Here is a 227274-nt window from a genome sequence, read left to right on the forward strand (position 1 = left end):
AAGGAATGTGTTTCACGTTTATGAATCCGGATGATTATAACGATCACGGTATGTTGCGGTTACCTCTGTGGTTCTGGACAATCCTGATTTTGCAGGCCCGCACGTGGCTGCTGTTCGTCATGGCGGGTGCCTCGCGCCAGCAGGGCAGTGATATGCTGGCGCTGTTTTACCCTGATCCGCAGAGTTTCTGGTCCGGCATGTTGCTGGGTTTACCGCCCGCATTGGTTTTCCTGCTGAGCGGACGCCGGCATCTGTGGCCACGCACCTGGCAGGCGGGTTACTGGCTATTGCTGGCGGGGATGTTCGCGACCTTTGCCTTGCAGGGTTTAGGCGTGTGGCAAAGTACCGATACTCTGTCGGCGGTGGATATCATACTGGCGCTGCTCGATGCGGCCGCGCTGGCGTACTGGTTGCTCAGCCGCCGTTTGCGCGCCTGTTTCGATGCCGCGCGCCGTCTGGCCTGATGCCATTTCCCGGCCCGCGCTGAACTTTTTCGGAAAGAAAGTACTCGAACTGGCGCTTAACAACGATTTCCAAATAATAAATATGCTGCTGATTTATCCGTCAGGCCGCCCCGGTTTGCGGAAATTTGCAGGAAAGGAGTGTACCGAATGACTGTTCGCTTACGGGCCCGCCCGATGTTGCTGGCGTTACCGCTTTTTCTCGCCGGTTGCTCGTCAATGCCGTCCATGCCGCATATGTCATGGTCAGGTCTGAACCCGCTTAACTGGTTTGGCAGCAGCCTGACCGTGACCGATCAGGGCGTTGGCGGTATCACGGCCAGCACGCCACTGACGGAAACCGCCATCAAAGACGGGCTCAACGGTAACTATTCCCTGCGCAGCGGTATGTCGATGAGTGATGGCAAAATGCTGAGCTTCTTCCAGGCGATGGACGGCAAAGACGTGAAATTGTCCGTCAGCGGCGAGCCGAAAGGTAACGTGCAGCGGGTGGATGTGATGGATCCTGAAGTGGCGAGCGAGTGGGGCGTGAAAATTGGCACGTCGTTCAGCGATCTCTATACCAAAGCGTTTGATTCGTGCGTGAAAGGTGAAGGCGACGATGCGCAGAACGTGGAGTGTAAAGCGCCGCAAAGCGCGCATGTCACCTATGTGTTTAGCGGGATCTGGCACGGCCCTGAATCCCTGATGCCTTCTGACGACGCCCTGAAAGACTGGAAAGTCAGCAAAATCGTCTGGCGCGCGAATCCGCTGCAAACCGGTCAGGCGCAGTAACGCCGCTTTTCCCTTCCCGGCGCTTTAGCCTGCAAAAGAAGTCCTCAATGCCTTGCCTTCGCGCAAGGCATTTTTATTGACATCCGGTATGATGGCGCCGGTCAATTTAACGAGGATGAGAAAAATGACTCAGGTTCAGAGCGGCATTTTGCCCGAACATTGCCGTTTCGCCATTTACATTGAAGCGAAAGCTCAGGGCGACCTGGATGCGCTCAGGCAGGGCTGCCGTGCATTTGTGGCCGCATTAAACGATATGCAGCAAAAATTCCCCGCTGAACATGTGGGTGCGGTCGTGGCTTTTGGTCACGACGTCTGGCGCGACCTGTCCGGTAATCAGGGCGCAGACGAGCTGAAAAACTTTGAGCCGCTGGGCAAAGGGCTGGCTCCGGCCACGCAGCGCGACATGCTGCTGCACATTCAGTCATTGCGCCATGATGTTAACTTCGCACTCGCACAGGCCGCCCTGAAAGCGTTTGGCGGTGCGATTGCGGTGCAGGAAGAAACTCATGGTTTCCGGGCCCTCGAAGAACGTGACCTTAGCGGTTTTGTCGACGGCACTGAAAACCCGAAAGCCGACGCCCGCGCTCAGGTTGCCATCATTCCTGAAGGTTCTGTGGATGCAGGTGGCAGCTACGTGATGGTTCAGCGCTGGAAACATAATCTGGTGCAATGGGAACGTTTCTCCGTGCAGCAGCAGGAAGAAGTGATTGGCCGCACGAAGGACACCGACGAAGAATTGGATCCGGAAACGCGCCCTGAAACTTCCCACGTCAGCCGTGTGGATCTGAAAGAAGACGGCAAAGGCCTGAAAATACTCCGCCAGAGCCTGCCTTATGGCACCGCCAGCGGCGAGCACGGCCTGTATTTCATCAGCTATGCCGCGCGTTTATGGAACATTGAGAAACAGCTGCTCAGTATGTTTGGCGATCTGGATGGCAAACGTGACGCGATGCTGCGTTTCACCCGTCCGGTGACCGGCAGCTATTTCTTCGCGCCGTCCCTGACCCGTCTGGCTGCACTGTAAGTTCTCTTTGCCGTAAGCTCTCTGTGCTGTAAAAAATATGCGTTCAGCGCGTCCGTTCCCGGGCGCGCTTTATTCCTTCCCTTCGTGTTTCTCCCTGCGTTTGTTAATGCCTTATAGCTTTTCATGCTTGAAAATCACCAAATGGTATATAAAACCGTTACAGCCTGAACCTCAGTTATAAATACACTGTGTGATATTGAGCGGCTTTTTTGACGCCGCATATCGGTTCATTCACCTGAGGCTGAGCATGAAAACGACGGATTTTGCTGGAAATTTGCTGAAAGGTTCGCTGGCTGCATTGTTGCTGACCAGCGGGGCGGCGTCTGCCACCGAATTGCTGAACAGTTCTTACGACGTTTCCCGCGAACTTTTTGCCGCGCTGAATCCGCCTTTTCAGAAACAGTGGGCAGATCAGAACAACGGCGACAAGCTGGAAATCAAACAGTCGCATGCCGGTTCATCCAAACAGGCGCTGGCCATTTTGCAGGGTCTGAAAGCCGACGTTGTGACTTACAACCAGGTGACGGACGTCCAGATCCTGCATGACAAAGGCAATCTGATCCCCGCTGACTGGCAAAGCCGTCTGCCGAATAACAGTTCCCCGTTTTATTCCACCATGGCGTTTCTGGTGCGCAAGGGAAATCCCAAAAACATCCACAGCTGGGATGATTTAGCCCGTCCCGGCGTCGCTCTGGTGTTCCCGAATCCGAAAACGTCCGGCAATGGCCGTTATACCTATCTCGGTGCATGGGGCGCTTACAATATTGAAGACAACAAAAATACCGCACAAACCCGCGCGAAAATGGCGAATTTCCTCAAAAACGTGCAGGTGTTTGATACCGGCGGTCGCGGTGCAACAACGACGTTTGTGGAGCGCGGTCTGGGCGATGTGTTAATCAGCTTCGAATCCGAAGTGAACAACATCCGCAAGCAGTATGGCGATGACAAATACGAAGTCATTGTGCCGAAGGTCGACATTCTGGCGGAGTTCCCGGTGGCCTGGGTCGACAAAAATGTCGAGAAAAACGGCACGGAGAAGGCAGCAAAAGATTATCTGAATTACTTGTGGAGCCCTCAGGCGCAAAAAATCATCACCAGTTTTAATTACCGCGTGTATGACAAAACGGCGATGTCGGCGGCAAAAGGGCAGTTCCCGGACACCAAACTGTTCAAGGTTGAAGACCAGTTCGGCGGCTGGCCACAAGTGATGGAAACCCATTTCAGTACCGGCGGTGAGCTGGACAAACTGTTAGAGCAAGGTCACCAGTAATGTTGTTGACGAGCAAACGCGTATTACCCGGATTTACCCTGAGCCTCGGCAGCAGCCTGCTGTTCGTCTGTCTGGTGTTATTGCTGCCTCTGAGTGCGCTGGTGATGCAGCTTTCCCAAATGACGCTGGCGCAATACTGGGATGTCATTACCAATGGTCAGGTGGTGGCGGCGTATAAAGTCACGCTGCTGGCGGCGGGCGTAGCGAGTATTTTCAACGGCTTATTCGGCATGCTGATGGCCTGGATCCTGACGCGTTATGAGTTTCCGGGCAAAAGCCTGATTGATGGCCTGATGGATTTGCCGTTTGCGTTACCGACCGCCGTGGCCGGTCTGACGCTGGCCGGGCTGTTTTCCACCACCGGTTTTTACGGCCAGTGGCTGGCGCATTTTGATATCAAAGTGGCCTACACCTGGCTGGGTATCGCCGTGGCAATGTCATTTACCAGCATTCCGTTTGTGGTGCGCACCGTGCAGCCGGTTCTGGAAGAACTGGGGCCGGAATATGAAGAAGCGGCCGAGACACTGGGCGCATCACGCTGGCAGAGTTTTCGCCGCGTAGTGTTGCCGGAAGTCATGCCTTCACTGCTGGCGGGCACAGCGCTGTCGTTCACCCGCAGTCTGGGGGAATTTGGTGCAGTCATTTTCATCGCCGGGAACATTGCCTGGAAGACCGAAGTGACCTCGCTGATGATTTTCATCCGCTTGCAGGAATTTGATTATCCGGCGGCCAGCGCCATTGCGTCGGTGATCCTTGCGGCGTCGCTGCTGTTGCTGTTTGCGATTAACACCTTACAGAGCCGTTATGGCCGTCGTCTGGGAGGCCAGTAATGTCTGATATTCCGGCTTTTGCAGGCGAAACCCGCCAGCGTATCGACTGGGTGAAATGGCTGCTTATCGGCACCGGCGTGCTGATTTGTGTTCTGCTGCTGGTGATCCCGATGATCAGCATTTTTGTGCTGGCGTTTTCGGACGGCATCGCGGCGGTCTGGAAGAATTTGTCAGATTCCGACATGTTGCATTCCATCTGGCTGACCGTGCTGATGGCGCTGATCACCGTGCCGGTTAACCTGATTTTCGGCACGCTGCTGGCCTGGCTGGTGGCGCGGTTTAACTTCCCGGGGCGTCAGTTGCTTCTGACGCTGATCGACATCCCGTTTGCCGTCTCGCCTGTGGTGGCCGGTTTGCTATATCTGCTGTTCTACGGCACCAACGGCCCGCTCGGCGGCTGGCTCGATGCGCACAACATTCAGTTTATGTTCGCGTGGCCGGGCATGGTGATGGTGACGATTTTCGTGACCTGTCCGTTTGTTATCCGTGAGCTGGTGCCGGTGATGCTGAGCCAGGGCAGCCACGAAGATGAGGCTGCGGTGTTGCTCGGGGCGTCCGGCTGGCAGATGTTCCGCCGCGTGACGTTACCCAATATCCGCTGGGCTTTGCTGTACGGCGTGGTGCTGACCAATGCCCGTGCGATTGGCGAGTTCGGTGCCGTGTCGGTAGTGTCCGGTTCTATCCGTGGCGAAACCTACACGTTGCCTTTACAGGTTGAATTACTGCATCAGGACTATAACACCGCGGGCGCGTTTACTGCCGCCGCGCTGCTGACCCTGATGGCGATTGTCACACTGTTTCTGAAAAGCGGCCTGCAATGGCGTCTGAAGCGCCACAACGACCGTCTTGAGCGGGAGGAAAATCATGAGCATTGAAATTAACGGTATCAACAAATACTTTGGCCGCACGAAGGTGCTCAATGATATTTCGCTCGATATTGCTTCCGGTGAGATGGTTGCGCTGCTCGGGCCATCCGGTTCCGGCAAAACGACGCTGCTGCGCATTATCGCCGGTCTGGAGAACCAGAGCGCCGGTCGCCTGAGTTTCCATGACAAAGACGTGACCCGCGTGCATGCCCGCGATCGTCAGGTCGGTTTTGTGTTCCAGCATTACGCACTGTTCCGCCACATGACGGTGTTCGACAATATTGCCTTTGGCCTGACTGTTTTGCCGCGTCGCGAGCGTCCGAACGCCGAAGCGATTAAGCAGAAAGTGACAAAATTGCTGGAGATGGTGCAGTTAAGCCATCTGGCAAACCGCTATCCGGCGCAGCTTTCCGGTGGTCAGAAACAGCGTGTTGCGCTGGCGCGTGCGCTGGCCGTGGAACCGCAAATTCTGCTGCTCGATGAACCGTTTGGCGCGCTCGATGCGCAGGTGCGTAAAGAACTGCGCCGCTGGCTGCGTCAGTTACATGAAGAGCTGAAATTCACCAGCGTGTTCGTGACTCACGATCAGGAAGAAGCCATGGAAGTGGCGGATCGCGTCGTGGTGATGAGCCAGGGCAATATTGAGCAGGTAGGCGCGCCGCAGGAAATCTGGCGTGAACCGGCGACCCGCTTCGTGCTGGAATTCATGGGCGAAGTGAATAAAATCAGCGGCGACATTCGTGGCTCACAGCTGTATGTGGGCGCACATCACTGGCCGCTGGAGAACCCGCCGCTGCATCAGGGCGCGGTGGATTTGTTCCTGCGTCCGTGGGAGATGGAAATTACCGCCCAGAGTACGCCACGTTGCCCGCTGCCGGTAAAAGTGCTGGAAGTCAGCCCGCGTGGTCACTTCTGGCAACTGATTGTGCAGGCCGAAGGCTGGCATGACGAACCGCTTTCCGTGGTACTTTCTGATACTCACGGCAACGCGGCTCCGCAGCGCGGCGATCGTTTTTATGTCGGCGGGCTGAACGGACGCCTGTATGCGGGCGATCAGCCGCTACAACCCGTTGCGTTAGCGAAGAGCGCCTGATATTTTTTAATCAGCAGGTTTCTCCGGGCGGTCTCTGAGCCGTCCTTTTTATCGTCTGATATCTCTTTATGTAGTTTTTATCAGTTCATAGTTCGTTTTGATATAAGGCAAGCCCCGTGAGTACGCTCGAACATTACATCGGTAATACACCGCTGGTGAGATTACAGCGATTACCCAAAGATCTGGACAGTGAAATTTGGGTCAAGCTGGAAGGCAATAATCCTGCCGGTTCGGTCAAGGATCGCGCTGCACTGTTTATGATTGAACAGGCAGAAAAGCGTGGTGAAATCCGTCCGGGCGATACGCTGATTGAAGCGACCAGCGGAAATACCGGGATCGCGCTGGCCATGATTGCCGCGCTCAAAGGTTATAAGCTGAAATTGCTGATGCCGGAAAATATGAGCCTGGAACGGCAGGCGTCAATGCGCGCCTATGGCGCAGAGCTTTTGCTGGTCAGTCGTGCGCAGGGCATGGAAGGCGCACGCGATCTGGCGCTGGAAATGGAAAAGCAGGGTCTGGGTAAGGTGCTGGATCAGTTTAATAATCCGGATAACCCGCTGGCGCATTTCACCACCACCGGCCCGGAAATCTGGCAACAAACACACGGGCGCGTCACGCATTTTGTTTCCAGCATGGGCACTACGGGCACAATCACCGGCGTCAGCCGCTTTTTGCGCAGCCAGCATGCGGGCGTGCAGATTATTGGTCTGCAACCGGCGGAAGGCAGCAGCATTCCGGGCATCCGCCGCTGGCCGCAGGCGTATCTGCCCGGCATTTTCAATCCTGAGCTGGTGGATGAAGTGATGGACATGGGGCAGGGCGAAGCAGAAGACACGATGCGCGCACTGGCGCGTGAGGAAGGGCTCTTTTGCGGCGTGAGTTCCGGCGGCGCTGTAGCAGGCGCGCTGCGCGTTGCCAGAAGCCATCCGGGCAGCGTGGTGGTCGCGATAATCTGCGATCGCGGCGACCGTTATCTCTCGACGGGCGTTTTTTCTGACTAAGAACTCCTGACGTAAAGCGTGGTCACATTTAACAGGCAGGCCTTTGCGCCTGCCTTTTGCTTTCTGTTAAACGCTAACAGATTGATTTTAATCTTCTATAATAGTGATAGCGTAAAACACGTTACCTTTATTCCTTACACTCGGGTTTCTGCGGGATGAAATTCTGTCAGAGACTGTGTAAAAAAAGAGTAAAAGCGGCTGCGTAATGCAGGCTTAGTGGTAAAAATGACCAAAATTTTAGCCAGGCGGAAATAAAGAATGAAAATTTTGTTAGTCGATGACGATCTTGAATTAGGCACCATGCTCAGTGAATACCTGATCGCAGAAGGTTTTGACGCCTCTCTGGTGCTGACCGGTAAAGCGGGCGTGGAAGGCGCGATGTCTGGCGAATATACCGCAATGATCCTCGACATTATGCTGCCGGATATGAGTGGTATTGATGTACTGCGTCAGGTGCGCAAAAACAGCCGTCTGCCGATTATCATGCTGACGGCCAAAGGCGACAATATTGACCGCGTGATCGGCCTGGAAATGGGCGCTGACGATTATATGCCAAAACCGTGCTATCCGCGTGAACTGGTGGCGCGCCTGCGTGCGGTGCTGCGTCGTGTTGAAGAGCAGCAGGAGTCGCATTCTGATTCCTCATCGGTTAACTACGGCGACCTGACGCTGAATCCGGCGACCCGCAGCAGCGAATGGCGCGGTGTTCCGTTTGACCTGACGGCTTCAGAATTCAATCTGCTGGAACTGCTGTTGCGTTCGCCTGAACGCGTGGTGTCAAAAGATGAGCTGTCGGAAAAAGGTTTAGGGCGTCCGCGTGAAGCTTACGACCGCAGTATTGATGTGCATATCAGTAACATCCGTCAGAAACTGGGGTCACTGGAAGGTGGCGATATTCTGACTATTGAAACGGTGCGAAGCATTGGCTATCGAATCCGCTAAACGTCTGCGCGGAAGGTTGTTCTGGAAAATCCTCCTGGGATTCTGGTTTACCTTCGTGGCAATCACTCAGGGGCTCTGGGTGGTTTTTGCTTTCTATAATCCGCATGAACCGCCGGAAAGTGGCATTGCCCGGCGCTTTGTAAAGCTACAGATTACCTCGGCAGTTTCCACGCTCCATTCCGGGGGCCTGCCCGCGCTAAACGCCATGATGGCCGACTGGCCGGAAGATGATCGTCAATTCTTCTCGGTAACGCCTTCACTGCTTCCTGCGCAAGGCAGCACGATACAGGATCTGGAGCCGGGTAAGATACCACATGAAGTGGTGGAGTTCGTGCAAGGGCCGGACGGTCAAGGTTACAGGCTTCGTTACGACGTCGCCGGGCTGATGGACGAGTACCGGCCAAGAAGACACCGGGAATTGCTAAACATGCCGCCGCCGTTGCTGTGGCTGGGCGGGTTAGGCGGTCTGTTATTCAGTGCGGTTCTGGCCTGGAATCTGACAAGGCCGATGCTGCAAATGCGTAAAGCGTTCGGGCGGGTTGCACAGGGCGATTTATCGGTGCGTCTGTTTTCCAGTATGGGCAAACGGCACGATGAGTTGTCCGAGGTGGCGCGTGATTTCGACTCGATGGCAGAACGCCTGCAGGTGCTGGTTAAAGCGCGTGAAGAGCTGTTGCACGATGTTTCGCATGAACTGCGTTCTCCTCTGGCCCGTTTGCAGCTGGCGATTGGTCTGGCGCGGCAAAACCCGTCTAACGTTGAAACCTCTCTCAGCCGTATTGAGCACGAAGCGGGGCGTCTGGATAAGATGATTGGCGAACTGCTTGCGCTGTCGCGAACGGAAAACAGCGAAATCCCGGACGAAGAGTATTTTGATATGTACGGGCTGGTGGAAGCGGTCGTCAATGACGCCCGTTACGAAGCACAATTGCCGGGCGTGAATATCACGATGCACCCGGAAGTTCCGGATGAAATGGATTATACCGTGAAGGGCAATGCTGAGCTGATGCGGCGCGCGGTCGATAATGTGGTGCGTAATGCCCTGCGTTTTTCCGCGCGCGGGCAGACCATCGGCGTTTCTCTTGCACAGGTTGAAGAGTATTTACAGATTGAAGTGGCAGATCAGGGGCCGGGCGTTGAAGAGGATAAGCTGTCGAGTATCTTTGACCCGTTCGTACGCGTGAAATCACCGCTGTCTGGCAAAGGTTACGGCCTGGGGCTGGCGATTACCCGCAAAGTGATGCTGGCACATGATGGCAAAGTGGATGCCCGTAATGCGCAACCTCACGGGCTGGTGATCAGCCTGATGGTGCCGCACTGGAAATCCGCTTAATAATTCGAGCCGCAGAGATTCAGTTAGTAACAGGCAATAAAAAACGGCGCTGATTAGGCGCCGTTTTTAACTTCTCGCTGAACGAATTACTTCTTGATGCGGATGATTGGGGTTTCGCCCACAGTCACGCTACCCGTCAGTTTAATCAGCTCTTTGATCTCGTCCATGTTAGAGATAACAACCGGAGTCAGTGTAGACTTCGCTTTCTCTTCCAGCAGGGCCAGATCAAATTCGATTACCAAATCGCCTTTCTTGACGCGCTGACCTTCTTCGGCGATACGTTTGAAGCCTTCGCCTTTCAGTTCAACGGTGTCGATACCGAAGTGAACAAACAGTTCAATGCCACTGTCGGATTCGATTGAGAAAGCATGGTTAGTTTCGAAGATTTTACCGATAGTCCCGTCAACCGGAGCAACCATTTTGTTGCCCGCAGGTTTGATAGCAATACCGTCGCCTACGATTTTCTCAGCGAAAACAACGTCAGGCACGTCTTCTATGTTGACAATTTCACCAGACAGCGGCGCCACGATTTCAATGATGCCAACGTCTTTTTTATCATCCGAAACCAATGATTTCAGTTTATCGAACAAACCCATGATCTTCTCCTAAGCATTAATTTGGGCAGCTATACCAGCATCGCGCAATTAGCAGAGTGTTTTTTCTTCAATGAACTTGTTAACCAGGTTCATCAACTCTTGCGCCGTAGGTTGGGCCAGGGCCTGATCTGCCAGCGCTTTCACATCTTCGAAGTTTGTATTGCGAATAATTTTCTTGATGCGTGGGATAGAGATAGCACTCATGCTGAACTCATCTAACCCCATGCCCAATAGAAGAAGTGTAGCACGTTCGTCACCGGCTAGCTCGCCGCACATCCCTGTCCATTTACCAGCAGCATGAGATGCGTCAATAACTTGCTTAATTAAACCAAGTACTGACGGAGACATTGGGTTGTAAAGATGAGAAATCAGCTCATTACCGCGATCCACAGCCAAAGTATACTGAGTAAGATCGTTTGTACCAATACTGAAGAAATCGACTTCTTTCGCCAGATGATGAGCAATCACAGCCGCAGCCGGAGTCTCAACCATCACGCCCACTTCGATCGTTTCATCGAATGCCTGGCCTTTTTCGCGCAGTTCAGCTTTCAGCATTTCGAGTTCTGCTTTCAGTTCACGCACTTCTTCAACAGAAATGATCATCGGGAACATGATGCGCAGTTTGCCGAACGCAGAAGCACGCAGAATACCTTTCAGCTGGTCGTGAAGAATTTCTTTACGGTCCAGACAGATACGAATTGCACGCCAGCCCAGGAACGGGTTTTCTTCTTTTGGCAGGTTCATGTACGGCAGGTCTTTGTCACCGCCGATGTCCATGGTACGTACGATAACAGCCTGTGAGCCCATCGCTTCAGCAACGGCTTTATATGCCTGGAATTGCTCTTCTTCGGTAGGCAGGCTGTCACGGTCCATGAACAGGAATTCTGTACGATACAGGCCGACACCTTCAGCGCCATTGCGCTCTGCACCGGCGACGTCGCGCACGGTACCGATGTTGGCACAAACTTCAACCTGATGACCATCCAGCGTAATCGCTGGCAAATCTTTCAGTTTAGTCAGTTCGTCTTTTTCTGAAATGTACTGGTTCTGAACGGCTTTCAGCTCATCAATAACGTCTGCTGTCGGGTTGACATAGATTTTATTGTTTACAGCGTCGAGGATCAGATAGTCATCATTTTTGACTTGTTTGGTCACGTCGCTGGTTCCTACGATTGCAGGTAATTCCAGGGAACGCGCCATGATCGAGGTGTGAGAAGTACGGCCACCCAAATCGGTAATGAAACCCAGAACCTTGTTCAGGTTCAGCTGCGCGGTTTCTGACGGCGTCAGATCGGTCGCTACCAGGATAACTTCGTCCTGGATTGAGCTCAGATCAACGATGGTCATGTCGAGAATGTTGCGCAGAAGACGTTTACCAATGTCACGCACGTCAGCCGCACGTTCTTTCAGGTATTCATCATCAAGCTCTTCCAGGGCTTTCGCCTGACCTTCAATGACAGAGTAAGCCGCCGCATCCGCAGAAGCGTGCTCGTCTTTGATGAGGGCTATGATTTCCTGTTCAAGCTCTTCGTCTTCCAACAACATGATGTGGCCTTCGAAGATGGCTTCTTTCTCTTCACCGAAGGTCTCACCGGCTTTGGTCTTGATCACTTCCAGCTGGGCTGATGCTTTCGCACGGCCAGCAAGGAAACGTTCAACTTCCTGATCAACCTGATCAGGAGAGATTTTTTTCCGGTTGATGACAATTTCATCTTCTTTCAACAGAAGTGCTTTGCCGAAAGCGATACCGGGAGATACTAAAATGCCTGAAATCATAACCCTACCTTTCTCTTGACTGGTTTAAACTATATAAGAGCGGCTGTTGTTACTCGAGCTCTGCCATCAGTTTTACCAAGTGTTCAACGGCTTTTTGCTCGTCTTCACCTTCAGCTGAGAGGGTCACAACGGTACCTTGGGTCAGGCCCAGAGTTTGCAGTTTGAACAGGCTTTTAGCACTGGCGCTTTTACCGTTTGAAGTCACGGTGATGTCAGAAGCAAAACCTTTGGCTTCTTTCACGAACTGTGCAGCAGGGCGAGTGTGCAGACCATTAGGAGCGGTAATAGTAACTTCTTGCTGGAACATTGTTGTTTCCCCAACTTATTAAAGTAATGTTGTGGGACTAAAGTTTAGCTTATAGGCTTCACTTTAGCCTGTAGAGATTAGCGCCTGACTATGGTTCAGGGGCAGGTTCAGATGCAACAGAAAAGAGAAAATAGCGCACTCAGCGATAAAACACTTTGCCCTAGATCCAAGCTTTCCTGTTATTCCGCCATTATGCCGTTTTTTTCCCTCATGTAACAAATCGGTAAATCGATTCAGCGGGCGGCGTCATGGATGCGATTAATTTCACGCAGCGAAATAATTGTCCGGTTAAATACTAAACCTGGCGCGTAAAATCAATGATGGAGTGGTATAAACTTTGACGTAGCCCACAAAAAAGCACCCCGAAAGGTGCTTTTTTAATCGCTTTTAAGGATGTGGCATTATTGTTGCAATTCTTTTTCCGTAAACAAATCTGCAAACAATGCGGTACTCAGATAGCGTTCGCCGGAGGATGGCAGGATAACGACGATAGTCTTATCGGCAAATTCCGGTTCTTTTGACAATTTCACGGCGGCTTCAACGGCTGCACCGGAAGAAATCCCCGCCAGTATGCCTTCTTCTTCCATCAGGCGACGTGCCATGTGGATTGATTCGTCATTAGTGATCAGCGTGACGCGATCCAGCAATTCCAGATCCAGGTTGCCCGGAATAAAACCGGCACCGATACCCTGAATTTTGTGCGGGCCTGGTTTTACTTCTTCGCCATTCAGTGTTTGAGTAATTACCGGAGAATCGGTTGGCTCAACGGCTACCAGCGTGACGCTGCTTTTTTTACTTTTCAGATAACGGCCAGTACCTGTGATCGTGCCGCCGGTGCCGACACCTGCAATCAGCACGTCAACCGCGCCATCGGTATCTTCCCAGATTTCCGGGCCGGTGGTTTGTTCGTGGATCGCCGGGTTTGCCGGGTTGCTGAACTGCTGAAGGATGAGGTAACGATCCGGATCGCTGGCCTGAATTTCTTCGGCTTTCGCAATCGCGCCTTTCATGCCTTTCGCGCCTTCTGTCAGAACCAGGTTTGCACCCAGCGCTTTCAGCAGCTTACGGCGTTCAACGCTCATGGTTTCCGGCATGGTCAGCGTGAGTTTATACCCGCGCGCGGCTGCGACGTACGCCAGCGCAATCCCGGTGTTCCCGCTGGTCGGTTCAACCAGTTCGATATCTTTGGTCAGAATGCCGCGTTTTTCAGCATCCCAAATCATGTTCGCGCCGATGCGACATTTCACGCTGAAGCTCGGGTTACGTGACTCGACCTTAGCCAGAATACGACCATTACCGATACGGTTCAGGCGAACCAGTGGCGTATGGCCAATTGTTAATGAATTGTCTTCATAGATCTTGCTCATAACCCGTCCTTTAACTGTATGAAATATTCACGGTGTGAAGCTTTCAACACTATGAAATTAGTGGGAATCAGAAAAGCATACGCGAACGGCTTTCCGAGTGAAGTAAGGTTTTGGTATTTGCTATACCGATCCGTTATTAAGAAATAAGTTTGGGATAAAAAAGTCAAGCATAGTAAACAGCCGCACGGAGGCGGCTGTTGAGGAAAAAATACAGTTGAAGTGCGGATTGTGCCGCTATTTTCGCGTGGTATTGACGTCGATATTATTTTTTACATACACCACGCGGTAACGGTCGCACCACATGGCAGTGGCCCCGCAAACGGCGACGGGCAGGATCACCAGATTCAGCACAGGAATCATGGTGAACAGGCTGACCAGCGATCCAAACTGCATGTTGTCGATTTTGTTGCTGCCGAGCGAGCGGCGCATATCGGCAAAGCTGACTTTATGGTTATCGAACGGGTAGTCGCAATACTGAATCACCACCATCCACGCGCTGAAGAAGAACCACAGCACCGGCGCGATGGTCTGGCCAATCACCGGAATGAAATACAATGCAAACAACAGCACGGCGCGGGGCAGATAATACGCCAGTTTCTGCCATTCGCGTTTCATGATGCGCGGCAGATCTTTCATGATGTCCCAGATACCGCTGTCAGGCAGCGGTTTGCCGGTCAGGTGCGCTTCGAGCTGTTCCGCGAGTAATCCGCTGAACGGCGCGGCTATCCAGTTAGCAATCGTGCTGAAGAAGTAGCTGAACACCAGCAGCACCGAAAGCACGACGATCGGCCAGACCAGATAATCCAGCCAGCTGAGCCAGGCCGGGACTTTACTCATCATCGCCGGGATCCACTCTCCCAATTTGGTAAACAGCCACCAGAACGCGCCGCCCATCAGGACAACGTTCACGGCCAGCGGTAAAATCACAAAACGTCGTATCCCGGGTAAGGAAATGAGCGTCCAGCCCTGCCTGAAATAATGCACGCCGTTTTCCTGTCTGGCGGTTTGCGATGAAGTCATAAACGAAATTTTCTCTCTGAGTTGAATGACATGGGCTATCATATCGGTATGATTTTCCACTGGCTAGCGGTGGATTGGCTGAAAAAACAGCAAAAAAAGGTGCAACTACCCTATTTATTAGCAGAAAGTAGAGTCGAGACTTGCACTTATCTACGTGGGCAAATAGAGTTAATATTGTGAATGTTTGCCGTGGTGGCAATGAATTAGAACAACAGAGATAGCAATGATGCAGGATTTGCGTCTGATATTAATCGTTGTTGGCGCGATCGCCATAATAGCGTTGTTGTTACACGGTTTGTGGACCAGCCGTAAAGAACGCTCTTCGCTTTTTCGTGATCGCCCAGCTAAACGTGTGAAAAAAGAACGGGAGCAATCTCCGTCTGACGATTTTGTCGATGGAGTGGGTGAAGTGCGCGTGCGTCCTGCTTATCCTCAGGATGAACCGACTTTCGGTCAATATGACGACGAGCCGGAACAGACTGCACCGCCACGTCAGCCGCAGGTTCCACCTGCGCAGCCAGCGCCTGTTGCCCGTCCTCAACAACCGGTTCGCCCGCAGCAACATGCTGTGCAGGAGGACCCGTTGCTCAGTGGCTATTCCGCCGCTGAACCTGAGGCAACGCGTCGCGAACCTGTCGCTGATTTTACCCCCGAGGTAAAACCGCACGCGCCGGTTCCACCGCAGGAGATTCATGCCGAGGCCGCACCGGCGGCGAAAGCAGAACCTCAGCCAGCGCCTTTTGCGCCTGCTGAAGAAGCGCCGGCAGAGAAAGCTAAACTGAAAGAAACCGTTCTTGTTCTGCACGTTGCAGCGCATCAGGGCGGCGTGATTGGCGGAGAAGTGTTGCTTAACAGCGTGCTTCAGTCCGGCTTCCAGTTTGGCGCTATGAATATTTTCCATCGTCACGTCAGCCCTGCTGGCAGCGGTCCGGTATTGTTCAGTCTGGCCAATATGGTCAAACCGGGGTCGTTTGATCCTGACAATATGTCCGACTTCTCCACCCCTGGCGTTACGTTGTTCATGATGGTGCCTTGCTACGGCGATGCGCATCAGAACTTCAAATTGCTGCTGCAGTCAGCCCAGCGTATTGCCGATGATGTCGGTGCGATGGTGCTTGATGATGAGCGTCGTATGATTACGCCGCAGAAGCTTGAAACGTACAAAGCGCGGATCCGTGAGGTCCTCGAGGCGACCGCCTGATTCTGGCGTTCGTGAAACACCCATTCCCCAAACCCCCGCTTGCCGGGGGTTTTTTATCTCCACGGTGAGTCATGGCCACTATCGAAGAACAGATCAATCATTTACGCACTCAGCTGCGTCATCACGAATATCAGTATCACGTTCTGGATGCCCCGGAAGTGCCGGATGCCGAATATGACCGCTTAATGCGCGAACTGCGCGAGCTGGAAACCGCGCATCCTGAGCTGATTACTACTGACTCGCCGACTCAGCGCGTGGGCGCCGCGCCGCTATCTGCTTTCGAGCAGGTGAAACACCGTGTGCCGATGCTGTCGCTGGACAACGTTTTCGATGAAGAAAGCTATCTGGCGTTTTATAAACGCGTTCAGGACCGGCTGAAAACCGCTGAACCGCTGACATTCTGCTGTGAGCTGAAGCTCGACGGCCTGGCGGTCAGTTTGCTGTATGAGAATGGCGAACTGGTGCAGGCGGCAACGCGGGGTGACGGCACAACAGGCGAGAAAATCACGGCCAATGTGCGCACTATCCGCGCCATTCCGCTGCGTCTGCACGGTGACAATATTCCTGAGCGTCTGGAAGTGCGTGGCGAAGTCTTTATGCCGCAGCCGGGCTTTGAAGCGATGAATGAAGAAGCACGGCGCACCGGCGGGAAAGTGTTCGCGAACCCGCGTAATGCGGCGGCAGGTTCTTTGCGCCAGCTCGATCCGCGTATCACGGCTAAACGCCCGCTGACCTTCTTCTGCTACGGTGTTGGCCTGCTGGAAGGCGGTGAACTACCACGCAGCCACTATGAACGCCTGCAACAATTCAAAGCCTGGGGATTACCGGTCAGCGACCGTGTCCGTGTGTGCACCGGCAGCGATGATGTGCTGGCGTTTTACCGTCAGGTTGAAGCCGATCGCCCGTCGCTCGGTTTTGATATCGACGGCGTGGTGGTCAAAATTGATTCCCTGGATATTCAGGAAACGCTGGGCTTTGTGGCGCGTGCACCGCGCTGGGCAACGGCGTTTAAATTCCCGGCGCAGGAACAGATTACGCTGGTGAAAGACGTGGAGTTTCAGGTCGGGCGTACCGGCGCGATCACGCCGGTGGCACGTCTGGAGCCGGTGCTGGTCGCGGGCGTGATGGTCAGTAACGCCACACTGCATAATGCGGATGAAATCGAGCGGCTGGGTCTGCGTATCGGCGATACTGTGATTGTCCGCCGTGCCGGTGATGTTATCCCGCAGGTGGTGGGTGTCGTGCTGGATGAACGTCCTGAGGATGCCCGTGAAGTGGTTTTTCCGACGCATTGCCCGGTCTGTCATTCAGACGTTGAGCGTGTCGAAGGCGAAGCCGTAGCGCGTTGTACCGCTGGCCTGATTTGTGGCGCGCAGCGCAAAGAGGCGCTGAAGCATTTCGTTTCCCGCCGCGCGCTGGACGTTGACGGTATGGGCGACAAAATTATCGATCAGCTGGTGGAAAAAGAGTACGTCAAAAACCCGGCGGATCTGTTCCGTCTGACCGCAGGAAAGCTCACCGGGCTGGATCGCATGGGGCCTAAATCTGCCCAAAATGTAGTGAATGCGCTGGAAAAAGCCAAAGAAACTACGCTGGCGCGATTCCTCTACGCGCTCGGTATTCGTGAAGTCGGCGAAGCCACTGCGGCCAATCTGGCAGCGCATTACGGTTCGGTGGAAGCCTTGCGGGCTGCAGATATTGAATCGCTGAAAACCGTGCAGGATGTCGGTGAAGTGGTCGCGAAACACGTGGTGAATTTCCTGTCGGAAGAGCATAACCAGCAGGTGATTGATGAGCTGTTAAGCCCCGAAATCAACATTCACTGGCCGGAAGTGCAGGTGATTGTGCCGGAAGAAATCGACAGTCCGTTTGCCGGTAAAACCGTGGTGCTGACAGGATCGCTGTCCATTTTGTCGCGCGATGAAGCGAAAGATCGTCTGACTGCGCTGGGGGCAAAAGTGTCCGGCAGCGTGTCGAAGAAAACCGATCTGGTGATCGCCGGTGAAGCGGCGGGATCAAAACTGGCGAAAGCGCAGGAACTTGGCATCGAAGTCATCGACGAAGCGGAGATGATCCGCCTGCTGGGCGACTAAAATGGAAAAAGAAGATCTGATTAAAATCGCCAATACAGTGATGCCTTTTGGCAAATATGCCGGAAGGGTGCTGATTGATTTGCCCGAGGAATATCTGCTGTGGTTCGCCCGCAAAGATGAATTTCCGGAGGGGAAACTCGGCGAGCTGATGCAACTGACGTTGGCGATTAAAAGCGAAGGGCTGCAAAGCCTGATTAATCCGCTGCGCCGTAACGGGCCGGGCTTGGGCGGTACGGACGAATAACAACGTTTCATGCTGATGCTAAAGGCGCTGATTTCAGCGCCTTTTTTTTGCCATTACTCCGCCACCTGCGCCTGTCTGAGCGCCACTTCCTTTTGCTTTCTCTGATAGCGTTTCGCCAGCACCGCACAGGTCATCAGTTGCACCTGATGGAAAATCATCAGCGGCAGAACCATCATGCCAATCGCACTGACCGGGAAGAGGATATTGGCCATCGGAATACCGTTCGCCAGGCTCTTTTTGGAACCACAGAACACAATGGTAATTTCATCCGGTTTACTGAACCCCAGCCAGCGTGCGGCGTAGGTATTGATCACCAGAATAATGGCCAGCAGCACCAGACTGAATACCACGATAAACAGCAGCGAACCGAGGCCCACCTGATGCCAGATCCCCTGCGTGACGGCTTCACTGAACGCGGAGTACACCACCAGAAGGATCGACGTCTGGTCGGTTTTACCGATTATCTTACGGTGACGTTCCACAAAGCCACCGATCAGCGGACGCAGCAAATGCCCGGCAATAAACGGCACCAGCAGTTGCAGAACGATATGCCCGACCTGCGCCAGACCATTACCGGTTTCGCCCTGAACGTGCATCAGCAAACTGACCAGCAGCGGCGATACAAATATCCCCAGCAGGCTGGACGCCGACGCGCTGCACACCGCCGCCGCGACGTTTCCGCCCGCCAGAGAGGTAAATGCGATAGCTGACTGAACGGTCGCTGGCAAAATACACAGATACACAAATCCGCTGTAAATCTGCGGGCTGACATCGACCGGATGCCACCACTGGAACAGCAGGCCGAGGATCGGGAACAGAATGAACGTGCTGAACATCACCCACAAATGCAGCCGCCAGTTATTGCTGCCCTGAAAAATGGCTTCGCGCGACAGCTTGGCGCCGTGCATAAAGAACAACAAGCCGATGGCGAAAATAGTCAGATTGTTGAAAAAGGCGACAAACATCCCGCTGGCAGGAAAGAATGTGGCGAGTAAAACGGTGGCGATCAGCGTTAAGGTGAAACGATCGGGTAAGAAGCGCATGCAGATTCTCTGAAAAGTCGTAATGGAATTCCGCTATTTTGAGCGCTTGCGATACAATTAAAAAATTGATTTATTTAATCCATTGATGTGGAAAATTCATGAATTACTCTCTCAGGCAGCTTCGGGTTTTTGTTGCGGTAGCGCGCTATGGCAGTTTCAGCCGGGCAGGGGAAGCGATCGGTCTTTCACAGTCTGCCGTCAGCCACAGTATGAAAGAGCTGGAAGCCGAAATGAGCGTCCGGTTGCTGGACCGCACAACGCGGGAAGTTGTGCTGACCAGCGCGGGGCTGAGTTTGTCAAAGCGGGTGGAGCCGTTGCTCGACGAACTGCACGCAATGCTGCTCGATACCCGGAGCTTCGGAACACAGCACAATGGCCGCGTCAGAATCGCCTCCAGCCAGACCATTTCCGCGCAACTGATGCCGCAATGTATCGCCAGCGGGCAGGCACAATATCCCGATATTCGCATTTTGCTGCGCGACCAGGCGCAGCAGCTGGTGCTGAGCAGTGTGAGAAATGCGGAAGTGGATTTCGGCATTGTGATCGACCCCGGTGAGAGCACGGATCTCGACTGTGAGCCGATCTTGCATGAGCCTTTTTTGCTGTTGTGCCGCGAGGATCATCCTTTTGCCGAACAAACGGCTGTCGGCTGGCCGTCGCTTAACGGTTGCAAACTGGTGTTGCAGGACTACGCGTCAGGTAGCCGGATACTCATCGACGGCGCGCTGAAAGCGCAGAAAGTGAAGGCGGAAATCGTGCAGGAAATTGGTCATCCGGCCACGTTATTCCCGATGGTTGAAGCAGGCATTGGAATCAGCGTGTTGCCCGCACTGGCGCTGCCGATGCCGGAGGGCAGCCGTCTGGTCATAAAACCGCTGGTGCCGGAAATTAACCGCGTACTGATGCTGGTTAAACGCAAAAACCGTTCGCTCTCGCCGGCGGCGCAGGCCATCTGGCAGGTCGTGAAAGAACAGGCGGATTTACTGAGGGAAAAACGCAGCCAGCAGGGCGTTTACAGCTTCTGACGTCTTGCTGGCTGTTTGGATATTTACTGCGATCAGACGTAGATATCGATGGCGTTCGTGTCGGACGGTTTGTTCACGCCTTCTTTCTTCGTTTCAGCGGCGGCTTGTTGCTGTTGCTGTTGCTGAAGCGCTTTCTGAGCTTGCTGCTGTTCGATTTGCGCAATTTGCTGTTGCAGCAATTCGATCTGTTGTTGCAGAAGTTCCTGTTGTTGCTGAACATCTTCAGTGCTGCCGCCTGAGCTGCTCAGGTTTTTGACCTGTTCAGTCAGCTTCGCAATCTGTTTGGTTAACTGAGCAATCTGGCTTGAGCTGCCGGAGTCACTGGTGGACGCCGAGCTCACCGAACTGCTGGTGGCGCTGATAGTAGTCATAATACCTCACTGTATTGTCATAACGGTGCTGCCATAAAATTTTGCACGTAAAAGTGCTTAACAGGTATCGGCAGCCATCAGCCCGGCTTTACTGAGTTTTCATATTCCTTACAGTGTTAACGCATTTCTTGCACTCTCAGCTCCGGCCATAACGCCAGCCAGCCTTTGTCATTCACGCGTTGCGCGAAAACAGAAGGGATGGCGTGGCGCGGATTCGGCGTGATACTAAAGGCAAACAGCGCTTCCAGCCCTAAAGGCGCGATCAGTTCAATTTGCCCGTCGGCGTTAATTCTCGCGCCGATGGCGGTTTCCACTTCCACCCAATGACTCATCGCTTCTGCGCTGGAAGAATAGGGCGCGTGCCCGTGACGCTCATGCATCCGCGCCTGATTTTTCACCGACCAGGGTAATTCGGGCGAATCTTTCATCAGACGCTGTTCGTAGCGTTCGTCAGCCTGCGCGCTGCAATCCTCGCGATTGAAATACACCACGTCGATGTCATTGAGCGGCGTGGCTTGCGCGTGGCCATGCAGCCGGTCCCAGACCAGATTGCGGACGAATCCCGCCGCCAGCCACGCATCATTGAGTTCCAGCTCCCTGACCTGCAAAAGTGCTTTCAGGTGCAGCGGCTCCTCTGCCAGCCAGGTTGTAATTTGTTGTTCCATTTCCGTCACGCGAAACCTCCCGTTTTGTTGAGCTCAAATTGTAGCGTCTGTGGATGACATTTTCCCACGCACCGTTTCGGGCAATCCCTTTACTTCGGCGCGCCAAAATGAAGCAAGCCGCCCCGTGGCCAGGCTACAGGCCGCGCCGGCTCTGCCTTTCTTAAGTGGTACAGCCTTTGCAATATCCCCTGCGGGCAAAACAGCTGAAATACTCTTCGAACAATAATTGCATTATCACCGGGCAGGGGATCACATATGCAAACCACGAAAGTCACACCTGTTTTAAAGCGTACGCTGGGCAGTTTTAAACTTTGGGGCATTGCCGTCGGACTGGTTATTTCGGGCGAATATTTTGGCTGGAGTTACGGCTGGGCGCAGGCGGGCACGCTGGGATTTCTTATTACCGCGCTGGTGATTGCCGCCATGTATTGCGCCTTTATCTTTAGTTTCACTGAACTCACCACATCGATTCCGCATGCGGGCGGGCCTTTCGCTTACGCTTACCGCGCATTCGGCCCGACGGGCGGTTTTGTCGCCGGATTTGCCACGCTGGTGGAATTTGTTTTTGCGCCGCCCGCGATAGCCATGGCGATTGGGGCCTATCTCAACGTGCAGTTTCCGGCGATTGAACCGAAATGGGTGGCGGTCGGCGCGTACATTGTCTTTATGGTGCTCAACATACTGGGCGTCAGCATTGCGGCAACGTTCGAATTGCTGGTGACGTTACTGGCAATATTCGAATTGCTGGTCTTTATGGGCGTCGTTGCACCGGGTTTTGAGATATCGAACTTTGTACACGGCGGCTGGGCGGGCAGCGATACCTTCAGCCCGGCGGCATTCTCCGGCATTTTCGCCGCCATTCCTTTTGCCATCTGGTTCTTTCTGGCAATTGAAGGCGCGTCGATGGCCGCAGAAGAAGCCAAGGATCCGCAGCGTACCATTCCGAAAGCGTTTATCGGCGGGATCCTGACCCTGACCGTTCTCGCGCTGGGCGTCATGCTGTTTGCCGGTGGCGTGGGCGACTGGACCAAACTTTCGAACATCAACGACCCGTTACCGCAGGCGATGAAACTGATTGTCGGCAGCAACAGTGGCTGGTTACACATGCTGGTCTGGCTGGGGCTGTTCGGCCTGATCGCGTCATTCCACGGCATCATCATGGGGTATTCACGGCAGATTTTTGCGCTGGCGCGGGCGGGTTATCTGCCTAAACGGCTGTCGAGCGTGAATGCGCGTTTCCAGACGCCGCATCTGGGCATTATTGCCGGTGGTATTGTCGGGATTGCAGCGATTTTCTCTGATTCCCTGATTGTGATTGGCGGGCAACCGCTGACGGCGAATATCGTGACAATGTCGGTGTTTGGCGCGATTGTGATGTATATCATTTCGATGGCGGCGCTGTTCAAACTGCGTCGCAGCGAACCGAACCTGATCCGTCCGTTCCGTGCGCCACTCTATCCTTTTGCGCCAGCACTGGCGCTGGTGCTGGCGGTAGTCTGTCTTATCGCTATGATCTACTACAACACCTTATTGTTTATGATCTTCGCCGCCATGATGTTGCTGGCTTACGCCTGGTTCCGCCTGACCCATCAGGCTCGCGCTGATGCCTCTGAAGATCTGCAATTACGCGGGCTACAGCCGGTTCCGGCCAAAAATGGCAAATAATCCGGCCTGCTAAGGAGTGCTATGTTTCAGACGACATTGAGCCACCGCCGCTATCAGTTTGCGGATTTACGCGAACTGATGGCAAAAGCGTCCCCCGCGCGGTCGGGGGATTATCTGGCCGAAGTGGCGGCCGCCAGCGCGGAAGAGCGTATGGCGGCAAAAATGGCGCTGGCGGAGGTTCCGCTCAAGACGTTCCTGCAACAACTGCTGGTGCCTTATGAAGAGGATGAAGTCACCCGGCTGATTATTGATACGCACGACGTCACGGCGTTTGCCGCGATTTCCCATCTGACCGTGGGCGATTTCCGTGACTGGCTGCTCAGTGAAAAAACCGACAGCTTCACGCTGGCCGCCGTAGCAAAGGGCATTACGCCGGAAATGGCGGCGGCGGTCAGTAAGCTGATGCGCAATCAGGACCTGATCCTGGTGGCAAAAAAATGCCGGGTGATCACCAAATTCCGCAATACCATCGGGCTGCCGGGTCATATGAGCGTGCGGCTGCAACCCAATCATCCTACCGATAATTTGCAGGGCATTGCGGCCAGCATGCTCGACGGTTTGCTGTACGGCTCCGGCGACGCGGTGATTGGTATCAATCCCGCCAGTGATAGTTTGCCGTTGCTGGAAAATCTCAATTACATGCTGGATGACATCATCACTCGCTTTGAAATTCCCACGCAGTCTTGTGTGCTGACGCACGTCACCAATACCATCAAACTGGTGGAGCGCGGCGCACCGGTCGATCTGGTCTTTCAGTCGATAGCGGGAACGGAAGCGGCGAACAGCGGTTTTGGCATCAATCTGGCGCTGCTGGCAGAAGCCCAGCAGGCGGCGCTCAGCCTGAAACGTGGCACGCTGGGTGACAACGTGATGTATTTCGAAACCGGGCAGGGTAGCTGTTTATCCGCCAATGCGCATTTCGGGGTCGACCAGCAAACCTGCGAGGCGCGCGCCTACGCCATCGCCCGCCATTTTTCCCCGTTGCTGATTAACACCGTGGTCGGTTTTATCGGGCCGGAATATCTGTATGACGGCAAACAAATTATCCGCGCCGGTCTGGAAGACCATTTCTGCGGAAAATTGCTGGGCGTGCCGCTCGGCTGCGATGTGTGTTACACCAACCACGCCGAAGCCGATCAGGACGATATGGACACTTTGCTGACGCTGCTGGGCGCCGCCGGGCTGACGTTCCTGATTGGCGTGCCGGGCGCGGATGACATCATGCTTAACTATCAGAGCACCTCTTTCCATGACGCGCTGTACATCCGCGAATTACTCGGGCTGAAACATGCGCCGGAATTTGCCGTCTGGCTGGAGAAAATGAAAATAATCGATCCGCAGGGCGCGTTGCAGGATACCCGCGCATCGCATCCTTTACTGCGCCAGTTACCGCAACTCAACTGAGGTCTGCGCTGATGAAGAAAGAAAAAGAGCAGGGGTTATCGCCGCTGGTGCATAACAACCCGTGGGAGACATTGCGCCAGTTTACCGCCGCACGTATTGCGCTGGGACGAACCGGTTCGAGTCTGCCGACGGATGAACTGCTGCGTTTTGGTCTGGCTCACGCGCAGGCGCGAGACGCGGTGCATCAGCCGTTCGACAGCCAGTCGCTCGAGCCGGAATTATTTGCACTGGGACTGGAAACCCTGACTGTCGCCAGCGCCGCGCCTGACAGGGCAACGTATCTGTGCCGGCCAGATCTCGGGCGCAGATTGTCCGAAAATAGCCGTCAAGCTTTGCAGCGGCTGACGGCGGAGCCCGCCGACGTGGTACTGGTGATTGCCGACGGGTTGTCATCAAAAGCTGTTCACCGGCAGGCTGTGCCGCTGATTGCGGCGTTATTGCCGTATCTGCGTACCCTTGAGCTGAAATTAGGACCGGTGGTGCTGGCACATCAGTCGAGGGTCGCGCTGGGTGATGACATCGCGCAGGCAATGAAAGCCAGAGCGGTGGCGATTCTGATTGGAGAACGTCCGGGTTTATCTTCACCGGACAGTCTCGGGATTTACATGACCTGGGGGCCGCACACCAAAAGGCTGGAATCAGAACGCAATTGTATTTCGAATGTGCGCCCGGAAGGACTGAACTATCCGCAGGCGGCTTTTAAGCTGGCATGGCTGCTCGAACAATCGTTTCAGCGCAAATTATCGGGCGTGAACCTGAAGGATGAAAGCGATAACCCGGCGCTGCACAATAAAGTGGTGCCGATGTTTAAGCTGGAGTAGGGGGAGAGATTAAAAGGGAACCAGCAGCGGGTTCGCCTCCATCACGGTTAACTTCCGGATGACAGAAACGAAAAAAGCGCCTAAAGGCGCTTTTCTCTGAATTGGTGGGCCGTGCTGGATTCGAACCAGCGACCAATTGATTAAAAGTCAACTGCTCTACCAACTGAGCTAACGGCCCGCAGAAGTGGTGGGCGATGACGGGCTCGAACCGCCGACCCCCTCCGTGTAAAGGAGATGCTCTACCAACTGAGCTAATCGCCCACTTCTGGGTACTTCCCCATGTAAGAAGAAACGTGCTGAGAAATGGTGGGCGATGACGGGCTCGAACCGCCGACCCCCTCCGTGTAAAGGAGATGCTCTACCAACTGAGCTAATCGCCCATTTCTCAATTCTTCCTACTTATCACAACGCGGCACTCTTAAAGAGTGGTGGGCGATGACGGGCTCGAACCGCCGACCCCCTCCGTGTAAAGGAGATGCTCTACCAACTGAGCTAATCGCCCCCGTCGTGATGGAGTCGCATTATAGGGATACTTGAAATTACGTCAACGCTTTTTAAAAACAAAAATGATCGTTCGGCTTATTTTTAGTCAACCTGACGCGTTTCTCGCCCGCGTAGTCGATTCTTTACGCATTCATGGCCTTAAACAAGGTTACTGCCCTTGCATCAGCGTTGAGGAATCAGGGCAGAGTGGTAGAATGTCAGCCACTTTTTGTTAATTGATAGCGACGTTTTACGGCGTTGCGTTATTAAGGTTGCACCCAGATGAAAATCAAAACCCGTTTTGCCCCAAGCCCGACCGGCTATCTGCACGTCGGTGGCGCCCGTACCGCGCTTTATTCCTGGCTTTTTGCCCGCAACCTGGGCGGCGAGTTTGTGCTGCGTATCGAAGACACCGATCTCGAACGTTCCACTCAGGCTGCAATTGACGCGATTATGGATGGCATGAACTGGCTGAATCTGGACTGGGATGAAGGCCCGTATTTCCAGACCAAACGCTTTGACCGTTATAACGCGGTGATTGATGAAATGCTGGAAAACGGCACAGCGTATAAATGCTATTGCTCTAAAGAGCGTCTGGAAGCGCTGCGTGAACATCAGATGGCCAATAACGAAAAGCCTCGTTATGACGGTCGTTGCCGCGACAGCCACGAACATCACGCCGCTGATGAACCTTGCGTGGTGCGTTTTCGTAACCCGCAGGAAGGTTCGGTCATCTTTGATGACCAGATCCGCGGCCCGATCGAATTCAGCAATGACGAGCTTGATGATCTGATCATCCGCCGTACCGACGGTTCCCCGACCTATAACTTCTGCGTGGTGGTGGATGACTGGGATATGGAAATCACTCACGTTATCCGTGGCGAAGATCATATCAACAACACTCCGCGTCAGATCAACATCCTGAAAGCGCTGGGCGCACCGGTACCGGTTTACGCGCACGTTTCTATGATTTTGGGCGACGACGGTAAAAAACTGTCTAAACGTCACGGCGCGGTTGGCGTCATGCAGTACCGTGATGACGGTTATCTGCCGGAAGCGCTGCTGAACTATCTGGTGCGTCTGGGCTGGTCCCATGGCGATCAGGAAATTTTCAGCCGTGACGAAATGAAAGCGCTGTTCTCACTGGAAAACGTCAGCAAATCTGCCAGTGCGTTCAACACTGAAAAACTGCAATGGCTGAACCACCACTATATCAATACGATGGATCCGCAGTATGTGGCGACCCATCTGCTGTGGCACGTGGAGCAGGCCGGTATCGAAACCCGCAACGGCCCGCAGCTGTTCGAAATCGTTACTTTGCTGGGCGAACGTTGCAAAACTCTGAAAGAAATGGCGGAGTCCTGCCGTTACTTCTACGAAGATTTCGCAGAGTTCGATGCCGATGCGGCGAAGAAACACTTGCGTCCGGTTGCACGTCAGCCGCTGGAAGTGGTTCGCGCGAAACTGGCTGCCATTACTGACTGGACGGCTGAGAATATTCACCATGCGATTCAGGGCACGGCGGATGAGCTGGAAGTCGGGATGGGTAAAGTCGGGATGCCACTGCGCGTTGCTGTCACAGGCGCGGGTCAGTCTCCGGGCGTGGACGTGACCGTTCATGCAATCGGTCAGAGCCGTGTACTGGCGCGTATCGATATGGCGTTAGCCTTCATTGCTGAACGTGAAACACAAGCGCAGTAATCGCTGTTAAATAGTGATAAAAAAAGCCAGCGCGGGAAACCGGCTGGCTTTTTTGCTTTCTGTGAAACGCTTGCCTGAAAACGTCTTAATTAACGTTGTTCAGTCGCAGGTGCTGCAACGGTAGGACGGTAGGCCAGGAAATACATCAGGCCCACGAAGCCCGCGCCACCGACCGCGTTGCCGAGGAACACGGCTGCGAAGTTCGGGAAGTACTGTGACCAGCTCAATGCACCGGCAAAGATTGCCGCAGGCACGATGAACATGTTTGCAACGACGTGCTGGAAGCCGATAGCCACGAATGCCATCACCGGGAACCACATCCCGATCACTTTGCCGCCGACTTCTTTACTGGCGAACGCCAGCCAGATCGCCAGACACACCAGCCAGTTGCAGCCAATACCGGAAATGAAGGCATGCATAAAGTCTGCATTCACTTTTGCGGTGGCGGTGGCGACGGTTTTGCTCAGGAAAGCGCCTTCGGTCAGCCCCAGAACGTGGCCGAAGAAATAGGCCACGGCCAGACTGCCCAGCAGGTTAGCGAGGGTCACCCAGAACCAGTTGCGCAGAACAGCGTAAAGGCTGATCTGACGCGCGAACCAGGCGATAGGTAAGGTCATCATATTACCTGTCAGCAGTTCTCCCCCTGCTAAAACGGTCAGAATAATCCCTACCGGGAACACGGCGGCGCCCAGTAAGTTACTGAATGATCCCCAGGATGCAGGTAACGTCCCTATTACGTGCAGATCCAGCAGGAAACCGGTGGCGATGAATGCGCCGGCCAGAAAGCCCAAAATTAACAAATTCAACACGGAAGCATGGCTTTTATTAACGCCTGCCGTGACAGCGATGGATGCGATTTCTTTAGGTGAATACAAGGACATGAGATTGCTCGAAGTAGTAAGTTATGATTATTGCGCGAGCAGTCTATTCTTAGAATTATCTCAAAACAAGCCGATCTTCATAGTCTGCTAACATTTCATTAATCATTCAGACATAGATGTTAAGAAAATGCTTAGGCAGATCATAAAGCTAGTCACCACGCGGGCTGGCGGGCAAATTGTAAAACAATTCATCACACCAAAAATTTCGGTGAGGGCAGAGGTTTTTTCCCTGCAAAATGGGGTATTTGGCGGCTTTTTCAGCGCTTGAATTGAGAAACGGATTTAGCCGTTGACAGGGTTAGCGACGTTTCATATTATGCGCCCCGTTCACCCGTTTTTACGGGCACGAATTGGGGGTATAGCTCAGCTGGGAGAGCGCTTGCATGGCATGCAAGAGGTCAGCGGTTCGATCCCGCTTATCTCCACCAACTTACTTACCAGAGTGAGTGGGTGAGTTCCTTAAAAGGGAACACAAGAAGTACAATGTGGACGACCTCGTGTGGGGGTATAGCTCAGCTGGGAGAGCGCTTGCATGGCATGCAAGAGGTCAGCGGTTCGATCCCGCTTATCTCCACCAAATATTAAAGAAACCCGCTTCGGCGGGTTTTTTGTTTTCTGCTATATCCCTTTCGGTTCCCTGAATTGCAGGCATAAAAAAAGGCGCCGGAGCGCCTTTCTTTGTCGTTCTGTTGCTACTTACTACGCCAGTACCAGACCCGCGATAGAAGCTGACAACACGCTGACCAGCGTTGAGCCGTACAGCAGTTTCAGGCCGAAGCGTGAAACTACGTTGCCCTGGTGTTCGTTCAGGCCTTTGATAGCGCCGGCAACGATACCGATAGACGAGAAGTTGGCGAAAGACACCAGGAACACGGACAAGATGCCCACGCCGCGTGGTGAAAGTTCGGTCGCCACTTTTTGCAGATCCAGCATCGCAACGAATTCATTGGAAACCAGTTTGGTTGCCATGATACTGCCGACCTGCAACGCTTCGTGACTTGGCACGCCCATCATCCATGCGAATGGATAGAAGACATAACCCAGCACGCCCTGGAAGGTGATACCGAACACCACATCGAACAGCGCATTCAGGCAGGAAATCAGAGCGATGAAACCAATCAGCATGGCTGCAACGATGATCGCGACTTTGAAACCGGCCAGGATGTATTCACCCAGCATTTCAAAGAAGCTCTGACCCTGGTGCGTGTTACCGATTTGCAGGTCTTCTTCTGAATCAACTTTATAAGGGTTAATTAACGACAGTACGATGAAGGTACTGAACATGTTAAGCACCAGCGCAGCAACAACGAAGCGCGGTTCCAGCATGGTCATGTACGCACCCACAATCGACATAGAAACGGTCGACATAGCTGTGGCTGCCATGGTGTACATACGTTTTTCAGACATTTTGCCCAGAATATCTTTATACGCGATAAAGTTTTCTGACTGACCCAAAATCAGGGAGCTGATGGCGTTGAAAGATTCCAGTTTTCCCATGCCATTAATTTTCGACAAGACTGTACCGATGATACGGATGACGAAAGGCAGTACCCGAATGTGTTGTAAAATACCGATCAGTGCGGAAATAAACACGATCGGACACAAGACTTTCAAGAAGAAGAACGCTAATCCTTTATCGCTCATGCCTCCAAATACGAAGCCGGTCCCTTCCGCAGCGAATCCTAATAATTTCTCAAACAAGTCTGAGAAGCCTTTCACAAAACCTAAACCGATTGAAGAGTTCAGGAAGAAATAGGCTAATAAGACTTCGATGACCAACAGCTGAACAATGAAACGTAAACGGATATTCTTCCGGTCACGGCTCACCAGTAAAGCGAGTGCAGCGACAACGGCCAACGCTAATACAAAGTGCAATATTCGGGACATGGGTGCTCCAAATTAGAGGCAGGCTATATTTCGACGGACATTTTATGTAACGCGTACATTTAAAACGTGAAGTCGCTTGCAAATATAGAAATTACAGACACGAATTGCAACAAATCGAGGCCTATCACACAAAAAATCAAGATGTTAATAAAACTAAGCACAGTTAGCATTCTTGTGCTAGTTTTATCATGTGCCGTAATGCGTTCTGAATCTGGCCAGTAAATGTCTGTTTTAGGAAAAAGCGTTCTGTAAGTCTTTATGAAAGCTCACAGAATGATTAACCACTCAGTTCACACTTTGCCGCTTACGCTACTGCCTATCAAAGTAATTACTCAGATCATTCTAAATGCACTTGATAATCATTATCAATTAGCTATGATTTATGTAAGCGTAACAATCGTAAGGGTTAACTGACTATGCTGAACAGCCGGGCCGAATCTACAGGCCGCGCAGCCAGAAAGATGAAGCTTTCACTGATGGGACCGGCGTTTATTGCCGCCATCGGTTACATCGATCCGGGCAACTTTGCGACTAACATTCAGGCCGGTGCCTCGTATGGTTATCAGTTGCTGTGGGTGGTGGTCTGGGCCAATGTCATGGCGATGCTGATCCAGCTCTTGTCTGCCAAACTGGGTATTGCCACCGGGAAAAACCTCGCCGAACACATCCGTGACCGTTTCCCGCGTCCTGCCGTCTGGGCTTACTGGGTGCAGGCAGAAATCATCGCGATGGCGACCGACCTCGCTGAGTTTATCGGTGCGGCGATCGGCTTCAAATTACTTCTCGGGGTTACCCTGCTTCAGGGCGCCGTGCTCACCGGGATTGCCACCTTTATTATCCTGGGTCTGCAAAAACGCGGGCAAAAACCGCTGGAACTGGTTATCGCCGGTTTGTTGCTGTTCGTGGCCGCCGCCTATATTGTCGAGCTGTTTTTCTCTCAGCCAAGCATGGTGGCGCTGGGCAAAGGCATGCTGATCCCTGCACTGCCCACCAGCGATTCCGTCTATCTGGCCGCCGGTGTGTTGGGCGCGACCATCATGCCGCACGTCATTTATCTTCACTCTTCGCTGACTCAGCGAGGCGGTAAGGCATCGAAAGAGCAGCGTTATTCCGCGACAAAACTGGATGTCGGTATCGCGATGACTATCGCCGGTTTCGTTAATCTGGCGATGATGGCGACCGCCGCCGCTGCGTTCCATTTCAGCGGACACAGCGGGATCAGTGAACTCGATGAAGCTTATCTGACGCTGCAACCGCTGCTCGGCCACGCCGCTGCGACGACATTTGGCCTGAGCCTGGTCGCTGCCGGTTTATCCTCAACCGTGGTGGGTACACTGGCCGGTCAGGTGGTGATGCAGGGCTTTGTTAAATTCTACATTCCGCTGTGGGTGCGCCGTACGGTCACTATGATGCCGTCTTTTATCGTGATTCTGATGGGGCTGGATGCCACGCGAATTCTGGTCATGAGCCAGGTACTCCTGAGTTTCGGGATTGCGCTGGCGTTGCTGCCGCTGCTGGCGTTTACCGGTAACCGCAGCCTCATGGGCGAAATGGTGAATACCAAAACCGTGCAGTGGGCGGGGCGCATCATCGTGCTGATTGTCGTCAGCCTCAACCTTTATCTGCTGATCGGTATGCTGAAATAATATCCGGCTGAAAGATTCAGGCCATAAAAAACGGGACAGTTTGCGCTGTCCCGTTTTTGTTTGTGTCATTCACTGAATTAATGGCGATGATCGCCATGCCCGCCGCGGTGATCCCGGTCGTGTCCGTGACCGCGATCCGGCCCACGGCCGTGGTCATAATGCGGACGTCCGTGGTCGCCATGATAATAACGCGGCGGCGGCATCGGACGACGTGGTGGATGGCGATGATTCCACCAGCCCTGATCGCGCCAGCGGTAGCCGTCCCAGTAATCCCCGCGCGGGCCACGATGACCATAATTGTGACCACGGTAACTGTTCCACCAGCTCGGGTTGCGCCAGTCGTACCCATCCCAGTAATAACCGCGACGGTCACGGTCGCCAATGCTGATGGAAAGACCGGGTGTATTGAGACTAAAGTTGCTGGCCTGTACAGCAGGCGCTGCGGCAGGCAGCAAAGCAAACAGCAATGTTCCGAGAAGTATTGGCTTAATCATAGACTGCCCCAGATTCCTTATAATTTATGCTGACAGTTATAAGGGGAAGAGGGGGTGGGTTCTATTGCTTACAATCCTGTTTTGATTGATTTACGCGCCTTAACGGAAACCTTACGGAAACTCCATAAAGGCGCGTTTATTAAGCAGGTGGGTAACCGTTTACACTAAAATCGCTTCGATGGTCGCCAGTTCTTCCGGGCTGAAATGACGGTTAGCCATCATGCCAACCGCATCATCAATTTGCCCGGTTTTGCTGGCGCCAATCAGCACAGACGTCACGCGATCGCCGCGCAGCACCCAGGCCAGTGCCATCTGGGAAAGTTTCTGCCCGCGCGCCTGCGCAATGTCATTCAGCTTACGCACTTTCGCCAGTTTTTCTTCCGTCAGCTGTTCGGCGGTCAGGAATTTACTGTCGCTGGCCGCGCGGGAATCTTCAGGAATGCCCGCCAGATAGCGGTCCGTCAGCACGCCGCCCGCCAGTGGCGAAAAGGCAATCGAGCCCACGCCGTAATCCGCCAGCGTATCGAGTAAATCGGCTTCAACCCAACGTTCAAACATCGAGTATTTCGGCTGGTGAATCAGGCACGGCGTACCGAGCTGTTTGAGGATCTCAAAGGCTTCTTTGGCGCGCGCAGCGGGATAATTGGATAAGCCGACGTACAGCGCTTTGCCCTGACGCACGATCAAATCCAGCGCCGCCATGGTTTCTTCCAGCGGTGTGTCCGGATCCGGGCGGTGATGATAGAAGACATCCACGTAATCCAGCCCCATGCGTTTCAGGCTTTGATTCAGGCTGGCAACCAGATATTTTTTCGATCCCCAGTCGCCGTAAGGGCCGTCCCACATGGTGTAACCGGCTTTCGAAGAGATGATCAGCTCGTCGCGATACGGCAGCAAATCTTCCTGCAAAATACGGCCAAAATGCTGCTCGGCAGAACCCGGAGGCGGGCCGTAGTTATTGGCGAGGTCAAAGTGGGTGATCCCGTGGTCGAAAGCGTGGCGGATAAGCTTCCGGCCATTCTCAAAGTGAGCGTTATCCCCGAAATTGTGCCAGAGGCCAAGGGAAACGACAGGGAGTTTTAGCCCGCTCTGGCCACAGCGGCGGTATTCCATTTTCTCGTAACGATTGGGACTCGCTAAATACGGCATAGAGACCTTTCTTTTAAATTGTATGAATCATGTAAGAATGAGGTAAAAAGCCCTTTTAGTGTATGCGCTTTCACAAGCATTTCCAGATATTCAGATCACATCCGGAACAATCCTTATTTCCTGTTTACGTAGCGCTTATTTGCATGAATAAAGGCGCAGCAGCTTAAATCCCGGATTCTTTTTCTATTACCGTAACTGCTGAACAAAGACGCCTGCGTGATCTCAGTGCAATGCTGTAACTCTGCGTTTCCACATTCTATTTCGAATAATAAATATCCTATTCCCCTGTTTGGAGTAATACTTAGGCTAGTGGGATTAACTGTTTACTCTATTTTTAACAGAGGATCGTCATGGATAATATCTATACCGTAGGTGACTATCTCTTAGACCGCTTATCATTTAGCGGGATCTCCGAACTGTTTGGCGTGCCGGGGGATTACAACCTGAAATTCCTCGACAGCGTGATTAATCATCAGCAAATCACCTGGGTCGGCTGCACTAATGAACTTAACGCCGCGTATGGTGCAGACGGATATGCGCGTACCAAAGGCATCGGCGCGCTCCTGACGACCTTTGGCGTGGGCGAACTGAGCGCGCTCAATGGCGTTGCGGGCAGCTTTGCCGAATATGTTCCGGTGATCCACATTGTCGGATCACCGGCGCTGACCTCGCAGCGCAAAGGCGAACTGATGCACCACACGCTGGGCGACGGCAATTTCGGCCACTTCATGCGGATGTCGCAACCGGTGAGCGTCGCGCAAGCCGCGCTGACGCCGGAAAATGCGCTGTCTGAAATCGACCGCGTGATTGAAGAAGTGATCTACCACTCACGTCCGGGCTATATTTTGCTGCCCAGTGACGTCGCTGCGTTGCCGGTCACAACCCGAGCCCACGCGCTCCCGGCGCGTCAGCCGCCATTTTCGCCATCTTCTCTGGAAGCTTTTGTTGCCGCCGCTGAAACTCAGTTGCGCGATGCAAGACGCGTTTCGCTGCTGGCAGATTTCCTTGCCGACCGCTTTGACGTCAAAGCCGCGCTGGAAGAGTGGATGGAAGAAGTGCCGCTGCCGCACGCCACCTTGCTGATGGGCAAAGGGCTGTTTAACGAGCAGCAAACGAATTTCGCCGGAACCTATTCCGGCGCAGGCAGCGCGGCGTCAACCCGCGAGGCCATTGAAGGCGCGGATGTGGTGATTAACGTCGGGGTGAAATTTACCGACACGATCACCGCCGGATTTACCCAGCAACTCCCCGACGGCAAATGCATTGATCTCCAGCCATTTTCTGCCCGCGTGGGCGATCAGATTTTCCACCAGTTACCGATGGCTAAAACCGTCAGCGTCCTGCATCGCCTGACCGCGGAACTCGCTTCCGGCTGGCAACCCTACCCGGTGAAACGCACGGCGCTGCCTGCCTCGCACGAAGGACATTTCGGGCAATACGAATTCTGGCAGCAGATTCAGGATTTCCTGCAACCAGGCGATATTCTGGTCGCCGAGCAGGGCACCGCATGTTTCGGCGCGGCGGCGCTGAACCTGCCGGAAGATTGCCAGTTTGTCGTCCAGCCATTGTGGGGCTCGATTGGTTTCACGCTGCCCGCCGCGTTTGGCGTACAGATTGCGGCTCCCGCGCGCCGCGTGGTGTTGCTCATCGGCGACGGTTCTGCACAACTGACCCTGCAGGGGCTGGGCGCGGCGATCCGCTATGGTTTGCCGCCAGTGATTTTCGTCATTAATAATGACGGCTATACGGTTGAGCGGGCGATCCACGGCGAAACGCAGCGCTACAACGACATTGCGCAGTGGAACTGGACGCAGTTCCCGTCGGCGTTTGGCGGCAATGATGTTTTCACCGCGCGGGCCGATTCTCCGCAGGCGCTGAAAGAGGCGATCGAAAAAGCCGGTGCGCATCGCCAGATGGCCTGGATTGAAGTGGTTCTGCCGAAAATGGATATCCCCGAACTGTTAAGCTCGGTGACAAAATCGCTGGCGAAACGTAACTCAGGGCAATAAATCGTCGTCCGTTTCCGGCGGGTCAATCAGCTGGTCGATGAACCAGCTTCCCGCCGGGCCGGGCTGATTATTTTTACTCCACACCGCATCCACGGAAATCTTTTTCGGCCAGCCGCGCAACGGCAGCGTCATCAGTTTGTCATGCCCGAACTGTTTCACCAGCCAGTGGGGCAGCGTCGCCCAGCCAAATCCCTGCTCCGCCATTTCCAAAAGCATCAGATAACTGGGCGCTGACCACACCTGACCCTGCGCGCGCGGCATTTCGCGACGGCTGTATGGCTGTAAACACAGCTCTCGAAACGTGTGTAACTGCTCGGGTTGCAGGCTCTCCATTTTCGCCAGCGGGTGTTCACGGCTGCAAAAAATCGACATATCCGTCTGCTCGGGCAGACGCGCCGCGCCAATATCCGGCGGATAACTTGCCTGCGCTTCCACCATGCCGATATGCGCGCGACCTGACTGCAACAGCTCGATGACGTCCTGATCTTCGGCAATCTGACATTCAAATTCGATATCCGGATAACGCTGCTCAAACCGGCGCAGCAGCGCTTCATGGTGGGTCGGCTGATAGGTATCGGAAAGCACAAACGTCAGGCGGGTTTCTGGCTGCGTGGATAACCGCACGGCCAGCTCATCAAGGCGCTCGCTGGCGGCCAGAATGGCCTGAACGTGGCTCAGAACGCGCTGTCCGGCGGGCGTAAGCACCGGATGGCGGCTCTGGCGATCAAACAACGTTACGCCTAAATCCACTTCCAGATTGGCAATCGCCGTGCTGACCGTCGACTGGCTTTTGCGCAATTTGCGCGCGGCGGCGGAGAAAGATCCGGCGTCGGCCGCCTCTACAAACGCCGTCAGGGCTTCCGGTGAATAGCGCATAAACAACTCTCCTGTGATTTCAATCCATCTATTTTATCGATACTTACTATCTTTCATCCATCTTATTTAGTGATGATAATGCCCGCCTGTGACAACCGTCACCCATTAATTATCAGGAATCAGGCAGGTTTTTATGTCTAAGCAAACACGCAATTCATCTCAGAAAACATTGGGCGAACGCATCTTTCATGCCGTCGGCTTCGAGACGCTGGCCGTCCTGATCTCCGCCCCGGTCGCCGCATGGGCGCTGAATAAACCGATCTGGGAAATGGGCGCGCTGGCTATCATGTTGTCGACGACGGCAATGGTGTGGAACATCATTTACAACACCTTCTTCGACAAATTCTGGCCGGTGACCCGCGTGGTGCGAACGCTGAAAATCCGTATTGCTCACGCGCTGGGTTTCGAGGGCGGGTTCATTCTGATTGGCCTGCCGATTGCCGCGCTGTGGCTGGGTATCGGCCTGCTCGATGCGTTTATGCTGGAAATCGGGTTCTTCCTGTTCTTCCTGCCGTACACCGTGGCGTATAACTGGCTGTACGACACGCTGCGCCAGCGCTGGATGCAGCGCCGCGAAATGGTTCAGGATTGCCCGGCGAAGCATTAATTCCCGCTGACCTTCGTCCGGAAAAAGCCCGCAGACATTTTCTTTGTTTGCGGGCTTTTTGTCGGTTATGGTTTTGTCACGCAGACAAAAGGGAAGCAGAAATGAAAACGTTAGGGCTGATTGGCGGCATGAGCTGGGAATCCACCGTGCCGTATTACCGGATGATTAACGAACACATAAAACAACAGTTGGGCGGATTACACTCGGCCAAACTGTTCCTCTACAGCGTCGATTTCTACGAGATTGAAAAGCTGCAAATGGCCGGTGACTGGCAGCAGGCGGGCGAACTTCTTGGCAACGCGGCCCGCTCGCTGGCGCGCGCCGGGGCTGATGTCATTGTGGTCTGCACGAATACGATGCATAAAGTGGCCGGTGATATTGAGCGGATTGGCGGCCTGCCGTTGCTGCACATTGCCGATGCTACCGCCGGAAAAATCAAAGCGCACGGGCTGAAGAAAATTGGCCTGCTGGGCACGCGTTTCACCATGGAACAGGATTTTTACCGCGGACGTTTACAGGAACTGCATCAGATTGATGTCGTGACGCCGGATGCCGGTGACCGCGAAATCATCCATCGGATCATCTACGAAGAGCTCTGTCTGGGGATTATCCGGGACGACTCACGCGAGGAATACCGGCGGATTATTGCCAGCCTGGAACAGCGGGGCGTGGAAGGCATTATTTTCGGCTGTACCGAAATCACCCTGCTGGTCGGCGCTGAAGACGCGGACGTTCCCGTTTTCGATACCACTGCCATTCACGCGCTGGCAGCGGCCGAGTTCGCCCTGAAAGACCATTAACCGGCGTCAGGATCCTGACGGCGTAATGACTGTTTCGCCACCAGCATCATCGGTTTACCGGCCAGCATCAGCCAGGCTGGTAACATCACGATACACAGCAGCGGCAGCAATTTAAGCCCCGGTACCACGGCGGCAGCCATAAACAGGCTGAGCCAGCCATCGCGCGTGACCACTAAAACCATGCCCATCACGGCGCAGGAAACGGTGACCGCTGCCGGCACATCCGGGGCATACTGATGCAACATCAGACCCAGTGAAACCCCGACGAACACCGCCGGGAAAATACGCCCGCCACGAAAACCGCAGGCCGCCGCGACCACTAACGCCGCCAGCTTGGTGAGCGTGATCGCCAGCAGCGGCCCCATCTCAAACAGCTGATTCGAATGCGCCAGCTCCTTCATCTCATCAAGCCCTTTGAACAGCGTGATTTCTCCGCCAATCAGCGCCAGCAGCCCGAGCACAAACCCGCCGAGACCCAGCCGCAGCACAGGATTCTGGATACTGTTAAACAACCGGTGCATATGCGGAAAGAGCCAGACGGCGAGCATCCCCAGCGCAATCGCAATTAACACCACCACCGAACCGCTGAAAATATCAATCAGCCGTGAGCTGTCATAAGCCGGAATGGTCAGCGAGAAGTCAGGCTGGAAAAACTGATCGGTGGTAATCGCCCCCGCACCCGCGGCGAGCAGCGGCGCGAAAAGCCGGTCCCACAGCGGCACATCTTTATTGGTGCCCAGCGTTTGCGAGAAAATCAGCGCGGCGGCAATCGGTGTACCAAACAACGCGCCGATGGTTCCGGCGGCAGCCAGAATCACCCAGTCGGTGGTCGGTACTTTCGGCATAAACCGCGCGCCAAACGCGGCGGCCAGCGCAATGTTAATCACGGTAATCGGATATTCAGGACCGAGACTGACGCCCCCGGCCAGCCCGAGCATTAAGGCTAACGCCAGACCGGTCAGTGAACTGACTGCAACCGGCGCGCCGATCAGCGATTCGGTCGCCGGATCCGGCCCCGCGTGGCCCGGCATATATTTAATTAATGCGCCCACGCCGACCCCGGTCAGCGTCAGCATGAACAGCGTCCAGCTGGAGGACTGAGTATTCACATTTAAAACCGCGGGAATGTTTTGCCAAAGCAAAGTTTGTAACGCACCGGCAAGCATCATAATGGCGACCAGAATCAGGCTCGACAGCACGCCGATAATGATCGCAGGCAGCGCAAAGGCCAGCATGAGTCTGGCGCGGGGATGAAACATGCAAGTATTTCCTTATTTTATAGTTTTGTTTGCCCTAATAGCTTAGATGAAACTCAGCAAGGTCTGTTTACCGGCGGTCGACATTATTTTGTGTGACATGCCGCATAAATGTGCGTTGGTTCAAAACTGCGTTGCAGCGTATAGCAATTACCGCTATTTTGCCCACACGAATCTGTAAGCTTTGCCCCGCTGGCAGGCTTTCGCCGGTCGTTAAGTGATGTGCAGCTTACATCAGCGCGCCCGGCAGCGTACTCTTTAGCACAGCAACTTTTGCGCGGGTGCGCAGCATAACGAATTTACTTTTTGTGGAGAATAACATGACCAAATACTCCCTGGTGGGCGATGTCGGGGGCACCAACTGCCGCCTGGCGCTTTGCGCTTTGGACAGCGGTGAGATTTCTCAGTCGAAGACCTTTTCCGGGCTGGAATATGACAGCCTCGAAGCCACGGTTCGTGAGTATCTTTCGCAGCAGCAACAGGAAGTTGAGGATGCATGTATCGCGATTGCCTGCCCGATTACCGGCGACTGGGTTGCGATGACTAACCACACCTGGGCCTTCTCCATTGCGGAGATGAAGAAAAGCCTCGGGTTGAAACATCTGGAAGTGATTAACGATTTCACCGCCGTTTCCATGGCGATCCCGATGCTCAAAGAAGCGGATTTGCTGCAGTTTGGTGGCAAAAAAGCGCAGGACGGCAAACCGGCGGTGATTTACGGCGCGGGCACCGGTCTTGGGGTTGCGCATCTGATCCACGCCAACAAACAGTGGATGAGTTTGCCGGGCGAGGGCGGTCACGTTGATTTCGCACCAAACAGCGAAGAAGAAGACATTATTCTGGAACAGCTGCGCACCGAAATGGGCCACGTTTCTGCGGAACGCATTCTGTCAGGACCGGGGCTGGTGAATCTGTATCGCGCTATTGTGAAATCCGATAACCGCGTACCGGAAAACTTCAAACCTAAAGATGTCACCGAGCTGGCGCTGTCAGACGAAAACGTCGACTGCCGTCGTGCGCTGTCGTTATTCTGCGTCATCATGGGGCGTTTTGGCGGCAATCTGGCGCTGAACATGGGGACGTTTGGCGGTGTGTACATCGCGGGCGGGATTGTGCCGCGCTTCCTGGAATTTTTCAAAGCCTCCGGTTTCCGTGCGGCGTTCGAAGATAAAGGGCGTTTCAAAGATTACCTGATGGATATTCCGGTGTTTCTGATCACCCACGATCAGCCGGGATTACTGGGCGCAGGTGCCTATTTGCGTCAGTCGATTGGTTTGACGATTTAATGTTTACGGCCTCCCTTGTAAAGGGGAGGCCGTAACATCAGAACCGCATTAACTGCCTGAATTCCTTTACCTTGCTCCGGCTGACCGGCACTTCGAAATCCAGATCACTTAACCGCAAAATGTAGGTGTTGTTAAACCACGGCACAATCTCGCGGATCTTCGATAAATTCACGCAATACGAACGGTGGCAGCGGAAAAAATGCTCTTCCGGCAGGCGGTTGCACAGTTCGGTGATATTCATCGGCATGGTGAATTCTTCTTTGCGGGTATACACCTGCGTCACCTTTTCCTGCGCGGCTGCGTAATAAATATCGTTAATGTCCGTCACGATAATGCGCTCATCTTTGATGAGATTAATGCTGTGGCTGACGCGCGGCGCGTTACTCGGCGCGGGCGCGGAAGCTTCCTGCTTATCCTGGCTGTCACGCTGAAAATGCGATTCGAGTTTTTGCAGCATCGTGACGATACGGGATTCGTGATACGGCTTGAGAATGTAGTCAAACGCTTCGATTTCAAAGGCTTCGGCGGCGTGTTCTTTGTAGGCGGTGATAAAGACAATGTAAGGCTTATGCGCAAATTTACTGATATTTTGCGCCAGCAAAACGCCGTCGAGCGAAGGAATGCTGATATCGAGGAAAATCGCATCGACTTCATTCGTTTGCAGATATTTCAGCACATCCAGGCCGTCATCGAATATCGCTTCAATTTTGATGCTGCTGTGCGTATTAATCAGATAACTCAGTTCTTCCTGAGCCGGTATTTCATCTTCGACGATAATGGCTTTCATGGAATATTCCCCGATGCGTTCGCCCGAAACGCGGGCGGCAGGTTAAATGCTTCAAAAAATGATAATTAGCGAACAGTAACTGCACGGGTCTTCCGCTTCAGGCTATTTTGCTCTCAAGGGCATTTGCCACTGCGGAAGAGGCCTTGGTGATTAAAAATGAAATATCCGTCCCCGGTTCAAGGCGGCGGATTGTCAGCCCCCGGCCGTATAACAGCGAAACGCGGTGATGCACATTTAGCAGGCCGATTTTATTGCCCGGCATTTCGTTGCGCTCAACGCGGTCAATGGTTTCCTGATTGATGCCGTGGCCAGTGTCTTTCACAGAAACCTTCACGCCGTCAGGCTGATGCTTCACTGAAATCACCACCACACCTTTTCCGCTGCACTTCTGGATCCCGTGGACGATAGCATTCTCCACCAGCGGCTGGATCAGCAGGCTGGGGATTTTCACCGAAATATCGTCATCAATGTCATAAATCACCGTCAGCTTGCTGCCAAACCGCGCCTGCTCGATGGCGATGTAATCCTGCACCTGATGCAGTTCCTTGCGCAGATCAATCAGCTCATCGTTCAGTTCCAGGTTATAGCGCAAATAGCGGGAGAGATTGATGATCAGCTGCCGTGCGACGTCAGGGCGGGCGCGAATTGAAGACGATATGGCATTCAATGCGTTAAACAGAAAATGCGGGTTAATTTTACTTTGCAGGGCGCGCATTTCAGCTTTATTCGCCATCTCACGCAGCTGCTCGGTGCGCGAAACTTCCATCTGCGTCGACATAATTTGCGACAGCCCGATCGCCATGACTTTCAGGGAATAGGTTATTCGGTGCGGGTCGCAATAATAGATTTTCAGGGAACCGGTCACTTCGCCTTTTTCCCACAGCGGGATAATAATCAGCGAGTGAATTTGTGGTGTGCGGTGCATCTCGTCGTTATTTTTGACGGTAATCTGGCCGCTTTCCAGCGTAGCCTTGGTGATCTCGCTGAGCGCTTCGTGGCCGATATTGTATTCTTCCGCGCCCGTGCCGACGTACGCAAGAATGTTCCTGGTATCGGTAATGGCGACGGCATCGGCGTCGATATCATCGCGGATAATCCGGCAAATGCTGTCTAACGATTCAGCGTTGATATTCCTGAAGTAGGGCAGCGTTTTATTGGCGATATCCAGCGCGAGCCGCGCCTGCCGGGCAGCAATAACTTCTTTTTCATCCTCGACGCTTTGCACCAGAATCACGATAAGGCCAATCGAACTGGCACCGAGGATCAGCGGCGCGGCGATATTCATCACGATATCCAGCCCGAGCGAAAACGGGCGGGCCATCAGTAAAATCAGGATCATGGTCAGCGTTTCGCACAGCATGCCGGCCAGAATACCGACTTTCCAATGCAGCGCTTTTTTGACTTTTTTATTGATATAGCCAGAAAGAAAACCGGCGGTAATACTGGTGATCAGACACGGAATGGACGTCGGCCCGTGAATGTCGATAAGAAAACGGTGAGTACCCGAAATCACGCCGGTAATAATACCGACCCACGGCCCGAACAGAATGCCGCCGGACATAATGGCGATAGTCCGCACGTTAATCAGCGAGCCTTCAACGTTTATCCCCGAAAGTGTGCCGAAAATCGCAAACAGCGAGAAAATCGCGGTGACCGCCGCCAGTTCCAGCGCCGTATGATTATCATTTTCTTTGTGCAGCAGTTTTCGGAACAGCGGGGTACGCGTGAGGAAGAACAGACAGATGAGCATCAGCGCCGCACGGTCAAAGACCGCCAGCAGCATATCAAACATGTGAGGCATGGTGATTTCTCTGCACAGTAATACATATCTGTGCCAAATGGATTCAGCCGTTATTATAAATAAAAGGTCAGAGATTCACCACCAAAGGACGGAATGCGGTCCGGTTCAGGTCCAAAACGCTATCTAAAAATGGAGAACAGCCAGAAATGATCTCGTTATCAACGCCGCGGCTTATCATGCAGCCAATCCAGACTGACGACTGGGCGTTCTTTTTGCGGTTGTACCAGACGCCGGAAGTCATGCGTTTTATCGGCGATATCGAAACGCCCGCGCAGGTTCACAGCCGTTTTGAGCAGCGTCTTGGCAACTGGGATCGCTACTGCGATTTCTGGCTCTGCCTGCTGATCCGCGAAAAAGAAACCGGCGCGGCGGTGGGGCTGACCGGTTTTTTCCCCGACTGGCGTCCGTATCAGCAGGGCGAAGTGGGCTTCATTCTGGCACCGGAACATCAGCGCAAAGGCTATGCGGTCGAGTCATTACGCGAAGTATTAAATTTTGCTTTCGATCAGTGCGGATTCCACCGTTTGCAGGCCAACGTGCTGGAAGGTAACGACGCATCGCGACGCGTGCTGGAGAAATGTGGTTTTCAGTATGAAGGCAGGCTGCGTGACAGCTACCGCATTGGCAACGAATGGAAAAATGACTGGCTGCTGGGGCTGCTTGCCAGCGATACGCGCCTTTAGTTAAAGATCTTAGCTAAAAACTTTAGTTAAAAAAATGTTGCTCAATCTCTCGACAGATTTTTTCCTCTGCGATATGTTCGTTGAAGGCCGCAACGCGGCCAGCGTCGCTCGGACGGTCCGGGCGCTTACGTATCCCAGAGGAAATTATGGCTGATTCCAGTTCACCCCGTCGTTTTTCGCGCATTGATCGTCTTCCCCCTTATGTTTTCAACATTACTGCTGAGCTGAAAATGGCTGCACGCCACCGTGGCGAGGACATTATCGATTTCAGTATGGGGAATCCTGATGGCCCGACACCGCCGCACATCGTGGAAAAGCTGGTGCAGGTTGCACAGCGTGAAGACACGCACGGTTACTCGACATCCCGCGGCATTCCGCGTCTTCGCCGGGCGATTTCCCGCTGGTATGCCGACCGCTATCAGGTTGAAATCGATCCGGAAAGCGAAGCTATCGTCACCATCGGGTCGAAAGAAGGGCTGGCGCATCTGATGCTGGCGACGCTCGATCACGGTGATACCGTTCTGGTGCCAAACCCAAGTTATCCGATCCACATCTACGGCGCAGTGATTGCCGGTGCGCAGGTACGCTCCGTGCCGCTGGCGGAAGGTGTGGATTTCTTTGCCGAGCTGGAAAAAGCCATTCGCGAAACCATTCCGCGACCGAAAATGATGATCCTCGGTTTCCCGTCGAACCCGACGGCGCAATGCGTGGAACTGGATTTCTTCGAGCGCGTGGTGGCGCTGGCGAAACAATACAACGTACTGGTGATCCACGACCTGGCGTATGCCGATATCGTGTATGACGGCTGGAAAGCACCGTCGATCATGCAGGTGCCGGGCGCAAAAGACATCGCGGTGGAATTCTTCACACTGTCCAAAAGCTACAACATGGCGGGCTGGCGTATCGGCTTTATGGTCGGCAATCCTGAGCTGGTCAGCGCGCTGGCGCGTATCAAGAGTTATCACGATTACGGCACATTTACCCCGTTGCAGGTGGCGGCGATTGCGGCGCTGGAAGGCGACCAGCAATGCGTGAAAGACATTGCCGAACAATATCGTCAGCGCCGAAACGTGCTGGTGCGCGGGCTGCACGAGGCGGGCTGGATGGTGGAAAATCCGAAAGCGTCGATGTACGTCTGGGCGAAAATCCCGCCTGCGTATGCCCACTTAGGCTCGCTGGAATTCGCCAAACGTCTGCTGGCGGATGCGAAAGTCTGCGTGTCGCCGGGCATTGGTTTCGGTGATTACGGCGATACCCATGTGCGTTTCGCGTTAATCGAAAATCAGGATCGCATCCGTCAGGCGGTGCGCGGCATTAAAGCGATGTTCCGCGCCGATGGCCTGCTGGCACCGAAAAAAAACGGTAACGAACCACCGGCTGAATCTGAATAATTTTCTGACGCGTTAAAAGCGGAAAACATCAAAGCCAGTCATCTGAGGTGACTGGCTTTTTTATTCACTCTTTTTATTAACGGCTCTTTGTTTAACGGATGTCAGCAGGTGAACAGCCAAACCGCTCGCGAAAACGCAGGGAAAACCGCGAACTGGCGCGATAGCCGCACGCATCGGCGATTTGTGACAGGCTCCAGCGCGTGGTTTGCAGCAGGGTCATGGCGTGATGCATGCGGATATCCTGCAACAATGTCCGGAAGCTGATTTGCTCTTCCACCAGCCGCCGCCGCAGCGTGGCTTCACTCATAGCCAGTTGCTGGCTGGCGCTGGCGGCGGTCCAGGCAAATTCCGGCGCGGAAGCCAGCAGCGTGGTCAGCCGGGTGCCCAGCGGTTCACCGGCGCGCGGCATGAATAAAATTCCGCGCTCCGCCAGTGCGATCAGCACGCCGGTCAGACGGTTTTGCTGCACCGCCGTGCTGGCCGGATTTTTCAGACCGTGCAGACAATAATCCAGCGTTTCCTGTAATTCATCGTCCAGCGGTACGATCTGAAAGCCGTTAAGCGGCGTGAGGGGCGACAGCAGCGGGGCGTTATCGCGGTAAAACCCGGCGATCAGCGCAGGCGAAAACCCGAGAAACAGCGACGAGAAAATCCCGCTTTCTGCGCTGACGGTTTTGCTGACGTGCGCCTGCGTATGTTGCGAAATCACCATCAGATGCGGCGTGTTTCCCAGCTTCACCGGCGCGTCGTGCTCCTGACTCAGCGTCAGTTGCCCGGAATTCACCCGCAGCAGCGATGGCTCGAAAAACCGGAAACTGGACACCTGATGCGGCTGTTGCAGATAAGGCCGCGCCAGCGAAAAAAGCCGGTCGTGGATGACCGGCAGTTGGTTTGGCAGAAGATTTTCTGCATTGCTGCGACCTTCAGAGGGCATAGTTTCTCCTGCCAGAGGGCATTACTTCACGTCCGGATTTAAGGTGTAAGTCCCTGTCAGGCTGGCCTGTGCCAGAACGTGGCCTTCGATAGCGGCCAGCACATCCGGGCCGTAGAATTTATCCTGTAACTCCAGTGAAGGAATATCCAGTGCATACAGCGTAAACACGTAGTCGTGCGCAATTTCATCATTCCACGGCGGGCAGGCACCGTCGTAACCGTAGTAATCGCCGCCCATATTTTCGTCGTCGCCAAACCACGCGGTATAACCGTTGATGCCATGACGCATTCCGGCTTCAGCGGGCAACGCCGGTTTACCTTTTGGCGTCACGCTGTCGCTGTGGCTGCCTTCGGCAATCTCACGGGTATCAGCAGGAATATCCACCAGCAGCCAGTGGAACAGATCGATACGCGGCAATGATGCGGAAACCACCTTGCCTTCCTGATTCACGTCGTCCGGACGGCCCGGCACATGCGGATCCACACAAACCAGCGCAAACGAACGGGTGTTTTCCGGTACGTCGCTCCAGGCTAAGTGCGGGTTACGGTTGGAGGAAAGCGCCAGGTGGTTTTGTGCATCCTGAACGGCAAATGCCAGCTCGCCCGGCATCGGTGCGCCGTTCTCAAAATTCTGACTGATCAATTTCATTGGAAAATCCTCTGCATGTCATTGGACTGGGGTATGGAGAGATTCTATCGCGATGCGCTTGCGGCAGGATGACATATCCCGTCAGATTATTCACTTTTCCCGTCATAATGACCGGAAGGGTGAGTCCTGCGGTCTTCATAAAGTCTGCGTATTTATTTCCTATACTCATTTTTCGTACCGATGGTTCCCTGATACTTATCTCCGGACAGGAAACGATTTATGAAAACCCGTTATTCGCTTTCCCAGATAAGCCTGCACTGGGCGACGTTACTGATGATTATTCTGACCTACGCCGCCATGCTGACCCGCGATTATTTCCCGGAAGATAATCAGCCGCTGGTGAGATTGCTGCATTTCAATTTCGGGATTTGCGTCTGGCTGCTGATGTGGGTGCGCATTTTCCTGCGCACGCGAAATACCACGCCGGCCATCACGCCGCCGCTGCCGCGCTGGCAGATTGCGGCGTCTCACGCCGTACACGCTGTTTTGTATCTGCTGTTTCTTTCGCTGCCGGTGCTCGGCGTGCTGACGCTGGAATTTGGCGGGCGCGACTGGGTTTTGTTTGGCTGGCAGGTGCCGCAGTTTATCTCGCCGGACCCTTCTGCGCGCCGCACGGTGCGCACGGCCCATGAATTCCTGGCAAACTGCGGGTATTACCTGATTGGCTTACACGCGCTGGCGGCGATTTATCATCACTATTTTCGCAAAGACGATACCTTTACGCGGATGCTGCCGGGAAAATAGTCCGGGGGAATGCAAATGCAGGAAGCTTCACCGGCAGGGCGTCTGCCGGTGAAGAAATCAATCAGTCGTTATCGCTGTTGTAGTGGATCACCCGACGCTTGCCGTCGATCTGCACGTCTGCCCATTTCCGTTGTACAGGCCTGACCTCACCGTTGCGCAGCGCCTGAATCAGCGCGTCTTTATCCTTCCCTTCATACAGATAAAGCTCTCCGGTTTGTGCCCATTTTCCGGCCTGACGGGCGAAAATCCGGCAGTTGATGGACGGCGTATCAAACGTATTACAGAAGAAAATTTCTTTCTGCTTATCGTTGTTCAGATCCAGCGTATTGATGATGCATGCGCCTTCTAAACTCAGACAATCACGCAGGGTACTTCGGTAATTCTCCAGCTCAGGCAGGCTTTTCCACCAGGAGTCATCCGGCTGCGATGCGCCTTTGGCCAGGAGGATCTGTTTTTTCGCGTCTTCAATGCGGTAGTTTTTCGCGGCGTTTTCAGCCTCTTTAACGCTGTAAGCACCCCAGCGGGAAGTTTGCGCCAGCATGTTTTTCAATGACGCCTGCAATCGTGGATCCTGGGTGAACGCCGGATTCTCCTGGAGTTTCACCAGCGCCTCATTCCCCCGTCGGCCGGTGTCGAAACGCAGCAGATTCAGCGAGAGATCTTTAGCCTGCGTTTTCCCGCTGTCCAGCCGCGCAATCTGGCTATTCACGCTGATGCGGTAAGGATCCAGCAGCGGGCTGTTGCAGGCAATCACCAGTAAAACCACCAGCAGCGACAGTGGTTTGTTGAACTGCGTAATGCGCGGCAACCAGTCCGGGCGCTTATCGATAACGGAAAAACTGTAGCAAACCGACGCGATCAGCGTGACGACAATAATCTGCATCGCCCAGATCCGCGACGGCGTCCAGCCGTATTGCGACACGCGCAGACCGGTGGCGTACAGCGCCAGCGCGGCATACACCGGCAGCAGCAAAATCGCGGCGTTGACCATCAGGCGGATGGCTCGCGGATAAGGCTTCACCGGGCTGTCCGTTTCCCGCACCACATTTACCAGGATCAGCACGCTCAGCGCCATGGTGGTCAGCAGACTTGCCGCCGACCACGCCTGAGACAGCGCGTTCAGCCCGGTAAACGGCAGCGCAAACAGGAAAATCAGCGCGATAAACGCCACCAGCGGCAACAGACCTTTCAGGATAAAACGGATGATGTTGCGCGTCGTGTTCATCAGCGAAGGCTGGGTGCGGCAGGTGACAATGCTGATGCCCAGAAGCACGCCGTAAAGCAGCCAGCCGACCAGCGGCGTATCGTAAAACAACTGGTGGAAGTATTCGATGCCGATCAGCCGGAACAGTGCCGCCCAAAGCGCGACCACCGCAACGGCCAGCAGCATCAGCAACACCGTTAACATCACGCACAGAATATTCTGGCTGTAACAGGCCGCCAGATGGATGTAGCGGTAGCGCGTCTCCGGCGGGAAAGCCTGAACCTGAAGCCACGGCAAAATAAAGAACGTCAGTAACCCCAGCGACAGCTGGAACGGAACAAGAATGCTGTCCGTCATATTTGCAAAAATATTACTTTTTGCCCATGCCGCCAGCCCGGCCAGCAGCAGGGTGAAGACGATAATACTTGCCCAGACCCGGCCGTCTTTCAGCCGCGTAACCGCCAGCGAAATCAGCACCGGTAATACCAGTGCCATAGTTTGTCCGTAAATATTATGCGTAAAGCGAATCAGCGCGGGCGTTTCCGGGGCAGAGAAAAAGAAATACAGCAACAGGCCCTGCAACAGGCATATCGCCATGATAAAAGCACGTGCGGGCGAAGGAACTGGGGGCATTGCGCTTCCTGCCCGGTTGAACTGAGGCATCCGTGACTCTCCAAAGTGTAAGGGGACATGATCAGAAAATTCTTGTCAGTGTAGAGAATTCCGCGGCTGAGTGCAGAAAACTCTTCTCCGGACGGTACTGGCAATTTTGTGAGCCTCACCGCATAACTGGCAAAATCAGCGGCAGTCACTAGGCTTAAATATTGGATGGAGAATTTCGAGGTGAAAATGGCTGAACACGAACTGAAAGAAAAACGCATTGAAATCGTTAAGAATTTCTACGCCAAACTGGATCAGGCGGATGCTTCATTGTTAGATCTCTTTGCTGAAGACGTCGTGCTGTTCTTCCCGAAATTTGGTACCGCCCAGGGTAAATCGTCATTGGGAGAGCTGGGCAAACGTTTTGCGCTGGAGATAGACAAAATTCAGCATATTCAGGATGCTTTCGCCTTTCTGAGTGATGGCGACACGATTGTGCTGGAAGGACAGATGCGCGGCGTGATGCAAAACGGCGACCGCTGGCCAACGTCAGAAGCGGGGCGCCATCATTTCTGCACGGTGTTTGTGTTCGAGGATTTGCTGATAAAACGGGTCAGTATTTATCTGGATCCGGACTTTAATCTTGAGGACAAAAAGCGCGTCAGCAATTACCGCCAGACAGTGAAAGCTGAACCATCTTAAAAAAGAAGGGAAGTGGCTTCAACCCGCCACTTCCCTTCGCAACTCCCCTCCATTATCAGGAATCGGTGGGGACAACGCTGTTTTTGTAGCGTTGCAGGATCGGAGAATTGATATCCGAAGGATTCTGCAACTGCCACAGATTGCGGTCGATACCATCATTCACCAGATAAATTACACCCGACTCAATGGCCGACATCAGGCACAACATCACCGGTTCGTTGGTGGTGTAACCGAGTTCGCCTTCCAGCAGACGCTGGTAATCGATAAAGCGGAACACCCCGGCCTGCACTTCATACGACAGGATTGTCTTGCTGGTATTTACCGATGACAACACTTCCCCGGTATTGACGTCGACCGCGCGCAGGTTCACCGCAATCTGATCCAGCTGATACTGCGTGCTGGCGCCAATGCCGAAATAACGTGCCCCGATCCCGCCTGATTTCACATTGCTTTCATAGCCAATAATCGAGCCTTCGATCAGGATATTCGCGGCCACCAGAGAGGAAAGCGGGCGCTGGTTATTGATGGCGACGCTGCCGTTATCCTGTGCGGCACGGATAATTTTGCGTTCATTGAGCAGGTTTTGCAGACCCTGACGTTCCAGAGGAATAAACCATTTCGAATCTTTCAATGCGGAAACCAGCATGGCCGTGGCGCTCTGCGGTACTGCCGTCGAGAAGTTACTCGCCGGATACGGTTTGAACTGGCCCGTTTCATCCTGAATATTGTAAACCGAGACAAAAATTCGCCCTTGGGGTGACGGGAGATGCGTCAGATCTGTATAACTTTGTGCTCTCGGCAATAACGTGGGTTTGGCGGCTTCTTTCGGTGCTGCTGTGAGGCACCCGCTCAGCACAAAAACTGCGATGAGTAATAAATAGCTGCGCATGATGTTGTTCCTGTTTTTATTGGTCATCGGAATCAGTTAGTCGTTGCAGACAAACCCTGAACCTGAATAGTGGAAATTTTGCCGGTTTTGCGGTCAGTGACATTCATCACCAGCTGCCCGTCGGTATTCTGGATATCCACAATAAAGTCCTGTGTCACCAGCCGCCCCGGTTTCCCCTGATTCACGTTACCCATCAGGCTGCCCAGTAATTGCGACTGGATAGACGCGGTAAAGTTATCCAGCGCTGAAGTACTGGACGTGCCGAAATCATACGCATCGGGGTCTTTATACGAGTTTTGCGCCTGCGCCTCATTGAGCAGAAACGCGCCATTATTCGGGTTGCCGCCGAAATTCGGGTTGATGAACTGGAAAACCATATTGCCGCCCCAGGACAACGGGGACGCCGTCAGCAATGCCAGCAGCATCACCGAACGCGGGACAGAGACTGGAATATTCACGATGCTCTCCTTAAAAGAGGCTGTGCATTAAAATTCGTCATGGGCAAGATCCCCGGTACCAAGTAGTGCTTTGTCTAGCTGCCGCCGTGATAAGGCTTCCGTGACCCCGGCAATGGCGGTATCGATGTCCTTATTAAAATTGCGACGGTTCGGAAACAGCAGAGTCTGATACAAGGTGTCCTGACCTATTTTTATGGTGATCCAACTGCCCCAGCGGGCGCTGGGTCTTTCTGAAATAGTGATCGTTTCCGGGTAGTTCTGATCCCAGCGGTCGGTAAAACCACGGTAAAAATCGTGACCCACCGACGTCACCGTGCGATCGGTAATCAACCCCGGATCCCGTACATCAGCGGCCTGGACATGCACGCAGGTAGCACAAAGCAGCGCCAGCCAGAGCCAGAACGATTTCATACAAGGAGTCATGATGTCAGCGCTTGAGATTGTCGTTAGCCCAGGAAGCCGCCTGAGTACGGTTCTTGACGGAAATTTTCCTAAATAAATTATAAAGATGCGTTTTGACGGTGTTCTCGCTGATAAACAGCAGACGTGCGATTTCCGTGTTCGACGCGCCAACACGTAACTTATTCAGGATCTCTTTTTCACGGTGGGTCAGACCGGTGTCTTCACTGTGAAGATGGCGGAAAGCGCCGGACTGATTGATCAGATAGCTGGCGAACCCCTGAGAGAAATAGCATTCCCCGCGGATCACGCTTCTGATACCTTCCACCAGATGCTCTTCATCGGTCGAAAGATAAAAAACGGCGCTGATCCGTGGCCAGGTTTCGATTTCACGGAAATGATAATTATCGGGCGTATTCAGCAGCAGTAACTTTACGCTGCTGTGATACCGGTTAATGGCTGACTGCCAGGATTCAATGGTCCTGCGGTCCGCTTCCATCATATCGAAGAGAATTAATGTCTCCTGAAGATATTGATCGTCCAGAGACTTATGAATATTGTGCAACCGGGTATTAACGTAAAGTTGTTGTTTTAATTGCTGCAATAAAGCGCTGGCTTGTAATGATGGTTTGGTCACTAATAAAAGAATATTATTATTGATTGCTGCTTCATTACTCATAATGAAACCCTGCCCTGATTTATTATCGCCACAGCCGGCCAATGCCTGACAATTAAAACAGGCATAAAATAGACTGTGATTTTATTTTGCTAAATCTATAGCTGTATGTTTGCTGTGTATATCTGAAAACTGAAAATATACGCAACCTGAGGCACATAATATTTCAGGTCGTTTTATGTGCGGTACAGACTCAATTTAGCTTTTGGTTTCCCTTACGCAAGGCTTATTTATGTTTCAAAATGTAACGTAAAATGTATAAAATTTTCTTAATGTATTGCATTAATTTTTCAGCGCCCAGCTTAAAGGGAATTTAAGTAATGAACTTACACAATCTTAACGTTCGTCCTTGTTAAGGCTGCGAATTTAAGGATTACTTAACGCAAATATCCCTCCGGAAACTGCAACGGTCTGCATGATTCATCGTGAATAAACCCATTATCAGCCTCTCATACATTTGATTTAGCTTAGGTGAGGCCGTGCAAAAGCCCTTTTGCGGCCAGATAACGCGGGGTGAAGCAAGCTGAACAGGAGCTTTACGGGCAATGTTAAGGGTTGGAAATGTGCGAAAGATCTCTTTTATGGCCGAATGCGTGTCAGTATTTTATTAAGAATAGTTGCATTTGTGTGATTATTTGGCCGGCTATTTTTTAGCACTTTAGGATTAATGCCATGGGGTAGATTAGCCGCGCTGACCTTTTACTTAAATGTTCTGGTCAATCCGCATGAGAAGTGCATCCTCATACTTTTTGATGAAGCTGGAAATTAAAATACGACGTGCGGGTGAGTTTCTTATTCGGATGAAACACCATAATCAATTCGTCAGCAGCAATAAAACCGGCGAGCTTATTATCAGGCGTCGGGTTTAAAAAGGTGACGAAATGAAGAAGACATTACTGACCCTGGCGTTACTTTCCATATCCTGGGTCGTTCACGCACAACAATCTGACATGGGTTACTCAGATTTAAATTCTGACAGTCCGGATCAGTATTTTGCTGGCGCGAGAAATTCATCAGGGAATTCATCAACGATTTACCAGAACGGTAACAGTAATGTGGCCTATACGAATCAGACGAGTTCCGGCAGTTCAAGCGTTATTCGTCAGATAGGTACAGAAAATACCGCGGTGGTAAATCAGAGAGGTAATGGGAATAACGCTGATATTTCCCAAAGCGGCAGCGATAATTTTGCTTACATATCGCAAAGCGGCGGCGGGGATGCATCCATTACGCAACAAAATTTTGGCAATACGGCTTACATTCTGCAAAAAGGCCGGAGTGTGACGGAAATTCGCCAGAATGGTACGAACCAGAGCAGCGGTGTCGTACAAAACTCGTCAGGAATGGCGATTAGAGTGACACAGCATTAACAAACATACGTTCTTATGACATGACATCCGATATTAAACCAATGGGGTAGCATCATGAAACTTTGGAAAATTGTGGCAGTCTCCGCTTTAGTCGTCAGTGGCAGTGCATTTGCAGGTGGTGGGTACGGTGGGGGCGGTTCTGGCCCATCCGGTCCGTCCACTCCTCCGTCAACAGTACCCACATTCTCGACGACTCAGTGGAACTCTGAAATCCAGATCTATCAGGAAGGTAACGGTAACTATGCCAATGCTGACCAAAGCGGGGTTAAGAATTCACTGACCGCTATTAATCAGAATGGCTACAAAAATGCCGCAACCACGTCTCAAACCGGTGATAAGAGCCTGATCAGCATTATTCAGAAAAATGGCGGTCTTAACACGGCTAACGTGAACCAAAGCGCCGATCAGAGCCAGGTTCTGGTATCTCAGTCTGGCTGGGCCAACTTGTCTCAGAACAGTCAGAGTGCCAATGGCAGCCTGACCAGTGTGACTCAGGTAGGCACTTCAAACGTGGCTTATACTAACCAGCACTAAGCCTGCGCGCGAAATGAAAAACAGGGCACGAGCCCTGTTTTTTTTCGACTGGATCCAGAGGATAAATGTGATGCACTTACTTCTGATTGCCGCCGTAATGTCCAACCAGCTCTGGTTTGATACCCATAATGACGCCCAAACCTACACGGTAACGCCGATGGTCAGCCTCACCAAAGCCTGCGCTTGTCAGGTAGCGGTGTCCGTTTCGCAGGAAAGCACCGCCGGAACCAGCACCAGCCGCCAGAGCCAGAACATGAATCTCGCCGCCAGCCAGGCGCAACCGCTCGGGCAAATGCGTTTTGCCGTCAGACCCGGTGGGAAAACGCAAATCATGATTACGGTTACGGACGGCGATAAACTGCGGCTGGAAAAACAGCTAACGCTGCCCAATGATGCATAACGGTTAACATATAGAGCAGACGGCGTTTAAACGAGTCAGACCGCCAGACTGTCGTAGCCTTTGCGGCGATAATTGAGGGCGGAAATGCCCCAGAACACCACAAAAATTGCCACGGCGGCATACCCGACGCTGCCCATATTGTCATTGAGTTCTCCGACAACGCGCCAGAATGCGCCGTGCAAATCCAGCTTGTCTGCCATCAGCCCGAGCGCTTCCAGCCCGCCGATAAACAGGGCGATAAATACGCTGGTGGCCGTAATGGTCATATTGTAATAGAGCTTGCGAACCGGTTTATCAAACGCCCAGCCGTACGCGCCCACCATGACAAAATTGTCGAGCGAGTCGACAAGTGCCATGCCGCTGGCGAACAGCGCCGGGAAAATCAAAATACTCCAGACGGACATCCCGGAAGACGCGCCCGCCGCGGAAATGCCCAGCAGACCGATTTCCGTGGCGGTATCAAACCCCAGCCCGAACAAAAATCCGACCAGATACATCTGCCAGCTTTTATTCACCAGATTAAATGCGAAACTGAAAATCCGGCTCATGATGCCGCCCTGAACCTGATTCAGCTCTTCTTTATCTGAGAAAGTCTGCCCTTGTTTAACTTTCTGAAAACGACGATATACATCCCGCAAAATCAACGCATTCAGCAGCGCCATCATCAGTAAAAACAGTGCAGAAATCAGCGTGCCGAGGGTGCCGCCATAATCATGCAGCCAGCCGATTTTATTGCCGAAAACCAGCGATGTGGCGGCGATCGCCACACAGGCCAGCACCACAATGCTGGAATGCCCGAGTGAGAAAAATGCCCCGACCGCCACCGGCCGCTGTCCCTGTTGCATCAGCTTGCGGGTCACGTTATCGATAGCCGCAATGTGATCCGCATCGACCGCGTGCCGCAAGCCATAGCCGTAAGCCAGCAACGCCGCTGCCATCAGTGCCGCATGATGGCGAAACACCAGAAATGCCCAGGCCCAGGCCAGTAAATTAATAGCCACCAGACCGGTTAAAAGCCAGGAAGCGCGGCGGTGTGTGTGGAAAATGTCACGGCTAATCATGGGGATCCTTATTGTTTTGATAAAGAAGTTGAAACAGAAGCTGAAACAGAAGCAGAAATAAAAGAAGAGAACTGAAGGCGCGCACAGGCGACCACAGCCTGACCCAGCGCCAGCCCGCCGTCACCGGCCGGGACGTTTTGCGGCATCAGCACCCGCAAGGGCGACAGATGATGGTGCAAACGCTGGCGCAGCAGGCGGTTATGCAAAACACCGCCGCCGAGTGCAACGGTACGGATACCGGTGCGGGCACAATGAAAACGGGCGAGGGCGGCAAAACCCTGCGCGAGGGCGTCATGAAAAGCGAAAGCCCGTGCAGCAGGCGGTGCCTGCCAGGCGAGCCACTGCTGCCAGAAAGTGGCTAAATCCAGAAATATGCCACCGGATGTATGGCGCAACGGGAGCGTAACCGGATGCGAAATGCCTTCCGCGCGGTGAGCCAGTGCTTCAAGCCGGCAGGCGGCTTCGCCTTCCCAACTCAGCTGCGCCGGTGCACAGCCGAGCGCGGCAGCGACGGCATCAAACAGTCGCCCGCAGGAAGACGCCAGCGGCGAATTCACTCCGGCGGCGATGGCTTTCGACAACGGCAGCCACGGGTGTTCATCCAGCACGCGCGATTCGTGCAGCGACTGCCAGCCGGGCACGAAAGCCTGCCACTGCGCCAGCAGATTGCGCCACGGTTCACGCGCCGCGCGGTCGCCGCCGGGCAGCGCTACGGCAGGTAAACCTCCTAAATGTTCGCAATGCAGATAATCCACCTGCAAACATTCACCGCCCCACAGCGCGCCGGTTTTGCCTGCCGGAATGCCGTAACCCAGCCCGTCCAGCGCCAGCCCGATGACTTTTCCGCCGTCCAGCGGCCAGCCGTTTTCTGCCAGACACGCCGCGAGATGCGCGTGATGGTGAAATACATCAACCACCCGTATTCCGTGGCTTTCTGCCTGAACGTGGCTGACATAAGCAGGGTGCGCATCGCGGGCAATCGCCACCGGCGTGCATTCATAAAGCTGCCGGAAATGCTCCATGGCCTGCTGTTGCTGGCGGGCAATATCGCCGTCAGCCAGCGATCCGAAATGCGCGCTGAGAATGGCCTGATTGCCGCGTACCAGACAAAACGTATTTTTGAGGTCGCCGCCCAGCGCCAGCACTGGCGGCTGGGTGTTGAAACCGGCGGGCAGCGGCAGCGCATCCGGCACAAAACCTCGCGCACGACGCAGAACTTCAGTGCCCTGCGGTGTCACGCGAACCAGCGAATCGTCGGCGCGCTGAACGATGTCGCGGTTATGCAACAGGAAGACGTCGGCAATTTTGCCGAGCTGACGAAGTGCATCGTCATTATTCAAAACCGGTGCACGCCCCGCCGCATTCCCCGACGTCATCACCAGCGGCGTGCCGCAGGCCTGCATCAGCAAATGATGCAACGGCGTAAATGGCAGCATCAGCCCGACTTCATCCAGCTCCGGCGACACCGCCGCGCACAAAGGCGACGTGACGCTTTTTGCCGTCAGCACAATCGGCGCGGCAGGCGAACTCAGAAGCTCCCGCAACGCAAACTGCGGACTGTCGTCACTGCATTGCGCCAGCCAGCCGATATCCGGCAGCATTACCGCCAGCGGTTTTGACGGGCGATTTTTGCGTTCCCGCAGCCGCATAACTGCATTCTGTTGCGTGGCATCGCATGCCAGATGAAAACCGCCCAGCCCTTTGATCGCAACAATTTCACCCGCCTGCAATGCGGCCACGGCGTAGCTGAGCGCTGCATTTCCCTGCACCCGCGTTTCGCCGTTTTGCCGCGTGGCGCGCACTTGTGGCCCGCAGTCCGGGCAGGCGACCGGTTGTGCGTGAAAGCGCCGGTCGGCCGGGTTTTGATATTCCCGCTGACATTCCGGGCAGAGCATGAATTCCGCCATGCTGGTGGAAGGACGGTCGTAAGGCATGGCACGGATCAGCGTAAAACGCGGACCGCAGTGCGTGCAGTTGGTAAAGGCATAGCCGAAACGGCGGTCGCCGCGGCGGGTGATTTCCTTCAGACATTCCGGACAGGTCGCCGCATCGGGTGCCACTTGCGTGTCCATCTGGCTCTGGCGGCTGGGCGTGATGGTGAAATCCTCAGGAGGCGTTTGCCAGTCGAAAGGGTCGAAACGGATACTGTCGATGCGCGCCAGCGGCGGACAATCGCGTTTTACCTGAGCGATAAACGCGTCGATATCGCCCGGCTGAAAAAGTCTGATTTCCACGCCCGCACTGTCATTACACACCTCGCCGCGAAGCTGCATCCGTTCTGCCAGTTGCCAGATAAAAGGCCGGAAACCGACGCCCTGAACCTTGCCGCAGATACGGATCACGTGAGAATCAAACATACAGCCTCTTGGGATTTTGGGTGTGATCCTCCCCCCGCGAAGGGGAAGGAGCTTAAAACCCTCTATTTTGGGAGCTAAAAAAACTAAACCTCTATCACCGGGATCACATCCTCAACGGCGCTGCGCAGACGCGCTTTCATGTCGCTGTAGGTTTGCTGTGCGTAGTTTTCCGCCCAGCGCTGGTCGGCAATCTGCTGAACGTTAACGGCGCAATACTTGGTTTCCGGCGTTTTAGAGACCGGATCCAGATTATCCTGCGTCAGTTCGTTACAGGCACCAATCCACCACTGATAGGTCATGTACACCGCGCCGATATTGATACGTTCATTGAAGTTGGCGCGTGAAATGACTTTGCCACGGCGCGAGGCGACCCAGACCAGTTGCTGGTCGCGGATGCCGAGCGCTTCGGCGTCCTGCGGGTGCATCTGCACAAAGCCCGGTTCGTCGGCCAGTGTTTGCAAAGCGGCGCAGTTGCCGGTCATTGAGCGGCAGGAATAGTGGCCGACTTCGCGGACGGTACACAGCACCAGCGGATAACTCTCATCCGGCACTTCTGCCGGTGCGCGCCACGGTGCGGCAAACAGCTGGCCTTTGCCGGTTGGCGTATCGAATCGGTTGTCGGCGTAAAGGTACTGCGTCCCCGGGCTTTCGAGGGTGGTGCAAGGCCACTGAACGTGCCCAAGTTCGCCCATTTTTTCGTAGGTTGCGCCGTAGAACAGCGGGCACAGCTCACGCATTTCGTCCCAGATTTCCTGGTTATCGTTGTAATGCATCGGATAACCGAGTTCTGTCGCCAGCAGACTGATGATTTCCCAGTCGCGTTTGACGTTGTATTTCGGTTCGATGGCTTTTTCGAAACGCTGGAAGCCGCGGTCAGCACAAGAGAACACACCGCCGTGTTCGCCCCACGACGTGGCAGGCAGAATGACGTCGGCCTGTTCAGCGGTTTTGGTCATGAATATGTCCTGCACAACGACAAATTCCAGCGCCTCGAAGCCTTTGCGCACCAGACCCAAATCGGCCTCAGTCTGCAACGGATCTTCGCCCATGATGTAGTAGGCTTTCACGTGGCCTTCAATCGCCAGGTGCGGGATTTCGGTGATGCGGTGGCCGACTTCAGCGTCCATCTGGTTAACGTCAATGCCCCACGCATCGGCGAATTTCGCACGAACTTTTGCGTCGGTGACGGCCTGATAGCCGGGGAATTCATTCGGCAGAACGCCCATATCACAGGCACCCTGCACATTATTTTGTCCGCGAACCGGCCCGACACCGACGTTGGCGCGGCCCAGATTACCGGTCAGCAGCGCCAGCCCGGCCAGCCCTTTCACCACGTCTACAGCCTGACCAAACTGAGTCACGCCCATGCCCCACATGATAGTGGCAGAAGGGGCGGCGGCGTAAGTGCGCATCGCCTGACGGATTTGCTGTGCAGAAACGCCGGTCTGTTCGGCGACTGCTTCCGGTGAATAATCGGCAACGTTTTTGCGGTATTCCTCGAAGCCTTCGGTGTATTTCGCCACGTAGTCGTGGTCATACAGGTTTTCTTCGATCAGCACATGGGCGAACGCGTTCACCAGCGCCATGTTACAGCCGTTTTTGATTTGCAGATGCTGATCCGCAATGCGCGCGGTTTCGATGCGGCGCGGATCACAGACGATAATCTGTGCGCCTTTTTCTTTGGCTTTGATCACGCGGCGCGCGACGATCGGGTGGGAGTCCGCGCAGTTATAGCCGATTACCAGCAGGCATTTTGAATTCTCGATATCGCCGATGGAGTTACTCATTGCGCCGTTACCGAGCGTTGCCTGCAAACCGGCAACGGACGGGCCGTGGCACACGCGGGCGCAGCAGTCGACGTTGTTGGTACCGATGACCGCACGGGCAAACTTTTGCATCACATAGTTGGTTTCGTTGCCGGTACCGCGGGAAGAACCGGTATGCATGATGGCGCGCGGGCCATGTTTTTGTTTGATTTCTTTCAGGCGCTGCGCGGTATAGCGAATGGCTTCATCCCAACTGACGGCTTCAAATTTTCCGCCTTTCTGACGGCGGATCATTGGCTGCGTCAGGCGCGGGGTCAGCAGTTTGGTATCGTTAAGGAAATCCCAGCCGTAATAACCTTTCAGACAGAGTTCACCCTGATTAGTGACGCCATTGGCGGCTTCGGCGCGAATGATTTTTCCATTATCCACAACCAGATTCAATTTACAGCCGGCCCCGCAATACGGGCAGACGGTGGTGATTTTTTTCATGTGATTACTTCCTCTATCCGGAGTTAAAACAGCAGGGGAGATGTGCTGTCGAGCGCAGCGCGGCGGCGTTTTTCTGCGTTCATTTCCTGTAAGTGATTACGGTCGATGGCGTAAAGCGCCTTGGTCGGGCAGATTTCCATGCACGCCGGGCCTTCTGCGCGGGTGTGGCACAGGTCGCATTTATGCGCTTCAGCTTTGTCGGACGTGGCAACCATTGCGGCACCGTTCTGGCGGAAAATCGGTTTGGTGACCACTTCCATCGCGCCATACGGGCAGGCGACAACGCAGGTTTTGCAGCCGATGCAGCGTTCCTGCATCACCTGAACGTGGTCGCCGGTGCGCAGGATCGCGCCATTCGGGCAGACGTTGGCGCAGGGCGCGTCTTCGCACTGGCGGCACATCACCGGCGTACTGAGATTCACGCCTTTAATGACGTGCAGGCGCGGGGCGAACGTGGCGGCGTTCAGCAGCGAGATATCCTGAGAATCGCTGTGCGCCATGACGCAGGCAATTTCACAGGTACGGCAGCCGATGCATTTTTTAGGGTCGGCGATAATGAACCGGTTCATGTCTACTCTCCAAATCCCCGTCGTCCCTGGCACCGCAGGTGCGTTGGCTGCGTTCACCCGACCGAATCACTGACGCATGTCAGCTCATCGGGACTCCTTCGCTTGCCGCCTTCCTGCAATGCCAGTGCCTTAGGGGATTTCTGTGTACTTAAATTGAAGTGGTTAAAAGTTTTCATCTACTGCTATACATAAACCATGCCAGTTTTATGGTTTTATTTTTATACTTGTCTTTCAATGAGTTAATGATTCTCTTGCCTGCCGATGACAACGCGTGTCACTGACGTCATGTCCGCGTCGTCACCACATCGACAGTTATGTCGACAGCAAGGTCAGGCGGTTTCTGCCTGAAAAGGCGCGATGCCCATGCCCTGTTCCAGCGCCGGTAACAGCTGATGCAAACGGATGACGGCCTGTTCCACGGCGTCGCTCATCGGGTAATAAAACGCGACGACGTCCGGCTGAATGCCGACAAACGTGATTTGCGGGATATCCTCACGCAGCTGCTGCATGAGAAACGTCAGCGGCAAATTGTGGGTGGTCATCATGAACATTTCGCTGATGTCGCTTTCTTCGAGAATGCGCATCTCACCGGGCATCAGCCCCATGTCGGTGGCGTCCACGATCACCAGATGCGCCGGGTGCAGCTCGCGTAAATAGCCGATGTCGTTTTCCGGCGCGGCACCGCCGTCAACGACTGTCCAGCCGCTGAGCGGTTTTTCTGCACACAGTTCTGCCAGCCGGGGCCCGGCCCCGTCATCGCCCATCATGCTGTTGCCCACACAAAGCAGCGCGTAGCGGGAAGTGGAATCAGGCATCGTATCTCCTGACCATCAGGTACATCGCGGGGTCACTTTCGATTTGTCCGAGCAGGGCGATGAGCTGGTTGCTCCAGCCCTGCTGTTCTTCATTCATCTGCGGGCGGGCATCGCGCAGCGCCAGCGCCAGTAAATGGGTGTGGCTGCTGTCGATATTGATTTCGCCAAAACGCTGTACACCCGCCAGTTTTCGGTAAGCTTCCCCCTGTTCTGGCAGGCAGCTGACCCATTGCTGGTAACCGGTCAGCGGGCATTCGAGGCGGGATTTCAGGCAGTCGATCACCCCGAGGTGGTGGCCGATCGCCAGGCTGTAATACACCACTTCCTGCACTTTCTGCGAGCTGCGCTTTTGCGCACTTTTCTCGTCGACAAATTTGCTGCTCAGTGAGTAAAAAATCACTTTGTTCTTCTCGGCCTGATGACCGGAAAAAGGCTGATGCTGCGCGTAGCGCTGGTCGTTTCCGGATGTCATCACAGACGCACCTCCCCGCGCAGAACCTGTTGATAAATTTGTTGCAGGTTGCCGATAATTTCAGTGAGCCGCAGGTCGCCGCGTTCACTGAGGTAGGTTGAAACGCGCTGTTCCACCGGCTGAAGGCCGGGCGCGGCCACGATATTCATAAACTCATCGGCAATCTGGCGGCCATAACGGTAACCGGCCATGCGGCGCGCTTCGCGGTCGAGTAAAACGCGCAACGGCTGCGGCAGATCCGGATGCAGTAATTCCGCCGGTGTCGCTGCGGCGTCGTCGTGCTGCTGTCCTTTGATTTTCTGATCCAGCAAACCGAGCGCCATCGCGAAGCCGTAAATGGTGGCCGCCGGTGTCGGCGGGCAGCCCGGAATATACACGTCGACCGGTACGATTTTGTCAGTGCCGCCCCAGACGCAGTAAAGGTCGTGGAAAATGCCGCCGCTGTTGCCACAAGCTCCGTAAGAAATGCAGATTTTCGGATCCGGTGCGGAATCCCAGGCGCGCAGTGCGGGCATACGCATGGCGCGGGTGACCGCGCCGGTGAACAGCAGAATGTCGGCATGGCGCGGTGACGGGACGACTTTGATGCCAAAACGTTCGGCGTCGAACAGCGGTGAAATCGCCGCGAAAATCTCAATCTCGCAGCCGTTACAGCCGCCGCAGTCCACGCGGTAAACGTAGGCGGAGCGGCGGATGCTGTGCAGCAGGGTGGATTTCAGTTTTGCGATGCTTTCATCAAGCGTGACGGGCACCGGCAGGCCATTTTCGTCGCGCGGTGCAATCGGGTTATGACTCATGAACGGGCCTCCGTGGTCATATGGCGGCCGATATCAATACGGTCGGTGGAAGAAAGACTGTGCATTTTCTTGCATGACGGACAGGTTTCGTACTGCACGCGGCGGTCGGCGATTTGCCGGTCACTCAGCGCGGCGCTTTCCTGCAAGAGGCTGAGCGCGAAGTCGATTTCCTTTTGCACGGCGTAAGGTTTGCCGCATTCACGGCAATGGCAGATGGGGAAATCCGCTGTTTCGTACAAATCTTCTTTGCGCCATACCGCCAGTTCAAATTCCTGCGATAGTTTGATGGCCGCCGTCGGGCAGACTTCCTCGCAGCGGGCGCAGAAAATGCAGCGGCCTAAAAACAGTTGCCAGCGCAGGGTTTCACCGTCTTCCGCCGTGGTCATGGTCAGCGCGTTAGACGGGCAGGCGTTGGCGCAGGCCCCGCAGGCTATACACTGCTGCGCGGTGTATTGCGGCTTTCCGCGAAAATTCGGTGCCAAATCCAGCGGCGTGAACGGATAACCCACGGTGGCTGTGCCCGTTTTCAGCACTTTTTTAATCAGTTTCAGCATGATTTAAGTGATTCCTTAAAGCGGCGAGTTTTTGCGTTCGATGCCGTAACGTTCGATCTCTTTATAAGGCACGACGATGGTCGTTTTCTTACGCACATCGACCACGGTCATGCGGTCGGTGCAGGAATAACAAGGATCGAGACTGCCGATAATCAGCGGAGCGTCGGAGACGGTATTGCCACGCAGCATATAGCGCAGCGTCGGCCAGTTGGCGTACGTCGCCGCACGGCATCGCCAGCGGAAAAGCTTCTGGTTGTCGCCGGTCATGCTCCAGTGGATGTCATCGCCGCGCGGGGCTTCGGCAAAACCGAGGGCAAAGCGGTGCGGAATATAGGTAAACCCTTCCACCGCCAGCGGGCCGCCCGGCAGGCTTTGCAGGCCAAACTCAATCATATTCAGGGCGTTATAAACTTCGTGGATGCGGACTTTAAGACGGGAATAGACGTCGTTGCCGGTTTCGCTACAAATCTCAAACGGCAGTTTGGCGTAACCGGCATAAGGATGATCCTGACGCATATCCCGGCGGTGGCCGCTGCCGCGCACCATCGGGCCGACGTTGCTGAAATCACGCGCGACCTGCGGATCCAGAATGCCGACGCCGACGCTGCGTTGTTCGGTATTCGGCGTGCTGAGCAGAATATCCACCAGCTCACCGAGGTCACGACGCATGCTGCCCGCCAGCGCAATGGTCTGGATCATGTCGTCTTTTAAGATGTCGCGGCGGATCCCGCCGATCAGGTTCATGCCGTAGGTTTTGCGAGCGCCGGTCAGGATTTCGGCCATTTTCATGGACTGTTCGCGGATGCGGAAAAACTGCATAAAGCCGGAGTCAAAACCGACGAAATGGCAGGCCAGCCCGAGGTTCAGCAAATGGCTGTGCAGACGTTCCACTTCCAGCAGTATTGAGCGGATCATCTGGGCACGTTCCGGCACCACAATCCCCATCGCATTTTCCACCGATGAGGTATACGCCACGCTGTGGGTAAAACCGCAGATGCCGCACACGCGGTCAGAAAGGAACGTGACTTCGTTATAGCCCATGCGGGTCTCGGCCAGTTTTTCCATCCCGCGGTGGACGTAAAACAGACGGTAATCCGCGTCGATAATGTCTTCGCCATCGACAAACAGACGAAAATGTCCGGGTTCGTCAGAAGTGACGTGCAGCGGGCCAATCGGCACAATTTTGCTGCCTTCTTTGGCTTGCGAAATAAACGGATAGGTTTCGTCGTCGGTCGTCGGTGCCGGGCGCTGACGGTAATCCATTGAATCTTTGCGCAGCGGATATAAATCATCCGGCCAGTCGTCCGGCAGCACCAGACGACGCTCGTCCGGCAACCCGACCGGGCGTAAACCATACATATCACGAACTTCGCGTTCACCCCAGACTGCCGCGGGCACGCGCGGCGTCACGGACGGGAATTCCAGCGAAACCGGATCCACTTCGGCGCGCACGGTGATCCAGCACTTCACGCCTTTTTCCATCGACAGCACGTAATACAGCGCATAGTTGCCGCACAGCGTGCGTTCATCATTGCCGAATAACACGGAAAGCCAGCCGCCTTGCTGGTAATACAACCACTCGACCACTTCCGGCAGCGCGTTCAGCTTGATAGTCACCGTCGCCTGCGTATCGGTCTGCCATTCGCTGCCTGAAATGGCCGCCGGGAACTGCTTCGCCAGCGCAGCAAGATAATGTTTGCCGACCGGGTTTTGATTTAATGCGGTATTGAACTCACTCATTGCAAAGCCTCTTCCCGCCGTGGCGGGATAAGAAAAAATGTCAGGTCAGCCTGCGACCAGCCAGGAAACCAGCGCCAAAAATGCCAGCCCGAAGCCCGCCCATGTGGTGCGGGAGGTTTTGAGAAAACGCAGACGGGCGACGCTGTTCTCGACAAGTGCCACCAGAAAAACGGCGATCAGCAGTTTCACCAGGCTCAGCACCACGGCAGTCAGCAATGCCACCGGCGTGATGTGATCCACCTGCCCGAACGGGAAGAACAGGCCGAGAAAAAGCTGCAACACCACCAGCTGTTTCAGGCTGATGCCGATTTTCAGCACGCCCAGCGCGGCACCGGAATATTCGGTCAGCGGGCCTTCCTGTAATTCCTGCTCGGCTTCGGCCATATCAAACGGCAATTTGCCCATTTCGATATACGTGGCAAACGCGCAGGCCAGACCGGCCAGAATGAGCGTCAGGGAAGATGACACCGGCCAGTGCAGCACGCGGGTGGCAATCGCGCCGAGCGAGGTGGAACCCGCCACCAGCGCGGCGACCCACAGGCCGAGCAGCAGGATCGGTTCGACCAGCACGCCCAACACTGCTTCACGGCTGGCGCCGATGCCGGTGAACGTGCTGCCGGTATCCAGCCCGGCGATGGCAAACACAAAGCGCACCACGGCAAACAGATAAATCACGGTAATCAGGTCACCTGCTGCGCCCATCGGCGAAGCCAGCGTCACCACCGGCAGGGCGGTGGCGATAACCAGCAATCCGCCGGTCAGCAGATACGGCATGCTGCGAAACGCCGGGCCGGATGCCGCCGGTGCCACACTCTGGCGTTTGAGTAATTTGGCGATATCACGGTATTCCTGTAATACCCCCGGGCCGCGACGGTTGTGCATCCGGGCGCGCATGACGCGGCTGAATCCGGCAAACAGCGGAGCCACCGCCAGCAGCGAGAAGGCCTGAATCAGCGCCAGCGGCCACAGAGAACCGTTCAGCAAAAAGGGAAAATTCATAGTCAGTTCCTCAGGCAAAAGCCACGACCAGCAACACGGCCAGTTCGATGAAAGCCAGACGACGGCAGAAAGCCCCGAGCCAGCCCTGATGCAGCGTGCTCACCAGTTTTGCGGGCATGACATACTGGCGCAGGCGGTACAGCGGGCCAAACATCACGCGCAGTGGCTGGGTAAAACCGGTCGCAGTGACCACCATTTCAGCGGAATGCCCGTAACCACAGGCCCAGGCCTCGCCGCGCAAACGGTTCGGCATGCGGGCACCGCGCAGAACGGCGGCAATAATCCACGGCAATAAAGGCATCCCCAAAAGCAGGAGCGCCACCATCGGGGCGGAAACAGCGGAAGTCGGGGAGAACACCGCACCGTGCTGCGCGGTTTGCAAAACAGGCGTGTTCAGAACGGAAGCGGCAACGGCGGCGAAGTGCGGAATAATCCACGGTGAGGCGACACCGAAAATGACGCACAGCAGTGCCAGCAAAACGCTGCTCAGCGTCATAGCCAGCGGGGCAGGCGTCGCATCTTCTGCCGCCTTGCTGCGCGGCGCGCCAAGAAACGTCACGCCGAAAACTTTCGCCACGCACATCAGGGCCAGCGCGCCGGTGAGCGCCAGCCCGACGGCCAGCAGCGGGCCGAGCAGACGTGCGATAAACAGCGGCGCGGCGCTCAGCTGGAACAGTGACTGATACAGCAGCCATTCGCTGGCAAAGCCGTTAAGCGGCGGCAGCGCGGCCATCGACATCAGCGCGACAAGCATCGCCACGGCGGTCCACGGCATCAGACGGGCGATACCGCCGAGCTTTTCCATATCCTTTATGCCGGTCTGCATTTCAATTTCACCGGCACCGAGGAACAGCGCGGTTTTAAACAGACCGTGGTTGAACAGATGGAACAATCCGGCCAGCAGCGCCAGCGCCGCCAGTTCCGGCATATTCAGCGCCACGCCGGTCATCGCACCGCCGACGCCAAGCAGAATAATCCCCACGTTTTCCAGCGTGTGATAGGCCAGCAGACGGCGGATATCGTGTTCCATCAGCGCGTACAGCCCGCCAATAAACGCGGTCAGGATTGCCAGCAACAACACCAGCAGGCCCCACCAGAGTGGCGGTGCGCCGAGCAAATCCAGACCGACTTTTACGATGCCAATAATGCCGATTTTCATCAGTACGGAAGAGAACAGCGCTGCGGCATGCGCCGGTGCGCTGGAATGAGACTGCGGCACCCAGGCGTGCAGCGGAATAATCCCGGCGTAAAGCCCGAAGCCCGCCAGCGCCAGCAGGAAGGCCAGCGATTTTGCGCCCGCCGGGAAGGCGGTGTGGCGCAGAACGTCAAAATCCAGACTTCCGCTGACGTGATGTAAAACCGTGAACGCCAGCATCAGGCAAACCGTGCCGAGGCGGCCGGATAAAAACTGATTCAGACCCGCACGGCGGCTTTTCACATCGTCGGTTTGTACGATCAGGAAGTAGGCGCACAGCGCGGCCAGTTCCATCATCACCAGCAGTTCAATGGCGTTATTCGCGACTGCCGCCGCCGTCAGCGCCGCCGTCAGGAAGTTGCACAACAAGCCGGTGCGGCCGCGTTTTCGTGACGTCGTTCCCGCCAGCCACGCCCAGGCGTACAGGCTGCAAAACAGCGCCGTGACTGACATTGCCAGCAATAATAATCCGTTCAGCGGGCTGAGTTCAGCGGTGAAAGGCAGCGCGGGCAACGCGACTGTCTGCACCGCGGTGCCGCGGTGAACGGTCTCAAAAGCCGCGACGATGACCGCCGCAGAAGCCAGCATGCCGCCCAGCCCGGAAAGCAGGCTGCTGAGCCGTGCGATGGCCGAAAATACCCAGCCCGCCACGCCGCTCACCAGCCAGATAAGTAGCGCCAGCGCCAGCAAAGAGGCGGGTTCTAAAGCAAACAAAGCCGTCATTATTTGGCCCCCGCGTCAGGCGTGGTGAAAGTGGAATAACCGTCAGGGAAAGCATTCATCGCATTCAGGCGTTTTTGCTGGCTGCTGTGTTCGGCCAGACTGGCGGTAACCAGCGTGATGGCCTGCGTCGGGCAGGTTTTGATGCACGCCGGTCCGTCCGGGCTAAAGCTGCATAAATCGCATTTCACCGCCACGGCGCGTAATCCGGGTACGCAATCCAGGAACGGGCTGACGGCGCGCGGCGCTCGCGGGGCGGGCAGCGCTTTTGAGGTATTGCAGTTGTGCGGAATATCCAGCGGCGAACTGCCGGAAAAGGTGATCGCGCCAAACGGGCAGGCAATTCCGCACAGTTTGCAGCTCACGCACAGGCTTTCGTTGAGGTGAATGGCCTCGTCCTGACGGGTGATGGCATTGACCGGGCAGACTTGCGCACACGGCGCATCTTCACACTGGTGGCACATGACCGGCGCGGAATCCAGCCGGTTGCGCATCACCTGCAAACGGGGCGCAGACTGCAAGCCGTGCAGCTGATGTTCCTGCGAACAGCTGGCCATACAGGTGTTGCAGCCGATACACAATTTCGGATCGGCTATCACATATTGATTCATGGCGGCGACGCGACTCATGAAGTCTCCTTTTCATTTCGTCAAAGGTGACGAAATCGGCACTTAAATTGACATTTCGACATTTATGTCGGAATTAATCCCCGTAAAAACCGGTAATCAAATGACGCGGGAAAATATTTCCGTCAGACCGGCGTAATAATGTATTTCTGCATATGAATCAGGCGTGGCTAAGTAATTTTTCTAATTGCGCCGCAATAGGCCGATTGTTGTGCAGGGAGTCGTAAATACACTGATAAATTGCGGAAATCTTATTTAAATAATGTTCCAGAACGGCGTTTTTATCGTGGATATCCACAGTGCCGTCGATCTTACCTTCTTCGCTCAGCGCGGCGTGGGCAAAGGTTTTGAAATCAGGCTCTTCACCGTTGTGCGCCATGTTCAGGCTGTACACGATGTCCTGACTGTAGAAGTCATCGCTCAGGTGAATGCTGACGGTGAAATAGTTGAACAGCGTGAAGCGGATATCCTGATCTTCGCCACAGGAGAACTCGTGATTAATCTTCTTATTTGAATGGGTTACCGCCTGAATCAGGCTGTTCTGGTAAGCGCGCCACTGTGATTTCAGATGGCTGTTTTTGCTGGCAATATAATCGGCCTTCGTGGTCAGTTCGCTGAGAGTGCTCATGTCATACCCTGTTATTGTGTTGTGCGTGAGTGTCATTTTTCATCGCCCCGTGACGACTTAAAAATGGCGCATAACCCTCTAAGGGCATAAAACGTGCCAGTTTCGATATTTATTTTATTAATGATTATAAATCAGTGAATTAGGTGTTTTTCGCCCGTTCGTGGCTCAACGCGGACGAATAAAGGGTGTGTCGATGACACGTTATTTCGACAGTTATGACGCACTAATTCCGTCACCGGAAAAGCCCGGCCTTTTAATAAGCGTCATGAAATCTGGCATTAATATTGCAGAAGTCCTTTTATCTGACTCCATCGGGAGGGTAAATCATGCACGAAATAACGTTGTGCCAGAATGCCGTGGAAATAATGCAGGAATTTGGTCAGCAAAATAATGCGCGGAGAATAACCGCAGTATGGATGGAAATTGGGGCTTTTTCCTGCGTCGAGCCGGAAGCGCTGCAATTTTGTTTTGAGCTGGCGTGTCGGAAAACACTGGCCGAAGGCTGCGCGTTGCATCTCGATACGCCCGCGGCGCAAAGCTGGTGTCACGATTGCCAGAAAGATATCCGCCTGTTCCGCCCCGACGTGCTGCTTTGCCCGGAATGCGGCGGCCGCAATGTACGGGTAATCGCTGACGACGGTATGAAAATTAAACGTATTGAAATCGAATAACGGGTATCAGAAACCCGGGGGAGAAAACTATGTGCAGTACCTGCGGTTGTGCCAGCGGCGAGCTTCGGATTGAAGGCGTCAGCAGTGAACATTCTCACCACGATCATTCGCATCCACATGAGCACGGCCATTCGCACGGTTTGCCGTTTGCGCCGCGTCGGCTGGTGGATATCGAAATGGATGTGCTGGCGAAGAACAATCATATCGCCGCGCATAACCGCGAGCATTTTGCGCAGGCCGCCATTCTGGCGCTGAATCTGGTCTCCAGCCCCGGTTCCGGCAAAACGACGCTACTGACCAGCACGCTGACCCGTCTTGCGCCGTATTTCGACTGCGCAGTGGTGGAAGGCGATCAGCAAACCACCAACGATGCGGATCGTATCCGGGCGACCGGCGTTCCGGCGATTCAGGTGAATACCGGCAAAGGTTGCCATCTCGATGCGCAGATGGTGCATGACGCGGTACATCAGCTGTCGCCGAACAATAACAGCCTGCTGTTTATAGAAAACGTCGGCAATCTGGTGTGTCCTGCCAGTTTTGATCTCGGCGAACGGCATAAAGTGGCGGTGCTTTCCGTCACTGAAGGCGAAGACAAACCGTTGAAATATGCGCATATGTTTGCGGCCTCGCGCCTGATGATCCTCAATAAAATCGACCTGTTGCCGTACGTCAGTTTTGACGTCGAAACCTGCATCGCCAATGCGCGGCAGGTCAACCCGGAAATTGAAGTGATCCGCCTTTCCGCCACCACCGGCGAAGGCATGGACGAGTGGCTGGCGTGGCTGGAGCAGCAGCGATGTGCATAGGCATTCCGGGGCAAATCGTTGCGCTGCATGAGCAACAGCCCGATCACGCGTGGGCAGAAGTTTGCGGCTTGCGACGTGAGGTGAATATCGCGCTGGTCTGTGAAGGCATCAGCGAACGCGAACAGCTGATTGGCGGCTGGGTGTTAATTCACGTCGGGTTTGCGCTGAGCCGTCTCGACGAGCACGAAGCGCAGGAAACGCTGGCGGCACTGCACGCCATGGAAGAAGTGGAAGCCGATGTCGCGCTGTTTCTCGGCGCGGGGGAGGCCAGATAATGCGTTTTGTCGATGAATTCCGCGACCCGAAGCTGGCGAAAACGCTGATTGAACGCCTGCATAAACGGGCGGCACAACTGCCGTATACCGCTGAAAAGCCGATGCAAATTATGGAAGTCTGCGGCGGTCATACGCACGCTATTTTCAAATTTGGTCTGGATAAACTGCTGCCTCCGCAGCTGGAATTTATCCACGGCCCTGGCTGCCCGGTGTGCGTGTTGCCGATGGGGCGGATTGACGCCTGCTGCGAAATTGCGGCGCACCCGGACGTGATTTTCTGCACCTTTGGCGATGCGCTGCGGGTGCCGGGAAAACAGGGTTCGCTGCTGAATGCACGCGAACGCGGCGCGGATGTGCGGGTGGTCTATTCGCCGCTCGATGCCCTGAAACTGGCGCGGGAGAACCCGCAGCGGCAGGTGGTATTTTTCGCGCTCGGTTTTGAAACTACGCTGCCGGTAACGGCGGTCACACTGCAACAGGCGCGGCGCGAAGGGCTGACCAATTTCAGCGTCTTTTGCCAGCACATCAGCCTGATCCCGACGTTGCGCAGTTTGCTGCAGCAAGACGATGTCCGCATCGACGCTTTTCTCGCGCCCGGCCACGTCAGCATGGTGATCGGCACCGCGCCGTACCATTTCATTAATACGCAATTCGGCAAACCGCTGGTGGTCAGCGGGTTTGAACCGCTGGACATGCTGCAAAGCGTTTTAATGCTCGTAGAACAAGTTTGCGAGGCATCGTGTAAAACCGAAAACCAATACCGGCGCATCGTGCCCGAAGAGGGTAATGTGCTGGCACAAAACGCGATCCGCGAAGTCTTTCAGCTTTCCGGCAGCAGCGAATGGCGCGGGCTGGGCCTTATTGAGGCGTCGGGAATTTCCCTGACGGAAACCTATTCTGCCTTCGATGCCGAACGCCGTTTCAGGCCGCAGACACAATCGGTGGCCGATGATCCGCGTTCGCGCTGCGGCGACGTGCTGACAGGGCGCTGCAAGCCGCATGAATGCCCGTTGTTTGGCACCGGCTGCACGCCGCATAACGCGTTTGGCGCGCTGATGGTCTCCTCAGAAGGTGCCTGCGCCGCCTGGTATCAGTACCGGTATCTGGAAAATGAACCCGCACAGGAACAGCAAGAGATGAAACAGAAGGTGGCAGGATGAGCGAGCGCAATGACGTAGTGACGATGGCGCACGGAAGCGGTGGTCGCGCGATGCAGCAGATGATTGAAAGTATGTTTCTCAGCGCATTTGATAATCCGTGGCTCAACGAACGCGAAGACGGCGCGCGGTTATCGCTGGCCGCGATGAGCGAGCAGGGCGATCGTCTGGCCTTTACCACCGACAGCTATGTCATTGATCCGATTTTCTTTCCCGGCGGTAATATCGGCAAACTGGCGGTGTGCGGCACGGCAAACGATTTGTCCGTCAGCGGTGCAATACCGGCGTATCTCTCCTGCGGATTCATTCTGGAAGAGGGGTTGCCGATGGACGATTTGCAGAAAATTGTCAGCCTGATGGCGCAAACCGCGCGCGAGGCGGGGATCGCCATTGTCACCGGCGACACCAAAGTCGTGCAGCGTGGCGCAGCCGATAAAATTTTCATTAACACCGCCGGGATCGGCGTGATCCCTGGTGATGTGGCGTGGGGGGCGGGGCAGATTCAGTGCGGAGATAAAGTGATCGTCAGCGGCACGCTGGGGGATCACGGCGCCACCATTCTCAATCTCCGCGAGCAGCTGGGAATGGATCTCGGTATTCAGAGTGACTGCGCCGTGCTGGCGCCAATGGTTGCGCCGCTGCGCCTCGTTTCCGGCGTCCACGCCCTGCGCGATGCGACGCGCGGCGGGGTTAACGCGATTTTGCATGAGTTCAGCGAGGCCAGCGGTTTCGGTATTTCCATTGATGAAAATGCGCTACCGGTCAAATCTGCGGTACGGGGAATTTGTGAACTGCTGGGGCTGGAGCCGCTAAATTTTGCCAATGAAGGCAAACTGGTGGCAGTGGTTTCTGCGCAGGCGGAAGAAAGGGTACTGAATCTATTGCGAAAGCATCCGCTGGGCGCGGACGCCACGACGATCGGCGAGGTCACCGAAAATCCGCAGGTCTGTCTGCGCGGCGCGCTGGGTGTCTCCCGGCAGCTGATGCTGCCACATACCGAACCTTTACCCCGCATTTGTTGATCTCATCAGGGGGGCTGAGTCCCACGAAAGGGGTAGACTTTTCCGTATTGCCCTTTTTTCAGAAACTACGTTATCCAGAGCTAACGCTATGCAGAGTGCAACCATGAGCACGACAAAACACAAAGGATTGCTGGAACTGACGCGCACACTGCTGCTGCAACAGACCATGACCTCGCTGCTGGAAACTCTGACCCAGGTGGTACAGAGTGCCGGCATTGCAGAATCGGTGACGCTGGTGTTGTTTGACAGCACCAGCGAACGCGTCAGTTTTTACGGCATCGATCCGCATCATCAGCCGGTGAGTTACGAAGACGAAACCCTGCTCGCCACCGGGCCGGTGCATGCGCTGCTCAGCAATCCGAAAACGCAGGTCTGGCGCAGCGATGCGCTGCATTTGCGTTACCCGCAACTGGCCGCGCTCAACCTGTATCCGGCGTTTACCGATTACTGTCTGGTTCCGTTGTTGGCGGCTTCCGGCCTGCTGGGCGGTTGTGAATTTACCCGTCAGCACGCGGCAACGTTCAGCGAAGAAGATAAAAACGGGCTGCACGAACTCTGTATGCTGGCGGCGATTGCGGTTGAACAGATTAAACTGCGCGAAAACGCGCTGCTTCAGCAATCGTTGTTGCGCCACGAACGTGACGATTTCCGCATTCTGGTGGACATCACCAATGCGGTGCTTTCCAAGCTGGATCTCGACGAACTGACTGGCGAAATCGCTAAAACCATTCATCACTTTTTCCACATCAACGCCATCAGCATCGTGCTGTGCGACGCCGACAAAGACAGCGAACAGGCCAGCGTTTACGCCACGCATTATATACAAACGCATGTTGCCGAACGCGAACAATCGCGCATGACGCTGGCGGGATCGCTGGAACAGCAGGTGATGAAAAACGGCGAAATGTTGCTGACCAACGCGCGGCCTTCCGAAGAACCGGACGACGACGAGAGTACGCTGTTCCAGTTGTTGTGGCGCGATCAGACCAAAACGCTGTGCATTCTGCCGCTGCGTTTCGGGCATAAAACGCTGGGCGTTCTCAAACTGGCGCAGTGCCAGCCGGATAATTTCAATTCTGCCAACCTGCGGGTTTTGCAGCAAATCGCCGAGCGAATTGCCATTGCGGTGGACAACGCGCTGGCCTATCAGGAAATCAAAAGCCTGAAGGAAAAACTGCAACACGAAAACCTCTATCTGACCGAGCAGATTAACAGCAATAACCCGGATTTCAGCGACATCGTCGGACGCAGTCCGGGCATGTCTGCTGTGCTTAAACAGGTAGAGATCGTGGCGAAAAGCGACTGTTCCGTGCTAATCCTCGGGGAAACAGGCACCGGCAAAGAACTGATCGCCAGAGCGATTCATAACCTCGGCGATCGCCGTGATCAGCGGATGGTCAAAATGAATTGCGCGGCAATGCCCGCCGGGCTGATGGAAAGTGACCTGTTTGGTCATGAAAAAGGCTCGTTCACCGGCGCGACCGCCCAGCGTATGGGGCGTTTTGAACTGGCGGATCAGGGCACGCTCTTCCTCGATGAAGTCGGGGAAATCCCGCTGGAGCTGCAACCTAAACTGCTGCGTATTTTGCAGGAACGTGAATTCGAAAGGGTAGGCGGCAACAAGCTGATCTCAGTGAACGTGCGCATGATCGCCGCGACCAACCGTGACCTGCGGCAAATGGTGGCCGACAAAGAATTCCGCAGTGACTTGTATTACCGGCTGAACGTCTTCCCGATTGTGATCCCACCGCTGCGCGAACGACCGGAAGATATTCCACAACTGGTGAAATTTCTGACCTACAAAATCGCCAAGCGAATGAAACGCACCATCGACAGCATTCCGGCGGAAACGCTGCGTCTGCTGAGCCGCATGCCGTGGCCGGGGAATGTCCGTGAGCTGGAAAACGTCATCGAACGGGCGGTGCTTCTGACACGCGGAACGGTATTGGATCTGCAACTTCCCGAGCTGAATTACCCGTTGCCGGTGGCACCGGTTGCCGCACCGGCATTCTCTGAACCTGCGCCGCCGGTGAACGCAGACGACGAGCGCGAGCGTATTATCGCAGTATTGAAAGAAACCAACGGTGTGGTCGCCGGGCCGCATGGTGCCGCGCAGCGTCTGGGATTAAAACGCACCACCTTGCTGTCGCGCATGAAAAAATTAGGCATTGCAGCGCACTGACCCTCTTTGAACGGCATAAATAACAAAGCCCTGAGACAGATTCAGGGCTTTTTTATTTCTGCAAAAAACCTCAGTCACTTATTTATCTGTTACGCGAAAGACGTCACCGTGGCTGAACGACCAGTCTTCCGGCTGGGTGAAATTCACCACTACCATGATATCCGCCGGATCGATGGCGATCTCCGTGTGCAATCTTTCATTCAAATAACGATACAGCGCGGCTTTCTGTTCGATATTTCGGGGCTTCCCGGCTGTGATGTGGAACAGCAGAAAATCGTCTGAACGACGGCTGTCCGGGCCTGCCAGATACGTCGGGTTGATTATCCGCTGGCCGTGGCTTGCCGGTTCAAACAGCTGGAAACAGTCGTCTTTGGGAACGGAAAACGTAGTGACCAGCGCGTCCTGCAAAACAGTAGAAATCATGTTTTTCCAGCCTTCAAGGCGGTGTTCAGGAATTGAAATTCGGGTAAACGGCATGATGATTTTCCTCTGTTATTGCGGGTCGAGCGCTGCGAAACGGGTCAGTGCGGAAGCGGCGGCGGGCCATCCGGCATAAAACGCCAGATGCGTGATCACTTCGCTCAGTTCGCTGTGCGTCACTCCATTTTTAACCGCCAGATCCAGATGAAACGGCAGCTGTTCGCTGCGGTTCAGCGCAATCAGTGCGGCGACGGTAATCAGGCTGCGGTCGCGTGCAGGCAGCTCGCTTCGTTGCCACAGGTCACCAAATAAAACCTGTTCAGTCACCTGCGCGAGTTTTGGCGTCAGGCGCGTCATAGCTTCAGGCGGCAGCAGAGGGGAGGGGGTCTTGATGCTCATGTCAGGTTCCTTTTCGCGGGTGTGAAAATGAGCATAAGGCGTTATGATTATCCTTAATATCGAAAATATCAGCAGTATTAATCCATAAAAACGGGATGATTAAACGTGGCTAAACGACCGGTAACTTTTGATGCAGAAGCGCTGCGCAGTTTTGTCACCGGCATCGAACTGGGAAGTTTTGTGCTGGCGGCTGATCGCCTCGGGCGCTCGACGTCGGCGGTCAGCGCACAGCTGAAAAAGCTGGAACAGCAGGCAGGTACGGAGCTGGTACAAAAAGCCGGAAGGCATCTGATTCTGACTGCGCAGGGCGAAGTGATGCTCAGTTATGCGCGACGGATTTTGAGTCTCAACGATGAAGCCAGCGCGGCGTTATCAACCAGCACGCTGAGTGGCAGCATTAATCTCGGTATGCAGGAAGATTTCGGCGAGGCGCTGTTACCGGCCATTCTCGGCACGTTTACCCGTGCACATCCGCAGGTGCAGTTATCCGCCAGCATCACGCGCAATCAGCAATTGCTCGACGGGATCCGGCATAACGAATTCGATCTGGCGGTGTGCTGGCAGGCGGATGATATTCCGCTTTTCCCGACCAGCCGGGCGCTGGGCCGCATTCCGCTGCGCTGGATTGGGCCGCAGAATTTCTCACTGGCGCATTATCTGGAAACCGGCGAACCGCTGCCTTTAATGGTTTTTGAAGCGCCGTGTCTGATGCGAAGTGCCGCAACGGCGGCGCTGGATAAAGCGGGGATCCCGTGGCGGATTGCTTTCACCAGCCGCAGCCTGGGCGGGATTTGGGCGGCGCTGTCCGCCGGTTTGGGGATTACTTTACGGACGGACTTTGGCAGACCGGCAGCCCTGAAGGTTCTGGAGGATTTACCCGCGCCGGGCGAAATCGGTATTACTCTTCATCAGAGCCAGATGCAGCCGGGCGAACCGGCGACGTATCTGACTGATGCCATCACCGGTTTTTTCGCCACCGGGCAGTAACGGGTTTTACTTTCTGGCGGGCTGGCTGCGGTAGTGTTCAAGTCGTTCGCGAAAGTATGCACGCAGATGCTCCGGCTGTTCCATCTCAACGGCTTCCGCGTTGACGGGAAGGTTATTGCGCTCGCGTACGGCGACGGTTCCGGCTGCCAGCCCGGCGCTCACTTTTTCCATTTCTTCCTGGGTAAGACCTGCGAGATTATTATTCATAGCGTCTCCTTTTGACTGAACGCAGTTTAGCACTGTCGGCGGGCAAAAGGCGGTGGTGCGCGTCGTATTGAAATCCAATTTCACAATTAGTTTACAAAATAGTCAAAATCAGACCATTATTTAGGCTTCGAATTTCTGAAACGGAGCCTGACGATGACGCGAATGACAGCCAAAGATTTTCCGCCAGAACTGCTCGAATACTTTGATTTTTATGTTCATGGCAAAATGACAAAACGCGAGTTTCTCGATCTCTCGGCAAAATTTGTGGCGGGTGGCCTGTCGCTGGCGGCGCTCTCCACGCTGATGACGCCCAACTATGCCTACGCTGAACAGGTGCAATTTACCGACCCCGATATTGTGGCGGAATACATTCAGTATCCGTCGCCGCAAGGGCACGGTAGCGTAAAAGCCTATCTTGTGCGTCCGGCCAAAGCCACGGGAAAAGTCCCGGGCGTGGTCGTGGTGCATGAAAACCGGGGCCTTAATCCGTATATCGAAGACGTCGCGCGCCGCGTGGCGAAAGCCGGATTTGTGGCGCTGGCACCGGACGGCCTGAGTTCTGTCGGCGGTTATCCGGGGAACGATGAGAAAGGCCGCGAGCTTCAGCAGAAAGTGGATCCGGCCAGGCTGATGAATGACTTTTTTGCCGCCGTGGAGTTTCTGATGCACCACGAAACGGGAACCGGAAAAGTGGGCATTACCGGTTTCTGTTATGGCGGCGGCGTGGCGAATGCGGCTGCGGTGGCATACCCGGAACTGGCGGCGGCGGTGCCATTTTACGGACGTCAGCCAAAAGCCGAAGACGTGCCGCGCATCAAAGCACCGTTATTGCTGCACTACGCCGAACTGGATAAGCCGATTACCGACGGCTGGCCCGCTTATGAGGCTGCGCTCAAGGCGAATGATAAAGTGTATCAAGGGTATGTATATCCCGGCGTAAACCACGGATTCCACAACGATTCGACGCCGCGCTATGATAAAGCGGCAGCCGATCTGGCGTGGGATCGCACCATCGCCTGGTTTAAAAAGTACCTCGACCCGCAAACTGAAACGGCATAAATGAAAAGAGCAGGATCGAATCCTGCTCTTTTTGCATTCTGACTCAATCCGGTATGGATCAGGATTTCAGTTTGTCATCAAAATCTGACGCGTCATGGCGTTCTGCCAGTTGCTGATCCGGCTCGCCCCAGGTGCGGTTAACAATACGGCCGCGTTTGACCGCCGGACGATCCGCCACTTCCGCCGCCCAGCGCTGGAAGTTTTTGTAGGACTGGATATCCAGGAACTCGGCGGAATCGTACAGACCGCCCTGCGCGAGGCTGCCGTACCAGGTGAAAATGGCGATATCGGCAATCGTGTATTCTTCACCGGCAATAAAGCGGTGACCGGCTAACTGTCTGTCCAGTACGTCGAGCTGACGCTTGGCTTCCATCGTGAAACGGTTGATTGCGTATTCGATTTTGACCGGCGCGTAGTGATAAAAGTGCCCGAAACCGCCGCCAAGATACGGCGCTGAGCCTTGCAGCCAGAACAGCCAGTTCAGGGTTTCAGTGCGTCCCGCGAGGTCTTTCGGCAGGAATTGACCGAATTTTTCCGCCAGATACAGCAGGATGTTGCCGGATTCAAACACGCGGATTGGCGGTTTGGCCGAGTTGTCCAGCAGTGCAGGGATCTTCGAATTCGGGTTCACATCAACAAAGCCGCTGGAGAACTGATCGCCTTCGTTAATGCGGATCAAATGTGCGTCGTACTCTGCACCGCTTTCGCCCAGCGCCAGCAACTCTTCCAGAAGGATCGTCACTTTCTGGCCGTTCGGTGTACCCAGAGAATAAAGTTGCAACGGATGTTTGCCGACCGGCAAGGTTTTCTCGTGAGTCGGGCCTGCGATCGGGCGGTTGATGTTTGAGAACTTGCTGACTTCGTCTTTATTCCAGGTCCAGACTTTTGGTGGCTGATACTGTTCTGACATGACATTCTCCGCAGCGTTTTTTTGAGGTTAAGACTCAAAAGTTTAGCAGGAGATAATCAACGATGACGCTGAGAATGTGCCCTGACGAAATCAGGGCACGAAGAGGATTAATCCTGCATTAAGGCACTGCGTCCGCCATCCATAACGATGGTGGTGCCGGCAATAAAACCGGCGACCGGACTGGCCAGATACAGACAAAGTTCGCCCACTTCTTCTGATGTGCCGATGCGTCCGACCGGGTGTTTACGGATGGTGTCCTGACGCGACTTTTCGCCGTCTTCGTGCGAGTCAAACCACACCTGGTTTCCGGCGGTATCGATAAAACCGGGGGCAATGCCGACGGTTCGGATGGCCGGGCCCCATTCGATGGTCAGGCTTTGTACCAGCGAGAGCAGGGCGCGTTTGGTGATGTTGTACGGTGCGCAGCCCGGCATAGTGGAAAAGGCGTGGTTGGAGGTCATCACCAGAATGACGCCTTTGGATTTTTCCAGCATCTCACGGCAGCATTTGGCAATGTACCAGTGCGAGCGCAGGTTCAGATCGAGGTTGTGATGCCAGTCTTCCAGTTCGCAATCAATGCCTTTGAATACGTTTTTGCCGGCATTGGATACCAGTACGTCAAGGCGTCCAAAGCGGGATTCGACGTCACTGATAAACCCGGCGATGCTTTCGGTTTGGGTGATATCCACAGAAAAATAGAAGAATTTGTCGGGATATTGTGCCAGCAGTTCCTGCGCGTGAGGTGCATTTTCCGGGGATGAAAACGCACAACCGATCACAATATCGCCATGGTTCAAAAATGTCTGCGCGATAGCGTGGCCGATGCCCTGGCTGGCGCCGGTAACAATAACGACACGGGGAGAGTGGTCAGAAGTAGTCATAATTTATCCCTGAATTAAAGCGCGAAAGTGGTGATGAACGTGTCGATCATCTGATGGTCTTCGGCGGTCAGCGTCCAGCCCGGATGGCGGCAGTAATCTGTCGCGATGATCCCGCGTTTGTGCAAAATGGTTTTCTCCACCTGAATAATATATTCACAATGGGTCATCCAGCGGCGGATCCACGGCAACAGCTTCCCGTGCAGTTCCTGTGCTTCATGCTGTTTTTCCGCCTGCCAGAGCCGGTAAATCTGCACATAAATTTCACTGAAAGAGCATCCCGGCATGACGCCTTTTCCGCCCGCTGCCAGCATTTCCAGCATATACAGACCGGCGTAGCCGTTGAGAACACTGGCCTGTGGCGCACGTTTTAGAAATTCACGGGTGTAATCCACCGGCGGATTGCATTCGATTTTAAAGACCGCATGCGGATAACGGGCCGCCACCTCGCTCAGTTGTTCAGGCGTGATGGCCAGACCCGTTTCCCCCGGCGCGTATTGCACCATCACCGGAATATCGACGGCTTCCAGCACCGAGAAAATGTGGTGCGAAATCGCGTCGGCGTCGGGTTGCAAAAAGAACGGCGGCAGCAGCATCAGGGCATCAGCGCCACGCTTCTGATAATCCCGCGCGCGTTTCACCGCCACTTCGGTGCTGTGGTCGGTCACAGACATCGCGCGAAAAATGCCGCTGCCTTTCAGGTCTGAGAGAAAACAATCGGCCAGCAACAGCCGCTCGCTGTCGTCGAGTTTTGGGAATTCGCTGGCGATGCCAAATAGCGTCAGTCCCTGAATGCCGGTAGCCGCCAGGTGTTCCAGCAAGCGGCTGAAACTGGTGTAATCCGGCTCGCCCTGTGCCGTGAAGGGCAGGGCGGCAATCGGGTTAACGCCGCAAATATCAGAAGATGTGTACATGATTACTCCTCGTCGCGGTCAGCTAACACCGCACCTTGCGCCGCGGGCAGCGCCCAGCGGCGGTATAAACGCAGGAATCCCCGTGGCACCTGTTTTTCGACCGGTACCCAATGCTTACGGCGTTCGGCCAGAATGTCCGCGCTGACGTTGAGCGTCAGTTCGCGGGTGGGAATATTGATGGTGATGATGTCGCCGTTTTCGACCAGCGCCAGATCGCCGCCGTCGCTGGCTTCTGGCGAAATATGCCCGACGAATAAGCCGCGGTTGGAACCGGAAAAACGTCCGTCAGTGATCAGCGCGCAGCTGTCAGACAACCCCATACCTTCCAGACATTTCATCGGCTTGTACATTTCCGGCATGCCCGGTCCGCCTTTCGGCCCTTCATAACGCAGCACCAGCGTGCTGCCCGGTGCAATTTCGCCGGAAAGAATGGCATCTACGGATTCCTGTTCGCTGTTAAATACCACCGCCGGACCGCTGAAAATCATCAGGTTTTCCGGTACGGCAGCCGGTTTCACCACACAACCAAGCGGCGAAATATTGCCATGCAAAACGGCCACTCCCGCTTCGTTACGCACGGGAATAGCCAGCGTGTGGATCACTTCCGGGCGACGGGTTTTTGGTGCTTTTGCCAGCCATTCGGCTTTGGTTTTGCCGCTGACCGTCAGGGCGCTGAGATCCATCAGCGAACTGATTTCTTTTTCTACCGCAGGCACGCCACCGGCTTCCCAAAAATCAATCATGTCGTATTCAGAAGCCGGATAGAGGGCGGCCACCAGAGGGACATGATGGCTGAGTTTGTCGAACTCCAGCAGCGGCAGATGGCCATATTCCGCTTCGTAGTGAATGGCCTGTAAATGCAGAATGGCGTTGGTGGAACCCCCGGTCGCCAGCAGATAAATCATGGCGTTACGGATGGATTCCGGTGTGATTATCTGGCGCGCGTTCACTCCGCGTATCACCAGATCTACAGCCTTCTGACCGGTGGCATAAGCACATTCGCGGCGTTCTTTCGAAATGGCCGGTAACGTACTGCTGCCCGGTAAACTCATGCCCAGCACTTCGGCAATACAGCACATGGTGTTGGCCGTACCGTACATGGTACAGGAGCCCGGACCCGGCTCGGCGATGTCTTCGATGTGACGGAATTCCGCTTCATCAATTTCACCGCGTCGTTTCCAGCCAATGGCTTCCGTCACGATGTTGCCGTCCCAGTCTTTGCCTTTATAGTGCGCCGGATACATCGGGCCGCCATTGACCATAATGGCCGGAATATCCAGACGCGCCGCCGCCATCAGCATGGCCGGGACAATTTTGTCGCAGGAGCCGAGCAGCACCATACCGTCGAAACGGTGGGCGCGCATCATGACCTCAATAGAACTGGTGATCACTTCGCGGGCAGCCAGGATATAGCGCATCCCCAGATGGCCTTCGGCGATGCCGTCGCACGGCGCGATAGTGCCGAATACCATGCCGACGCCACCGGCTTCGTCGATTCCTTTCAGGACTTCCGCGGTCAGTTCATTAAGATTGACATGACCTGCGGTGGCGTTGGTGTAACTGTTCACGACGGCTATCACCGGACGGCGCAACTGTTCGTCGGTATGCCCCATGGATTTGTACAGCGCACGTTTCAGCGCGCCGTCATCTCCGCTCAGTACCGGATTGAAGTGCCCGTCACCGCCTCCACATCCGTTACCACATCCGTTGCCACATCCACTCATAAGCTGCCTCGTTTTAATGATGGTTCTGCGTCGCGTTCCGCCGTTTTTTCAGGGCTGCGACGAGGGTTAACCAGTCTTGCTGGTAATAAAAATATCAGGGGGGCGCACAGCAGCAGGAACGCGGCCAGGATATACAGGCCGGTATTGGTGCTGCCGGTGTTGTCTTTCAGCCAGCCAAGAACGGTCGGGCCAAAGAATCCGGCCAGATTGCCGACCGAGTTGACCAGCGCTATCCCGGCCGCAGCGGCCGTCCCCGACAGCAACGTTCCGGGCAGGCTGATATAAGTCGGGATCAGGGCCAGCGTTCCGGACATCGCCAGGCAAATCCAGGTCATCATCCACACCGTGGAGCCGCTGCACCAGGCGCTCAGGCTCAGACCCACCGCACCGATAATGGCCGGGATGGCGATGTGCCAGCGGCGTTCGCAGCGTAAATCGGAATGTCGGCTGTTCCACACCATAAACAGTGCGCCGAAAACATAGGGCAGGGCAGCCAGCAGGCCGATGTGAAAATCATCGGTGACGCCGGAAGTTTTGATAATCGACGGCAGCCAGAAATTAATGCCGTAATAACCGATGTTGAAGCTGAAGAAGATCAGCGCCAGCAGCCAGACATAGCCGTTCTTAAACATCAGTTTCAGGCTTTGCGGCGGCTTACCGGCATTGGCGTCCAGACTGCGCTGACGGTCGGTTTCCAGATCGGCTGCCACAATCTTTTTTTCTTCGTCTGTCAGCCAGCGGGCTGATTTAACGTCATTATCGAGAAATTTCAGGACTACAAACGCCAGCAGGAAAGAGGGAATGGCTTCGACCAGAAACAGCCATTGCCAGTTGTGCAGGCCATCGACGCCTTCAAAAGCTTTGAGGATATAGCCGGACAGCGGGCTGCCCACAATGGTGGAAAGCGGGGTGACCAGAATGAATAACCCCAGCGTGCGCGCCGAACGCCATGACGGGAACCACAGTGTCAGATAGAACACGATGCCGGGGAAAAAACCGGCTTCGGCCACGCCGAGCAGAAAACGCAGCACGTAAAACTGAGTGGGTGTTTTTACGAAGATCATCGCTGCGGATAAGACGGCCCAGCTGATCATGATGCGCGCAATCCAGAAACGCGGGCCGAAACGCTGCATCATCAGGTTGCTCGGCAGTTCAAACAGGAAATAGCCGATGAAGAAGATCCCGGCACCGAGGCCGTAAACCGTATCGCTGAAATTCAGCGCATCCTGCATGTGCAGTTTGGCAAACCCGATGTTGACACGATCCAGATAAGCAAAGAAATAACACAGGATCAAAAAGGGGATCAGGCGTCGGGTAATCTTGCTATAGACCGCACTGACCTTACTCTCAGATTTTAAAGATGCCATTTTTCTGACCTCTTAATATCCCCTCCGGGTGGAGGGGAAGGGTTAATCAGCGTGAGCTGCCGATGCTTCTCAGCGGCAGACCGGCCATCAGGTTTTTCTCGATGTTTTCAAGCGAGATGTTTTTAGTTTCAGGTACAAAAATCAGGGTCAGGACGATGCAGACGACGTTAAGTGCGGCGTATAGCCAGAACGTGCCCGCGCTGCCGACGGTGTCGATGAGCGTCAGGAATGTCGCGCCGATGATCATGTTGGCAATCCAGTTCGCCATCGTGGAGCAGGTGACGCCAAAATCGCGGCCTGCCAGTGGCTGGATTTCAGAGCACAACACCCAGATCAGCGGCCCGGCGCTCATGGCAAATCCGACGATGAAAATCAGCAGCAGCGTGACGGCCACGTATTGTTGGGTCAGGCTGGTGATGCCGGTGAAGAACATCCAGCCCATCAGCGCCATACAAATTGCCATTACGCTGAAACCCAGTTTAAGAATCGGTTTACGTCCCCAGCGATCGACCAGACCGATGGCGATAAAGGTCGCCAGCACGTTGGTTAATCCGGCAATCACCGTTCCCCACATTTGTTGCTGCGTGGAAGCGAAACCGGCAATTGCGAAGATTTTCGGGGCGTAATACATGATGACGGTCATGCCGGTGAACTGCTGCATGAACTGCAACAGCACGCCGAGACAGGTGGTGCGGCGAAAATTGCTGTTAGCGCGGAATAAGTGCCAGCCGCGTTGTTTCATCTGCACGCTCTGGCGGATGGCTTCCAGTTCGATGTGCGCTTCGGATTTTGTTGAGCGCAGCAACAGCAACACTTTTTCCGCCAGCTCACTTTTGTTTTTCATCATCAGCCAGCGCGGGCTTTCGGGCAGCGTTAAAACACCGGCAAACAGAATCAGTGCGGGGAACGTAATAATGCCCAGCATCCAGCGCCAGTTGCCGCTGTTACTGAACGCAGTATCAGACAGAAATGCCGCCAGGATCCCGATGGTGATCATCAGCTGATACAGGGAAATCATGCTGCCACGGATGTGTTCGGGCGCGATTTCGGAGAGATAAAGCGGTGCCACAAATGAGGCCACGCCGACCGCTGCGCCCAGCAGGAAACGCGAGACGATAAGGATCTGCAAATCAGGCGCAAAGGCACAGCCGATTGAGCCAGCAACAAAAAGTGCTGCGCCAATCAGAAGCGTTTTTTTACGTCCGATGCGAGAGCACAGTGGCCCGCTGCATAGCGCACCGAGCGCCGCGCCGAGCATCATCACGCTGACCACCATTTCCTGCTGATGGCTGCTCAGGCCGAATTCCTGCGCCAGAAACGGTAACGCGCCCGCAATCACGCCCATATCCAGCCCGAACAGCAGGCCCGCCAGCGCGGCCAATAAACAGACCAGCAGGGTCTGCCGGTTGGTGTGCGGCACCGCCCGGGGAATGATATTCGTCGTCATAAGTCACCTTTGAGATTATTTTGATTTTATGGGGTTTTACAGGGTGAACAGGGAGGCCCGCTGTCCTGTGTAGGGCGTTTCGTAGCGCAGCAAAGCGCCGTCCGTGGCGGACGGCATTCTGAGCCCGTCGCGCGCCGAAGTGATGTACAAATCCTGAAAATTCCTGCCGCCGAAAGCGCAGCTCGATGGCTGCATGACGGGCAAAGGCAACGTCGTGAGAAATTGCGGGGCATAATCATTAAGCTGATAAGCCGCCAGACAAGCCCCGCCCCAGCGGGCATTAAGCAACAGGCCTGTATTGGTTACGGCAGAACCGTCGGCAAAAACATCGTCCGGCAGCGGCCAGGTGCGCAGCGTCGGATGTGTGATAAGGCTGGCCGGGCTTTGGTAAAAGCAGTGCGCAAAAGTATCGATAAACCAGGCGTGGCCGCCGTGCCATACCAGCGTGTTAGGCACATGCTGATCGCCGAGCATTTTCACCGGCTGCGCGTCGCCAGTGGCGAAGCGATACCAGCTGCCGAGTGCGTTTCTGGCGGTGGTGTCCATTGTGCTGAACCACACGGAACCGTCCGGCGCGACGGCCGCTTCGTTCGGGCGCGTGGCGGCGGTTTCCGGCCAGCCGCACAGCGGATAACGGGTCATGCTGTGATAGTCATACAGCAGGATGCCTTCGCCGGTGACGAGCAAAAAATGCTCCGGTCGGTCGGTCAGTAATACCGCGCTGCACACAGAAGGTAAGGTGTGGATTTCAAAACGATCGTCCTGCTCCGGCCAGTAACGCAGTAACCGCCGCTGCACAATATCGACCCAAATCAGCGACTGTGAGCTGAAACACCAGACCGGCGTCTCGCCCAGCTCGGCACGGTAATCACCGATAACTGATAAATTTTTCAGCGCAGAGCTTTTCGGCAGAGGGTTTTTCATTTTTGCGCTGCCAGCTGCCATGTCGCCTGATACGCCAGCGCCCGTTCGCGAAGGGCAGACAGTGTAATGCCCGGCTGATACAGCCCACCGCCCAGACCAAATCCGTTTGCGCCCGCTTGCAGATAGGCGCGCATTTGCCCGGCATCGGCATTCACGCCGCCAACCGGCAGGCAAACCACTTCCGCCGGTAAAACCGCACGCATTGCCCTGGTGACGGCAGGTGTAATTAACTCGGCAGGGAAAAATTTCAGCGCGCTGGCACCCGACCGCAGCGCCGTAAAAGCTTCACCCGGCGTGGCGATGCCCGGCAAACTCAGCAGCCCGAGTTCAAGAGTGGCGCGGATCACCGACGGCTCCATGTTCGGGGAGATAATCAGCTGTCCGCCAGCCTCTGCGACCTGATGCACCTGATGTTCTGTCAGCACGGTTCCTGCGCCGACATAACCTTTGTCGCCGACACTGTTCGCCATGATGGTGATGGATTCCAGCGGACGCGGGCTGTTGAGCGGCACTTCCAGATAGGTAAAGCCGCATTCGAGCAGCGTTTGCGCCACGCCCTGCGCTTCCTCCGGCGTGATGCCGCGCAAAATAGCAATCAGCGGCAACGTGCATTCCTGCCAGCGGCGGGAAAAATTCAGGTAATTCATGACGACTCTCCGTGAAGACACTGATAAATCTGCGTCATGCCCTGAATGAAGCACGCATTGCCGTCGGCAGAAGTGAGGGTGATCCCGAGCTGTTTTGCGGCGCGGGTATAGCGTTCCGTTAAGGCGGGCGAACCGACGATCCACGCTTCTTTGCCCGCAACGGCATATAATTCCGCGCCAATCAGTAAACCGGAAAGATAGCTGGCGACCTGCGCGGGAGTGAGTTCGCCGTTCAGCCGCAAAGTGCGGGCTGAAAACAGCGCATTGCTCAGGTGTGGCGCGTGCAGTGCGTTGGTGACGCCAAGAGCAAAAGCCCGGGGATCTTCTGGCGATTCCGGTACATCACGCCCCAGCAATGAATGGCTGAGCATTACCGAATAAATCTCACCGGTCATGAATGTGCTGAACCGCAGGATCTCACCGTTATGCAGTTCGGCGTGTTTGCTGTGCGTGCCGGGCAGGATCACGTACTGGCTGTTTTGCGGATCGGGATGCAGCGCCGCCAGCCCGAGCAGCTGAATTTCTTCGCCGCGCATGACGTCCGGTAAACCGAATTCATTCTTCCCGCTGACACCCGCGACAATCTGGCACGGGCTTCCCCACGGTGTTTTCAGCGAGGCGGTACATTGCGCCAGCTGCCGCGAACTGGCGGGCAGCGCGATATACGGCACTTCCTGCCAGCCCTGCTGCGAGCCCACCATGCCCGCCATCAGCAGAGGCAGTTGTGGATGCAGCGCCAGCCAGCGGGCGATCAGCGGTTTAAGCGCAGCGGCAAACTGGCGGTCGGGCACATGCAGCAAGCCGCACTGCGCGCTGACAGTGTCGAGGCATTGATGTTCTTTCATCAGGAACGCCCGAAAATTCGAGGTTCCCCAGTCGATGGCAATCCAGTAATTTTTCATTCTTGAGTTACAACCAGTAAGATCTTGTATGACAAGAATGATGAGGAAAAAATAACCTTATAACTGTGATGGAGATCCAAAGTTAGCTAACGGGGATAAAAAAGATCGTTAAAAGAAGTGCTGATACTTTTCGGGGATTTCGCGCCAGATGTGTTTGTGGGCGGCGCTCAATAGGATGTGGCGCATACATTTACGTGCGGAATCAGCTTGTTTAAGGCGGATCGCTTCCAGTAAGTCGCGGTGCTGCTGTACGGCTTCCTGCGTGAGTTGCAGGTCAGCTTCGAGGGTTTGCTTGAAAGACAGAAGCATAGCTGCCGACAGCGCGTTACCGACTGACGCCAGAAAAGGGTTATGGCACGACTGCAAAACGGCGGTGTGAAATGCCAGATCGCCTTGTTCGAATTCTGCAGCAGAATTGTTTTTCTGGCCGGACTGCATGGTCGCCAGCGCATCTTCAATCGCGGCCAGATCATGACCGGTAGCATTGAGCGCCGCCATGGCCGCGACGTCTGGCTCAAAAATCAGGCGCGTGAGCATCAGTTGTTCTACCAGTTCCGATTCGATACCGACATCTTCGAGCCACGACAACACTTCTGCATCCAGAAAACTCCACTGCTCGCGCGGTGTAACGATACTGCGTCTCTTGGCCTGGATCAGTAACATGCCTTTCGCCCCGAGCACCTGAAGCGCATTTCGCACCGACGTACGCGATGCCTCATACTGCTGCGCCAGCTCGTTTTCCCCCGGGATCGGTAACCCGACAGCCAGTTCGCCGCGAATAATGCGCAGCGCCAGATCACGGGTAATGGATTCAGAAACGGAAGAAGTGAGTTTGTTCATCGGAGTCTCAGCAGTGAGTTTCAGGGGAGGGCTGGCGCGATAATCGTAACATCTTACTGAATTTCCTCCACCATCCAGTCGTGAAATGCCTTCACTTCCGGGCGTTGTAAGGATTTTGCAGACCTGACGAGATAATAAGACCAGGTGATTGGCAGCGTCATTTGCGGGAATAACTGTACCAGCCGGTGAATATCTAAATCCTGCTGCACCAGCGCTTTGCGTACCAGCGTGATGCCCTGACCACTGAGCACGGCCTGGATCACCGCGGCGGTGGAATTGATATGCTGATGAGACTGACGCACGCCGTCCAGCCCGCATTTTTTCAGTACGCTTTCCCACAGCGGGAAATTCGCGCCGGGGTGCGGCGTGTCGTCGTGGATAAGCTTTTGTTCATAAAGCCAGTTGTGGCTGATGTTCTTATCGGCGGGCAGCAGAGACGGGCTGCACACCATCACCACTTCTTCATCCATCAGCCAGGTAGCGTGTAAACCTGACCAGTTTCCCGGCCCGCAGCGGATACCAATATCGGCTTCACCGTGCGCAAGATCGGTGAGCCGGTCTGCGACGTCCAGACGGATATCAATATTCTGATGGCGTTCTGAAAAACGATTAAGCCGCGGCATCAGCCAGTTCATCACCAGCACCTGCGAGGCGGTGACCACCACCACTGAGCGCGCACTGCGCCCGCGAAGTTTTGTCAGGCCGCTTTCCAGTTTATCCAGCCCGAGCGAGATGTCATCGAGCGCATCATGCACATCGCTGAGCAGCGTGAGGCGTTCACTGCCGGAGCGGCTGCGCGTAAGCAGCGGATGTCCGACCCATTCTTCCAGCGCCCGCACCAGCTGGCCGACCGCAGCGGGTGTTACGCCCAGCTCATTCGCCGCGCCGGTAAAACTGCCGTGTCGCGCGGTGGCTTCAAAAGCCTGCAACCATTTCAGTCTGTTGAGGGTTCGCATGATGTTCTCATCGTCGGGGAAATTTTTTGCAAAGTACCAGCGCACAGTAATGAGATAGTTTTTCTTTGTCGATGACTTATTTCTTATGCGTCGCTGGCGGTGCGCATGGCTGGCATGATGACCTCATCAGCCGGATCGAGGAACTGCTCCGGTTACACAGACAAAGAAAATATTGCGGAGATAAAAATGATGAGCAACACATTCAGCGGTAAAAAATTACTGGTTGTTGGTGGTACAAGTGGCATGGGGCTGGAAACCGCGCGTCTGATGCTGGAGCAGGGCGGCAGTGTGGTGCTGGTCGGTAACCGTCAGGAAAAAGCCGACGCCGCGCAGCGTGAGCTTTCCGCACTCGGTCCGGTTTCCGTGCTGGTGGGGGATCTGATGACGGAGCAGGGCATGAATCACATCCGTTACGCGATTAACGCGGAGCATCAGGATATCAGTCTGCTGGTGAATGCCGCGGGTGTGTTTTTCCCGAAACCTTTTGCGGAGCATGAAGAAGCCGATTACGACATGTATATGAACATTAACCGCGCGACGTTTTTTATCACCCGTGATGTGGTGAAAAATATGCTGGCAGCCGGAACGCGCGGTTCGGTGGTGAATATCGGGTCGATGTGGGCGCAGCAGGCCATCGGTGCCACGCCTTCTTCCGCCTATTCAATGGCTAAAGCCGGGCTGCATGCGCTGACCAAAAACATGGCGATTGAGTTGGGCGGTCACGGCATCCGTGTCAACGCCGTGTCTCCGGCGGTGGTGCAGACGCCCATTTATGAAGGTTTTATCGCGAAAGATGAAGTGGAAGGTGTGATGAACAGCTTCAACAGTTTCCACCCGATTGGCCGCGTCGGTAAGCCGCGTTATATCGCTGAAACCGTCGCGTTTCTGCTGAGCGAAAAAGCGGGCTGGGTCACCGGCGCAATCTGGGATATTGACGGCGGGGTGATGGCTGGTCGCAACTGATCATCATCGTCTGATTATAAACCGGAAGGCTGCGGATATAACCCTTTACGCTTCCATTTTACATCCGCAACTGATTGTCCGGTGTGGATTTTGCCCTGCAACAACAGGTTAAATTTCGCGCCTGATGGCCGCGTCAGGCGGCTTTGCAGGATGTACACGGCCTCGCTGCCCAGCTCGCGGCAGGGCAGAAGGACGGAGGTGAAATTCATCGGCGAGGTGAGTTTCATGTCGTGCTCGAAATCCATGCTCATGACGGAAATGTCTTCCGGCACCTGGATGCCCTGATCCCGCAACGCTTCCACGGTGGCGTGCGCAATCGGCGTGCTGCCGCAGATAATGGCTGACGGCAGGCATTCGCGGTTGCGCTCTTTCAGGTATTTATCGAAGCATTTGCGCGCCTGCTCTTTGCCGTTGCCGTGATTGATCAGCAGATGTGTCGCTTCGTCAAAAATGACGTGATGCTCAAGACAGGCGCGTTTGAAGCCGTCCAGCCTTTGCATCATGGTTTCGCGGCGCAGGTCAGTGAAGAGCAATACCGGCCGGTGGCCTTTCTGGAAAAGGAAATTCGCCGCGCAATAACCGATCGAATAGTGATCCGCTGACACGCAATCAAGGCGCATTTCGCTGTCTTTCGCATTCAGCATCACCACCGGTTTATTCGATTCCGCCGCCAGACGATAAAGCATCACGTCATCAATTCCGATGATAACGACGCCGTCCACGTCGGACAGATTCAGCGCCTGCATAAAAACCGCGATATCGGGGTCGTTTACCGACAACGCGCATTTACGGATGTGAATATCAAAGCGCGCCACTTCAGCGGTAATTTCCTGAATGGCTTCGTAATAATAGAGATCTTCACGCTGGGAAAATGCCGCAGGCGGCGCGCAAATTAACAGGGTATTCATTAACAAACGGCTGGCGGGAATGTCGCGCAAAATACCCATAGTTCTTGCATGGGTAAATACCTTTTCTTTTGCCCGCGGGCTGACATTCGCTTTACCAGCAAGGACACGGGAAACAGTGCTCGGAGAAAGCCCGGTGAGCTCCGCAATTTGCCTGATTTTTAATTTTCCCGTCATTGTGTGATCAACGCCTCATTAGAGTATGGACTTATTACCACGGTTAACTGGTTGTAATTCTTAAGCTATTCGCAATCATAGCAAAACCATTCTGCCGCACTGCAATTCCTGTCACAAATAGCGGTTGTTGGAAAAAAAAGTCGTTACTACTCTCCTGAATAACAACGTCAGAGAAAAAATATCGTATTTGCCTGCCCTGAATTATTAATAAATTCAGCAAGGTGACGATCGCCCTTAGGTTTTTATCGGGAGTAGGATAATGCTTAAAATAGCCATTATTGGTACGGGTAATATTTCACATAACCATATTCAGGGATATTTGCAGTTTGCCGATCGCTGCCAGGTGGTCGCGCTGGTGGATATTTATCCGGAGAAAGCGGAAGAGAAAAAACGGCATTACGGGCTCACTGACGCGAAGGTTTACGCCAGTCATCAGGATATTCTTAATGATTCGGACATTGACGTTTTTGACGTCTGCACACCGCCGTATGTGCATGCCGAAATCTCTGTTGACGCGCTGAACGCCGGAAAGCATGTGCTCTGTGAAAAACCGATGGCCGCTTCCTTGCAGGAGTGTGACGCGATGATCCGCGCCGCGCAGGAAAGCGGTAAAACGCTTTCCATCATTGCGCAAAACCGTTTTACCGATGCGTTCTGGCGGCTGAAACAGGTGCTCGATTCCGGCGAGGCGGGAAAAGTTTGCCACGCGCAGGTGGATTCGTTCTGGTGGCGCGGCCATTCCTATTACGATTTGTGGTGGCGCGGAACCTGGGAAAAAGAGGCGGGCGGCTGCACCCTCAATCACGCGGTGCACCATATTGACGCCATTCAGTGGATGCTCGGTTTCCCTTCCGAAGTGGTGTCGATGATCACCAACGCCGCTCACGATAATGCCGAAGTGGAAGACCTTTCGGCGGCGATTTTCAAATATGACACTGGTGCGCTGACGCAGCTGACGGCTTCCGTAGTGCATCACGGTGAAGATCAGAAAATTGTCATTCAGGGCGAAAAAGCCCGGGTTTCTGCACCATGGGATAAATTCGCCAGCATTTCTGCCCCGAACGGTTTTCCGGTGGAAGAGCGTGATACCGCGCGTGAAAACCGCCTCGAGGATGTGTATCAGTCCATTCCCAAACTCACTTATACCCTGCACACCGGCCAGATAGACAACTTCCTCACCGCGCTGGAAACGAAAAGCGCCCCGCTGATCGACGGCGTTCAGGGCAAGCGTTCGCTGGAACTGATTGCCGCGATTTATAAATCGGCCATTACGCGCAGCATTGTGACGCTGCCGCTGGTTCAGACTGATCCTTTCTATCAGACCGGCGGGCTGGTTTCGCTGGCCCCGCACTTTTACGAGAAATCGGCTTCCGTGGAAAACTTCGCTAACGAAGAGGCAATCCCGCTGGGTAAAAACATGGATACAGGAGCGTAAATATGAGCATCAAAGACGGAATGAACTATGCACCTGTCGGGAAACCGCAGCCGGTGGTGAAACCGGGCGAATTCGTGATTGCCGCCGCCGCGCTCGATCACGGGCATATTTACGGCATGTGCAACGGGCTGATTGAAGCCGGTGCCAGCCTGAAATGGGTTTACGATCCGGATCCGGCAAAAGTGGCGAAGTTCGTCAGCCAGTATCCGCAGGTGACGGTCGCTCCATCGCTGAGCGCGATTCTCGATGATAAAGAGGTGCAACTGGTGGCTGGCGCGGGAATTCCGTCGGAACGCTGCGCGCTCGGGCTGAAAGTGATGGACGCCGGAAAGGATTATTTCACCGACAAAGCGCCGCTCACCACGCTGCAACAGCTGGCGGCAGCAAAAGAAAAGGCGGCGAAAACCGGGCGTAAATATGCGGTGTATTACAGCGAACGTCTGCATGTGGAAAGCGCAGTATTTGCCGGGCAACTGGTGCAGGAAGGGGCGATTGGTCGCGTGGTTCAGACGCTCGGTACCGGCCCGCACCGCGAGGGTGAAGGGCGGCCTGACTGGTTTTACGAAAGGGAGAAATTTGGCGGGATCCTGTGCGACATCGGCAGTCATCAGATTGAGCAGTTTCTGTTTTATACCGGCAACGGCAATGCCCGCGTGGTCGCGGCGCAGGCGCTGAATTTCAACCATCCGCAATACCCGAACTTTGAAGATTTTGGCGACACGATGCTGGAAGGTGAAAACGGCGCACGTGGATATTTTCGCTGCGATTGGTTTACGCCGGAAGGGCTCAGCACCTGGGGCGACGGGCGTCTGACGCTGCTGGGCACTGAAGGTTACATTGAGGTGCGCAAATATGTCGATATCACACGTGGCGAACAGGACGTGGTGTACCTGGTGAATAAGGAAGGCGAATTCCGTTATCCGGTTTCCGGACAGGTCGGATTCCCGTTCTTCGGGCAACTGATCCTCGATTGTCTGAACCGCACTGAAAACGCCATGACGCAGGTGCATGCGTTTAAAGCCGCAGAGCTTTGCGTGCGGGCGCAGATGCTGGCGAACGGGACACGCTGAAACGGGAGGCATGATGAATATGATTAATGCCGCCGTCATTGGCTGTGGTGCCATCCATTCCTGCCACGTGGCGGCGATAGAACAGGAACCTGCGAGCACGCTGCGGGCGATTGCAGAAATTGATGTTGAAAAAGGGCGTGCGCTGGCGCAGTGGTATAACTGCGATTTTTATGCCGATTATCATGAAATGCTGCGCGACCCGCAGATTGATGTTGTGCATATTTGTCTGCCGCATCATCTGCATCAGGAAGCCATTCTTGCCGCACTGGCCGCCGGAAAACATGTGTTCACCGAAAAACCGGTGGCACTGAATTCCGGGGAAGTCGCCGCCATCAGGCAGGCCTTGACGGAAACAGACGCCCGGCTGGGTGTCTGTTATCAGAACCGGCTAAACCCGACGAGCCGTGAAATTAAAGCGCTGCTCGAAAGCGGGCAGCTCGGCAAAATGCTCAGTATTAAAGCCGTGCTGACATGGTCGCGCAGCGGCACGTATTACACCGAAAGCCCGTGGCGCGGTCGTTTCGAAACAGAAGGTGGCAGTTTGCTGATCAACCAGGCCATTCATACGCTGGATCTTATGCAGTGGTTTGGCGGCGGCGTGCTGGCGGTGAAAGGCGTGGTGGAGAGCAGTTTTCTCAGCGAACTCACCGAAAATGAAGATACCGCGATGGCCAGTTTTAAACTCGGTAACGGCGCACGCGGGCTGTTCTATGCGACCAACTGCCACAGCACGGATTCCCCGCTGCTGCTGGAAATTCATTGCGAAAAAGGGCTGTTGCAGCTGCATCACAACACGCTCTGGCTGATTGACGGGGAAAACAAAACGCTGTTAATCAGCGATGAAAATCCGTCGGGCAATGCTAAAAGCTACTGGGGTGACAGCCATCGACAGGCGGTATTTAATTTCTACCTGTCAGTTCGTCATTCAGGGAATACTCTTTATACCCAAAACAAAAACTATACCGATATTTATGACGCCGAAATATCCCTGAATATTGTCGGGGCTATTTACCGGTCATCTCAGTTGCGGAAATGGATAACGCTTACCGATTAAATAATTTTAATAATAACCCTACACTGACAGGATAATAAAAATGAAACCAACTGAGCGCAGAGTCGGTTATGGCACGGCCATCGGGTATGGCGTGACCGATTTATTTGGTGGCGGCGCTTTTGCCGTTATTGGTACCTGGCTATTATTCTTCTATACCACTTATTGCGGATTATCTGTTTTTGAAGCCGGTTCTATTTTCGCTATTGCCCGCGTTATCGATGCGATATTAAGCCCGATTATGGGCTATATCACCGATAATTTCGGCAACACCTGGCTGGGGAAAAAATTTGGCCGCCGCCGTTTTTTCCTGCTGATCAGCGCTCCTTTGATGTTCCTTTACGCGCTGGTCTGGGTCACAGATATGAGCTACTGGTACTACCTCGGTACCTATCTTTCTATTGAATTGCTGTCCGCGATGGTGCTGGTGCCGTGGGAAACACTGTCGGCGGAAATGACCAACCGGTTCAGCGAACGCACCCGTCTTTCGGGCGTACGCATGATTTGTTCCCAGCTCGGCGGTCTGCTGGCGGTGTCGATTCCGGGCATACTGATGCAGTTCACCGGCAAAGATAATTCCCTGACGTACACCTACACCGGTATCATTTTTGCCTGCATCTTCTGCGTGGCGGTATTCACCACCTGGATGTGTACGTGGGAAGCGAAAGACGTGCGTGAAGAGTTTGAACCGGAGCCGGTCACCGCCGGTGGCGGCAGTTTGTGGCACCATTTAAAAAGCCTGGTATTAGATCTTTTTTCCTCGTTCAGAATACGCATGTTCCGCCAGCATATTATTATCTATATCTTCTCGTTTACCGCACTGGACGTTTTTGGTGCCGTATTCACCTATTATGTGGTTTACGGATTGCATCAAAGTGCCTCGTCGGTTTCAGGGTATTTAAGTGTGGCGGCGCTGGCTTCCGTACCTTCGACGTTTATATTTATGATGTTGCTTGAAAAATTAAATATGTCGCCTTCGGGTGCACTGCGGCTGGCGTACGGCATTATATTCTGCGTACTGGCTTTCCTGTTCTATGTCTATATCACCGAAATGGCGGTTTCCCTGCTGCTGTTCTCAGCGGTCTTTGCCATATTCGGTTTCGCACGCGCCGGTCTTTATTATATTCCGTGGAATATCTACAGCTTTATTCCGGACGTAGATGAAATCGTCACCAAAAAACGCCGCGAAGGGATATTTGCCGGTGTAATGGTATTAACGCGAAAAAGCACGGTCGCGCTGGCGATTATGCTGATTGGTGTGGTGCTGGAAGAAAGCGGTTTCGTTAAAGGCCAGGGTATTCAGCCGGAAAGCGCGCTGCACGCGATTATCGGGCTGATGGTTTTTGCTACCGGCATCCTGCTGGCCGTCAGTTTCTATATGACATTTAAATTTAAGCTGACGCAGGATACGCACAGAACGCTGATCAAAGAAGTCGCGCGCCTGAAACTCGGCGGCGAACTGAATGACTGCACGCCGGAGTGTCAGAAAGTGATCAAGGATCTGACCGGTTACGACTATCAGGAAGTGTGGGGCGGCAGTGCGACGCGCAAAACCGCCGGAGGAAAATTAGCCCCCGCGCCCGGTGACGCGGTCGGGCTCTGAAAGGCGTTATTCCGGCGGCGTCTGGTCGCCGCCGCCTAACGGGCGCTGCATAAATACGGTATCCAGCCAGCGCCCGTGTTTAAAACCGACGGATTTCAGGGTGCCGGTAACACTAAAACCGGCCGCCAGATGAAGGTGAATGGACGCCTGATTCTGGCTGTCGCCGACGTTGCCAATCAGCTGGCGATACCCCTGCATTTCCGCCCAGTCCACCGCCCGGCGCAGCAAGGCTTTTCCCGCCCCGCGTTTCTGAAAACCGGGATCAATATAAATAGAATCCTCCAGCGTATGCCGGTAGGCGTAACGCTCGCGATATCGCCCGAGGTAGCAATAGCCTTTCACTTCCCCTTCATGCAGAACCACCAGCCAGAGCAGCCCGGCGTCTTTGATTTTCTTCAGGCGCGCGGCCATTTCATCCACAGAAGGCGGCTCCGTTTCAAAGGACGCGGTGCCGTGTTTAACATGCCAGGCATAAATTTTCTGCATTTCGGGAACGTGCTGTTCGTCCGCTTCAATAATTTCCATTCTTCCGGGCTCTCGTCAGTCAGTTTCCTCCAGCCTACACGTTTCGGAAAGAATCGGGCAGGGGAGTGCTGCGCATTATTTACGGGTTATGCTTTTTTCTTCTTATTGATGCTTTTTTCGTTTTTTAAGCCGCTACCCTGACCCTGCTATAGTCAGCTTCACTTTGGATTAGGGCTTATTTTTTAAGGAAAAACCGTGAAACTGACAATGCCTCATTTTCGGACAGGCGCTTTCATATTACTCGCAGGATTGGTGCTGGCGGGTTGTGATCAAAAGGGCAGCGATGCGAAGCACATCAAGGTCGGTGTGATTAACGGCGCGGAGCAGGATGTCGCCGAAGTCGCCAAAAAAGTCGCGAAAGAGAAATACGGGCTGGATGTCGAGCTGGTCGGGTTCAGTGGTTCATTGTTGCCGAACGACGCCACGCAGCACGGTGAGCTGGATGCCAACGTTTTCCAGCATCGCCCGTTCCTCGATCAGGACAATAAAGCGCATGGCTACAATCTCGTCGCCGTCGGTAATACGTTTGTGTTCCCGATGGCCGGTTATTCGAAAAAAATCAAAACTGTCGGTCAGCTGAAAGACGGCGCGACGGTGGCGATCCCCAACGATCCGACTAATCTGGGCCGCGCGCTTTTGCTGCTGCAAAAAGAGAAACTGATCACTCTGAAAGAGGGTAAAGGTCTGTTGCCGACGGCGCCGGATATCGTTGAGAACCCACATCATCTGAACATTATGGAGCTCGAAGGCGCGCAGTTACCGCGTGTGCTCGACGACCCGAAAGTCGATGTGGCGATCATCAGCACCACTTACATTCAGCAAACCGGGTTATCGCCGGTGCACGACAGCGTGTTTATCGAAGACAAGAACTCGCCTTACGTGAACCTGCTGGTGACGCGCGAAGACAATAAAGACGCGGAGAACGTGAAGGAGTTTCTGAAATCTTATCAGTCGCCGGAAGTGGCAAAAGCCGCAGAAAAAATCTTCAACGGTGGCGAAGTTCCGGGCTGGTAAAAGGCTCTAAAGGGATGAATAAAATTTGACGCTTTTGCCTGAAAGTCCAACGTCAGGCAAAAGCGTTTCTGTATTTTACAAGATAACGATTTTACGACTTATGCTGTTTCGCAAACTCGTCTTTGGCTTTCTGCAATTGCTGCTGGAAAGCGGTGTTGGTGTGCAACGTGGCGACGACCGCCGAGCCGACAATACGCGCCGCATCGACATCGCTTTGCCAGTGATATCCGCAAATTACGCGGCTCTGGCCTAAATCGAAACCGCGCTGAAGGATTTGATCCTGACGCTGCGGGTTAATTTCCGTCAATACCAGCGCCGTTGCCCAGCCGATGGAGGTGTGCCCCGACGGATAAGATCCATTCTTAGACAGCTTATCCTGCTCGGTCGTGTTGCACGTCGGTACGCCGTAGAACGCGAACGGACGAATGCGCATGTACTTCTCTTTCGCCGAACGGGTCGCAAGATCGCCCGCATCTTCAATCATATTGGTCAGCAGCTTATGCAGCTCCGGTGTGTCTTTTGCCGTAATCGGTGAACCAAACGCCGTGGAGAACGCATTCGCAACGCCGCCCGCACTCAGGTTGGCATCTTCAGCCGCCAGCTTGCCGCGTTCCGTCGAGCGCAGAAGACGCCCTTGTTCGTACATCGCCTGATCGTTGAGAAACGCAATGCTGCCCACAGCCGGTGGCGGCGGAAGCAGCGCCAGGCTGTTGATTGCCTGGTCGTTTTTCAGATAGTACAAGTCTGGTTTGGTGGTCGCATCATTGCCGGTCAGGGCAAAAGCATTGACAGAGAAAAGTCCCGCGAGACAAAAAGTAGCTACAATTTTCATGAAGGTTTCCTTACGGACATTAGAATTTTCATTACGAACTCATTTTCGTAACATTTGTTAACATGTGTAAGTAAAACAAATTCTTCATCAAAAAAAATGCGCGAGATCTCAAAATTGGGAATTTGTGGGTATGGGGGAATTTGCAGTAAGGCAGGTAAATTCACAGGATTTTGTTGGAGATGCTTGGTGTCCCCTACATACATCGAATATGGCAGGCAGGGGACTGATATGAATGGGTTATTTTGATGTGTTTTGTAATTTTACCCGCGATTTTACCCAGCATTGGCAAACATGAGGCGGTTTTTGAATTCGCAGTGGTCTTTATATAACCACCTTGCTCTGCCGTGAATGACGATCGCTTTTGGAAGGTCACCGGCTTTAATGCGGTCGTAGATGAAGGTCTTTCCAAAGCCAGTATCAGCCATGATGAACTTCAAATCAACAAACGAGTCTGGGCTCATTGTGTGAGTCATATTTACCTCTGCTATTTACCTTTAGCCACCCGATGAACCCAAACGCAAAGCCACAGCCACACTTCATGACCTGATGGGCATAGTGGCTTAGCTTGGTTTGCGTATTTATCGAGCAACTGACGGAGAGTGTGGTTGTTGTCTTTACTGCGGAGTTCGGTGAGGAGTTTCTTTGCGATGCTTCTGACTGCGTTTTCGGCCTCTTCTGGCGTCATGAGCTACTCCAGTTTTACACCGGGGATTTTTCCTGCTGCGATGGCGTCATAAATCTGTCTGGCGTGTATCAGATTCATCACGCCGATATCATTGAATGCTTTTGTTGCCACATCCCTTGCCACATCTTCAGGTGAGCGGATTGGGCGGAAGTTATTATCTTTGCTGATGTATTGCTCGTTATCCTTGCCAATCTGCTTCATCAGCATTGAATCTTCACCATGAGCAGTAATCCTTATTGCTGCCCAGTTACCAAGCGCCGCTTGAAACTCACAAACGCTTCCAACCGGCGGTAACCCTTTACCATCCCAAACCGGCTCGGTGATTGGTCTGCGCTCGGCGATGATTTCGTATTCATTTGGCGCCACGATAATGCAGTATCCTGCACTATACATCTCTGTGCGCTTGGCGCCTTTAGATTTGCTTTCTGCAAAAACGCAACGCCCGTTACTGTGCTTCAGGAGCACCATTGCCCACTCGGGAGCTTGTTCAAAATCCTTCTCACTTCCCTTCGTAATCTCGTATTTCATTTCCACACCCCATAAGCAAAAATACTCACCGCAACCCAGAACAATCCGCACGCTGTCACAGCGATTGCCCACACAGCCCAAACTGGTAGTTTATTCATCTCGTTACTCCCACGTATTTCCATTCGCCTTTGCCATCCAGATACGGACATGCGCCGCCACCTGGAGCTATCACTAATCTTCCAATTCCGTCATCGTCATATACCCTGCAAGTCATCCCGTACTTGCTCCAGACTGGGTAATACTTCCCTGCGGTGAAATGCTCACTTCCGATGTAAGCGGTTTTGATGTACACGTCAGGGTCGGTCATGGGTTATTGTCCGAGTGCTTTAGCGATAATCTGTTCAGCAACTTCCATGCGCCCCCAGTTTGAGGAAGGCTTATCCGGAGTCGGGTATGTGTTCTTTTTGACGATTTCCACCATATCCATGAGTGCTTCCAGTAGCTCAGGAGCGGCGGCAATCACCGGCATATCCCATTGACTGACATTGACGCAGACCATTCCATCAGAGGCTTTAAAGGCGTAAATTACATCGCCATCTTTGCCGGTTACCTCACTGCTTAAACGATTGTGGCTATTACTGGTAAACCACTTCCATGGATAAGGCGTTCCCATAAACTTATTCATGCTGCATTTCTCCGTTGCGCTTTCTGTTTCTGCTCAAGCTCGTAGTCATCCCTGCACCCTGAGTCGCAAAAGTTTCCAATCAGTAACGGATGCTCGCAGTAGTGACACTTACCTGTAAAACTTAAGAAATCACGCCGCCGGTTGAGCAGGGCAATCTCGCGTTCCAGTTCTTCTAATGCTGCTGCGTTATCAATTTCATCCGGCATTTATGCATCCTCCGCAGAGAGTTGCTCCGCTGTCAGGTGGGTAAATGTCTTGGAGATTTCCATGCAGACACGGTCGATTTTGGCGTCCATTTCCCGCAGCGAAGTTACGTCGGAATCACGGACTTCTTTCATGATGAGAGAGCGGAGCAGGGAGTCCATTTTTGAGTGAAAGCTTGCGTTCTTCAGCACTTCTTCGCCTTCGTTCTTGCCGGATTTGGCGATGCCTTTTTCCTGCAAAATGAACTGGAATTTGTCGCTGGTAATTACCCACTTGTTGTCGATTTCAATGCGCATTGTGTTCTCCAATTTTAAGTATTTTGGTAACCGCCCCGACTTCACAGCCGGCAGCAAGAATGTTCGTCCCTTCGTGCAAAGAAACGCGTACTTCGGCTGGCTCGACTCCTGTCATGCTCCACAATCCCTGTTTCAACACCGCTTCAAGTTCAGATGTGTCTACTCGACCCGCGTAGAAATGCATGCGGGGTAATTTGACTGTGATCATCGGGGGATACCTCATGTTGCAGGCGTAAAAAAACCGCTTTAAGCGGCTATTGTTTTTTCTCTGTGAACATCCGAATCATCTGCTGCAAATTCCTTATGCCACTTGGCTCTTGCCTCTTCCGCCACCAAAGCAGCCAGCTCCAAATCCTGATAAGAACCGAGCCCAACCCGTATGTAATTTACGCAGATACTAGCAACCCAATTCTTATACTTTTTCGAATAAGTAACACCGCGATATCCGCTGGTATTGTTATCCCTAAACCTCCTATTCATGTGGTTCTGGCTGTTGGTGCATTCCCTGAGGTTGGAAAATCTATTGTTGTTTCTTACCCTATCAATGTGGTCTATGTCTTTCGCTGGCCATCTTCCTGTCATGTAAAACCAAGCCGCCCTGTGGGCTTTGTATTTCTTACCATCAACAAAGAGTGATATGTAACCCTCCTCATCCTGGTACCCGGCTACTTCTCCTTTCTTGAGCTTTCCTCTGGATAAATTGCAAATGAAGTGACCAGTTTCAGGGTGATAGGTTAGAACCTGCTTGAGCTTCTCAATCGTTAGCATCTTCACTACCTTTCTTTTGCGGGGCGGTGAATAGCTGAGTACCCACTGGCAGGTGTTGTATCTTTTCAAGGTAGTAATCAATAACCTTGCGCCCTACATCAGGCCAGTTTTTCGATACTACTATTTCAGCCACCGGCACCTGATCGCCTTTCAGCGCTTCAAGTTCTGTCGCTAAACCATGAGCCATTTGCTCATAGTTATCAGCCCGCTGGCGTTCTGCTTCGAGCTGGTCGAATAGGATCAACACTCTCCGTGCAACTTCACTTTCCCCTGCTTTTTCAGTAGAAGTAACCCTTAACTCATTAAGCAGCGCCTTGATATCTGTTGTGTCAGTCATGAGGTTGCTCCCAAATCAAATCCGATTTCATCCCAAATCACGTCAGCGCTATCAGTATCGAAAATTTCAATGACACCCGTCATTCCACAGGCCGACATGCAGGAAACGGAATCACCATCAAACAGAAAATCATTGCTGCCGTGCTCTGTTTTAACGTGGGCGGTTTTGTTTCCGCAGTTTGGGCATGGAGTCAGCCAGTCTATTACAAGAGTTTTCATCCCTTCCTCCCAGAGCGCAGATGCTGGGCAAATACTGGAGCGCGAATAACTTTTATAGTTTCGACCGCCCTGGTAAAGCCGTCTTCATAGGTTCTTCCTCCGCGCTCTTCGTAAGGAGAGCCGAGAGTTTCAGCGAACTCATCCACGCCCTGTGCCTTAATCTCAGCGATAGCGGCGTCGGTGTCTGGTGTTTCAAGGGGAGTGACTTCCCATTGGTCGCCGTATTCAGCCAAGCCATCAGCGTCATATGCTTCACAGCATTTCTTCAGCGCCGCATTCTCAGCCACCAGCCCATGCACATACTCAATGACCAGCTTGCTGTGTGCGCCTTCACCTTTGATGCCGAAAGCGTTGATGATGTTGTTCAGAGAGGTTTGCAGGGCGTCTTTTTGCTGAAGTTGGGAGAGGTAGTCATCGTAATCTACGAAGCCGCCTGTTTCTGAAATTACGGTTTCACCACCACCTTCATAAACTTCAAATTCATAGCGAGTTACGTTATTCATGTGTGTTCCTTGAAAGAGGGTTATGCGGCCTTAAGCCGACTTAGCTTCATGCGTATAGATTGCAGAGTGCGGCCTGTTTTGGCGGCTGCTTCTTCGGGCGGGAGTGTCTGGGCGATATGCAGGTCTTCCGCTGACCATCGATTCATCGGCTGAGTAGGCTGAATGCCAAGTTCATAAGCCTTCCTGATTACCCCTTCCTCTGTCCTGTTCAGATGCTTTGCTAACTCAGGAAGCGGCATTGTTTTGATGTTTTTGCTGAGGAATTTAATCTCTGTTGTGAGCCAGAATTTGTAGGCCACGGGTCACCTCCATTGCTCTCCGAACTCAAACCCAATCTCAGCAAGTGCTTCATCCATTTTGCTGATGAACTCCGGCACCATCTCGTCAAATTCATCCATGAACTTCTGGTCGCGCTCGACAACAACGTGGTGCAGCCCCTCACGCTTCATGCGTGGGTCGTAGTTTGCGAAGTACCAGGCATCCTTACCGGTGACCCAGAGGCTGTACTGAATCTGTGCCATGTACTCTGCCTTGATGGCGTCAAAACCACCCAGTCTGAACTTCATGAACACTGCGCTGGTGTACGGGCTTTTCAATTCCAAGCCTTTCCCGTCGCTACAATCACCATCAGGTGAGCATGCACAGCGAAGTGTTTCGTCTTTGAATATGATCGGCACATCGGTAACTTTCACATCAGTGGTAAACTCAAACAGCGACCTTGCTGATGCTTCGTATTCTTTCCCCCACGCCAGAGGCTTTGCATTTACCTCAACCACATTCCCTGTGCAAACCTCACCTAACAACGTGTAGAAGTAGGTGAGCTTGGTATCTGTCCACTTGGTGCCGCTGCGTGGCTTTGAGATGACCTTTCCGGCTTCAGATGCCGTGATGACACCCAGCCTAAGCCTTAACCAGTCAATGCTTCCCTGCTGCGTGGTGCGGACGTCAATCCCTGTCCGCTGCAAGATGATTTCTGGTGTCATGCGGCTGCCTTCTTCTTCAGGAAGTCCACCACCTTCAGTGCTTCAGGTTCGGTGAGTTGTTCCGGTGATGAGATAGGGCGTTTGAATATCTGCGAGCAAATAGGGAGCAAGTCTGCATCCCATGTTTTATCCATTTGCAGGAGCAATTCATTAATCGCCTGAATGGTGTCGTCGGTGGATGGTGATATATCCTTTTCCTGCCCGCGTTCCTGGCTAAAGTTGATGCCTTCGCCGCCTTCGGTATTCACGTAATCAACAGCCGCATCCAGACGCTCACGACGAGGCCAATACTTAGTGGCCTGCTTTACGACTGTCTTAAGGATCATCTGCTCTTCGTCGGTTACCCAAGGGCAGCGCTTAGTGTTGTCGGTGAGGTATTTTTTCCATGCTTCTGACCGGTCACGAATTGAGAAAATATCTTCGGCTCGCATGGTGTGCGTCAGGTAGTCGCCTTCGTCCGTCTTAACTACCGTGTAAGCGCCGACCACATCACCGCGCTGCTCGATGGTGTCAAACTCGTTGAATTCGTGAGTAGGTGGTCTATCAATGCTGGTTCGCATGAAGCGGTCGTTCTTCCTGACGATCGCCGACTGGCACCATTTGATTGCTCCTGACTGCTGGGCAATATGCATCAACCCCATGTAGCTGATGTCCAGACAGATAGCGCCTTTCCGTGGCACTAAATACGCAAGCTTCTGCGCTGGATTGAGAGAAATGCCAATCGCCGCAACGTTCATAATCGCGCTACGAGTCGACACGCCATTCTTGGCTGCCACGCCTGCCAGATAGTCATTGTTCGCGAATATCTGCATCGCAAACTCTGATTCACGCTTGAATGTCAGGCTTGGTTCGGAGCAAACTTGTTCGAACTCAGCCCTGAGTGGGTTAACGATGTTAAAGACTTGCTCAACCAATTGCTGGTTCATGCTGCGCTCTCCATTTTCGAAATTCTTCCGTGAGCCTGATGCGCACTAATGGCATCAATGAACTTTGCGTACTCGTCCTGAGCCCATTCATTGTCCAGAGCGTGAATCTGCTGAGCTGTGAGTTTTGACTTATCGGCAAATTCGAGAGGCGTTTCGGGGTAGGTTTCTGCAATCTTCATCGTTCGTTGGCGAAGGTCTTCTTCCACTCGTTCGATTGCAGCGTCCAAATCTTCCTGCTGGTCTCTGATGTAGTCGTAGCTGCTGTATCTCATGCTGCGTCCTCCTGTTTCATCACAACCAGATAGCCGAGAGACTCCATGTATTCGCGAATGTTTTCCTCATCCATGAAGGCCAGCATTTCTTTGTCTGGTAGCACGTAGTTCAATTCAGCGCCTTCAACTGTGAGTTTTACGCCGCGCCCCATGGTGCCGCCGGAAATCTTCACGTCTGCGCATTCAAAAGTAATATTCATGGTTGCCTCCGATAAAACAGATTCCGTGCCATCTGGAAAAGCATGTCGTCATGCTTCTCTTTGGCTAAGTCAGCCAGTAGCTGAAGTGCTCGTTTGATGTCCATTACGGATGCCCTGGCTGATTGAGGATTTCGATAAGACGCTTTGCAGCGTTCTTCGCGTTACGGCAGATGCGGTCGAGCAGTGATTCAGAGCAGCCCACGCAAGGCCACCCTGCTATACAAAAGGTATGCATGGGATACTCCGTTAGTTGATTAATTTGCATGTCGAATAACCCTGAATAGAGGGATATTTGAGATGCAGCGGGTATAAAAAAGCCCTGCGGGGTGACAGGGCGAAGTGGTTCACAGCATGAAGGTTGATAAGGGGCGCTTATCACGATGCGCACTCAGTGAATGCGCAGCAGGAAGGGGCTCACTTATTGCGGGCTACGAGCATGGCGTCAGCCAGAAGATAGGCTTGCTCGGCACAGTCACTATAGGAAATTCCGCCCTCATCAAAGGTATGCGCACCGTTCCATTTACTGACTATTGCGGGCGCGAATTTAGCGGCGAAGTAGTCACGCAGAGACATGCCGTCTTGTGGCAGCGATTTAATTAGGTCGCCGTAATCACTTTTCCTCTCAGAACCAGCTCTCGCGAACGCTGCACCGCCAGTTTCTTTTCTCATACTTCCTCCTCAACCTTAATTTCAGGTTTGCGCAAGAACCTCTCATACTGCTCATGACTCATTCGAACAGATGAGCGTTCTGCTTTGTTTTTAAGTACATATTCGTAGCCGTTAGCCATCCTTACGACGCAAAGACGCTCACCGGTTAAAGTGTTTACAAGCTTCATGGGGATGACTCCGGTGGGGTGTTTAGTAGAATCTATCTGGAAGGTCAGTGGCTTCTTGTAGTTGCTTGATTTTGTTTTTCAGGGTCTGAATCTGCTTTTCATTTATGTCAATGTCAGCCTGAATCTTTTTCCTAATAAACTCAGCCCTTGCGTCAGGGTAATTATCATAAAATTTGCAGACTGAAGGTCGCTCAGGTCTAACGTATGAGCCAGAGCGCTTAATTTGAATCTGTGCTGCTGTAACTTTCTCTACAGTCCCTTTGTAGAACTCAGGAAACTGAACGCCCAACTTGACGACATACACCACATCGTCAGGCTTAAATTGTGAAATCGGCTTACTCATATCGGTAGTCTCAGTTAGTTATGTGATGCGGGGTGGGGGTTAGCAGCTGAACGGAATGACGATGTAAGTATTTTCACTTACTGGAAAGTAGAAATTCCCATTATAACTATCGCCATCCAGACCAATCTGCCACTGCTCTACGAGAACAAAGGCGAACCCTTCAATCGTATCTTCCTGTCGTTCCAGATTGGTCAACTTAGAATCCTGAACGTCCTGAATGGTTGGGAAATCCAAATAACAATCATTGTAATAGTCCCGTACCTTTCCAATAAACTCTGATACTTCCATCTCTCACCTCATAGTGCAGTTACTGTTGCTGACAAGCGTCATGCGTGGGCTATCTCACCAGCCCTTTAGCTTTACGGAATGCCGTCTTGCGTGAGTGGCCTTCTTTGATAAGTTTCTTCATCATCAGTCTCACACGCTCTGCGCGCGGCTCGTTACTTAACGAAAGTGGGTAACTCTTTGGATTCATCTCTCACCCCTTAATAACGTGATATGGATGCTCGTATTTATCGCTGCGATGACCTGCGGCGAAAATGGCAACTTGAGGCAGGCAGATATTGTCTGCGCTTGCCTGTTCTTTACTGCGCAACGGTAATGACATAGTTGCTTTGTAGACTCTCGCTGAGCAGCCTGAGAGGCTCAGAGCGACGTTCTTTTCTAACCGGATGTCTTTGCTCATCTCAGCTGCTTTCGCTGCGTTGTGAGCCGTCATGCGGCGTGCGTTATACCTTTGCTTTGAGTTCATGAGTGTTACCTCTCAGTGGTCTTGCCGAAGCCCTCACGAATAAGGGCAGCGGTCAAAATTACTGGTTTCGAAGCTGGTCTACGTTCATGTTGCAAAGCTTCATCCACACTTTTATTGAGACAGGTCGGTCGCTCGGAAGGCATCTAACCATCAGTGGAAATTCTTCTTGCACATTGGAAAATGTTTTTTTACAGCTATTTTTGACTGCAATAGCGCATGCAGAGCGATAGGCGTGACGCTGTTTCTTAAATTCTTGCTTGTTCATCATGTGTTCCTCGGTAAGTGCTTGGGTGATGTGGTGGCCGGTACTGAACTCCGGCTTTACGGTTATTAGAGGGCCGTGCTCTGCAAGCAAAATCCCACCGCTAGGATGCCCTCTTCAAGCGCATCAGCCTGCGCATTCACCACATCCCGAAGCACTTTCCTTCGGTCTCCTGAGTTCAGGAGAAGTCATATTGTTAAAGAAGCAGTCGGACTTCCTGTCCAACACGGCTGATAGTTCCTTCTGCCGTATCGATGTTTCGTTTCGATGGATTCAATATATGCGTTATGCGCAAATGCGTCAAACGCATATTTATAAATATCAGAGCATATCGACGCATATGTTTGTTTTGAAAGTGAATTTAATTTTTGCGTGGGAAATGCGCAGATACAAAAAACCCGCAAGAAGCGGGTTATTAGGCGAGGAGCGCAAATTTATGTGGGGTTTTAGCTACCCATGCTTCCGGATTTGCTGGGATTGGCTGACTAAAACCTTCCCTTGAACATGGAGCATGTTCATTTCTTCTTGAGTTAAAGCCCAAGTCTCATACGTTTTGTTATCTGAAATCACCTTGAGTTCAAATTTAACCTTCTGAAGACGTTTAACAAACGTGTCCCCATTGAAGTTAAAGACGTAGATTCCATCCCCGTCAAAGAACGTCACCTCAGTATCCACAAATATGAGATCACCTGGTTCCAGGGTTCCTGTCATAGAGTCGCCGCGCACGTTGATAAGCATCACCGATCCTTGCGGTCGATTGCCAAACATAGACTTTGCATATTCCGGCACATACTCAATGGATCGGATTACTTCAACAACATCCCCTGAGCTGCTTCCCGCGCCTGCGCTTGCTGATACACCAAGTACATCAACTCTATACACATTATCTCTCCTAGAATTGGCGAGTGAATTAACACTGTATTTATGTACAGTATCATCTTCGTCTTCATCAGAGAATAGCTCAGAAACAGGAATAGAGAGAGCGTCCGCAACTTTTTGCAGCATCGCTTCGCTAAACCCCTGCTTTCCTCGCTCAAGGCGTGAGAGGTTTCCGACATCGCTATCTATAATGTCGGCTAATTGCTGCAATGTCATTTTCCGTGCAGTGCGGATTTGTCTAATACGGTCGCCTATTTTCATCGCTTAATTAAAAACCTTTTATGCGTTCCTCGCAAAGCGCCTTGCGCAAATCATTTGCATCGCATATTATGCGTATAGCGCATTTAATGGAGGTCAATATGCAAACGCCACTTAGAAAAATGCGTGTAGAGAAAGGACTCACCATCGCTGAGGTAGCAATTGCTACAAATCTGGATGTTGGGAACCTAAGCCGAATCGAACGAGGCATTCAGGTTACCTCGCTTGAAACGGCAGAGAAGCTGTCTCAGTACTTCAAAGGCTTGATTACTGAGATGCAAATTCTCTACCCGCAACGTTACATCTCGGCGGCAGAAAAGGCCGCCTAAGTATTTCGCTCTTTAAACAATCTGGCAGCTCTCTGAACTCAGGAGCAATAACAACAGTGGCATACCCCACGGTATGCACACGTAAACACACAACTAACTAACGGAAGTATCACGCATGGAAGTAACAACAACACGCAACAAGGCCCGAGTCATTGAGAGCCAATTGCTTAACAAGATTGCAGTAAGAGGGGTAACTGAGGTTGCAGCCGCTATCGGGGTTGATAAGTCACAGGTATCTCGCTGGAAAGAAGCGTTCATCCCAAGGATGTCGATGCTACTGGCTGTTTTGGAGTGGGGAGTCGTTGACGATGACCTTGCCCGGCTGGCGAAGGAAGTGGCGAAGATATTCACAAAGCAAAAAGCCCCTGCGGTAACAGAGGCTTCTGAGCAAATCACAATGTCGTTTTAACTGGACAAAACAACAGGAGTAATTATGCACCAAAAGAGAAAGACACGCCAGCCCCCAGAAAGAACTCAGCAGCGGGCTGCGCTTCCAGATGAGTTCGTTATGACATGCATGGATCACCCTGATACCGGCAAACGGTTTGCTGAGATCTTCCGCAACTTCAAACCTAAGGGGCGACCTGATGAGTAACGTACTGGCATTCCGTCAACCTGACACAGTAAGGCCGGAGGCAACCGGTAAGGGGTTTGCCCTCATGCATAGACAATTCATGGACAGCAAGCTGTACAAGGATTCTCAGGCAGTACACCTGTGGCTACATTGCGTCATGAAGGCAAACTATGAATCCAAGGTGATTAAGACTGATCTTGGAGAAATGGTAATTGGTCGTGGCCAGTTCCTTACTGGCAGGCCAACTCTGGTAACAGAGACAGGAATTTCAGACAACAAAGTGAAAAGCCTTCTCGACACATTCTGCCGAATGGGAATGATTACCAGAGAGTCATATGGTCGCAATTTCACCCGCATTACTCTGGTTAAATACGACGAATTTCAGTCAATTTTTAATCCAAAGGAAATCCAAGGAAAATCCAACGGAGAGCCGCGCGCACCAAGGCTGCAAGAGGTGGTTAATCCAACGGAAATCCAAGAGAAATCCATAACTAAAGAATTAACTAATAACTCTATTACTAACGTAATAGAGAGTCCCTCAGTCATCGTTAAAGCTGAAAAGAAAAAACCGTCATTCAGTTGTGAAGATGTTGTCTCTGCCTATCACGAGATTCTGCCTGAAGCGAAAGGCATCAGAGCACTAAGTGACACACGCAGGAACAAGATAAAAACCTTCTGGGTGAAAGCCAGCAAGATTACCCGCCAACTGGACAAAGAGCCTTTCACGTTGGACAGCTGGAAAGCCTATCTGAAATACATATCCACCAACTGCCGCTGGATGCTGGAAGACCGACCTGATAGTCGCTCTGGCAAGACGTGGCAGAAAAAGGGGCTGGAGTATTTCCTGAACGACGAAACATACCTGCAGGTTCGGGAAGGAGCCAAGGATGACCGATAACATCGTATTGCCCCCGCACAGCATCGAAGCTGAGCAGAGCGTTCTGGGTGGACTGATGCTGGATGACGGCAGCGACCGTTGCCTGAAAGTATTTTCCTCTCTCCGCGCTGAGTCGTTTTACAGCCGACAACACAAAATCATCTACGAAGAATTGCGAAGCCTTGCTCGGCAGCAGAAGCCTATCGATCTGCTGACCGTATCTGACTCGTTGGAATCGAAAGGTGAGCTGGAATCAGTCGGCGGCTTCGGTTATCTGGCAGAGCTTCAGAAGAGCACCCCAAGCGCGGCAAACATTGTGAACTATGCCAACATCGTTCGCGACCGAGCCATGAAGCGTTACGGGATTGAGAAGGCCAACAAAATTACCGAGTTGTTCTACGCCAACGACGGCATGACAGCTGAACAGAAATACGAAGCGGCACAAGCCATCTTCACCCAAATGTCGGATCACGCTCAAACCGGTACGCGACGGGGTCTCAGGTCATTTGGTGAGGTGATGGATGACTGGATGTTGGATCTCGATAAGCGCTTCTCGACATCAGGTGAGGCTCGAGGCCTGAGCAGTGGAATCCCGTCGCTGGATAGAATGCTTTCTCCCAAAGGACTGGTGAAAGGCTCGCTGTTCGTGATTGGTGCTAGGCCTAAGATGGGGAAAACCACTTTGTACTCACAGATGGCTATCAATTGCGCCGTTCGTGAGAAGAAGCCTGCACTGCTTTTCAGCCTCGAAATGCCAGATGACCAGATCCTCGAAAAGCTGGTAGGGCAGAAGTCCGGCGTTAACCCGAACATCTTTTATCTGAACACCAGCGACGATGAAGAGTACCAGGGTGATTACGACGCAGACTTCAGCAAAGCCATGAACACAGCTTCACGACTTCGCGAACTCGACCTGCTCTACATTGACGACACTCCGGGATTATCACTGGCACACATCGTTGCAGAAAGCCGCAAGGTGAAACGTCAGAAGGGTAGCGTCGGCATGGTTCTGGTTGATTACCTGACACTGATGACCGCCGAGAAGGCAGACCGTAACGATCTGGCTTACGGCATGATCACCAAAGGGCTCAAGAATCTCGCCAAAGAGCTTGGCTGCGTTGTTGTCCTGCTGACCCAGTTAAACCGTGAGCTGGAGAAGCGAGTAAACAAACGACCACTACCAAGCGACAGCCGTGACACCGGTCAAATCGAACAGGACTGTGACTACTGGGTAGGCATCCATCGTGAAGGTGCATTCGATGAAAGCTTAAATCAGGAAGAAACAGAACTGCTCCTGAGACTCAACCGCCACGGGAAGACAGGCGTTATTTTCTGCCAGCAGCGCGACGGTGCAATCTACGACCTCGACCAAGTAGCAGCGCGTCAGGAGCGAGAACAGCGCGAACAGTTGAAGCAACAGATAAACAAAAAAGGTGGATTCTGATGGATTACAACGACGCAGTTGAATACTCCGACGCGATGGAATGGCTGATTGACCACTACGATGAATTCCCTAGCCAAGTGCCAGGAGGCGCGGAAAATCTCAGCCGCAATGTATCAGGCAGGATGTTCAGGAACTGGCGATGGGTGCTGACGCTTGATATGGAATTGGTATTTGCCAACTGCATTCAGCAGGGGATCACAAAGCAGGCTTTCGAAAGCCGCAAAGCAGAGGTGATGGAGTGATGGACACTAAGGCAGCATTTGACAGAGAAGCTTTTGCAAAAGAACACGGCATGACAATGGAGTTTGTTAACTGGTTCTTCGATAAGAAGGCGGCTGGTTGTGGTCAGGTTTGGTTCATGATGGCAGCGGCAATGTGGGAAGGCTGGAAAGAATCCCGCGCTGCAATCGAGCAACCTGCTCAAAAACTACTCATTGGCTGGAGAATGGCTGATTATACCGAAGAGACGACAGACCCTGAGAAGGCAAAGAACTGGGCTATGGCTGTTGGCGTTCTGCCGATATTCGAAGGTGACGTCAATACAAGCCTAACCACCTCCCACGGAATCAGAATTAAGGGGAAGACGGAATGAAGACTGACGCCTATTTTGACAACGCAGTGATGAACGCAGCAGAGATGCTCAGACATTTCGGGACACTGGAGTTTCAGATTTCATCGAAAGACGGAAAGATTTTCACCACATTGCAAGATGATACCTTCGCCGCTGGTGATGGAGATATTGCTGAGGCTGCAAACTTCGGTCTGGCCGTACTGAAATCAATTGAGAATGTTTACGGCAAACCGTTATCCATGCACATGACGCAGCGTGACATCAGCCTTAAAACAATGACCGGAGTTATGTCTCTACAGGTGCAGGAGTTAAGCCATGAATAACGATTTAGAGCAGTTCAGCGAAGAAAGGCTGAAAGAGTTGGAATCCCTAGGGTTGAATGCGAGGTTAGACCTAAAGCCATCGGAAGGAATTTCGTTAATCCGCATAGCCCTAGCAGCAAAGCAGGCCAAGCCGGTTGGAATTTTTAATCAGATGGTTTTTGATGTTGCTGGCAGCGCAGTGGTTTTTAGCAACAAAAAAGCTATAAAAGCGGGATTCTGTTCAGAAAATGGAGAGCTGGCACGCAACCATCAGCCACTCTACACCACCCCACAGCCAGCCCATACAGAGCAGGATGGGTGCCAGTGGAACCCAGATGAAAATTTAGTCTACTCCACCGGCTGCGGTAACGAATGGCAATTCACAGAAGGCGGAATCGAAGAAAACGAAATCACTTACTGCCCATATTGCAGCGGAAAAATAGCCGCCTCCCCTAAACCGGAGTGTGAATGATGAGTTATCAGGTCTGGAAAGATGTCGTTGGTTACGAGGGATTGTACAAGGTAACTCAGAATGGTGATGTGATTAGCATGGAGCGAGTCGATGCCCGCGGAATCAGAAGAAAAGAAAGAAAATTAAAACCAGCTCTAGCAAGTACCGGCTATCTCGTGCTTGGCCTAACGAAGAACGGGAAAAGTAGACAAAATACAGTTCACCGAATGGTGGCAGAAGCTTTCATTCCAAATCCAGAAAATAAGCCGCAGGTTAATCATATTGATGGAATTAAATCAAATCCATCGGCATGTAACCTTGAATGGGTAACTAGTTCGGAAAATAACCACCATGCCGTGAGCTCCGGGTTGAAGGAAAGACGGTTTGGATGCAGGGCTAGAAATATCAAATGGCGAATAATTGCCACTGATATCTCTAGTGGAAAGCAATTTGAAATCATTGGATTAAGGGACATGGTTGGTCTTGGGTTAAACAACGGATGTGTTTATCAGTGCATTCATGGTGTTAGAAAACAGCACAAAGGATTCACATTCAGAAAGGAAGAAATTTCCGGAGGCTAATTTGAGCATCCCAGACTTCTGTCTTCACAAATCAACCCTCGGCCAATTCACCAAACAACTCTTCGATCTCATCTCCACTGGTAAACGCTACCGCATAAAAATCTCAGAGTGGCGTGACAAGCGCAGCATCCCTCAGAACTCCCTTCAACACATGTGGTACGCAGAGCTAAGCGCTTATCTCATCAAGCGTGGCAAGCCCTTTGCGTCTCCAGAATGGGTGAAAGATGCGATGAAGCACACTTACCTCGGATACGAAGAACGCGAAATGGTCGATGTGGTGACGGGTGAAAGAACCGTCAAAAGCTCGCTGCGACACACCTCAGACCTCGATACCGGCGACATGCATTATTTCCTCAGCCAGGTAGAAGGCTGGGCGCTAAACATCGGGTGCAAGTTGACGGTTCCGAACGACAGCGAATACAACCAACTCAAACTTAAGCAGGTGGCGTAATGGCTGACATAAGAACCGAAAGATTCATGGCTCGCAGGCAACTGATTGCTGACTACGTAGCAGAGCGAGACGGCGTGAAAATGTGCGAACTCATCAAACTTATTGGGCTGTCCCGCACCCAAGTAGCAGATATCGTTAATCGCACAGAAAAACTTGGCGACATCTGGCGTTCTAAAGGACTCCGCTACTTCAGGGATGAAGCTCACTTTCTTGCTGTTGGAGTGGAAGACCAAAATCGACGCACCGCGCATATTGAGCAGGTAGTGCGTTCACGTGGTAACGAAGGGGAAAGGCACTACGGATTGAAATTCCTCAGCAGAAAACGACCGGACAGCATCAACACCATCTTCGACGAATGCAGGCAGAACAGCACCATTCTCCCAGTGCTCAAAGTGATGGCTCGGAGGTTCTATGGCTAAACTCACGTGGTTCACCTACGACACAGTAATGACCACTCTCGAAGCCGACACCCTCATCCAGAAATACACCTCTCAAAACATCCAAACCTCAAAGCAACTATCCGCCGATTACACAGGCTGGTACGTATCTGCTTTGTTACCCGAATACAAATCCGAGCCAAGGCAGAGTTACGTCTGGCAGAACCCTATGTGGAGATAAATCATGACCAAATTATCAATTATCAAATCCATACATGAAACGCGCCCAGCGCTCGCATCTGTTATCAGGGAAATGGACAAACAGGATTCAAGGTGGGGTTTAGACCGTGACCAACATCCCTATGTTTGGCAGACCATTTTGACCGAAGAGGTTGGCGAGTTGGCACAGGCGATTCTCCACGATGATTTCGGCGGGAGTCATGCAGGCACAGCGCGAGAAGAAGCGGTTCAGATAGCAGCTGTTGCACTGCAAATTATCGAATACTACGACCGAGTTGGGAGTAAAGACGATGATGAATCCGTTGCTTGACAACCCCCGCTGTTGCCGCTGCCACGCACCTCTTAACCAAGAAGAGCAAGACTACTACGGGCATTCTTGTGAAGAGTGCGAAATAGATTACATGCTAATTACTGACGAGATAACCGGATATGACAGATGGAAAAGAACCTGCTTCTACACCGTGCGCTTCTTGCGGCATGGCATTGGCAGAAGACGAGACGCACTGCTGCAACGATTGCGCGAGCTTCTTCGAAATGGGCGGCGTAGAGGTTTCTGAACATCTGAGGAGTGAGAGTGATGAAATTACCCAGAAGCCGTAACTGCAAAATATGCAAAAACCGCTTCAAACCAAGCACTCTGTACGAGTGGTGGTGCAACGAAGAACACAAGGAAGAGCTAATCACCAAGTTAGCAACCGAAGCCAGACAGAAGCGCATACAGAAACAGGAACGACAGCGAAAGGAAACCACCCAGCAGGAACGACGAAACCTTAAGATTCGAAAGCTCGCAGTACAACCCCGCAGTTACTTCATCAAGCAAGCCCAGCAAGCCGTAAACGCCTACATCCGTGAAAGAGATAAGAACCTTCCCTGCGTTTCATGTGGAACGTTGAGCGCTGCTCAATGGGATGCCGGCCATTACCGAACTACGGCCGCAGCCCCACAGCTAAGGTTCGATCCTCGCCAAATCTGGAAGCAATGCAGCGTATGCAACCAGCACAAAAGCGGGAATCTGGTTCCGTACCGGGCAGAACTCATCAGGCGCATTGGTCTGGCTGAAGTGGAAAACATCGAAGGAAACCACGACCGGCACCGCTGGACGATTGAAGAGTGTAAGGCCATCAAGGCTGAGTATCAGCAGAAGCTAAAAGACCTCAGACAACTCGGAGAAGCAGCATGAACGTCAGAGAGATGGGCTTAACCAAAGAGCAGCACGACTGGCTGAATGCCTGGTTGGAATTATGGGGCGCATGGGTTTATTCGGGGAGACTGGAAAAGCGCATGAGCAGCGTGATAGCCCAGTACATGGCGACCGTGGAACCTCAGTCTTATCCAGATCGCCCGATGTGCAATGATGATGACGGAATGTTGATTTCTCAGGTCGTAGATTCCGTCCTCCGCATTGACACAAAGGCGATGGGTATTCTTCTCAGCTATTACTCTCACAACTCATCTAAGCGAGCAATTGCATCGTACTATCACAAGTCTGCAATTCCCCGCAAAATGTCTGGACGGGGAGGGGGTAAAATCAAGAAGCCCTCGCTGGTAACATGCCGACGTGAAGTAGATGAAATACTCACTGCATCACTCTGGATGATCTACCAACCACTCTACAATGCTTTCATCTCCCGCAAACCCGTAACGAAGTTGAAGAAAGTTGCATAGAACGTGTTGACTTCGCTGATCCAATGAGCCATTATTTAAGGGTAAGGTGCCACTTGTATGTCTTAGGTAAGCACCCCGCCCAATTTCAAAGCCCTGACCTTAACCGGTCGGGGCTTTTTGCGTTTATGGCGTACAACTTTCCCGCCATCATTTTAGAGCCCGACCAATCAGCCTATCACTCTCTCTGACCATAGTTGGTCGAGGCTCTATTCTTCCTGCGACTACAGAAACACAGCCCATTTAAACGATGGGAGCGGAATCATGAAAATGAACCCAAACAACAGCGACGGATTTTGGACGCACTTTTGGGCTATTGTCACGGCCACATTCAGTGCGGCAGGGCTTACAACTGAACAATGGATCTACGTCATTCTTGCAGTATTTGGCGCGCTGTTATCACTGGCGTCATATCTGAATAACAGGAAATCCCTGAAGGCCAAACAGATTGAAGATGAGAAGCGCACTGAGATTTTGCGCTCCTATCTTGCTGGTCGAAAAGACAATTCGGCTATCAGCTCCGCTGGTGTGGCTGATGAAGTTAAAGGCGTAATGGACAATATAGGTAACTAAATGGCGAACATCAGAGGCAAGGCAATTACCGGCGCGAGCTGTGCAGTAATGACCATCATTGCCATTGTTGTTTCGAGTGGTTTAGTGAGAACAAGCGAAGCAGGGCTAGAGCTTATTGGTGACGCGGAGAGCTGCCAGCGTGACCCATACGTTTGCCCAGCAGGCGTACTGTCTGATGGCATTGGCAATACTCACGGCGTTAAAGCCGGAGTCAGGAAGTCCGATGCGCAGATCGCCGCAGACTGGGAGAAGAATATTCTCCAGGCTGAATCCTGCGTGAACAAATACTCAAACGGGAAGAAGCTGAACCAAGGCCAGTTTGATGCCACGGTATCAGTGACCTTCAACGTCGGCTGTGGAGCGATGCAAAAGTCCACGATGTTCTGGAAGTTCAGGCAAGGCAAGATGATCGAAGCCTGCAACGAGTTCCCGCGCTGGGTTTATGCAGATGGAAAAAAACTGTCCGGCCTAGTTACGCGGCGTGAGAAAGAAAAGGCTCTGTGCCTGAAGGGGTGAGCATGAACTGGTTACGCATCAGTATCACAGCGGCATTTGCTCTCACGATCGGCGTTCTGCTCTGGGCTGCATTCCATTACTACGGCAAGACCATCAGCCAGCAATCAGAAATCTCAGTGGCGACTCAAGCCAAAAATCAGGCCGAGTTCATCACAAAGACTCAGGCTCTGTCTGTGACCATCTTCAACACCATCGCCGGAGCAACTCTGGATGAACAGAAAACCAACGTTGCTTCAAGCCAGGCGCGTCAGGTCATCATTAAAACGGTTCTGCAAACAGAGCCGTGCGCTGTGGTTGTTGTTCCTGCTTCCGTTAATGACCAGTTGCTCACACACTACAACTCAATACGTTCAGGTGCCGGTAACTCCGATACCAGCCAGCCTTCTCCAGTCTTGCCAGCCGTCGCCTCCACCAAGTGACCCGTTAACCTACGGCGCATCAGTGATGTGGAACGAACTCTTGCTGACAGACATCCAGAACTGCAACACCCAGATATCAGGCATCAAGAAAATCGAAGAGGCCAGACAGAAATGATTAAACGTTTCCTCGCATGGCTGAAAAGCATCTACATCAAACCGGCAGCAGCCGAAACCCAAGAGAACACTCAAATGACCGATACAACAGCAGACCTGGCAGCAACACCAGAAGAAACCACCCAATCAGAAGTGGATGTGGTTCTGGCTAAATTAAAGGAGCTGGTTACAGCAGCGGGCGCTCAGGCACACGTAGTATTCGATGACCTGGCCGCACTGGCAAAGAAATTATCCTGAAGTAACAACAAGCCGGTCATCTTGTCACGCCCTGATGTTAGCTATGAAGCGTATCCTCCCGTGAAGCCCATCAGATAAGCGCAATGACTAACGCAGGGTTTCAGGCCGGAAGGCTGAGTTTCCCCGACATAGTTGCAAACGTCAGGCGGCGCGGAAATAGGGCGTGACATTCTGAGAGCAGAAACCTTTCTAATTTGAAGTGCCAGGGAGAATCCTTTCAAACAGGAGTCTCAAAATGCCTATAAGTGCCTGCAAGATTTTACAGTCAAGCGATTACGGCTCAATGAACCAGCAACTCACATCATCAATGAGTGACGGCTGGAAACCAATGGGTCAGATGCGCATCACTGACGCACCCCGCGATTTCTTCCAGATGATGTATCAGGGCAATAGCTCGGATATGTACGACTATCAGGCAGTCGCAACCAACAACGCCACTATCACCGTACGCAATAGCGTAAACACAGTGACAGACACGGCAACTATCTCAGTAGTGCAGAGCGCAATCACTGGAGCGACGCTCCCAGCGACAACTGCAATAGTAAAAAACACCCAAGCGCTGTCCGTTCCTGTCACTGCCGGAATACTGGTAGCAATTGGTACAGCAACACGAACGGTGACACTTTCAGTTTCTGGTGGCGTGGTTACTGCTGCTGCAATCTCCTGATTTATAAAATTCTGCAAAGGCTTCTCTATGAGTGGCCTTTTCAGAATAAACACACTGAATTATCGGTTGGTGGTCTCACCATTGCCGAGGGTTATATCTATCTGACTAGCAGGAAATTCTAAATGGCCGCTCCAAAAGGTAACCGATTCTGGGAGGCTCGCAGTAGTCATGGGCGAAACCCGATATTCGGATCACCTGATGAGTTGTGGGCTGCCTGCACTGAATACTTTGTGTGGGTGGAAGAAAACCCACTATGGGAAATGAAGCCATTCGCTTATCAAGGGGAGGTCGTTCAAGAGCCTGTAGCGAAAATGAGAGCAATGACTCTCGCTGGCTTGCGCCTGTTCCTAGATATTGCCGAAAGCACATGGCAGCAGTACAGAGCAAAAGAAGGTTTTACGGTGGTCACATCGCGAGCGGAAGAGGTCATTTACTCGCAGAAGTTCGCCGGAGCAGCTGCTGACCTTCTGAACGCCAACATCATTGCCCGAGACCTTGGGCTTGCTGATAAGCGAGAAGTGCACAAAACAATTACAGACCTGACTGATGAAGAGTTAGATCGCCGCGTCGAGGAGCTAACCAATGCACAATCTCAGTCGGGAGAAAAAGATTGAGCTTGTCAGGCTCCTTGAAGAAAAGAAACGCAGAAGCAACGTTTACCGGTATCGAACCTATTACGGTTCGCGATATCCATGGCAGAAACGTTTTATTGCCAATACCAAAGAGTTCTCACAGGTCGCACTGATAGCAGCAAACCGCGTTGGCAAGACTGACACAGCAACCTATATCGATGCCATTCATGCGATGGGTGATTACCCTGACGACTGGGCTGGACACAAGTTTGAACATGCACCATTGATATGGGTGCTGGGATACTCTGGTGAAAAGTGTCGTGACCTGCTCCAGGCTCCGCTGATTGGACGCAAGACTGACAACGGATGGGAAGGCGGATTAATCCCTGCTGAACTGATTGTTAACGTTGAGCCAATGACAGGCACACCAAACGCAGTGCGCTCTGTCTATATCAAACACAAATCAGGCGGCACTGCAAAGATTCAGTTCTGGTCTTACTCACAAGGCCAGCACGCACTGATGGGTGATAGCGTTGATTGGTTTCACATCGACGAAGAACCCAAAGACCCCGCGATATTCCCTCAGGTTCTGACGCGTACCGCAACCGGTGATAAAGGCAATGGTGGCCGTGGAATTCTCACGTTCACTCCTGAGAACGGTCGCACCGAATTAGTCATCGGCTTTATGGACAACCCAAGCTCAGCGCAGACGTGCATGAATGTCGGCTGGGATGATGCCCCACACCTGAATGAAAAGGTTAAGGCTGAGCTTCTGGCTTCCTTCCCTGCTCATCAGCGCGACATGCGAACAAGGGGTATCCCGATGCTTGGACATGGCCGCATTTACGACATGCCAGACGATGCGATCATGTGCCAGCCCTTCGCTTGTCCAGATCACTTCTTCGTCATCAACGGGCAAGACTTCGGGTGGGATCACCCGCAAGCACACATTCAACTTTGGGACGATCGTGACGAGGACGTTATCTACGTTGCTCATACGTGGAAAGCCAGAGAGAAGAAAGCTGACGAAGCCTGGAGGCTTGTTAAGTCGTGGGCGAAAGACGTACCCGTTGCATGGCCTCACGATGGTAACCAGCACGAGAAAGGCGGCGGACAGCAACTCAAGCTTCAGTACAAGGCTGAAGGGTTCTCAATGCTTGGTGAGCACGCAACTTGGCCTGATGGAAACTACAAGGTTGAGCCTGGCATTCATGAAATTCGAGAACGCATGCTGGATGGCAAGTTCAAGGTGTTCAGTACATGCCCTGAGTTCTTCGAAGAGTTCCGCATGTACCACCGAGATGAGAACGGCAAAATAGTCGCAATCAATGATGACGTCCTGTCAGCCGTTCGATACGCCTACATGATGCGCCGCGCCGCTAAGCAGATGTTCAAAATCAAAAAGCCACGCGAGAAAGTTAAATTCGCCGCGGCTGAATACAACCTATTTGGAGACTGACATGGGTATCGAAACCGCCGCGCTTGCATCGTACGCAGCCATAGCAGCCTCTGCTGTTGGAGCCGGTACTGCTATCTATTCCGCAACTCAGAACAAGACTCCCAGCGTGAAAGATGCGCTGCTTCCTGGCACTGACGCAGCGACAACTCAGGCCGACGACCTCCTTCGTAAGCGCTCCAGACAGGGTGTGAATGCCAATATCCTTAGCGGAAGCAGTGGTGCAGGTAATCCCGGAACTACCTCAACGGGGCAAAAAAGCTTATTAGGCGGTTGAAATGAGTGACCAAGACATGAGTCAGGAAGAACTGCTTAATCAGATACTGCGTGACCAGTCCACGATGGAAGTTTGCCGCAAGCCATGGGAGATGCATTGGCAAGAAGTGGCCGAGCGCTGCCTGCCTCGCGGCGCTGACTTTGTTGGTGAGATTCGAAACGGCCAGAAGAAATCAGAGAAGGCTATCGACTCCACGCCTATTTTGGCCTTGGAGCGATTCGCTGCCGCTGTTGAATCAGTAGTTACACCTCGCACACAAACATGGCACGGGCTTCAGAACGAACGCTTTGCTGATGATAATGAGGTGCAGGAATATTACGAAGAGCTAACTCGCATCCTGTTTCGACTCAGGTATGCACCTGCCGCCAACTTCGCCAATCAGCAAAGTGAAAACTATGTCTCAATCGGCGCGTTCGGTAATGGCTGCGTATTCGTTGATGAGTTGCCCGGCAAAGGCATGCGGTACATCTGCTATCACCTGAGAGAAATCTTTTTCGAAGAGAACTATCAGGGCGTGGTTGATTTGGTTCACCGCAAGTTCAAATTGACAGCCCGTCAGGCCGTGCAGCAGTTTGGCAAGGATAAGCTGCCTGTCGCCGTGCAGCGCGCATCAGAGCAGACGCCGCTCGCTAAGTTTGATTTCATCCACAGGGTTAGCCCTAACGATGAAGTCAAATACGGAGCTACCGGCGAACCAGTTGCTGGCCCAGATGGGATGCCGTGGAAATCAATCTATATCTGCATGACGGACAGAAAGATTGTACGCACTGGCGGCTACCACACAATGCCGTATTGCATCGCGCGTTATTACAAATCGCCTGGTGAAGTGTACGGTCGCGGTCCGGGGATGACGGCTCTACCAGACATCAAAGTCCTTAACGAGATGAACAAGGAAACGTTAGTTGGTGCGCAACTTGCCAACCGTCCGCCAGTCCTCGTTTCTGATGATGGTGCGTTAGAGTCGTTCTCTCTCGTGCCGGGCAGTATCAATTCAGGGGGAGTCAGTAGTAACGGAAACGCGTTAGCAATTCCATTCGCCACGGGTGCCCAGCCGAATCTCGGCCTTGAGATGATGGACCAGAAGCGGCAACTGATTAACGACATTTTCCTGGTTACTCTGTTTCAGATTCTGGTTCAGAACCCTCAGATGACGGCCACGGAGGCTATGCTGCGCGCTCAGGAGAAGGGGCAGATCTTAGCTCCAACCATGGGGCGCATTATGTCTGAGCAGCTCGGTCCGATGATTGAGCGCGAAGTAGATATTTGTGCGCGCATGGGACTGTTCCCTGAACCTCCTCAGCAATTAATTGATGCTGGGATGGAGTTCGATATCGACTACAAATCGCCGCTGGTGAGAATGCAGCGCGCTGATGAGGGAGCCGGTATTGCGCAGACTCTACAGTTGGCAACATCGCTGGCACAGTTCGACCAGAGCGTTCTTGGATTGATTAAGACGGGCGACGTGCTGCGAGACTTTGCTGATATCAACGGCATGCCGCGCTCTCTGCTTCTGGACAAGGAAGAAGAGCAGCAAATGAAACAGGCTCAAGCTCAACAAGCTCAGCTCAATAACCTGGTTCAGGCCGCGCCAAATATCGCGACAGCTGCTGACAAAATGGCTTCAGCGCAACAGAAAGCAAACTCCCCACTCCCTGCACCGCAATAACGAGAAACCGACTAAATGAGCAGATTCATTCTGAGGCGTACGCACGCCTTTCGGGCGGTATTCGGCTTGCCCGGTGAAAGGACAAGAGATCAGGAAGTGGTGCTCAAGGCGCTCGCTGAATTCTGTCGCGCTAACCGCTCCAGCGTAATCGTCTCGCCGGTTCATAAGCAGATAGACCCGCTGGCTACATGCGTAGCTGAGGGGCGGCGTGAGGTGTTCAACCGGATTTCACAATTCATTCATTTGGATCAAGACGAACTGATTCGAATCATTAACGAGGCCGAGAAACATGACGACTGAGACAACCGCTGCTGCGACTATTGAAACGGCAGCATCCACAACAGAGACGCCAGCCACGCAGCAAACTACTGAATCGGCAGCGGGAACATCATTGCTTGGCGGAGATACAACCACTACGCAAGCAGCAGAGCCATTCCTAGCCGCGTTGCCACAAGAAGGCGATGCAGACGGTTGGAATGCCGTGTACACCAAGCTCGGGCGCCCTGAAACGGCTGAAGGCTATGAACTTCCTCTGCCAGAAGGTGACACCGGTGAATTCGCAAAACAGACATCAACCTGGATGCATGAAGCTGGCCTGAACAAACAACAAGCTCAGGCGCTCGCTACCAAGTGGAACGCTCATCAAGCCCAGCAAGCCGAAGCGCTCAGTGCTCAGCGTGAAAAACAAATCGGCGACGACATTGCATCCATGAAACAGGAATGGGGTGCCAAGTTCGACGAGAACGCATCTGTAATCCAGAAAGCGGTCAAAACATTCGCGCCTCCTGAATTCATCGAAATGATTGATAAATCAGGCTTAGTGAACAACCCAGCAATTGCAAAGATGTTCCTGAAAATCGGTTCAGCGATTTCAGAGGATCAACTTGTCAGTAACCAGAAAGGCTCACCTCAAAGCGGTGAGAAATCAATAGCAGACCGCCTTTGGGGCTGAACTACAAATCAATATTGGAGATTTATAAATGGCTACATTATCTGGCAAGGTAACTTTGCTCGACGTTGCAAAGTCCTTTGATCCTGATGGTAAGGCGGCGGCTATCGCTGAACTGCTGTCTCAGGAAAATGAAATGCTTTTGGACATGCCGTGGTATGAAGGCAACCTGCCTACCGGTCACCGCATCACTACCCGCACCGGCCTGCCGGATGTCATCTTCCGTAAGCTGAATGGCGGTGTTCCACCAAGCAAAGCAACCACTGCGCAGCTTGATGAAGCATGCGGCATTCTGGAAGGGCGCTCTGAAATTGACTGTGACTTGGCCGACCTGAACGGCAACACCAGTTCATTCCGGCTGTCTCAGGCTAACGCTTTCATTGAAGCGATGAACCAGACGATGCAGAACACCGTGTTGAATGGCGACACAGACGTGACGCCAGAAGGTTTCCTTGGCCTGTCCAAGCGCTTTAATGCGGCACCAACCAACTCGACCGGCGCGGCCACCAAGGTCAACGTCATTGATGCAGGCGGTACAACTAACCTGACATCTGTGTGGTTGATCGGTTGGGGTGAAAACTCAGTATGCGGCATCTTCCCGAAAGGTTCTGCTGCTGGCCTGACCCATGAAGACCTCGGCAAAATTGATGCGTTCGATTCAGTCAATAACCGCTTCCGTGCGTATGGCGACCTGTACAAATGGAAGTGTGGCATTGCGATGAAGGACTGGCGTTATGTAGTTCGTATCGCAAACATCGACACGGTAGCGCTGACCAAGAACGCATCTGCCGGTGCTGACCTGATCGACCTGCTGACTCAGGCATTGGAAAAGATCCACAGCCTGACCGGGGTAACCCCTGCGTTCTACGCTAACCGCACCATTCGCGGCTTCCTGCGCCGCCAGAACGTGAACAAAGTGGCAGCCGGTACACTGCAATATGAAATGGTTGGCGGTAAACCCGTCACCATGTTTGCAGAGGTTCCATTCCGTCGCGTTGACGCGCTGACCAACTCTGAAACACGCATCGTTTAAGGGGCGACAAATGTACGTAGATAAATATGCTGAGTTCTCGGACTCGCAAGCAGTAACAGCAACCGCCATTTCAACGAACGTCATGGACTTAAATCCAGCATTCAAAATTAATAGCGGCGGCGTTGATATTGGCACTGGGCAGGACGTTTATCTGGTTGTTCAGGCTGATGCAGCGGCGACAGCAGCAGGCGCAGCGACAGTTGTGTTGACGCTTGAATCTTCCGCTGCCGCTGGTCTGACAAGCTCCACAGTTCACTACACAAGTGCAACCTGGCAGTTAACAGACCTCACCGCAAACAAAACGCTGGTGGCTGTAAAGTTACCGAGCGGCACATACCTGCGTTATGTTGGCGTGCGCTACACCGTATCAACCGGTCCTTTAACGGCTGGCTCATTCTCGGCATTCCTCACCACTGACATTCAAGCGTATCGCGCATACGCACGAAACTACGTGGCTTAATCGTCTGGATCACAAAGGGGCTTCGGCCCCTTTTTTATTTGGTGAAATATGGCTACCAAGATAATCGTCATAAACCGAGCTTTGGTGAAGTTGGGTGCTGAGCGCTTGATGAGCGAGACAGACAACAACAAAGCAGCACGAACAGTCGAAGCGATTTATGACGGCTTGCTTGAAACCCTGCTGCGCACTTACCGATGGGCGTTCGCCATTAAGCGAGTGAAGGTCGGAGCATTAGCAGAGGCGCCTGAGTTCGGCTACACATTGCAATACCAGCTTCCCTCTGACTTCCTTCGAATGGATGAAATCCGTGATGGGTCGATGCTTCCGATTTGGCATTGGTACTGGATGCGGTCTGCTGAACCTCAGTGGCAGATTGAAGGCCGGAAGATACTGACCAATATCGAAGCTCCGCTACATCTCAGATACGGCTCAAATGCCACTGACCCATCGCAATGGGACTCGACTTTCGTTGAGGCTTTCGCGTGCCTTCTTGCGTTTGAAATGTGTGAGTCAATCACTCAGTCATCCACCAAGAAGCAAACGGCAGGGCAAGATTTTGACGCGGCAATCAAGGCAGCTCGTTCTGCGAGCGCAATTGAACGGCCTCCTATTCAGCAGCAGGAAACTTCCTGGTTCACGTCGAGGTTGTAATGCCATCTACTTCTCCATCAATCAACAGCTTCAACGCCGGTGAATTCTCCCCGCTGATGATGGGGCAGACCAACTTTGAGAAATGGTCTTCCGGCGTTAAGTCGATGCTTAATTTTATCCCTCGCTCTCAGGGGCCAGCAGAGCGCCGTGCGGGGACGTATTTTGTTAGTGAGATTAAAGACTCTGGCAACAAGGTGTGGTTGGCAAAATTCGAGTTCAATACAACGCAGGCATTCATCCTTGAGTTCGGCCCGTATTACATTCGCTTCTATTCAGATCACGGTGTCGCATTGAATTCGGGCGGTGGGGCTCTGGAGGTATCTACTCCATACTCTGCTGATGACCTGACAAATGATGATAATGGGTTCGGGCTCTCCATGGTGCAAAGCGGCGATGTCATTTACATCTGCTGCCACACCGGCGATCAGCCGCCATATAAACTAAGCCGCAACTCCAACACAGACTGGACGCTCGCTGCATTTGATTATGCAGCTGCTCTTGGGCCATTCGACAGCACCAACTCATCCAGAACAAAAACCGTTTATACGGACCAGTTTAGAATCTGGTCATCGGATGGTGCAGACAGGCCAGACGGTACGCCGACAACTACAAGCTTATGCACGATCACTTCCAACACAGCCATATTTGAATCTGGTCATGTCGGCGGACTTTTTTATATTGAGGCGAGTACCGATAAGGTTCCCGATAACGGCACGGGGCACAATGGGTACATACCCGGATGGCAAGCAGGCACAACAGAGACATTTGAGCCAGGCGTATTTTGCCGTAGTGATGGCAAGTATTACGAGAGCATGGACGGGACCAAGACGGGTTCGACTCAGCCGGACTGGACTGCTGGTGCGCATCAGGACGGGTACACTCTTTGGAGATATTCGAATGGCGGGTGGGGAGTTATTCAGATCACCTCCGTCACAAGTTCAACGGTCGCTGTTGGTAAAATACTTTCTGAGTTACCGCCAAGCGTGCTGAGCACAACAGGGAAAACTTTCAAATACGCTTTCGGTGACTGGTCTCCTAAAATGGGGTTCCCGACGAAAGTCGCTTTCTACAAAAACCGGCTGGTGTTTGCAGCGCGCGGCAAGCTTTGGTTTTCGGTTGCCTCTGATTACGAAAACTTTACGCCGATGACAGATGGCTATGAGGTTCAGACAGACGACGCAATCAACGTACAAATTGAGGCTGACTCAACCAATACAGTTCAGTGGCTAACGCCTGGCTCTTCCTTGCTAGTTGGCACTGCCGGTGCAGAGCATGCATGTTCACCATCAACTACCACATCGGCCTTTGGCCCGAACAATATTCAGATAACCAAAGAGTCAGTGTACGGCTCTACTGGTGTGAACGCGGTTCAGGTTGGCTCTACTTCAATGTTTGTTCAGCGCGCTGGTTGCAAGGTGAGAGCTGTACAGGCCGACTTCGAAAGCGGGTCATATAGTTCAAGCGATTTAACAGTGCTTGCTGAACACATCACCAGAGCTGGTGTAGTTGATATGGCATGGCAACAGGAACCGGATTACGTGCTGTGGGTTGTGTTGTCAGATGGATCTCTGGTGGCGATGACCTACAACGATGAGCAAAAGGTCACGGCATGGCATCGTCACGATCTGGATGGTTATGTGGAAGCGGTTTCTTGCATTCCAGACCCCAATGGAATTCGCGATGATCTGTGGCTTGTAGTCCGGCGCACAATCAACGGCGTCACTAAGCGCTATGTAGAGTTCCTGCACGCTGCATGGGACGCTGCTACAGAGAGTTTTGCTCAGGCTTATTACGTTGACTGTGGGCTTACATATGATGGTATCCCTGTCACAAGCGTGTCTGGGTTAACGCATCTTGAAGGCATGACTGTTTCAGTTACTACTGACGGCGCAGCTCATCCAGATCAGGTTGTAAGTGGCGGCTCCATATCACTGGAATGGGAGTCTTCCATTGTTCACGTGGGACTTCCATACACCTCAGAGGTTGTGACATTGCCATTGGAAGCCGGTGGAACCTCTGGAACATCCCAGGGTAAAACCAAGAGGATTAGCCTTCTGACTTTGCGGTTCGTTAACACGTTGGGCGGGAAGACTGGGCAGGAGGGCGGCTTAGATTTGGATGTTCTCGAAAGCCGTGACTACTCAGACTTGATGGACAACCCGCCAACACCATTCACTGATGACCGAGATATAGAGTTCCCAGGTGGCTATAGCACAAACGCCTGTATCCGGATTGTGCAAGACCAGCCACTGCCGATGACACTAGTTGCCATCTATCCACGAGCATGGACATCTGGCGAATGAAAATAATCCCCTACGAACCCCGGCACCTTCTTGAAATTGAGCCTCAAAAAAGTCAGGAGTCTCTGGAAAGGACTCAGGAGCGCGCAGAACAACTTGCGACATATCAAAGCTTCACTGGTGTTATTGATGGGCGAGTGGTTGCCATTGGTGGATTGGTTGAGCTTAATCCAATCAGAGCCTATCTCTATCTCATTGTTACTGGCGACATTCCTCATCAATGGACTCAGCTGTACCGTTCTGCGCGAAGGCTCATTAACGCAGGTCTCACTGATTACATCCGGTTAGAAACGCTATCTGCTTTCCCTGAGGCTGACAGATGGCTTGAGCTTATCGGGTTCAAGTATGAAGGGACGATGAGGCGTGCTGGTCCTGATGGGTGTGATGCGAAAATGTACAGCATAGTGAGGGATTAAATGCAATTTACACAGGCAATATCAAACAATCCCGCCGCTTGGGCTTCCGCTTCTTCATCAGCGCTAAACAGTGCTGGCACGATTGCTCAGGGGTTCAATGCGTCGAACAACAGCAACTACAACGCTGCATTGCTTACTCAGCAAGCAAAGACGGTTGCGCTACAAACTGGTTCGCAGACCTCCCAGATTAGGCGTCAGGGCTCTCAAGTCCTTGCTGACCAGTCCGCTGGTTTTGCAGATAACGGAACGGGAACTGGCGGAAGCAATGCTGCACTTCAACGTTCAACTGCGATTGATACAGAAACTGATGCGATGAATGCTGACTACAACGGACGATTGCAAATCGCGGATATTAACAACCAGGCCACTGCTCTGCGCGCGACTGCAAAAGCTCAGAAGCCGGGTCTCATTAGCTTGCTCGGCGGCGTCAATAGCGCAGTGGGCAGTTATTACAATACTTCATCATTAGTCAAACGGTAGGGCGATAATGGCAAAGATTCCGGTTTATCAAAGTCAGGTAGGGATTCGCGCTGGCGGTCCATCACCGGTCAATCTTCCAACCGAAAGCACCGATACAAAACTTTTGCAGAGCGGCGTTAATTCTTTCGCTGATGCTGCTATCAGGCTTCAGCAGCAGCAGAATTCTGTGCGCGGAACGCAGTACATGACGGATTTCGTCAATTCGCAATCAGCTCTTGGGCAAGATTTGAATAATGCGCAGAACCAGTCAAAAGATGGGATAGATTACATTCCTGCCGCCCAGCAACTCATCAAGCAGCATCAGGATGATTTCTTTTCCCAGCATCCCGGGCTTAGTGACACGGAGAAACAGGACTACACATTACGGTGGGCTCAGTCTCGTGGTCAGCTTGAGAATCAGGCTATTAACTGGGGACAGGCTCAAGCCAAACAAATTCAAGTTTCCAATCTGAATGACAGCGCTTCAGCAGTCGGCAATGCGATCCTCCAAGACCCTAACGCCGCCAAGTCATTGGCCGTTGCTCACTTGCAAGCCATTGACCAGAGCGATCTCGACCCAGCAACCAAAGCAGAAATAGCAAGCAGGTCGCGCAACATGTGGGCGCTGTCTGCTGCGCAGTATGGTATCCAGAAAGATGCACAACATGTTATTGACCAGCACGGCACGTTTCAGGCCGCACAGTCAACCGGTGCGGCTGACGGGTCAACGCTTCCATCTGACTCACCTGGGGATTTGGCTACCAGGCAGAATAACCCGCTGAACATCCGATTCTCCTCAGATAACAACTGGGCTGGAAAGGGTGGGGATAATGGCAGTGGATTTGAGCAATTCGACACTGCTGATCACGGGTTTCGCGCCGGAATAAAATTGATGCGCCACCACATCAATAACGGCAATGACACTCTATCTTCGCTTATAAACAAATGGTCTCCTGCGGGAGACAACAATAATCCAGTTCAGTATGCGCAATTCGTTAGTCAACAGACCGGGATCCCAGTTGATGCGAAGTTGGATCCAAACAACCCACAGCAGATGACAACCATTGCGAAGGCCATGGCTAACCAGGAAGGCTATAACGCACCGGTTAGCGATGATCAATTAGGCAGAGCATGGAACTCTCAATCAGACCCCAACCAACTAGCACCGGGTGTTCCTTGGGGGCAGTTAAGCCCGCAACAGACGAACAGCGTTATCAACCAGGCTCAGGCTAAGGTTGACCAGCAGAACACGCAGCGCCGCATGCTGATGCAGGAACAGATGAGAAATGACTCAGCGTTAATTGAGTCTGGCAATCCTGTAGCAAACCCTATTGGTCATGAGCAATGGATGAGCACCGCTCCCCATGATGCAACGCCGGAAGAATTGACACTTCTGGACAAGCAATATCAGCAGTATGCATTGCTCAATCAACTCCAGCCCATTTATTCCGACATCAATACAAAGTCGGCAGGGGAGGGGCTGGCTTCTGTTCAGAGCATAAAGCCAGACGGAACTGAAGACGATTTTGCTTTTAGGCAGCAACGTTATCAGCAAGCCGTACAGAAATATCAGCAAGTGATAGGCGCTCGCGAGAAAGACCCCGGCGGCTGGCTGTCTCAGAACTCTCCAGATGTTAAGGCTGCATATCAGGTTTATCAGCAAGACCCTTCTCAGGGCGCTCAGTTGGCTCAGGCAATCATGGTCGATAAGTCGCGCTTAGGAATAAAAAATAAGGACATACTCCCAGACTCATTAGCCGACGGAATCTTGCAGCAAATCGACACCAGTAAAGAGCAAAGCGTCACGGCTATTCAGAATGTTGCTGGTCAGTTTGGTTCCTATGCGGATCAGGTTATGCAGCAAGTTCAGAAGAAAGCGGGGCCAGCTCTGCAAGTCGTTATGGCTACAGGAAATCCACGCTCAGCTAATGCGTTGTGGCAAAACCGTAACGTGAAGACGGCAGATTTAAAAGAGGCCATCAACACGAATAATAAAGGTTCATCTGACAATGCTGATACCGAGTGGGCTGGTCAGTCGAGTGACTTCGCCTCAACGATGGTTCATCAGCCTGGCGGTGTTGGGGTATGGAATAATTTCAATGAGCAAGGTAGGCGACTAACGTATCTCAATATCCAAAAAGGAATGAGTCCAAATGATGCGGCCAAACAAGCCTATCAGGATGTTCTTGGCTCTCAGTACCAAACGCAAGGCTCCTGGCGTTTGCCGGTCAAATATGGTTTGGACTTGAGTGATGTGCGAGATGGTGCGAGCCATTATCTGGATAACATTCAGGCAGATCAAATCATGGCTCTCCAAGGCGATCCACGGCTGGGCGACGAGGTAAACCGTCAGCAAAGCCTTTCTAGAATCAAAGATAGTGCGGATTGGGTAACCAATGCTGATGAGACAGGGCTTCTACTTACGCTCAATGGCCTTGTGGTTAATGACAAGAACGGCAACCCAATTACGCAAAACTTCAATGATCTTTCGAAACTGGGTCAGCAGAACCGAGGCATCTTTAACTCTGTGGGCAAGTTCTTATCTACGCCGACAAAATTTGATGCAGACAAAGGCGGCATGACGCCAGAGCGCGCTTTGTTCGGCGATAACTTCCAGAAAGGGGTGCAGCGTTGACGATTTACACACAAGACCCCGGGCAGGGGATTAACCAGCCAATAGGTAACGCCCCATCCGGACTTGGTGAATCGCTCTCCGCTACGTTTGTTCAGGGGTTAGACGAGGGGCCATTTAATTCATCACTGAGAATGAACAGGGCTTATGGTGAGTTGAATGACCCTGCGTCAGCCATGGTTCCTAAATCACAAGCTGATGCCACGTTAAAGCAGTACGGCGTAAAGAGTATCAACATTCCTGATGAGGGCGTTACTCAGACCTATCTTGATAACGTTGTTTCAAGCAGGAAGGATACGTTAGCAAAGCAACAGATCGCTTCAGCAGCTCCATCAGGTTTTGTTGCCACACCGCTAAATGTTTTGGCTAATCTGGCGGGAGCAATGGCAGACCCCGGCAACCTGGCTATCGGGTTAGTACCTTTCGCGGGGGAAGCAAAGGCTGCAACATTGCTCGGAAGGGCTGGCGAGCGTTTCATTCAGGGTGCCGCAATGGGTGGCCTGCAAACAGCTGTAACCTTGCCAACCACGGCCATGGCTGCGGCAGCCGAGGGGGATGACTTCACCCTTGGCAACGCGATGGAGAATCTGATTTATGGCACCATTGGTGGCGGGGCTCTTCATGCCGGTGGCGGCGTAATCGCTGATATTGTTCGCGGGAGGCGCACTCCTGCAACTACCGAGTCACCACTTGAAACATCTACCAGAAATGATATTGGCAATCAGCCTGAAGTTTCCAGTAACGCCGCCCCTTTAACTCGCGAAGTTACACAATCAGATACTGCCACACCATTCCTTGATGAAACGATTGCGAAAGAAGCCGACAACTATGCCTACAGCAGAGCATACGATGACGTCATTCCTGATTATCAGCAGTCCTTGAATGAGCTTCAGCAGGGAAAGGTTGGTAATGTTGCCGACCTTCGATCGGAAATGGCAGCCAACGAACACGCGGCAAGTCAGTTGGATGCAACACTTCAGTCGAGAACAGCACAATACCAACAGCAGAGGTTGAAATACCGCGAGGCGCGTCAGCGTGCGTTGTCAGACATAGAAGGCGAAAAGCAATCGCTAAATTCCCGCAACGCTGAGATTCAGCAGAAATTGGATGGCAATGCCGCCGCAGAAAAAGCGACCGGTGAGTTAGCGGCAATTGACCGCGGCGAGATACCCGATGCACTTGCGAAAAACATTGATGAGCGTGCCGGGCAAATAAAGTCAGGGCTTCAGCAAACATCCCTGGCAAGAGGAGTTAAAACTGCCGCACAGAAAATTGATTCCGCAAACTGGGTGCAAAGAGAAAACGCTTTTCGTGCCGGACTCTCTCACATGCTTCAAGGTAAATCGCCAGACATCGAACCATTCTTTGACCTCACATCTCCGGAGCTTCGCGAATCCTCTATGGAACAAATTCGTAAAGGCCCAAGAAGTGATGCAGAGCCATCAACGGCAAACGCAAGCAAAGAAGCGGAATCTGATTATCAGAGAACAAATCGTGAAGATGCAGATCTGCAAAATGCTCAGGAAGACTTCGAAGCAGAAATGAACCTTGCTCGTAGCCGGGTTGATGAGTTGGACTCAGCGGAGCTTCGTGAGGCGCTGGGAGAAATTCAGAAACAAGCTAACGATGAAAGCCTTGTTAAAGGGTATCAGGAATATGCAGCCTGTATGCTCAGGAGAATGTAATGGCTAACCAGTTTCTTACCCAGTGCGAACAGGCAGTAAATAAGGCCGCAGGACGCGAACTTTCCGAGCAGGAAATGGAAACTTTGGTTCGCGATATGGAGACCACAGTAAAGCGCATTCGGGCAGAGAATGAAGGCATTTCATTGGAAGATGCTGCCTTGCGTGCAGCTAATGAACTGGGTAATCAGGAAAAGCTTGCGTCAGTAATTGAGGCAAGAAACAAAGCTTTGAACACTCGCATTGCGGCTGAAAGGCTTTCATTTCTGCGCAACAGCTTCCCTGACAATCCGGATATCGGGCTATCGGCAATTCTTGTTGGGCGCAACGAGGCCAGAACTGGCAGCCGCGCATCTGTATCTTCAGAGCAATTTCAGCTTCGTTCAAAATATCTTTCAGGTCTTAATTACGATTTAGAGCAGGCTGATGTTCTGAAGTTTTTAGCGGCGGGAACCAATGATTCAGAAGTCGCTGATGCAATGTGGAAACTCGGGAAGGGTGAGCCTACTTCAGGGCTGCGTGCTGAGTCAGTTAAGATTGCTGAAATCATCACAAAGTGGCAGGAGTCATCTCGGATAGATGCTAACAAATCAGGGGCGTGGATACGTAAGATGCCAGGGTATATCGCCCGCCAAGGCCACGACATGATGAAGATTCGCGCTGCCGGTTATGATGTATGGAAAAAATCTATCCTGCCGAGATTAGATCCAGCAACTTTCGACGGCGTTGCTGACAGGGATGCTTTTTTGCGTAACGTTTACGATGGGCTGGCATCTGGGGTGCATTTGGCTTCTGAGAAACCTGACTGGATGAAAGGCTTTAAAGGCTCACAGAATATTGCACGACGAACCAGTCAGGAGCGCGTCCTGCACTTTAATGATGGAGTGGCATGGCACGAGTACAACCAGCAATACGGCGTTGGTAGTCTGAGGGAGGCAATATTTGGCGGACTGGAATCATCCGCTAGAAACACAGGCCTTATGCGCGTTCTGGGAACCAACCCTGAGAATATGCTCAATTATCTCGCAGATAGCATTTCTAATGATTTGCGCGGCAATGAGAAAGGGCTGAGAGCATTTACTGACGCGCGCCGCAGCCAGATCAAAAGCCAGATGGCGGAAGTTACCGGCACAACAAATATCCCTGGGTCAACGGCTCTTGCAAGATTCGGATCAACCACCCGAGCTGTGGACTCAATGATAAAGCTCGGTGGTGCGCTTATATCGTCATTCAATGACCTTGCAAGCAATGCGCTGGAGTTGCGCTATCAAGGGAAGAGCTTCCCGCAGGCGCTGACAGAATCTATTCAAGGCAGGCTGAAGCGTTACTCCGCCCCCGAGCAAAAGAAGATTCTAAGTTCACTTGGCGTTTATGCTGACTCAATGCGTGAAGAGATTCTTCAGCGCTTCTCTGGTGACGTAACGTTGCCGGGGAAAGTGTCACGACTTCAGCGACAGTTTTTCAAGTTGAATGGCCTGAACTGGTGGACTGATGCGTCCCGCAACACTACAGCCACCATGATATCCCATTGGCTTGCTGACAACTCAGGGTCGCCGCACGCGACGCTTAACGGTGATTTGAAACGAGCGCTCGACCTTCATGGCATCGGTGAGGCCGAGTGGAACATATACCGGCAGATGGATTTGAACGGCTCTGAAGGGCGTAAGTTCATGACACCTGACGGCATCGATTCAATACCCGATGATGTCATTGCCAAATACGTTTCAGATCGCAACGTCAACGTGAATGAAAAAAGCCTACAGGCAGGCAGGGAACAGCTTGCCGACAAGTTGCGAGGCTATGTGCTTGACCGCGTCATGGTTGCCATGACAGAGCCAACAGCACGCACACGAGCATTAATGAAACAGGGAACTCAGCCTGGAACCGTTGAAGGTGAATTGCTTCGGTTTATAGGCCAGTACAAGTCATTTACCGCATCATTCATGCAGCAAGCTTTAGGCCGTGAGGTATTTGGCCGAGGCTACACACCAGTACCAATAGGACAAAGTCGCTGGGGCAGTCTGACAAATGCACTGTTCAAAAGCGGGAAGGGTGAAATGGTGGGGCTTGCGCATCTGTTTCTCTGGATGACCACCTTTGGTTATCTGTCGATGCAGACGAAGCTAATGCTGAAAGGGCAGACTCCACGCCCTGCGGATGGGAAAACATTCCTTGCTGCGGCAGCTCAGGGTGGAGGCTTGGGGATTTTCGGTGATTTTATGTTTGGCGAGGCTAACCGTTTTGGTAATGGGCCAGTAAGTTCTCTGGCCGGTCCAGTGGCTGGAAACCTTGATGAACTGGTGACACTGTTCCAGAAGGCGCGCTCCGGCGATGCTAAGGCAGGCGACGCATTCCGGTTCGGTGTTGATCACACCCCATTTATAAACCTGTTTTGGGCGCGACCGCTGCTGAACGGATTAATCCTTAACCAGCTTCAGGAGTCAATGTCGCCGGGATCACTAAATCGCTATGAGCAGAACATCAGGAAGAATCAGGGTAATGATTTCCTGATCCCCCCTTCACAATTCATGCTCGGCAGATAAGTCTATTTAAATGTCCGCCAATCCAGACAATGAAGGACATTGAGTAATATGCCCAAGCAAACAGCAATACCAGCGAAGGCCCCACCAGAAGCCCCCACCAGTAGAGATATGGAATTGAAATAAGCGACATAACTACCGCAACAATTGCAGTTATCTCTACATCTGAAGACTGAATATTTCTCATCACACCTCTTACCGCAGATTACCTGTGGTGATCACGCTCGCCCGGAGAAAGGCAGATGACTGTTTCATCCACCCAAAGTTACGTCGAGTATAACGCAGACGGTACGACCACGGCTTTTACCATTCCCTTTTATTTCCTGCTTAACAGCGACATTTCAGCAATGATCTCCGATTCATCAGGAAATATCAGTGAGCCGGTTAATGGCACTGATTTTACCGTCACTGGGGCAGGAGACAGCGGAGGTGGGTCGATCACTTTCGGCACTGTTTCCGCGACAGGGAATACCATCCTAATTTACCGAAACCCACCAGTCACTCAGGAAACAAAGTACTACGAGAACGGCAAATTCCCAGCTTCTTCTCACGAAGCGGCGCTGGATAAACTGACCATGCTAATTCAGGAATATGGTTGGCGCTTCGACACATTATCTCTGAAAAAACCCAGCATCTTCGCTAGCTATTACGACGCCCTCAATAATCGCATCAGTAACCTCGCGGACCCAGTCACTGATACTGATGCGGTAAATAAACGATACGTCGCAAGCCAGGTGGCAGATTTCAAGGATTACGTAGATAACGAAATTGCAGAAGAAGCCGGAGAACGTCAAGCAGGCGACTTAGCTTTAGAGCAATTAATCAGTGAAGAAACTACTGCCAGACAAAATGCAGATGCGAATATCCAAGAGCAACTTATCGGCAATGTTCCTCTGGAGGCATCAGCATTCTCACCTATCTCTTGGCATAAACAAACAATAGATAACAGCGTTGAAATTCCAGACAACATGAATGCTTGGTCATTCGGTCCAACCATGACGATATCAAGCGGTCAGTCGGTCACCATCCCAGAAAATAGCTACTGGACGATTGCAGATGGGCAACTCGTGTCAGCATCCGGAACCAACGTCGACTACGGCGAACTTTAAGGAATCAACATGGCAGCATCATTGCAGTTAAAGGGCGGCACTGCCGCGAAAGTCGCAGCTTACACACCGCTCGCTCGTGAAGTAGTAATCGACACTGAAAACTATCGGCTTGTTATCGGTGATGGGACAACCGTTGGAGGTAAGCCTTTGGCTGTTTCATCGGCTGCAACATGGACAACCGCAAGAACACTTTCATTCACAGGGGCAGCAACTGGATCTGGAAGCGTGGACGGGTCTACAAACGTATCAATCGCACTGACTCTTGGAGCAGTAGACCTTGGCGTACTTCCTTAAGGTGAGCCCATGGCAAATTCTATTCAGATAAAAAGAGGCGTCACGGCAAAAGTATCAGCCTATACACCGTTATCTGGTGAGTTGGTTCTTGATACTACAACTAACAAGCTTTACGCGGGAGACGGTACTACAGCAGGCGGCAATCAGATTGTAGCGAGCAAGAAGGGCGTGACTGACGCATCAAGTGCGTCCACAGGAGAAGTTGGCGAGGTTATACAGGTAACAACAACAGCCACCGCAAATGCTTCCTCGGCAGCGGTTAATGCCGCACAAATAACTTTGACGGCTGGTGATTGGGATGTCGGCGCGGTGATTAAGCTTAACTCTTCGTCGGCGCCCTACAGTGTTTTTGTTGCAGGACTTAATACTTCATCCGCCACACAACCAAGCTTTCCTAATGCAGTGCAATTAAATTTGCCCACAAGTGCAACAACTCAGCAGGCTCCTGTCCCATCTGTTCGGTTTAATGTTTCTGCAAGCACCACCATATACCTTGTCGCCCTCGCAGTATTTGCATCCGGAACATCAACAGTTGATGGATATATCCGCGCGCGTCGCATTCGCTAAGCAAAGGAAATAAACAATGAGTACATTAGTAGTCGATACGCTGAGAACTAATGACGGGTCAACGTCAGTGGATGTTAATAAAATACCCCAGTTCATAAATGCAGAATACTTTGGCGTAAAGTTTGACGGAGTGACTGATAACACAGCGTCGCTTCAACTAGCTCTGAATGAAGGGCGTAAGATTCTACTCCCAGAAGGCGTGGGTATTACTGGCCCTCTGACATTTATGCCAGGGTCTGGTTTTATCGGAAGAGGTATAGGGAAAACCACACTTAAAGCGGCTACTGAAAATCAGGTTAGAATTATTACCATCACAGGTTCTGGCTGCTCTGTTGATGGTATCTCTCTTGTAGGTAAAGGCAACACCATTTATGGTGACTGGAGAAACGGCCTACTCTCTGTTGTAAATGCCACAGATTTTGAAATACGTAATATTCAGATCAACACTGCGCCGAATTTAGGAGCGATGTTTTATAATTGCTCAAAAGGAGTTAAGCGTGGAGTGGTAGAGAACCTGACGGTTATTAATACAGGATGGAAAGGTATTGTAGTCTTCTCTCCATGTTCATCGATTGACTTTTTTAATATCGAGCAATCAGCAAGCGCTGGAAATCATGGTTTTAGCTTCGACCCTTACATTTGGAGCACTCCGATTGCAACTGGCAGCGTTTCAGATATACATATAAATGGGCTGTTCGCACACGACAATACGAATGGGTTTGGCTTGTTTACATTCGGTTTGTTTGCCGGAGGTACGAGCTATGATGATTTTTATTACACATTCACCGAACAGATGGTATCTAATTCAACTTTTCAAAACATCAGGCTTGATAAAAATGTGTCCGGGGCAATTTTAGGAGGCTCAAGATGCAATTACCATAATATCGAGGCATCAGGGAATGGTGGCTCCGGAATGGTAATTAATGGTTATAAATGTAATTATAATCTTATTAACTCATTTGGTAATGCTGTGTATGGCATTGATATGGGAGGTGCCACTTACTGCAACGTAACAAATATAAACCTTAGTGGAAATAATCCCGTTGGGGACTTCTGCATTGCGCTTAATGTTGGTGGGTGCGTGGGTTGCGTCGTGGATGGAGGGGTTATTGCAGGCAATGGCATTAACAATTCAAACTGCACGGCCATTGTTCTCACGGGGAAAGAAGGTGACGGTACTTACGCATATACTCAGAATGGCGGATTTAACCGAATTACAAATCTTTTCTTACAAGGTAGTTCTAATCAGTATGCAATCAGAGCGTGGCGCGGGGATGCCTGTAGTGTAATAGAGAACATAACCATGAGTGGCTTCACTACGACTACAGCCGTTCAGGATAGAACCATTAATACCAATACGCCCGTTACTATTAGGAATATCACGGTGCCCGCTGTTAACTACTCTAATGGGGTGGTCCTTGCGTCGGCTTCAACATTATTGGTTCCTGACCATGCAGAATTTGCATACATAACCGGATCAACTTCAATCACCTCAATAAAAACACAGACCCAGAATGATTTTACCGGAAAGGTAAATGATGTTTTAGTGACTAATGTGGGTAGTGGATATTCACTGAGCGACACCGTTAGTTTCTCCGGTGATGGCTCTGGTGCTACAGGAACCCTCGATATCGGAAGGGGGACTGGGGGTGCTATTGTCTCAGTCATCGTGAATAATCCAGGCAGTGGTTACACCAGTAGCTCGGTGAGCGTAACATCATCAACGGGATCTGGATTTTCGGGGAACGTAATTATTGGGTCAGTAAACTGCAAAGAGAGAGTGTTAACTATTTTCTTTGAGTCTGCTCTCACGATTAATGTGGCTGGGATGAACAGTTCATTCGTTGCCCAAGCCGGAAGTACATTAACTCTTAAGAGAATGCAGAACGGATCGTGGGCTGAGATATCTAGGGCCTATTGATTTTTTTATGGCGGCTTTGGCCGCCACTGTTATCTCCTGAAGCATCTTAAGCACAGAGCTATCAATAATAAGTCTGAAATAAAGAACACTCTAGGTCTCTCTGCATAAATAGCAGGGGAAAGCCCAACCATGACAACAACAGTCATTCCACCAATAATACAAAACAATCCATAACGGAAAAACCCAGAAAGAAAAGAGTAATAAATAATCGTAACGGCAATAACCATAGATATCAGGTATTTTACATAAGTAGAAATGCCACCTATTTTGTCAACGGTTAAAGCATTAAAATCCGTGTTATTGAATATGAAATTCAATGGGTAGATTTTATTTGCAACAAAGAAAATAGCCATGAAAGCGAAAAAGAATGAAACGTATCTGCGTTCACTTATAAAATTTACGTTCCTATTAATTAAAGATGATGCGACTATCGCCACGCAGGAAAAAAACAATAAGTAGTTATTTCCTGCAAGGGTGTGGTTAGCATATGTAGCGAACCCGTGGCTGACCTTGTCAAGCAAGCTAAAGTCAGTGAACTCAAGAAGGAAGTTTTTCTCCACTTCGAATCTCGAAGCGTTCCCTGGTGATGAAAGCCAAACAATAGAAGATGCGATGGGCAACGTAAAAAAGATTAGATGATGCCTGATGTTAGTTTTTTTTATTATTGCATTTAATATTTCATAACCAAAAAATACGAAGAATAAAACTGCTATCTGTTCATTGGAGACTGAGTATGCCATTAGAATGGATGCCGCAATGGAGCATGATTTTTTTCTTTTATAGTATAAAACAATTGAAATCACTGCCGCCGATATAGGAAGGAGGTAGTTGTAAAAACCTGCAATCCAAAGTGCCGCATCATGGAATACATTTTTATTAATGGTGCAAATTGCCAGCAAAGTACAGATGGTTATCATCCATCTATTTCCTTTTGGCAGTGCAATTCTCCCGACAGCCCAAGCCGTTACTAGTGCAGATACTGGTATCATGCACTTCCAAAACAAACTCATCCCAATGGTTAGCACCATTATAGCTTCAATTGGAGATCTCCCAGACCATGTCATATATCTATCATGAAGGAACGCAGCTAATGACGTTTGATCTAGGGCATGCAGAAAATACTGGTCGTCATCAGTCGGTAAAAGATTGACTGATGTAAATAATCTTAAGAAAAAAACCGCCATAATAAACAGCGATAATAGGGTAATATTTTTCTTAAAAAAGTTAATTATTGCAAACATATTTTCCACCGAATAAGCTACCGCTTTCACTTTCAGCGATTATTTGTATTTCAAATTTTTTATCATGAATATCTTTACTGAGAACCTGACTAGATGAGAATCTAGCCACGGATTTTTCGGGAACTCCTATGGCTTTGGCAACATCATAACCACGGGAGCTTTGCGTATGATAGCCATTTTTATTACCTGGAGAGGTGATATAAATTCGTTTTAAAGTAGTATTGTTTTTTATAGCAGCCCAGCCACTAACAAATAAATTACTTTTACTGATAATGCACGTATCAACATGCATTGAAAAATCAGTATTGCTGTATGATATATCACCATCAGGTACGGGGCGAGTTCTGTTGTCGTTTAGATAAAGTGCAACCGTAGCTGTCAAAGCAAGAAGTATAAAGAGAATATATAAATATCTTTGGTTCTTCACCATTACCAAATCCTTAGTAGTTGCCAGCGAAATGCTAACAATATTAACATCTTGATATTAATATTGCAGATGGTATTAGTCAATCACACCAATCCCCTGCCAAAGCTCTCATGGTGTTTAATGCTCACCAAAAACACTGTGATTATTATGCATGCATAACCAGTGCTTGCGTAGGACGCACGATAGCGGATGGAAACTTTCATGCTGAAGAGTGAGTGATTAAGCCTTATCAATCCAGTCAGCCCACCACTGCATCATCTCGCGGCGTTTATCTAAGTACTGAGCATGGTTATATATGCCACGAATGGAATTCTTGTCTGAGTGCGCCAACTGGCGTTCTATCGCGTCATGAGGCCATTCGTTTTCATTTAGAATGGTACTGAACTGATGCCGGAATCCGTGACCACTAGCAAGCCCTTCAAATCCTATTTGGCGAATAACCAATAGCACTGCGTTTTCACTGATTGGCTTCTTTTTATCGTTTCGCCCGGGGAATACGAAATCAGATACTGGCTCTGTTATTGGTTTCAGCTTTAAAAGCAAGTCAATAACCTGCTGTGACATCGGGACTATATGCGCCTTTCTTGTTTTCATCACTGCGGCATCTATGGATATAAGCCTTGTTTCGAAGTCGACGTTCTCCCATTGCATTGACCGGAGTTCTTTAGTTCTAAGTGCCGTGTACTGCAAAATCCGAGTGGCAGCCAAAGAAACGACGCTTCCAGAAAATGCCAGGAGTGCTTTATTGAATCCGGGTATCTGGTCGGCTGGCAGGAATGGATAGTTCTGCTTACGGTATCCTTTCATTGCATCGGCAAGGTCAGGTGCTGGATTGTATTTAGCCCTGCCGGTAACAATGGCGTATCGGAATACCTCGCCGCATCTCCTCCTCGCTTTATTAGCCCTTTCCATAGCCCCGCGCTCTTCAAACCTCCTAATGACATACAGAAGTTGCATTGGCTCTATGTCGGTGATCTTCTTGCTGCCAAGATAGGGCAGTATGTCGTCTGCGAACATCCTTGAAAGCTCTAAAGAATACCCCTCAGACCAAACCTGCCTTTTGTGTTCGAACCACTCTTGGTAAATGGAGCCAAAATCATCAGTAACGCCTTTATCCTTCTTGGCCTTTACTGGGTCTACACCTTCAGATAATCCCTTCCGTGCTTCATATGCCTTGTCCCTTGCTTCCTGCAGGGTCATGTAAGGATATTTACCCACGGTTAAAATCTTTTCTTTACCCGCCAGTTTGAAGCGCAACTGCCATACTTTTTTTCCGGAAGGCGGGATGTAGAGATAGAGCCCATTGCTGTCGAGCAGTCGGTAAGGCTTTTCTTTCGACTTGGCTGCATCTATCTGCTTTACGGTGAGCATGGGTAAAAATCCGGTGGGTAAATTTATTTACTCGTTTTTTACCCGCTAAAGAGTGTGGCTGTCAACGAACCATTGCGAACTATGGCGGACTACTAGCAAAGATGGTATCAGGTATGGCGGGGTTTTAGCGGACTAAGAAGAACTGGGATGAACTGTGAAATGGTGTCCCCTACAGGAATCGAACCTGTAACTAGCCCTTAGGAGGGGCTTGTTATATCCGTTTAACTAAGGAGACACGGACGCCAGTGGAAAGCGCCCGCGTAGTATACCCGTTTTTCTCTCAATAATAAGGCGTTAGCCTGCCGTTTGGTCGTTTCGTCGCCAGTTCTGCGCTTTTATCTCTCTTCACGGTTTCGCCGCTTCCTTCTTCGCGGCTTCCTGTTCTGCCTTTTTAACTTTGGCTTTCTTCTGATTACTCATGTCGTTACGGATTTGTGCGTGGCTGATCAGCGCAAAGATAAAGGTACCGCCCGCGATGTTTCCGGCCAGCGTCGGCAGGGCGAAAGGCCAGATGAAGTCAGTCCACGGGATTGCGCCGGAGAAGACCAGATAGAGGACTTCCACTGAGCCGACCACGATGTGTGTCAGGTCGCCGATCGCCACCATGTAGGTCATCAGCATAATTACCCACAGTTTGGCGGCACCTGCGGAAGGGATCATCCAGACCATGGTGGCAATCAGCCAGCCGGAAACCATGCCGCCGACAAACATCGCGCCAGGGCCTTTTTCCATAATTTCCATGCTGATCTCGTGAAACGCTTTGTCGGTCTCCGGATCAAAAAATGGCACCAGATGAAATGCCAGCGCTGCAAAGCCGCCGCCGATGATATTTCCGATCAGCACCAGCCCCCACAAACGCAGCAAGAGCGCGACGTTTTTGCCGGTCAGTTTTTGCATGACGGGCAATACGGCGGTGACGGTGTTTTCGGTGAACAGCTGCTGGCGCGCCATGATGACGATAATGAACCCGACGGTATAACCGATGTTTTCGATAAAAAACCGTTCGGGCGAATCGGGCAGCCGGGCGTGAAGAATGCCTTTCGCCATCAGCGAAGCACTGATCGAAAGCCCGGCGGCAATCGCTGACCAGAGCAACGCCTGTCCGTCACGTTCCAGCTCTTTCTCGCCTTCCATACGGATAACTTCATGCACGGCGGCCGCTTTGGAGGGCAGATTCTCTTCACCGGTTTCGATTTTCTTGCCCTGCGAATGCTCCTCGCTGTCAACATCGGTGCTGCTCTCATGCTTTTTATCGTCGCTCATCGTTCTCCCCCGAAAAAAAATCAAAGTGATAAAAAAGTACGTCATGCATAAGCATAGGCGAGGCCGGGAATTTATGAGCAGATATACAAATAAGTTACAAATCGTTAACCCATGAACCTTATGGGTCATTTTTGGGGCAATGTCTGCGATATCAGACTTTTCTGGCGGGCGTTTATATGTAATAACGTACCGCTCCCTAAGCTGCGTCGTGCCGGACGCCTGTGATATGATGCGGACTTGTGAAAAATAAGAGACATCTCCATGTTTGAAGCCCTTAACCTGAGCTGCGTTCGCGATGAGCGGACCTTGTTTAGTGGCTTGAGTTTCACGGTTTTACCGGGCGAAATGGTGCAGATTGAAGGCAGGAACGGTGCCGGTAAAACCAGTTTGCTGCGTATTCTGGCCGGGCTGTCCTCTCCGGACGCCGGTGAAGTCCGCTGGCAGGGCGTCAATACCCGCCGTCAGCGCGATGTTTTTCATCAGGAACTTCTGTATCTCGGTCATCAGCCCGGCATAAAGTCAGTGCTTACTGCGTTTGAAAACCTTGCCTTCTATCTGTCTGTCAGCAGTCCGTCTGTTCGCGGTGACGCCGCATCGGAAGCTATTTATCAGGCACTCGAAAATGTCGGCCTGCTGGGTTACGAAGATGTCACGGTCGCGCAGATGTCCGCCGGGCAGCAACGGCGCGTGGCGCTGGCGCGTTTATGGCTGAGCAATGCGCCGCTGTGGATCCTCGATGAACCGCTGACTGCCATTGATAAGCAGGGTGTTGCGACGCTGATTGCGCTGTTCGAACAGCATGCGGAGCAGGGCGGAATGGTGCTGCTGACCACGCATCAGGATTTGCAGGGCGTTAACCGCGACGTGCGGAAAATCCGTCTGACCGGCGCAGAGCTGGCGTGACGCGAAAGGGAAAGAGACGGAATGTTTACTAAGGTTCTGAGCCGCGAACTGAAAATTGCTTTTCGAAAAAGCGCAGAAATTATCAACCCGCTGTGGTTTTTCCTGATTGTTATTACGCTGTTTCCGTTAGGAATTGGCCCGGAGCCAAAACTGCTTGCGCGGATCGCCCCCGGTATTGTCTGGGTTGCAGCGCTGTTATCGTCCCTGCTGGCGCTGGAAAGGTTGTTTCGCGATGACTATCTCGACGGCACGCTTGAGCAACTTTTGTTATTGCCCTCGCCGCTGGCACTCACGGTTCTGGGGAAAGTATGTGCTCACTGGGTGGTGACCGGTTTGCCGTTACTGATCCTGTCTCCGCTGATTGCCCTGTTACTTTCGCTGGATTTTGAGACCTGGAAAGCCGTCGCGCTGACGATTTTACTGGGGACGCCGACGCTGAGTTTTATCGGCGCCATCGGCGTGGCGCTCACCGTCGGGCTGCGCAAGGGTGGTGTGTTGCTGAGTCTGCTGGTTCTGCCGTTGTATATTCCGGTGCTGATTTTTGCCACCGGTGCTATTGATGCCGCGTCGATGTCGATGCCCATCGGCGGGTATCTGGCGATCCTCGGTGCGATGTTAGCGGGCAGTGCGACGCTTACGCCGTTTGCTACCGCAGCCGCATTAAGAGTCAGCGTTCACTAACCGTTTGTGTCTGTAAGTGCGCTGGCGCGGATTTATTTTACGTGCCGTTACAATAGAGAAGAAAAAACGCAACCTTTGACTAACATCACACTTCTCTATAGTGAACAATAGACATGCCAACAATAAGTGCGGGGAATTTCCTTCCGACCGCACAAGAGCCCACCGAGGTTCCACGGCAACCCACACAGTGACATTTTAAAGTGAGCAACGATAACAATGTGGAAATGGTTACATCAACTTGCGCGGCCTGAACGGCTTTACCACGTCTGTGGCCGGTTCATTCCGTGGCTCGGGCTTATCGGTATTGCCTGTCTGGTGATCGGCTGGGTTTGGGGTTTTGGCTATGCGCCGCCCGACTATCAGCAAGGTAACAGCTACCGGATTATGTACATTCACGTCCCGGCGGCGATCTGGTCGATGGGGATTTACAGCGCAATGGCCATTGCGGCATTCATCGGCCTGGTGTGGCAGATGAAAATGTCAGATCTGGCCGTTGCTGCGATGGCGCCGGTCGGTGCCGTTTTCACGTTTATCGCGCTGGTTACCGGCTCGGCCTGGGGCAAGCCGATGTGGGGCACCTGGTGGGTCTGGGATGCGCGTCTGACATCCGAACTTGTGCTGCTGTTCCTCTATCTCGGGGTGATTGCATTATATAACGCCTTTGACGATCGCCGTCTGGCGGGGCGCGCTGCGGGGATTCTGGTGCTGGTCGGCGTGGTCAATATTCCTATCATTCATTACTCCGTTCAGTGGTGGAACACGCTGCATCAGGGTTCCACCAACATGCAGCAAACTATCGACCCGAGTATGCGTTATCCGCTGCGCTGGGCGATTTTCGGTTATCTGTTCTTCTTTATTACTCTCACGCTGATGCGTTTACGCAACCTGATCCTGAATCAGGAGCGCCTGCGTCCGTGGGTGGCTGGCCTGCTGAAAAAGGAGCCTCGCGGATGAGCCCTGCATTCTCAAGCTGGCACGATTTTTTCGCCATGGGCGGATATGCCTTTTATGTCTGGCTGTCGGTGGCGGCAACCCTGATTTCCCTGATTGCGCTGGTGGTGCATACCCTCGTGCAGCATCGTCAGATTCTGGACGATGTGAAACGCCGTCAGGCTCGCGAAAAACGCATTAATCAGTCCACGTCTAAAAAACAGCAAGGCGCACAGACGTCACCGCTGGAACCGGACACATCCGGGGAGAAGTTATTGTGAATCCACGTCGTAAGAAGCGCCTGTCGCTGGCGCTGGTGGTGCTGATCGGCCTCGGCCTGAGTATTTCACTGGTGATGTATGCGCTGCGTTCCAACATTGATTTGTTCTATACACCGAGTGAAATCTTGCAGGGCAAAGGCGAAAACCACGAAATGCCGGAAGTCGGCCAGCGCCTGCGCATCGGCGGCATGGTGATGCCCGGTTCGGTAAAACGGGATCCGAAAAGCCTTCAGGTGAGCTTCAAGATTTATGATGCACGCGGCGCGATTGCGGTGACGTACAACGGCATTCTCCCGGACCTGTTCCGTGAAGGGCAGGGTGTGGTGGCGCAGGGGGTGATGGAGCCGGGGAATGTCGTGAATGCGATTCAGGTTCTGGCCAAACACGATGAAAAATATGTGCCGCCGGAAGTTGCCGACGCCATGAAAGAAAACCACAAAGGGCCCGCTTCTGCCTACGTGGGTAACGATAAAGGAAATAACCGCTCATGATGCCGGAACTGGGAACATTTGCACTCTGTCTGGCGTTAGGGCTGGCGGTTTTACTGAGTATTTACCCGCAATGGGGCGCGGCGCGACAGGATAACCGGATGATGGCGATGGCGCGTCCGCTATCGTACGGCATGTTCGCCTGCATCGTGCTGGCGTTTGCGATTCTGGTTCACGCGTTTGTGGTGAATGATTTTACCGTCGCGTATGTTGCTAACAATTCCAATACCCATTTGCCGGTGTATTACCGCGTGGCGGCCACCTGGGGCGCGCACGAAGGATCGCTGCTGTTATGGGTGTTGCTGCTGAGTTGCTGGACGCTGGCCGTTGCGTTGTTCAGCCGTCAGATGCCGCAAGATGCCGTGGCGCGCGTGCTCGCCGTGATGGGCATGATCACCGGCGGTTTCCTGCTGTTTATTCTGCTGACGTCGAATCCGTTTATCCGCTCTTTACCGAATTTCCCGGTGGATGGCAGTGACCTGAATCCGGTGTTGCAGGATATCGGGCTGATTTTCCATCCGCCATTGCTGTACATGGGTTACGTTGGTTTCTCGGTGGCATTCGCGTTTGCGATTGCTTCGCTGATGGCCGGACGGCTTGATACCGCGTGGGCGCGCTGGTCGCGTCCGTGGACCACGGCGGCGTGGGTGTTTCTGACCATCGGCATCGTGCTCGGTTCTGCGTGGGCATATTACGAATTAGGTTGGGGCGGCTGGTGGTTCTGGGATCCGGTCGAGAACGCCTCATTTATGCCGTGGCTGGCGGGAACCGCGCTTATTCACTCGCTCGCCGTGACTGAAAAACGCGGGACATTCAAAGCCTGGACGGTTCTGCTGGCGATCACCGCGTTCTCGCTGTGTCTGCTCGGGACTTTCCTGGTGCGTTCCGGTGTGCTGGTATCGGTTCACTCGTTCGCCTCAGATCCGGCGCGCGGCATGTTTATCCTCGCGTACTTAGTGATTGTTATCGGCGGCTCCTTGCTGCTGTACGCCTTTAAAGGCAACTCGGTGCGCGTACCGAGCCGTCATGAACTGCATTCGCGCGAAAGTTATCTGCTTGGCAATAATGTTTTGCTGGTCGCCGCCATGCTGGTGGTTTTGCTCGGCACGCTGTTACCGCTGATTCATAAACAGCTCGGGCTGGGCAGCATTTCCATCGGCGAACCGTTCTTTAATACGATGTTTACCTGGCTGATGGCGCCGCTGGCGCTGTTGTTAGGCATCGGCCCGCTGGTGCGCTGGCGTCGTGACGAACCGAGCAAAATGTGGCGTCGTCTGGGCGTTGCGCTGGTGGTGACGCTGATTCTGTCGATTCTTCTGCCGTGGTTGTTGCAGGACAAAATTGTTGGCATGACCGTTGTCGGCCTGCTGATGTCGGTGTGGGTGATTGTGCTGACGCTGATGGAGCTGCATGAACGCGCCACGCACCGTCATTCGTTCTGGCGCGGCCTGACCAAACTTTCCCGCAGCCACTGGGGCATGGTGCTCGGTCATCTGGGCGTGGCAGTCACGGTGATTGGTATTGCGTTCAGCCAGAATTACAGCGTTGAGCGCGATGTGCGCATGAAAGCCGGTGATACCGTGGATATTCATGATTATCACTTTGTCTTTCGTGACGTTCGCGACATTACCGGCCCGAACTATACCGGCGGTGAAGCGAACATCGACGTCACGCAGAACGGCAAAAAAGTCACCACGCTGCACGCGGAAAAACGCTTCTACAGCGTGGCGCGCAGCATGATGACCGAAGCTGCCATCGACGGTAATCTGGCGCGCGACTTGTACGCCGCGCTGGGCGAAGAGCTGGATGACGGCTCGTGGGCGGTGCGCTTGTACTACAAACCGTTTGTCCGCTGGATCTGGCTGGGCGGGCTCTTTATGGCTGCCGGCGGCGTGTTGTGTATTCTCGATCCGCGATACCGCATGAGCAAAAAACTGAAGAAACAAGGCAAGGCGGAGGCTGAAGCATGAACCGTAAACTTCTTTTTATTCCGCTGGTTCTGTTTCTGGCGCTGGCGGCGGCATTTTTAGTCCAGCTGACGCGCAACGCCAACGGCGATGATCCTACGTTGCTGGAATCTGCCCTGATCGGCAAACCGGTGCCGGTATTCAAGCTGGAATCGCTGGCGCAGGCCGGAAAAACTTACGATCAGTCAGTGCTGCGTGACGGCAAACCGATATTGCTGAACGTCTGGGCGACGTGGTGCCCGACCTGCCGCGCCGAACATGATTATCTCAATACCCTGGCGGCGAAAGGCGTACGTGTGGTGGGGCTGAACTACAAAGATGACCGGCAGAAAGCGGTGAACTGGCTGAATACGCTGGGCAATCCGTACATGCTGAGTCTGTACGACGGCGACGGAATGCTGGGGTTAGATCTCGGTGTGTACGGTGCGCCGGAAACTTTCCTGATCGACGGACAGGGCATTATCCGCTATCGCCATGCGGGTGATTTGAATGAGAAAGTCTGGCAGAGCGAAGTGTTGCCGTTGTACAAAAAATACGGTGGCAACGCATGAAAATCTTACGTGCATTGCCTGCGTTAATGCTCGGTGTGGCACTGAGCTTCAGCGCTTTCGCCGCCATCGATACCTATCAGTTTAAATCGCCACAGCAGGAGCAGGATTACCGCGAGATCACCGCGCAACTGCGCTGCCCGAAATGCCAGAACACCAATATTGCGGCGTCCGATTCAATTATCGCGGCGGATATGCGTACCAAAGTTTTCCAGTTGCTTGAGCAGGGCCAGAACAAACAGCAAATCGTGGCTTACATGGTCGCGCGTTATGGCAATTTTGTGACCTACGAACCGCCGGTAACGCCATCCACCTTTATATTGTGGCTCGGGCCGGTGCTGGTGGTCATTATCGGCGCGGTGATGATTTTTATGCGTTCCCGCCGTGGCGAAGTGCGTTTGAAAAATATGACCGAAGAAATGTCAGAACAAGAGAGACAGCGCCTGGCACAGTTACTTAAAGACAGCGACAGGACAGGATCATGAGTATTTTTTGGCTGTGTATTTTAGTGATGCTGGTGATCGCGCTGGCACTGTTTATTGTGCCGGTGATCCGCGGCGATCGCGCGGAACATACATCGCGCGATGCGCTGAACAAAGCGTTTTATCATCACCGTTTGAGTGAGCTTGAAGAAGACGAAGCGCAGGGCGTGGTGGATGAACGTCCGGCGCATATTCAGGAATTGCAGGAAAACTTGCTGACTGATATCCCTGACGGCTACGCACCGGCTGCATCACAACCGATCGGCCGCTGGACGCTGGTACCGGGTGCGATTTTGCTGGTGATCATCACGCTGGGCCTCTATTTATATGCGGGCGGATTAGGGCAGGTGAGTGCGTGGAATCAGGTGATGCAGCACATGCCTGATTTGCGTCATCGTATCGCGGATGATCACGGTACGCCGCTGACCGCAAGAGATGTGCAGGATTTAGGACTGGGATTACGGACCGATTTGCAGGCCGATCCGAAAAATGTGCAGGACTGGGTGATGCTTGGCCGCGTGGGGATGGCGCTCAATAACGCCGCTACGGCCACGCAGGCTTACGGCCATGCGTATGAACTGGCCCCGAATGATATGTCAGTAAAACTCGGTTATGCCGAAGTGTTAACCCGTTCGTCTGATCCGCAAGATAACCTTACCGGCGGCAATCTTTTACGCAGTATGCTGGAAAAATCTCAGGGTGATCTGCGTGTATTAAGCTTGCTGGCCTATAATGAATATGAACAAGGTCACTATCCGCAAGCTATTGGCGCGTGGGAAGTTATGCTGAAAATTCTGCCTGCGGGTGATAAACGGCTTGAGATGGTTCAGGCAAGCATTGAACAGGCAAAGCAGAAAGCGGGAATCGATCAGGTTAAACTGGCGGTAAACGTAACGCTTTCTGCGGATGCTCAGCAGAAACTTCCGCAGGATGGCACGGTCTTTATCTCGGTGACTGATGGCAGCAGTCCGGTGCCGGTTGCAGTGAAAAAGTTGCCGATGAGCCGCTTCCCGCTGGCGATTACCGTGGATGACAGCAACGCGATGATGCCGGAACGCTTGCTTTCTTCGCTGCATCAATTAAAAGTACGCGTTCGTATTTCACAAAACGGCCTGGCAACACCGGCCACAGGTGACTGGTACGGCGACAGTCCGCTGACCCATTTTGCCGGTAACGGCCAGGTCAGCATTGAAATTAATCAGCAGGTTCCTTAATCAGGAACCGACGATCAAAAACAGGGAGATATCCATGAACTTACGCCTGACTGGGCTGGCGTTTGCGACAGTTTTGCTGGTCGGTTGTGCCGGCACGTCCGGATCATCGGACAGCGAACAGCAGGGACGATCTGATCCGCTGGAAGGTTTCAACCGCGCGATGTTTAACTTCAACTTTAACTACATGGACCCGTATGTACTGCGTCCTGTGGCTGTTGCCTGGCGTGATTACGTGCCCCAACCGGCGCGTAACGGCACCAGTAATTTCCTGAGTAACCTTGATGAACCGGCCAGCATGGTGAACTCCTTGCTGAAAGGCGATCCGTACCGTGCGGCGATCCACTTCAACCGTTTCTTCCTTAATACCCTTCTGGGGATGGGCGGTCTGATTGATGTGGCGTCGATGGCGAACCCGAAACTGGCACGCGAAGAAGCGCAAGGATTCGGCAGTACGCTGGGACATTACGGGGTGGGTTACGGCCCGTACGTGATGTTGCCAGCTTACGGCAGTGCGACAATTCGTGATGAAGGTGGCGATCTGGTCGATGACCTGTATCCGATGCTCAGCTATCTGACCTTCTGGATGTCAGCCGGTAAGTGGGTATTGCAGGGCGTAGAAACCCGTGCTGAATTGCTCGATTCTGACGGCCTGATCCGAAACTCTTCCGACCCTTACCTGATGATCCGCGAAGCGTACTTCCAGCGCCATGACTTCCTGGCGAGAGGCGGTCAGCTGACGCCGCAGGTGAACCCGAATGCTGCACTGATTCAGGGTGATCTGAAGGATATCGATTCAGAGTAATCTTCTGATCAAGTTTATCCGTTTCAGATTCAGAGACAAAAAAAGCGCCTTTCGGCGCTTTTTTCATTTATGTGCTCTGTCGTGAAAACCGGTTAGAAGCTGTAGTTAAAGTTCGCACCGTACAACATCGCGGTACCTTTAGCCTGGAACTCATAGTTAGGCACGCCGTCAGCCACTTTCTCGCTGATATTCACAGTCTGGCCATGCATGTAAGACACACCGACATCGACGGAAGCATCTTTATTGAAGGCATAAGTGGTACCGGCTGAAATCCAGAAGCGGTCCTGATCCGGGATAGAAATGGTGCGGTTATCTGCCGGAACCGGGCTGTCATCGAAGGCAATACCGGTACGGAATGTCCAGTTATCATCGTAGTAATAGGTGGTACCCAACGCGATGCGGTAAGCATCATGGTAGCCTTCATCTTTCTGGAACAGGGTCTGGCCGTTAGACCCGGTGGCTTTCAGCTCCTGGAACTGGCTCCAACTGGTGTAAGCCAGGCTGTAGTGAATCGCCCATTTCGGTGCCACTTTGTTATAACCGGACAGTTCCCACATTTCTGGCAGGTTCAGGGTCAGGGAACCCGGAACGGTATGGCCGCCCGTGCCGCCTAACGCTTGCGGAATGCCGTTGCGGTATTCACCGTCGAAATCGATTTTGACTTCAGAGCGGTAGGTGAAACCGTAGCGGTTATTATCATCCACTTCATACAAGATACCGGCGTTCCAGCCGTAGCCCCATTCGTTGCCTTTCAGCTTAGCGGCTTCGGTATCTGCCGGCAGCAAACCGCCGGTTTTAAGCGGCACCAGTTCGCCCGCAGTACGGCGGATTTTCGCTTTCGCGTAGACGGCATCAAAGCCCACACCGAAGCTGAAATTCTGGTTCAAACGGTAAGCAACACTTAAGTTTGTGTTAACGGTGGTGAGGTCTGTTTCACCACCGATCGGGCCTGCCGGATAACTATCGTTAAATTCTGTCGCCAGACCGTAGTTAGACGTCGCAGATGCGCCGACCGCCCACTGGTCATCCAGCGGCATAATAAAGTGGATATTTGGCACCCACTGATTAGGCGCAATGTTACCTGCATCAGTACTGGCCCCGGTGACCGGGGATTTGCCCGTCACACTGACGTCCGGATCGACGTAAACCGCGCCCATAGAAAACGCCGGGCGGTTAAACATGGTCATGGTTGCCGGGTTACGGCTGCCGGATGCGGCGGTGTCAGCGATAGCACCTTCGCCTGAGAAAGAACGACCTAAACCCGCAGCAGTATATTCATTTAACTGAAAACCTGCTGCGTATACGTTGGAGGAAACAATTGCCACTGCAGCTGCCAGAGCTGATCTTTTAAACAGGTTTTTCTGGTTCATGACCAAAACCTCAATTTTATGTTTTTTATCAAACAATGTTACATGAAGTAACAATGAGCGCGGGATTGTAGGGTTCGTTATCAGTCTGACAAATCAGACCAGTGAGCGAAGTATAGGTCTGACCTGTGGTGTAGTTGCAATAATGTTTCATTGATATTTATAAAATGATGCAAGAAATTGGATCCACTTAACAAAAAACCAACAATAAAAGTTCAATTAAGAAACGTTAAAGTGATAACGATGACGTAGTTTTAATCGATTACTTACATATACGTGATCTGGATCACTTCAAAGGCACATAATAAGTAAGTGCTAGTGTGTTGTCAGAACGGCGGCGTAAAATACAGGCTGGAAATAAAACTTTATTCGCAAACAGGCCAGACGGTGGACGTTGCCGTTGATGCCGGGGAGAAAATTATGTCTGACGTAACCATGTCCTCTAAATCCACTCAACCTCTGCACTCCATTAACAAATGCGGCGCAGAAGAAACTGCGGCCTGCTGCTGTGTTGATGTGGGTACCATCATGGACAACACCGATTGCACCGCTTCTTACCTGCACGTTTTCGAAACCGAAGCGCAGGCCAAAGAAATGCTGCAAACTCTGACCGAACGCGCACGCGGCGTTGAATCGGAGCCGTGCGTAATTAACAGTAAGATTGAAAAAGTTGACGGTGGCGTTGAGCTGAAAGTGGATTTCACTTTCTCCTGCCAGGCAGAGACCATGATCTTCCAGCTCGGATTACGTTAATTAATTCTGCTTTTAAAATGCCGCTGCCAGACAGCGGTATTTTTTTGTCTGCTATTTTTTTACAGCTTCTTTCTTCTCACTCTCATTTCAGAAAAATTTGCTGTTGCTCGCACTTCAAACCCTTTCACTTTGCCAAATGTAAATACATAGTTAACACTGAGTTATCAGGTCTGACCTCTTAAGACCCTATTTACTCAGGAGCTTGTATGAACAAAGTCATTCCACTGGTTACGCGTGAAGGCGATCGCATTGCGATTGTTGATGGTTTGCGCACGCCGTTTGCCAAGCAGGCCACCGCCTATCACGGGATCCCCGCTGTGGATTTAGGTAAAACCGTGGTCAGCGAGCTGCTGGCGAAAAGTGGAATCGATCCGAAAGACATTGATCAGCTGGTGTTCGGACAGGTTGTCCAGATGCCCGAAGCGCCGAATATTGCGCGCGAAATTGTGCTCGGCACCGGAATGAATGTTTCGACCGACGCCTACAGCGTTTCCCGCGCCTGCGCGACCAGTTTTCAGGCGGTGGCGAACGTTGCCGAAAGTATTCTCAGCGGCACAGTGCGCGTCGGGATTGCGGGCGGGGCTGATTCCTCATCGGTGCTGCCGATTGGTGTCAGTAAACGTCTCGCCAGAGCACTGGTTGATGTCAATAAAGCGCGTACGCTGTCGCAGCGTCTTGCGATTTTCAGCAAACTGAAATTACGCGATCTGCTGCCGGTTCCTCCGGCGGTGGCGGAATATTCCACTGGCCTGCGCATGGGTGATACCGCTGAACAAATGGCAAAAAGCCACGGGATTTCCCGCGAACAGCAGGATGAGCTGGCGCACCGTTCGCACACGCTGGCCGCGCTGGCCTGGGAACAGGGTTATCTGAGCTCACAGGTGATGGCGGCGCAGGTTCCGCCTTATCGTGAAGTGCTGCAAAAAGACAACAACATCCGCCTGAATTCAGAAATCGGGCAGTACGCGAAACTGCGTCCGGCATTTGACCGTAAACACGGAACCGTGACGGCGGCAACCAGTACGCCGCTCACCGACGGTGCCGCCGCCGTTCTGATGATGAGCGAATCCCGCGCCCGTGAATTAGGGCTTGAGCCGCTGGGCTATCTGAAGAGCTTTGCGTTTTCCGCTATTGACGTCTGGGAAGACATGCTTCTCGGCCCGGCATACGCCACGCCGCTGGCGTTAGATCGCGCCGGGCTGACGCTGGCGGATCTGGATCTGATTGATATGCATGAAGCCTTTGCCGCGCAGACGCTGGCAAATATCAAAATGCTGGCCAGTGATGAATTCGCCCGCGAAAAACTGGGGCGCAGTCAGGCAGTTGGCGAAATCGACTGGGATAAATTCAACGTTTTAGGCGGTTCGCTGGCCTACGGCCATCCGTTTGCCGCAACCGGCGCACGGATGATCACGCAAACGCTGCATGAATTACGCCGTCGCGGCGGAAAATACGGGCTGACCACCGCCTGCGCCGCCGGGGGCCTGGGTGCCGCAATGATTCTGGAGGCAGCGCAATGAGGGACAACATGGACAATTCCGTGCTGGCAGAACAGTCATCCGCAGAACCGGTTTCTGCATTCTCGCTGATGTTTACGGCAGAACATGTGGGCATCATCACCATTGATGTTCCCGGTGAAAAAGTGAATACCCTGAAGGCTGAATTTGCTCAGCAAATCTGCGCTATTTTGCAAAAAGCGCAGCAATATCCGAATCTGAAAGGTCTGGTGCTGGTTTCCGGTAAAAGCGATTCATTTATTGCCGGTGCCGACATCACGATGATTTCCGGCTGCAAAACGGCGGCTGAAGCCAGCGAACTGGCGCAAAAAGGCCAGACGGTGATGTCGCAGATAGCCTCGTTTTCCGTGCCGGTTGTGGCGGCTATTCACGGTGCCTGCCTGGGTGGCGGACTCGAACTGGCGCTGGCGTGCCATTCCCGCGTCTGTTCCCTTGATGATAAAACTCAGCTCGGCCTGCCGGAAGTTCAGCTCGGGCTGTTACCCGGTTCGGGCGGCACGCAGCGTTTGCCGCGGTTAATCGGTGCGCCGAAAGCGCTGGATATGATGCTCACCGGGCGCAGCATTCGCGCGAAACAGGCGCTGAGAATGGGGCTGGTGGACGACGCCGTGCCTTATTCTATTTTGCTGAAAACGGCGCTGGAACGTGTCGCCAAAGGTCGCAAATCCCGGCCACCTTTGCCGTGGCAGGCGCGGCTGGCGGGCGGTCCGCTGGGAAAAAGCCTGTTGTTCTCTTTTGTGCGTAAACAGACCCGCGCAAAAACGCACGGTAATTATCCGGCCACGGAAAAAATCATTGATGTGGTGAAAACCGGTCTCGATCAGGGCAGCGGAAACGGCTATCAGGCCGAAGCCAAGGCGTTTGGCGAACTGGTGATGACGCCGCAATCTGCCGCGCTTCGCGGTTTATTCTTTGCCTCGACGGCGCTGAAAAAAGAAAAAGGCGCTCACGCTGAGCCGTTGCCGGTCCACCGCGTCGGTATCCTGGGTGGCGGGCTGATGGGCGGCGGTATTGCGAATGTCACCGCGACCCGCGCCGGGCTGCCGGTGCGGATTAAAGATATTAATCAGGAAGGCATCCGCCATGCGCTGAAATACAGCTGGGATCTGCTGGAGAAAAAAGTCCGCAGCCGCAGGCTCACCCGTAACGAACAGCAGCGGCAGATGATGCTGATTTCGGGGACTACGGATTACAGCGGTTTTTCGCAGATTGATATTGTGGTGGAAGCGGTATTTGAAGACCTTGCGCTCAAGCAATCCATGGTAGCGGAGATCGAGAAAAATGCGGTACCGCGTACCATATTTGCTTCAAACACCTCTTCTTTGCCGATTCATCTGATTGCGGAAAAGGCCACAAGGCCTGATCAGGTTATCGGCCTGCATTATTTTAGCCCGGTAGACAAAATGCCGCTGGTGGAAGTTATTCCCCATGCGGGCACCAGTGCGCAGACGATTTCGACCACGGTCTCGCTGGCGAAGAAACAGGGGAAAACGGCAATTGTGGTCGGTGACAGCGCCGGGTTCTACGTAAACCGCATTCTTGCTCCTTATATCAACGAAGCGGCACGCTGCCTGCTGGCTGGTGAGCCTGTCGATCACATCGATAATGCGCTGGTGAACTTTGGTTTTCCGGTCGGGCCAGTTCAGCTTCTCGACGAAGTGGGCATTGATGTCGGCACTAAAATTGGCCCGATTCTGGTGGAGGCGTTTGGCGATCGTTTTGCCGCCCCATCCGGCTTTGATGCAGTCCTGCACGATGACCGCAAAGGCCGTAAAAATGGCAAAGGTTTTTATCTCTACGGCCAGAAAGGGCGTGGGGCGAAGAAAAAACAGGTCGATCCGTCGGTCTATCGTTTACTGAATGTCACGCCAAAAGCTCAGCAGTCAGGCGAAGAGATCGCACAGCGCTGCGTCATGCTGATGCTGAATGAAGCCGTCCGCTGCCTGGATGAAAATGTTATCCGCAGTGCGCGTGATGGTGATCTCGGGGCAGTCTTTGGTATTGGTTTTCCGCCGTTTCGTGGCGGGCCGTTCCGTTACATCGACACGCTCGGTGCTGCCACCGTGGTGAAAACGCTGGAACAACTGGCCCAGCGTTACGGTGAGCATTTCACGCCGTGCGACGCTCTGGTACGCAGGGCGGAGCAGGGCGAACGTTTTTATCCAGCGAAGGGCACCAGCGAAAAGGTCAGTAAAGTGTGACTGTGGTCACTGCTTATTACTGAGTTTCGCGGGAATCTGGAATGGATCCTGCTTGTGGCCAGACAAGGCCTGCGGGATCTTTTTTATAGTGAGACTGACTTTGTACAGAAACGATCCCAACCGATTGATCTACAACCGGAGTGGTTAAATAATCGCCTGAATAGTTTACAAGCGGTAAGTGTTGGTGTAAAAAACAGCGTTTTCTTTACGTGAACTTTCAGGCAAAATGCCCGACCGCTGATACTTACCATGCAAAGCATGTGGGCACAGCCGGTTAAGTGGATGTACTGCCTTACAGCTATCTTGTAATGAGAAAGGTCATTTTAAACATGATGAAAAACAGCTGGGCAATGGGTAATACAGCACGCACGGCGTTTCTGTATAGCGCTATTTTTGTTAACAAAAGCGGTGCAATATGCAAGTTGTAATTATGCGTCACGGTGATGCAGTTCTCGAAGCTGCCAGCGATTCAGTTCGCCCGTTAAGCGAATGCGGATGTGACGAATCAGTCCATATGGCGGCCTGGCTGAATGGTCGTGGCGTCAAAATAGATCGCGTCCTGGTCAGTCCGTACCTGCGTGCGCAGCAGACGCTTGAAAAAGTTCGCCAGTGTCTGTCTCTGCCTGAAAACGTAGAAATTGATATTCTCAAAGAGCTGACGCCGGGCGGTGATCCTGCTCTGGTCGCCAGTGAACTGCAACATCTGGCGCTGACCGGCGTCAGCGCTGTGCTGGTGGTTTCCCACCTGCCGCTGGTCGGCTATCTGGTCGCAGAATTGTGCCCGGGAGTTTGCCCGCCGATGTTCGCCACCTCTGCCATGGCAAGTGTGGAGTTGAATGCGCAAACCGGGCAGGGCAGCTTTGACTGGCAGTTTAGTCCGTGCCAGGTCATGGCTAAGGTTTAGTTTTCCGGGACGGAAAGCTAAACAAAGAAAGGCACAGCTTCGGCTGTGCCTTTCTCGTTTCTTGAAATCGATGTTTGTACGGGGTCAGCTTATTTTGTCGTCCAGTTCCACCAGCACCAGCAGGGCAGCGGTGCCACCCAGTTCTTTCGGGGCCTGATGGAACGCTTCGACGTCCGGATGTTGCGCCAGCCAAAGCGGGGTTTGCTGTTTGAGAATATGTTTGCCGTGACCGTGCATCACACAGGCGCAGTGAACATGTTCGCGGCGGCAGGCGGCGATCAGCGCCCCTAATTCCTGCTTGGCTTCTTTCTGCGTTAAACCGTGCAAATCAAGAAACAGCTCGGGGGAATAATCTCCGCGGCGCAATTTCTTCAATTCAAAATGGCTGACGTCTGGCCGGATGTGACGAACCGGGCCTTCTTCCTGCAGCATCGGCTGGAATTCATCAGAAAAATAATAACTGGCGTCCACCTGCTCCTGAATCAGCTTTTTTGGTGACAACTCTGACACTTTTTTTCGCAACGGACGGTGAGTAATTGTATCGTTTTTCAGGCGCTTGACGCCCGGAACGGCTTCACGAAACAGGGCCGCTTCCTCCGGGCTCAGTCGGTGTTTTTTCTTCATTTTTTTATCGTCATTTTCGCTCAATTCCGACAGTGTACCTTCCGCCACCCTGCGGTTTAAAGAAAACTCAGGGTTAAATTCTTCGAGGCGTCGCGCAAGTGCGTTGACTAGCTACTGATTTGTGGCGGGCTTCGTGGCAAACTATGCGGAAAATTACGGGTTAAACGTCTGTTAAAAACCCTGTACTGCCTGGAGAACAAAATTGGACAAAATTTTCGTCGACGAAGCCGTCAGTGAACTGCATACCATTCAGGACATGCTGCGCTGGACCGTCAGCCGCCTCAATGCGGCCAATGTTTATTACGGTCACGGCACCGATAATCCGTGGGACGAAGCCGTGCAGCTGGTTTTGCCAAGCGTGTTTTTACCGCTCGACATTCCTGAAGACATGCACACGGCGCGTCTGACCTCCAGTGAGCGTCATCGTATTGTTGAGCGCGTGATCCGCCGCGTCAACGAGCGCATTCCGGTCGCCTATCTGACCAACAAAGCCTGGTTCTGCGACATGGAATTTTATGTCGATGAGCGCGTTCTGGTGCCGCGTTCACCGATTGGTGAACTGATTAGCCACCGCTTCTCCGGCATTTTGCACGACAAACCTCAGCACATCCTCGACATGTGTACCGGCAGCGGCTGTATTGCGATTGCCTGTGCTTATGCTTTCCCGGAAACGGAAGTGGACGCCGTGGATATTTCTGCAGACGCGCTGGCCGTGGCCGAGCGCAATATCGACACGCACGGTATCGAGAACTGGGTTACACCAATCCGTTCTGACCTGTTCCGTGAACTGCCGCCGCTGCAATACGACCTGATCGTCACGAACCCGCCGTACGTTGACGAAGAAGACATGTCCGATTTGCCGCAGGAATACCGCCACGAACCGGTGCTCGGTCTGGCCTCCGGCAGCGATGGCCTGAAACTGACCCGCCGCATTCTGGCCTGCGCGCCGGATTACCTGACCGATGACGGCGTGCTGATTTGTGAAGTGGGCAACAGCATGGTACATCTGATGGATCAATATCCTGAGATCCCGTTCACCTGGCTGGAGTTTGAAAACGGCGGTGACGGCGTCTTCATGCTGACTAAACAGCAACTGCTTGATTGTGCAGAAGAGTTCCGCGCTTACCGCGACTAAACACCCTGTTGACCGGCTGTTCGTCAGCCGGTCATTTTGCAAATAAACAACTTATTAATGGTTAAGGAGCCGTGATGGCAGGGAACAGTATTGGGCAGTTTTTCCGCGTCACCACCTTCGGCGAATCTCACGGTGTGGCACTCGGCTGCATCATTGACGGCGTACCGCCGGGCATCTCGCTGACAGAAGCAGATCTTCAACACGACCTCGACCGTCGTCGTCCGGGAACCTCGCGTTACACCACGCAGCGCCGTGAAGCGGATGAAGTCAAAATCCTGTCCGGCGTCTTTGAAGGCGTGACGACGGGCACCAGCATCGGCCTGATTATCCAGAATACCGATCAGCGCTCGCAGGATTACAGCGCGATCAAAGACGTATTCCGTCCTGGCCATGCCGATTACACCTACGAACAAAAATACGGCGTACGCGACTATCGCGGCGGCGGGCGTTCTTCTGCCCGTGAAACCGCAATGCGCGTGGCCGCAGGCGCGGTAGCGAAGAAATACCTGCTCGAAAAATTCGGCGTTAAAGTGCGCGGCTATATGTCCCAGATGGGCGACATTCACTGTGAACTGAAAGACTGGGATCTGGTCGAAACCAACCCGTTCTTCTGCCCGGATGAAAGCAAGCTGGAAGCGCTGGACGAACTGATGCGCGCGCTGAAAAAAGAAGGCGACTCGATTGGTGCCAAAATTACCGTGGTTGCCGAGCATGTTCCGGTTGGCCTTGGCGAGCCGGTATTCGACCGTCTTGATGCAGATCTGGCGCATGCGCTGATGAGCATTAACGCCGTGAAAGGCGTGGAAATCGGTGACGGTTTTGCCGTAGTCAGCAAACGTGGCAGCGAAAACCGTGACGAAATTACGCCAAACGGTTTTGAAAGCAACCATGCAGGTGGCATTCTCGGCGGGATCAGCAGCGGCCAGCCGGTGGTTGCGCATCTGGCGCTGAAACCGACGTCCAGCATCACCGTTCCGGGACGCACTATTAACCGTGAAGGCGAGCAGGTTGAGATGATCACCAAAGGCCGTCACGATCCGTGCGTGGGGATCCGCGCTGTGCCGATCGCCGAAGCCATGATGGCGATTGTGCTGATGGATCACCTGCTGCGTCAGCGTGCCCAGAACGGCGACGTTCATTCCACCGTGCCACGCTGGTAAGCCTTCGATGAAATTCTTACGTAACGTTCCTGCGTTTAAAACCGCCTGCGCCAGTCTTCTGGCGCTTGCGCTTTGCGCACCGGCCATGGCGGCAACGCCCTGGCAGAAAATTACTCAACCGATTTCCGGCGCGCCGCAGGCAGTGGGAAGTTACGCCAACGGATGTCAGATTGGCGCACAACCTTTGCCGCTGAATTCACCGGATTATCAGGTAATGCGTACCGATCAGCGTCGTTATTTCGGCCAGCCAGATTTACTGGCGTTCATCACGCGACTCGGTACTCAGGCACAGCAAAAAGGGCTGGGTACCATGCTGGTCGGCGATATGGCGATGCCTGCGGGCGGGCGTTTTAGCAGCGGCCATGCCAGCCATCAGTCCGGGCTGGATGTGGATATCTGGCTGCAACTGCCGCGTCAGCGCTGGAGCGAGCAGATGCTGCTCAAACCACAGCCTATCGATCTGGTCAGTGCTAATGGCAAATCTATTGTGCCGAGCCAGTGGCAACCGCGTATCGAAACGCTGATCAAAATGGCCGCGCAGGATAAAGACGTGGTGCGTATTTTTGTGAATGCGGCGATCAAACAACAGCTTTGTCAGGATGCGGGTGCAGACCGTGAATGGCTGCACAAAGTGCGTCCGTGGTTTGGCCATCGTGCGCATATGCATGTGCGTCTGCGTTGCCCTGCGGGGAGCACCGAATGTGAAAATCAGGCTCCGCCTCCTCCGGGTGACGGATGTGGTGCCGAGCTGCAAAGCTGGTTCCTGCCACCGAAACCTTCGACAGGTAAACCGGTGAAATCTGAGCCACCTCCGCTGCCGCCAACTTGTCAGGCGCTGCTGGATAAACACGTTCTTTAACAACGTTTCAATACCTCTTCGCCACGTAAAGCGGGACTGATAGAAAAATGGACTGGTTGATTGTTGCCCCCTGGGTAGTAGGTGTTCTGTTTTTAGTAGCGTTAGTGGCGGGATTTATTGACTCAATCGCAGGCGGGGGCGGCCTTATCAGCCTGCCTGCATTGCTGGCAGCCGGGGTATCTCCGGCCCAGGCGATTGCAACCAACAAGCTTTCGGCGGTAGGCGGTTCTTTCTCCGCCAGCCTGTATTTCGTGCGCCGGAAAGTGGTGGATCTTAACGATCAGAAGCTCAACATTGCCTGCACGTTTGTGGGGTCTGTGCTGGGAGCGATCCTGATCCAGCGCTTACAGGCCGATATGCTGCGTCAGATCCTACCGCTGCTGATCATCTGCATCGGGCTATATTTCCTGCTGACCCCGAAGCTGGGCGAAAGCGATCGCCAGCGACGTCTTTCTGCGCTGCCTTATGCGCTGGTCGGTGGCGGCTGCGTCGGGTTTTATGATGGCTTTTTCGGCCCCGGAGCCGGTTCGTTCTACGCATTAGGCTTTGTGACGTTATGCGGTTTTAACCTCGCTAAAGCTACGGCGCACGCCAAAGTTTTGAACTTCACCTCAAACTTTGGTGGTCTGCTGTTCTTCATTCTGGGCGGCAAAGTTGTCTGGGGATTAGGATTTGTGATGATGGCAGGGCAGTTTATCGGCGCGCGTCTCGGCGCACGCATGGTGCTCACCAAAGGCCAGAAGATGATCCGCCCGATGGTGGTGGTCGTTTCGGTGGTGATGAGCTGCAAACTGATTTATGACAATCATGGTGCAGAAATCCACCAGTGGTTAAGCCTGCATTTATAATGTCAGCAGCAGCAAAATGCTTGCCTGAAGTCATGAAAATACGCGTTTAAACAGGGGTATATTGTCGCCCCTGATCTTACTTTAATGAGTTTCACTGCAATTATGTCTGATTCGACTGCAACACATAACTATCATCAATTGATCGACATTTTTGATTCCTGCTTCTTTGAGGAATTTAACGTTCGCTTAGTGAAAGGCGACGAAGAACCGATCTATCTGCCTGCTGATGAACAAGAACCGTTTAACCGCATTGTGTTCGCACACGGTTATTACGCCAGTGGCATGCATGAAATTTCGCACTGGTGCGTGGCCGGTGCTGAGCGCCGCAAGCTGGTCGATTTTGGCTACTGGTACTGCCCCGACGGTCGTGACGCACAAACGCAAAGCGAATTTGAAAAAGTGGAAATCAAACCGCAATCTTATGAATGGCTGTTTTGCGCGGCGGCGGGTTTTAATTTCAACGTCAGCTGTGACAATCTGAGCGGCGATTGCGAGCCGGATCGCGTGGGCTTCCAGAATAAAGTCCGCGAAGAAGTGCTGCGCATGCTGGAGCAGGGCATTCCTGAAAGACCGGCGCGCTTTATTAAAGCGTTACAATCGTTTTACAATACGGCCCCTTTGACGCCTGCAGATTTCCCTGCATTGCAGCCGGTCGAATAAGAACTGAATACGAGAGGAAGAGTGATGATCGCAGAATTTGAAACGCGGATTTTAACGCTGATCGACGACATGGTCGAAAGCGCCAGCGACGATGAATTATTTGCCAGTGGCTATCTGCGAGGCCATCTGACCGTCGCGGTTGCCGAGGCGGAAGAGAATGGCGAACATACCGCCGAAGCGCTGAAAATTCGTGTTCAGGATGGGCTGGATAAAGCCATTAAAGCCGGAGAACTTTCGCCGCGCGATCAGCTTCTCGTGCAGGGGATGTGGGAAAATCTCTATCAGGCTTCCCTGCCAAACTAATCTTTTTTTCAGTAAAAATAAGCGCAGTAGCGGATTAACCGGCTGCGCTTTTTTATTGCCTGAGAAAGAGCAAATTATTGCGATTCGACCGGACGGCCTTTCAGCAATTTTCTGACCCACATACGGTTTGGATTGAGAGCTGCCAGCGTTTCGCTGTCCAGAGGTATGGGCTCACCGGCGATTTGCGCGGCCAGAATTTCTGCTCCAAGCGGCGCGGAACTCAGTCCGCGTGAGCCGAGCGCGCCAAACAGGAACAGATTTTCGTATACCGGTGCAGGCGCAACCGGACGGTTGCGCTTAACATCCAGATCGAGCTTTTGATAGCTTTCCAGCAGCGCGTCGTAATCAGACACGGAACCAATCATCGGCAGGTGATCGCGTGTTGCACAGCGTACGCCGTTGCGGGCTTCACCTTCACGGACATCCACGTCATGCGGCCATTGCTGTTGTGGCAGACAGTTAATCAGGCGCTGACGGTTTTCCTGCTGATCGTCTTCGCGGTAATCCGTACATTTATCGGCGCGATGATAGCTGGCACCGATGCAATGATGCTGGTTCTGCGGGCTGACTGGCGTCATATAACCGTCGTAACACAGCACCTGCTTCAGCTTGCTCAGCGCCGGTGTGGTCGGAATATGTGAAACCTGACCGCTGACCGCGTAAACCGGGAGTTTTTCACTCTGGGTGAAATCAGTGATATCCGCGCCGTTTGCCAGCACCACGGCCTGATGACGGGTTTCATGTCCGTCAGCAAACTTCAGCGTCCAGTTTTCGTTTGCATCGCGGCTTAACGCCGTGACCCGCTGAAGATAATGCACCGCTAATCCCTGCGTTTGCGCCAGTGCGAGCAGCGAGGCGGTCAGTTCCGCCGGACACAACCATGCACCGAGCGGATACGTGATGCCGCCGCTGCCGCACGGCAATCCGCATAACGCTTCTACATTTTCTTCGCTCAGCCCCTTTGCCAGTTCTTCCGGCCAGCCACCTTTAAGTATGCCGTCAATTTTGCCCTGACTTTTTTCGTCATAACCGAGCTGCGTCACGCCGCTCCAGCCGTGGTCAAAAGGTACATCCTGCTTTTCCAGCTGCGCATACTGACGGCGGGCGAAGGTGAAGGCGTGCGCAAAGAAATTTTCCAGTGTGTCGCCACGGCCATTGAGCAGCGGATAAACAGCGCCCTGACGGTTACCGGATGCGCCAAGCGCCGGTTTTTCATCGGCGCAGTACAGCGTTACGGCATAACCACGACGCAAAAGCGCCAGCGAAAGTACGGCGCTGGCGACGCCGCCGCCAAGAATCGCAAATTCAGTGGCATTTTTAGCGGGCGGGCGGAAATACCACGGCGCAGGATGAGGAATATCAATTCCTGCAGGCAGAACGCCGGATAACATATGCCGCTTTTCACCGAATCCGGGCACTTTTGCGATGTCGAAACCGGCGTCCTGCAAGCCGCGGCGTACAAAACCGGCCACGGTAAATGTCGCGAAGGTGCCTTGCGGACGAGTCATTTTCGCCATCGAACGGAAAAGTTCTTCCGTCCACATGTCCGGATTCTTTGATGGCGCAAATCCGTCCAGAAACCAGGCATCGACCTGCTGATTCATACTGGTGTCACATGCGGGCAGCAGGGTAGTCACATCGCCGAACCACAGGTCGAGGGTGATACGTCCGTCCGCCAGCAGAAGGCGATGGCAGCCGGAAAAAGCCATCGGCCATTGTTCGCAAAGTTGTGCTGAATACGCGGCGAGTTCAGGCCATTGCCTATGCGCTGTCGCCAGATCACGGGCAGACAGCGGGAATTTCTCGTAGCTGATGAAATGCAGGCGTTGCAGGGTGGCGTCGGGATGTTCCTCGCCAAAAGCGTCGAAGGCCTGCCACAGTGACAGAAAGTTCAGGCCAGTGCCAAAACCAGTTTCGGCAATAATGCAAAGCGGGCGAGGATGGGCGGAAAAACGCGCCGGAAAATGGTTGCCGTTGAGAAAAACATGACGTGTTTCCAGCAGGCCGCTCTGATTGGAAAAATAGACGTCATCAAAATGTCGGGAAACAGGTGTACCCTGTTCGTTCCAGCTTAATTCAGCGGGCGTGATCGGGCTGTGGCTCACGTGAAACTCTCTCAGTTCAAGGCGATGCCGGAGTTTAACGCTGCGTTTGACCTCGCGCAAATTTACCGCGATTTACACAAGGAATTGCTGATCGGACTTGTTCGGCGTACAACTGTACGCTAGAGTGCGTGACGAAATCCCAAATGGTGAATAGTACAAGAGGTATTAAATGAAACGTGCAGTGATTACTGGCCTGGGTATCATCTCGAGCATCGGTAACAACAAGCAGGAAGTTCTTGCATCTCTGCAGGAAGGTCGCTCTGGGATCACCTTCTCGCAAGAGCTGAAAGATGCCGGGATGCGTAGTCACGTCTGGGGTGATGTCAAATTAGACACCGCAGGCCTTATCGATCGTAAGATTGTGCGTTTCATGAGTGATGCCTCGATCTACGCTTACCTGTCCATGCAACAGGCGATTGAAGACTCCGGTCTGACGCCTGAAATGGTCTCCAACGAACGTACCGGCCTGATTGCAGGTTCCGGCGGCGGTTCTCCACGCAATCAGGTTGCGGGTTCTGACGGCATGCGTGCCAAAGGCCTGCGCGGCGTTGGCCCTTACATGGTGACCAAAGCGATGGCTTCCGGCGTTTCTGCCTGCCTGGCAACTCCGTTCAAAATTCGTGGCGTTAACTATTCCATCAGCTCTGCCTGTGCAACCTCTGCTCACTGCATCGGTAACGCGGTAGAAATGATTCAGCTCGGCAAACAGGACGTTGTCTTTGCCGGTGGCGGTGAAGAACTGTGCTGGGAAATGGCGTGTGAGTTTGACGCGATGGGCGCATTGTCCACCAGCTACAACGAAACCCCTGAAAAAGCTTCCCGTACCTACGACAAAGCGCGTGACGGTTTCGTCATTGCAGGCGGCGGCGGTATGGTCGTGGTTGAAGAGCTGGAACACGCTCTGGCACGTGGCGCACACATTTACGCAGAAATCGTTGGCTACGGCGCAACGTCTGACGGCGCAGACATGGTAGCTCCATCTGGCGAAGGCGCAGTGCGTTGCATGAAAATGGCAATGAACGGCGTGGATACCCCAATCGATTACGTTAACGTTCACGGGACTTCTACCCCAGTCGGCGACGTGAAAGAACTGGGTGCAATCCGTGAAGTGTTCGGTTCCAAAACCCCGGCACTGTCTTCCACCAAAGCCATGACCGGTCACTCTCTGGGAGCCGCTGGCGTTCAGGAAGCAATCTACACCCTGCTGATGGCTGAGCACGGCTTCATCGCGCCAAGCATCAACATCGAAAACCTTGATGAGCAGGCAGAAGGCATGGACATCATCACTAAACCGACTCAGCGCGAGCTGACGACTGTGATGTCTAACAGCTTCGGCTTCGGTGGCACCAACGCCACTCTGGTGATGCGTAAGCTGAAAAACGACAAATAATTCCTGTCGTTAAGCTAAAAATAAAGCCTGCTTTCGAGCGGGCTTTTTTACGTCCGTTGTTTATCCCTTCTGTTATATCTCAACAATTCAGGTACAATTTCGCCGCTTATTATTTTCACCTTGTTGACATAATGCTCTCACTCCAACGCCTTCATCACCGACATCGGCACTTCCCGGCCTGGCTGGGTATTGTGGCGATTTTGATGTTGTTTATCGCACCGGTGGTTTCTAAATCACGGGTGGCTGAGGGTGCGCAGCACATGATGATGCCCGGAATGGTGATGTCCGATATGGACATGCCTGACGGGGAAATGGCTGATATGGGGGGGGCAGACACCGAAACATCAGGTGAACATTGCCATCCGCAAGCCTGTAAAACGGCGCAACATGACACCGTGAAAGGGCTGATTTCCGGCGACATGAGCGATGCTGCCTGCGGTTATTGTGTGCTGCTGGCGCATTTACCGCTGCTCGGTTTGCAGGCCATGTCGATGCTCTGGTCGCTGGAGCTTTCCAGCCGTGCGCCTCCGCGTTCTCTCAAACAACGTTATGTACCTTCGCTGTTCTTTACCGATTCACAACCCCGCGCTCCGCCTGTTTTCTGATCTTCCCTTTTTAAGCCATTTCTTTTCAGGTTAACGACGATTTTTCGGCGTTAGCGATGTGCTATTTGAAATTCAGGAAATCAGATTTATGAACCAGCCTGCGAACCTGCGTGCAAACACAGGGGAAAAACTGTCTGCGCAAACCGCGTTTCTCGCCTTGTTGCGGCGTCTGCATTTTTATATAGGCCTCTTTGTCGGGCCGTTTATTTTCGTCGCTGCGCTGACCGGCACGCTGTATGTGCTGACGCCGCAGCTCGAAAATTACCTGTATGCGGACGCGCTATTCACCGATTCACAGGGCGCATCACAGCCGCTTTCACGTCAGATCGCGTCGGCGACAAGAGTGGCAGGGGTAAATCCAAAAATTTATGCCGTCAGACCTGCGCCGGAACGCGGAGAGACCACGCGGGTGATGTTTTCTGATCCGCAACTGGGCGCATCCAAAAGCCGGGCAATATTCATCGACCCGGTGACGCTGGCGGTAAAAGGCGACATGACAGTTTACGGAACCAGCGGGATTCTGCCATTCCGCACCTGGCTGGATGATTTACATCGCGGGCTGTTACTGGGCGATATTGGCCGCGTGTACAGTGAACTGGCCGCCTCATGGTTATGGGTAGCCGCGCTGGGCGGTGTCGCGCTCTGGTTCACCGGACGCCGAAAACTCCGTACGTCACGCAAACTGAGCGAAAAAATTGAAAAGCAGCAGCGCAGCCGCCACTGGCACAGCACGCTGGGCGTGATTCTGCTGGCAGGACTGTTGTTCTTTTCCGCAACGGGGCTGACGTGGTCGCAGTGGGCAGGGGACAATATTGGCGTCTTGCGTGCCTATATGGGCTGGATGACACCGGCGGTCAAAACCAGTTTATCTCCTGAGTCAGTGGCTGCTCCTGCAAATGAACATGCAGAGCATCATGCGCATATGGATGAGATGCCGGATATGCCTGGCATGAATATGTCAGGAGACAAGATGCCCGCCTTACCGGCTGCCGTGGCGGTTTTCGCACTCACTTTCGATGGCGTTGTTAAGGCGGCAAGGGCGTCAGGTATTGAGGCGCACCGGATAGAAATCCGCCCGGCTTATACTGCCGATAAAGCGTGGACGGTGACGGAAGTTGACCGCAGCTGGCCGACACAGGTTGATGCGGTTTCGGTCGATCCGGTTTCATTACAGATTACCGACCACGTGCGTTTTGCGGACTTCCCTCTGCTGGCGAAACTCACGCGCTGGGGCGTGGATGCTCACATGGGCATCCTGTTTGGCATCTGGAATCAGGTCATTCTGGTTGCTTTTGGCACCGGGCTTTGCACGATGATTGCCTGGGGATACCGGTTGTGGTGGCTGCGCCGTCAGGGCGACGTCGGCAGCAGCAGCCCGGCCATCACCTTGTTGCAAACCTGGAAACGGGTGCCTTTTGCCTTGCAATGCCCGATAGCGCTGGTCACTCTGGGTTTAGCAATTTCCTTGCCGGTCATGGGCGGCAGCCTGCTGATATTCCTGCTGATTGATATCGTGCGCTGGCAGCATCAGAAAAAGGCGCTGAAAACGGCTTCAGCCCTGAGCTGAATTCGGGCTTTTTAAGCCGAATTCTCTTCCGGCGCTGCAATATTTGCAGCGCCGGTTTTTTATTTGCGTGATGCCTCGGGGAAATCATTTTTGGAGTGGCAGCGATTAATTTCTTCGGGTAACGTCAGCGCATCGGATAACCGGCTTTTTAATTAAGAAAAACCATGCTTATAACGGCTTTCAGCACAGTTTTTAAACCCTTTCTACGCGACAGATTCTTGCATCTTCTGGTGTTGCTGGGCGTCGTCCTGACGCTGTTCCAGACTGAGAAAATCATGCAGTTTCCGCTGTTCGTGGACTGGGACACCATCATCACCTTGCTCGGCCTGCTGATGCTGACCAAAGGCGTGGAAGTCAGCGGCTACTTTGATTTTGTTGGCCGCAAGATGATCAATGCCATCGACAATGAACGCCGGCTGGCACTGTTTCTGGTGATGGCGGCGGCGGTGCTTTCCACGTTTATGACCAACGATGTGGCACTTTTTATCGTGATCCCGCTGACGATCACGTTGAAAAAACTGACGTCGCTGCCGGTTACGCGGCTGATTATCTTTGAAGCGCTGGCGGTGAATGCCGGATCCTTACTCACGCCGATTGGCAATCCGCAAAATATCCTCTTATGGAATAAATCCGGCCAGTCATTCCTGCATTTTATCGGGCAAATGGCTCCGCTGGCGCTGGTAACGCTGGTTGCATTGCTGATTGTCACCGGCTTTTGTTTCCCGTCGCGCAGCCTTAAAAAAACGGCGAACAATCAGGGCTATCCGTTTCAGAAACGCCTTTTAGCCAGCTGCGGCGTGCTGTATGTCGTGTTTATTGCCTGCGTGGATCTGGGGCTGGCGCTGTACGGCTTACTGGCGGTGATTTTGTGTTTTCTGCTGCTGGCGCGAAAAGTCCTGCTGCGGATCGACTGGCCGCTGATCCTGGTGTTTATCGTGATGTTTATCGATGTACGCCTGATTGTCGGATTAGACGTTTTACAGCCGGTCTTCGCGCGAATTAACGGGCTGCCGGATTACGGACATTATCTGCTGAGCATCGGTTTATCTCAGGTGATCAGCAACGTTCCGGCGACAATCCTGATGATCAACTATCTGCCTTCCGGCCCGTTACTCGCTTACGCTGTGAACGCCGGTGGCTTTGGTCTGGCGATGGGATCGCTGGCTAATCTGATTGCGCTGCGCATGGCGAATGACCGAAAGATCTGGCTGAAATTTCACTTTTACTCTTTCCCGTTTCTGCTCTTCAGCGGTCTTACCGGCTGGTTCCTGCTTCCGTTAGTCAGCTGATCGCGCCGGTATCGAGAGCGGCCAGCCGGTTAACGGCGAAGGTGATTTCAGCGGGCGTAAGGGCAGAAAAGCCCAGAAGCCAGCCATCACGATGCAGCGCATACGGTTCGCTCTGATTGAGAAACAGCGGTGAAAGCCGCGGTGTTTCAACCCCCGCTTTTGCGGCCAGTGCGCTGAGGCGCTGCTCTTGTCCTGCGGGCAAATGCGCCGCAAGCTGTAAGCCTCCGGCTGCAACCTGCGGGGTCAGCCAGTCAATTTTTTGCCGGATTTGCTCCAGCAGATGATCGCGGCGGCTGTGATAAAGCTGACGGGAAAGACGCAGGTGCGAGGCGAAATGGCCGCTTTGCATAAATTCAGCCGTCACCGCCTGCATGAGCTGTGAAGAATGGCCGTCACTGACGGTGCGCAGCGTCACCATCGGTGCGACAAGTGACGGAGGCAGCACGATATAAGCCAGACGCAGCGACGGGAATAAAACCTTCGAGAAGGTGCCCAGATAAATAACCTGCTGATGCTTATCCAGCCCCTGCATGGCCGGAAGCGGGCGTCCGTCGTAATGCAGTTCGCTGTCGTAATCATCCTCGATGATCCAGCTTTCGTGACGTCTGGCGTAATCCAGCAAATGCAGGCGTCGGGGCAGACTCAGGCTCACGCCCGTGGGGTAATGGTGAGAAGGCGTGAGATAGATCAGGCGCGGCGAAGGAGAGTCGGCAGCAGGATTGATGCCCTGTTCATCCACCGGTATTGCACAAAGTCGCGCGCCGGCGCTGGTAAACGCATTACGCGCTCCCGGATAACCGGGTTCCTCAAGCCAGACCGTATCGTTGGGATCAATCAGCAACATCGACAGCAGTTGCAGCGCCTGCTGGGAACTGGTGGTGATCATGATGTGATCAGCGGAACACCGCACACCGCGTGACTGTTGCAGATAACCGGCAATCGCCTGGCGAAGGGGCGAATATCCCTGCGGATCGCCATAACCCAGCAAACGTTCGCCGTGCGTGCGCAGCTGTTTAGCGGTGATTTGCTTCCAGACTTTCAGGGGAAACGCGCGTAAATCCGGGGAGCCCGCTGCAAAAGCCTTGGGGAACAGCGGGTCGTTGCAGCCGCCGGTTGCCACAATATTCCGGCCACGTGCTGAAAGCGTGGAAAGTTTCGCTGGTGCGCTGCCGTTCGCACGCGGTGCGGAAGGGCGGGGAAGCGACTGGCTGACGAACGTGCCTTTTCCGGTCTGGCGCTGCAAATACCCTTCGGCCTCAATCTGCGCATAGGCTGCTTCCACTGTAATACGTGAGAGTTTTAAATCGGCAGCCAGCATTCGTGAAGAAGGAAGCCGCTGCCCGACAGCCAGCGCACCGGTATTAATGGCCTGCCGCAGAACCGTGCAAAGCCGGTCGCGCAGACCGGGCATTTCGCCCGCGTTTTCAAAAAGAGTAATCAGTGCTGACGGTTGAGGCAGGATAGTCATAATGGGTCTTATTGATGGACGTAAATTGGTATTAATCATAAGGCCAAAACAAGAGATGATGGACCTGTTTTCAACACAGTAAATTGCAGAGGAAAATTTTATGTCACAGAGGTCTTATGTTCTGGCTTACGAACCGCCTTCTCCCGAAGTCAGCGCAGCCTATTTACAGTCAAAACTGAGCTTTTATACCGATGCCGCGGATGTGGCAGCCGATTTACAAAATGGCGTGACCGGAATTGTGGTTATTGATACCCGTTCTGCTGAACATTATGCGCGCGGTCATGTGCCCGGTGCGGTCAGTTTTCCGCATAAAAATATGACGGCAGAAAGCACCCTCGGCCTAAATAAAGACGTCGTGTATGTGACGTATTGCGACGGGATTGGCTGTAACGGTTCTACGCAGGGCGCGTACAAACTGGCGAAGCTGGGGTTTCGCGTGAAAGAAATGATCGGCGGGCTGGATTTCTGGACTCGTGACCGGCATCCGGTCGAGAAAGGCGAAGCGCGCGGAGTTTATCCGGCGGACTCCGCCCCTGAAGATTGCGGCTGTGCGTGAGCAGCGTCTTAAAAGACCGCCCACAGTAGCAATACGACGACCACAAAAGCGATAAACACTAACGGTTTGCCGCCGAGCGCTTGCATGGAAGGCGGCAACATGGCCACGAAAGGATTCATGATCGGCTGCGGATCGGTACGTGAGACGGTGGTAAAGCTGTCATCGATGTCTTCCGCGTGCGGGGAGCGGTCAACGCGCTGGCTGAACAGTACGCCAATCAGGTCACTGACCTGAACCGGCGTCAGCGGCGTGGATAACGTCGCGCTGAAACGGTTTTCGACATACTCGGTGAGCTGACGTATTTCATGCGTGCTGGCCGGTTGTTTCAGTACACTCAGCAGTGTTGTCAGCGTCGGCGCAGTGGTTTGCTGGCTGAGTGACGCTTTTACCTGCATGAACTGGCTTAACAGCTGAAAATGCTTAGCCGGGATCGAATCGCCGACTTTTACGCCCACCAGATTGAACAGTTCCTGCCAGACTTTGACCGGCGCTTCACCGGTAGCCGCGCTGAGACGTGTGACCAGTTGTTGCAGGCTGTTATGTTCCGCAGGCAGCAGGGGGCGATCGGTGACCGGCGTCTGCTGAGGTTGTGGAATATTCATCTGGCGTGTCTGGATCAGATCCAGCACTTGCTGAAGCTGCGGATGCGTCAGCTGGCTCAGAACAGTATGACCAAAGTTCTGGCGAATAAAATCACTGACGGCCTGACGATTATTGCCCTGCGGCAACAGCTCGGTCAGCTGCAACATCAGCTGGCGGGTCGCGTGGCTGTCCTGCGCCTGAGTCAGTTTCCCCTGCAACAACGTTTGCGCCTGAGGAAATTGTGATGAGGTGATTTCCGCACCATGAGGCAGCGAAAGATCGTGGCGCAGGTTGGCCCAGATCTCAGCAGATTTTATGGGAGTCAGCGCCATCAGTTTCACAATCAGCTTTTCCAGCGTGGTGCGCTGTGCCGGTGTGAGCGGTAATTCGCCTCCCGGTTTAACCGGAACGGTCTGACCCTGGGGCTGTGTTCTGTTGTCGCCAACCGGCATGCCCGGGCCGCTCAAAGGTTGCATATCACCGTCCTTCGCTGGAAATTTAAACGTCGCTTGATGAGTAAGCGCGGCGCAAAGCGCAGAAGCGCCTCATCATACCTGCAAAGTGTTTTAACCGACACCGTGAATAGCAGCCCGGTGAACATTCATGAGGATATTGTTTCTGAAAACGGTGGGTAAAAACATCTTACTGTACGCAAAAGCGTAAAAGGGGAAGGTGCCATCCCCCTGAACGGGGGATGGCAGAGAGGTTTAACGCGTTTCTTTGTGCCGTTCGCCGGATGTGCGGCCAAACAAAGGCTTACGCAGACGCTGTGCAAGGATAACCCCGACCAGCGTGATGCCGCCGCCGATCAGATGGTAGCTTTGCAGGTGTTCATGCAGGAACAACACCGCAATTATTGCTGTGAAAATGGGTGACAGGTTCATGAAAATAGAGGCTTTGTTCGCGCCGAGGCGGATAACGCCCTGTATCCACAAAAAAGGCGCAATGATTGACGCGGGGATCCCCGCGAAAACCACCAGCGGAATATTGTGTATGGTCAGGCTGACATCTTTCGCCATCAGGAAGTTAGGCAGCAACAGTAAGACGCCGAAAATTATCTGCACATACAACGACTGCCAGTTCGGCAGCGGGATCGCCCATCGTTTGGTCAGGACGCCATACAGCGCGTAGGACGCCGATGCGGCAAACATCATCAGCTCACCGGTGCCGATACCGTGTTGCAGCAACTGCGCCGGATCCCCCGCACTGACCAGCCAGATTAATCCGCTGAGAGAAACAATGCTGCCCACGGCCACACCGACCGTCGGTACCACGCTCAACATAAACAAGCTAATCAGAACGGTCAGCAGCGGGATCAGGGAGTTAAGGATCCCCATAAACAGGGCGCTGACGCTGTGCGCGGCGTAATACGCCAGGCTCTGATAAAGCACCATTCCGAGCAGGCCAAGGATCAGCAGTTTCCACCAGTATTGTCTGACGGCTTGCAGGTTACGCAGAACGCCGGGCAGGACAAAAGGCGTTAGCGTCACCAGCGCCAGAAGCCAGCGGTAGAAAGAGATAGCAGCCGGGTCTATCGTACCTGAGGCTGCCTTGCTGACGACCGCATTCAGTGACCAGATCAGCACGGCCAGCAGCGGAAAAAGTACATTCATTGGAAATTGTCTCTGAGTAAATCGTAACGCAAGTGTACGATTGTCTTATTTGTTAGAGATAACGATAATCAGACAACTGTTCACGCAATTAAGACAATTGCAGTATTGCTCACAGACAATAGGGTTTTATGCCAACTCCACGTGCTTCATCTCAGCATTCGTCGTCTCCCCGCTATTATCCGCCGTTGCCGGAAAAAGTGCCGGTGACACTGTTGTTTCGCGGCGAGATTGTTGAAGGGAATTCCGAGTATGTTCAGCATTCACATCCGTGGAGCCAGATTATCTGCGTGAAGTCCGGCGTTCTGGCGATGCTGGTCGGGGGGAAGCGCTATCTGGCACCACGCGAGTTTGCGATCTGGGTGCCCGCCGGCGTGGAGCATTCCAGTTATAACCGCAAAACGACGCGATTTTGTGCGATTGATATCGCTCCGGCGCTGAATCAAGATCTGCCTTCCACGCCGTGTTTGCTGACGCCGACGGCCATTTTCAATGCGATCGCTGATGACTGCTTTTCGCGCAATATGTCGGAGCCGGTCACCGAAGCGGACCTGCGCATGTGTCGCGTGCTGCTGGATCAAATCAGTCTGGCACCGCGTCAGAATACCTATCTGCCCACTTCCGAAGATAAATTGCTCTCGCCGGTGCTGAGTGCGCTGGAAAAAAATCCGGCGGATAATACGCCGCTGGCGCAATGGGCGACGCAGGTTTATACCACCGAACGGACGCTTTCGCGCCGCTGCCAGCAGGAGTTAGGCATGGGATTTGCGCCGTGGCGTCAGCGGTTGCGCTTTCTGCATGCCATCTCGTTGTTAGAGCAGGGTAAAACCGTACATGAGATTGCGCTGGATGTAGGATATAGCTCGGCGTCGGCGTTTATTGCCATGTTCCAGCACATTTCCGGCACCACGCCACAACGTTTTCGTAACGACAGGTAAACCCGGTTGGGATCTCATTTCATATCGTGGCAAAATCAGTGTCCTCTTTATTTTCTATTCTTTCTTAGGCCTTGCTGCCGGAGACAAACGTGAAAATCCTGGTTGATGAAAATATGCCGTATGCCGTCGAGCTTTTTAGCCGGCTGGGGAACGTGCAGGCCGTGCCTGGCCGCCCAATTCCACAAGATGCGCTCAATGATGCTGACGCGCTTATGGTGCGGTCCGTGACGAAAGTGAACGAAAGTTTGCTGGCAGGAAAACCGGTGAAATTTGTAGGTACCGCAACAGCGGGTACCGATCACGTTGATGACGCATGGCTTGCCACGCAGGGTATTGGCTTCTCGGCGGCGCCGGGTTGCAATGCGATTGCGGTAGTGGAATATGTCTTTTCTTCGCTCCTGATCCTTGCGCAGCGCGATGGTTTTCAGCTGCGCGACAAAACGGTCGGGATCATAGGCGTCGGTAATGTGGGTTCGCGCCTGAACGCCCGTCTGGAAGCGCTGGGTGTCCGTACGCTGCTTTGCGATCCGCCGCGCGCCGATCGTGGCGATGCCGGTGAATTCTGGCCGCTGGAAAAACTGGTCGCCGAAGCCGATATTCTGACGTTCCATACTCCGCTGAACATGTCAGGCCCTTATGCCACGCATCATCTGGTCGACGCGGATTTACTGGCGCGTCTGCCGGGTGACCGTATTCTGATTAACGCCTGCCGTGGTGAAGTTGTCGACAACGCCGCGCTGCTTGAAGCACTTAACGGCAGCAAAAAACTGACCGCCGTGCTGGATGTCTGGGAACCGGAACCTGATTTATCGCTGGCGCTGCTGGATAAAGTCGCCATCGGGACGGCGCACATTGCCGGTTACAGTCTGGAAGGCAAAGCACGTGGCACCACGCAGGTTTTCGAAGCGTTCAGCCAGTTCATCGGACAACCGCAAACCGTGCCGCTGGAATCCTTACTTCCTGCTCCGGAATTTGCCGAAGTGATGCTCAGTGGCGCGCTCAGCGAAGCCAAACTGCTGCGGCTCATCCACTTAGTGTATGATGTGCGCCGCGATGACCGGCCTTTGCGCCGTGTGGCCGGGAAACCGGGCGAATTCGATAAGCTGCGTAAGTTCTACGAAGAACGTCGTGAGTGGTCTTCTTTGCGGGTGATTTGCGACGATGCAGCAACTGCTGATGTGCTGAAAAAACTGGGCTTTAACAGCGTTACGGGCTAAGCCTTAACGCGCCCTTAAGCTTTTTAGCCTACAGTGACGCGATAACTATTTGAAAGCAGGGCGGTGATTATTCATCGCCCCTTGTATTTTGTACTTTTATTTCTGGAGAATACCAACATGTCTGATGGCTGGAATATTGCGCTGCTTGGCGCGACGGGTGCAGTCGGTGATGCGTTACTGGAATTATTGGCTGATCGTCAGTTCCCGGTTGGTGAGCTCTTCCCGCTGGCCAGCGACCGCAGTGCGGGTCAGACCGTGCGCTTTAATGGCAAAAGCCTGCGCGTGCAGCTGGCATCCGGGTTTGACTGGTCCCAGGTTCAGCTGGCGTTCTTTGTTGCCGGTACCGAAGCCTCGACGTTGTATGCCGAAGAAGCCGCCAATCAGGGGTGTCTGGTGATTGACAGCAGCGGTCTGTTCTCACTCGAAAACGATATTCCGCTGGTGGTGCCGGGCGTGAACCCGGACGCGCTGTCCCATTATCGTAACCGTAATATCGTGGCGGTTGCTGACAGCCTGACCAGCCAGCTTCTGACGGCGATCAAGCCGCTGACCGAACAGGCCGGTCTTGCCCGCCTGCACGTCACTTCTCTGCTCTCTGTTTCCGCGCTGGGCAAAGCCGCCGTGGACGATCTGGCCGGGCAAAGCGCCCGTCTGCTCAACGGTATCCCGGCAGAAGAAGGTATTTTCACTAAGCAGCTGGCGTTTAACCTGTTGCCGCTGGTGAGTGACGAAGAGGGTAGCGTTCTTCAGGAACGTCGTCTGGTCGATCAGGTTCGCAAAGTTCTGCAAAATGACGGTCTGCCAATTTCCGTCAGCTGTGTGCAGTCACCGGTATTTTACGGCCATGCGCAGGTTGTGCATCTTGAAGGTTTGCGTCCGCTGTCTGCGGAAGAGGCGCGTACTGAACTCGAACGTATCGATGATATCAGCCTCAGCGAAGAAGATGATTTCCCGACACAGGTCAGCGACGCTTCCGGTAACGCGAATCTGAGCATCGGTTGTATCCGCAATGACTACGGTGTGCCTGAATTACTGCAATTCTGGTCAGTGGCTGACAACGTGCGTTTCGGCGGTGCCCTGATGGCGGTTGAGACCGCAGAAAAACTGATTAACGAATACTGGTACTGATAATGTCCGATGATGTAATTGCTGACGTCGCGGCTCCGGTTGTTGCGGGTCGCGTGGCGTTAGGCATTGAGTACAACGGCAGTGAATATTACGGCTGGCAGAGACAGCAGGGCGCGGCGAGCGTCCAGGAATGCCTGGAAAAAGCCCTGAGCCGCGTGGCAGATGCGCCAATTGTGGTGCTCTGCGCCGGGCGTACCGACGCGGGTGTCAGTGCCACCGGGCAGGTGGTGCATTTCGATACGCCGGTTTTGCGCAAAGATGCCGCATGGACGATGGGCGTCAATACCCATCTGCCGAAAGATATTGCCGTGCGCTGGTGTGCCAGTGTTCCTGAAGATTTTCATGCACGCTTCAGCGCCACGGCACGCCGTTATCGTTACGTAATTTACAATAATCGCTACCGTTCGGCGATTTTGCATACCGGTGTGACGCACGTCCACATGCCGCTTGATGTGGAAAAAATGCAACTCGCCGGGCAGGCATTGCTCGGGGAAAACGATTTTACGTCGTTCCGTGCGTCCCAGTGCCAGTCGCGCACGCCCTGGCGTTATGTGATGCATCTGAATGTCAGCCGCCACGGTAATTATGTGGTGGTCGATATCAAGGCGAATGCCTTTGTACATCATATGGTGAGAAATATTGTTGGCAGCCTGGTCGAAATCGGTGCAGGAAATCAGCCGGTAGGCTGGATGGCAGAATTGCTGGCAGCGAAAGATCGCAATCTGGCTGCGGCGACCGGAAAACCGGAAGGGTTGTATCTGGTATCTGTTGATTATCCTGAGAAATTTGCATTACCTCAGGTCAGTATGGGCCCCTTGTTCCTGGAAGATTAGGGAACAGTACACGTGATTTTTACGCCACGTTTTTAAGAATACATGGGACGGTAAATCAAATGAGTTTTATCCACTTTATTATTGATTTTATTCTTCATATTGATGTGCATTTAGCGGAGCTGGTTGCGCAGTATGGCATCTGGGTTTACGGGATTTTGTTCCTGATCCTGTTTTGTGAAACGGGTCTGGTGGTGACGCCGTTTTTACCGGGCGACTCGCTGCTGTTTGTGGCTGGCGCGCTGGCGGCATTGCCGGGTAATGACATTAACGTACATGTGATGGTGTTGCTGATGGCAATTGCGGCGATCCTCGGCGATGCGGTGAACTACACTATCGGACGGGTGTTTGGTGAGCGGCTGTTCAGCAATCCGGATTCGAAAATTTTCCGTCGCAGTTATTTAGACAAAACGCACAAGTTTTACGAGAAACATGGCGGCAAAACGATTATTCTTGCGCGCTTCGTGCCAATCGTCCGGACTTTTGCGCCGTTTGTAGCGGGTATGGGGCATATGTCCTACCGACACTTTGCGGCCTATAACGTGATTGGTGCGCTGATTTGGGTGCTGCTGTTTACCTACGCGGGCTACCTGTTTGGCGATCTGCCAATTGTTCAGGAAAATCTGAAATTACTGATTGTTGCCATCATCGTGGTTTCTATTCTGCCGGGTGTGGTAGAAGTCTGGCGGCACAAACGCGCAGCGGCGAAAGAAAAGCGTCAGCAGGATTAATCTGCGGCGATTTTTTGCGCAAGCGCTTTAAAATTTAAGACATTAAACCAGAGGGTGGACCAGTTTTTTATCCACAGTGTCTGGCCGTTATGGTTTAATGAGCGACAATTTATGGTCTGTTCCTGCGAACAACCCTTCTGCAATGCGGTGTGTGAGGTTTTTTGACACTCCGTGCGCAGGCGTATTTGGGTAGGTTTCAGGGGACTTGTTACAGCATGAACAGCGGACTGGCTTCGGCCGGGTTCAAACAGAAAGGTTATCGATGAGCTGGATTGAACGAATTCTTAGTAAGAGCACTGACTCGCAAACCCGTAAGGCAAGTATTCCTGAGGGCGTCTGGACTAAATGTGACAGCTGCGGGCAGGTTCTTTACCGCGCCGAGCTTGAGCGCAACCTCATGGTTTGCCCTAAGTGTGACCACCATATGCGTCTTACCGCGCGTATGCGTCTGTCCACTTTCATGGACGAGGGTAGTGAGGTTGAATTAGGCAGCGAGCTTGAGCCTAAAGATGTTCTGAAGTTTAAAGATTCCAAAAAATACAAAGATCGTCTGGTTGCTGCACAGAAAGAAACCAACGAAAAAGACGCCCTGATCGTCATGAAAGGCACGCTGTTCGGTATGCCAATCGTGGTAGCTTCTTTTGAATTTGCCTTCATGGGCGGTTCAATGGCGTCGGTGGTGGGGGCTCGCTTTGTGCGTGCCGTTGAACAGGCGATGGAAGATAACTGCCCGCTGGTATGCTTCTCTGCCAGTGGCGGTGCGCGTATGCAGGAAGCGCTGATGTCGCTGATGCAGATGGCGAAAACCAGCGCCGCATTGGCGAAATTGCAGGAACGCGGTCTGCCGTACATTTCTGTACTGACTGACCCGACCATGGGTGGCGTTTCTGCCAGCCTGGCAATGCTGGGCGACATCAACGTCGCTGAGCCGAAAGCGCTGATCGGTTTCGCCGGTCCACGTGTTATCGAGCAAACAGTTCGTGAAAAGCTGCCGCCGGGCTTCCAGCGCAGTGAATTCCTGATTGAGAAAGGCGCGATTGATATGATCGTGCGTCGTCCGGATATGCGCGCCAAACTCGGCAGCGTTCTGGCGAAACTGACCGGGCACCCGGAGCCGAATGTGGTTGACGTCCATGTTCCTGTCAACGGTTCTGCCGCTGACCATCATCAGGATGCCTGATCGGACGAGGTAAAAGCCGGTCAGTTTTCGGGCGGTAACCTGCTTTATGCCGCCCGGCACCTCCTGGCTGTGCTTTTACTCTTCGTCAGTTCTGACAAAGAGGGCATTGCCTGCTATCACAGTCTGGTGATGTAGTGTCGAAGTGAACCTAACTCAGGTTGAACGGGACTCATGCAAAATCAACTTATCCCTCAAGCCACGTCGCCTTTGGCCACGTGGCTTTATTATCTTGAAAACCTCCATTCTCAGGCTATCGAGCTTGGCCTTGACCGGGTCAAAGCGGTGGCGACAAAACTTGATTTGCTGACACCTGCGCCACGCGTCTTTACCGTCGCAGGAACCAACGGCAAAGGCACCACCTGTGCGACGCTGGAAGCCATTCTGATGGCCGCGGGTTACCGTGTGGGCGTTTACAGTTCCCCGCACCTTGTCCGCTATACCGAGCGCGTCCGTATTCAGGGCGCAGAGTTGCCTGAGTCTGCGCACTGTGCCTCTTTTGCGCTGCTGGAAGCCGGGCGGGGCGATATTTCCCTGACCTATTTCGAGTACGGCACGCTGTCGGCGTTACAGCTGTTCAAACAGGCGAAGCTGGATATTGTTATCCTCGAAGTCGGGCTGGGCGGGCGTCTGGATGCGACCAATATCGTTGATGCGGACGTATCGGTCGTCACCAGCATCGCGCTGGATCATACTGACTGGCTCGGCTCAGATCGCGAGAGCATTGGCCGCGAGAAAGCCGGTATTTTCCGTTCAGGCAAACCAGCCGTAGTCGGTGAGCCGGATATGCCGCTATCTATTGCCAATGTGGCAAAAGAGAAACATGCAGATTTATACCGCCGGGGTGAGAGCTGGAATTTCGCGGCAAACGCCGGAAACTGGCGCTGGGAGGCTTTGCAGGATGGCGAAGAAGTCACCATACTGGACGGATTGCCGCTGCCGAATGTTCCGCTGCCGAATGCCGCGACGGCACTGGCCGCGTTGCATTATTCGACGCTGGATATTCCTGAAGAGGCGTTACGCAGCGGCTTACAGCGTGCTGCGCTGCCGGGGCGTTTCCAGACGGTCAGTGAATCGCCACGCCTGATCCTTGACGTCGCGCACAACCCGCACGCCGCGGCTTATCTGGCCGGACGCCTGGCTGAACAGCCGCGCCATGGCGGGAAAGTGCGTGCGGTGGTGGGAATGTTGAAAGACAAAGATATTGCCGGTACGCTGGCTTGTCTTTCGCCTCAGGTGGATGAATGGTATTGCGCACCGCTGGAAGGGCCACGTGGCGCCAGCGTTGAAGAACTGGCCTCGCACCTGCATCAGGCGCGCCGGTTTGATGATGTGGAGTCTGCCTGGAGACAGGCTATGCAGGAGGCGGCTCCTCAGGATATTGTGATTGTCTGCGGTTCGTTCCACACCGTAGCTCACGTAATGGATGCTATCGACACGGGGAAAACCAGTGGCAAGTAAGTTTCAAAATCGTCTGGTCGGGACGGTCATTCTGGTGGCGCTGGGCGTTATCATTTTGCCCGGTTTACTCGACGGCAAGAAAAAGCATTATGAAGACGAATTTGCGTCTATTCCATTGGTGCCAAAACCGGGTGATGTTGAGGAACAGGATTCTGTACCGCCTGTCACGCAGTCATTGCCCGCTCAGCCGCCGGAAGGCGCAAATCAGGCTATGAACGGTGCGCAGGACATCGACAGTGCGGCAACCAATACCAATGCCGCTAATCATGGCAACGTAGCGCCGGGGAATACGACGGTCGAAGCACCGCCGGTCACGACGCTGCCTGAGCAGAAGAAACCGGTGCAAACGGCGCCAGCAAAACCTGTTCAGCAGAAGCCAAAAACGATTGAACCTAAACCGCTGGCGGAAGCCAAACCGGTGGTGAAACCAAAACCGGTCGAACAGCCGAAGCCGGTCGAGCAACCGAAGGTCGTCGCTGAACAGCCGAAACCGGTTGAACAACCGAAAGCCGTGGAACAGCCTAAGCCTGCGCCGGAAGAAAAAGCGCCGGCGGGTCAGTCTTATGTTGTGCAGCTCGGCGCATTGAAAAATGCGGCGAAAGCGACCGAGATTGTTGCGACTCTGCGGCTTTCCGGGTTCCGTGCTTATTCTGTTCCGGCGACGCCGGTGCAGGGACAAATCACGCGGCTTTATGTGGGCCCGGATGCGTCAAAACAAAAACTGGAAGCTTCACTCCCTCAGCTGCAACAGCTCAGCGGGTTAGGCGGACAGGTGCGCGCTTATTCGGCGCACTAATCTTGCGGTTCCCCGTGAGAGCGGGGAGGCCGGAAGGCACTAAAAACACAAAAAATACCAGGGAGGGCACAAGCGATTTGTGCCCTTTTTCTATAAGATCGCCGGGTTGGGATTTTATAGGTTTATGCTGCGGTTGAGGTTTTTTTAATCGCTATTATTAATTTGTCTGACCGGCTGATTTCCGCTACGCAAACGTTTTCTTTTTCTGTTAGAATTCGCTGCGATTTGGATGCCGGGGTAGACGCGACTGGATTAGACACTGGAATTGTTAATGGTCTGGATTGATTACGTCATCATTGCGGTTATCGGATTTTCTGCTTTAGTCAGTTTAATCCGTGGCTTTGTTCGCGAGGCTTTATCACTGGTTACCTGGGCTTGCGCCTTCTTTGTAGCCAGTCATTATTACCCGTATCTCGCCATCTACTTCACGCGTTTCGAAGATGAGTTAGTTCGAAACGGGATCGCAATTGCCATCTTGTTCATCGCGACGTTGATCGTAGGTGCAATTGTCAACTATGTGATCAGTTCACTGGTTGAAAAAACCGGGTTGTCCGGCACTGACAGGGTGTTAGGTGTGTGCTTCGGCGCACTGCGCGGCGTACTTATCGTCTCCGCGATGCTGTTCTTCCTGGATACCTTCACCAGTTTTTCGCAAAGTGACGACTGGAAACAATCCCAGTTGATCCCACAGTTCAGTTATATCATCAGGTGGTTCTTTGACTACCTGCAGAGCACGTCGAGTTTCTTGCCAAAACATATTTAGTTCTGGCAGCGCTGAAGAGGAAAAGACAACATGTGCGGTATTGTCGGTATCGCCGGTTTCATGCCGGTAAACCAGTCGATTTATGACGCGTTAACGGTGCTACAACACCGTGGGCAGGATGCTGCTGGCATCACCACCATCGATGCCAATAACAATTTCCGTTTACGGAAAGCCAATGGCCTGGTGAAAGATGTTTTTGAAGCCCGCCATATGCAACGCTTACAAGGCAACATGGGTATCGGCCATGTTCGCTATCCAACGGCTGGCAGTTCCAGTGCCTCAGAAGCTCAACCTTTCTACGTCAACTCTCCGTTCGGCATCACACTCGCCCACAACGGTAACCTGACCAATGCTCACGAATTGAGAAGCAACCTGTTCGAAGGCCAGCGCCGTCATGTGAACACGACTTCCGATTCTGAAATCCTGCTCAATATCCTGGCGAGTGAACTGGACCGTTTCCAGCATTACCCGCTGGAAGCCGACAACATTTTCGCCGCTGTGGCTGCCGTGAACCTGAAAATTCGTGGTGCTTATGCCTGCGTGGCGATGATCATCGGCCATGGTATGCTGGCGTTCCGCGACCCGCACGGTATCCGTCCGCTGGTTATCGGTAAACGTACGCTGGAAGATGGCCGCAACGAGTATATGGTCGCATCTGAAAGCGTAGCGCTTGATACGCTGGGCTTCGAGTTCCTGCGTGACGTCGCGCCGGGCGAAGCGGTGTACATCACCGAGAAAGGCCAGCTGTTTACCCGCATGTGTGCTGAGAATCCTCAGTACAATCCGTGCCTGTTCGAGTATGTGTATTTCGCGCGTCCGGACTCCTTCATCGACAAAATTTCCGTCTACAGCGCCCGTGTCCGTATGGGTGAAAAGCTGGGCGCAAAAATTGCCCGTGAATGGGAAGATCTGGATATCGATGTGGTCATTCCGATCCCGGAAACCTCATGCGATATCGCGCTGGAAATCGCGCGTATTCTGGATAAACCGTACCGTCAGGGTTTTGTGAAAAACCGCTATGTAGGCCGTACCTTTATCATGCCGGGCCAGCAGGAACGCCGTAAATCTGTACGTCGTAAACTGAACGCTAACCGCGCTGAGTTCCGTGATAAAAACGTGCTGCTGGTCGATGACTCCATCGTGCGCGGCACCACCTCTCAGCAAATTGTTGAGATGGCGCGTGAAGCCGGTGCACGACGTGTTTATCTGGCCTCTGCGGCGCCGGAAATTCGTTTCCCGAACGTTTACGGCATCGATATGCCAAGCGCAAATGAACTGATTGCCCATGGTCGCGAAGTCAGCGAAATCAACCAGATCATTGGTGCCGATGCGTTAATCTTCCAGGACCTGAGCGACCTTATCGCCGCAGTGAAAGAAGACAATACCGACATCGAGAAATTCGAATGTTCCGTGTTCGACGGTGTATACGTCACCAAAGACGTTGACCAGAACTATCTGGAATACCTCGAAGCGCTGCGCAACGACGACGCTCAGGCGTTGCGTGGTCAGCAGGAAGCGGAAAACCTTGAGATGCACAACGAAGGCTGATTAGCCGGTTGCTGACATCCGCTTAAACGCGCTCCTCCGGTGAACTCCGGGCGGGCGCGTTTTTTTATGTCTGAATTTATGTCAGTATTGGCGGCATCAGGTCCGGTAACATTTTCTAAGGCAGTGTTCATGAAACGACTTATTGTCGGTATTTCCGGCGCCAGCGGCGCAATTTATGGTGTCAGGCTTTTGCAGGTTTTGCAGAGCGTGCCGGATATTGAAACCCATCTGGTGATGAGCAATGCCGCCCGCCAGACGCTGACGCTGGAAACGGATCTGACACTGCGCGATGTTCAGGCGCTGGCCGACGTCGTGCATGATTCCCGCGATATCGCCGCCAGTATCTCCTCCGGCTCATTTAAAACCACGGGCATGGTGATTTTGCCTTGTTCGGTCAAAACCCTTTCCGGCATTGTGAACAGTTATACCGACGGTTTACTGACGCGCGCGGCGGATGTTGTGCTCAAGGAAAGGCGACGCCTTGTACTTTGCGTGCGTGAAACCCCGCTGCATCTGGGGCATTTACGGCTGATGACGCAGGCCGCCGAGCTGGGCGCGATTATTATGCCGCCGGTTCCGGCGTTTTATCACCGGCCGGCAACCGTGGAAGATATTATCGATCAGACCGTCAACCGGGTGATCGACCAGTTTGATATCGAGCTTCCGCAAGACTTATTTGTTCGATGGCAGGGCAGTCACTAAACTTTCTCACCGCGTTACGCACCTCTTTTGCGCAATACCGTTACATTGCACCAACAATGATCACAATTTGATTCATTAAGGTGCAGTGTTCACGGGCGCTTCAGCTATTCTTCCTTCAGACCTTTGAAAACTTTCATTATCCCGATGCTTTTTTGAACGGTTTTCGTTCTTCATGAGATGAAAATGACCTTACGGAGAAACGGCACGGAACGTGCATGAGAAAACCTGGCAAAAAGCCATTTGCGCCGTTCAGCAAACTATAAAAAGACGTTCATTCACGCACACACAACCACAACAGATGAATAATCACTGAGGCTAATGTATGAAAAAGTTGTTCAAGGTTCTTCCGCTGGTTCTGGTCTTAGCCAGTGCAGGTAGTGCATTTGCTGCCGCGCCTAAAGCAATTAATATCGGTACTGATCCGACTTACGCCCCATTTGAATCAAAAGACTCCAGCGGCAAGCTGGTAGGTTTTGATATCGACCTGGCTAACGAGATGTGTAAACGCGCAGCCATCAAATGTACTTACGTTGAAAGTGACTTTGATGCGCTGATCCCTTCTCTGAAAGCGAAGAAAATTGATGCGATTATCTCTTCCCTGTCGATCACTGAAAAACGTCAGCAGGAAATTGATTTCACGGAAAAACTGTACGCGGCTAACGCCCGTCTGATCGCGCCAAAAGGTTCTAAAATTCTGCCAACGCTGGACGCGCTGAAAGGCAAAAACGTCGGTGTTCTGCAAGGTTCTACTCAGGAAGCCTATGCCAACGCAATGTGGCAGCCAAAAGGCATCAACGTGGTGGCTTACCAGAACCAGGATCTGATCTACGCTGATCTGGCCTCAGGTCGTCTGGATGTGGCTTTCCAGGATGAAGTGGCAGGCAGCGAAGGCTTCCTGAAACAGGCTGCCGGTAAAGATTACGCGTTCGCGGGTCCTTCCGTGAAAGACGATAAATTCTTCGGTGTGGGCACAGGCATGGGTCTGCGTAAGAACGAAACCGATTTGCAGGCTGCGCTAAACAAAGCATTCGACAGCATGCGTAAAGACGGTACTTACGACAAACTGGCCAAAAAATACTTCGATTTTGACGTTTACGGCGGCTGATTTGCGCTGTGAGATGTGCCAAAGGGAGCGGTTCGCCGCTCCCTGCGGTTCTGACGCAGGGTTAGCGTAACCTGCGCCGGGATCCACTGAAGACAGGACAAATACATGCTGTATGGGTATTCCCAGGTAATTATCCAGGGCACATTGGTGACACTGGAGCTGGCGATTTCGTCAGTGATTTTAGCGTTGGTGATCGGGCTTATCGGGGCTGGCGGGAAACTGTCAAAAAGCCGGGTTATTTCGGGTATTTTTGGTTGTTACACCACGCTTATTCGCGGCGTCCCTGACCTGGTTTTAATGTTGCTTATTTTCTACGGATTGCAGATTGCGCTTAACAGCCTGACTGAATCCTTAGGTTTTTCTCAGATTGATATCGATCCTATGAGCGCGGGTATTATTACCCTGGGTTTTATTTACGGCGCTTATTTTACCGAGACGTTCCGCGGTGCTTTTATGGCGGTTCCCCGCGGTCAGATTGAAGCCGCGACGGCGTTTGGTTTCAGCGGCTCGCAGATTTTTCGTCGTATTTTATTCCCGGCCATGATGCGTTTTGCGCTGCCCGGCATTGCCAACAACTGGCAGGTTATATTGAAAGCCACCGCGCTGGTGTCCCTGCTTGGCCTGAATGACGTGGTGAAAGCGACGCAGCTGGCAGGCAAAGGCACGTATCAGCCTTTCTACTTCGCGATTGTCGCGGGTGTGGTTTATCTGATTTTCACCACGCTGTCGAACGGCGTGCTGGTCTGGCTTGATCGCCGTTATTCGCTGGGTGTGAAGAGGGCGGACCTATGATCGAAATTTTACAACAATACGGCATGTCCTTGCTGTACAGCGACGGTTACCGTTTTACCGGACTGGCGATTACGCTGTGGCTGTTAATAAGCTCCGTCGTGATGGGCGGATTACTGGCGGTGCCGATGGCGGTTGGCCGCGTTTCCTCCAACAAATTCCTGCGCTATCCAATCTGGCTTTATACCTACGTTTTTCGCGGTACACCGCTTTACGTGCAGCTGCTGGTGTTTTACTCCGGCATGTACAGCCTGGAAATTGTGCGTGGCACAGACTTCCTCAATGCTTTCTTCCGCAGCGGGCTGAACTGTACGATTTTGGCGCTGACGCTCAATACCTGCGCGTACACCACCGAGATTTTTGCCGGCGCGATCCGCTCCGTTCCGCACGGTGAAATTGAAGCGGCTAATGCGTACGGTTTCTCACGCTTTAAACTGTATACCTGCATTATTTTGCCGTCGGCTCTGCGCACCGCGCTGCCTGCGTACAGTAATGAAGTGATTCTGATGCTGCATTCCACCGCGCTGGCCTTTACCGCCACGGTGCCGGATGTGCTGAAAATCGCCCGTGATATTAACTCCGCGACCTATCAGCCTTTTTACGCATTCGGGATTGCGGCGGTGATTTATCTTTGTGTTTCTTTTGTCCTGATTGGTCTGTTCCGCAAGGCGGAAAAACGCTGGCTGGCGCACGTGAAGCCTCAGTCAAGCCACTGATAAAAATAACCATTGCGGATATAAATATTATGCCAGAAAACAAATTAGCGGTTCTCGACTTACACAAACGCTACGGTGACCACGAAGTGCTGAAAGGTGTGTCTTTGTCTGCAAATGCGGGCGATGTCATCAGCATTATCGGTTCGTCCGGTTCCGGAAAAAGTACCTTTTTGCGCTGCATTAACTTCCTGGAAAAACCGAGCGAAGGTTCGATCAGCGTCAATAATCAGGATATCCGTATGGTGCGCGACACCGACGGGCAACTGAAAGTTTTCGACAAAAAACAGCTGCAACTGCTGCGCACTAAACTGACGATGGTCTTCCAGCATTTCAATTTGTGGAGCCACATGACGGTGCTGGAAAACGTGATGGAAGCGCCGGTTCAGGTGCTGGGATTAAGCAAAGCCGAAGCGCGCGAACGTGCGGTGAAATACCTCGATAAAGTGGGCATCGATGCCCGTGCGCAGGGGAAATATCCGGTAAACTTGTCAGGCGGACAGCAACAGCGCGTGTCTATCGCGCGTGCACTGGCGATGGAACCGGAAGTGCTGCTGTTCGATGAACCGACGTCAGCACTTGACCCTGAACTGGTAGGCGAAGTCTTGCGCATCATGCAAAAACTGGCGGAAGAGGGGAAAACCATGGTGGTGGTCACACACGAAATGGAATTTGCCCGTCACGTTTCCAGCCATGTGATTTTCCTGCATCAGGGCGTTATCGAAGAGCAGGGTGATCCTGATGAAGTCTTTGGCAACCCGAAAAGTGCCCGTCTGCAACAGTTCCTTTCAGGTGCATTGAAGTGATATCCGTGCTCCTTCCCCTCTCACGAGGGGAAGGCTGGGATGGCGTGTGGGTTTTTCTCAACTAAAGCAGGATCAGCCTTTCGCAGCCAACAGGCAAAGCTGTACGGTCAGTTCATAGGATTTCACAAACGAATTCACCGGCAGGAACTCATATTTCGAGTGGAAATTATGCGCGCCGGTGAAGTAGTTTGGCGTCAGCAAACCTTTCGCTGACAGCGCTGCGCCGTCGGTACCGCCGCGCATCGGGATCACTTTCGGCTCAACGCCAATCTCTTTAAGACCCGCAAAAATCAAATCAATCGCACGACGGTCTTCGCCGATGGCGCTGCTGATATTGCTGTAGGTGTCGCTGATTTCAACTGACACTTTTGCCGCCGGATATTGCGCGGCAATGTCTTTCGCGACGTCGTGAATTTTCTGCTTACGTGCAGCAAAACTGGCGCTGTCAAAATCGCGGATTGACGCGTTCAGCTTAGCCCCTTGCTGCGAGGCGCTCATGCCGTTAAACCACACATAACCTTCGCGGCCTTCGGTATTTTCCGGCGTCTCAGCGCGGTCGAAATGACTGATGAAGTCCTGTGCCATCAGCAGCGGATTCACCAGCACGCCTTTGGCGGACATCGGATGCGCGGTGACGCCGGTAAAGGTAATTTCAGCAGCAGCAGCGTTGAAGTTTTCGTATACCACTTCGCCAAGCTCGCAGCAGTCTATGGTGTAGGCGAAATCCACGTCAAAACGGGCGAGATCCAGCGCCTTTGCGCCGCGCAGGCCGATCTCTTCATCAGGGACAAACGCTACCACGATATCGCCGTATTCCTGGTCTGCGCCGAGGTTTTCCAGCAGCGTCATCACCACGGTGACGGCCGCTTTATTGTCCGCGCCGAGTACGCTGGTGCCATCACTGAAAATAATCTCCTCACCCAGATACGGTAAAATCTCAGGCCTTTCCGCAGGTCGCAGCCAGATATCCTGTTCTTTATTGAGACACAAATCATCGCCGGTGAAACGCAGCGTTTGCGGGTGAATGTCAGGGCGCAGGCCGACATCCACGGTATCAATATGCGTAATGAAACCGATGCGCGGGCCACCTTTTTTCGTGCCCGGTTTGACGGCAGTAACGGTCGCGTGTTCGTCAATCTGAATGTTTTCCAGACCGAGCTGGTGCAGCTCATCGGCCAGTAAACGCGCCATATCATGCTGCCCCGGCGTACTCGGCAGCGTAGTCGCACTGGCATCACTTTGTGACGTCACGGAGAGATAGCGGTAGAAACGTTCGGTAAGCTGTTTTGCGATTTGTGTCGACATCTTGACCTCTGAATGATCGCCAATAAGGTGTGTTGTTATAAGATTTTCATATATAACAAAGCATTACTAGGTGTTATCCAGATGTTAATCTGTTTTTGCTTTATGTTCCACGATGAAGAAGATCTAAACACTCTCCGGACAGGGAAAATAGGGAAAAGAATGAAACACAACATCTTAAAAATAAGCACAGGTTTACTGGCATTAGCCCTCACCGGCGGCGCTTCGGCGAAAACGCTGGTTTACTGCTCTGAGGGTTCGCCGGAGCAATTCAACCCGCAACTTTACACCTCGGGCACCTCGGTGGATGCCAGCGCCGTGCCGATTTACAATCGTCTGGTGGATTTCAAAACCGGCACGACGGAGCTGGTGCCAAGCCTGGCGGAAAGCTGGGATGTCAGCCCGGACGGCAAAACCTACACGTTCCATCTGCGCAAAGGCGTGAAATTCCAGAGCAGCAAACTGTTCACGCCGACCCGCGACTTTAATGCTGACGATGTTATCTTCTCGTTCATGCGTCAGAAAGACGAAAATAATCCTTACCATAAAATCTCCGGCGGCACGTATCTGAACTTCGACAGCCTGAAATTGGGTGATCTGATTGGCAGTATCGACCGGGTGGATGATTACACCTTGCGCTTCAATCTGACCCGCCCGGAAGCGCCATTTGTCGCCGATCTGGCCTGGTATTTTGCGTCTATCCTCTCGGCAGAATATGCCGATCAGATGCTGAAAGCCGGTACGCCGGAGAAGGTGGATCAGAACCCGATCGGCACCGGTCCGTTTGAGCTGGTGCAGTATCAGAAAGACACGCGCCTGCTGTACAAAGCGTTCCCGGATTACTGGCAGGGCAAATCTAAAATCGATCGTCTGGTGTACACCATCACGCCAGACGCCTCGATGCGCATGGCCAAGCTTGAGAAAAACGAATGTCAGGTGATGCCGTTCCCGAATCCGGCCGATCTTGATCGTCTGCGTGCCAACAAAGACATTAATCTGATGAGCAAATCCGGCCTGAACACCGGTTTCCTGTCGTTCAACACCCAGAAGCCACCGCTTGATAATGTGAAAGTGCGTCAGGCGCTGAGCATGGCGATCAATAAGCCGCAAATCATCGACGCTGTTTTCCACGGCACCGGAACTGTCGCCAAAACGCTGCTGCCAACGGGTGTCTGGAGTTATAACGATAAGCTGGTGGATTACGATTATTCGCCGGAGAAAGCCAAAGCCTTGCTGGCAGAAGCCGGGATGCCGAACGGTTTTGATATCGATCTGTGGGCGATGCCGGTTCAGCGTCCGTACAACCCGAACGCGCGCCGCATGGCGGAGATGATTCAGGCTGACTGGGCGAAGATTGGCGTGAAAGCGCACATCATCAGCTATGAGTGGGGCGAATATCAGACCCGTATCCGTAACGGCGAACATATGGCTGCGCTGATGGGCTGGACAACGGCCAACGGCGACCCGGATAACTTCTTCGGCCCGCTGTTTACCTGTAATGCAGCAAAAGGCGGTTCAAACTCCGCGAAATGGTGTTATCCGCCGTTCGACCAGCTGATTACCGAAGCCAAGGAAACCACCGACCATGCGAAGCGTGTCGCGCTCTACGAGCAGGCTCAGCAGATGATGCATGATCAGGCACCTGCGGTGATGATCGCGCACTCGACGATTTTCGAACCTGTACGGAAAGAAGTGAGTGGGTATGAGATTGACCCGTTTGGGAAACATGTTTTTTATCAGGTGGATGTGAAGCAGTAAAACGATCCGTGTAGTCAGCTCCTCCCCCTTTGCAGGGGGAGGAGCAACGCCAAAACGGTTTTTCTTCACATGCATGAGCAAGACTTGCCCATTCACCCCAGCAACTCCTCCAGGGCTTCTTTCAATTCCTGATGCTTAAACACAAATCCAGCTGCTTCCAGCCTGCGCGGCACGGCCCGCTGGCCTCCCAGCACCAGTACGGCGGATTCCCCCATCAGCAAACGCACTACCGGACCTGGCGCGCGCATAAACGCCGGGCGGTGCAGGACTTCACCGAGCAGGGCGCTGAACTGTTCATTGCGGGCAGGATAAGGCGAAACCATATTGAACGGGCCGGAGAGCGTTTCGTGCGTCAGCAGGAAAATGATGCCATCAATCATGTCATCGATATGGATCCACGGCATATATTGCTGGCCATCGCCCAGCGGACCGCCCAGACCGGCGCGGAAAGGCAGCACCATTTTGGCCAGCGCGCCGCCTTTTTCAGCCAGAACGATACCCGTACGCAGCAGACAAACGCGGGTGCGCGGGCTTTCGGCAGTCAGCGCGAGCGCTTCCCAGCGGGCGCACAGTTGCCAGGTAAATTGCTTATTCGGCGGTTCATCCTCCGGCACCAGCGCCTGACCCTGATCGCCGTAATAACCCACGGCGGAGCCGGAAATGAAGACCGAAGGCGGCGTCTGGCTGGCGTTGATCAGCGTCGCCAGCTTTTCCGTTAACTGCCAGCGGCTTTCGCACAGCAAGGCTTTATGCTCTTTCGTCCAGCGTTTGTCGGCGATCGGCTCGCCCGCCAGATTAATTACCGCGTCAAAATCGTCCAGCGATGTTTTGCCGTCGAGGGTTTCCCAGATCTGAACCTGTGGCCCCAGCAGTTTTGCCGCACGTTCAGGCGCACGGCTTAGCGCAGTAATCTGATGAGATTGCCCGAGAAGCCGTTCCGTGAGTTTACGGCCAATAAGCCCGGTAGCGCCGGTAATCAAGATCTTCATATCGTGATCCTTAACTGTCTGAATACGCGGATGAACTGTCTCTAATCATAGATGAGTCATCACCATTAACGCGCGATATGGAGCACAATTAGGAATTATTTATTCAGCGGAAATCAGAACGCCTCCGGCAGATACCGGAGGCGGGAAGGCTTATTGCACAGAGGCCAGCGCGTAGGCTTTTTGGGTGGCCGGACGCGCTTTAACTCGTTCAAACCAGTTGCGGACGGCCGGGTATTCAGCCAGATCAACGCGCTGACGCTCGTGCGCCACCACCCACGGATACGTGGCGATATCCGCAATGCTGTAATGGTCACCGGCGATATAGGCATTTTTTTCCAGCTGGCGGTTCAGAACGCCGTACAGACGCCGGGTTTCCTGAAGGAAACGTTCGATGGCGTAAGGCACCGGCTGCGGGGCGTAATGCGTGAAGTGATGGTTCTGGCCAAGCATCGGACCAAATCCGGCCACCTGCCAGTAGAGCCATTCCAGCGTGGATGTGCGCTCGCGCAGCTCTTTACTCAGGAATTTCCCGGTTTTTTCTGCCAGATACTGCAAAATGGCGCCGGATTCAAAAACGCTGACGGGCGCGCCGCCGTCAACAGGCTGGCTGTCGACGATGGCCGGGATTTTGTTGTTCGGGGATAGGGCGAGGAATTCAGGTTTGAACTGGTCTCCGGCGCTGATATCAATGCGGTGGAGCCGGTATTGCAGGCCACTCTCTTCAAGAAAAAGAGAAATTTTATGGCCATTGGGTGTTGGTGCATAATAAAGATCGATCATATTGCCTCCTGCGTTGTTTTAATCACTCTTGGCGATTTGCGGGGCGAAATGCGCCTATGTGTTACTGCTAATCACAAGCTTATTATCAGATTTAATAGGGTAACATAACGTGGGTAAATAGGAGTCTATGTCAGAGTTGTCTGATGGCGAACTTTGCGCCATAACTTAGCTTTTACCATGCACCAATGCATCCATGGCTATTGAAGCAACCCCGCAGACCCAGATAGAATCTCCGAACATTATCGACGTGTTGCAAAATCACTGCGCACAGACTTATTGCGCACAGACCAGCGCTTAAAAGAGAAGGTTCATCGGATGTCAGAACAAGAGCAAAACATCAGTACGGATGAATGGGTAGATATCGTCAACGAAGAAAACGAGGTCATTGCCCAGGCCAGCCGACAACAAATGCGCGCTCAGGTCCTGCGTCACCGTGCCAGCTATATTGTGGTTCATGACGGCATGGGCAATATTTTGGTTCAGCGCCGAACTGAAATTAAAGACTTCTACCCGGGCTGGCTCGATGCCACGGCCGGCGGAGTGGTACAAAGCGGTGAAAATATCCTTGATTCTGCCCGCCGTGAAGCGGAAGAAGAGCTGGGCATTGCCGGTGTTCCGTTTGCTGAACACGGGCAGTTCTACTTCGAGGAAGAGAATAAATGCCGCGTCTGGGGCGCACTATTTAGCTGCGTTTCACACGGGCCTTTCGCTTTGCAGGAAGAAGAGATTGATGCCGTCCGCTGGATGACGCCGGAAGAAATTACGGCACGCTGTGACGAATTCACCCCGGATTCCCTGAAGGCATTGTCCCTGTGGATGACGCGCAACAACGAAAAAGAACACGGTAAACCGCTGACGCGCGAACCGTCTGTGTTAGCCCCGGAAAGCGTGCACGATGAAGACAGCGCGCGCTCTGAAGGTGACGCGGAGTAAGGCCGCCGGCGGACGATGTAAAGTTGTCCGCCGCTTTTCTAGCAACTGTCCCGCTTACACAATGACGAGGCGATCGTCACTTCTTCCCATTCTTCGTCGTTAATCCTCGCCAGCAGTGCCTGCGCGGCGCGTATTCCAATTTCTTTATGCGGGATCGCTATCGTCGTCAGCGGCGGCTGGCAGACTTTGCTCACATCTGCGTTACCAAACCCGACAACGGCCAGATCGTCCGGCACTTTGATGCGACGTCGCTGACATTCGTACAGTGCGCCGCAGGCCAGATCGTCAGAAACACACACCAGTACGTCAATTTCCGGCCAGGCGAGCAGGAATTCCGGTAACTGCTGTGCACCAGTTGAGAAGCAGGCCGGTTCAGCCGCGTTAATTACGCGATGCGGCGACATGTGCGCCTTGAGCATCGCCTTGCGCCAGCCTTGCAGGTGTTGCTGGAAAATCCACTGTTCCTGATTGGCACACAGCATACCGATGTTCTGATAACCCTTTGCCACCACGGTTTGCGTGAGCTGAAACATGGCTTCAACGTAATCAATCCCAATATTCATGTCTATCGGGGAGTCAGTCAGCGCACCAATTTCAAGAACCGGAATAGTCAGATTATCCAGCCACTGACGCACGTTAGCGGAGTGTTCGACCGACAGCAAAATAGCGGCAGCCAGATTATAAGAGAGCAGGGTTTCCAGCAGCTTTTCTTCACGCTCGATCCGGTGCTGGGACTCGGCGAGCATGATCTGATATCCGGCGGGTTGCAGCACTTTTTGCAGACCGGCGAACATCTCGGCGCAACCGGATTCAGAAAGGCTCGGCACAATCATCGCAATAGTATTGGAGGACGCTGAGGCCAGCGAACTCGCGGCCTGATTGGGCAGATATCCCAGCTGACTGACCGCTTCTTCAATCTTTTCCCGCAGCTTATCGGAGACCTGTTCCGGCGTTCGCAGTGCGCGGGAAACGGTCATGCTTCCCACGCCCGCAAGCTGCGCGACATCGGCCAGCGTCACTCTTCCGGTACTGCGTCTTTTTTTGTTAATGGACATTCACGATCCTGGCTGCGCATCTTGCGCACAAATTATACCCGCAGGCATAGCGAAAAAAACAGGCCGCAGCAGGACCGGTATCGAACAGCAACCACGGCAGAATTCGGTAAATTATCGGCAATTTCCAGACAAAGTATACCGTTATTTGTGCGGCCAGCGGGCTGATGGTTCCGCAATGGGACTATTTTTGATAGCGCTATCACAGATCTCAATGATAGAAGTTTGGTAGCGCTATCTTTGTGAGTTGTATCACAGATGTTAACGCTACCGCTGAAGTAGAGTCTGGATCGTTGGTGGTGTCTGGGGGAAATTCGACCCGCCATCTTAAAAAAATAAACCGGAGCCATAACTATGCTGAATGATTGGCTGACTTCTGAGAGGATTCAGATCAGAACAGATATCACTGACTGGCGTCAGGCTGTGGAAGTGAGCGCTGAACCGTTGCTGAAAGAAGGGACGATTACGCCCGACTATCTGACGGCAATTTTTGCTCAGCGTGAAAAACTGGGACCGTATTTTGTTCTGGCACCCGGCATTGCGATGCCACATGCCAGGCCGGAAGAGGGCGCTAACGGATTAGGATTGTCTTTACTGACATTGCCGCACGGGGTGAAGTTTAATTCGGCAGATAACGACCCGGTGTATACGGTCGTGATGTTATCTGCACCCGATAAGCATAGCCATATTGAGCTTATTTCCGAACTGGCGGAATTGTTCTCCAGTGAAGAAGATATGCAGAAAATATTCCATGCCAAAGCCTTACATGAAATACAGGAAGTCATCGCCCGTTATTAATTTAGGTTAAGAGTTGTTTTAATTATTAACAGGCCGACGATTTCACTCTCAGAAAAATAGTGTTTTTCATATGCATTATCCTGCGTAGCGGATACGTGTACCCTACGCCTTTCAAAACAGATAAAAATCAGGTGAATTTATGAAGATTATGGCGATTTGCGGTTCCGGTTTAGGCAGCAGCTTTATGGTAGAAATGAATATCAAGAAAGTCCTGAAGAAATTAAACATTCAGGCCGATGTTCAGCACTCCGATTTGTCATCAGCTATCCCGGGTGAAGCGGATCTCTTTGTCATGGCGAAGGACATTGCCGCCAGTGCCAGTATTCCGGAAAACCAGCTGGTAGTCATTACGAATATTATTGATATTAATGAACTTGAAACCAAACTGATTGCGCATTTTGAAAAACACCCAGTGTCCTGACCGGCACTGAATAACCCTACAAATAAAACGAATAGACAAACGAGGTGGATATGTTTATCCAGGAAACGCTCAAGTTTGTGGTTGATATATTAAAAGTGCCTTCTGTACTGGTCGGGCTTATTGCATTAATTGGCCTGGTTGCGCAAAAGAAAAACTTTTCAGATGTCGTCAAGGGAACCGTTAAAACAATACTGGGATTTTTAGTATTGGCTGGCGGTGCCACCGTATTAGTGGGCGCATTAAATCCACTCGGCGGCATGTTTGAACATGCTTTTAATATCCAGGGTATTATTCCAAACAACGAAGCCATTGTTTCCATCGCACTTGAGAAGTTTGGTGCACCGACGGCATTAATTATGGCGTTCGGTATGGTGGCAAACCTGGTTGTGGCGCGCTTTACCCGTCTAAAATATGTGTTTCTGACCGGACATCACACGTTTTATATGGCCTGTATGATCAGCGTTATCCTGACCGTTGCCGGTTTTGAAGGGGTTGCACTGGTTTTCACCGGTTCCCTGACGCTGGGCCTGATCATGGCGTTCTTCCCGGCACTCGCGCAACGTTATATGCGTAAAATCACCGGCAGCGACGATGTGGCATTCGGCCATTTCGGCACCATCGGTTATGTTTTATCGGGCTGGATCGGCAGCAAAGTCGGCAAGGGCTCACGCTCAACCGAAGAAATGAACTTGCCTAAAAACCTCAGTTTCCTGCGTGACAGCTCAATCTCCATCTCGCTGACCATGATCATCATTTACCTGATTATGGCGGTGTTTGCCGGGCAGATTTTCGTCGAGCAAACCTACAGCGCTGGCCAGAACTATCTGGTGTACTCCATCATCATGGCGATTACCTTTGCGGCCGGTGTGTTCATCATCTTGCAAGGTGTGCGTCTGATTCTGGCTGAAATCGTTCCGGCGTTCGTCGGCTTCTCCGAAAAACTGGTGCCGAATGCCCGCCCGGCGCTGGATTGTCCGGTTGTGTATCCGTACGCGCCAAATGCTGTGCTGATTGGTTTCTTGTTCAGTTTCCTTGGGGGGCTGGTCGGACTGTTCCTGCTAGGCCAGATGCATCTGGTGCTGATCCTGCCGGGTGTTGTACCGCACTTCTTCACCGGAGCAACGGCGGGCGTGTTTGGTAACGCAACCGGTGGTCGCCGCGGCGCGATGGTCGGTGCTTTTGCCAACGGCGTGCTGATTACCTTCCTGCCGGTTCTGCTGTTGCCAGTGCTTGGCGCGCTGGGCTTTGCCAACGCGACATTCTCAGATGCGGACTTCGGCGTCATCGGCATCCTGCTGGGTAATCTGGCCCGTTTCATGTCGAAGGAAGGCATCATGGCGCTGATTGTCGGCATCTTCGCGGTACTGGTTGCCTGGAACTATCTCGGCAAAAAACCAGTGGCTGATAAAGAAGTCACTGAGAAGTAATTCCCTGCATCAATACGTTTCTTAAATCCATCCGGGAAACACGGTCCTGCCTGTTAGCAATAACAGGCCAGGATAAGTGCTCACTAAAATAAGGACCCATCAAGATGAAAGATGTCCAGGAGGTTCGTGAACTGGCCCGCCATATCCGCATCGAGACGCTGAAAATGCTGACCGGTCTGGGGTTCGGGCACTACGGCGGCAGTATGTCAGTGGTGGAAACGCTGGCTGTTTTGTACGGTGATGTGATGCGTATCGACCCGAATAAACCGGACTGGCAGGAGCGCGATTATTTCGTGCTTTCCAAAGGCCACGCGGGCCCGGCGCTTTACGCCACACTGGCGCTGAAAGGTTATTTCACGGTCAGTGAGTTGCAAACGCTGAACCAAAACGGCACCCGTTTGCCGAGCCATCCGGATCGTCTGCGCACCACGGGTGTGGATGCCACAACCGGATCACTTGGGCAGGGCGTTTCCATCGCGGCGGGCATGGCGCTTTCCCATAAACTGGCAGGCCGTTCCAACCGCGTTTTCTGCATCCTTGGCGATGGCGAACTCAACGAAGGCCAGTGCTGGGAAGCCTTCCAGTTTATAGCGCACCACAATCTGCACAACCTGACGCTGTTCATCGATTACAACAAACAGCAACTCGACGGCACACTGGACGAAGTAATTAAGCCGTTTGATCTGGCAGGAAAATTCAGTGCATTCGGGTTTGATGTTCAGACCATTAAAGGCGATGACGTGGTGGCTATCAGTGAAGCCGTTACGCCGGTTCGTCATGCAGAGCAGCGTCCGCTGGTGGTGATCCTCGACAGCATAAAAGGGCAGGGCGTGAAGTATCTCGAACAACTGGCGAACTCCCATCACCTGCGCTTAACGCCGGATGTAAAACTGGAAATTGAAAACGCTATTGCTGAGCTGGAGGCCGCCCATGTTTGAAGTCACGCTGGAATTGCAGAAAGATGCGGTTGAGATGCGTAAAGTCTATGCCAATACCGTTCGCGAGAAGATTGTCGAGAACACGCCGATTATCGCGCTGGAAGCGGATCTGATGAGCTCAATGGCAATGGACGGCGTGCATAAAGACCACCCGGAACACGTGATTAACTGCGGCATCATGGAAGCCAACGTGATTGGCGTGGCGGCCGGTTTATCGCTGACCGGACGCGTGCCGTTTGTGCATACGTTTACCGCTTTTGCCAGCCGCCGCTGTTTCGATCAGTTGTTTATGTCGCTGGATTACCAGAAGAATAACGTCAAAATCATCGCTTCGGATGCGGGCGTCAGCGCCTGCCACAATGGCGGCACGCATATGTCTTTTGAAGATATGGGCATTGTGCGCGGGCTGGCAAGCTCGGTGGTGATGGAAGTGACCGACGCGGTGATGTTCCGCAATATCCTGTTGCAGCTGATGGATCTGAAAGGGTTTTACTGGGTGCGAACTATCCGCAAACAGGCCACGCAGGTTTATAAGGAAGGTTCGACGTTCACCATCGGCAAGGCGAATCTGCTGCGCGACGGCAGTGATGTGACGCTGATTGCCAACGGTATTATGGTGGCGGAAGCGCTGAAGGCGGCAGAAATGCTGGAGCATGAAGGCGTCAGCGCCGCCGTGATCGACATGTTTACACTCAAACCTATCGATAAAGACATCATCATTCAGTACGCCGCGAAAACTGGCAAAATCGTGACCTGTGAGAACCACAGTATTCATAACGGTCTGGGATCGGCGGTAGCTGAAGTGCTGGTAGAGAATCACCCTGTACCGATGCGCCGTGTCGGTGTGAAAGAGCGTTACGGTCAGGTGGGAACACAGGAATTTTTACAGCAGGAGTATGGCCTGACGGCAGAGCATATTCTGGAAGCCGCAAAAGCGTTGCTGTAATTTCCTTTGCGCCAAAAAAAACGCCGGTCATCAAGACCGGCGTTTTACGTTCAGAGGGTTCAGCTTATTTAGCCGGAACCGCCGCTTCTGCCTGAGCAGACTGAATCGCAGTCAGGGCTACGGTGTAGACGATATCGTCAACCAGTGCGCCACGGGACAGGTCGTTAACCGGTTTGCGCATGCCCTGCAACATCGGCCCGATAGAGACCAGATCCGCAGAACGCTGTACCGCTTTATACGTGGTGTTACCGGTGTTCAGGTCAGGGAAGATGAACACGGTAGCTTTACCTGCAACCGGTGAGTTTGGTGCTTTGGATTTCGCTACGTCAGCCATGATAGCGGCGTCGTATTGCAGCGGACCATCGATGATCAGGTCAGGACGTTTTTCCTGCGCCAGACGGGTCGCTTCACGCACTTTCTCAACGTCGCTGCCTGCACCGGAGTTGCCGGTAGAGTAGGAGATCATCGCAACGCGCGGTTCGATACCGAATGCAGCCGCGGAATCCGCAGACTGGATTGCGATTTCTGACAGCTGTTCAGCCGTTGGGTCCGGGTTGATCGCGCAGTCACCGTAAACCAGAACCTGGTCAGGCAACAGCATGAAGAACACGGAAGAAACCAGTGAGCTTCCCGGTGCGGTTTTGATCAGCTGCAACGGAGGACGGATGGTGTTTGCGGTAGTGTGAACAGCACCGGAAACCAGGCCGTCAACGTTACCCTGTTCGAGCATCAGTGTGCCCAGAACCACGTTGTCTTCCAGCTGTTCGCGGGCAACCACTTCGGTCATCCCTTTGCTTTTACGCAGCTCAACCAGACGGGCAACGTATTCTTCACGCACAGCAACCGGATCAACGATTTCGATGCCTTTACCCAGCGTTACGCCCTGAGCGGCTGCAACGCGTTTGATTTCGTCAGGGTTACCCAACAAAACGCATTCCGCGATACCACGTTCAGCACACAGCGCTGCGGCTTTCACGGTACGCGGCTCGTCGCCTTCTGGCAGCACGATACGTTTGCCGGCTTTGCGAGCCAGTTCGGTCAGCTGATAACGGAAGGCCGGAGGAGACAGACGACGTGAACGCTCGGAGTGTGCGCTCAGGGAGTTAATCCAGTCAGCGTTGATGTGAGAAGCCACGTATTGTTGCAGTTTCTCAACGCGCTGATGGTCGTCCGCAGGCACTTCCAGATTGAAGCTTTGGAGGCTCAGGGAAGTCTGCCAGGTGTTGGTGTCTACCATGAAGACCGGCAGGCCAGTCTGGAAGGCACGTTCGCACAACTGGTTGATACGGTCATCAATTTCATAACCGCCGGTCAGCAGGATTGCGCCGATCTCAACGCCGTTCATTGCGGCCAGACACGCGGAAACCAGCACGTCAGGACGGTCTGCGGACGTCACCAGCAGGGAACCCGGACGGAAATGTTCCAGCATATGAGGAATGCTGCGTGCGCAGAACGTCACGGACTTCACGCGGCGGGTTTTGACATCACCTTCGTTGATGATGCGGGCATTCAGGTGTTTCGCCATGTCGATTGCGCGGGTGGCAATCAGCTCGAAGCTCCAAGGAATGCAACCCAGAACCGGCAGCGGGCTGTTGGCAAACAGCTGAGTCGGATCAACGTTGGCAACGCTGGCTTTGGTGGAATCATCGAAGATTTCAGACAGGTCAGGGCGTGTACGACCCTGATCGTCAACCGGTGCGTTCAGTTTGTTGATGATAACGCCGGTGATGTTTTTGTTTTTGCTGCCGCCGAAGCTGCTGCGCGCCAGTTCGATGCGCTCTTTCAGCTGTGCCGGAGAATCGTTACCCAGTGCCAGAACGAAGACGATTTCTGCGTTCAGGGTTTTGGCGATTTCATAGTTCAGGGCGTTCGCGAACTGGTGCTTACGCGTAGGAACCAGGCCTTCAACCAGAACGACTTCAGCGTCTTTGGTGTTTTCGTGGTAACGCGCGATGATTTCTTCCATCAGCACGTCTTGCTGGTTTGAACTCAGCAAGGTTTCAACGTGGCTCATTTTCAGCGGTTCCGCTGCGGTCACGGTGGAGTTAGCACGAATGATGGTGGTGGTCTGGTCCGGAGCATCGCCGCCGGTGCGCGGTTGCGCGATAGGCTTGAAGATGCTCAGGCTGACGCCTTTTTGTTCCATGGCACGGATCACACCCAGGCTGACGCTGGTCAGACCTACGCTGGTGCCTGTGGGGATCAACATAATTGTACGGGACACGGCTAAACCTCTTTGACGGTTGCCAGGCAAGAACATTCGCAGGTTTGTGCAGAGGGGATAATGATCAGCATAAGCGCGATGATTATCCTGCGCGGTGCGTCCAAACGGGCGGCGTTTGCCTTTGATGATAATAGAAAAATGACTGCCAGCTTTCGCTGGCAGTTTAGGGTCCTTTTATGCGGTCAGGCGCGCGGCGTCTTGTGCAATGACCAGCTCTTCATTGGTTGGAATAACCAGCGCGGTACGGGTGCCTTCTTTGTTGATAGCACCGGATTTGCCAAAGCGTGCAGCCAGGTTACGCTCGTGGTCAACTTCAAAGCCCAGCAGAGCCAGTTTGTCCAGAGACAGTTCGCGAACCATTGCCGCGTTTTCGCCGATACCACCGGTGAACACGACAGCGTCCAGACGGCCTTCCATCAGTGAAGTATATGCACCGATGTATTTCGCCAGACGGTGGCAGAACACGTCCATTGCACGTTTAGCATCAGCTTTGGTGGCGTAGTTGTCTTCAACATAACGGCAGTCGCTGGTGACTTCAGTCAGGCCCAGCAGGCCGGATTCTTTGGTCAGCATTTTGTTGATTTGATCAACGCTCATGCCCAGAGAATCATGCAGGTGGAAGATGATTGCCGGGTCGATGTCACCGCTGCGGGTACCCATGACCAGACCTTCCAGCGGGGTCAGACCCATAGAAGTATCAACGCATTTACCGTTACGGATTGCGCTGACAGAACCGCCGTTACCCAGGTGGCAAGTGATCAGGTTCACTTCTTCCACTGGTTTGTTCAGCATTTTCGCGGCTTCCTGAGTCACATAGAAGTGGCTGGTGCCGTGTGCGCCGTAACGACGGATGTGGTGATCTTTATACAGGCTGTACGGCAGCGCGTAGAGGTAAGATTCTTCAGGCATGGTCTGATGGAACGCGGTGTCGAAGACAGCAACGTTTTTGTCAGCCAGTTTAGGGAAAGATTTCAGTGCTTCATCAATACCGATCAGGTGGGCCGGGTTATGCAGCGGTGCAAACGGGATAGATTCTTTGATACCCTCGATTACAGCGTCGTTGATCAGCATGGATTTAGTCAGCTTCTCGCCGCCATGAACGATGCGGTGGCCGATTGCTACCAGCTCAGCAGACAGTTCAGGTTTTTTGCTCAGAATATTGTTAACGATGAATTTCAGCGCTTCGCTGTGTGCGGCACCCGCACCTAAAGCGGCTTCTTCTTTGCCACCGTCCATTTTCCATTTAATGCGTGCTTCTGGCAGATGGAAACATTCGGCTAAACCTGAAATGTGTTCTTCACCGTTTGCAGCATCAATGATGGCAAACTTAAGGGAAGAACTACCACAGTTAAGAACCAGTACAAGCTTACTCGACATGGAAGTACCTATTTATTGTTGGTGCTGTTTAAAAAAAACAATACACGTGGTTAATAAATCGTCAGTCTGACATCAAGCGTAGCGCATAATGGCGGCGACAATTATGATTAACATCATGCCAGAGAGCCATAACAGGCATGACGATGAAAAAGCTGAAGAATCGTTGGGAGCAGATTTTTTAATCTCCCGGATAACGGTGAAACGTCCGTCCTGCAGACGAAAACGTTCCTGTTATGCCTCTTCAGAATGTTGCTAATAAGTAAAAACACTAACAAAAAATACAATAACTAATTACAAAACCACCCGACGCAAGGCACTATGCTTAATGTAGGGAGAAAACATTGCAATTTCGCGTTTCCGCCCCAACTTTATATTAACCTTGTCGGCTGAGAGGTATGCAAGGCTGCGATAGAATACCGACAGGTGCCAGCAAAAACAAAATATATTTTATCGTGGTAAACTCCAGTTTGTGTTTTACAAATATTTTTTAAATTTTATACGTGAAGTTGAGGTGCATCTATGACGAGTAAGCCAACAGGCTCCGTAGGCTGGTTTCAGGTTTTCCAGCGCGGGCAGCACTACATGAAGACATGGCCGTCAGATAAGCGTCTGGCTCCGGTATTCCCTGAGAACCGGATTTCCAGTGCCACCCGATTTGCCGTACGCGTTATGCCCGCCGTGGCCGTTTTCACGCTGAGCTGGCAAATTGCCATGGGCGGACAACTGGGCCCGGCCGTGGCGACCGCTATTTTTGCCTGTAGCCTGCCGATGCAAGGGTTGTGGTGGCTTGGCCGTCGTTCCCTGACGCCGCTGCCGCCGACGCTGATGAGCTGGTTCCACGATGTGCGCAATAAACTCGTCGAAGCCGGGCAGGCATTAGCCCCGATTGAAGGCACGCCGACATATCAGTCGCTGGCCGATGTCCTGAAGCGGGCTTTCAAGCAGCTTGATAAAACCTTTTTAGACGATCTGTAATTCTGCCCGTCCCGTCATTAACATCGTTTTACGCCGCATTTTGACCGGAGGAACGTCTCCTCCGGTGATTATTTCAGATGAGATCCAGACCCAAATCAAAGAATGGTGTGCTTGCGATTTCGCAGAACTTTGCGCTATGCCATGCTTTGCTCATTATGCAGACATGAGGATTTTCACGATGGAAATGACGAACGCTCAACGCCTGATTTTGTCGAATCAATATAAAATGATGACCATGCTGGACCCTGATAACGCGGAGCGTTATCGCCGGTTACAAACGGTGATCGAACGTGGTTTTGGTTTGCAAATGCGCGAGCTGGACAGGGACTTTGGCGAATTGCCGGAAGAAACCTGCCGCACCGTAATTAACATTATGGAGATGCATCATGCGATGCAGGTTTCATGGACCAATCTGAAAGACACCCAGGATTTGGATCGCCGCCGTATTGATTTCCTCGGTTTTGATGCTGCAACAGAATCCCGCTATTTAAGCTATGTCCGCTTTATGGTAAACACCGAAGGACGTTACACTGATTTTGATGCGGGGACGCACGGCTTTAACGCACAGACCAAAATGTGGGATAAATACCAGCGCATGCTGGCCGTCTGGCAATCTTGTCCTCGTCAGTATCATTTGAGCGCCGTCGAGATAGCGCAAATCATTAATGCCTAAATTGAGATAACTAAAGAGGAATTGCCTGTGGAGTGCAAAGGTTTCTTGTTCGACCTTGATGGAACGTTAGTGGATTCACTGCCCGCCGTAGAACGCTCATGGATTAACTGGGCACTCAGCTGGGGGGCCAACCCGCAGGATGTTCTGGCCTTTATTCATGGCAAACAGGCAATCACTTCTTTACGTCATTTCATGGCAGGCGCAAGCGAAGAAAAGATTCAGGAAGAGTTCGATAAACTGGAAAAGATCGAAGCCACTGATACTGAAGGGGTTACGGCGCTGCCGGGCGCTCATCTTATTCTGAGTGAACTCAGCCGTATGAATATTCCGTGGGCGATTGTGACCTCGGGTTCCATGCCGGTGGCCAGTGCGCGTCATAAAGCCGCGAATTTGCCTGAGCCGGAAGTGTTTATCACGGCAGAACAGGTTAAACACGGCAAGCCTAAGCCAGATGCTTATCTGCTGGGTGCAGAACGTCTGGGCCTGGCGCCGGAAGATTGTGTCGTGGTGGAAGATGCCGCGGCGGGCGTAATGGCCGGTCTTGCTGCCGGTTGTAAAGTGATTGCGGTTAACGCGCCGTCTGACACCCCGGGAATCGAAAACGTAGATTTCGACCTTTCCTCGCTGAAAGATTTACTGCTTAATCCTTCCGATAACGGCGTGACCGTCAGTCTGCGATAAGCGCATAAAAAGTACAATTAACGCCTTTTAATTGATATAAACCCCGCAGCCACGGGGTTTTTTTATGCCATCCTGAACCCCGTTATTCTTCAAATAACCTCATTGAGCTTATTTCTGCCATCTCAACGCAAAAGGAGTTTGTTTTGACCGGTGAATTAATCTGGGTAGTGATACTGCTTGTGATCGCCATGGTGCTGTTCGCGCGCAATACGCTGCGGATGGATATCGTGGCGTTACTCGTCATCATTGCTTTCGTGCTGAGCGGAACGCTGACCATCAATGAAGCGCTGGCCGGATTCAGCGACCCGAACGTGATTCTGATTGCGGCGCTTTTTGTTGTCGGGCACGGGCTGGTCAGGACCGGCGTGGCTTATCAGGTGGGCGACTGGCTGATGAAAGTCGCGGGTAACAGCGAAACCCGTATGCTGGTTTTACTGATGCTGACCGTCGCCGGGCTGGGCGCGTTCATGAGTTCGACCGGCGTAGTCGCGATTTTCATTCCCGTTGTTATCAGTGTCTCTGCCCGCATGAAAACCTCTCCCGCCCGCCTGATGATGCCACTGAGTTTTGCGGGGCTTATCAGCGGCATGATGACACTGGTCGCGACCCCGCCCAATATGGTGGTTAACAGCGAGTTACTGCGTGAAGGATTTGATGGTTTTGGTTTCTTCGGCGTGACGCCGGTGGGGCTGGTCGTGCTGGTAATGGGCGTAGGATATATGCTGCTTGCCCGCCGCTGGCTGTCTTCCGATGACGCCTTACAGGATAAACAGCGCTGGAAGCGTCGTACTTTTCGTGATCTTATCCGCGATTACCATCTGACCGGTCGTGCGCGGCGGATGACGGTACGTCCCGGATCTCCGCTGGTCGGCCGTACGCTGGACGACGTGCATCTGCGTTCCCGCTATGGCGCAAACGTGGTGGGGATTGAACGCTGGCGCAAATTTCGTCGCGTGATGGTCAGTGCAACCGGGAGCACCGAGCTGTGTGCCCGCGATGTGCTGCTGCTGGATATGGCTGATCCTGACGTTTCTGTCCGCCAGTTTTGTACCGATGAAATGCTTGAGCCGATGGTTTTACGCGGTGAGTATTTTTCCGAGCAGTCACGGGATGTCGGAATGGCGGAAGTGTCTCTGATCCCCGACTCCGAGTTGCTGGGTAAAACGCTGCGCGACGTGGCTTTCCGCTCAACTTACGGTCTGAACGTGGTCGGTATTCGCCGGCAGGGCGAAGCGCTCGACGGCAAACTTGTTGATGAGGTTTTACAACTGGGCGATATGTTGCTGGTGATTGGCGACTGGAAACTCATCCGCCAGCTACAACAGCAAATGCATGATTTCATTGTGCTGAATCTGCCCGCAGAAGTGGATGAAGTCGCGCCTGCACTCAGCCAGGCACCCCATGCGCTGTTTTGCCTGGCGCTGATGGTCGCGTTAATGCTTACCGACGACGTGCCGAATGCCATCGCGGCCATTATTGCCTGCATGCTGATGGGCAAGTTCCGCTGCATCACGATGGAAGGCGCATATAAAGCCATTCACTGGCCGAGTCTGCTGCTGATCGTCGGGATGATGCCTTTCGCGCTGGCGCTGCAAAAAACCGGCGGGGTGGCGCTGATTGTGAAAGGCCTGATGGAAGTGAGCGGGGGATACGGTCCGTACATGATGCTGCTGAGTTTGTTTGTGCTCTGCGCCGGTATAGGGTTATTTATTTCCAATACTGCAACGGCCGTACTGATGGCGCCGATCGCCATTGCGGCGGCGCATCAGATGGGTGTTTCGCCTTACCCGTTTACCATGATTATCGCGATTGCGGCCTCAGCGGCGTTTATGACGCCGGTTTCATCACCGGTGAATACGCTGGTGATGGTGCCCGGTAACTACAAGTTCGGCGATTTCATCCGTATCGGCGTGCCTTTTACGCTGCTGGTGATGGTCGTCAGCATTTTTCTGGTGCCGGTACTTTTCCCGTTCTGACGCGCGGGAGGCGATCAGAGCGGAGAATCGAGGCTGATTTCATCCAGTGACAGACTGAAGCTCGGGATAAAGACTTCCATGAAGTAGTCCATTTCCGGGCTTTTTCTGTCGGCCAGCGTCTTCTCCAGACGCGCTTTTGCCAGCGTAAACTCGTTATTCCCCGCAGACAATTCTTCCAGGCATTTCAGGTATGCGCACAAGGCATCGGCCTGTTTTACTGTCAGTTTTTCATCTTCCGTATAGTAATGCTCGTCAATCAGCGGACGGAAATCCTCCTGCAGTTCTTTCGGCAGCATTTCGATCAGTTTTTGCTGAGCAATTTTCTCGATCTTTTTGTATTCATGAGCAATTTGCGGATTGTAATACTTAATTGGTGTGGGCATATCGCCGGTCAGTACTTCACTGGCGTCATGATACATCGCCAGAAGGGCAACGCGTTCGGCGCTCAGATTGCCGTTAAATTTGCGGTTTTTAATCACGGCTAAAGCATGAGCCACAAAGGCGACCTGGAGGCTGTGTTCGGACACATTCTCGGTGCGGACGTTGCGCATCAGCGGCCAGCGGCTGATCAGTTTAAGACGGGAAAGGTGGGCGAAAAAATGGCTCTGACTCATAGCACTCTCAATAACAACGGTGAATGAGAGTCCATTGTGAGCAGTGCGAAACCGTTATGCAAATGCGGAAATGCGCAGAAAGAAAAAAGGGCGCAGATGTCTGCGCCCTGATCATTACTGACGGTAAGTTTCGAGGAAACGACCGAACTTGTTCACTGCCATTTCCAGTTCGTCTACGCGCGGAAGCGTCACGATTCGAACGTGGTCCGGATAAGGCCAGTTAAAGGCGGAACCCTGAACCAGCAGGACTTTTTGCTGTAACAGCAAATCGAGCACCATTTTCTGGTCATCCTGAATATTGAAACGCTTGGCATCAATTCGCGGGAACATATACAGCGCGCCTTTCGGCTTCACGCAGGACACACCCGGGATCTGATTAATCAGTTCCCACGCGCGGTCACGCTGTTCGACCAGGCGCCCGCCCGGCTGAATGAATTCGCTGATACTCTGGTAACCGCCCAGCGCCGTCTGAATGGCGTGCTGCATCGGAACGTTGGCACACAAACGCATCGAGGCCAGCATTTCCAGACCTTCAATATAGCCTTTGGCGTGCTTTTTCGGGCCGTTCAGTACCATCCAGCCCTGACGGAAACCGGCAACGCGGTAAGTTTTTGACAGACCATTGAAGGTTACGGTCAGAAGATCCGGCGCCAGCGACGCAATGGAAATGTGCTGAGCGTCGTCGTACAGGATCTTGTCGTAGATTTCATCGGCAAAAATGATCAGATTGTGTTCACGCGCAATCTCGACGATCTGCATCAGCAATTCCTTGCTGTACACCGCGCCGGTCGGGTTGTTCGGGTTGATGATCACAATGCCACGGGTACGCGGCGTGATTTTGTCACGAATATCGGCGATATCCGGGAACCAGTCAGCGCCCTCATCACACAGGTAATGCACCGCGTTACCGCCAGACAGGGAAACTGCGGCGGTCCACAACGGATAATCGGGCGCAGGCACCAGCATTTCATCGCCCGTGTTCAGCAATGCCTGCATTGACTGAACGATCAGCTCAGAAACACCGTTACCGATGTAAATGTCTTCAACCGTGATGTCGCGCATATCGCGCGCCTGATAGTGCTGCATGATCGCTTTACGTGCAGAAAACAGGCCTTTTGAATCACAGTAGCCCTGTGAAGTCGGCAAATTGCGGATTACGTCGATCAGGATTTCATCAGGCGCGTCGAAACCGAACGGGGCAGGGTTGCCGATGTTCAGTTTGAGGACTTTGTTGCCTTCTTCTTCAAGACGTTTTGCTTCTTTGAGCACCGGGCCGCGAATGTCATAGCAGACGTTGTCCAGTTTGTGGGATTTTTCAATCGGGGACATGTAAATAGGAGCCTTTTGCAGTAAAGCCTGTTCTTCCCTGGCGCCAGGCGACCGTAGAACAGTGCGAAGGGGTCAATTTACTCCCCCGAAGCGGGTGTGAGAAGGGCTGTGCACCGTTTTGGTGAAAAACAGCAGTAATGCGACCGGAGGTGGTTCTTTCCCATGGCTTGCATGACGGTGAATGGTTTTTAATTCTTATAATTGGTGTTTGTGTAATTTTTTATTTTGCAATAGCTGATTCTATAACCGGTAATTCCACTGTTTTTGCTGCACTACGATCTTCCTTCCAGCTTAGCGGCTGTGTTCTTTTTGGGCAGAACATCATGAAAACTTACCAAAGCTCGACAAATTCTGAAAAAAAATCGGGTGCGGATGATTAACAAGGAAAAATGTCTGATGAGAATTAGTTTTATTTATCTAATGATTAATAGTAAATGCTGGATGAATGATCATGTCGGGGCAATATCTGAAACCTATTCTTTTTTGAATAAGTGAATGCTTTACTGGCATATATATAATAAAAATCGCTATAAACAAAATTTGATAAAACAAGAAAAATCTTAATGATCATTTAACTAATGACCAGTGGCATTAAATGGTTATTCGTTTGAGCCGATGAATTTAATAGGTTATATTTCCATATCTTACTTTTATTCGTTAATTTAACTTATGTTTTTTCTCCAGATGATTTAACGATTGTCAGGGTTTTGTCAGCAGCAGGCCGGTATGTAGGTATGTGGAAGGGTTTCACGGGACGGACTATATTAATTAAGACGCTCTAATCATTCCTGCTTTGTGCGGAATTACTGTGCGTGCTTTAAAAGGTTCGATGCTCACAAAGTGGAAAACTTTCGTGCACAAATATTTCTCAATTTCACTTATCAAATGAGTGAGTATCTGCCATATCTGGTATTCTGCTTTTTGCGGGTACTTTGACGCACCATCAGGGTAGCTTGTTATTAGATTCTATAAAGTGAAGAAAAACTATGACAATAGCAAATCGTCCAATCCTCAATCTCGACCTTGACCTGTTGAGGACATTTGTCGCTGTTGCCGATTTAAATACGTTCGCTGCGGCAGCTGCTGCCGTGTGTCGTACTCAGTCGGCGGTCAGCCAACAGATGCAACGTCTAGAACAACTCGTTGGAAAAGAACTGTTTGCCAGACATGGACGCAATAAATTATTAACTGAACATGGTATTCAGTTATTGGGGTACGCACGGAAAATTCTTCGTTTTAACGACGAAGCGTGCACCTCTTTGATGTACAGCAACGTCCAGGGCGGGATAACGATTGGTGCGTCAGACGATACGGCTGACACCATCTTACCTTTCCTGCTCAGCCGCGTGACTTCGGTATATCCAAAGTTGTCTATTGATGTTCGCGTGAAACGCAGCCCGTTTATGTTGTCGATGCTGGAAAGTGAGGAAGTCGATTTGGCCATCACGACGATGACCAACACCGATCATCCGCATATCGTCCTGCGGACTTCGCCAACATTATGGTATTGCTCGGCTGATTTTGCCTATCCGTCAGGAGACAGTGTGCCGCTGGTGGTGCTGGATGAACCCAGCCCGTATCGCATGATGGCGATAGAGCATCTCAACCAGGCGGGGATCCCGTGGCGCATTGCGTATGTGGCATCAACATTGTCTGCCATTCGTGCTGCGGTTCGTGCCGGTTTGGGCGTGACTGCGCGGCCGATTGAAATGATGAGCCCGGAACTGCGTGTTTTGGGTGAGCAGGATGGTCTGCCACGCTTGCCGGACACTCAGTACGTGTTGTACAAAAATGCCCGTTGCGAAAATGAACTGGCGATGGCGATTTTCAACGCTGTTGAGCAAGGGAATGATCCTTATTCTCTCAGTGCCTATGGTCCGCGTCCGGTTGTGGATGACGATCATGAGTTCCTGGCAGACTCTCAAAGTTAAAAATAAACCCGGCTTTACCTTCCGCCTCCGATCAGCGGGGCGGGGGTAAAGGTTCCTACCTCTTTAGAGGTGCAAAAGTTGTATTTTTAGCGGTTTAATTTAATAACTCCACTCAAACCTGACTTTTTCTGCATTAACCCCGTTTCTTTCCCGCTACGACTGTCATTCCCGTTGACTATCACTTCACTAAACGACGCAAAATCCTGAACTTTTTTAAGTTAAAAGAATGCATCAAATTTCTCCGTAATTCACTTGTCATTTTTTGAAAATCAATAAAACTTGTTAAATGTGTGGCCATTTCTGTCTCAAAATTGACAGAACTCTGACATGGATCAAAAAAATACCCCTATTAAGAGAGTGGAAGAGCCGACTATTCCTGCGACAATAGGAAAGCCCGAAAGATGTAATAACTCCCATCCCAGGCCCATGCTTTATCACGGTATTTAACTGACACGATTTAGCTTAAGTTCCGTCGCATGATATGTTAATTAAATGCTAAGCATGTAAACTAATGTGGAGATACTTTTGTCAAAGTTGACAAAAGGTTATAGAAAAGGGTAAAAAGCCCACAACAAATCACTGGCTTAATGCCTTGTTGAGCCGTGAACTGTGTGGTTATTAATCCTTCCCTTGAATCGATGTGGTACGCAAACTGCCGGCCCTAAGAGCAGATGCCAAAGTGCCACTTTTGATGAGTAAGCAATGAGTATGTCAACAGCCACTGAAGTCATCGCTCAACATTGGGCGTTCGCCGTTTTTCTTATCGTTGCCGTTGGGCTGTGCTGCCTGATGTTACTGGGCGCCGCGTTCCTTGGCGGGAGAGCCAGAGCACGCTACAAAAACACGCCTTTTGAATCAGGTATCGCCTCGGTGGGCACTGCCCGTCTGCGCCTTTCCGCAAAGTTCTATCTGGTTGCAATGTTTTTCGTCATTTTCGACGTTGAAGCCCTGTATCTCTATGCATGGTCAACGTCAATCCGCGAAAGCGGCTGGACGGGATTCGTTGAAGCCACCATTTTCATTTTGGTACTGCTGGCCGGTTTGTTCTATCTGGTGCGAATTGGCGCACTCGACTGGACCCCAACACGTTCGAAAGGACCTGTTAAACCGAGCCCGGCAATTAATACCAACAATCACCCTCAGTAAGCAGTCATAGCGAGGCATTAAGATGGACTATACGCTCACCCGCATAGACCCGGACGGTGAGAACGACCGTTACCCCCTGCAAAACCAGGAGGTCGTCGGCGATCCTCTTCAGGAGCAGGTTAAGCGCAGCGTTTTCATGGGGAATCTCCAGGAATCATTGCACGGCATGGTGAACTGGGGACGCAAAAACTCCCTCTGGCCCTACAACTTCGGCCTTTCCTGCTGCTACGTCGAAATGGTGACGTCATTCACTGCGGTGCATGACGTTGCGCGTTTTGGGGCTGAAGTTCTGCGTGCATCACCCCGTCAGGCTGACTTCATGGTGGTTGCAGGTACCTGCTTCACCAAAATGGCCCCGGTTATTCAGCGCCTGTACGACCAGATGCTGGAACCAAAATGGGTGATTTCGATGGGCGCCTGTGCGAATTCCGGCGGCATGTACGATATTTACTCTGTTGTGCAGGGTGTGGATAAATTCCTGCCTGTCGACGTGTATATCCCGGGTTGCCCGCCGCGTCCGGAAGCGTATATGCAGGCATTACTGCTACTGCAGGAGTCTATCGGTAAAGAACGTCGCCCATTGTCATGGGTTGTCGGCGATCAGGGTGTTTACCGCGCGAATATGCAGTCTGAAAAAGAGCGTAAACGTGCTGAGCGTATTGCCGTGACAAATCTGCGTTCGCCGGACGAGATTTAACACTGCGGTCTGAGAGTCAACCCTGAGGGGTGAGGTGTCCCCCTTACGGCATAAATGACCATTTAGTGTGGTGAAAAAAATATGACAGATTTGACGACGCAAGATTCCGCCCTGCCAGCATGGCATACCCGTGATCATCTCGATGATCCGGTTATTGGCGAATTGCGTAACCGTTTTGGGCCAGAGGCCTTTACTGTTCAGGCGACCCGCACCGGAATTCCCGTGGTGTGGTTCAAACGCGAACAGGTACTGGAAGCGATTACCTTTTTACGAAAACAGCCAAAACCTTATGTCATGCTTTTCGATTTGCATGGCTTTGATGAGCGTTTACGTACTCACCGCGACGGTTTACCGGCTGCGGATTTTTCCGTTTTCTATCACCTGATCTCGGTCGAGCGTAACCGCGACATCATGATCAAGGTGGCGTTGTCAGAAAACGATCTCCATGTTCCGACCGTTACCAAGGTTTTCCCGAACGCCAACTGGTACGAGCGCGAAACCTGGGAAATGTTCGGTATTACCTTTGATGGTCACCCGCACCTGACGCGCATCATGATGCCGCAGACCTGGGAAGGTCACCCGCTGCGTAAAGATTATCCGGCGCGCGCCACCGAGTTCGACCCTTATGAGCTGACTAAGCAAAAAGAAGAACTTGAGATGGAATCGCTGACCTTCAAGCCGGAGGACTGGGGCATGAAGCGCGGTACCGACAACGAGGACTTCATGTTCCTCAACCTCGGGCCAAACCATCCGTCCGCGCACGGTGCGTTCCGTATCGTATTGCAGCTTGATGGCGAAGAAATTGTCGACTGCGTTCCGGACGTCGGTTACCACCACCGTGGTGCTGAAAAAATGGGCGAACGTCAGTCCTGGCACAGCTACATCCCGTATACCGACCGTATCGAATATCTTGGCGGTTGTGTTAACGAAATGCCTTACGTGCTGGCAGTTGAAAAACTGGCCGGTATCGTAACGCCGGATCGCGTTAACACCATCCGCGTGATGCTGTCTGAACTGTTCCGTATCAACAGCCATCTGCTGTACATCTCTACGTTTATTCAGGACGTGGGCGCGATGACGCCGGTGTTCTTTGCCTTTACCGATCGTCAGAAAATCTACGATCTGGTGGAAGCGATCACCGGTTTCCGTATGCACCCGGCCTGGTTCCGTATTGGTGGCGTTGCACATGACCTGCCGAAAGGCTGGGATCGCCTGCTGCGTGAGTTCCTTGACTGGATGCCAGCGCGTCTGGATTCCTACGTCAAAGCGGCGCTAAAAAACACCATTCTGATTGGCCGTTCCAAAGGCGTGGCTGCGTATAACGCAGATGACGCTCTGGCCTGGGGCACCACCGGTGCTGGCCTGCGCGCAACGGGTATCCCGTTCGACGTGCGTAAATGGCGTCCCTATTCTGGCTATGAAAACTTTGACTTTGAAGTTCCGACAGGTGATGGCGTCAGTGACTGCTATTCCCGCGTCATGCTCAAAGTAGAAGAACTGCGTCAGAGCCTGCGCATTCTGGAACAGTGCTACAAAAACATGCCGGAAGGCCCGTTCAAGGCGGATCACCCGCTGACCACGCCGCCACCGAAAGAGCGCACGCTGCAACACATCGAAACCCTGATCACCCACTTCCTGCAAGTGTCGTGGGGGCCGGTCATGCCTGCGCAAGAATCTTTCCAGATGGTTGAAGCAACCAAAGGGATCAACAGCTACTACCTGACCAGTGACGGCAGCACCATGAGCTACCGCACCCGTGTCCGTACGCCAAGCTTCCCGCATTTGCAGCAGATCCCGTCCGTAATCCGTGGCAGCCTGGTATCCGACCTGATCGTGTATCTGGGCAGTATCGATTTTGTAATGTCAGATGTGGACCGCTAACGATGACAGATATCAATAAAGACTCAGAAGTTCAGTACATCAACGTCAGCGAGCCCGTCGCGCCGCCGGTGTTTGTGCTGAGCGACGCTGAACGTGAAGCGATTGAGCACGAAAAACATCACTACGAAGATGCCCGCGCGGCCTCTATCGAAGCGCTGAAGATCGTGCAAAAGGCGCGTGGCTGGGTGCCTGATGGCGCTATCTACGCGATCTCCGATGTTCTGGGCATTCCTGCCAGCGACGTCGAAGGTGTGGCGACATTCTACAGCCAGATCTTCCGTCAGCCGGTGGGGCGTCATGTGATCCGTTACTGTGACAGCGTGGTGTGCCACATCACCGGTTATCAGGGGATCCAGGCTGCTCTGGAACAACAGTTGCACATCAAGCCGGGCGAAACGACCGAAGACGGACGCTTTACCCTGCTGCCGACCTGCTGCCTCGGTAATTGTGACAAAGGCCCGTCAATGATGATTGACGAGGACACGCACAGCCACCTGACGCCGGAAGCGATCGGCTCGCTACTGGAGCGCTACGCATGACCTACATTCCAAGACATATCGAACGCACACCGGAGATGCATCCGCTGACCTGGCGTATGCGTGAGGATAAACAGCCTGTCTGGTTCGACGAATACCGCAGCAAAAACGGTTACGTCGGTGCAGAAAAAGCCCTCAAAGGCATGGCTCAGGAAGAAATCGTCAATCTGGTTAAAGACGCAGGCCTGAAAGGGCGCGGCGGCGCAGGTTTCTCCACCGGTCTGAAGTGGAGTCTGATGCCGAAAGACGAAAGCATGAACATCCGCTATCTGCTGTGTAACGCCGATGAGATGGAGCCGGGTACGTATAAAGACCGCATGCTGATGGAGCAAATGCCGCACCTGCTGGTGGAAGGCATGTTGATCTCGGCATTCGCGCTGAAATCTTACCGTGGTTATATCTTCCTGCGCGGCGAATACATTGAAGCGGCTGTTAACTTACGTCGCGCGATTGCCGAAGCTACCGAGGCGGGCCTGCTGGGTAAAAACATCCTCGGCACCGGTTTTGATTTTGAACTGATTGTTCACACCGGCGCAGGGCGTTACATCTGCGGTGAAGAAACTGCGCTGATTAACTCGCTGGAAGGCCGTCGTGCTAACCCGCGTTCCAAGCCACCGTTCCCGGCATCTGCCGGAGCATGGGGTAAACCGACCTGCGTTAATAACGTCGAAACCCTGTGCAACGTGCCAGCGATCCTTGAGCACGGCGTGGACTGGTACAAAGGTATGTCTGCGGGCAAAAGTGAAGATGCCGGCACCAAACTGATGGGTTTCTCCGGCCGGGTTAAAAATCCGGGCGTCTGGGAGCTGCCGTTTGGGACTACCGCACGTGAAATTCTTGAAGATTATGCCGGTGGCATGCGCGATGGTCTGAAATTCAAAGCCTGGCAGCCGGGCGGGGCAGGGACTGACTTCCTGACCGCCGATCATCTGGACCTGCCGATGGACTTTGCCAGCATTGGTAAAGCCGGCAGCCGTCTGGGGACTGCGCTGGCGATGGCCGTGGATCACGAAATCGGCATGGTTCCGCTGGTACGCAACCTGGAAGAGTTCTTCGCCCGCGAATCTTGTGGCTGGTGTACACCGTGCCGCGATGGCCTGCCGTGGAGTGTGAAAATTCTTCGTGCGCTGGAACGGGGTGAAGGTCAGCCGGGGGATATCGAAACTCTCCTGCAACTTTGCCGCCAGCTTGGCCCGGGCAAAACCTTCTGCGCACACGCGCCGGGTGCCGTGGAGCCATTGCAGAGTGCGATTAAATATTTCCGGGAAGAATTTGAGGCGGGTATCGCCAAACAGCATTACAACAACGCACATGCGATTGCGGGCATTCAGCCAAACAATCTGCTGAAAGAGCGCTGGTAGTGAAGGCAACAGGCAGCGGACGTGAGCCCGCTGTGCGCGAATTTCCGGAACAAGGGACGCGCTGTCGAATGATATACGCCAACCCGGCAAGAATTTTTGATTAACGCCCGCTCAGGCGGGCCACGTGGAAGCATGCTGACTATGGCTACGATTCATGTAGACGGCAAAGAATACGATGTAGACGGAGCGGACAACCTGTTACAGGCTTGCCTCTCTCTCGGCCTCGATATTCCTTATTTTTGCTGGCATCCGGCGCTGGGAAGCGTCGGCGCTTGCCGCCAATGTGCGGTTAAGCAATACCAAAATGCGGAAGACACGCGCGGTCGTCTGGTGATGTCATGTATGACACCAGCGTCTGATGGCACCTTCATTTCCATCGACGACTCTGAAGCGAAAGAATTCCGTGAAAGCGTCGTGGAATGGCTGATGACCAACCACCCGCACGATTGTCCGGTGTGTGAGGAAGGCGGTAACTGTCACCTGCAGGATATGACAGTGATGACCGGCCACAGTATGCGCCGTTACCGCTTCACCAAACGTACGCATAACAACCAGGATCTCGGTCCGTTCATCTCGCATGAAATGAACCGCTGTATCGCCTGTTATCGCTGTGTCCGTTACTACAAGGATTACGCGGACGGTACTGATCTGGGCGTTTATGGCGCACACGACAACGTCTATTTCGGCCGCCCGGAAGATGGCCCGCTGGAAAGCGAGTTCTCCGGTAACCTGGTAGAAGTGTGTCCGACCGGCGTATTCACCGATAAAACGCACTCCGAACGCTATAACCGTAAATGGGACATGCAGTTTGCACCAAGCATCTGTCAGCAATGTTCTGTTGGCTGCAATACCAGCCCGGGTGAGCGTTACGGCGAACTGCGTCGTATCGAAAACCGTTATAACGGTACCGTAAACCACTACTTCCTATGCGACCGTGGTCGTTTCGGTTATGGCTATGTGAACCTGAAAGATCGTCCGAAGAAACCTTTGCAGCTGCGTGGTAATGACTGGATCGAACTTAACGCAGAACAGGCGATGCAGGGCGCGGCAGACATTATCCGTCAGGCGAAGAAAACCATCGGTATCGGTTCTCCGCGTGCCAGCCTGGAAAGCAACTTTGCGTTGCGTGAACTGGTCGGTGCTGAAAACTTTTATACCGGAATTAACGCGGCAGAGCAGGGGCGTCTGCAACTGATGCTGAACATTCTGCGCAACAGCGGTGTTCACACACCGGCGCTGCGTGAAATTGAAGATTACGATGCCGTTCTGGTGCTGGGCGAAGATTTAACCCAGACCGGTGCGCGTATCGCATTGTCTGTGCGTCAGGCTGTTAAAGGTAAAGCCCGCGCGATGGCTGCGGCTCAGCGCGTTGCCGACTGGCAAATCGCCGCTGTTCAGAACATCGGTCAGCACGCCAAACACCCGCTGTTTATGACCAACGTAGACAACACCAAACTCGACGATATCGCGGCCTACAATTACCGTGCACCGGTCGATGAGCAGGCGCGTTTCGGCTTTGCTATCGCTCATGCACTGGATAATTCTGCGCCAGCGGTCACCGATCTGGCTGATGGCCTGAGCAAGAAAATCGACGTGATCGTGCAGGCGCTGACCGGTGCCCGCAAGCCATTGATCATCACCGGTTCTAACGCCGGCTCTGACGCCATTATCGAAGCAGCGGCCAATATCGCCAAAGCGCTGAAAATTGCGGGCAGTGATGTCGGCATTACGTTCGTGGCTTCTGCGGCTAACAGCATCGGTCTTTCGATGATTGGTGGTGGCACACTCGATGAAGCACTTGAGTTGCTGACCCGTGGCGAAGCAGACAGCGCGATTGTGATGGAAAATGACCTTTACCGTCAGGCGCCTGAGGCGAAAGTCGATTCAGCATTAGCTAATGTGCAGAACCTGCTGGTCGTTGACCATCAGCGTACCCGCATCATGGATAAAGCCAGCCTGATCCTGCCTGCGGCGAGTTTTGCCGAAAGCGACGGTACGCTGGTAAATCAGGAAGGTCGCGCACAGCGCTTCTTCCAGGTTTATGACCCGGCTTACTACGACACAACGGTTGCCATGCTCGAAAGCTGGCGCTGGATGCACTCGCTGCATTCCACTATCAACAGCCGTCATGTTGACTGGACTCAGCTTGATCACGTGATTGAAGCCTGTGTTGAAGCTCTGCCACAGCTGAAAGGCATGGTAGAAGCGGCGCCAAACGCCAGCTTCCGTATTCGTGGTCAGAAGCTGGCGCGTTCTCCGGCACGTTCAAGTGGTCGTACCGCTATGCGCGCGAACATCAGCGTTCATGAACCGCGTCAGCCACAAGATAAAGACACCATGTTTGCCTTCTCGATGGAAGGGAACAACAGCCCGACAGCCAACCGCAACCAGGTGCCATTCGCCTGGGCGCCGGGCTGGAACTCACCGCAAGCCTGGAACAAATTCCAGAGTGAAGTGGGCGGCAGTCTGCGCCACGGTGATCCGGGTGTGCGTCTGATTGAAGCCGGTGAGGGAACCCTCGATTACTTCACCACGATTCCGGCGGCCTTTACTCCACAGAGCGATAACTGGCGTGTAGCGCCTTATTATCACCTGTTCGGCAGTGAAGAAATGACACAGCGCTCGAAAGTTATCCAGCAACGTATGCCACAAGCGTATGTGATGGTTAACCCGGCAGATGCTGCGCAGTTAGGGGTGAATGCAGGTTCTCAGGTGGAATTCACCTGTGCCGGTCAGACCCTCAGATTGCCCGTTCGTCTGAGTGAAACATTGAGTCAGGGCCAGGTTGGCCTGCCGCTGGGCTTGCCGGGCATTCCTCCGGTGCTGGTTGGCGCAACGGTTGAAAATCTGCGGGAGGCAGCACAATGAGCTGGTTTACACCTGTAGTCATCGATTCGTTGATCGCCATTCTGAAGGCGGTGGTGATCCTGCTGGTTGTTGTGACCTGCGGGGCCTTCATGAGCTTCGGCGAGCGCCGTTTGCTGGGCCTGTTCCAGAACCGATACGGACCAAACCGTGTCGGCTGGGGCGGTTCCCTGCAACTGGTCGCTGACATGATCAAAATGTTCTTCAAGGAAGACTGGGTACCTAAATTCACCGACAAAGCCATCTTTACGCTGGCGCCGATGATTGCGTTTACATCCCTGTTGATCTCCTTTGCGATTGTTCCGGTCAGCCCGACCTGGTTCGCCGCAGACCTGAACATCGGTATTTTGTTCTTCCTGATGATGGCCGGTCTGACCGTCTATGCGGTGTTGTTTGCTGGCTGGTCCAGTAACAACAAATACTCGCTGCTGGGGGCGATGCGTGCATCCGCTCAGACGCTGAGCTACGAAGTGTTCCTCGGCTTATCGCTGATGGGCGTCGTGGCGCAGGCGGGTTCTTTCAATCTGCAAGACATCGTCAATTCTCAGGCACATGTGTGGAACATCATCCCGCAGTTCTTTGGCTTCGTGACCTTTGCGATTGCCGGTGTGGCTGTGTGTCACCGCCACCCGTTTGACCAGCCGGAAGCCGAGCAGGAACTGGCCGACGGTTACCACATTGAATATTCCGGTATGAAATTCGGTCTGTTCTTTGTCGGGGAATACATCGGTATCGTGACTGTCTCTGCGCTGATCGTCACCTTGTTCTTCGGTGGCTGGCAGGGGCCGTTCCTGCCGCCGTTTATCTGGTTTGCGCTGAAAACCGCTTTCTTCATGGTGATGTTCATTTTGATCCGTGCTGCTTTGCCGCGTCCCCGCTACGACCAGGTGATGTCATTTGGCTGGAAAGTTTGCCTGCCACTGACCTTGCTTAATCTGCTGGCGACCGCTGCGGTCATCTTGTACAACGCGCAATAAGGGGTAATGAAACCATGACATTGAAAGACATAGTGGTCGGGTTCGGTACCCAGGTTCGCAGCTTGTGGATGATAGGCATGCACGCCTTCGCCAAGCGCGAAACCCAGATGTACCCTGAAGTTCCGGTCAATCCGCCTCCGCGCTATCGTGGCCGTATCGTGCTGACGCGCGACCCGGACGGCGAAGAGCGCTGCGTTGCCTGTAACCTGTGTGCAGTAGCTTGTCCGGTAGGCTGTATTTCTCTGCAAAAAGCAGAAATGAAAGATGGCCGCTGGTATCCGGAGTTCTTCCGCATCAACTTCTCACGCTGCATTTTCTGCGGTTTGTGTGAAGAAGCCTGCCCGACAACAGCGATTCAGCTGACGCCGGACTTCGAGCTGGGCGAATTCAAACGCCAGGATCTGGTGTACGAAAAAGAAGATCTGTTGATTTCTGGGCCGGGTAAATATCCGGAATACAATTTCTACCGGATGGCCGGTATGGCGATTGACGGCAAGTCGAAAGGCGAAGCTGAAAACGAAGCCAAACCGATCAACGTCAAAGGTCTGTTGCCTTAAGGAGCCGCAAGCATGGAATTTGCATTTTATATTGCAGCCCTGGTGGCCGTGTTGGCGACATTGCGTGTTATCACGCACACCAACCCGGTGCATGCACTGCTGTATCTGATCGTCTCTTTACTGGCGATTGCTGCGGTCTTCTTCTCACTCGGCGCGTACTTCGCCGGTGCACTGGAGATCATCGTTTACGCGGGCGCCATTATGGTGCTCTTCGTCTTCGTCGTGATGATGCTCAACCTCGGCAATGTCGAAGAACAGGAACGTGCCTGGCTCAAACCTGCCACCTGGATCGGGCCTTCAGTTTTGTCAGTCATCCTGCTGGTGGTGATGATCCTGTCTATCCTCGGTGTGCATGACCATGGCATCAAAGGCGACATGATTGACGCGAAAGCGGTGGGTATCGCGCTGTTCGGGCCTTACGTTCTGGCGGTTGAGCTGGCGTCAATGTTGCTGCTGGCCGGTCTGGTCGTGGCATTCCATGTTGGTCGTGAACACAAACCGGGTGAAGTCTTCGGTGACGCACCGGCCACGACCGAAATGGCTACAAAAAGAAAACCGGAGGAGAGAGCATGATCCCTCTACAACATGGTCTTATTCTGGCCGCGATCCTCTTTGTTTTGGGGCTTACCGGGCTGCTGGTTCGTCGTAATCTGTTGTTTATGCTAATCAGTCTTGAAGTGATGATTAACGCGGCAGCGCTGGCGTTTATTGTGGCGGGAAGCTACTGGGGTCAGGCAGACGGGCAGGTGATGTACATTCTGGCCATCAGCCTGGCTGCGGCGGAGGCCAGTATTGGTCTGGCGTTGCTGTTGCAACTGTATCGCCGTCGCCACACTCTCAATATTGATACTGTCAGTGAGATGCGCGGATGAACTTACTCTATTTAACTATTCTGTTCCCGCTGATTGGCTTCCTGTTACTGGCCTTTTCTCGCGGTCGCTGGTCTGAAAATACCTCCGCTACCATTGGCGTGGGTTCCATTGGTCTGGCAGCACTGACCACCGTTTATGTGGGCATCAACTTCTTCAGCCAGAAAGCGGCGGGCGTTGAAGTCTTCAACCAGCATCTGTGGAACTGGATGCAGGTGGGTGACTTCAATATTCCAGTCACACTGACGCTCGACGGTTTGTCTATGACCATGCTGTCTGTGGTAACCGGCGTCGGTTTCTTCATCCACATGTTCGCTTCCTGGTACATGCGCGGTGAAGAAGGCTACTCACGCTTCTTTGCGTACACCAACCTGTTTATCGCCAGCATGGTGGTTCTGGTACTGGCTGACAACTTGCTGCTGATGTACCTCGGCTGGGAAGGCGTGGGTCTGTGCAGCTACCTGCTGATCGGTTTCTACTACACCCATCCGGCCAACGGTGCGGCGGCGATGAAAGCCTTTATCGTGACCCGTGTTGGTGACGTATTCCTGGCTTTCGCGTTGTTCATTCTTTACCGCGAACTGGGTACGCTGAACTTCCGCGAACTGATGATCCTGGCACCGCAAAAACTGGCAGTGGGCGACACGGCAATCACCTGGGCAACCCTGATGTTACTGGGTGGCGCCGTGGGTAAATCCGCGCAGCTTCCTTTGCAGACCTGGCTGGCAGATGCGATGGCTGGTCCGACGCCGGTTTCTGCGCTGATCCACGCCGCGACCATGGTAACCGCCGGTGTTTATCTGATTGCACGTACTCATGGCCTGTTCCTGATGGCGCCGGAGATCCTGCATCTGGTGGGCATTATTGGTGCGGTAACGCTGGTTCTGGCAGGTTTTGCTGCGCTGGTACAGACCGACATCAAACGCGTTCTTGCGTACTCGACCATGAGCCAGATTGGTTACATGTTCCTGGCGCTGGGCGTTCAGGCGTGGGATGCCGCTATCTTCCACCTGATGACGCACGCATTCTTCAAAGCACTGTTGTTCCTTTCTTCCGGTTCGGTCATTTTGGCCTGCCACCACGAACAGAACATTTTCAAAATGGGTGGATTACGTAAATCCATTCCTCTTGTCTATCTCTGCTTCCTGGTCGGTGGTGCGGCGCTGTCGGCCTTGCCAATCATCACTGCGGGCTTCTTCAGTAAAGATGAAATCCTCGCGGGTGCGCTGGCTAACGGACACCTGAATCTGATGGTTGCCGGTCTGGTCGGTGCGTTTATGACCTCGCTGTACACCTTCCGCATGATCTTCATCGTGTTCCATGGCGAAGAGAAAATCAAAGCGCATGCGGGTAAAGGCATCACTCACCACCTGCCGCTGCTGGTGTTACTGGTTCTGTCCACCTTCATTGGCGCGATGATTGTTCCGCCACTGAAAGGCGTACTGCCGGATACCACTGAGCTGGCGCATGGCAGCGTGCTGACGCTGGAAATCACATCAGGCGTGATTGCAATTGCTGGCATTCTGCTGGCGGCGGCCCTGTATCTGGGTAAACGCTCGCTGGTCAACAGCATTGCGAAAAGCGCACCGGGTCGTTTCTTCACGACCTGGTGGTTCCATGCCTGGGGCTTCGACTGGCTGTACGACATGATTTTCGTGAAACCTTATCT

General features: G+C 53.0%; 237 protein-coding genes and 7 tRNA genes (1 of these 244 only partly in view). 146 read left to right on the forward strand and 98 right to left on the reverse strand.

Features of this window, described 5'->3' with window-relative positions; translation table 11 throughout:
* Positions 1 to 20: 20 nt before the first annotated feature.
* The 10 genes from M2403_RS09400 (at position 21) to M2403_RS09445 (ending at position 9594) form a co-directional block, all read left to right on the forward strand.
* Positions 21 to 464 carry a DUF2919 domain-containing protein gene (locus tag M2403_RS09400; protein WP_259228992.1) on the forward strand — a complete coding sequence of 148 codons (444 nt, stop codon included), beginning with the start codon at positions 21 to 23 and terminating at the stop codon, positions 462 to 464.
* 147 nt (positions 465 to 611) lie between these two features.
* The gene (locus M2403_RS09405) at positions 612 to 1235 is read left to right on the forward strand and encodes an RpoE-regulated lipoprotein (protein ID WP_165058440.1); all 624 of its coding nucleotides are present in this window, start codon (positions 612 to 614) and stop codon (positions 1233 to 1235) included.
* Between the two features lie 124 nt (positions 1236 to 1359).
* Entirely contained in the window at positions 1360 to 2259 is a 900-nt protein-coding gene (locus M2403_RS09410) for a Dyp-type peroxidase (RefSeq protein ID WP_165058438.1), read from the forward strand.
* 247 nt (positions 2260 to 2506) lie between these two features.
* The gene (locus M2403_RS09415; protein ID WP_259228994.1) at positions 2507 to 3529 is read left to right on the forward strand and encodes a sulfate ABC transporter substrate-binding protein; all 1023 of its coding nucleotides are present in this window, start codon (positions 2507 to 2509) and stop codon (positions 3527 to 3529) included.
* Positions 3529 to 4359 (forward strand): sulfate/thiosulfate ABC transporter permease CysT, encoded by an 831-nt coding sequence (cysT, locus tag M2403_RS09420; protein ID WP_101076275.1) that lies wholly within the window; start codon positions 3529 to 3531, stop codon positions 4357 to 4359. The genes M2403_RS09415 and cysT overlap by 1 nt, the downstream gene beginning before the upstream one ends.
* Complete coding sequence (cysW, locus tag M2403_RS09425) at positions 4359 to 5234, forward strand: sulfate/thiosulfate ABC transporter permease CysW (protein ID WP_152324520.1); 876 nt, start codon at positions 4359 to 4361, stop codon at positions 5232 to 5234. Before cysT ends, cysW begins: the two co-directional genes overlap by 1 nt.
* On the forward strand, positions 5224 to 6318 hold the full coding sequence (gene cysA, locus M2403_RS09430) for a sulfate/thiosulfate ABC transporter ATP-binding protein CysA (RefSeq protein ID WP_165058434.1): 1095 nt from the start codon (positions 5224 to 5226) through the stop codon (positions 6316 to 6318). The genes cysW and cysA overlap by 11 nt, the downstream gene beginning before the upstream one ends.
* Positions 6319 to 6434: 116 nt before the next feature.
* On the forward strand, positions 6435 to 7319 hold the full coding sequence (gene cysM / locus M2403_RS09435) for a cysteine synthase CysM (protein ID WP_152324518.1): 885 nt from the start codon (positions 6435 to 6437) through the stop codon (positions 7317 to 7319).
* 258 nt (positions 7320 to 7577) lie between these two features.
* Positions 7578 to 8261 (forward strand): response regulator transcription factor, encoded by a 684-nt coding sequence (locus M2403_RS09440; protein ID WP_101076260.1) that lies wholly within the window; start codon positions 7578 to 7580, stop codon positions 8259 to 8261.
* A complete protein-coding gene (locus M2403_RS09445) occupies positions 8242 to 9594 on the forward strand; it encodes an ATP-binding protein (RefSeq protein ID WP_152324517.1) in 1353 nt (450 codons plus the stop codon). The genes M2403_RS09440 and M2403_RS09445 overlap by 20 nt, the downstream gene beginning before the upstream one ends.
* An 86-nt stretch (positions 9595 to 9680) precedes the next feature.
* Here M2403_RS09445 and crr read toward each other — a convergent pair whose 3' ends face one another.
* The 5 genes from crr to cysZ all read right to left on the reverse strand — a co-directional run bounded on the left by crr (position 9681) and on the right by cysZ (position 14660).
* The gene (gene crr / locus M2403_RS09450; protein WP_152324516.1) at positions 9681 to 10190 is read right to left on the reverse strand and encodes a PTS glucose transporter subunit IIA; all 510 of its coding nucleotides are present in this window, start codon (positions 10188 to 10190) and stop codon (positions 9681 to 9683) included.
* Between the two features lie 48 nt (positions 10191 to 10238).
* A complete protein-coding gene (ptsI, locus tag M2403_RS09455; protein WP_152324515.1) occupies positions 10239 to 11966 on the reverse strand; it encodes a phosphoenolpyruvate-protein phosphotransferase PtsI in 1728 nt (575 codons plus the stop codon).
* A 49-nt stretch (positions 11967 to 12015) separates the two neighbouring features.
* The gene (gene ptsH / locus M2403_RS09460; protein ID WP_013574433.1) at positions 12016 to 12273 is read right to left on the reverse strand and encodes a phosphocarrier protein Hpr; all 258 of its coding nucleotides are present in this window, start codon (positions 12271 to 12273) and stop codon (positions 12016 to 12018) included.
* Between the two features lie 401 nt (positions 12274 to 12674).
* Positions 12675 to 13640 (reverse strand): cysteine synthase A, encoded by a 966-nt coding sequence (gene cysK, locus M2403_RS09465; protein ID WP_259228996.1) that lies wholly within the window; start codon positions 13638 to 13640, stop codon positions 12675 to 12677.
* A 234-nt stretch (positions 13641 to 13874) separates the two neighbouring features.
* Positions 13875 to 14660: a sulfate transporter CysZ gene (gene cysZ / locus M2403_RS09470; protein WP_259228997.1), complete on the reverse strand. Its 786-nt coding sequence runs from the start codon at positions 14658 to 14660 to the stop codon at positions 13875 to 13877.
* Between the two features lie 223 nt (positions 14661 to 14883).
* Between cysZ and zipA the strand changes: the two genes are divergently transcribed.
* From zipA to M2403_RS09485, 3 genes are all read left to right on the forward strand, one after another.
* A complete protein-coding gene (zipA, locus tag M2403_RS09475; RefSeq protein ID WP_259228999.1) occupies positions 14884 to 15861 on the forward strand; it encodes a cell division protein ZipA in 978 nt (325 codons plus the stop codon).
* Between the two features lie 71 nt (positions 15862 to 15932).
* Positions 15933 to 17954 carry an NAD-dependent DNA ligase LigA gene (gene ligA / locus M2403_RS09480; RefSeq protein WP_259229000.1) on the forward strand — a complete coding sequence of 674 codons (2022 nt, stop codon included), beginning with the start codon at positions 15933 to 15935 and terminating at the stop codon, positions 17952 to 17954.
* A 1-nt stretch (position 17955) separates the two neighbouring features.
* Complete coding sequence (locus M2403_RS09485; RefSeq protein WP_152324510.1) at positions 17956 to 18198, forward strand: DUF3820 family protein; 243 nt, start codon at positions 17956 to 17958, stop codon at positions 18196 to 18198.
* Positions 18199 to 18251: 53 nt separating this feature from the next.
* Here the strand turns inward: M2403_RS09485 and M2403_RS09490 are convergent, their stop codons facing one another.
* Positions 18252 to 19241 (reverse strand): bile acid:sodium symporter family protein, encoded by a 990-nt coding sequence (locus M2403_RS09490; RefSeq protein WP_259229001.1) that lies wholly within the window; start codon positions 19239 to 19241, stop codon positions 18252 to 18254.
* A gap of 98 nt (positions 19242 to 19339) precedes the next feature.
* Between M2403_RS09490 and M2403_RS09495 the strand changes: the two genes are divergently transcribed.
* A complete protein-coding gene (locus M2403_RS09495; protein ID WP_259229002.1) occupies positions 19340 to 20266 on the forward strand; it encodes a LysR family transcriptional regulator in 927 nt (308 codons plus the stop codon).
* A gap of 32 nt (positions 20267 to 20298) precedes the next feature.
* Here M2403_RS09495 and M2403_RS09500 read toward each other — a convergent pair whose 3' ends face one another.
* The gene (locus M2403_RS09500; RefSeq protein ID WP_152324507.1) at positions 20299 to 20637 is read right to left on the reverse strand and encodes a FlxA-like family protein; all 339 of its coding nucleotides are present in this window, start codon (positions 20635 to 20637) and stop codon (positions 20299 to 20301) included.
* A 116-nt stretch (positions 20638 to 20753) separates the two neighbouring features.
* Positions 20754 to 21302, reverse strand: a complete 549-nt coding sequence (locus M2403_RS09505; protein ID WP_217153924.1) for a nucleotidyltransferase family protein — start codon at positions 21300 to 21302, stop codon at positions 20754 to 20756.
* Positions 21303 to 21557: 255 nt separating this feature from the next.
* Between M2403_RS09505 and eat the strand changes: the two genes are divergently transcribed.
* Genes eat through eutC form a run of 3 tightly spaced genes read left to right on the forward strand, consistent with a single transcriptional unit; the run spans position 21558 to position 25192 of the window.
* Positions 21558 to 22967: an ethanolamine permease gene (eat, locus tag M2403_RS09510; protein ID WP_259229003.1), complete on the forward strand. Its 1410-nt coding sequence runs from the start codon at positions 21558 to 21560 to the stop codon at positions 22965 to 22967.
* 21 nt (positions 22968 to 22988) lie between these two features.
* A complete protein-coding gene (locus M2403_RS09515) occupies positions 22989 to 24371 on the forward strand; it encodes an ethanolamine ammonia-lyase subunit EutB (RefSeq protein WP_165058425.1) in 1383 nt (460 codons plus the stop codon).
* An 11-nt stretch (positions 24372 to 24382) separates the two neighbouring features.
* A complete protein-coding gene (gene eutC, locus M2403_RS09520; protein ID WP_165058424.1) occupies positions 24383 to 25192 on the forward strand; it encodes an ethanolamine ammonia-lyase subunit EutC in 810 nt (269 codons plus the stop codon).
* A gap of 102 nt (positions 25193 to 25294) precedes the next feature.
* Here eutC and M2403_RS09525 read toward each other — a convergent pair.
* From M2403_RS09525 to M2403_RS09540, 4 genes are all read right to left on the reverse strand, one after another.
* Positions 25295 to 25370, reverse strand: a tRNA-Lys gene (locus M2403_RS09525).
* 7 nt (positions 25371 to 25377) lie between these two features.
* Positions 25378 to 25453 (reverse strand) — tRNA-Val (locus M2403_RS09530).
* Between the two features lie 43 nt (positions 25454 to 25496).
* A tRNA-Val gene (locus M2403_RS09535) sits at positions 25497 to 25572 on the reverse strand.
* 46 nt (positions 25573 to 25618) lie between these two features.
* A tRNA-Val gene (locus M2403_RS09540) sits at positions 25619 to 25694 on the reverse strand.
* Positions 25695 to 25957: 263 nt separating this feature from the next.
* On the opposite strand from M2403_RS09540, the gene gltX reads away from it, so the two are divergent.
* Positions 25958 to 27376: a glutamate--tRNA ligase gene (gltX, locus tag M2403_RS09545; protein WP_165058422.1), complete on the forward strand. Its 1419-nt coding sequence runs from the start codon at positions 25958 to 25960 to the stop codon at positions 27374 to 27376.
* Between the two features lie 89 nt (positions 27377 to 27465).
* On the opposite strand, the gene M2403_RS09550 is transcribed toward gltX, so the two are convergent.
* Positions 27466 to 28257: a formate/nitrite transporter family protein gene (locus M2403_RS09550; RefSeq protein WP_165058420.1), complete on the reverse strand. Its 792-nt coding sequence runs from the start codon at positions 28255 to 28257 to the stop codon at positions 27466 to 27468.
* Positions 28258 to 28609: 352 nt separating this feature from the next.
* Between M2403_RS09550 and M2403_RS09555 the strand changes: the two genes are divergently transcribed.
* Together M2403_RS09555 and M2403_RS09560 are read left to right on the forward strand one after the other, a co-directional pair.
* A tRNA-Ala gene (locus tag M2403_RS09555) sits at positions 28610 to 28685 on the forward strand.
* A gap of 73 nt (positions 28686 to 28758) precedes the next feature.
* Positions 28759 to 28834, forward strand: a tRNA-Ala gene (locus M2403_RS09560).
* Between the two features lie 122 nt (positions 28835 to 28956).
* Here M2403_RS09560 and M2403_RS09565 read toward each other — a convergent pair.
* The gene (locus tag M2403_RS09565) at positions 28957 to 30144 is read right to left on the reverse strand and encodes a NupC/NupG family nucleoside CNT transporter (protein ID WP_152324500.1); all 1188 of its coding nucleotides are present in this window, start codon (positions 30142 to 30144) and stop codon (positions 28957 to 28959) included.
* A 416-nt stretch (positions 30145 to 30560) separates the two neighbouring features.
* Between M2403_RS09565 and M2403_RS09570 the strand changes: the two genes are divergently transcribed.
* Complete coding sequence (locus M2403_RS09570) at positions 30561 to 31790, forward strand: Nramp family divalent metal transporter (protein WP_152324499.1); 1230 nt, start codon at positions 30561 to 30563, stop codon at positions 31788 to 31790.
* A gap of 77 nt (positions 31791 to 31867) precedes the next feature.
* Here M2403_RS09570 and M2403_RS09575 read toward each other — a convergent pair whose 3' ends face one another.
* Entirely contained in the window at positions 31868 to 32284 is a 417-nt protein-coding gene (locus tag M2403_RS09575; RefSeq protein WP_152324498.1) for a DUF2502 domain-containing protein, read from the reverse strand.
* 159 nt (positions 32285 to 32443) lie between these two features.
* Positions 32444 to 33433 (reverse strand): L-glyceraldehyde 3-phosphate reductase, encoded by a 990-nt coding sequence (gene mgrA, locus M2403_RS09580; protein ID WP_259229004.1) that lies wholly within the window; start codon positions 33431 to 33433, stop codon positions 32444 to 32446.
* Positions 33434 to 33783: 350 nt separating this feature from the next.
* Here mgrA and M2403_RS09585 point away from each other — a divergent pair, with 350 nt between their 5' ends.
* Positions 33784 to 35442, forward strand: a complete 1659-nt coding sequence (locus tag M2403_RS09585; protein ID WP_152324496.1) for an alpha-keto acid decarboxylase family protein — start codon at positions 33784 to 33786, stop codon at positions 35440 to 35442.
* Here the strand turns inward: M2403_RS09585 and M2403_RS09590 are convergent.
* Positions 35431 to 36318 carry a LysR family transcriptional regulator gene (locus M2403_RS09590; protein WP_208950850.1) on the reverse strand — a complete coding sequence of 296 codons (888 nt, stop codon included), beginning with the start codon at positions 36316 to 36318 and terminating at the stop codon, positions 35431 to 35433. The two genes, M2403_RS09585 and M2403_RS09590, sit on opposite strands and share 12 nt — an antisense overlap.
* A gap of 133 nt (positions 36319 to 36451) precedes the next feature.
* On the opposite strand from M2403_RS09590, the gene M2403_RS09595 reads away from it, so the two are divergent.
* Both M2403_RS09595 and M2403_RS09600 read left to right on the forward strand, forming a co-directional pair.
* Positions 36452 to 36925, forward strand: a complete 474-nt coding sequence (locus tag M2403_RS09595; protein ID WP_152324494.1) for a multidrug/biocide efflux PACE transporter — start codon at positions 36452 to 36454, stop codon at positions 36923 to 36925.
* Positions 36926 to 37026: 101 nt separating this feature from the next.
* Positions 37027 to 37725, forward strand: a complete 699-nt coding sequence (locus tag M2403_RS09600) for an aspartate/glutamate racemase family protein (RefSeq protein ID WP_259229006.1) — start codon at positions 37027 to 37029, stop codon at positions 37723 to 37725.
* Here M2403_RS09600 and M2403_RS09605 read toward each other — a convergent pair.
* Positions 37722 to 38984, reverse strand: a complete 1263-nt coding sequence (locus M2403_RS09605; protein WP_165058408.1) for an ion channel protein — start codon at positions 38982 to 38984, stop codon at positions 37722 to 37724. The genes M2403_RS09600 and M2403_RS09605 overlap by 4 nt on opposite strands.
* A gap of 317 nt (positions 38985 to 39301) precedes the next feature.
* Here M2403_RS09605 and glk point away from each other — a divergent pair, with 317 nt between their 5' ends.
* Positions 39302 to 40267, forward strand: coding sequence for a glucokinase (gene glk / locus M2403_RS09610; RefSeq protein ID WP_152324491.1), 966 nt, complete (start codon positions 39302 to 39304; stop codon positions 40265 to 40267).
* Between the two features lie 37 nt (positions 40268 to 40304).
* On the opposite strand, the gene M2403_RS09615 is transcribed toward glk, so the two are convergent.
* Together M2403_RS09615 and M2403_RS09620 are read right to left on the reverse strand one after the other, a co-directional pair.
* Positions 40305 to 41054, reverse strand: coding sequence for a LytTR family DNA-binding domain-containing protein (locus tag M2403_RS09615; RefSeq protein WP_152324490.1), 750 nt, complete (start codon positions 41052 to 41054; stop codon positions 40305 to 40307).
* Positions 41055 to 41151: 97 nt separating this feature from the next.
* Complete coding sequence (locus M2403_RS09620) at positions 41152 to 42855, reverse strand: sensor histidine kinase (RefSeq protein WP_152324489.1); 1704 nt, start codon at positions 42853 to 42855, stop codon at positions 41152 to 41154.
* A 146-nt stretch (positions 42856 to 43001) separates the two neighbouring features.
* On the opposite strand from M2403_RS09620, the gene M2403_RS09625 reads away from it, so the two are divergent.
* Both M2403_RS09625 and alaC read left to right on the forward strand, forming a co-directional pair.
* On the forward strand, positions 43002 to 43538 hold the full coding sequence (locus M2403_RS09625) for a GNAT family N-acetyltransferase (RefSeq protein WP_259229008.1): 537 nt from the start codon (positions 43002 to 43004) through the stop codon (positions 43536 to 43538).
* 146 nt (positions 43539 to 43684) lie between these two features.
* Positions 43685 to 44929: an alanine transaminase gene (gene alaC / locus M2403_RS09630; protein ID WP_152324487.1), complete on the forward strand. Its 1245-nt coding sequence runs from the start codon at positions 43685 to 43687 to the stop codon at positions 44927 to 44929.
* Between the two features lie 91 nt (positions 44930 to 45020).
* On the opposite strand, the gene M2403_RS09635 is transcribed toward alaC, so the two are convergent.
* On the reverse strand, positions 45021 to 45863 hold the full coding sequence (locus tag M2403_RS09635) for an AraC family transcriptional regulator (protein WP_165058404.1): 843 nt from the start codon (positions 45861 to 45863) through the stop codon (positions 45021 to 45023).
* 21 nt (positions 45864 to 45884) lie between these two features.
* On the reverse strand, positions 45885 to 46511 hold the full coding sequence (locus tag M2403_RS09640; protein WP_165058402.1) for a YbhB/YbcL family Raf kinase inhibitor-like protein: 627 nt from the start codon (positions 46509 to 46511) through the stop codon (positions 45885 to 45887).
* Between the two features lie 219 nt (positions 46512 to 46730).
* Between M2403_RS09640 and M2403_RS09645 the strand changes: the two genes are divergently transcribed.
* On the forward strand, positions 46731 to 47255 hold the full coding sequence (locus tag M2403_RS09645; RefSeq protein ID WP_152324484.1) for a cytochrome b: 525 nt from the start codon (positions 46731 to 46733) through the stop codon (positions 47253 to 47255).
* Between the two features lie 61 nt (positions 47256 to 47316).
* On the opposite strand, the gene M2403_RS09650 is transcribed toward M2403_RS09645, so the two are convergent.
* Positions 47317 to 49092 carry a DUF4153 domain-containing protein gene (locus M2403_RS09650; RefSeq protein WP_259229010.1) on the reverse strand — a complete coding sequence of 592 codons (1776 nt, stop codon included), beginning with the start codon at positions 49090 to 49092 and terminating at the stop codon, positions 47317 to 47319.
* Between the two features lie 216 nt (positions 49093 to 49308).
* Between M2403_RS09650 and M2403_RS09655 the strand changes: the two genes are divergently transcribed.
* The gene (locus M2403_RS09655; protein ID WP_152324482.1) at positions 49309 to 49761 is read left to right on the forward strand and encodes a nuclear transport factor 2 family protein; all 453 of its coding nucleotides are present in this window, start codon (positions 49309 to 49311) and stop codon (positions 49759 to 49761) included.
* A gap of 55 nt (positions 49762 to 49816) precedes the next feature.
* On the opposite strand, the gene csgG is transcribed toward M2403_RS09655, so the two are convergent.
* From csgG to csgD, 4 genes are read right to left on the reverse strand one after another with little or no spacing between them, the layout of a single operon-like run.
* Complete coding sequence (csgG, locus tag M2403_RS09660; RefSeq protein ID WP_152324481.1) at positions 49817 to 50650, reverse strand: curli production assembly/transport protein CsgG; 834 nt, start codon at positions 50648 to 50650, stop codon at positions 49817 to 49819.
* A gap of 32 nt (positions 50651 to 50682) precedes the next feature.
* Positions 50683 to 51075, reverse strand: a complete 393-nt coding sequence (csgF, locus tag M2403_RS09665) for a curli production assembly/transport protein CsgF (protein ID WP_152324726.1) — start codon at positions 51073 to 51075, stop codon at positions 50683 to 50685.
* A gap of 60 nt (positions 51076 to 51135) precedes the next feature.
* Positions 51136 to 51519 (reverse strand): curli production assembly/transport protein CsgE, encoded by a 384-nt coding sequence (csgE, locus tag M2403_RS09670; protein WP_152324480.1) that lies wholly within the window; start codon positions 51517 to 51519, stop codon positions 51136 to 51138.
* 16 nt (positions 51520 to 51535) lie between these two features.
* Positions 51536 to 52186, reverse strand: a complete 651-nt coding sequence (csgD, locus tag M2403_RS09675; RefSeq protein WP_152324479.1) for a biofilm master transcriptional regulator CsgD — start codon at positions 52184 to 52186, stop codon at positions 51536 to 51538.
* Positions 52187 to 53064: 878 nt separating this feature from the next.
* On the opposite strand from csgD, the gene M2403_RS09680 reads away from it, so the two are divergent.
* The 3 genes from M2403_RS09680 (at position 53065) to csgC (ending at position 54487) form a co-directional block, all read left to right on the forward strand.
* Positions 53065 to 53553, forward strand: coding sequence for a curlin (locus M2403_RS09680; protein WP_152324478.1), 489 nt, complete (start codon positions 53065 to 53067; stop codon positions 53551 to 53553).
* A 54-nt stretch (positions 53554 to 53607) separates the two neighbouring features.
* Positions 53608 to 54087: a curlin gene (locus tag M2403_RS09685; protein ID WP_152324477.1), complete on the forward strand. Its 480-nt coding sequence runs from the start codon at positions 53608 to 53610 to the stop codon at positions 54085 to 54087.
* Positions 54088 to 54157: 70 nt separating this feature from the next.
* Positions 54158 to 54487 carry a curli assembly chaperone CsgC gene (csgC, locus tag M2403_RS09690; protein WP_152324476.1) on the forward strand — a complete coding sequence of 110 codons (330 nt, stop codon included), beginning with the start codon at positions 54158 to 54160 and terminating at the stop codon, positions 54485 to 54487.
* A 35-nt stretch (positions 54488 to 54522) separates the two neighbouring features.
* On the opposite strand, the gene M2403_RS09695 is transcribed toward csgC, so the two are convergent.
* From M2403_RS09695 to hycA, 13 genes are all read right to left on the reverse strand, one after another.
* Entirely contained in the window at positions 54523 to 55548 is a 1026-nt protein-coding gene (locus M2403_RS09695; RefSeq protein WP_152324475.1) for a HoxN/HupN/NixA family nickel/cobalt transporter, read from the reverse strand.
* 8 nt (positions 55549 to 55556) lie between these two features.
* Positions 55557 to 57905, reverse strand: coding sequence for a carbamoyltransferase HypF (gene hypF / locus M2403_RS09700; protein ID WP_259229013.1), 2349 nt, complete (start codon positions 57903 to 57905; stop codon positions 55557 to 55559).
* Between the two features lie 83 nt (positions 57906 to 57988).
* Positions 57989 to 60160 carry a formate dehydrogenase subunit alpha gene (fdhF, locus tag M2403_RS09705; RefSeq protein ID WP_208950860.1) on the reverse strand — a complete coding sequence of 724 codons (2172 nt, stop codon included), beginning with the start codon at positions 60158 to 60160 and terminating at the stop codon, positions 57989 to 57991.
* Positions 60161 to 60183: 23 nt separating this feature from the next.
* On the reverse strand, positions 60184 to 60729 hold the full coding sequence (hydN, locus tag M2403_RS09710) for an electron transport protein HydN (protein WP_152324472.1): 546 nt from the start codon (positions 60727 to 60729) through the stop codon (positions 60184 to 60186).
* A gap of 329 nt (positions 60730 to 61058) precedes the next feature.
* On the reverse strand, positions 61059 to 61544 hold the full coding sequence (hycI, locus tag M2403_RS09715; RefSeq protein ID WP_165058388.1) for a hydrogenase maturation peptidase HycI: 486 nt from the start codon (positions 61542 to 61544) through the stop codon (positions 61059 to 61061).
* On the reverse strand, positions 61537 to 62016 hold the full coding sequence (locus M2403_RS09720; protein WP_259229181.1) for a formate hydrogenlyase maturation HycH family protein: 480 nt from the start codon (positions 62014 to 62016) through the stop codon (positions 61537 to 61539). Before M2403_RS09720 ends, hycI begins: the two co-directional genes overlap by 8 nt.
* Complete coding sequence (locus M2403_RS09725; RefSeq protein WP_152324470.1) at positions 62016 to 62813, reverse strand: NADH-quinone oxidoreductase subunit B family protein; 798 nt, start codon at positions 62811 to 62813, stop codon at positions 62016 to 62018. Before M2403_RS09725 ends, M2403_RS09720 begins: the two co-directional genes overlap by 1 nt.
* Complete coding sequence (locus M2403_RS09730) at positions 62810 to 63367, reverse strand: formate hydrogenlyase complex iron-sulfur subunit (protein WP_152324469.1); 558 nt, start codon at positions 63365 to 63367, stop codon at positions 62810 to 62812. The genes M2403_RS09725 and M2403_RS09730 overlap by 4 nt, the downstream gene beginning before the upstream one ends.
* 15 nt (positions 63368 to 63382) lie before the next feature.
* Positions 63383 to 65107: an NADH-quinone oxidoreductase subunit C gene (locus tag M2403_RS09735; protein ID WP_152324468.1), complete on the reverse strand. Its 1725-nt coding sequence runs from the start codon at positions 65105 to 65107 to the stop codon at positions 63383 to 63385.
* 45 nt (positions 65108 to 65152) lie between these two features.
* Complete coding sequence (locus tag M2403_RS09740) at positions 65153 to 66106, reverse strand: respiratory chain complex I subunit 1 family protein (RefSeq protein WP_152324467.1); 954 nt, start codon at positions 66104 to 66106, stop codon at positions 65153 to 65155.
* A gap of 10 nt (positions 66107 to 66116) precedes the next feature.
* Positions 66117 to 68024 carry a proton-conducting transporter membrane subunit gene (locus tag M2403_RS09745; RefSeq protein ID WP_259229014.1) on the reverse strand — a complete coding sequence of 636 codons (1908 nt, stop codon included), beginning with the start codon at positions 68022 to 68024 and terminating at the stop codon, positions 66117 to 66119.
* The gene (locus M2403_RS09750; protein ID WP_165058756.1) at positions 68024 to 68632 is read right to left on the reverse strand and encodes a 4Fe-4S dicluster domain-containing protein; all 609 of its coding nucleotides are present in this window, start codon (positions 68630 to 68632) and stop codon (positions 68024 to 68026) included. The genes M2403_RS09745 and M2403_RS09750 overlap by 1 nt, the downstream gene beginning before the upstream one ends.
* A 175-nt stretch (positions 68633 to 68807) precedes the next feature.
* On the reverse strand, positions 68808 to 69275 hold the full coding sequence (gene hycA / locus M2403_RS09755; RefSeq protein WP_217153905.1) for a formate hydrogenlyase regulator HycA: 468 nt from the start codon (positions 69273 to 69275) through the stop codon (positions 68808 to 68810).
* A 326-nt stretch (positions 69276 to 69601) separates the two neighbouring features.
* On the opposite strand from hycA, the gene hypA reads away from it, so the two are divergent.
* The 6 genes from hypA (at position 69602) to flhA (ending at position 75388) form a co-directional block, all read left to right on the forward strand.
* Positions 69602 to 69946 (forward strand): hydrogenase maturation nickel metallochaperone HypA, encoded by a 345-nt coding sequence (gene hypA / locus M2403_RS09760; RefSeq protein WP_152324464.1) that lies wholly within the window; start codon positions 69602 to 69604, stop codon positions 69944 to 69946.
* 29 nt (positions 69947 to 69975) lie between these two features.
* A complete protein-coding gene (gene hypB / locus M2403_RS09765) occupies positions 69976 to 70752 on the forward strand; it encodes a hydrogenase nickel incorporation protein HypB (protein ID WP_259229015.1) in 777 nt (258 codons plus the stop codon).
* Positions 70743 to 71027 carry a HypC/HybG/HupF family hydrogenase formation chaperone gene (locus M2403_RS09770; RefSeq protein WP_104921178.1) on the forward strand — a complete coding sequence of 95 codons (285 nt, stop codon included), beginning with the start codon at positions 70743 to 70745 and terminating at the stop codon, positions 71025 to 71027. The genes hypB and M2403_RS09770 overlap by 10 nt, the downstream gene beginning before the upstream one ends.
* Positions 71027 to 72187: a hydrogenase formation protein HypD gene (gene hypD / locus M2403_RS09775; protein WP_152324462.1), complete on the forward strand. Its 1161-nt coding sequence runs from the start codon at positions 71027 to 71029 to the stop codon at positions 72185 to 72187. The genes M2403_RS09770 and hypD overlap by 1 nt, the downstream gene beginning before the upstream one ends.
* Complete coding sequence (gene hypE, locus M2403_RS09780) at positions 72184 to 73206, forward strand: hydrogenase expression/formation protein HypE (RefSeq protein ID WP_259229016.1); 1023 nt, start codon at positions 72184 to 72186, stop codon at positions 73204 to 73206. Before hypD ends, hypE begins: the two co-directional genes overlap by 4 nt.
* Before the next feature lie 103 nt (positions 73207 to 73309).
* Complete coding sequence (gene flhA, locus M2403_RS09785) at positions 73310 to 75388, forward strand: formate hydrogenlyase transcriptional activator FlhA (protein ID WP_405047817.1); 2079 nt, start codon at positions 73310 to 73312, stop codon at positions 75386 to 75388.
* Between the two features lie 78 nt (positions 75389 to 75466).
* Here flhA and M2403_RS09790 read toward each other — a convergent pair whose 3' ends face one another.
* The gene (locus tag M2403_RS09790) at positions 75467 to 75865 is read right to left on the reverse strand and encodes a tautomerase family protein (protein WP_152324459.1); all 399 of its coding nucleotides are present in this window, start codon (positions 75863 to 75865) and stop codon (positions 75467 to 75469) included.
* 15 nt (positions 75866 to 75880) lie between these two features.
* Entirely contained in the window at positions 75881 to 76207 is a 327-nt protein-coding gene (locus M2403_RS09795; RefSeq protein ID WP_217153902.1) for a carboxymuconolactone decarboxylase family protein, read from the reverse strand.
* Positions 76208 to 76312: 105 nt separating this feature from the next.
* Here M2403_RS09795 and M2403_RS09800 point away from each other — a divergent pair, with 105 nt between their 5' ends.
* A complete protein-coding gene (locus tag M2403_RS09800; RefSeq protein WP_152324458.1) occupies positions 76313 to 77194 on the forward strand; it encodes a LysR substrate-binding domain-containing protein in 882 nt (293 codons plus the stop codon).
* A gap of 6 nt (positions 77195 to 77200) precedes the next feature.
* Here the strand turns inward: M2403_RS09800 and M2403_RS09805 are convergent, their stop codons facing one another.
* Complete coding sequence (locus M2403_RS09805) at positions 77201 to 77401, reverse strand: DNA polymerase III subunit theta (protein WP_152324457.1); 201 nt, start codon at positions 77399 to 77401, stop codon at positions 77201 to 77203.
* A gap of 153 nt (positions 77402 to 77554) precedes the next feature.
* On the opposite strand from M2403_RS09805, the gene yghX reads away from it, so the two are divergent.
* Entirely contained in the window at positions 77555 to 78460 is a 906-nt protein-coding gene (yghX, locus tag M2403_RS09810; protein WP_152324456.1) for a YghX family hydrolase, read from the forward strand.
* A 58-nt stretch (positions 78461 to 78518) separates the two neighbouring features.
* Here yghX and yghU read toward each other — a convergent pair whose 3' ends face one another.
* From yghU to M2403_RS09865, 11 genes are all read right to left on the reverse strand, one after another.
* On the reverse strand, positions 78519 to 79370 hold the full coding sequence (gene yghU / locus M2403_RS09815; protein ID WP_208950868.1) for a glutathione-dependent disulfide-bond oxidoreductase: 852 nt from the start codon (positions 79368 to 79370) through the stop codon (positions 78519 to 78521).
* A gap of 107 nt (positions 79371 to 79477) precedes the next feature.
* Entirely contained in the window at positions 79478 to 80251 is a 774-nt protein-coding gene (locus M2403_RS09820; RefSeq protein WP_217153901.1) for an SDR family NAD(P)-dependent oxidoreductase, read from the reverse strand.
* Positions 80252 to 80265: 14 nt separating this feature from the next.
* Entirely contained in the window at positions 80266 to 81162 is an 897-nt protein-coding gene (locus tag M2403_RS09825; RefSeq protein WP_259229018.1) for a dihydrodipicolinate synthase family protein, read from the reverse strand.
* A gap of 2 nt (positions 81163 to 81164) precedes the next feature.
* The gene (gene ilvD / locus M2403_RS09830; protein WP_259229019.1) at positions 81165 to 82886 is read right to left on the reverse strand and encodes a dihydroxy-acid dehydratase; all 1722 of its coding nucleotides are present in this window, start codon (positions 82884 to 82886) and stop codon (positions 81165 to 81167) included.
* Entirely contained in the window at positions 82883 to 84253 is a 1371-nt protein-coding gene (locus tag M2403_RS09835; protein ID WP_152324451.1) for an MFS transporter, read from the reverse strand. Before M2403_RS09835 ends, ilvD begins: the two co-directional genes overlap by 4 nt.
* 46 nt (positions 84254 to 84299) lie before the next feature.
* A complete protein-coding gene (locus M2403_RS09840) occupies positions 84300 to 85700 on the reverse strand; it encodes a sugar porter family MFS transporter (protein WP_259229020.1) in 1401 nt (466 codons plus the stop codon).
* A 36-nt stretch (positions 85701 to 85736) separates the two neighbouring features.
* Positions 85737 to 86624, reverse strand: coding sequence for an SMP-30/gluconolactonase/LRE family protein (locus M2403_RS09845; protein WP_259229021.1), 888 nt, complete (start codon positions 86622 to 86624; stop codon positions 85737 to 85739).
* Positions 86621 to 87271, reverse strand: coding sequence for a 2-dehydro-3-deoxy-6-phosphogalactonate aldolase (locus tag M2403_RS09850; RefSeq protein ID WP_259229022.1), 651 nt, complete (start codon positions 87269 to 87271; stop codon positions 86621 to 86623). Before M2403_RS09850 ends, M2403_RS09845 begins: the two co-directional genes overlap by 4 nt.
* Positions 87268 to 88173 (reverse strand): 2-dehydro-3-deoxygalactonokinase, encoded by a 906-nt coding sequence (locus M2403_RS09855; RefSeq protein WP_165058361.1) that lies wholly within the window; start codon positions 88171 to 88173, stop codon positions 87268 to 87270. Before M2403_RS09855 ends, M2403_RS09850 begins: the two co-directional genes overlap by 4 nt.
* A gap of 108 nt (positions 88174 to 88281) precedes the next feature.
* A complete protein-coding gene (locus tag M2403_RS09860; RefSeq protein ID WP_152324446.1) occupies positions 88282 to 89013 on the reverse strand; it encodes a FadR/GntR family transcriptional regulator in 732 nt (243 codons plus the stop codon).
* Positions 89014 to 89066: 53 nt separating this feature from the next.
* The gene (locus M2403_RS09865; protein ID WP_259229023.1) at positions 89067 to 89969 is read right to left on the reverse strand and encodes a LysR substrate-binding domain-containing protein; all 903 of its coding nucleotides are present in this window, start codon (positions 89967 to 89969) and stop codon (positions 89067 to 89069) included.
* Positions 89970 to 90158: 189 nt separating this feature from the next.
* Here M2403_RS09865 and M2403_RS09870 point away from each other — a divergent pair, with 189 nt between their 5' ends.
* Positions 90159 to 90932: an SDR family NAD(P)-dependent oxidoreductase gene (locus M2403_RS09870; protein ID WP_152324722.1), complete on the forward strand. Its 774-nt coding sequence runs from the start codon at positions 90159 to 90161 to the stop codon at positions 90930 to 90932.
* 14 nt (positions 90933 to 90946) lie between these two features.
* Here the strand turns inward: M2403_RS09870 and M2403_RS09875 are convergent, their stop codons facing one another.
* Entirely contained in the window at positions 90947 to 92014 is a 1068-nt protein-coding gene (locus M2403_RS09875; RefSeq protein ID WP_152324444.1) for a LacI family DNA-binding transcriptional regulator, read from the reverse strand.
* A 259-nt stretch (positions 92015 to 92273) separates the two neighbouring features.
* On the opposite strand from M2403_RS09875, the gene M2403_RS09880 reads away from it, so the two are divergent.
* Genes M2403_RS09880 through M2403_RS09895 form a run of 4 tightly spaced genes read left to right on the forward strand, consistent with a single transcriptional unit; the run spans position 92274 to position 97173 of the window.
* A complete protein-coding gene (locus M2403_RS09880; RefSeq protein ID WP_165058357.1) occupies positions 92274 to 93449 on the forward strand; it encodes a Gfo/Idh/MocA family protein in 1176 nt (391 codons plus the stop codon).
* A gap of 2 nt (positions 93450 to 93451) precedes the next feature.
* On the forward strand, positions 93452 to 94519 hold the full coding sequence (locus M2403_RS09885; RefSeq protein WP_259229024.1) for a Gfo/Idh/MocA family protein: 1068 nt from the start codon (positions 93452 to 93454) through the stop codon (positions 94517 to 94519).
* A gap of 13 nt (positions 94520 to 94532) precedes the next feature.
* The gene (locus tag M2403_RS09890; protein ID WP_259229182.1) at positions 94533 to 95573 is read left to right on the forward strand and encodes a Gfo/Idh/MocA family protein; all 1041 of its coding nucleotides are present in this window, start codon (positions 94533 to 94535) and stop codon (positions 95571 to 95573) included.
* Positions 95574 to 95613: 40 nt separating this feature from the next.
* Entirely contained in the window at positions 95614 to 97173 is a 1560-nt protein-coding gene (locus M2403_RS09895) for an MFS transporter (RefSeq protein WP_259229025.1), read from the forward strand.
* 6 nt (positions 97174 to 97179) lie between these two features.
* Here the strand turns inward: M2403_RS09895 and M2403_RS09900 are convergent, their stop codons facing one another.
* Complete coding sequence (locus M2403_RS09900; protein WP_152324440.1) at positions 97180 to 97698, reverse strand: GNAT family N-acetyltransferase; 519 nt, start codon at positions 97696 to 97698, stop codon at positions 97180 to 97182.
* Positions 97699 to 97893: 195 nt separating this feature from the next.
* On the opposite strand from M2403_RS09900, the gene nlpA reads away from it, so the two are divergent.
* Positions 97894 to 98712 (forward strand): lipoprotein NlpA, encoded by an 819-nt coding sequence (gene nlpA, locus M2403_RS09905; RefSeq protein ID WP_259229026.1) that lies wholly within the window; start codon positions 97894 to 97896, stop codon positions 98710 to 98712.
* A gap of 91 nt (positions 98713 to 98803) precedes the next feature.
* Here the strand turns inward: nlpA and phoC are convergent, their stop codons facing one another.
* The 23 genes from phoC to M2403_RS10020 form a co-directional block, all read right to left on the reverse strand.
* Positions 98804 to 99544 carry an acid phosphatase PhoC gene (gene phoC / locus M2403_RS09910; RefSeq protein ID WP_101076177.1) on the reverse strand — a complete coding sequence of 247 codons (741 nt, stop codon included), beginning with the start codon at positions 99542 to 99544 and terminating at the stop codon, positions 98804 to 98806.
* 272 nt (positions 99545 to 99816) lie between these two features.
* Positions 99817 to 100017: an AlpA family transcriptional regulator gene (locus tag M2403_RS09915; protein WP_259229027.1), complete on the reverse strand. Its 201-nt coding sequence runs from the start codon at positions 100015 to 100017 to the stop codon at positions 99817 to 99819.
* 215 nt (positions 100018 to 100232) lie between these two features.
* Entirely contained in the window at positions 100233 to 100757 is a 525-nt protein-coding gene (locus M2403_RS09920) for a hypothetical protein (protein ID WP_259229028.1), read from the reverse strand.
* Between the two features lie 310 nt (positions 100758 to 101067).
* Complete coding sequence (locus M2403_RS09925) at positions 101068 to 101382, reverse strand: hypothetical protein (RefSeq protein ID WP_259229029.1); 315 nt, start codon at positions 101380 to 101382, stop codon at positions 101068 to 101070.
* Positions 101379 to 101588 carry a hypothetical protein gene (locus M2403_RS09930; RefSeq protein ID WP_259229030.1) on the reverse strand — a complete coding sequence of 70 codons (210 nt, stop codon included), beginning with the start codon at positions 101586 to 101588 and terminating at the stop codon, positions 101379 to 101381. Before M2403_RS09930 ends, M2403_RS09925 begins: the two co-directional genes overlap by 4 nt.
* Positions 101589 to 101882 (reverse strand): DUF5405 family protein, encoded by a 294-nt coding sequence (locus M2403_RS09935; protein ID WP_259229031.1) that lies wholly within the window; start codon positions 101880 to 101882, stop codon positions 101589 to 101591. It abuts the gene before it with no gap.
* A complete protein-coding gene (locus M2403_RS09940; RefSeq protein ID WP_259229032.1) occupies positions 101872 to 102090 on the reverse strand; it encodes a hypothetical protein in 219 nt (72 codons plus the stop codon). Before M2403_RS09940 ends, M2403_RS09935 begins: the two co-directional genes overlap by 11 nt.
* A gap of 38 nt (positions 102091 to 102128) precedes the next feature.
* On the reverse strand, positions 102129 to 102650 hold the full coding sequence (locus M2403_RS09945) for an HNH endonuclease (protein WP_259229033.1): 522 nt from the start codon (positions 102648 to 102650) through the stop codon (positions 102129 to 102131).
* Positions 102637 to 102987, reverse strand: a complete 351-nt coding sequence (locus tag M2403_RS09950; protein ID WP_259229034.1) for a hypothetical protein — start codon at positions 102985 to 102987, stop codon at positions 102637 to 102639. The genes M2403_RS09945 and M2403_RS09950 overlap by 14 nt, the downstream gene beginning before the upstream one ends.
* Positions 102984 to 103205, reverse strand: coding sequence for a hypothetical protein (locus tag M2403_RS09955; RefSeq protein WP_259229035.1), 222 nt, complete (start codon positions 103203 to 103205; stop codon positions 102984 to 102986). Before M2403_RS09955 ends, M2403_RS09950 begins: the two co-directional genes overlap by 4 nt.
* Positions 103202 to 103708: a hypothetical protein gene (locus M2403_RS09960; RefSeq protein ID WP_259229036.1), complete on the reverse strand. Its 507-nt coding sequence runs from the start codon at positions 103706 to 103708 to the stop codon at positions 103202 to 103204. Before M2403_RS09960 ends, M2403_RS09955 begins: the two co-directional genes overlap by 4 nt.
* A gap of 20 nt (positions 103709 to 103728) precedes the next feature.
* Complete coding sequence (locus tag M2403_RS09965; protein WP_259229037.1) at positions 103729 to 104007, reverse strand: hypothetical protein; 279 nt, start codon at positions 104005 to 104007, stop codon at positions 103729 to 103731.
* Positions 104008 to 104010: 3 nt separating this feature from the next.
* On the reverse strand, positions 104011 to 104691 hold the full coding sequence (locus tag M2403_RS09970) for a YqaJ viral recombinase family protein (protein WP_208950676.1): 681 nt from the start codon (positions 104689 to 104691) through the stop codon (positions 104011 to 104013).
* On the reverse strand, positions 104688 to 105617 hold the full coding sequence (locus tag M2403_RS09975) for a recombinase RecT (protein ID WP_259229038.1): 930 nt from the start codon (positions 105615 to 105617) through the stop codon (positions 104688 to 104690). The genes M2403_RS09970 and M2403_RS09975 overlap by 4 nt, the downstream gene beginning before the upstream one ends.
* Complete coding sequence (locus tag M2403_RS09980; protein WP_259229039.1) at positions 105614 to 105889, reverse strand: hypothetical protein; 276 nt, start codon at positions 105887 to 105889, stop codon at positions 105614 to 105616. Before M2403_RS09980 ends, M2403_RS09975 begins: the two co-directional genes overlap by 4 nt.
* A complete protein-coding gene (locus M2403_RS09985; protein WP_259229040.1) occupies positions 105886 to 106089 on the reverse strand; it encodes a hypothetical protein in 204 nt (67 codons plus the stop codon). The genes M2403_RS09980 and M2403_RS09985 overlap by 4 nt, the downstream gene beginning before the upstream one ends.
* 103 nt (positions 106090 to 106192) lie before the next feature.
* Complete coding sequence (locus tag M2403_RS09990) at positions 106193 to 106324, reverse strand: protease FtsH-inhibitory lysogeny factor CIII (RefSeq protein ID WP_095922531.1); 132 nt, start codon at positions 106322 to 106324, stop codon at positions 106193 to 106195.
* Positions 106325 to 106503: 179 nt separating this feature from the next.
* On the reverse strand, positions 106504 to 106758 hold the full coding sequence (locus tag M2403_RS09995; RefSeq protein ID WP_259229041.1) for a hypothetical protein: 255 nt from the start codon (positions 106756 to 106758) through the stop codon (positions 106504 to 106506).
* Positions 106755 to 106925 carry a hypothetical protein gene (locus tag M2403_RS10000; protein WP_217154129.1) on the reverse strand — a complete coding sequence of 57 codons (171 nt, stop codon included), beginning with the start codon at positions 106923 to 106925 and terminating at the stop codon, positions 106755 to 106757. Before M2403_RS10000 ends, M2403_RS09995 begins: the two co-directional genes overlap by 4 nt.
* A 22-nt stretch (positions 106926 to 106947) precedes the next feature.
* Positions 106948 to 107268, reverse strand: coding sequence for a hypothetical protein (locus M2403_RS10005; RefSeq protein ID WP_259229042.1), 321 nt, complete (start codon positions 107266 to 107268; stop codon positions 106948 to 106950).
* A gap of 39 nt (positions 107269 to 107307) precedes the next feature.
* A complete protein-coding gene (locus tag M2403_RS10010; protein ID WP_259229043.1) occupies positions 107308 to 107556 on the reverse strand; it encodes a hypothetical protein in 249 nt (82 codons plus the stop codon).
* A gap of 190 nt (positions 107557 to 107746) precedes the next feature.
* On the reverse strand, positions 107747 to 108019 hold the full coding sequence (locus M2403_RS10015) for a transcriptional regulator (protein WP_259229044.1): 273 nt from the start codon (positions 108017 to 108019) through the stop codon (positions 107747 to 107749).
* A 712-nt stretch (positions 108020 to 108731) separates the two neighbouring features.
* On the reverse strand, positions 108732 to 109421 hold the full coding sequence (locus M2403_RS10020; protein WP_259229045.1) for a S24 family peptidase: 690 nt from the start codon (positions 109419 to 109421) through the stop codon (positions 108732 to 108734).
* Positions 109422 to 109519: 98 nt separating this feature from the next.
* Here M2403_RS10020 and M2403_RS10025 point away from each other — a divergent pair, with 98 nt between their 5' ends.
* The 37 genes from M2403_RS10025 to M2403_RS10205 all read left to right on the forward strand — a co-directional run bounded on the left by M2403_RS10025 (position 109520) and on the right by M2403_RS10205 (position 140787).
* Entirely contained in the window at positions 109520 to 109747 is a 228-nt protein-coding gene (locus tag M2403_RS10025; protein ID WP_259229046.1) for a helix-turn-helix domain-containing protein, read from the forward strand.
* A 115-nt stretch (positions 109748 to 109862) separates the two neighbouring features.
* A complete protein-coding gene (locus M2403_RS10030; protein ID WP_259229047.1) occupies positions 109863 to 110156 on the forward strand; it encodes a lambda phage CII family protein in 294 nt (97 codons plus the stop codon).
* Between the two features lie 178 nt (positions 110157 to 110334).
* Positions 110335 to 111219, forward strand: a complete 885-nt coding sequence (locus M2403_RS10035; protein ID WP_259229048.1) for a DNA replication protein — start codon at positions 110335 to 110337, stop codon at positions 111217 to 111219.
* Positions 111209 to 112642 carry a DnaB-like helicase C-terminal domain-containing protein gene (locus M2403_RS10040; RefSeq protein WP_259229049.1) on the forward strand — a complete coding sequence of 478 codons (1434 nt, stop codon included), beginning with the start codon at positions 111209 to 111211 and terminating at the stop codon, positions 112640 to 112642. Before M2403_RS10035 ends, M2403_RS10040 begins: the two co-directional genes overlap by 11 nt.
* Positions 112642 to 112884 carry a hypothetical protein gene (locus M2403_RS10045; RefSeq protein ID WP_259229050.1) on the forward strand — a complete coding sequence of 81 codons (243 nt, stop codon included), beginning with the start codon at positions 112642 to 112644 and terminating at the stop codon, positions 112882 to 112884. Before M2403_RS10040 ends, M2403_RS10045 begins: the two co-directional genes overlap by 1 nt.
* Positions 112884 to 113234, forward strand: coding sequence for a hypothetical protein (locus M2403_RS10050; protein WP_259229051.1), 351 nt, complete (start codon positions 112884 to 112886; stop codon positions 113232 to 113234). The genes M2403_RS10045 and M2403_RS10050 overlap by 1 nt, the downstream gene beginning before the upstream one ends.
* Entirely contained in the window at positions 113231 to 113536 is a 306-nt protein-coding gene (locus M2403_RS10055) for a hypothetical protein (RefSeq protein WP_259229052.1), read from the forward strand. Before M2403_RS10050 ends, M2403_RS10055 begins: the two co-directional genes overlap by 4 nt.
* Entirely contained in the window at positions 113529 to 113987 is a 459-nt protein-coding gene (locus M2403_RS10060) for a hypothetical protein (RefSeq protein WP_259229053.1), read from the forward strand. Before M2403_RS10055 ends, M2403_RS10060 begins: the two co-directional genes overlap by 8 nt.
* Positions 113984 to 114547 (forward strand): NUMOD4 motif-containing HNH endonuclease, encoded by a 564-nt coding sequence (locus M2403_RS10065; protein ID WP_259229054.1) that lies wholly within the window; start codon positions 113984 to 113986, stop codon positions 114545 to 114547. The genes M2403_RS10060 and M2403_RS10065 overlap by 4 nt, the downstream gene beginning before the upstream one ends.
* The gene (locus M2403_RS10070) at positions 114486 to 114998 is read left to right on the forward strand and encodes a YbcN family protein (RefSeq protein WP_405047818.1); all 513 of its coding nucleotides are present in this window, start codon (positions 114486 to 114488) and stop codon (positions 114996 to 114998) included. Before M2403_RS10065 ends, M2403_RS10070 begins: the two co-directional genes overlap by 62 nt.
* On the forward strand, positions 114998 to 115417 hold the full coding sequence (locus M2403_RS10075) for a hypothetical protein (protein ID WP_259229056.1): 420 nt from the start codon (positions 114998 to 115000) through the stop codon (positions 115415 to 115417). Before M2403_RS10070 ends, M2403_RS10075 begins: the two co-directional genes overlap by 1 nt.
* Before the next feature lie 202 nt (positions 115418 to 115619).
* Positions 115620 to 115925, forward strand: coding sequence for a MazG-like family protein (locus M2403_RS10080; protein ID WP_259229057.1), 306 nt, complete (start codon positions 115620 to 115622; stop codon positions 115923 to 115925).
* Between the two features lie 267 nt (positions 115926 to 116192).
* The gene (locus tag M2403_RS10085) at positions 116193 to 116795 is read left to right on the forward strand and encodes a recombination protein NinG (protein WP_259229058.1); all 603 of its coding nucleotides are present in this window, start codon (positions 116193 to 116195) and stop codon (positions 116793 to 116795) included.
* Entirely contained in the window at positions 116792 to 117280 is a 489-nt protein-coding gene (locus M2403_RS10090; protein WP_259229059.1) for an antiterminator Q family protein, read from the forward strand. Before M2403_RS10085 ends, M2403_RS10090 begins: the two co-directional genes overlap by 4 nt.
* 261 nt (positions 117281 to 117541) lie before the next feature.
* Positions 117542 to 117850 carry a hypothetical protein gene (locus M2403_RS10095; protein ID WP_259229060.1) on the forward strand — a complete coding sequence of 103 codons (309 nt, stop codon included), beginning with the start codon at positions 117542 to 117544 and terminating at the stop codon, positions 117848 to 117850.
* Complete coding sequence (locus M2403_RS10100; protein WP_259229061.1) at positions 117851 to 118366, forward strand: lysozyme; 516 nt, start codon at positions 117851 to 117853, stop codon at positions 118364 to 118366.
* 2 nt (positions 118367 to 118368) lie between these two features.
* A complete protein-coding gene (locus M2403_RS10105) occupies positions 118369 to 118785 on the forward strand; it encodes a hypothetical protein (RefSeq protein WP_259229062.1) in 417 nt (138 codons plus the stop codon).
* Positions 118786 to 118812: 27 nt separating this feature from the next.
* On the forward strand, positions 118813 to 119136 hold the full coding sequence (locus tag M2403_RS10110) for a hypothetical protein (RefSeq protein ID WP_259229063.1): 324 nt from the start codon (positions 118813 to 118815) through the stop codon (positions 119134 to 119136).
* 235 nt (positions 119137 to 119371) lie between these two features.
* On the forward strand, positions 119372 to 119803 hold the full coding sequence (locus M2403_RS10115; RefSeq protein ID WP_259229064.1) for a hypothetical protein: 432 nt from the start codon (positions 119372 to 119374) through the stop codon (positions 119801 to 119803).
* A 122-nt stretch (positions 119804 to 119925) separates the two neighbouring features.
* Positions 119926 to 120417 carry a DNA-packaging protein gene (locus tag M2403_RS10120; protein WP_259229065.1) on the forward strand — a complete coding sequence of 164 codons (492 nt, stop codon included), beginning with the start codon at positions 119926 to 119928 and terminating at the stop codon, positions 120415 to 120417.
* Positions 120386 to 121834, forward strand: a complete 1449-nt coding sequence (locus M2403_RS10125) for a terminase large subunit (protein ID WP_259229066.1) — start codon at positions 120386 to 120388, stop codon at positions 121832 to 121834. The genes M2403_RS10120 and M2403_RS10125 overlap by 32 nt, the downstream gene beginning before the upstream one ends.
* A 275-nt stretch (positions 121835 to 122109) precedes the next feature.
* Complete coding sequence (locus M2403_RS10130; protein WP_259229067.1) at positions 122110 to 123774, forward strand: portal protein; 1665 nt, start codon at positions 122110 to 122112, stop codon at positions 123772 to 123774.
* Between the two features lie 15 nt (positions 123775 to 123789).
* Positions 123790 to 124074 (forward strand): GTP-binding protein, encoded by a 285-nt coding sequence (locus M2403_RS10135; RefSeq protein WP_259229068.1) that lies wholly within the window; start codon positions 123790 to 123792, stop codon positions 124072 to 124074.
* Positions 124064 to 124726 carry a hypothetical protein gene (locus tag M2403_RS10140; protein WP_259229069.1) on the forward strand — a complete coding sequence of 221 codons (663 nt, stop codon included), beginning with the start codon at positions 124064 to 124066 and terminating at the stop codon, positions 124724 to 124726. Before M2403_RS10135 ends, M2403_RS10140 begins: the two co-directional genes overlap by 11 nt.
* Positions 124727 to 124754: 28 nt before the next feature.
* A complete protein-coding gene (locus M2403_RS10145; protein ID WP_259229070.1) occupies positions 124755 to 125756 on the forward strand; it encodes a major capsid protein in 1002 nt (333 codons plus the stop codon).
* Between the two features lie 10 nt (positions 125757 to 125766).
* A complete protein-coding gene (locus M2403_RS10150; protein ID WP_259229071.1) occupies positions 125767 to 126216 on the forward strand; it encodes a Bbp16 family capsid cement protein in 450 nt (149 codons plus the stop codon).
* A 48-nt stretch (positions 126217 to 126264) separates the two neighbouring features.
* Positions 126265 to 126867 carry a hypothetical protein gene (locus tag M2403_RS10155; protein WP_259229072.1) on the forward strand — a complete coding sequence of 201 codons (603 nt, stop codon included), beginning with the start codon at positions 126265 to 126267 and terminating at the stop codon, positions 126865 to 126867.
* Positions 126867 to 129170 (forward strand): hypothetical protein, encoded by a 2304-nt coding sequence (locus M2403_RS10160; protein ID WP_259229073.1) that lies wholly within the window; start codon positions 126867 to 126869, stop codon positions 129168 to 129170. Before M2403_RS10155 ends, M2403_RS10160 begins: the two co-directional genes overlap by 1 nt.
* Positions 129167 to 129583, forward strand: coding sequence for a hypothetical protein (locus M2403_RS10165; protein ID WP_259229074.1), 417 nt, complete (start codon positions 129167 to 129169; stop codon positions 129581 to 129583). The genes M2403_RS10160 and M2403_RS10165 overlap by 4 nt, the downstream gene beginning before the upstream one ends.
* Complete coding sequence (locus M2403_RS10170) at positions 129584 to 130063, forward strand: hypothetical protein (RefSeq protein ID WP_259229075.1); 480 nt, start codon at positions 129584 to 129586, stop codon at positions 130061 to 130063.
* Between the two features lie 7 nt (positions 130064 to 130070).
* Positions 130071 to 132677 carry a hypothetical protein gene (locus tag M2403_RS10175; protein ID WP_259229076.1) on the forward strand — a complete coding sequence of 869 codons (2607 nt, stop codon included), beginning with the start codon at positions 130071 to 130073 and terminating at the stop codon, positions 132675 to 132677.
* The gene (locus M2403_RS10180; RefSeq protein WP_259229077.1) at positions 132674 to 134359 is read left to right on the forward strand and encodes a hypothetical protein; all 1686 of its coding nucleotides are present in this window, start codon (positions 132674 to 132676) and stop codon (positions 134357 to 134359) included. The genes M2403_RS10175 and M2403_RS10180 overlap by 4 nt, the downstream gene beginning before the upstream one ends.
* The gene (locus M2403_RS10185) at positions 134359 to 136899 is read left to right on the forward strand and encodes a hypothetical protein (RefSeq protein WP_259229078.1); all 2541 of its coding nucleotides are present in this window, start codon (positions 134359 to 134361) and stop codon (positions 136897 to 136899) included. The genes M2403_RS10180 and M2403_RS10185 overlap by 1 nt, the downstream gene beginning before the upstream one ends.
* Before the next feature lie 239 nt (positions 136900 to 137138).
* Positions 137139 to 138005, forward strand: a complete 867-nt coding sequence (locus M2403_RS10190; protein ID WP_259229079.1) for a phage tail fiber protein — start codon at positions 137139 to 137141, stop codon at positions 138003 to 138005.
* Positions 138006 to 138014: 9 nt separating this feature from the next.
* Positions 138015 to 138299, forward strand: a complete 285-nt coding sequence (locus M2403_RS10195; RefSeq protein ID WP_259229080.1) for a hypothetical protein — start codon at positions 138015 to 138017, stop codon at positions 138297 to 138299.
* Between the two features lie 9 nt (positions 138300 to 138308).
* Positions 138309 to 138866, forward strand: coding sequence for a hypothetical protein (locus tag M2403_RS10200; RefSeq protein ID WP_259229081.1), 558 nt, complete (start codon positions 138309 to 138311; stop codon positions 138864 to 138866).
* A gap of 16 nt (positions 138867 to 138882) precedes the next feature.
* On the forward strand, positions 138883 to 140787 hold the full coding sequence (locus tag M2403_RS10205; protein WP_259229082.1) for a glycoside hydrolase family 55 protein: 1905 nt from the start codon (positions 138883 to 138885) through the stop codon (positions 140785 to 140787).
* A gap of 29 nt (positions 140788 to 140816) precedes the next feature.
* On the opposite strand, the gene M2403_RS10210 is transcribed toward M2403_RS10205, so the two are convergent.
* From M2403_RS10210 to M2403_RS10230, 5 genes are all read right to left on the reverse strand, one after another.
* On the reverse strand, positions 140817 to 142058 hold the full coding sequence (locus tag M2403_RS10210; protein ID WP_259229083.1) for a hypothetical protein: 1242 nt from the start codon (positions 142056 to 142058) through the stop codon (positions 140817 to 140819).
* Positions 142012 to 142458, reverse strand: coding sequence for a hypothetical protein (locus M2403_RS10215; RefSeq protein WP_259229084.1), 447 nt, complete (start codon positions 142456 to 142458; stop codon positions 142012 to 142014). Before M2403_RS10215 ends, M2403_RS10210 begins: the two co-directional genes overlap by 47 nt.
* A gap of 216 nt (positions 142459 to 142674) precedes the next feature.
* Positions 142675 to 143826 (reverse strand): tyrosine-type recombinase/integrase, encoded by a 1152-nt coding sequence (locus M2403_RS10220; RefSeq protein ID WP_259229085.1) that lies wholly within the window; start codon positions 143824 to 143826, stop codon positions 142675 to 142677.
* 160 nt (positions 143827 to 143986) lie between these two features.
* A tRNA-Arg gene (locus M2403_RS10225) sits at positions 143987 to 144061 on the reverse strand.
* 110 nt (positions 144062 to 144171) lie between these two features.
* A complete protein-coding gene (locus M2403_RS10230) occupies positions 144172 to 145089 on the reverse strand; it encodes a formate/nitrite transporter family protein (protein WP_152324426.1) in 918 nt (305 codons plus the stop codon).
* 261 nt (positions 145090 to 145350) lie between these two features.
* Here M2403_RS10230 and ccmA point away from each other — a divergent pair, with 261 nt between their 5' ends.
* The 10 genes from ccmA to mlaA all read left to right on the forward strand — a co-directional run bounded on the left by ccmA (position 145351) and on the right by mlaA (position 153385).
* Complete coding sequence (ccmA, locus tag M2403_RS10235) at positions 145351 to 145992, forward strand: cytochrome c biogenesis heme-transporting ATPase CcmA (RefSeq protein ID WP_152324425.1); 642 nt, start codon at positions 145351 to 145353, stop codon at positions 145990 to 145992.
* Between the two features lie 21 nt (positions 145993 to 146013).
* The gene (ccmB, locus tag M2403_RS10240) at positions 146014 to 146673 is read left to right on the forward strand and encodes a heme exporter protein CcmB (RefSeq protein ID WP_152324424.1); all 660 of its coding nucleotides are present in this window, start codon (positions 146014 to 146016) and stop codon (positions 146671 to 146673) included.
* Between the two features lie 216 nt (positions 146674 to 146889).
* The gene (locus M2403_RS10245; protein WP_152324423.1) at positions 146890 to 147627 is read left to right on the forward strand and encodes a heme ABC transporter permease; all 738 of its coding nucleotides are present in this window, start codon (positions 146890 to 146892) and stop codon (positions 147625 to 147627) included.
* Positions 147624 to 147884, forward strand: a complete 261-nt coding sequence (gene ccmD, locus M2403_RS10250) for a heme exporter protein CcmD (RefSeq protein WP_152324422.1) — start codon at positions 147624 to 147626, stop codon at positions 147882 to 147884. The genes M2403_RS10245 and ccmD overlap by 4 nt, the downstream gene beginning before the upstream one ends.
* Positions 147881 to 148375: a cytochrome c maturation protein CcmE gene (gene ccmE, locus M2403_RS10255; RefSeq protein WP_101076162.1), complete on the forward strand. Its 495-nt coding sequence runs from the start codon at positions 147881 to 147883 to the stop codon at positions 148373 to 148375. The genes ccmD and ccmE overlap by 4 nt, the downstream gene beginning before the upstream one ends.
* Complete coding sequence (locus M2403_RS10260) at positions 148372 to 150342, forward strand: heme lyase CcmF/NrfE family subunit (protein ID WP_259229086.1); 1971 nt, start codon at positions 148372 to 148374, stop codon at positions 150340 to 150342. The genes ccmE and M2403_RS10260 overlap by 4 nt, the downstream gene beginning before the upstream one ends.
* On the forward strand, positions 150339 to 150890 hold the full coding sequence (locus tag M2403_RS10265) for a DsbE family thiol:disulfide interchange protein (RefSeq protein WP_152324420.1): 552 nt from the start codon (positions 150339 to 150341) through the stop codon (positions 150888 to 150890). Before M2403_RS10260 ends, M2403_RS10265 begins: the two co-directional genes overlap by 4 nt.
* Positions 150887 to 151372 (forward strand): cytochrome c-type biogenesis protein, encoded by a 486-nt coding sequence (locus M2403_RS10270; protein WP_152324419.1) that lies wholly within the window; start codon positions 150887 to 150889, stop codon positions 151370 to 151372. Before M2403_RS10265 ends, M2403_RS10270 begins: the two co-directional genes overlap by 4 nt.
* The gene (ccmI, locus tag M2403_RS10275) at positions 151369 to 152583 is read left to right on the forward strand and encodes a c-type cytochrome biogenesis protein CcmI (protein WP_165058346.1); all 1215 of its coding nucleotides are present in this window, start codon (positions 151369 to 151371) and stop codon (positions 152581 to 152583) included. Before M2403_RS10270 ends, ccmI begins: the two co-directional genes overlap by 4 nt.
* A 34-nt stretch (positions 152584 to 152617) precedes the next feature.
* Positions 152618 to 153385, forward strand: coding sequence for a phospholipid-binding lipoprotein MlaA (gene mlaA, locus M2403_RS10280; RefSeq protein WP_152324417.1), 768 nt, complete (start codon positions 152618 to 152620; stop codon positions 153383 to 153385).
* Positions 153386 to 153477: 92 nt separating this feature from the next.
* On the opposite strand, the gene fadL is transcribed toward mlaA, so the two are convergent.
* Positions 153478 to 154755, reverse strand: a complete 1278-nt coding sequence (gene fadL, locus M2403_RS10285; protein ID WP_152324416.1) for a long-chain fatty acid transporter FadL — start codon at positions 154753 to 154755, stop codon at positions 153478 to 153480.
* Positions 154756 to 155172: 417 nt separating this feature from the next.
* On the opposite strand from fadL, the gene M2403_RS10290 reads away from it, so the two are divergent.
* From M2403_RS10290 to sixA, 4 genes are all read left to right on the forward strand, one after another.
* The gene (locus M2403_RS10290) at positions 155173 to 155505 is read left to right on the forward strand and encodes a YfcZ/YiiS family protein (RefSeq protein ID WP_259229087.1); all 333 of its coding nucleotides are present in this window, start codon (positions 155173 to 155175) and stop codon (positions 155503 to 155505) included.
* 206 nt (positions 155506 to 155711) lie between these two features.
* A complete protein-coding gene (gene fadI, locus M2403_RS10295) occupies positions 155712 to 157025 on the forward strand; it encodes an acetyl-CoA C-acyltransferase FadI (RefSeq protein WP_165058342.1) in 1314 nt (437 codons plus the stop codon).
* Positions 157022 to 159223 (forward strand): fatty acid oxidation complex subunit alpha FadJ, encoded by a 2202-nt coding sequence (gene fadJ / locus M2403_RS10300; RefSeq protein WP_259229088.1) that lies wholly within the window; start codon positions 157022 to 157024, stop codon positions 159221 to 159223. Before fadI ends, fadJ begins: the two co-directional genes overlap by 4 nt.
* 415 nt (positions 159224 to 159638) lie before the next feature.
* A complete protein-coding gene (gene sixA, locus M2403_RS10305; RefSeq protein WP_152324413.1) occupies positions 159639 to 160127 on the forward strand; it encodes a phosphohistidine phosphatase SixA in 489 nt (162 codons plus the stop codon).
* 84 nt (positions 160128 to 160211) lie between these two features.
* On the opposite strand, the gene smrB is transcribed toward sixA, so the two are convergent.
* Positions 160212 to 160751: an endonuclease SmrB gene (gene smrB / locus M2403_RS10310; RefSeq protein ID WP_104924666.1), complete on the reverse strand. Its 540-nt coding sequence runs from the start codon at positions 160749 to 160751 to the stop codon at positions 160212 to 160214.
* Between the two features lie 202 nt (positions 160752 to 160953).
* Between smrB and prmB the strand changes: the two genes are divergently transcribed.
* The 6 genes from prmB to M2403_RS10340 all read left to right on the forward strand — a co-directional run bounded on the left by prmB (position 160954) and on the right by M2403_RS10340 (position 165716).
* Complete coding sequence (gene prmB, locus M2403_RS10315; protein ID WP_152324412.1) at positions 160954 to 161886, forward strand: 50S ribosomal protein L3 N(5)-glutamine methyltransferase; 933 nt, start codon at positions 160954 to 160956, stop codon at positions 161884 to 161886.
* A gap of 74 nt (positions 161887 to 161960) precedes the next feature.
* Complete coding sequence (aroC, locus tag M2403_RS10320) at positions 161961 to 163046, forward strand: chorismate synthase (protein ID WP_152324411.1); 1086 nt, start codon at positions 161961 to 161963, stop codon at positions 163044 to 163046.
* An 85-nt stretch (positions 163047 to 163131) separates the two neighbouring features.
* A complete protein-coding gene (gene mepA, locus M2403_RS10325; RefSeq protein ID WP_101076466.1) occupies positions 163132 to 163905 on the forward strand; it encodes a penicillin-insensitive murein endopeptidase in 774 nt (257 codons plus the stop codon).
* 47 nt (positions 163906 to 163952) lie between these two features.
* Entirely contained in the window at positions 163953 to 164753 is an 801-nt protein-coding gene (locus M2403_RS10330; protein WP_152324410.1) for a sulfite exporter TauE/SafE family protein, read from the forward strand.
* Between the two features lie 102 nt (positions 164754 to 164855).
* The gene (locus M2403_RS10335) at positions 164856 to 165413 is read left to right on the forward strand and encodes an elongation factor P hydroxylase (RefSeq protein ID WP_152324409.1); all 558 of its coding nucleotides are present in this window, start codon (positions 164856 to 164858) and stop codon (positions 165411 to 165413) included.
* A gap of 24 nt (positions 165414 to 165437) precedes the next feature.
* Positions 165438 to 165716 carry a YfcL family protein gene (locus M2403_RS10340; protein ID WP_152324408.1) on the forward strand — a complete coding sequence of 93 codons (279 nt, stop codon included), beginning with the start codon at positions 165438 to 165440 and terminating at the stop codon, positions 165714 to 165716.
* 74 nt (positions 165717 to 165790) lie between these two features.
* On the opposite strand, the gene mnmC is transcribed toward M2403_RS10340, so the two are convergent.
* Positions 165791 to 167821 (reverse strand): bifunctional tRNA (5-methylaminomethyl-2-thiouridine)(34)-methyltransferase MnmD/FAD-dependent 5-carboxymethylaminomethyl-2-thiouridine(34) oxidoreductase MnmC, encoded by a 2031-nt coding sequence (gene mnmC, locus M2403_RS10345; RefSeq protein ID WP_259229089.1) that lies wholly within the window; start codon positions 167819 to 167821, stop codon positions 165791 to 165793.
* Between the two features lie 169 nt (positions 167822 to 167990).
* Between mnmC and fabB the strand changes: the two genes are divergently transcribed.
* The 4 genes from fabB to M2403_RS10365 all read left to right on the forward strand — a co-directional run bounded on the left by fabB (position 167991) and on the right by M2403_RS10365 (position 172672).
* Positions 167991 to 169211 carry a beta-ketoacyl-ACP synthase I gene (fabB, locus tag M2403_RS10350; protein WP_101076146.1) on the forward strand — a complete coding sequence of 407 codons (1221 nt, stop codon included), beginning with the start codon at positions 167991 to 167993 and terminating at the stop codon, positions 169209 to 169211.
* A 131-nt stretch (positions 169212 to 169342) separates the two neighbouring features.
* Positions 169343 to 169816: a DUF2946 domain-containing protein gene (locus M2403_RS10355; protein WP_259229090.1), complete on the forward strand. Its 474-nt coding sequence runs from the start codon at positions 169343 to 169345 to the stop codon at positions 169814 to 169816.
* An 88-nt stretch (positions 169817 to 169904) separates the two neighbouring features.
* A complete protein-coding gene (locus M2403_RS10360) occupies positions 169905 to 171383 on the forward strand; it encodes a PepSY domain-containing protein (RefSeq protein WP_259229091.1) in 1479 nt (492 codons plus the stop codon).
* A gap of 164 nt (positions 171384 to 171547) precedes the next feature.
* Positions 171548 to 172672 (forward strand): SLC13 family permease, encoded by a 1125-nt coding sequence (locus M2403_RS10365; RefSeq protein WP_259229092.1) that lies wholly within the window; start codon positions 171548 to 171550, stop codon positions 172670 to 172672.
* Here M2403_RS10365 and M2403_RS10370 read toward each other — a convergent pair.
* The gene (locus M2403_RS10370; protein WP_259229093.1) at positions 172665 to 174140 is read right to left on the reverse strand and encodes a PLP-dependent aminotransferase family protein; all 1476 of its coding nucleotides are present in this window, start codon (positions 174138 to 174140) and stop codon (positions 172665 to 172667) included. The two genes, M2403_RS10365 and M2403_RS10370, sit on opposite strands and share 8 nt — an antisense overlap.
* A 100-nt stretch (positions 174141 to 174240) precedes the next feature.
* On the opposite strand from M2403_RS10370, the gene M2403_RS10375 reads away from it, so the two are divergent.
* Entirely contained in the window at positions 174241 to 174696 is a 456-nt protein-coding gene (locus M2403_RS10375; protein ID WP_217153884.1) for a rhodanese-like domain-containing protein, read from the forward strand.
* An 8-nt stretch (positions 174697 to 174704) separates the two neighbouring features.
* On the opposite strand, the gene flk is transcribed toward M2403_RS10375, so the two are convergent.
* The gene (flk, locus tag M2403_RS10380; RefSeq protein WP_165058323.1) at positions 174705 to 175754 is read right to left on the reverse strand and encodes a flagella biosynthesis regulator Flk; all 1050 of its coding nucleotides are present in this window, start codon (positions 175752 to 175754) and stop codon (positions 174705 to 174707) included.
* A 231-nt stretch (positions 175755 to 175985) separates the two neighbouring features.
* Positions 175986 to 176891 carry a DMT family transporter gene (locus M2403_RS10385; RefSeq protein WP_165058321.1) on the reverse strand — a complete coding sequence of 302 codons (906 nt, stop codon included), beginning with the start codon at positions 176889 to 176891 and terminating at the stop codon, positions 175986 to 175988.
* Between the two features lie 128 nt (positions 176892 to 177019).
* Between M2403_RS10385 and M2403_RS10390 the strand changes: the two genes are divergently transcribed.
* From M2403_RS10390 to hisP, 15 genes are all read left to right on the forward strand, one after another.
* Complete coding sequence (locus M2403_RS10390; protein ID WP_259229094.1) at positions 177020 to 177826, forward strand: helix-turn-helix domain-containing protein; 807 nt, start codon at positions 177020 to 177022, stop codon at positions 177824 to 177826.
* An 89-nt stretch (positions 177827 to 177915) separates the two neighbouring features.
* Positions 177916 to 179043, forward strand: a complete 1128-nt coding sequence (gene pdxB, locus M2403_RS10395) for a 4-phosphoerythronate dehydrogenase PdxB (RefSeq protein WP_152324398.1) — start codon at positions 177916 to 177918, stop codon at positions 179041 to 179043.
* A gap of 117 nt (positions 179044 to 179160) precedes the next feature.
* Positions 179161 to 180171, forward strand: coding sequence for an aspartate-semialdehyde dehydrogenase (locus M2403_RS10400; RefSeq protein ID WP_165058317.1), 1011 nt, complete (start codon positions 179161 to 179163; stop codon positions 180169 to 180171).
* A 2-nt stretch (positions 180172 to 180173) separates the two neighbouring features.
* Positions 180174 to 181004, forward strand: coding sequence for a tRNA pseudouridine(38-40) synthase TruA (gene truA, locus M2403_RS10405; RefSeq protein ID WP_259229095.1), 831 nt, complete (start codon positions 180174 to 180176; stop codon positions 181002 to 181004).
* A gap of 59 nt (positions 181005 to 181063) precedes the next feature.
* Positions 181064 to 181732, forward strand: coding sequence for a DedA family protein (locus M2403_RS10410; RefSeq protein WP_152324395.1), 669 nt, complete (start codon positions 181064 to 181066; stop codon positions 181730 to 181732).
* Positions 181733 to 181994: 262 nt separating this feature from the next.
* On the forward strand, positions 181995 to 182912 hold the full coding sequence (accD, locus tag M2403_RS10415) for an acetyl-CoA carboxylase, carboxyltransferase subunit beta (protein ID WP_152324394.1): 918 nt from the start codon (positions 181995 to 181997) through the stop codon (positions 182910 to 182912).
* Between the two features lie 171 nt (positions 182913 to 183083).
* Entirely contained in the window at positions 183084 to 184370 is a 1287-nt protein-coding gene (folC, locus tag M2403_RS10420) for a bifunctional tetrahydrofolate synthase/dihydrofolate synthase (protein ID WP_259229096.1), read from the forward strand.
* On the forward strand, positions 184360 to 185166 hold the full coding sequence (gene dedD / locus M2403_RS10425; protein WP_208950891.1) for a cell division protein DedD: 807 nt from the start codon (positions 184360 to 184362) through the stop codon (positions 185164 to 185166). The genes folC and dedD overlap by 11 nt, the downstream gene beginning before the upstream one ends.
* Before the next feature lie 271 nt (positions 185167 to 185437).
* Positions 185438 to 185929 (forward strand): colicin V production protein, encoded by a 492-nt coding sequence (cvpA, locus tag M2403_RS10430; protein WP_104921249.1) that lies wholly within the window; start codon positions 185438 to 185440, stop codon positions 185927 to 185929.
* A gap of 30 nt (positions 185930 to 185959) precedes the next feature.
* Positions 185960 to 187477 (forward strand): amidophosphoribosyltransferase, encoded by a 1518-nt coding sequence (gene purF / locus M2403_RS10435; protein WP_152324391.1) that lies wholly within the window; start codon positions 185960 to 185962, stop codon positions 187475 to 187477.
* A gap of 129 nt (positions 187478 to 187606) precedes the next feature.
* The gene (locus M2403_RS10440) at positions 187607 to 188179 is read left to right on the forward strand and encodes a UbiX family flavin prenyltransferase (RefSeq protein WP_152324390.1); all 573 of its coding nucleotides are present in this window, start codon (positions 187607 to 187609) and stop codon (positions 188177 to 188179) included.
* A gap of 322 nt (positions 188180 to 188501) precedes the next feature.
* Positions 188502 to 189284 carry a lysine/arginine/ornithine ABC transporter substrate-binding protein ArgT gene (gene argT / locus M2403_RS10445; protein WP_101076128.1) on the forward strand — a complete coding sequence of 261 codons (783 nt, stop codon included), beginning with the start codon at positions 188502 to 188504 and terminating at the stop codon, positions 189282 to 189284.
* A gap of 105 nt (positions 189285 to 189389) precedes the next feature.
* A complete protein-coding gene (locus M2403_RS10450; RefSeq protein WP_152324389.1) occupies positions 189390 to 190076 on the forward strand; it encodes a histidine ABC transporter permease HisQ in 687 nt (228 codons plus the stop codon).
* The gene (locus M2403_RS10455) at positions 190073 to 190789 is read left to right on the forward strand and encodes an ABC transporter permease (protein WP_152324388.1); all 717 of its coding nucleotides are present in this window, start codon (positions 190073 to 190075) and stop codon (positions 190787 to 190789) included. The genes M2403_RS10450 and M2403_RS10455 overlap by 4 nt, the downstream gene beginning before the upstream one ends.
* A gap of 29 nt (positions 190790 to 190818) precedes the next feature.
* Positions 190819 to 191592 carry a histidine ABC transporter ATP-binding protein HisP gene (gene hisP / locus M2403_RS10460; protein ID WP_152324387.1) on the forward strand — a complete coding sequence of 258 codons (774 nt, stop codon included), beginning with the start codon at positions 190819 to 190821 and terminating at the stop codon, positions 191590 to 191592.
* A gap of 72 nt (positions 191593 to 191664) precedes the next feature.
* Here the strand turns inward: hisP and pepT are convergent, their stop codons facing one another.
* The gene (pepT, locus tag M2403_RS10465; protein WP_259229098.1) at positions 191665 to 192897 is read right to left on the reverse strand and encodes a peptidase T; all 1233 of its coding nucleotides are present in this window, start codon (positions 192895 to 192897) and stop codon (positions 191665 to 191667) included.
* A 159-nt stretch (positions 192898 to 193056) separates the two neighbouring features.
* On the opposite strand from pepT, the gene M2403_RS10470 reads away from it, so the two are divergent.
* Positions 193057 to 194652 (forward strand): ABC transporter substrate-binding protein, encoded by a 1596-nt coding sequence (locus M2403_RS10470; protein ID WP_259229099.1) that lies wholly within the window; start codon positions 193057 to 193059, stop codon positions 194650 to 194652.
* A gap of 92 nt (positions 194653 to 194744) precedes the next feature.
* Here M2403_RS10470 and M2403_RS10475 read toward each other — a convergent pair whose 3' ends face one another.
* Entirely contained in the window at positions 194745 to 195641 is an 897-nt protein-coding gene (locus M2403_RS10475; RefSeq protein WP_259229100.1) for a TIGR01777 family oxidoreductase, read from the reverse strand.
* A 150-nt stretch (positions 195642 to 195791) separates the two neighbouring features.
* Entirely contained in the window at positions 195792 to 196421 is a 630-nt protein-coding gene (gene yfcG, locus M2403_RS10480) for a GSH-dependent disulfide bond oxidoreductase (protein WP_152324383.1), read from the reverse strand.
* Positions 196422 to 196736: 315 nt separating this feature from the next.
* On the opposite strand from yfcG, the gene yfcD reads away from it, so the two are divergent.
* Positions 196737 to 197354, forward strand: coding sequence for an NUDIX hydrolase YfcD (yfcD, locus tag M2403_RS10485; protein ID WP_165058308.1), 618 nt, complete (start codon positions 196737 to 196739; stop codon positions 197352 to 197354).
* 38 nt (positions 197355 to 197392) lie between these two features.
* Here yfcD and M2403_RS10490 read toward each other — a convergent pair whose 3' ends face one another.
* Positions 197393 to 198409 (reverse strand): LacI family DNA-binding transcriptional regulator, encoded by a 1017-nt coding sequence (locus M2403_RS10490; RefSeq protein ID WP_259229101.1) that lies wholly within the window; start codon positions 198407 to 198409, stop codon positions 197393 to 197395.
* Between the two features lie 351 nt (positions 198410 to 198760).
* On the opposite strand from M2403_RS10490, the gene M2403_RS10495 reads away from it, so the two are divergent.
* From M2403_RS10495 to M2403_RS10515, 5 genes are all read left to right on the forward strand, one after another.
* Positions 198761 to 199204 carry a PTS sugar transporter subunit IIA gene (locus tag M2403_RS10495; protein WP_152324380.1) on the forward strand — a complete coding sequence of 148 codons (444 nt, stop codon included), beginning with the start codon at positions 198761 to 198763 and terminating at the stop codon, positions 199202 to 199204.
* 139 nt (positions 199205 to 199343) lie between these two features.
* Entirely contained in the window at positions 199344 to 199625 is a 282-nt protein-coding gene (locus M2403_RS10500; protein ID WP_013574575.1) for a PTS sugar transporter subunit IIB, read from the forward strand.
* A 50-nt stretch (positions 199626 to 199675) separates the two neighbouring features.
* Complete coding sequence (locus M2403_RS10505) at positions 199676 to 201052, forward strand: PTS ascorbate transporter subunit IIC (protein ID WP_165058307.1); 1377 nt, start codon at positions 199676 to 199678, stop codon at positions 201050 to 201052.
* Positions 201053 to 201156: 104 nt separating this feature from the next.
* A complete protein-coding gene (locus M2403_RS10510; protein ID WP_152324378.1) occupies positions 201157 to 201990 on the forward strand; it encodes a transketolase in 834 nt (277 codons plus the stop codon).
* Positions 201983 to 202936, forward strand: a complete 954-nt coding sequence (locus M2403_RS10515) for a transketolase family protein (protein ID WP_259229102.1) — start codon at positions 201983 to 201985, stop codon at positions 202934 to 202936. Before M2403_RS10510 ends, M2403_RS10515 begins: the two co-directional genes overlap by 8 nt.
* A 64-nt stretch (positions 202937 to 203000) precedes the next feature.
* Here the strand turns inward: M2403_RS10515 and pta are convergent, their stop codons facing one another.
* On the reverse strand, positions 203001 to 205145 hold the full coding sequence (pta, locus tag M2403_RS10520; RefSeq protein WP_193333090.1) for a phosphate acetyltransferase: 2145 nt from the start codon (positions 205143 to 205145) through the stop codon (positions 203001 to 203003).
* 189 nt (positions 205146 to 205334) lie between these two features.
* The gene (gene ackA / locus M2403_RS10525) at positions 205335 to 206537 is read right to left on the reverse strand and encodes an acetate kinase (RefSeq protein ID WP_152324375.1); all 1203 of its coding nucleotides are present in this window, start codon (positions 206535 to 206537) and stop codon (positions 205335 to 205337) included.
* 519 nt (positions 206538 to 207056) lie between these two features.
* Between ackA and yfbV the strand changes: the two genes are divergently transcribed.
* The 4 genes from yfbV to M2403_RS10545 all read left to right on the forward strand — a co-directional run bounded on the left by yfbV (position 207057) and on the right by M2403_RS10545 (position 210842).
* A complete protein-coding gene (gene yfbV / locus M2403_RS10530; protein ID WP_104921265.1) occupies positions 207057 to 207512 on the forward strand; it encodes a terminus macrodomain insulation protein YfbV in 456 nt (151 codons plus the stop codon).
* Between the two features lie 178 nt (positions 207513 to 207690).
* A complete protein-coding gene (locus M2403_RS10535) occupies positions 207691 to 208185 on the forward strand; it encodes a YfbU family protein (protein WP_165058299.1) in 495 nt (164 codons plus the stop codon).
* 27 nt (positions 208186 to 208212) lie between these two features.
* Complete coding sequence (locus tag M2403_RS10540; RefSeq protein ID WP_152324373.1) at positions 208213 to 208866, forward strand: sugar phosphatase; 654 nt, start codon at positions 208213 to 208215, stop codon at positions 208864 to 208866.
* 143 nt (positions 208867 to 209009) lie between these two features.
* On the forward strand, positions 209010 to 210842 hold the full coding sequence (locus M2403_RS10545) for an SLC13 family permease (protein WP_152324372.1): 1833 nt from the start codon (positions 209010 to 209012) through the stop codon (positions 210840 to 210842).
* Between the two features lie 14 nt (positions 210843 to 210856).
* Here M2403_RS10545 and yfbR read toward each other — a convergent pair whose 3' ends face one another.
* Together yfbR and M2403_RS10555 are read right to left on the reverse strand one after the other, a co-directional pair.
* Positions 210857 to 211456, reverse strand: coding sequence for a 5'-deoxynucleotidase (gene yfbR, locus M2403_RS10550; RefSeq protein WP_152324371.1), 600 nt, complete (start codon positions 211454 to 211456; stop codon positions 210857 to 210859).
* 114 nt (positions 211457 to 211570) lie between these two features.
* Entirely contained in the window at positions 211571 to 212785 is a 1215-nt protein-coding gene (locus tag M2403_RS10555; protein ID WP_165058296.1) for a pyridoxal phosphate-dependent aminotransferase, read from the reverse strand.
* A gap of 986 nt (positions 212786 to 213771) precedes the next feature.
* Between M2403_RS10555 and lrhA the strand changes: the two genes are divergently transcribed.
* The 12 genes from lrhA to nuoL all read left to right on the forward strand — a co-directional run.
* The gene (lrhA, locus tag M2403_RS10560) at positions 213772 to 214716 is read left to right on the forward strand and encodes a transcriptional regulator LrhA (RefSeq protein ID WP_152324369.1); all 945 of its coding nucleotides are present in this window, start codon (positions 213772 to 213774) and stop codon (positions 214714 to 214716) included.
* 702 nt (positions 214717 to 215418) lie between these two features.
* Positions 215419 to 215862, forward strand: a complete 444-nt coding sequence (locus M2403_RS10565) for an NADH-quinone oxidoreductase subunit A (protein ID WP_104921271.1) — start codon at positions 215419 to 215421, stop codon at positions 215860 to 215862.
* 22 nt (positions 215863 to 215884) lie between these two features.
* Positions 215885 to 216559 carry an NADH-quinone oxidoreductase subunit B family protein gene (locus M2403_RS10570; protein WP_101076105.1) on the forward strand — a complete coding sequence of 225 codons (675 nt, stop codon included), beginning with the start codon at positions 215885 to 215887 and terminating at the stop codon, positions 216557 to 216559.
* A gap of 81 nt (positions 216560 to 216640) precedes the next feature.
* A complete protein-coding gene (nuoC, locus tag M2403_RS10575) occupies positions 216641 to 218440 on the forward strand; it encodes an NADH-quinone oxidoreductase subunit C/D (RefSeq protein ID WP_152324368.1) in 1800 nt (599 codons plus the stop codon).
* A 2-nt stretch (positions 218441 to 218442) separates the two neighbouring features.
* Complete coding sequence (nuoE, locus tag M2403_RS10580; RefSeq protein WP_226790007.1) at positions 218443 to 218979, forward strand: NADH-quinone oxidoreductase subunit NuoE; 537 nt, start codon at positions 218443 to 218445, stop codon at positions 218977 to 218979.
* Positions 218976 to 220337: an NADH-quinone oxidoreductase subunit NuoF gene (nuoF, locus tag M2403_RS10585; RefSeq protein ID WP_152324367.1), complete on the forward strand. Its 1362-nt coding sequence runs from the start codon at positions 218976 to 218978 to the stop codon at positions 220335 to 220337. The genes nuoE and nuoF overlap by 4 nt, the downstream gene beginning before the upstream one ends.
* Before the next feature lie 141 nt (positions 220338 to 220478).
* On the forward strand, positions 220479 to 223205 hold the full coding sequence (nuoG, locus tag M2403_RS10590) for an NADH-quinone oxidoreductase subunit NuoG (protein ID WP_259229103.1): 2727 nt from the start codon (positions 220479 to 220481) through the stop codon (positions 223203 to 223205).
* Positions 223202 to 224179: an NADH-quinone oxidoreductase subunit NuoH gene (gene nuoH / locus M2403_RS10595; protein ID WP_013574595.1), complete on the forward strand. Its 978-nt coding sequence runs from the start codon at positions 223202 to 223204 to the stop codon at positions 224177 to 224179. Before nuoG ends, nuoH begins: the two co-directional genes overlap by 4 nt.
* A gap of 14 nt (positions 224180 to 224193) precedes the next feature.
* The gene (gene nuoI, locus M2403_RS10600) at positions 224194 to 224736 is read left to right on the forward strand and encodes an NADH-quinone oxidoreductase subunit NuoI (protein ID WP_112289933.1); all 543 of its coding nucleotides are present in this window, start codon (positions 224194 to 224196) and stop codon (positions 224734 to 224736) included.
* Positions 224737 to 224748: 12 nt separating this feature from the next.
* Positions 224749 to 225309 carry an NADH-quinone oxidoreductase subunit J gene (gene nuoJ, locus M2403_RS10605; protein ID WP_165058292.1) on the forward strand — a complete coding sequence of 187 codons (561 nt, stop codon included), beginning with the start codon at positions 224749 to 224751 and terminating at the stop codon, positions 225307 to 225309.
* On the forward strand, positions 225306 to 225608 hold the full coding sequence (nuoK, locus tag M2403_RS10610) for an NADH-quinone oxidoreductase subunit NuoK (protein WP_004936014.1): 303 nt from the start codon (positions 225306 to 225308) through the stop codon (positions 225606 to 225608). The genes nuoJ and nuoK overlap by 4 nt, the downstream gene beginning before the upstream one ends.
* Positions 225605 to 227274: the 5' portion of an NADH-quinone oxidoreductase subunit L gene (gene nuoL / locus M2403_RS10615; protein ID WP_208950899.1), read on the forward strand. It continues 178 nt past the right edge of the window; only the first 1670 of its 1848 coding nucleotides appear in the window; its start codon is at positions 225605 to 225607; its stop codon lies beyond the right edge, outside the window. Before nuoK ends, nuoL begins: the two co-directional genes overlap by 4 nt.

The sequence above is a fragment of the Rahnella sp. BIGb0603 genome, from assembly GCF_024808755.1.
Classification (GTDB): domain Bacteria; phylum Pseudomonadota; class Gammaproteobacteria; order Enterobacterales; family Enterobacteriaceae; genus Rahnella; species Rahnella contaminans.

Bases quoted from the DNA above. Each gene is read 5' to 3' on its own strand.
- eat (WP_259229003.1), top strand. From the start codon at position 21,558: ATGCAAACCACGAAAGTCACACCTGTTTTAAAGCGTACGCTGGGCAGT.
- M2403_RS10330 (WP_152324410.1), top strand. From the start codon at position 163,953: ATGGACTGGTTGATTGTTGCCCCCTGGGTAGTAGGTGTTCTGTTTTTA.
- M2403_RS10035 (WP_259229048.1), top strand. From the start codon at position 110,335: ATGAGTAACGTACTGGCATTCCGTCAACCTGACACAGTAAGGCCGGAG.
- purF (WP_152324391.1), top strand. From the start codon at position 185,960: ATGTGCGGTATTGTCGGTATCGCCGGTTTCATGCCGGTAAACCAGTCG.
- nuoI (WP_112289933.1), top strand. From the start codon at position 224,194: ATGACATTGAAAGACATAGTGGTCGGGTTCGGTACCCAGGTTCGCAGC.
- folC (WP_259229096.1), top strand. From the start codon at position 183,084: ATGCAAAATCAACTTATCCCTCAAGCCACGTCGCCTTTGGCCACGTGG.
- cysK (WP_259228996.1), bottom strand. From the start codon at position 13,640: ATGAGCAAGATCTATGAAGACAATTCATTAACAATTGGCCATACGCCA.
- M2403_RS10070 (WP_405047818.1), top strand. From the start codon at position 114,486: ATGGTGTTAGAAAACAGCACAAAGGATTCACATTCAGAAAGGAAGAAA.
- nuoE (WP_226790007.1), top strand. From the start codon at position 218,443: ATGACAGATATCAATAAAGACTCAGAAGTTCAGTACATCAACGTCAGC.
- M2403_RS10245 (WP_152324423.1), top strand. From the start codon at position 146,890: ATGTGGAAATGGTTACATCAACTTGCGCGGCCTGAACGGCTTTACCAC.
- M2403_RS10105 (WP_259229062.1), top strand. From the start codon at position 118,369: ATGAACTGGTTACGCATCAGTATCACAGCGGCATTTGCTCTCACGATC.
- M2403_RS09515 (WP_165058425.1), top strand. From the start codon at position 22,989: ATGTTTCAGACGACATTGAGCCACCGCCGCTATCAGTTTGCGGATTTA.
- M2403_RS10500 (WP_013574575.1), top strand. From the start codon at position 199,344: ATGAAGATTATGGCGATTTGCGGTTCCGGTTTAGGCAGCAGCTTTATG.
- hycI (WP_165058388.1), bottom strand. From the start codon at position 61,544: ATGCCTGATTCCACTTCCCGCTACGCGCTGCTTTGTGTGGGCAACAGC.
- M2403_RS09655 (WP_152324482.1), top strand. From the start codon at position 49,309: ATGGCTGAACACGAACTGAAAGAAAAACGCATTGAAATCGTTAAGAAT.
- nuoF (WP_152324367.1), top strand. From the start codon at position 218,976: ATGACCTACATTCCAAGACATATCGAACGCACACCGGAGATGCATCCG.
- hisP (WP_152324387.1), top strand. From the start codon at position 190,819: ATGCCAGAAAACAAATTAGCGGTTCTCGACTTACACAAACGCTACGGT.
- ccmI (WP_165058346.1), top strand. From the start codon at position 151,369: ATGAGTATTTTTTGGCTGTGTATTTTAGTGATGCTGGTGATCGCGCTG.
- ptsI (WP_152324515.1), bottom strand. From the start codon at position 11,966: ATGATTTCAGGCATTTTAGTATCTCCCGGTATCGCTTTCGGCAAAGCA.
- M2403_RS09740 (WP_152324467.1), bottom strand. From the start codon at position 66,106: ATGAATTTTCCCTTTTTGCTGAACGGTTCTCTGTGGCCGCTGGCGCTG.
- M2403_RS10155 (WP_259229072.1), top strand. From the start codon at position 126,265: ATGGCTACCAAGATAATCGTCATAAACCGAGCTTTGGTGAAGTTGGGT.
- M2403_RS10360 (WP_259229091.1), top strand. From the start codon at position 169,905: ATGAACCAGCCTGCGAACCTGCGTGCAAACACAGGGGAAAAACTGTCT.
- M2403_RS10555 (WP_165058296.1), bottom strand. From the start codon at position 212,785: ATGTCCCCGATTGAAAAATCCCACAAACTGGACAACGTCTGCTATGAC.
- M2403_RS09600 (WP_259229006.1), top strand. From the start codon at position 37,027: ATGAAAACGTTAGGGCTGATTGGCGGCATGAGCTGGGAATCCACCGTG.
- M2403_RS09795 (WP_217153902.1), bottom strand. From the start codon at position 76,207: ATGAGCATCAAGACCCCCTCCCCTCTGCTGCCGCCTGAAGCTATGACG.
- M2403_RS10135 (WP_259229068.1), top strand. From the start codon at position 123,790: ATGAGCAGATTCATTCTGAGGCGTACGCACGCCTTTCGGGCGGTATTC.
- M2403_RS09620 (WP_152324489.1), bottom strand. From the start codon at position 42,855: ATGCCTCACATGTTTGATATGCTGCTGGCGGTCTTTGACCGTGCGGCG.
- M2403_RS09680 (WP_152324478.1), top strand. From the start codon at position 53,065: ATGAAGAAGACATTACTGACCCTGGCGTTACTTTCCATATCCTGGGTC.
- M2403_RS09595 (WP_152324494.1), top strand. From the start codon at position 36,452: ATGTCTAAGCAAACACGCAATTCATCTCAGAAAACATTGGGCGAACGC.
- M2403_RS09490 (WP_259229001.1), bottom strand. From the start codon at position 19,241: ATGCGCTTCTTACCCGATCGTTTCACCTTAACGCTGATCGCCACCGTT.
- M2403_RS10090 (WP_259229059.1), top strand. From the start codon at position 116,792: ATGAACGTCAGAGAGATGGGCTTAACCAAAGAGCAGCACGACTGGCTG.
- yghX (WP_152324456.1), top strand. From the start codon at position 77,555: ATGACGCGAATGACAGCCAAAGATTTTCCGCCAGAACTGCTCGAATAC.
- M2403_RS10185 (WP_259229078.1), top strand. From the start codon at position 134,359: ATGGCTAACCAGTTTCTTACCCAGTGCGAACAGGCAGTAAATAAGGCC.
- M2403_RS10095 (WP_259229060.1), top strand. From the start codon at position 117,542: ATGAAAATGAACCCAAACAACAGCGACGGATTTTGGACGCACTTTTGG.
- M2403_RS10065 (WP_259229054.1), top strand. From the start codon at position 113,984: ATGATGAGTTATCAGGTCTGGAAAGATGTCGTTGGTTACGAGGGATTG.
- M2403_RS10145 (WP_259229070.1), top strand. From the start codon at position 124,755: ATGGCTACATTATCTGGCAAGGTAACTTTGCTCGACGTTGCAAAGTCC.
- ilvD (WP_259229019.1), bottom strand. From the start codon at position 82,886: ATGAGTGGATGTGGCAACGGATGTGGTAACGGATGTGGAGGCGGTGAC.
- M2403_RS10205 (WP_259229082.1), top strand. From the start codon at position 138,883: ATGAGTACATTAGTAGTCGATACGCTGAGAACTAATGACGGGTCAACG.
- hypD (WP_152324462.1), top strand. From the start codon at position 71,027: ATGCGTTTTGTCGATGAATTCCGCGACCCGAAGCTGGCGAAAACGCTG.
- M2403_RS10390 (WP_259229094.1), top strand. From the start codon at position 177,020: ATGCCAACTCCACGTGCTTCATCTCAGCATTCGTCGTCTCCCCGCTAT.
- ackA (WP_152324375.1), bottom strand. From the start codon at position 206,537: ATGTCGAGTAAGCTTGTACTGGTTCTTAACTGTGGTAGTTCTTCCCTT.
- M2403_RS09750 (WP_165058756.1), bottom strand. From the start codon at position 68,632: ATGAATCAATATGTGATAGCCGATCCGAAATTGTGTATCGGCTGCAAC.
- hypA (WP_152324464.1), top strand. From the start codon at position 69,602: ATGCACGAAATAACGTTGTGCCAGAATGCCGTGGAAATAATGCAGGAA.
- M2403_RS10150 (WP_259229071.1), top strand. From the start codon at position 125,767: ATGTACGTAGATAAATATGCTGAGTTCTCGGACTCGCAAGCAGTAACA.
- M2403_RS10130 (WP_259229067.1), top strand. From the start codon at position 122,110: ATGAGTGACCAAGACATGAGTCAGGAAGAACTGCTTAATCAGATACTG.
- hypE (WP_259229016.1), top strand. From the start codon at position 72,184: ATGAGCGAGCGCAATGACGTAGTGACGATGGCGCACGGAAGCGGTGGT.
- M2403_RS09410 (WP_165058438.1), top strand. From the start codon at position 1,360: ATGACTCAGGTTCAGAGCGGCATTTTGCCCGAACATTGCCGTTTCGCC.
- M2403_RS09915 (WP_259229027.1), bottom strand. From the start codon at position 100,017: ATGACTCACACAATGAGCCCAGACTCGTTTGTTGATTTGAAGTTCATC.
- M2403_RS10570 (WP_101076105.1), top strand. From the start codon at position 215,885: ATGGACTATACGCTCACCCGCATAGACCCGGACGGTGAGAACGACCGT.
- M2403_RS09770 (WP_104921178.1), top strand. From the start codon at position 70,743: ATGTGCATAGGCATTCCGGGGCAAATCGTTGCGCTGCATGAGCAACAG.
- M2403_RS09790 (WP_152324459.1), bottom strand. From the start codon at position 75,865: ATGCCGTTTACCCGAATTTCAATTCCTGAACACCGCCTTGAAGGCTGG.
- csgG (WP_152324481.1), bottom strand. From the start codon at position 50,650: ATGCGCAGCTATTTATTACTCATCGCAGTTTTTGTGCTGAGCGGGTGC.
- glk (WP_152324491.1), top strand. From the start codon at position 39,302: ATGACCAAATACTCCCTGGTGGGCGATGTCGGGGGCACCAACTGCCGC.
- M2403_RS09625 (WP_259229008.1), top strand. From the start codon at position 43,002: ATGATCTCGTTATCAACGCCGCGGCTTATCATGCAGCCAATCCAGACT.
- M2403_RS10215 (WP_259229084.1), bottom strand. From the start codon at position 142,458: ATGGTGAAGAACCAAAGATATTTATATATTCTCTTTATACTTCTTGCT.
- M2403_RS09805 (WP_152324457.1), bottom strand. From the start codon at position 77,401: ATGAATAATAATCTCGCAGGTCTTACCCAGGAAGAAATGGAAAAAGTG.
- M2403_RS10075 (WP_259229056.1), top strand. From the start codon at position 114,998: ATGGCTGACATAAGAACCGAAAGATTCATGGCTCGCAGGCAACTGATT.
- M2403_RS09485 (WP_152324510.1), top strand. From the start codon at position 17,956: ATGGAAAAAGAAGATCTGATTAAAATCGCCAATACAGTGATGCCTTTT.
- cysA (WP_165058434.1), top strand. From the start codon at position 5,224: ATGAGCATTGAAATTAACGGTATCAACAAATACTTTGGCCGCACGAAG.
- truA (WP_259229095.1), top strand. From the start codon at position 180,174: ATGTCCGATGATGTAATTGCTGACGTCGCGGCTCCGGTTGTTGCGGGT.
- hydN (WP_152324472.1), bottom strand. From the start codon at position 60,729: ATGAACCGGTTCATTATCGCCGACCCTAAAAAATGCATCGGCTGCCGT.
- M2403_RS09735 (WP_152324468.1), bottom strand. From the start codon at position 65,107: ATGAGTGAGTTCAATACCGCATTAAATCAAAACCCGGTCGGCAAACAT.
- M2403_RS10495 (WP_152324380.1), top strand. From the start codon at position 198,761: ATGCTGAATGATTGGCTGACTTCTGAGAGGATTCAGATCAGAACAGAT.
- crr (WP_152324516.1), bottom strand. From the start codon at position 10,190: ATGGGTTTGTTCGATAAACTGAAATCATTGGTTTCGGATGATAAAAAA.
- mepA (WP_101076466.1), top strand. From the start codon at position 163,132: ATGGCGGCAACGCCCTGGCAGAAAATTACTCAACCGATTTCCGGCGCG.
- M2403_RS10045 (WP_259229050.1), top strand. From the start codon at position 112,642: ATGGATTACAACGACGCAGTTGAATACTCCGACGCGATGGAATGGCTG.
- M2403_RS09925 (WP_259229029.1), bottom strand. From the start codon at position 101,382: ATGAATAAGTTTATGGGAACGCCTTATCCATGGAAGTGGTTTACCAGT.
- nuoC (WP_152324368.1), top strand. From the start codon at position 216,641: ATGACAGATTTGACGACGCAAGATTCCGCCCTGCCAGCATGGCATACC.
- mgrA (WP_259229004.1), bottom strand. From the start codon at position 33,433: ATGCCGTATTTAGCGAGTCCCAATCGTTACGAGAAAATGGAATACCGC.
- M2403_RS09865 (WP_259229023.1), bottom strand. From the start codon at position 89,969: ATGCGAACCCTCAACAGACTGAAATGGTTGCAGGCTTTTGAAGCCACC.
- aroC (WP_152324411.1), top strand. From the start codon at position 161,961: ATGGCAGGGAACAGTATTGGGCAGTTTTTCCGCGTCACCACCTTCGGC.
- yghU (WP_208950868.1), bottom strand. From the start codon at position 79,370: ATGTCAGAACAGTATCAGCCACCAAAAGTCTGGACCTGGAATAAAGAC.
- M2403_RS09970 (WP_208950676.1), bottom strand. From the start codon at position 104,691: ATGACACCAGAAATCATCTTGCAGCGGACAGGGATTGACGTCCGCACC.
- M2403_RS10200 (WP_259229081.1), top strand. From the start codon at position 138,309: ATGGCAAATTCTATTCAGATAAAAAGAGGCGTCACGGCAAAAGTATCA.
- cvpA (WP_104921249.1), top strand. From the start codon at position 185,438: ATGGTCTGGATTGATTACGTCATCATTGCGGTTATCGGATTTTCTGCT.
- yfbR (WP_152324371.1), bottom strand. From the start codon at position 211,456: ATGAGTCAGAGCCATTTTTTCGCCCACCTTTCCCGTCTTAAACTGATC.
- M2403_RS10440 (WP_152324390.1), top strand. From the start codon at position 187,607: ATGAAACGACTTATTGTCGGTATTTCCGGCGCCAGCGGCGCAATTTAT.
- M2403_RS09500 (WP_152324507.1), bottom strand. From the start codon at position 20,637: ATGACTACTATCAGCGCCACCAGCAGTTCGGTGAGCTCGGCGTCCACC.
- M2403_RS09945 (WP_259229033.1), bottom strand. From the start codon at position 102,650: ATGCTAACGATTGAGAAGCTCAAGCAGGTTCTAACCTATCACCCTGAA.
- M2403_RS10470 (WP_259229099.1), top strand. From the start codon at position 193,057: ATGAAACACAACATCTTAAAAATAAGCACAGGTTTACTGGCATTAGCC.
- M2403_RS09605 (WP_165058408.1), bottom strand. From the start codon at position 38,984: ATGTTTCATCCCCGCGCCAGACTCATGCTGGCCTTTGCGCTGCCTGCG.
- gltX (WP_165058422.1), top strand. From the start codon at position 25,958: ATGAAAATCAAAACCCGTTTTGCCCCAAGCCCGACCGGCTATCTGCAC.
- M2403_RS10535 (WP_165058299.1), top strand. From the start codon at position 207,691: ATGGAAATGACGAACGCTCAACGCCTGATTTTGTCGAATCAATATAAA.
- M2403_RS10165 (WP_259229074.1), top strand. From the start codon at position 129,167: ATGAAAATAATCCCCTACGAACCCCGGCACCTTCTTGAAATTGAGCCT.
- M2403_RS10005 (WP_259229042.1), bottom strand. From the start codon at position 107,268: ATGAGTAAGCCGATTTCACAATTTAAGCCTGACGATGTGGTGTATGTC.
- nuoJ (WP_165058292.1), top strand. From the start codon at position 224,749: ATGGAATTTGCATTTTATATTGCAGCCCTGGTGGCCGTGTTGGCGACA.
- M2403_RS09920 (WP_259229028.1), bottom strand. From the start codon at position 100,757: ATGAAATACGAGATTACGAAGGGAAGTGAGAAGGATTTTGAACAAGCT.
- smrB (WP_104924666.1), bottom strand. From the start codon at position 160,751: ATGAAGAAAAAACACCGACTGAGCCCGGAGGAAGCGGCCCTGTTTCGT.
- M2403_RS09990 (WP_095922531.1), bottom strand. From the start codon at position 106,324: ATGCATACCTTTTGTATAGCAGGGTGGCCTTGCGTGGGCTGCTCTGAA.
- M2403_RS10015 (WP_259229044.1), bottom strand. From the start codon at position 108,019: ATGAACTCAAAGCAAAGGTATAACGCACGCCGCATGACGGCTCACAAC.
- M2403_RS10335 (WP_152324409.1), top strand. From the start codon at position 164,856: ATGTCTGATTCGACTGCAACACATAACTATCATCAATTGATCGACATT.
- eutC (WP_165058424.1), top strand. From the start codon at position 24,383: ATGAAGAAAGAAAAAGAGCAGGGGTTATCGCCGCTGGTGCATAACAAC.
- argT (WP_101076128.1), top strand. From the start codon at position 188,502: ATGAAAAAGTTGTTCAAGGTTCTTCCGCTGGTTCTGGTCTTAGCCAGT.
- M2403_RS10195 (WP_259229080.1), top strand. From the start codon at position 138,015: ATGGCAGCATCATTGCAGTTAAAGGGCGGCACTGCCGCGAAAGTCGCA.
- fdhF (WP_208950860.1), bottom strand. From the start codon at position 60,160: ATGAAAAAAATCACCACCGTCTGCCCGTATTGCGGGGCCGGCTGTAAA.
- M2403_RS09875 (WP_152324444.1), bottom strand. From the start codon at position 92,014: ATGACGGGAAAATTAAAAATCAGGCAAATTGCGGAGCTCACCGGGCTT.
- csgE (WP_152324480.1), bottom strand. From the start codon at position 51,519: ATGAAATCGTTCTGGCTCTGGCTGGCGCTGCTTTGTGCTACCTGCGTG.
- M2403_RS09635 (WP_165058404.1), bottom strand. From the start codon at position 45,863: ATGCCCTCTGAAGGTCGCAGCAATGCAGAAAATCTTCTGCCAAACCAA.
- M2403_RS10355 (WP_259229090.1), top strand. From the start codon at position 169,343: ATGCTCTCACTCCAACGCCTTCATCACCGACATCGGCACTTCCCGGCC.
- M2403_RS09650 (WP_259229010.1), bottom strand. From the start codon at position 49,092: ATGCCCCCAGTTCCTTCGCCCGCACGTGCTTTTATCATGGCGATATGC.
- hycA (WP_217153905.1), bottom strand. From the start codon at position 69,275: ATGAGCACTCTCAGCGAACTGACCACGAAGGCCGATTATATTGCCAGC.
- fabB (WP_101076146.1), top strand. From the start codon at position 167,991: ATGAAACGTGCAGTGATTACTGGCCTGGGTATCATCTCGAGCATCGGT.
- M2403_RS09695 (WP_152324475.1), bottom strand. From the start codon at position 55,548: ATGATTAGCCGTGACATTTTCCACACACACCGCCGCGCTTCCTGGCTT.
- M2403_RS10030 (WP_259229047.1), top strand. From the start codon at position 109,863: ATGGAAGTAACAACAACACGCAACAAGGCCCGAGTCATTGAGAGCCAA.
- M2403_RS09565 (WP_152324500.1), bottom strand. From the start codon at position 30,144: ATGTCCCGAATATTGCACTTTGTATTAGCGTTGGCCGTTGTCGCTGCA.
- M2403_RS10490 (WP_259229101.1), bottom strand. From the start codon at position 198,409: ATGTCCATTAACAAAAAAAGACGCAGTACCGGAAGAGTGACGCTGGCC.
- M2403_RS09940 (WP_259229032.1), bottom strand. From the start codon at position 102,090: ATGATCACAGTCAAATTACCCCGCATGCATTTCTACGCGGGTCGAGTA.
- M2403_RS09845 (WP_259229021.1), bottom strand. From the start codon at position 86,624: ATGAAAAACCCTCTGCCGAAAAGCTCTGCGCTGAAAAATTTATCAGTT.
- M2403_RS10160 (WP_259229073.1), top strand. From the start codon at position 126,867: ATGCCATCTACTTCTCCATCAATCAACAGCTTCAACGCCGGTGAATTC.
- M2403_RS10515 (WP_259229102.1), top strand. From the start codon at position 201,983: ATGTTTGAAGTCACGCTGGAATTGCAGAAAGATGCGGTTGAGATGCGT.
- flhA (WP_405047817.1), top strand. From the start codon at position 73,310: ATGAGCACGACAAAACACAAAGGATTGCTGGAACTGACGCGCACACTG.
- M2403_RS10290 (WP_259229087.1), top strand. From the start codon at position 155,173: ATGTCTGACGTAACCATGTCCTCTAAATCCACTCAACCTCTGCACTCC.
- fadI (WP_165058342.1), top strand. From the start codon at position 155,712: ATGAACAAAGTCATTCCACTGGTTACGCGTGAAGGCGATCGCATTGCG.
- M2403_RS09685 (WP_152324477.1), top strand. From the start codon at position 53,608: ATGAAACTTTGGAAAATTGTGGCAGTCTCCGCTTTAGTCGTCAGTGGC.
- M2403_RS10505 (WP_165058307.1), top strand. From the start codon at position 199,676: ATGTTTATCCAGGAAACGCTCAAGTTTGTGGTTGATATATTAAAAGTG.
- M2403_RS09415 (WP_259228994.1), top strand. From the start codon at position 2,507: ATGAAAACGACGGATTTTGCTGGAAATTTGCTGAAAGGTTCGCTGGCT.
- M2403_RS09985 (WP_259229040.1), bottom strand. From the start codon at position 106,089: ATGAATATTACTTTTGAATGCGCAGACGTGAAGATTTCCGGCGGCACC.
- M2403_RS10055 (WP_259229052.1), top strand. From the start codon at position 113,231: ATGAAGACTGACGCCTATTTTGACAACGCAGTGATGAACGCAGCAGAG.
- ccmD (WP_152324422.1), top strand. From the start codon at position 147,624: ATGAGCCCTGCATTCTCAAGCTGGCACGATTTTTTCGCCATGGGCGGA.
- M2403_RS10060 (WP_259229053.1), top strand. From the start codon at position 113,529: ATGAATAACGATTTAGAGCAGTTCAGCGAAGAAAGGCTGAAAGAGTTG.
- mlaA (WP_152324417.1), top strand. From the start codon at position 152,618: ATGAACTTACGCCTGACTGGGCTGGCGTTTGCGACAGTTTTGCTGGTC.
- M2403_RS10385 (WP_165058321.1), bottom strand. From the start codon at position 176,891: ATGAATGTACTTTTTCCGCTGCTGGCCGTGCTGATCTGGTCACTGAAT.
- M2403_RS10410 (WP_152324395.1), top strand. From the start codon at position 181,064: ATGAGTTTTATCCACTTTATTATTGATTTTATTCTTCATATTGATGTG.
- pta (WP_193333090.1), bottom strand. From the start codon at position 205,145: ATGTTGATCCCCACAGGCACCAGCGTAGGTCTGACCAGCGTCAGCCTG.
- M2403_RS09855 (WP_165058361.1), bottom strand. From the start codon at position 88,173: ATGAAAAATTACTGGATTGCCATCGACTGGGGAACCTCGAATTTTCGG.
- M2403_RS09890 (WP_259229182.1), top strand. From the start codon at position 94,533: ATGAATATGATTAATGCCGCCGTCATTGGCTGTGGTGCCATCCATTCC.
- M2403_RS10140 (WP_259229069.1), top strand. From the start codon at position 124,064: ATGACGACTGAGACAACCGCTGCTGCGACTATTGAAACGGCAGCATCC.
- M2403_RS10100 (WP_259229061.1), top strand. From the start codon at position 117,851: ATGGCGAACATCAGAGGCAAGGCAATTACCGGCGCGAGCTGTGCAGTA.
- M2403_RS10085 (WP_259229058.1), top strand. From the start codon at position 116,193: ATGAAATTACCCAGAAGCCGTAACTGCAAAATATGCAAAAACCGCTTC.
- cysT (WP_101076275.1), top strand. From the start codon at position 3,529: ATGTTGTTGACGAGCAAACGCGTATTACCCGGATTTACCCTGAGCCTC.
- M2403_RS09640 (WP_165058402.1), bottom strand. From the start codon at position 46,511: ATGAAATTGATCAGTCAGAATTTTGAGAACGGCGCACCGATGCCGGGC.
- ligA (WP_259229000.1), top strand. From the start codon at position 15,933: ATGGCCACTATCGAAGAACAGATCAATCATTTACGCACTCAGCTGCGT.
- ccmA (WP_152324425.1), top strand. From the start codon at position 145,351: ATGTTTGAAGCCCTTAACCTGAGCTGCGTTCGCGATGAGCGGACCTTG.
- M2403_RS10170 (WP_259229075.1), top strand. From the start codon at position 129,584: ATGCAATTTACACAGGCAATATCAAACAATCCCGCCGCTTGGGCTTCC.
- csgD (WP_152324479.1), bottom strand. From the start codon at position 52,186: ATGAGTAATGAAGCAGCAATCAATAATAATATTCTTTTATTAGTGACC.
- M2403_RS10125 (WP_259229066.1), top strand. From the start codon at position 120,386: ATGCACAATCTCAGTCGGGAGAAAAAGATTGAGCTTGTCAGGCTCCTT.
- M2403_RS10230 (WP_152324426.1), bottom strand. From the start codon at position 145,089: ATGAGCGACGATAAAAAGCATGAGAGCAGCACCGATGTTGACAGCGAG.
- fadL (WP_152324416.1), bottom strand. From the start codon at position 154,755: ATGAACCAGAAAAACCTGTTTAAAAGATCAGCTCTGGCAGCTGCAGTG.
- csgC (WP_152324476.1), top strand. From the start codon at position 54,158: ATGCACTTACTTCTGATTGCCGCCGTAATGTCCAACCAGCTCTGGTTT.
- yfbV (WP_104921265.1), top strand. From the start codon at position 207,057: ATGACGAGTAAGCCAACAGGCTCCGTAGGCTGGTTTCAGGTTTTCCAG.
- M2403_RS09400 (WP_259228992.1), top strand. From the start codon at position 21: ATGAATCCGGATGATTATAACGATCACGGTATGTTGCGGTTACCTCTG.
- M2403_RS10080 (WP_259229057.1), top strand. From the start codon at position 115,620: ATGACCAAATTATCAATTATCAAATCCATACATGAAACGCGCCCAGCG.
- accD (WP_152324394.1), top strand. From the start codon at position 181,995: ATGAGCTGGATTGAACGAATTCTTAGTAAGAGCACTGACTCGCAAACC.
- M2403_RS10375 (WP_217153884.1), top strand. From the start codon at position 174,241: ATGTCACAGAGGTCTTATGTTCTGGCTTACGAACCGCCTTCTCCCGAA.
- M2403_RS09850 (WP_259229022.1), bottom strand. From the start codon at position 87,271: ATGAATTACCTGAATTTTTCCCGCCGCTGGCAGGAATGCACGTTGCCG.
- M2403_RS09930 (WP_259229030.1), bottom strand. From the start codon at position 101,588: ATGCCGGATGAAATTGATAACGCAGCAGCATTAGAAGAACTGGAACGC.
- M2403_RS10190 (WP_259229079.1), top strand. From the start codon at position 137,139: ATGACTGTTTCATCCACCCAAAGTTACGTCGAGTATAACGCAGACGGT.
- M2403_RS10000 (WP_217154129.1), bottom strand. From the start codon at position 106,925: ATGAAGCTTGTAAACACTTTAACCGGTGAGCGTCTTTGCGTCGTAAGG.
- M2403_RS09550 (WP_165058420.1), bottom strand. From the start codon at position 28,257: ATGTCCTTGTATTCACCTAAAGAAATCGCATCCATCGCTGTCACGGCA.
- M2403_RS10400 (WP_165058317.1), top strand. From the start codon at position 179,161: ATGTCTGATGGCTGGAATATTGCGCTGCTTGGCGCGACGGGTGCAGTC.
- M2403_RS09585 (WP_152324496.1), top strand. From the start codon at position 33,784: ATGGATAATATCTATACCGTAGGTGACTATCTCTTAGACCGCTTATCA.
- M2403_RS09975 (WP_259229038.1), bottom strand. From the start codon at position 105,617: ATGAACCAGCAATTGGTTGAGCAAGTCTTTAACATCGTTAACCCACTC.
- M2403_RS09615 (WP_152324490.1), bottom strand. From the start codon at position 41,054: ATGAAAGCCATTATCGTCGAAGATGAAATACCGGCTCAGGAAGAACTG.
- cysZ (WP_259228997.1), bottom strand. From the start codon at position 14,660: ATGACTTCATCGCAAACCGCCAGACAGGAAAACGGCGTGCATTATTTC.
- M2403_RS09570 (WP_152324499.1), top strand. From the start codon at position 30,561: ATGCTGAACAGCCGGGCCGAATCTACAGGCCGCGCAGCCAGAAAGATG.
- nuoK (WP_004936014.1), top strand. From the start codon at position 225,306: ATGATCCCTCTACAACATGGTCTTATTCTGGCCGCGATCCTCTTTGTT.
- M2403_RS09495 (WP_259229002.1), top strand. From the start codon at position 19,340: ATGAATTACTCTCTCAGGCAGCTTCGGGTTTTTGTTGCGGTAGCGCGC.
- M2403_RS10365 (WP_259229092.1), top strand. From the start codon at position 171,548: ATGCTTATAACGGCTTTCAGCACAGTTTTTAAACCCTTTCTACGCGAC.
- M2403_RS10340 (WP_152324408.1), top strand. From the start codon at position 165,438: ATGATCGCAGAATTTGAAACGCGGATTTTAACGCTGATCGACGACATG.
- M2403_RS09730 (WP_152324469.1), bottom strand. From the start codon at position 63,367: ATGCTGAAACTGATTAAAAAAGTGCTGAAAACGGGCACAGCCACCGTG.
- M2403_RS09995 (WP_259229041.1), bottom strand. From the start codon at position 106,758: ATGAGAAAAGAAACTGGCGGTGCAGCGTTCGCGAGAGCTGGTTCTGAG.
- yfcG (WP_152324383.1), bottom strand. From the start codon at position 196,421: ATGATCGATCTTTATTATGCACCAACACCCAATGGCCATAAAATTTCT.
- M2403_RS09900 (WP_152324440.1), bottom strand. From the start codon at position 97,698: ATGGAAATTATTGAAGCGGACGAACAGCACGTTCCCGAAATGCAGAAA.
- M2403_RS09840 (WP_259229020.1), bottom strand. From the start codon at position 85,700: ATGACGACGAATATCATTCCCCGGGCGGTGCCGCACACCAACCGGCAG.
- M2403_RS09575 (WP_152324498.1), bottom strand. From the start codon at position 32,284: ATGATTAAGCCAATACTTCTCGGAACATTGCTGTTTGCTTTGCTGCCT.
- M2403_RS10260 (WP_259229086.1), top strand. From the start codon at position 148,372: ATGATGCCGGAACTGGGAACATTTGCACTCTGTCTGGCGTTAGGGCTG.
- alaC (WP_152324487.1), top strand. From the start codon at position 43,685: ATGGCTGATTCCAGTTCACCCCGTCGTTTTTCGCGCATTGATCGTCTT.
- M2403_RS09820 (WP_217153901.1), bottom strand. From the start codon at position 80,251: ATGACTACTTCTGACCACTCTCCCCGTGTCGTTATTGTTACCGGCGCC.
- M2403_RS09590 (WP_208950850.1), bottom strand. From the start codon at position 36,318: ATGCGCTATTCACCGGAAGCCCTGACGGCGTTTGTAGAGGCGGCCGAC.
- M2403_RS09980 (WP_259229039.1), bottom strand. From the start codon at position 105,889: ATGAGATACAGCAGCTACGACTACATCAGAGACCAGCAGGAAGATTTG.
- M2403_RS10010 (WP_259229043.1), bottom strand. From the start codon at position 107,556: ATGGAAGTATCAGAGTTTATTGGAAAGGTACGGGACTATTACAATGAT.
- M2403_RS09505 (WP_217153924.1), bottom strand. From the start codon at position 21,302: ATGGAACAACAAATTACAACCTGGCTGGCAGAGGAGCCGCTGCACCTG.
- M2403_RS09835 (WP_152324451.1), bottom strand. From the start codon at position 84,253: ATGGCATCTTTAAAATCTGAGAGTAAGGTCAGTGCGGTCTATAGCAAG.
- M2403_RS10115 (WP_259229064.1), top strand. From the start codon at position 119,372: ATGCCTATAAGTGCCTGCAAGATTTTACAGTCAAGCGATTACGGCTCA.
- M2403_RS10450 (WP_152324389.1), top strand. From the start codon at position 189,390: ATGCTGTATGGGTATTCCCAGGTAATTATCCAGGGCACATTGGTGACA.
- M2403_RS09745 (WP_259229014.1), bottom strand. From the start codon at position 68,024: ATGACGGCTTTGTTTGCTTTAGAACCCGCCTCTTTGCTGGCGCTGGCG.
- sixA (WP_152324413.1), top strand. From the start codon at position 159,639: ATGCAAGTTGTAATTATGCGTCACGGTGATGCAGTTCTCGAAGCTGCC.
- phoC (WP_101076177.1), bottom strand. From the start codon at position 99,544: ATGAAAATTGTAGCTACTTTTTGTCTCGCGGGACTTTTCTCTGTCAAT.
- yfcD (WP_165058308.1), top strand. From the start codon at position 196,737: ATGTCAGAACAAGAGCAAAACATCAGTACGGATGAATGGGTAGATATC.
- csgF (WP_152324726.1), bottom strand. From the start codon at position 51,075: ATGCTGCTGGCATTGCTGACGGCGTCCCCGTTGTCCTGGGGCGGCAAT.
- ccmB (WP_152324424.1), top strand. From the start codon at position 146,014: ATGTTTACTAAGGTTCTGAGCCGCGAACTGAAAATTGCTTTTCGAAAA.
- M2403_RS09405 (WP_165058440.1), top strand. From the start codon at position 612: ATGACTGTTCGCTTACGGGCCCGCCCGATGTTGCTGGCGTTACCGCTT.
- M2403_RS10040 (WP_259229049.1), top strand. From the start codon at position 111,209: ATGACCGATAACATCGTATTGCCCCCGCACAGCATCGAAGCTGAGCAG.
- lrhA (WP_152324369.1), top strand. From the start codon at position 213,772: ATGACAATAGCAAATCGTCCAATCCTCAATCTCGACCTTGACCTGTTG.
- M2403_RS09950 (WP_259229034.1), bottom strand. From the start codon at position 102,987: ATGACTGACACAACAGATATCAAGGCGCTGCTTAATGAGTTAAGGGTT.
- M2403_RS10220 (WP_259229085.1), bottom strand. From the start codon at position 143,826: ATGCTCACCGTAAAGCAGATAGATGCAGCCAAGTCGAAAGAAAAGCCT.
- nuoH (WP_013574595.1), top strand. From the start codon at position 223,202: ATGAGCTGGTTTACACCTGTAGTCATCGATTCGTTGATCGCCATTCTG.
- M2403_RS10475 (WP_259229100.1), bottom strand. From the start codon at position 195,641: ATGAAGATCTTGATTACCGGCGCTACCGGGCTTATTGGCCGTAAACTC.
- M2403_RS10370 (WP_259229093.1), bottom strand. From the start codon at position 174,140: ATGACTATCCTGCCTCAACCGTCAGCACTGATTACTCTTTTTGAAAAC.
- M2403_RS10510 (WP_152324378.1), top strand. From the start codon at position 201,157: ATGAAAGATGTCCAGGAGGTTCGTGAACTGGCCCGCCATATCCGCATC.
- hypF (WP_259229013.1), bottom strand. From the start codon at position 57,905: ATGTTTGATTCTCACGTGATCCGTATCTGCGGCAAGGTTCAGGGCGTC.
- M2403_RS10025 (WP_259229046.1), top strand. From the start codon at position 109,520: ATGCAAACGCCACTTAGAAAAATGCGTGTAGAGAAAGGACTCACCATC.
- M2403_RS09880 (WP_165058357.1), top strand. From the start codon at position 92,274: ATGCTTAAAATAGCCATTATTGGTACGGGTAATATTTCACATAACCAT.
- flk (WP_165058323.1), bottom strand. From the start codon at position 175,754: ATGCAACCTTTGAGCGGCCCGGGCATGCCGGTTGGCGACAACAGAACA.
- pepT (WP_259229098.1), bottom strand. From the start codon at position 192,897: ATGTCGACACAAATCGCAAAACAGCTTACCGAACGTTTCTACCGCTAT.
- fadJ (WP_259229088.1), top strand. From the start codon at position 157,022: ATGAGGGACAACATGGACAATTCCGTGCTGGCAGAACAGTCATCCGCA.
- M2403_RS10565 (WP_104921271.1), top strand. From the start codon at position 215,419: ATGAGTATGTCAACAGCCACTGAAGTCATCGCTCAACATTGGGCGTTC.
- hypB (WP_259229015.1), top strand. From the start codon at position 69,976: ATGTGCAGTACCTGCGGTTGTGCCAGCGGCGAGCTTCGGATTGAAGGC.
- M2403_RS09885 (WP_259229024.1), top strand. From the start codon at position 93,452: ATGAGCATCAAAGACGGAATGAACTATGCACCTGTCGGGAAACCGCAG.
- M2403_RS10120 (WP_259229065.1), top strand. From the start codon at position 119,926: ATGGCCGCTCCAAAAGGTAACCGATTCTGGGAGGCTCGCAGTAGTCAT.
- cysW (WP_152324520.1), top strand. From the start codon at position 4,359: ATGTCTGATATTCCGGCTTTTGCAGGCGAAACCCGCCAGCGTATCGAC.
- M2403_RS09725 (WP_152324470.1), bottom strand. From the start codon at position 62,813: ATGAGTCATAACCCGATTGCACCGCGCGACGAAAATGGCCTGCCGGTG.
- M2403_RS09645 (WP_152324484.1), top strand. From the start codon at position 46,731: ATGAAAACCCGTTATTCGCTTTCCCAGATAAGCCTGCACTGGGCGACG.
- M2403_RS10175 (WP_259229076.1), top strand. From the start codon at position 130,071: ATGGCAAAGATTCCGGTTTATCAAAGTCAGGTAGGGATTCGCGCTGGC.
- M2403_RS10020 (WP_259229045.1), bottom strand. From the start codon at position 109,421: ATGAAAATAGGCGACCGTATTAGACAAATCCGCACTGCACGGAAAATG.
- M2403_RS10265 (WP_152324420.1), top strand. From the start codon at position 150,339: ATGAACCGTAAACTTCTTTTTATTCCGCTGGTTCTGTTTCTGGCGCTG.
- M2403_RS09960 (WP_259229036.1), bottom strand. From the start codon at position 103,708: ATGAATAACGTAACTCGCTATGAATTTGAAGTTTATGAAGGTGGTGGT.
- M2403_RS09870 (WP_152324722.1), top strand. From the start codon at position 90,159: ATGAGCAACACATTCAGCGGTAAAAAATTACTGGTTGTTGGTGGTACA.
- M2403_RS09825 (WP_259229018.1), bottom strand. From the start codon at position 81,162: ATGTACACATCTTCTGATATTTGCGGCGTTAACCCGATTGCCGCCCTG.
- M2403_RS10050 (WP_259229051.1), top strand. From the start codon at position 112,884: ATGGACACTAAGGCAGCATTTGACAGAGAAGCTTTTGCAAAAGAACAC.
- M2403_RS10455 (WP_152324388.1), top strand. From the start codon at position 190,073: ATGATCGAAATTTTACAACAATACGGCATGTCCTTGCTGTACAGCGAC.
- ptsH (WP_013574433.1), bottom strand. From the start codon at position 12,273: ATGTTCCAGCAAGAAGTTACTATTACCGCTCCTAATGGTCTGCACACT.
- M2403_RS10270 (WP_152324419.1), top strand. From the start codon at position 150,887: ATGAAAATCTTACGTGCATTGCCTGCGTTAATGCTCGGTGTGGCACTG.
- nuoG (WP_259229103.1), top strand. From the start codon at position 220,479: ATGGCTACGATTCATGTAGACGGCAAAGAATACGATGTAGACGGAGCG.
- M2403_RS09720 (WP_259229181.1), bottom strand. From the start codon at position 62,016: ATGACATCCGGAAACGACCAGCGCTACGCGCAGCATCAGCCTTTTTCC.
- M2403_RS09440 (WP_101076260.1), top strand. From the start codon at position 7,578: ATGAAAATTTTGTTAGTCGATGACGATCTTGAATTAGGCACCATGCTC.
- M2403_RS09860 (WP_152324446.1), bottom strand. From the start codon at position 89,013: ATGAACAAACTCACTTCTTCCGTTTCTGAATCCATTACCCGTGATCTG.
- M2403_RS09955 (WP_259229035.1), bottom strand. From the start codon at position 103,205: ATGAAAACTCTTGTAATAGACTGGCTGACTCCATGCCCAAACTGCGGA.
- zipA (WP_259228999.1), top strand. From the start codon at position 14,884: ATGATGCAGGATTTGCGTCTGATATTAATCGTTGTTGGCGCGATCGCC.
- M2403_RS09895 (WP_259229025.1), top strand. From the start codon at position 95,614: ATGAAACCAACTGAGCGCAGAGTCGGTTATGGCACGGCCATCGGGTAT.
- M2403_RS09935 (WP_259229031.1), bottom strand. From the start codon at position 101,882: ATGCGCATTGAAATCGACAACAAGTGGGTAATTACCAGCGACAAATTC.